The sequence below is a fragment of the Homoserinibacter sp. GY 40078 genome, assembly GCF_008017545.1.
GTDB lineage: Bacteria > Actinomycetota > Actinomycetes > Actinomycetales > Microbacteriaceae > Homoserinibacter.
Map to the genome: position 1 here is coordinate 681,000 of NZ_VRTZ01000002.1, position 222,401 is coordinate 903,400.

The following is a 222,401-nucleotide window of genomic DNA, read 5'->3' on the forward strand; positions in this document are numbered from 1 at the left end:
CTCGAGATCTGGAACCTCGTCTTCATGCAGTACCTCCTCACCGAGGTGCGTTCGAAGACCGATTTCGACATCGCGGGCGAACTCCCCAAGAAGAACATCGACACCGGCATGGGGATGGAGCGCGTCGCGTTCCTGAAGCAGGGCGTCGACAACATGTACGAGATCGACCAGGTACGCCCGGTGCTGGACATGGCGGCTCAGCTGTCCGGTCGGCGCTACGGCGCGGATCACGATGATGACGTGCGCATGCGCGTCATCGCCGACCACGTGCGGTCTGGCCTCATGCTCATGACCGACGGCGTCTCGCCGTCGAACGAGGGGCGCGGGTACATCCTGCGCCGCCTGCTCCGTCGGGTCGTCCGCGCGATGCGCCTCCTCGGGGTCGACGCGCCGAGCTTCAGCGAGCTCTTCGAGGCGTCGCGCGTCGCCATGCGAGACGCCTACCCGGAAGTGGAAGCCGAGTACGAGCGCACATCGCGCCTGGCGCTCGGCGAGGAGGACGCCTTCCTTCGCACGCTCGCGAGTGGCACGACGATCCTCGACGTGGCGGTGGAGGACACCAAGCAGGCTGGCGGCTCGTCCCTCTCGGGCGACACGGCGTTCCTCCTGCACGACACCTTCGGTTTCCCGATCGACCTGACGCTCGAAATCGCCGAAGAGGCTGGCCTCTCGGTCGACCGCTCGGCGTTCGACACTCTGATGTCCGATCAGCGTGCACGCGCGAAGGCCGACGCGAAGGCCAAGAAGGGCAAGCTCGCCGACCTCTCGGTCTATTCGGAGTTCCGCGCGCAGGGCGAGACGGTGTTCACCGGTTACGACTACCTGCAGACCGACTCGCGTGTTCTCGGGCTGATCGTGGACGGCATCCCGGTGCAGAGCGCGTCGGCGGGGCAGATCGTCGAGGTGATCCTCGCGGAGTCCGCGCTCTACGCGGAATCCGGTGGTCAGGCGGCCGACAAGGGCTCGATCATCGGCAACGGGTTCGACCTCGAGGTGCTCGACGTTCAGCGTCCGGTCAAGGGGCTCATCAGCCACACCGTCCAGGTGCGGTCGGGCGAGGTCGGCGCCGGCGACGCGGCGACGTCGGTCGTCGACCGCGAGTACCGGCATTCTGCCGCGCAGGCTCACTCGGCGACCCACCTCGTGCACGCCGCGCTGCGGCAGACGCTCGGCCAGGAGGCACACCAGTCGGGTTCGTTCAACAAAGCCGGCTACATGCGGCTCGATTTCTCGTGGAACCAGGCTCTCAGCCATGAGACGCGCTCCGAGATCGAGGAGATCGCGAACAACGCCGTGCGCGACAACCTCGAAGTGGTGACCCGCATCCTGCCTCTCGACGAGGCGCGCAAGGCGGGCGCGATGGCGCTGTTCGGCGAGAAGTACGGCGACACGGTGCGGATGGTCGACATCGGCGGTCCGTGGTCCAGGGAGCTGTGCGCGGGCACCCATGTGCGCACCTCAGCCGAGGTCGGGCTCGTGAATCTCGTTTCGGAGTCGAGCGTGGGGTCCGCCAACCGGCGCGTCGAAGCACTCGTCGGGCTGGATGCGTTCCGCGACCTCGCTGCGGAACGTGCGATCGTGTCGCAGTTGACCGCCAACCTCAAGACCCCACGGGAGCAACTCCCCGAGCGGATCTCGGACCTCGTGTCGCAGCTCAAGGCGGCCGAGAAGAAGATCGCCGCGTTCGAGGCCAGCAGACTCGCCGAGCGGGTCCCCGCCATCGCCGCATCCGCTGCGCGCGTCGGGCCGGTTCTGGCAGTGCTCGAGGACGTGGGCGTGCTGGCGTCCGCCGACGAGCTGCGGAGCCTCGTGACCTCTGTGCGCGAGCGTCTCGCCGCCGAGCCGGCGGTTGTCGCTCTTGCTGCACGCGCGGGCGGCAAACCGGCGGTCATCGTCGCGACGACTGCCGGGGCCCGCGACGCAGGTGTCCGCGCCGGAGCGCTGGCGAAGACGGCAGCCGGGGTGCTCGGTGGTGGCGGCGGCGGCAAGGACGACCTTGCGCAGGGCGGCGGCACGGACGAGAACGCAATCCCGGCGGCGCTCGATTCCATTCGCGGCGCTTTGGCGGGCTGACCGGGTCATGCGCCGGGGAGTGCGCGTCGGCGTCGACGTCGGTCGAGCACGCGTGGGTGCCGCACGATGCGACCCCGACGCGCTCATCGCGACGCCGATCGCGACACTCGCTCGCGGTGACGAGACGATCCAGGCGTTGCTCGCGCATGCGGAGGAACTGGATGCGATCGAGTTCGTCGTCGGACTCCCGCTGTCGCTGAACGGGGGAGACACCCCGTCGACGACCGACGCCCGGAAGTTCGCACAGGAGCTCGCGGACGCCAGCGCCCGACCGGTACGCCTCGTCGACGAACGGCTGTCGACGGTCACGGCTCACCGGCAGCTCCAGGCCGGTGGGCGGCGCGCGAAGACGTCGCGCTCCGTCGTGGACCAGGTTGCCGCTGTTATCATCCTGCAGAACGCCCTCGATTCCGAGAGGACGTCGGGTCGTCCCCCCGGAGCCGTCGTCCCCCGCACGAAAGACCCTGAACGTGGCCTCTGATCCGAGTTGGGACGACATCTTCGGACCATTCACCACCGCCCCGCCTGTGACGCAGGACGCGGGGAACGCCCGCTCCGCGAGCCCAGACTCAGCGGACACCCCTGATTCGGCCCCGCCGCCGTCACGACGACAGCTGCGCGAAGCCACGCCAGGATCGCGCAAGCGCAAGCGGCGCAGCCGCGGATTCGGATGGATCATCGCACTCGTCGTGGTAGTCGCTCTCGTGGCCGGAGCAGGTACGACGGTGTGGATCATGTTCGAGGACCGCATCCGCGAGGTGCTCGGCATCGCGCCACCCATCGACTACTCGGGTGATGGGAACGGCACCGAGGTCGTGGTGGTGATCGAGCCGGGCGACATCGGCTCGGATGTCGCGACCACTCTGCACGACGCCGGTGTCACGATGAGCTTCACCGCTTTCTACGAGCTCCTGCTCGAGAACCCCGACGTACAGTTCCTGCCCGGGAACTACCGCCTCGAGGAGGAGATGAGCGCGGCGTCGGCCCTCGCTGCGCTCCAAGATCCGGCGAACAAGATCATCAATCAGGTCACCGTGCCCGAGGGCATCACTGCCGACGCAGCGCTCGAGCTCATCGCATCGGCGACCGAGATCCCGATCGATGAGCTTCGGGCGGCCGCCGACGACTACACCTCGTTCGGTATCCCGGAGAAGGCGGGCGGAATCGAGGGCTACCTGTTCCCGGCGACGTACACGTTCGACCCGGACGTCACTGCAAAGGAAGCGATCGCCACGCTCGTCGACACCATGTTCGAGCATCTGGATGCGGCCGGCGTGGCCAAGGCGGACCGCTTCCGCACGCTCGTCATGGCGTCGATCGTGCAGCGCGAATCCGGTCCCGACGAGTCGGACATGCCCAAGATCGCGAGGGTGTTCGAGAACCGTCTGAAGCGTGGCATGAACCTCCAGTCGGACGCGACCGTCGCGTACGGAACCGGCAACACGCACACCGTGTGGACTACGCCGGAGGAGCGTGCCGACGCCTCGAATCCCTACAACACGTACGCCAATCCGGGGCTACCCGTCGGGCCCATCGGGCTCCCCGGAGACGCCGCGATCCAGGCTGCTGTCCAGCCTGCCGACGGCACCTGGCTGTATTTCGTGCCCATCAACCTCCGCACCGGCGAAACGGTCTTCTCGAACACCCTCGCGGAGCACGAAGCGGCGGCGAACCAGCTCTACGCGTGGTGCCACGAGAGCGACGAGAACGCTGCCTACTGTGAGTGACGCGACCCCGCTGCGGCTCGCCGTACTGGGGTCGCCGATCGCGCACTCGCTGTCCCCGCAGCTGCATGCGGCGGCCTACGAGGAGCTCGGGCTCGATTGGCGCTACGACCGCATCGAGGTGGACGACGCGGGCCTCGATGACTTCCTCGGCGGATTGGGCACCGAGTGGCGCGGACTGTCGCTCACGATGCCTCTCAAGCGTCGCGTCGCCGAGCTCGTACCGGAGGTCGATCCGGTCGCCGCACGCACCCACCAGGGAAACACGATCCTGCTCGATCACGGCACGCCCGTGCGGGCGTTCAACACGGACGTCCACGGAATCGTCGCGGCTCTTGCCGACGCCGGGGTTCAGACGGCACGCTCCGCGGTCGTCCTCGGCGGGGGAGCAACGGCCGAGAGTGCCGTGGTCGCCCTCGAGCAGCTGGGCGCGGAGATCGCCGTCGCCGTCCGCGACACCGCGAAGGTGTCGGGGTCACGAGGGTTCGCGTCGACACCGCGCATCGTGGCCCTCGACGCCGCTGACGACGTGATCGCGGCGGCGGATGTCGTGGTCTCGACGATCCCGCCGCGGGCGGAGTTCCATGTCGTCTTGCCCGCGGAGAACATCTCCGGTGTGCTGCTCGACGTCGCCTACACACCGTGGCCCACCCCTCTCGCGTCCCGCTGGGCGGCGGCCGGGGGCGGCATCGTGCACGGCCTCGAGATGCTGCTACACCAGGCCGTGCATCAGGTGCGGATCTTCGTCTCGGGCGACCCCACCATGCCGCTTCCCGACGAAGAGGCGGTCATCCGGGCGATGCGCGCCGCTGTGGAATGATCGAAGGCATGCTGCGTTGGTTGACGGCCGGTGAGTCCCACGGTCCCGAGCTGGTGGCCATCCTCGAAGGGGTGCCGGCCGGTGTGCCGATCCTCCCCGAGCAGATCCAGGCCGACCTCCAGCGCCGCAAGCTCGGATACGGGCGCGGGGCCCGAATGAAGTTCGAGGAAGACGAGCTCACGATCTCGGGCGGCATCCGCTTCGGCGAGACGATGGGCAGCCCCGTCGCCCTCCGCATCGGTAACACCGAGTGGCCGCGCTGGGTCGACGTGATGTCGCCCACTCCGGTCGACCCTGCGACGCTTCCGAAGGGACGCGGCGCCGCGCTCACCCGTCCTCGGCCGGGACATGCGGATCTCGTCGGCATGCAGAAGTACGACTTCCCTGAGGCACGCAATGTCCTCGAGCGCGCAAGCGCGCGCGAGACTGCAGCCCGGGTCGCGCTGGGCGCCGTCGCACGGGCGTTCCTCGGTGAGCTCGGCATCCGGCTCGTATCGCACACGCTCTCGATCGAGACCGTTCACGTGCCCGACGACGCCGCGCTCCCGACTCCCGACGACGTCGATCGACTCGACGCCGATCCGCTTCGCTGCTTCGACCCGGCCACCTCCGAGCGCATGGTCGCCCGCATCGATCGAGCGCACGACGAGGGCGACACCCTCGGCGGCATCGTCGAGGTGCTCGCATACGGCCTGCCTCCGGGCCTCGGCAGCCACGTGCACTGGGACCGGCGGCTCGATGCACAGCTCGCGGCGGCACTCATGGGCATCCAGGCGATCAAGGGGGTCGAGGTCGGCGATGGCTTCGAGACCACGCGGCGTCCGGGTTCGGCGGCGCACGACGAACTCGTCTCCGACGATGGGGTCATCACGCGGCTGAGTGACAAGGCAGGGGGAACCGAGGGCGGCATGTCCACGGGTACCGTCCTCCGTGTGCGGGCCGGCATGAAGCCGATCGCCACTGTCCCGCACGCCCTCCGAACCGTGGACGTCAGCACGGGCGAAGCTGCGGCCGCCCACCATCAGCGTTCGGATGTGTGCGCCGTCCCCGCGGCGGGTGTCGTCGCGGAGGCGATGGTCGCCCTCGTGCTCGCGGCTTCGGTGCTCGAGAAATTCGGCGGCGACTCGATCGGAGAGACCCGCCGCAATCTCGACGGGTACCTCGGCAACATCCCGGACGCCCTGCGCACGGGCATCTCCCCGGCATGACCGGGCCGCGTGTAGTCTTCGTGGGCCCGATGGGGGCGGGCAAGACCCGTCTCGGCAAGCGGGTCGCTGCGTCCCTCGGCGTTCCGTTCGTCGATACGGATCGGGTGATCGTGACCCAGCACGGCCCGATCGCCGAGATCTTCGATACGCACGGCGAGGAACGTTTCCGCGCCCTGGAGCGCGAGGCGGTGTCCGAGGCACTCCAGACCGCCGGCGTCATCTCTCTCGGTGGGGGAGCGGTGCTCGACGCCGGGACTCGTGCCGACCTCGCGCCGCTTCCCGTCGTCTGGCTGACGATCACACCGGAGGCGGTCGCCGCGCGTCTCGTGGGCAGCGGCCGCCCGCTTGTGCGCGACGGCGGTCTCGAGGCATGGCAGCGCATCGCCGAAAGCCGACGCCCTCTCTACGCCGAAGTCGCCGACGTGGAGTTCGACACCTCGCGCCGACCCATCGACCACATCGCCCGCGACATCGTCGCGTGGCTCGAGACGGAGGACCGATGACCGACACGACGGTGATCCCCGTGCACGGCACGGACGGCATGGCTGACTACGAGGTCCATGTCGGCCGCGGACTCCTCGACGATGTGGCCGAGCACCTCGGATCTCGCGTCGCGAAGATCCTCGTCGTGCACGCGCCGACGCTCGGGGCGCGGGCCGAGCAGCTGCGCGCCCGGCTCGCGGACCGGTACGAGGTGATCCTCGCGGAGGTACCGGATGCCGAGTCTGCGAAGCGCGTCGAGGTCGCCGCCTTCTGTTGGCAGATCATGGGTCAGACCGACTTCACCCGCAGTGATGCCGTGATCGGCTTCGGGGGCGGCGCGACGACAGATCTTGCGGGCTTCGTCGCCGCGACCTGGATGCGCGGGGTGGAGCTCATCCAGATCCCCACGAGCGTGCTCGGGATGGTCGATGCCGCCGTCGGAGGGAAGACGGGGATCAACACCGCGGAGGGAAAGAACCTCGTGGGGGCCTTCTACGCCCCACGCGCCGTGCTGTGCGACCTGGACGTGCTCGACACTCTTCCTCGCAACGAGATCCTGGCCGGGTATGCGGAGGTCGTGAAGGCGGGCTTCATCGCCGAGCCCGAGATCCTCGACATCGTGGAGGCCGATCCGCAGCGCGCGACCGATCCCGCCGCGCCCGAGTTCCGTCGCACGATCGAGCTCGCGATCGGCATGAAGGCGCGAGTCGTGGGCGAAGATTTCACCGAGCAGGGGCTGAGGGAGATCCTCAACTACGGTCACACCCTCGGCCACGCGATCGAACACGCCGAGCGGTATCAGTGGCGCCACGGTGCCGCGATCGCGATCGGCATGATGTTCGCCGCCGAGCTCTCGCGGCTCACGCGTCACCTGTCGGACGCCGCCGTGGACCGGCACCGCCGGATCCTCGACTCGCTCGACCTCCCGACGACGTACCCGGCGGGGCGATGGTCGACTCTGCTGGCCACGATGAAGCGCGACAAGAAGGCACGCGGCGCGCTCCTGCGATTCATCGTGCTCGACGACATCGGACGCCCCACGACTGTGCAGGGCCCCGACGAGGGTCTGCTCTTCGCCGCGTACCAGGAGATCGCCTCCTAGCGGCTTCGCCCGCAACGGTAGGCTGTGGCCCCATGACACGCGTGCTGGTGCTCAACGGCCCGAATCTCGGACGTCTCGGCAGCCGTGAGCCCGACGTGTACGGATCGCAGGACCTGTCGGCCTTGCGCGTCCAGCTCGTCGACGAGGCGGGCGACGGCGTCGAGATCGACCTGCGGCAGACCGACGACGAGGCAGAGCTCATCCATTGGCTCTACGAGGCGGTCGACACCTCGACACCGGTGATCCTCAATCCGGCGGCGTTCACCCACTACAGCTACGCACTGCGCGACGCCGCGGCCCTCGTGACCAAGGCGGGGATCCCCCTCGTCGAAGTCCACATCAGCAACCCGCATTCGCGTGAGAGGTTCCGCCACACGAGCGTCATCTCGGGCGTGGCCACGGGCGTCATCGCCGGTTTCGGGTTCGACTCGTACCTGCTCGCGCTCGGCGCGATCCGCCGCACCGCCTGAGCTCCGCCTCAGCGGCGGCGGCGAACGTCGTTACACTCAGGGGGGCGCTCCTGCCTCCCACCCGATAGGAACGGAACATCTCACTCGTATGGCCACGACGAACGACATCAAGAACGGCAGCGTCCTCAACCTCGACGGACAGCTGTGGAGCATCGTCGAGTTCCAGCACGTGAAGCCGGGCAAGGGCGGAGCGTTCGTCCGCACCAAGATGAAGAACGTGATGTCGGGCAAGGTGGTCGACCGCACCTTCAATGCCGGCACCAAGATCGATTTCGCCACCGTCGACCGTCGTGACTTCCAGTACCTCTACCGCGACGGCGACGGGTTCGTGTTCATGGACACGAGCGACTACGACCAGATCACGGTCCCGGCGACGACGGTCGGCGATGCCGCCAACTTCATGCTCGAGAACCAGACCGTGCAGATCGCCGTGCACGAGGGCGAGCCGCTCTATGTCGAGCTGCCTGCCTCCGTCGTGCTCGAGATCACCTACACCGAGCCGGGCCTCCAGGGCGACCGCTCGAGCGCCGGCACCAAGCCCGCGACCGTCGAGACCGGCTACGAGATCCAGGTGCCGCTCTTCGTCGAGACGGGCACGAAGGTCAAGGTCGACACCCGCTCGGGCGACTACCTCGGTCGCGTCTGATCCGTGAGCTCACGTACCAAGGCCCGCAAGCGGGCACTCGACGTCATCTACGGCGCCGATCTTCGCGAGCGTTCGCTCACCGAGGCTCTCGCGGAGGAGGAGTTGCGCGCGACCAGCTATCCGGAACGGGCGGGCTCCTGGGCGTACGCCCGTGAGATCGTCGCGGGTGTCGACGCGCATCTCGACGAACTCGACGCCGTGATCGAGGCGCACACGAACGGCTGGCCCCTCGACCGGATGCCGCCCGTCGACCGCGCGCTCATCCGCATCGGCGCGTGGGAGATCCTGCACAACGACGAGGTGCCGGACGGAGTCGCGATCGCCGAGGCGGTCGAAGCCGCGTCACAGCTCTCCACCGACGAGTCCGGAGCGTTCGTCAACGGCGTGCTCTCGGCCATCGCCCGGGGGCGCTAGACCCGTCGTGTGACGCCGAGAGGCGTTGTATTGCGTTCCGTGACGAGTCGCTTTGCCGACCCGGTGCCCTGATCCCTACGGTCGGTCGGGTGACCTTGCTCGAGACGACATCCGCGCCGGCGCTCCCCGTGAGCCTCTCCGGTGTGGCGCGCCGATTCCCCTCGCCGGATGGCGGGGAGCGCGTCGTGCTGCGCGAGATCGATCTCTCGATCCGTGCCGGTGAGATCGTCGCGCTGCTCGGGCCGTCGGGCTGCGGCAAGTCGACCCTTCTGCGCCTGATCTCCGGACTCGACACGGCGGATGGCGGAGAGCTGACGATCGCCGGCACCCCCGTCGCGGCCGTCGACCAGCGCTGTGCGGTTGCCTTCCAGGAACCGCGCCTCCTTCCGTGGCGCACGATCGAGCGCAATGTCGAGATCGGACTGCCCCGTGGCACCGAGAAGTCGGCGGGCCGCGATCGCGTCTCCGAGCTGCTGCGCCTCGTCCAGTTGGATCACGCGAGCGGGCTTCGGCCGCGTCAGGTCTCCGGAGGAATGGCCCAGCGCGCGTCGCTCGCACGTGCTCTCGCCCGCAACCCCGGGGTGCTGCTCCTCGATGAGCCGTTCGGCGCCCTCGACGCACTGACCCGCATCACGATGCAGGACCTGCTGCTCGAGGTGCACGCCGTCGAGCCGGCCACGATCGTGCTCGTCACCCACGATGTGGACGAAGCGCTGCAGCTCGCTGACCGCATCGTCTTGCTCGGCACCGACGGCGACACGGCAGGAGCGACCATTCGGCGGGTGCTCGAGGTCGGGAATCGCCGCCCCCGCGACCGCGGCGACGCGCGCCTCGCCGCGCTCCGCGCCGAACTGCTCGACCTGCTCGGAGTCGAGAGCCACCACCCCGAGGACTACATCACCCAGGCGATCAAGGCTCAGCGCTCCAAGCGCGAGAACCCCTGAACGCCGCATCACCCCACCTGAAAACAGCAGAGGAACCCAACACCATGATCCGTAGACGCCTCCCGGCCATCGTGGCCGCAGCCGCCGTCGCAGCTCTCGCTCTCGCGGGCTGCGCCGGGGAGAACGCCCCCACCGACGCCGGCAACGGGGGAGAGTGGAGCTCGTCCACCCTCAACCTCGACTTCGCGACCTACAACCCGCTGAGCCTCATCATCAAGCAGCAGGGGTGGATCGAGGACACGCTCGGTGACGACGTCTCGGTGACCTGGACCCAGTCCCTCGGATCGAACAAGGCCAACGAGGGGCTGCGCGCCGGCGCTCTGGACGTCGGCTCGACCGCCGGCTCCGCCGCGCTCCTCGCACGTGCCAACGGCTCTCCGATCAAGACGATCGACATCTACACCCAGCCCGAGTGGTCGGCCCTCGCCACCCTCCCGGGCTCGGGGATCGAGTCGGTCGCCGACCTCCGCGGCAAGACGGTCGCCGTCACCGTCGGCACGGACCCGTACTTCTTCCTGCTCCAGGCGCTCGATGAGGCCGGTGTCGGGGTCGACGAGGTCGAGATCCAGAACCTGCAGCACGCCGACGGCGGCACCGCACTCGTGAACGGGAGCGTCGACGCATGGTCGGGTCTCGACCCGATGCTCGCTGCGCACGAGATCAACGACGGCGTGGAGCTCTTCTACCGGAACGTCGACTTCAACACGTACGGCTTCCTGAACGCCACCGAGGACTTCATCACCAACCACGCGGACCTCGCGCAGGTCGTCGTCGACGCCTACGAGAAGGCCCGTGCCTGGGCCCTCGAGAACCCGCAGGAGACCGCCGAGCTGCTCGCCGAGGTGGCGGGCATCGACCAGGCCGTCGCCGACAAGGTGCTCCTCGAGCGCACGGTCATCGACCTCGACAACGTGCCCGGACAGGCGCAGCTCGACGTGCTGAAGGTCGTCGCGCCCATCCAGGTGGAGAACGGTGACATCCCGACGCAGCAGGCGGCCGATGACGCCCTCGCGTCGCTGTTCGACACCACCTTCGCCGAGGCTGCCGACCCGAGCCGGGTGGGCTGACCCGATGGCGGCCTCTCCTGATTTCGTGACGGGCGACAGCGTGGTCCGCGGCGGTATCGCCGGACCACCTGCGGACCCGCATGTCACAGGGGAGGCCGCCGTCCACTCGAGCGAGGCGGGGACGAGCGTCGTGGAGCGTCCCCGGCCCCGCCGTTCGAGCTGGCGCTGGCTGATCGGCGCCATCCTCCCGGTCGCTCTTCTCGTGCTGTGGTGGGCGGCATCCCATCTCGGCTGGGTGGCCGCCTTCAAGCTGCCCTCCCCGGAGGCCGTCATCCAAGCGGCCATCGATCTCGCACAGCGTGGCGTGCTGTGGGAGTACATCGGGATCTCGTTGCAGCGCGTGCTGCTGGGATTCGCCATCGGGGCGATCGTCGGGCTGGCCCTCGGCGCGATCGTCGGCCTCTCACGCCTCGCCGACGGCTTCCTCGCCCCGACGATCGGTGCCGCCCGCGCCGTGCCGTCTCTTGCGTGGGTTCCGCTGCTCATCCTGTACCTCGGCTTCGGCGAGGACTCGAAGGTGACCCTGGTCGCGATCGGCGCGCTGTTCCCCGTCTACACCACGGTGGCGGGTGCGCTGCGGCACGTCGACCCGCACCTCGTGGAGCTCGGGCGCGCTTACGGCTTGCACGGTGTCCGGCTGCTCACGACAGTGCAGCTGCCCGCCGTGATCCCCGCGATCATCTCCGGCCTGCGTCTCGCCCTCGCCCAGGCCTGGCTCTTCCTCGTCGCTGCGGAGCTGCTGGGCTCGACGATGGGCCTGGGGTTCCTGCTGATCGAGTCGCAGAACAACGGGCGCATCGATCGTCTCTTTCTCGCGATCCTCGTGCTCGCGGTTCTCGGCAAAGCGACGGATGCACTCGTCGGCGTTCTCGAGAGGCAACTCCTGAAGCGCTGGGGCTGACCCTCCGGCGCCGGGCGACCTGCTAGAGTCGCCTGCGGAAGTCGACCACCTTTAAGTCCGTCCAGAGAGGCGGGGAAGGAGGTCAGGATGCCGGCACGCACAGTGCTGCAGCGCGCGGATATCGCGCGGGCCCTGACACGCATCTCGCACGAGATCCTCGAGTCCAATCGTGGCGGCTCGGATCTGATCCTCCTCGGCATTCCCACTCGCGGCGTCGTCCTCGCCGAGCGAATCGCCGCGAACCTCGAGGCCTTCGAGCCGGGCTCCGGCGTCGTCGGTGCGCTCGACGTGACGATGTATCGCGACGACCTGCACCGTCACCCGACGCGCACTCCGAGCCCCACCCGCCTCCCGGCCGGCGGCGTCGACGGCAAGACGGTCGTGCTCGTGGACGACGTGCTCTTCTCCGGTCGGACGATCCGCGCCGCGCTCGACGCCATCGGCGACCTGGGGCGCCCCCGCGCCGTCCGCCTCGCCGTTCTGGTCGATCGCGGCCACCGGGAGCTGCCCATCCGGGCCGACTTCGTGGGGAAGAACCTTCCGACAGCTGCCGCCGAGCGCATCTTCGTGCGTCTCGAAGAGACCGACGGGGATGACGCCGTCTCGATCGAGGGGATCGCATGAGGCATCTGCTCTCCACCGCCGACCTCACGCGTGATGAGGCCGTCGGAATCCTCGACCTCGCCGAGGACATGGCGGATGTCGCGACCCGCGCGGTGCCGAAGCTCCCGACTCTGCGCGGCCGCACGGTGGCGAATCTCTTCTTCGAGGACTCGACCCGCACCCGCCTCAGCTTCGAAGCAGCGGCCAAGCGCCTGTCCGCCGATGTGATCACCTTCAGTGCGAAGGGCTCGAGCGTGTCGAAGGGCGAGAGTCTCAAAGACACGGCGCAGACCATCGCCGCCATGGGCGTGGACGCGGTCGTGCTGCGGCACTCGGCCTCCGGTGCCGCCCAGGTGCTCGCCGAGTCCGACTGGATCGACGCCGCGGTGGTGAACGCCGGCGACGGCACCCACCAGCACCCCACCCAGGGGCTCCTCGACGCCTACACGCTGCGCAAGACGCTCCACGCCGACGCATCACGGGGGCGTGACCTCGATGGCGTCCGCGTCGCGATCGTCGGAGACGTCCTCCACTCGCGGGTCGCGCGCTCGAACGTCTGGCTGCTGACGACGCTCGGTGCCCATGTGACCCTCGTCGGTCCCCGCACGCTGCTCCCGATGGGTGTCGGAGCGTGGCCCGTAGACGTGACGACCGACCTCGATGCGGCGATCGCGGCGCGCCCCGACGCCGTCATGATGCTGCGCGTGCAGCAGGAGCGGATGCACGCCGCGTTCTTCCCGCACGAGCGCGAGTACGCGAGCGGCTGGAGCCTCGATGACGACCGGTTCGCGCGCCTCGCGGCGGATACGATTGTGATGCACCCCGGACCCATGAACCGTGGGCTGGAGATCTCGGCACGCGCCGCGGACTCGCCCCGGTCGGTCATCCTCGACCAGGTCACCAACGGGGTGTCGATACGGATGGCGGTGCTCTACCTCGTGCTCTCAGGCTCGGATCCGCGGGAGGCCGCGGCATGACCACGATCATCATCCGCGGAGCACGCCCCCTGGCGGGCGACCCCGTCGACCTGCTCATCGAGGACGGCGTGATCGCCGAACGCGGCTCGGGACTCAGCCGGGCGCGGGCGACCGTCATCGACGCGGACGGCCTCGTGGCGTTGCCGGGGCTGGTCGACCTCCACACGCACCTGCGCGAGCCCGGCTTCGAGACGAGCGAAACGGTGCTCACGGGAACCCGGGCGGCAGCGGCGGGCGGCTTCACCGCCGTACATGCGATGGCGAACACCTCGCCCGTGGCCGACACCGCGGGCGTCGTGGAGCAGGTCGCCTCGCTCGGTGCCCACCACGGCTACGCGACAGTCCGGCCCATCGGAGCGGTCACCGTCGGCCTCGCCGGTGAGCGGCTCTCCGAGATCGGAGCCATGGCACGATCCCGGGCCGCCGTTCGCGTCTTCAGCGACGACGGGAAGTGCGTGCACGACGCACTTCTCATGCGACGCGCGCTCGAATACGTGGCCACGTTCGACGGTGTCATCGCGCAGCACGCTCAGGAGCCGCGCTTGACCGAGGGCGCGCAGATGAACGAGGGCGAGGTGAGCGCCGAGCTGGGACTCGCGGGATGGCCCGCCGTCGCCGAGGAGGCGATCATCGCGCGCGACGTGCTCCTCGCCGATGCGGTCGGCGCCCGGTTGCACGTCTGCCACCTGTCGACGGCGGGAAGCGTGGAGATCGTCCGCTGGGCGAAGGCCCGCGGCATCCGCGTCACGGCCGAGGTCACTCCGCACCACCTGCTGCTCACCGAGCAGCTGGTGGCGGACGGCGGGGGAGACCCGTACACGTCGTACGACGCACGCTTCAAGGTGAATCCGCCACTGCGGCGGGATGAGGATGTCCAGGCCCTGCGAGAGGCGTTGGCCGACGGCACGATCGACATCGTCGCGACAGACCACGCGCCGCATCCTGTCGAGAGCAAGGAGTGCGCGTGGCAGGAGGCGTCCTTCGGGATGGTCGGCCTCGAAAGCGCGCTATCCGTCGTGCAGACCGCGATGGTCGACACCGGGCACTTCGGCTGGACCGATGTCGCCCGCGTGCTCTCTCGGGTGCCCGCGGAGATCGGCCGGCTCTCCGGATACGACGCACCCTTCGAGCAGGGGAGCCCTGCGCATCTGACGCTCATCGATCCCGCCTCCCGATCCGTCTTCGGCGTCGGCTCGCTCCGCGGCAAGGGCGTCAACTCCCCGTACCTCGGGCGCGAGCTTCCGGGCCGAGTCGTGGCGACCATCCACGGCGGCGTGCCCACGGTGATCGACGGGGCGCTCCGAGACGCAGAGGAGGTGTCCCGTGGCTGACACCATGTGGCCGGTGATCGTGGTCGGCGCGATGGTGCTGATCGCACTCGGATTCGGGGTTGCCGGCTGGCGGAACCGCCGTGCGCGCCAGTCCGCGCTCGATGTCGTGCCGGTGCCGCCCGAAGAGATCGGGGACGAGCTCGCTCGCATCCGGGTGCTGCACGTCGCCACGACCCTCGCCGAGCAGCCGCTCGAGCGGGTCGTCGTGGGCGGCCTCGGATTCCGGGCGCGGGGTGACGTGCGCATCGCCCGGGGTGGCGTGGTACTCGACCTCGCAGGGGCAGCTCCCGCCTTCATCCCCACCTCCGACATCCGCGGCGTGGGGCTCGCCACATGGGCGATCGACCGCGGCGTCGAGAAGGACGGCCTCGTCTTCATCCGCTGGGAGCTCGGCGGCACCGGCGTCGACAGCTACCTGCGCGCGGACGACCCGCAACGACTCCTCGACGTGCTTTCGGAGCTCTCGCCCGCCGCGGCGGCTGCCGCACGCAGCGAGGCCCCGAACAGCGACCCGACAGACCCGCCTCAGGAAGGGGCTCCCGAATGATCGACACCGACCCTGCCGTGCTCGTCCTGGAGGACGGCTCGCGCTTCACCGGCCGGGCCTATGGAGCCCGGGGCCGCACCCTCGGTGAGGCCGTCTTCGCGACCGGAATGACCGGCTACCAGGAGACCCTCACCGACCCCAGCTACGCCGGACAGATCGTCGTCATGACAGCACCGCACATCGGCAACACCGGCGTCAACGACGAGGACCCGGAGTCTCGCCGCATCTGGGTGTCGGGATACGTCGTGCGCGACCCCTCACGGGTGGTGTCGAATTTCCGCGCCGACGGCAGCCTCGATGAGGACCTGACGCGTAACGGCGTCGTCGGCATCAGCGGCGTCGACACGCGCGCGATCACGCGACGCCTGCGCGATGTCGGCTCGATGCGGGCCGGGATCTTCTCGGGCGACGACGCGGCGCTCATCGCGGATGAGCAGGTCCGGATCGTCAAATCGGGAGCGCGGATGGCGGGGCTGAATCTCTCGGCCGAGGTGTCTGTGGCGTCGGCGACGGTCACCCCTGCTCGTGGCGAGCGGCTCGGCGCTCTCGCGGTGCTCGACCTCGGGGTCAAGCAGGCGACGATCGAGAATCTCGCCGATCGCGGTTTCGAGGTCCACGTGCTGCCTCAGGACGTCACGCTCGACGAGCTCCTCGCCATCCAGCCGGTCGCCGTCTTCTATTCGAACGGCCCCGGCGACCCCGCGGCATCCGGAGACCACGTGGCTCTGCTGCGCGGCGTGCTCGATCAGCGGCTGCCCTTCTTCGGCATCTGCTTCGGCAACCAGCTCCTCGGGCGCGCGCTCGGCCTCGATACCTACAAGCTGCCGTACGGACACCGCGGCATCAATCAGCCGGTGCTCGACAAGGCCACCGGTCGCGTCGAGATCACCGCCCATAACCACGGCTTCGCGGTGGACGCGCCGCTCGAGGGGATCATCGAGAGCCCCAACGGCTACGGCCGGCTCGAGGTGAGCCACGTCGGCCTCAACGACAACGTCGTCGAGGGTCTGCGCGCCCTCGACATCCCGGCATTCTCGGTGCAGTACCACCCCGAGGCCGCGGCAGGTCCGCACGACGCCAACTACCTGTTCGATCGTTTCGCGGAGCTCGTGCGCACGCACAGCGCCCGCACCCCCGAGGAAGCCGAGTAATGCCCAAGCGTCCCGACATCCAGAGCGTCCTCGTCATCGGCTCCGGGCCGATCGTGATCGGCCAGGCGGCGGAGTTCGACTACTCCGGCACTCAGGCGTGCCGCGTGCTGCGGTCGGAGGGGGTGCGGGTGATCCTCGTGAACCCGAACCCCGCCACGATCATGACCGACCCCGACTTCGCCGACGCGACCTACGTCGAACCGATCACCACCGAGATCCTCGAGGCGATCATCGCCCAGGAGCGCCCCGACGCGGTTCTGCCGACGCTCGGCGGCCAGACCGCGCTCAACGCCGCGATCGCGCTCGACGAGGCGGGGATCCTTGAGAAGTACGGCGTGGAGCTCATCGGCGCGAAGGTCGAGGCGATCCAGAAGGGCGAGGACCGCCAGCAGTTCAAGGAGCTCGTCATCGCCGCGGGCGCCGACGTCGCGCGCTCCTACATCGTGCACACCGTGCCGGATGCCGTGGCGGCGGCCGAGGACCTCGGCTATCCCCTCGTCGTGCGTCCCTCGTTCACGATGGGCGGTCTCGGTTCGGGCTTCGCCCACGACCCGGAAGAGCTGCGCCGCATGGTGGCCGACGGTCTCCACCAGTCGCCGACCACCGAGGTGCTGCTCGAGGAGTCGATCCTCGGCTGGAAGGAATACGAGCTCGAGCTCATGCGCGACACGGCCGACAACACGGTCGTGGTCTGCTCGATCGAGAACGTGGACCCGGTGGGGGTCCACACGGGCGACTCCATCACTGTGGCCCCCGCGCTCACCCTGACCGACCGCGAGTATCAGCGACTTCGCGACATCGGCATCGACATCATCCGCGCCGTCGGCGTCGACACGGGCGGCTGCAACATCCAGTTCGCTGTAGAGCCGACCACAGGTCGGGTGATCGTCATCGAGATGAACCCGCGTGTGTCCCGATCCTCGGCGCTCGCGTCGAAGGCCACCGGCTTCCCGATCGCGAAGATCGCGGCGAAGCTCGCCATCGGATACCGCCTCGACGAGATCCCCAACGACATCACGAAGGTGACCCCCGCGAGCTTCGAGCCCACTCTCGACTACATCGTCGTGAAGGTGCCGCGATTCGCGTTCGAGAAGTTCCCCTCGGCGGATGCGACGCTCACCACCACCATGAAGTCGGTCGGCGAAGCGATGGCGATCGGGCGCAACTACTCGACGGCCCTCCAGAAGGCCCTCCGCTCGCTCGAGAAGCGCGGTTCGAGCTTCCACTGGGACACCAACGTGGCGCCGAAGTCGGAGCTCATCGAGATCGCGAAGACGCCCACGGATGGCCGGATCGTGACCGTCCAGCAGGCGCTGCGCGCCGGTGCCACCGTCGAGGAACTGTATGCCGCCACGGGCATCGACCCCTGGTTCCTCGATCAGATCGTGCTCATCAACGAGGTCGCCGCGGAGATCGCAAGCCTTCGGCCGCTCGACGAGGCGATGTTCCGGCTCGCGAAGGATCACGGTTTCTCCGACGCGCAGATCGCCCAGCTCCGCGGCCTCGACGAGGAGCAGGTGCGCAACCTCCGGTGGCAGCTCGGGGTGCGACCGGTCTACAAGACCGTCGACACCTGCGCGGGTGAGTTCCCGGCGCTGACGCCCTACCACTACTCGAGCTACGACTTCGAGACCGAGGTCGCGCCGAGCTCCGCACAGAAGGTCGTGATCCTCGGCTCCGGACCGAACCGCATCGGCCAGGGTGTGGAGTTCGACTACTCCTGCGTGCATGCGAGCTTCGCGCTGCACGATGCCGGCTTCGAGACGATCATGATCAACTGCAACCCGGAGACGGTCTCGACCGACTACGACACGAGCGACCGGCTCTACTTCGAGCCGCTCACCCTCGAGGACGTGCTCGAGGTCATTCACGCCGAGTCGCAGTCGGGGGAGCTCGTCGGCGTCATCGTGCAGCTCGGCGGCCAGACCGCGCTCGGGCTGGCGAAGGGCCTGGAGGCGGCGGGAGTGCCGATCCTCGGCACCAGCCCCGCCGCGATCGACCTCGCCGAAGAGCGCGGCCTCTTCTCCGGCATCCTCGATCGCGCGGGCCTCATCGCGCCCCGCAACGGCACGGCGGTCGACGCTCCGAGTGCCGTCGCCGTCGCGGAGGCGATCGGCTACCCGGTGCTCGTGCGCCCGAGCTACGTTCTGGGCGGACGCGGCATGGAGATCGTCTACGACACCCCGAGCCTCGAGGACTACTTCGATCGCGTGCGCGAGCAGGCCATCATCGGCCCCGGCTCGCCGCTCCTCGTCGATCGCTTCCTCGATGACGCGCTCGAGATCGACATCGACGCCCTCTTCGACGGCGAGCGGCTGTATGTGGGCGGGATCATGGAGCACATCGAGGAGGCCGGGGTCCACTCGGGCGATTCCGCGTGCACGCTCCCGCCCGTCACGCTGGGCCGCGACGTGCTCGACCGGGTGGTCGAGGCCACGCGCCGGATCGCCGAGGGGATCGGCGTGCAGGGTCTGCTCAACGTCCAGTTCGCGATCGGAGCGGGCGTGCTCTACGTCCTCGAGGCCAACCCCCGCGCGTCGCGCACGGTCCCGTTCGTCTCGAAGGCGCTCGGTATCCCGCTTGCGAAGGCCGCGGCTCTCATGATGGTGGGCCGATCGATCGACCGACTTGTCGACGACGGCCTGCTTCCCCCCGAGGACGGCTCGCATGTGCCGCTCGACTCGCCGATCTCCGTGAAGGAGGCCGTGCTGCCCTTCAAGCGCTTCCGCACACGCGAGGGCAACGTGGTCGACTCCGTGCTCGGACCGGAGATGCGCTCCACGGGCGAGGTCATGGGGATCGACGCGGACTTCCCGCGTGCCTTCTCGAAGAGCCAGGACGCCGCCTATGGCGGACTTCCCCAGAGCGGCACGGTCTTCGTGTCGGTCGCCGACCGAGACAAGCGGGCCGTCGTGCTGCCGGTCCTGCGTCTGGCGCAGCTCGGATTCGACATCGTCGCCACCGAGGGCACCGCGGAGGTCCTCGCGCGCAACGGCATCCGCGCCGACACCGTCCGCAAGTACTCCATGGGGGAGGGAGGCGTCGAGGGCACGATCGTCGACCTCATCAACCAGGGGCGCATCGACATCGTGATCAACACTCCGAGCGGGCGGAGCGCCCGCGCCGACGGGATCGAGATTCGCACCGCCACGGTGGCTGCCGACAAGCCTCTGTTCACGACGATCGCCCAGGTCGGTGCGGCGGTCGGTTCGCTCGAGGCGCGATCCCAGCCGATCCGCGTCCGCAGCCTCCAGGACTACGCTCTCGACCGCGCGGCCCGCGCTGGAGTCGCCGGATGACCGGGTTCCGCGATCGCGTCCTCGCGACGATCGAAGCCCACGGTCCGCTCTGTGTCGGGATCGACCCGCACTTCGAGCTGCTTCGGGCCTGGGGCCTCGACGACGGTGCCGCCGGCGTGCGCGAGTTCGGCTTGCGTGTCGTCGACGCGGCATCCGGGCGTCTCGGCTTCCTGAAGCCCCAGATCGCCTTCTTCGAGCGTCACGGGGCCGCCGGGTACGCCGCCCTCGAGGAGGTGCTGGCTGCGGGACGCGCCGCGGGCATCCTGATGATCGCCGATGTGAAGCGCGGCGATGTCGGCTCTACCGTGGACGCGTACGGAGAGGCATGGCTGACCCCCGGCTCGCCACTCGAAGCCGATGCGATGACCGCCGTCGCATACCAGGGCTTCGGCTCGCTCGACGGCGTGCTCGCGCGTGCTGCCTCGCACGACAAGGGCGTCTTCGTGCTCGCTGCCACATCGAACCCCGAGAGCGCTGGCGTACAGACCCTCCGCGGAGAGACGGGGGAGACGCTCGCCGCCTCGATGGTCCGCGACGCCGTCGCGACCGGAGGGACGGCGGGGGTCGTTGTCGGGGCGACGGTCGATCTCGACGCGGCGGGAATCGACGCCGAGCTGCTCGGCCGCGTGCCCGTTCTGGCACCCGGGTTCGGCGCGCAGGGCGCGCAGCTGACGGATGCGCCTGCTCTCTTCGGGACAGCGCTCGGCTCGGTCATCCCCAATGCAGCACGTTCCGTTCTCGGAGCGGGGCCGGACGGCCTCGTCCGCGCCATCGACGCCGCGCGCACGGAGGTGTCCTCGTGGGCGAGGTGAAGATGCCCGAGGTCGACCGCGCAGCCGCCGGGCGGGCCGCGGTTCAGGCGCGACGGGCACGCGCCGCCGTGAAGGACGCGGTGCATCACCGCCGACGCAGCGCGATCGACGTCGCCGAGGCCGCCTGGGCCGACCCGACCAGCCCCGAGGGCACCCTTCGTGTCCGCGAACTGCTCACGAGCATTCCGGGGATCGGGCCCGCGCGGGTCGCCCGGATCATGGACGAACTCGGCATCGCGGACGCAAAACGCGTTGGGGGGCTGGGCAGTCGCCAGCGTGAGCGTCTCGCGACGTGGCTCGTGGGACGCGAGGGCACGGCAGCACGAACCTCGAGCCGCCTCGTGGTGCTCGCGGGCCCGACCGCCGTCGGCAAGGGCACGGTATCGAGCCACATCCGGGAGAACTATCCGGATGTCCTTCTCAGCGTCTCCGCGACGACCCGGCCGCCCCGCCCCGGCGAGGTCGACGGCAAGCACTACTACTTCGTCTCCGATGAGGACTTCGATCGGATGATCGAGCGTGGTGAGTTCTTGGAGTACGCCACGGTGCACAACGCGTCGCGGTATGGGACGCCGCGCCCGCCCATCGATGCGGCACTCGCCGAGGGACGCAGCGTCCTGCTCGAGATCGATCTGCAGGGTGCGCGAGCCGTGCGGGAGGCGATGCCGGAGGCCCTCCTCGTGTTCCTGTTGCCGCCCACATGGGAGGAGTTGGTGCGCCGTCTCACCGGCCGCGGCACGGAAAGCGCAGCCGAGCAGGCGCGGCGACTCGACACCGCTCGCATCGAACTCGCCGCCCAGGACGAGTTCGATGTGAAGATCGTGAACCACGACGTCGGCCGTGCGGCGCAAGAGGTCGTAGAATTGCTGGCAGTGCCCGGAACCTCTTCCGCGCGCACGAGATCGTGAGGAGAGCCGGAATGGCCGACAACAAGGGGATCATCGACCCGCCCATCGACGAGCTGCTGTCGAAGGTGGACTCGAAGTACCAGCTGGTGATCTTCGCCGCGAAGCGCGCTCGACAGATCAACGACTACTACGCCGACCTGCACGAGGGTTCGCTGTTCGACAACGTCGGACCGCTCGTCGACTCGACCATCGACGACAAGCCGCTGTCAGTCGCACTGCACGAGGTCAACGAGGACAAGCTCGTCCTCACCCCGCTCGCCGACTGATCACGGCTGTCGTCGGATCCGGTTCGTGAGCGCCCCGCTGCGGATCGTCGTCGGCGTGGCCGGCGGCATCGCCGCATACAAGGCGGTCGGCGTCGCGCGCGAGCTGGTGCTACTGGGCCACGACGTGCATGTCGTGGCCACAGAGGCCGCCCTGCGTTTCGTCGGTCGCCCGACGCTCGAGGCGATCAGCCGTAATCCGGTCGAGACGGATCTGTTCGACGGAGTCGCTGAGGTGCGTCATGTGGCGCTCGGGCAGTCGGCGGATCTGATCGTCGTCGCGCCCGCGACCGCGAACACGCTCGCGAAGCTCGCCGCCGGCATCGCCGACGACCTCCTGGGCACGACGATCCTCGCGTCGACCGCACCGCTCGTGGTGGCACCCGCCATGCACACCGAGATGTGGCAGAACGCGGCGACCGTCGCGAACGTCGCGACGCTTCGGGATCGCGGAGTCCACGTCGTGGGGCCCGCATCCGGGCAGCTCACCGGATCCGATAGCGGACCGGGGCGCATGGCCGAGCCCAGCGAGATCGTCGACGCCGCACTGGCGACGCTCCGCGTCCAGGATCTGGTCGGGCGCCGCGTGGTCGTCACCGCAGGAGGGACCCGAGAGCCCCTCGACCCGGTGCGGTTCCTCGGCAACCGTTCCAGTGGTCGACAGGGCGTGGCGCTGGCCGAGGCCGCCCGTGATCGTGGAGCGGAGGTCGTGCTGCTCGCCGCGCATCTGGAAGTACCCGCGCCATCCGGAGTGCGCACCCGGACCGTCGAAACCGCACTCGAGCTGCGCGAGGCCGTGCAGGAGGAGTTCGCTTCGGCGGATGCTCTCGTCATGGCCGCTGCGGTCGCCGACTTCCGCCCGGAGCAGGTGCAGGACTCCAAGATCAAGAAGGACGCACATCCCGAGAAGCTGCAGCTGGAACTCGTGCGCAACCCCGACATCCTGGCCGAGACGGCAGCGTCCGCGCGCGAGGGTCAGCGGGTGATCGGGTTCGCCGCCGAGACCGAGCCGGATGCCGACGCGCTCCTCGAGATCGGGCGTGCGAAGGCGGCCCGCAAGGGCGCGGACCATCTGGTCCTCAACAAGGTGGGATGGCGCGAAGGCTTCGCACAGGAGCACAACGCCGTCGTCATCGTCTCAAGGGCCGGCGATATAGTGACGGAGGCGAGTGGCAGCAAGCGAGAGGTCGCGGACGCGATCCTCGATCTCCTCGTCTAGCCAGCGCCGCACCCACTCCTCCGACTCGACCGAACAGGCTGTCCGTGAGCTCCTCCTTGCGTCTCTTCACCTCCGAATCCGTGACGGAAGGGCACCCCGACAAGCTCTGCGATCAAGTGAGCGACTCGATCCTCGACGCGCTCCTCGCGGTCGACCCGAACGCGCGCGTGGCCGTCGAGACGCTCGTCACAACCGGCCTCGTGCACGTTGCGGGAGAGGTCTCCACCACCGGATACGTCGAGATCCCCGCGATCGTGCGCAAGCGGATCACCGACATCGGATACGACTCCTCCGATGTCTGGTTCGACGGCCGATCCTGCGGCGTCTCGGTCTCGATCGGCGGTCAGTCGCCCGACATCGCGCAGGGTGTCGACACGGCCTTCGAGGCCCGGGAAGGGTCCAGCAGCGACGATCTCGACCGACAGGGCGCGGGCGATCAGGGCATCATGTTCGGCTACGCCACACGAGAGACGCCGGAGCTCATGCCGATGCCGATCTGGCTCGCCCACCGTCTCGCCGAGCGACTGTCGGAGGTTCGTCATCGCGGCGAGGTCGACTACCTCCGTCCCGACGGCAAGACCCAGGTCACCGTCGGATACGACGGTGTCGTCCCGCGCACGATCGAGACCATCGTGATGTCGGCGCAGCACTCACCGAACGTGGGCAACGATCAGCTCCGCTCGGAGCTCTTCGAGCTCGTGGTGCGCCCGGTGTTCGAGCAGGTCGATCTTCCGTGGGAGAACGCCGAGCGCTTCATCAACCCGTCGGGACGCTTCGAGATCGGCGGCCCGCAGGGAGACGCCGGCCTCACGGGTCGCAAGATCATCGTCGACACCTACGGGGGAGCAGCACGGCACGGCGGGGGCGCGTTCTCCGGCAAGGATCCGTCGAAGGTCGACCGCTCCGCCGCATATGCGATGCGCTGGGTCGCCAAGAACGCCGTCGCCGCGGGTCTCGCCGACCGCCTCGAGGTGCAGATCGCCTATGCGATCGGCAAGGCAGCCCCCGTGGGTCTGTACGTCGAGACGTTCGGAACGGGCGCGGTCGACGACGCGACGATCACGCGCGCCATCCGCGAGGTCTTCGACCTGCGTCCCGCAGCGATCATCCGCGATCTCGACCTGCTCCGCCCCATCTACGCGCAGACCGCCGCCTACGGACACTTCGGCCGCGAGCTCCCGGACTTCACCTGGGAGCGCCTCGACCGGGTCGACGACCTGCGCACAGCTGCCGGGATCTGACCGTGTCCGCGGCCGCGCCGTCGGACGAGTCGCGTGCCGCGCCTCCGACGATCGCGCGGGTGATCCTCGACACCCCGTTGCCGCAGCTGGATCGCCTGCTCGACTACCGGATCCCACCGGGCATGACGGATGTCGTGCCCGGTGTCCGGGTGACCGCGCCCCTGCGGTCGGCTCAACGCGTCACCCACGGCTTCGTGGTGGAGCTCGCGACGCAGCAGGAGCATCCGGGCCCGTTGTCCGACCTCGATGCAGTGGTGTCGCCGGTGCAGATCCTGCAGCCCGAGGTGTGGCGCCTGGCACGCTCTGTCGCGGATCGAGCGGCCGGATCGGCGATCGACGTGCTGCGTCTCGCCATCCCGAAGCGGCAGGCGCGTGTCGAGAAGTCGTGGATCACAGCTCACCAGGATGGCGTCACCCGGCTCGCGCCTCTCGGCGACGATGTCCCCGCCGTCGACGGCTACGCGGCGGATCGCATCGATGCTCTGCTCGCCGGAGGTCGCGTCGCACTCGATGTCGCCCCCGGCGTCGAGAGCGTGGGGGAAGACTGGGTCGGCAGGTGGGCGCTCGCACTCGCCCAGCTCGCCGCGCGTACGGTGCACACCGGCGCATCCGCGATCCTCGTCGCCCCGGACCACCGCGACCTCCGGCAGCTCGAGGCCGCGCTGCTCGGCGTTCTGCCGACGGATCGGATCGTCCGTTTCGATGCGGGACAACCCGATCCGCAGCGCTACCGCGGCCTGCTGCGCGCGATGGGCGACGATCCGGTCGTGATCATCGGCAACCGCTCCGCCGTCTACGCCCCTGCGGCGAGACTCGGCCTCATCGCGGTATGGAACGACGGCGATCCGCTGCTGGCCGAGCCGCTCGCGCCCTACGTCCACGCGCGAGACGCCGCGCTCGTGCGGCAGGAGCAGCAGCAGACGGCGCTGGTGTTCGCGGGAAACACGCGTACGACGGAGGTCGAACGGCTTGTCGAGCTCGGCTGGCTCGACGAGCTAGCGCCGATACGCCCGCGTCATCCGCGGGTGGTCCCCACCGCCTTCACCGCGGGAGACGACGCGACCGCGCACGCCCGCATCCCGACCCTCGCGTGGCGTCAGGCAGCCGAGGCGCTCGGGCACGGTCCTGTGCTCGTGCAGGTCGCTCGCCCCGGATATTCGCCGGCGCTGCGGTGTGCCGAGTGCGGAACGGCCTCTCGGTGCCGTCATTGCGGAGGCCCCCTCCGGCAACAGAGAGCCGGGCAGGCGCCGAGCTGTCTGTGGTGCGGCAGGACGGAGTCCCACGTGCGGTGCAGCGAATGCGGCTCCTCGCGCGTCACACGGGTGGGCGCAGGATCGACCCGCACCGCAGAGGAGCTCGGCCGTGCATTCCCGGGCGCGCGGGTCGTGGTCTCCGATGGTGAACGCCGCGTTCTCGACATCGACGCGCGCCCAGCCCTCGTCGTGGCGACCCGCGGAGCCGAACCGGTCGCCGCCGGGGGTTACCGCGCCGTGCTCCTGCTCGATGGCGAACGGATGGTGGCGCGTGAGACGCTGCGCATCGCCGAGGACTGCATGCGGTGGTGGGCGGATGCGGCCGCTCTCGCCGCCGACGGCGCACCCGTGCTGCTGGTCGGCGTCGGTGGCCGCCTTGCGACGGCGCTGGCGACGGGCCGCATCGCCGACTTCGCCCGGGCCGAACTGACCGACCGACGCGCGCTCGGATTCCCCCCCGCCGTTCGCGTCGCCACGATCGACGGGTTCCCCGATGCCGTCGCCGCGGCGCGAGACGCCTTGGGCTCCCAGGTGGCCGTCGTCGGTGAGCGCGTGGTCGACGGGCGCGCCCGTGCGATCATCCGCTTCGATTACGCGCACGGCCTCGAGGTTGCACGCACTCTGCGGAGCGAGATCGTCCGGCAGGCGGCCAGCCGCCGCAAGCCGGTGCCCGGGAGCGGCCGTCCGGGGAGAGCCCCTCTTCCGCTGCGGGCGCGCTTCGACGACCCCGAGCCGTTCGAGGAGGGCTGAGTCACGCGGCAGAATCGAGTGGTGACGCCCCTCCGCATCCTCTTCGCCGGAAGTCCCGCCGCCGCCGTGCCGAGCCTCCGCGAGCTTCTCGCGTCGCCGCACGAGGTGGTCGGCGTCGTCACTCGAGAGGATGCGCCGCTCGGCAGGAAGCGCGTGCTGACGCCGACACCGGTCGCGCAGCTCGGGGAGGAGGCCGGAGTGCCCGTCCTGAAGGCGAATCGACTCGCGCCGGTTCAGGACGAGCTCATGGCTCTGGGCGCCGATCTGGGAGTGATCGTCGCCTACGGCGGACTGATCCGCGAGCCGCTGCTCTCCGCGCCCACGCACGGCTGGATCAACCTCCACTTCTCGCTGCTCCCACGCTGGCGGGGAGCTGCACCCGTGCAACGCGCCATCATGGCGGGCGACGACGAGACGGGGGCCGCGGTGTTCCAGCTCGTCGAGGAGCTCGACGCCGGACCCGTATTCGCCATCGAACGCGCCTCCATCGGTCGCGTGCAGACCGCGGGGCACCTGCTCGACGCGCTCAGCGAATCGGGTGCGCGGCTGCTCCGGAGCGTCGTCGACGGCATTGCCGACGGCTCGGCCCGCGCGACCCCGCAGACGGGCGATCCGACGCTCGCTCCCAAGCTCACGCTCATGGACGGACGGATCGACTGGCAGTCGCCGAGGGCGCGCATCGACGCGCTCATCCGCGGCGTGACGCCCGAGCCGGGCGCGACGACCGAGCTCGAGGGCGAGAGGTTCAAGATCCACGCCGCCGCCATGGCTCATGACGCACCGACTCTCCCTCCCGGACACGTCGCCTCACGTGGCCGCAGTGTCCATGTCGGCACCGGCGACGCGCCCCTCGAACTTCTCACCGTGCAGCCCGCGGGGAAGCGCCCGATGCCCGCGATCGACTGGTGGCGCGGCCGACCGAGTGACGCGCCCACGGTGTTCGGATGAGTCGCATCCAGCCGAGCCGTCGGATCGCATGGGATGTGCTGACGGCGGTCCGGGAGGACGACGCCTACGCCAACCTGCTGCTGCCCGCTCGAACGCGCCAGGCCGGGCTGGACCCGGCAGACGCAGGTTTCGCAACCGAACTCGTCTACGGGACCCTCCGCATGCGCGGCTATTACGACCGCATCATCGAGATCGCCGCGAAGCGGCCAGCGGCGCGCATCGACCCGCCCGTGCTCGACATCTTGCGCATGGGGGTGCATCAGCTTCTCGGTATGCGCACGGCTGCGCATGCCGTGCTCGACGAGTCCGTGGAGCTCACACGGCGCGCGCGCGTCGCTTCGGCATCCGGGTTCGTCAACGGCGTGCTCCGCACGATCAGCCGGGACAGCCCGGAGATCTGGCGGGAACGCGCCCTGGCGGGGCTCTCGGGGACCGCGGGTCGCGCGACCGAGTTCTCGCATCCGGCGTGGGTTGTCGACGCGTTCGGCGCGGCCCTCGCAGCGGATGGAGCCGGCGACGAGCTCGACGCTCTGCTGGCCGCCGACAACGCGGCCCCGCAGCTCGCCTTCGCCGCAATTCCCGGGCTCGCCGATCCGGAGACGCTGGCGACGCAGAACGATCCGTTCGGGGCCGGGCGCGTGTCGCCGATCGGACTCCGCGCGGGCGGAGGCGACCCCTCGCGGATCACCGCCGTCGCGGACGGACGCGTCCGCGTTCAGGACGAGGGATCTCAGCTGGCCGCTCTCGCGCTCAGCCGCGCCCGCGAGGTGCACCCGGGGGAGACCTGGCTCGACATGTGCGCCGGGCCAGGTGGGAAGGCGGCACTGCTCGCCGCAGAGGCACGCCTCGGCGGTGCTCGGCTCGTGGCGAACGAGGTCGTGCCCGCGCGCGCCGGGCTCGTCCGGAGCGCGCTCCAGGTGTTCGACGACACCGCGGATGCACCGCAGGTCGTCGAGGGCGACGGCCGCCGCTTCGGCTCTGCGCCCGAACGCTTCGATCGGATCCTCCTCGACGCCCCCTGCAGCGGGCTCGGTGCTCTCCGGCGCCGTCCGGAGGCGAGGTGGCGCAAGACGGCCGCGGATCTCGCCGAGCTGCTCGCACTGCAGTCCCAACTTCTCGACGCGGCGGCCGCGGCCCTCGCGCCGGACGGTCTGCTCGCCTATGTGACCTGCTCGCCGCATCAGGACGAGACCCACGCCCAGGTCCAGGCCCTCCTTGCGCGGAACTCTTCGCTCCGGGCGGTCGACACCCCGGCCGTGCTCGAACGGATCGCGCGGGAGCCGCTCGGCCTGGCAACGGGTGACGCGGCTCAGCTCTGGCCGCACCGACACGGCACGGATGCGATGTTCGTCCAACTCCTCGTTAAGGTCGAACAGTGAGTTCCCGCACTGCACGCATCCAGCCGAGCATCCTCGCCGCGGACTTCGCGAACATCCAGACGGAGGTCGAGCGGATCGCATCCGCCGACGGGGTGCACGTGGACGTCATGGACAACCACTTCGTCCCGAACCTGACCTTCGGACCGCAGATGGTCGAGGCGGTACAGCGGATCTCGCCCATCCCGCTCGACGTGCACCTCATGATCAGCGATGCGGATCGCTGGGCGCCCGGCTATGCCGAGCTCGGCGTGTTCTCGGTCACCTTCCACGCCGAGGCGACCTCCGACCCGGTCGCCCTCGCGCGCCGTCTCCGCGAGATCGGTTCGCGGGCCTCGATCGCCCTCAAGCCAGGCACCGCCGTCGAGCCCTATCTCGACCTGTTGCCCGAGTTCGACCAGGTGCTCGTGATGACCGTGGAGCCCGGCTTCGGAGGCCAGAGCTTCATGGCCGACATGATGCCGAAGCTGCGCGCCCTCCGTGCCGCCGCGGAACGCCACGGGATCGACCTGTGGCTCCAGGTCGACGGCGGGATCGCCCTCGACACCATCGCTGTCGCCGCAGAGGCCGGAGCCGACACCTTCGTTGCGGGATCGAGCGTCTACGGCGCCACCGATCTGGATGTCGCGATCGCGGGCCTGCGCACGGCCGCCTCCCACGCCCATTGAGCGCGCCCCGGCCGGGGTCTGCTTGACTGGAACCATGAGCGACAAGACCAAGCCCGAGATCGACTTCATCGAAGGGCCGGCACCGACCGAGCTCGTCATCACCGACCTCGAGGCCGGCGACAGCGTCGAGGCGGCTCCGGGCGCGACCGTCGACGTGCACTACGTCGGCGTCGACTTCGAGACCGGCGAGCAGTTCGACGCGAGCTGGGACCGCGGATCCTCGATCCAGTTCCCTCTCGCGGGTCTCATCCGCGGCTGGCAGGAGGGCATCCCGGGCATGAAGGTCGGCGGTCGACGCCAGCTCGTGTGCCCGCCGGAGTACGCCTACGGCCCCGCCGGATCGGGTCATCGTCTGTCCGGGCGCACCCTCGTGTTCGTGATCGACCTGCTCGGCGTCCGGTAGGCCCCCTCGCGGCCCGGTAACCTAGCCGGGTGAAGACCTTCGACGCCCTCTTCGAGGAGCTCTCCGTCAAGGCGGTCGCACGCCCTGAGGGGTCGCGCACGGTCGCGGAGCTCGATGCGGGCGTGCATGCGATCGGGAAGAAGATCGTGGAAGAGGCCGCCGAGGTGTGGATGGCCGCCGAGTATCAGACCGACGCCGAGACGGCCGAGGAGATCTCGCAGCTGCTCTACCACCTTCAGGTGCTGATGCTCGCGAAGGGCCTCACGCTCGACGACGTCAACCGACATCTGTGACCGGATCCCGTCCCGAATCCGTTCACGACCAGAAAGCACCCTCATGCTGAGAATCGCCGTGCCCAACAAGGGCACGCTGTCGGAGACCGCCACGGCCATGCTGCGCGAGGCGGGATACGCCACGCGCCGTGACCAGAAGGAGCTCATCGTCGCGGATCCCCGCAACGATGTCGAGTTCTTCTACCTGCGCCCGCGGGACATCGCGACCTATGTCGGATCCGGCGCGCTCGACGTCGGCATCACCGGGCGCGACCTCCTGCTCGACTCGCACTCCGCGGCGGTCGAGATCGATGCGCTCGACTTCGGCGCGTCGACCTTCCGCTTCGCGGGTCCGATCGGACGCTTCACGGACCTGCATGACCTCGACGGGGTTCGCGTCGCGACGAGCTACGACGCCCTCGTGAGCGACTTCCTCGAGGCCGCCGGTGTGCGTGCCACGGTCGTGCGCCTCGACGGCGCCGTCGAGTCGGCGGTTCGGCTCGGCGTCGCGGATGCGGTCGCCGACGTCGTCGAGACCGGTACCACCCTGCGCAAGCAGGGCCTCGAGATCTTCGGGCCTGTGATCCTCGAATCGTCGGCGGTGCTGATCGCCTCACGCGATGATGTGACCGGCCTCGAGACGCTGCGCCGACGCCTGCACGGGGTCATGGTCGCGCACCAGTACGTACTCATCGACTACGACCTGCCCGCGGAACTCGTCGACACCGCCTCGCGCATCACGCCGGGCCTTGAGTCACCTACCGTCTCGCCGCTGCGCGACACGGGCTGGGTCGCGGTGCGTGTCATGGTGCCGCGCTCCGACATGAACCACGTCATGGACGAGCTGTACGCCATCGGCGCGCGCGCGATCCTCGTGAGCGCCATCCACGCGGCGAGGATCTGATGGACGTCGTCGTCCGCGTCATCCCGTGCCTGGATGTCGCGGCGGGGCGCGTCGTCAAGGGCGTGAACTTCCAGGGCCTCCGCGACGCGGGCGACCCGGTCGAGCTCGCCGGCCGGTACTACGAGCAGGGCGCCGACGAGATCACCTTCCTCGACGTGACGGCGACGGTCGAGGACCGCGCGACTATGTACGAGACGGTTACCGCTACGGCAGAGCAGGTCTTCATCCCGCTCACGGTCGGCGGCGGTGTGCGCTCGGCTGAGGATGTGTCTCGCCTGCTCGGGCACGGAGCCGACAAGGTCGGGGTGAACTCCGCTGCGATCGCCCGACCCGATCTCGTGGGCGAGATCGCCGACCGATTCGGCGCACAGGTGTGCGTGTTGTCGCTCGACGTGAAGCGTTCTCCGCGCACCCGTTCCGGCTTCGTGGTGACCACCCACGGCGGCCGCACCGAGACCGACCGCGATGCGCTGGAATGGGCGGCGGAGGCCGTGGAGCGAGGCGCGGGCGAGCTGCTCGTGAACTCGATCGACGCTGACGGCACGAAGCAGGGCTTCGACCTCGAGCTCGTCACCGCGATGCGCGAGATCTCGCACGTGCCGGTGATCGCGAGTGGCGGAGCGGGCGCTCTCGAGCACTTCGCGCCCGCGGTCGTCGCGGGTGCCGATGCCGTGCTCGCCGCATCCGTGTTCCACAACGGCGAACTGACGGTCGGCGAGGTGAAGGGCGCTCTCCAGGGCGCCGGGATCGAGGTGCGATGACTTCCGTCGAGGATCAGGTGGCGCGGGCGAACTTCGGGGCCGACGGCCTGCTGCCCGCCATCATCCAGCAGCACGACACCCTCGAGGTGCTCATGCTCGGGTACATGGACGCCGAGGCCCTTCGCCGCACGCTGAGCGAGGGCCGCGTCACCTTCTGGTCGCGCAGCCGGCAGGAGTATTGGCGCAAGGGCGACACGAGCGGAAACCGACAGTACGTGAAGTCCGCCGCGCTCGACTGCGATGGCGATACGCTGCTCGTCCAGGTCGAGCAGTGGGGTCCCGCGTGCCACACCGGGGCGCACAGCTGCTTCGACGTCGACCCGCTCGACCCCGTCGTCGGACAGTCCGAGGAGGCTCCCACCCCGTGACGACCACCTCGCGCGCCGACTTCGATGCCGCCGTCGCCGACGGCCATCGTGTCGTGCCCGTGCTCCGTGAACTGTTCGCCGACGGAGAGACGCCCGTGGGCGTCTACCGCAAGGTGGCGGCCGGGCGCCCGGGGACATTCCTTCTGGAATCAGCCGAGCAGGGGGGCATCTGGTCGCGCTGGTCCTTCGTCGGCGCGGGCGCGCGAGGGGTGCTGAGCCAAGCGCGCGATACGGATGGCGATCGCGCGGTGTGGATCGACTACGGGCTCCCGGTCGACCGGGCGTTCGGGGCGCCCATGCCCCGTGAACCGCTCGCGGCGGTCGCCGAGCTCTACGCCCGCTGGCGCACACCTCCGGTGGAGGGGCATCCTCCGCTCACGGGTGGGCTCGTCGGGTTCATCGGCTGGGAGGCCGTTCGGCAGCTCGAGCACCTGCCTGAGGTGCCTATCGCCGAGGTACCCGTACCGGGACAGGCCCTCGCCTTCGTCTCCGAGCTCATCGCGCTCGACCACCGTACGGGAACCGCGACGCTCATCGCGGCCGTGCTCAACGACGGCGAGGAGACCTCCGACGTCGCATGGCGCGACGCGCAGTCGCGCCTCGACGTTCTTCAGGACGCCCTCGCGCAACCGACACCTGCGGAGCTCGCCGACGTCGATCTCACGGTGCGGGCCGAGCCTCGAGCGCGCGTCGAGGCTGCCGCGTATCAGGATGCGGTCGTGCGCTCGAAGGACTTCATCCGCGACGGAGACGTCTTCCAGGTCGTGATCTCGCAGCGTTTCGACCACGAGCTGACGGCATCACCTCTCGAGGTCTACCGCGTCCTGCGTGCGCTCAACCCGAGCCCGTACATGTATCTGCTGAGCCTCGAATCCGATTCGGGGGAGCCCTATTCGATCGTGGGCTCGTCGCCCGAGGCGCTCGTCAAGGTGCAACGCGGGCGGGTGTTCACGCATCCGATCGCGGGTTCTCGACCCCGCGGTGAGAGCCCCGAACGCGACCTCGAGCTCGCCGAAGAGCTCCTCGCCGACCCCAAGGAGCAGGCGGAGCACCTCATGCTGGTCGACTTGGCGAGGAACGACCTGTCGCGTGTCTGCGCCGCGGGGACCGTCGAAGTCACCGAGTTCATGCAGGTCGAACGCTTCAGCCACATCATGCATCTCGTCTCGAGCGTCGAAGGCGATCTCCGCGCCGACCGGACGGCGGTCGACGCCTTCCGGGCCACATTCCCTGCAGGCACACTCTCCGGCGCGCCGAAGCCGCGAGCGCTCGAGATCATCGATGAGCTCGAGGTGGCGCAGCGCGGTGTCTACGGGGGAGTCGTCGGCTACTTCGACCTCGCGGGCGACGCCGATCTGGCGATCGCGATTCGCACGGCCACCCTCGTGGGCGACACCGCATACGTGCAGGCGGGAGCCGGTCTCGTCGCCGACTCCGACCCGGTGAGCGAGCACGTCGAGGCACAGAACAAGGCGGCGGCGCCGCTGCGTGCGGTGGCGATCGCGAACGCTATGCGGCGGATCGGCCGGTCGTGACCGCGTCCCGCATCCGCGGAGTCCTGCTCGGCGCGCTCGTTCTGGCTGCCGCGGCGCTTCTCCTCGCGTGGTCGCAGACGTGGTACACGGTGATGCTCGTCCCGGAGTCGGGAGAGACCGCGCCTCTCACGGTCGGAGGCGACGTTGCCGCGGGTGGGCTGGCACCGCTCGCGCTGACGACGCTCGCTCTCGTGGCGGCTCTCGCACTCGCCGGTCCGGTCTTCCGGATCCTGCTCGGTGTGCTCGGCGCCCTCCTCGGTGTCGCGATCGTCGCGGCCGTCCTCGTAACCGTGTCCGACCCGGTCGACGCATCCGCCCCCACCATCACGGACGCACTGGGGGTGAGCGGTGAGGTCACGATCGCCGGACTCGTCGCGGGCACGGAGGCGACCGCCTGGCCGGTCGTCGCGGTCGTGTTCGGCGTCGTCGTCTCGGTGCTCGGCGTGCTCGTCGCCCTCACGGCGCGCCGCTGGCCGACAGGCGGACGACGCTACTCTCGGACCCGAACGGTGATCGCCGATCCCGAGGCGGAGCCGGATCCGATCGCCGAGTGGGACGCACTGAGCGACGGCGACGACCCGACGACGCCCGCCCGCTAGACTGACCACGCCCGTCCAGGCGGGAGACCCTCCGGGCGAACAGCCCGAATGCACTCGAGAAGGAGCCCCTACGTGAGCGACACGCACGATCCCGGACACGGACACTCGCCCGCTGCCTGGGTCGCGGTGACCATCATGCTGATCGCCTTCGCGATCGGCACAGCTGCGTTCTTCTTCTCGGTCGTGTGGCTCGTGTGGGCGTCCGTCGTGCTGCTCGTCCTCGGCCTCCTCACCGGCGTCGTGCTCTCGCGACTCGGCTACGGGGTCGGCGGGCCCAAGTACGTCGTGAAGGCCCACGACTAGCGTGCTCTCCGAACTCGTCGCCGGGGCTCTCGAAGACGCCTCGGATCGTCGTGCTGCACGCAGCCTCGCGCTCGTGGAGGCTGACGCCCTCGCGGCGCCCGCACCCCGCGATGCGCTGGCGGCGCTCGCTCCCGCCGAGCGCGTGAAGATCATCGCGGAGGTGAAGCGCGCGAGCCCGTCTCGCGGTGCGCTGGCCGAGATCCGCGACCCTGCAGCTCTGGCCGTGTCGTACCAGAACGGCGGTGCGAGCGCGATCAGCGTTCTCACCGAGCGACGCCGCTTCGGTGGCTCTCTCGACGACCTTCGCGATGTGCGGCAGGCGGTCGAGCTTCCCGTGCTCCGCAAGGACTTCATCGCGGATCCGTATCAGGTGTTCGAGGCACGCGCGGCGGGGGCCGACCTCGTACTGCTCATCGTCGCGGCGCTGGAGCAGGAGCGTATGCGCGAACTTCACGAACTCATCGGCGAACTCGGCATGACCGCTCTCGTCGAGGCCCACTCCGGCGACGAGGTGGATCGCGCACTCGACATCGGGGCTGCCGTCGTCGGCATCAACGCCCGCGACCTCACGACCTTCCATCTCGACCGCGATCTCTTCGGCAGCCTCGCCGACTCGATCCCTGCAGGCGTGGTGCGGGTCGCGGAGTCCGCGGTCGCCTCGCCTGCCGACGTGACGCACTATCGCGAGGCGGGTGCCGACGTCGTCCTGATCGGGGAGGCGCTCGTCACGGGCGATGACCCGGTGACCACGCTCGAGTCCTTCCTGGCGGCCGGATGAGCGCCGAATCGCTGCGTGATCAGCCCGGACCGTTCTTCGGCGAGTACGGCGGTCGCTACATGCCCGAGTCGCTCATCGCCGCGATCGACGAGCTCGCCGCGGCCTATGACTCGGCACGCGTCGACGACGAGTTCCAGGCGGAGCTGACCCGCCTGCATCGCACCTACACGGGTCGACCCTCGATCATCACCGAGGTGCCTCGATTCGCCGAGCACGCGGGCGGCGCGCGGGTCATCCTGAAGCGCGAAGATCTGAACCACACGGGCTCGCACAAGATCAACAACGTGCTGGGGCAGGCGCTCCTCACGCGACGCATCGGCAAGACGCGGGTCATCGCCGAGACCGGAGCCGGACAGCACGGCGTCGCCACCGCGACCGCCGCCGCCCTCTTCGGCCTCGACTGCACGATCTACATGGGCGAGGTCGACACCCAGCGCCAGGCACTCAACGTCGCCCGCATGCGCCTGCTCGGTGCCGAGGTCATCCCGGTGACCACGGGTTCGCGCACCCTCAAGGACGCCATCAACGAGGCGTATCGCGAGTGGGTCACGAGCGTCGAGACGACCAACTACATCTTCGGTACCGCTGCGGGTCCGCATCCGTTCCCGGCGATGGTGCGCGACTTCCAGAAGATCATCGGCGAGGAGGCTCGCGCGCAGGTCCTCGAGCTGACCGGTCGTCTTCCGGATGCCGTGGCGGCGTGCGTCGGCGGCGGATCGAATGCGATCGGCATCTTCCATGCCTTCCTCGACGATCACGATGTGGCGCTCTACGGCTTCGAGGCGGCAGGCGACGGCGTCGACACCGAGCGGCATGCGGCCTCGATCGAGCGCGGCCGCCCGGGCGTGCTCCATGGCGCGCGGAGCTACCTCCTCCAGGACGAAGACGGCCAGACGATCGAGTCGCACTCGATCTCCGCGGGCCTCGACTACCCGGGGGTCGGTCCGGAACACGCCTTCCTCGCCGACATCGGCCGCGCGCAGTACCTCCCCGCTTCGGATGCCGAGGCCATGGAGGCGCTTCGGCTGCTCAGCCGAACCGAGGGGATCATCCCGGCCATCGAATCGGCGCACGCGCTTGCCGGCGCGCTGCGGCTCGGCCGCGAGCTCGGCCCCGAGGCGATCATCCTGGTGAACCTCTCCGGGCGGGGGGACAAGGACGTGGCCACGGCGGCACGCTGGTTCGACCTCTTCGACGATGGAGCCGTGCAGTCGTGACCGTCACTGCCTCGGCGGGCGTCGCTCCCGCCATCCGCCGCGCCGCGAACGGCGCTCTCGTCGGCTACCTCCCCGTCGGCTTCCCCGATCTCGCGACGAGCATCGACGCTGCCGTCGCCCTAGTCGAGAACGGGGTCGACGTCCTCGAACTCGGGCTCCCGTACTCGGATCCCGTCATGGATGGCCTCGCCATCCAGAAGGCCACTCAGGAGGCCCTGGCTTCAGGTTTCCGCGTGCGGGACGTGTTCGCGGCGGTGGAAGGCGTGCGCAGCCGAGTGGACGCGCCCGTGCTTGTGATGACCTACTGGAACCCGGTGGTGCAGTACGGGCTCAGCCGGTTCGCGGAGTCGTTGCGCGACGCCGGGGGAGCGGGCCTCATCACCCCCGACATCACCCCGGATTCCGCAGCCGATTGGATCGCCGAGAGCGAGCGCACAGGGCTCGACCGTGTGTTCTTGGCCGCACCGTCGTCGTCCGACGAACGTCTGAACGCGACGGTCCGGGCGAGCCGTGGTTTCGTCTACGCGGTCTCCACGATGGGCATCACGGGAGCCCGCACCGACGTCGACCAGAAGGCTCGTGCGCTCATGGCTCGTCTCCGCGACGCAGGGGCCACCGGCACCGACACGCTCGCGGCGTGCGTCGGCATCGGCATCTCCACCCCCGAGCAGGTCTCGGAGGTGCTTGAATACGCGGACGGCGCCATCGTCGGATCCGCCCTCGTCACCGCCCTCGCGGAGGGCGGCGTGGCCCGTCTCGCACGCGTGGCATCCGCGCTGTCTCAGGGAAAGTAGACTTCGGAATCGTGTTCGCCGCCCCCATCAGCATCCCCAGCCCTCCGCCGGAGTGGAAGAACCTGATCGACATCCCCCTCCCGTGGCTGCACCATCTGATTCCGCTGATCGACGAGAATGCGGCACTGCGAGTCACGATGTACGCGGTAGTGATCATGGTCGGAATCTTCCTCGCCGTGCTCATCACGAACCGGCGCCTGACTCGCCGTGGAGCCGAGCGGTGGATCATCGTCGATGTCGGGATCTGGGCCGTCGTGCTGGGCATCGTGGGTGCACGGGCGTACCACGTCGCCACACACCTGGACGACTTCTTCGGTCCCGGCCACGACCAGTGGTGGAACCCGACAGCCCAGGGCAACATCTGGGCAATCTGGCAGGGTGGCGGCGCGATCTTCGGCTCGCTCATCGGCGGCGCCATCGGCGTCGCGATCGGGTGCCGCTTCACCGGACTTCGATTCTGGAGCGTCGCGGACGCGATCGCCCCGGGTCTCCTGGTCGCCCAGGCGTCGGGCCGCCTCGGCAACTGGTTCAATCAGGAACTCTTCGGTCTGCCGACTGACCTGCCCTGGGGCCTCGAAATCGACCGCCCGAACGCGGCGATTCCCGACGGCCTCGGCGACGACGTCCTGTTCCACCCGACCTTCCTCTACGAGCTGATCTGGAACCTCGTCGGATTCGTGCTGATCATCGTGATCACGGAGCAGTTCCGTCGTGTCCCGGGCAAGACGCTGCCGGTGCTCGAGCGCCGTGCATCCTGGCAGTGGGGCAAGGTGCTCGGCCTGTATCTCGTCTGGTATGGAGTCGGTCGCACCTGGTTCGAATCGATCCGGCTGGATCCGAGCGAGACCTTCCTGGGCGTGCGCTCCAATGTGTGGGCCGCCCTCGCGGCCATCGTGCTCGGCCTGGTGATCATCATCGTGCAGTCGAGGCGACACACCGGGGTAGAGCCCGACGTCTATCGCCCCGGGCGACGACCCGCTCCGGCGGCTGAGGTAGACTCCGAAGACACCTATACGGATTCGGACGAGCCGGGCGACGGAGCTGCGGAAGTCCTCGAGACGGCCGCCACAAGCGGCACAACCCGATCAAGCTAGTTCCGCACACCACGCCGAAGCACCGGACCGCCCCCGAAGGCGGGTTCGGCACCTCCATCAGTCGTTGGGCCAGAGACGTCCCACACCGAGTTCCAACGTGAGGACGGTTGCCATGGCGCATTCCACCGCAGCACGCAGGTCTGAGACCCCGGCTCCTTTCGAGCGCTTCTCTGCGACACCTGAGGCCCAGGGCCTCTACAACCCGCGATTCGAGAAGGACGCATGCGGCCTCGCCATGGTCGCGACGCTCCGCGGCACCGCGGGCCACGACATCGTCACCAACGCCCTCGACGCACTGCGCCACTTGGAGCACCGCGGAGCGGTGGGGTCCGATGCAGGTACGGGTGATGGCGCTGGCATCATCACCCAGATCCCCGATGCCTTCCTGCGCGCCGTAGTCGAATTCGAGCTGCCTCCCGTCGGGCAGTACGCGGTGGGCATGGCGTTCCTACCCCTCGACGACGATGCGCGGGCGGCGGAGAAGGATTCGATCGCGCATATCGCGGAGGAGGAGGGGCTCGACGTCATCGGATGGCGTGAGGTGCCGACCGACCCCGCCCATCTCGGGAACCTCGCCCGCGAGGCCGCTCCCGCGTTCGAGCAGCTCTTCGTGCGGTCGATCCACGCCGACGCCGATGGTCGACCGCTCTCGGGCATCGCCCTCGACCGCCAGACCTTCCGCCTGCGCAAGCGCGCGGAGCGCGAGCTCGGCTCGTACTTCCCTTCGCTCTCGAGCCGCACCCTCGTCTACAAGGGCATGGTCACGACCCTCCAGCTCGAGCCGTTCTACCCCGACCTCTCGGACGAGCGCTTCGCCACCAAGCTCGCCCTGGTGCATTCGCGGTACTCGACCAACACCTTCCCGTCGTGGCCGCTGGCTCAGCCGTTCCGCATGATCGCCCACAACGGCGAGATCAACACGGTGCAGGGCAACCGCAACTGGATGCGGGCCCGGCAGTCGCAGCTCGTCTCCGAGGACCTAGGCGATCTGCGCCCGCTCTTGCCCATCGTCTCCGAGGGCGCCAGCGACTCCGCCTCCTTCGATGAGGTCGTGGAGCTCCTCACGCTCGGCGGCCGCAGCCTGCCGCACGCGATCATGATGATGGTCCCGGAGGCCTGGGAGAACCAGGTCGACATGGATCCCGTGCGCCGCGGCTTCTACGACTACCACTCGGCGCTCATGGAGCCGTGGGACGGGCCGGCGGCGCTCGTGTTCACCGACGGGACCCTCGTCGGCGCGACCCTCGACCGCAACGGCCTGCGTCCCGGCCGCTTCCTCGTGACCGACGACGGCCTCGTGGTCCTCGCGAGCGAGATCGGCGTGCTCGACTTCCCCGCCGACCGCGTGGTCCGCAAGGGCCGCCTACGCCCCGGCCGCATGTTCCTCATCGACACGGCCGAGGGCCGCATCATCGAGGACGACGAGATCAAGTCGCAGCTCTCCTCGGCAGAGCCCTACGCCGACTGGGTGGCCGAGAACCGCATCGAGCTCGACGAGCTGCCGCCGCGCGAGCACGTCGTGCACACCGCATCGTCGGTGACGCGCCGTCAGCGCACGTTCGGGTACACCGAGGAGGAGGTGCGCATCCTCATCGGCCCGATGGCGATCAACGGCGCCGAGCCGCTCGGCGCGATGGGATCCGACACCCCTGTCGCCGTGCTCTCGGAGCGCCCCCGCCTCGTCTTCGACTACTTCACGCAGGCGTTCGCGCAGGTGACGAACCCTCCGCTCGACTCGATCCGGGAAGAGGTCGTGACCTCGATGCGGCTCGGCCTCGGTCCCGAGCGCAACCTCCTCGACGCGACCCCGGAGCATGCCCGGCAGATCGTCCTCGACTTCCCTGTCATCGACAACGACGAACTCGCGAAGATCATCCGCATCGGCAGTGATGACGGCAAGCGCCTCACCCACATCATCCGCGGTCTCTACCGCTTCGACTCGGGCAAGCGCGCGATGGAGAAGCGCATCGAGGAGATGTGCGCCGAAGCCGACGCCGCGATCGAGGCCGGCGCGCAGTTCCTCGTGCTCTCCGACCGCGACTCCACGAAGGATCTCGCACCGATCCCGTCGCTGCTCATGCTCGCTGCGGTCCACCACCACCTGATCCGCCAGGAGACGCGGATGCGGGTCGGCCTCATCGTCGAGACGGGCGACGCTCGCGAGGTGCACCACGCCGCGCTTCTTCTCGGGTACGGCGCGTCGGCGATCAACCCGTACCTCGCGATGGAGACCGCCGAGCAGCTCGTGGCGACCGGCGTGATCCAGGGCGTGACGGCCGAGAAGGCCGTGAAGAACCTGATCAAGGCGCTCGGCAAGGGCGTGCTGAAGATCATGTCCAAGATGGGCATCTCGGTCATCGGCTCCTATGCGGGCGCGCAGGCCTTCGAGGCCGTCGGCCTCAGCCAAGCATTCGTCGACAAGTACTTCACGGGGACGACGACGCTCCTCGGGGGTGTCGGGATCGACGTGATCTCGACCGAGAACCTCCGCCGCCACCGGGGCGCCTACCCCGAGAACGCGGGCGAGCGCGTGCACGAGCGGCTCGACACCGGCGGTGAGTACCAGTGGCGTCGAGAGGGACCGCCGCACCTGTTCTCGCCCGAGACGGTCTTCAAGCTGCAGCACTCGACCCGCGCGCGGCGGTTCGACGTGTTCCGCGAGTACACGCGTTCCGTCGACGAGCAGGCCGAGCGCCTCATGACGCTGCGCGGCCTCTTCGCGCTCAAGAACGGCGTCCGCCCGGCCGTGCCGCTCGACGAGGTGGAGCCCGTCTCGAGCATCATCGAGCGCTTCAACACGGGTGCGATGAGCTACGGCTCGATCTCGAAGGAAGCGCACGAGACCCTCGCGGTGGCGATGAACCGCATCGGCGGTCGTTCGAACACCGGCGAGGGCGGCGAGGACATCGAGCGCCTTCTCGACCCGGAGCGTCGCAGCCGCATCAAGCAGGTGGCATCGGGGCGCTTCGGTGTCACGAGCATGTACCTGACGCACTCGACCGACATCCAGATCAAGATGGCGCAGGGAGCGAAGCCCGGTGAGGGCGGCCAGTTGCCGCCGCAGAAGGTCTACCCCTGGGTCGCCCGCACGCGCGGTGGCACTCCCGGCGTGGGGCTCATCTCGCCCCCGCCGCACCACGACATCTACTCGATCGAGGACCTCAAGCAGCTGATCTTCGACGTGAAGCGCGCGAACCCGGAGGCGCGTGTCCACGTGAAGCTCGTGAGCCAGTCGGGCATCGGCGCGGTCGCCGCGGGCGTCACGAAGGCTCTCGCAGACGTCGTGCTCGTGTCCGGGCATGACGGGGGCACGGGCGCGTCGCCGCTGAACTCGCTCAAGCACGCGGGAACCCCGTGGGAGATCGGCCTCGCCGAGACCCAGCAGACGCTCATGCTCAACGGCATGCGCGACCGCGTCGTGGTGCAGGTCGACGGACAGATGAAGACCGGCCGCGATGTCGTGATCGCGGCGCTGCTGGGCGCCGAAGAGTACGGCTTCGCCACCGCTCCTCTCGTGGTCTCCGGCTGCATCCTCATGCGGGTGTGCCACCTCGACACCTGCCCGGTCGGTATCGCCACCCAGAACCCGGAGCTCCGTGCCCGGTTCAGCGGCAAGCCGGAGTTCGTCGAGACGTTCTTCGAGTTCCTCGCCCAGGAGGTGCGCGAGTACCTCGCCGAGCTCGGCTTCCGCTCGCTCGACGAGGCGATCGGTCACTCCGAGTTGCTCGATGTCGACCGCGCCGTGTCGCACTGGAAGGCCGACGGCCTCGACCTCGCGCCGATCCTCGTCGGCCCGGAGTTCGCGGAGGACGAGCCGCGGCGCAACTCCCGGCCCCAGAACCACGAGCTGGAGGCGCACTTCGACCAGCAGCTGATCCGGCTCGCACAGGACGCGCTCGAGCACGCGGCTCCGGTGTCGATCGAGCTGCCGATCCGCAACACGGAGCGCGCCGTCGGCACGATGCTCGGTCACGAGGTGACCAAGCGCCACGGCGAGCACGGTCTGCCGGAGGGGACGATCCAGGTGACCCTTCGCGGGGCAGCCGGCCAGTCGTTCGGAGCCTTCATGCCGCACGGCATCACGCTCCGCCTCGAGGGGGACGCCAACGACTACGTCGGCAAGGGACTGTCGGGCGGTCAGCTCGTCGTCCGTCCGCCGCAGGGTGCGGTGTTCCGCGCCGAGCGGAACGTGATCGCGGGGAACGTGATCGGTTACGGCGCGACTCGCGGATCGATCTTCATCCGGGGTGTCGTGGGGGAGCGCTTCCTCGTCCGCAACTCCGGGGCGACGGCTGTCGTCGAGGGCGTCGGCGACCACGCGCTCGAGTACATGACCGGCGGACTCGCCGTGATCCTCGGAGGAACGGGCCGCAACCTCGGCGCAGGGATGTCGGGCGGCACCGCGTACGTCTACGATCTCCGGGCGGAGCGGGTGAACCGCGACTCGCTCGCGACCGGCGAGCTCTCACTGCTGCCGCTCGAATCGGCCGACATCGCGATCGTCACCGACCTGCTCGAGAAGCACATCCGCGAGACCGACTCCGCGCTCGCCACGAGCATGCTCGAGAACGCGGACGAAACCATGAGCAAATTCGTCAAGGTGCTGCCGCGCGACTATGCGGCCGTTCTCGAGACTCGCCGCCAGGCAGAAGATGAAGGACTCGACCCCGACGGCGATGTCGTCTGGGGCCGGATCCTCGAAGTGACGGGAGGCTGAGATGGCCGATCCGAAGGGATTCCTCAAGGTCCAGGAGCGTGAGCTGCCGCAGCGGCGGCCGGTCGCCGTGCGGATCATGGACTGGCGAGAGGTCTACGAAGACCAGGACCGCACCCAGCTTCGCCGTCAGGCGGGCCGCTGCATGGACTGCGGCGTGCCGTTCTGCCACCACGGCTGCCCGCTGGGCAACCTGATCCCCGAGTGGAACGACCTCACGTGGCGCGGCGAGGGACGCCAGGCCATCGAGCGCCTCCACGCGACGAACAACTTCCCGGAGTTCACCGGGCGTCTCTGCCCGGCTCCGTGCGAGGCGTCGTGCGTGCTGGGCATCAACCAGCCGCCCGTCACCATCAAGCAGGTCGAGGTCTCGATCATCGATCAGGCGTTCCAGAACGGATGGGTGCAGCCGCACCCGCCGGAGCGTCTCACGGGCAAGACCGTGGCCGTCGTCGGCTCGGGCCCGGCGGGTCTCGCTGCAGCTCAGCAGCTGACGCGTGCAGGACACACGGTCGCCGTGTACGAGCGCGATGACCGCATCGGCGGGCTCCTGCGCTACGGCATCCCCGACTTCAAGATGGAGAAGCGCCAGATCGAGCAGCGGCTCGCGCAGATGCAGGCCGAGGGCACCCGCTTCCGTGCGGGCGTCGAGATCGGCGTGGACATCTCATGGGCCGAGCTGCGCGAGCGCTACGACGCGGTCGTCGTCGCGACGGGCTCCACCGTTCCGCGCGACCTGCCGATCCCGGGCCGTGATCTGCTCGGCGTGCACTTCGCCATGGACTACCTCGTGCAGCAGAACAAGGTCGTCGCGGGTGACAAGGTGGCCGACCAGCTCACCGCCCACGGCAAGCACGTCGTCGTCATCGGCGGCGGTGACACCGGCGCCGACTGCATCGGCACGGCGCACCGTCAGGGGGCGCTGAGCGTCACGAACCTCGCGATCGGCTACCAGCCGCCCGTCGAGCGCCCCGAGCACCAGCCGTGGCCGATGACACCGACCATCTTCGAGGTCTCGTCGGCCCACGAGGAGGGCGGTGAGCGTGTGTACCTCGCCTCCACGGTCGAGTTCCTCTCGAACGACGCCGGCGAGGTGCGCGCTCTGCGTGTCGCCGAGACCGAGTACGTCGACGGCCGCCGCGTTCCGAAGTCCGGCACGGAGCGTGAGATCCCCGCGGACCTCGTGCTCATCGCGCTCGGCTTCACCGGGCCGGAGTCGGAGACGCTCGAGGCGCAGCTCCGGGTGCCGTTCGACGCCCGTGGCAACGTGACGCGCGATGACCGCTACTCGACCGACGAGGCCGGCGTCTTCGTCGCGGGCGACGCCGGTCGCGGCCAGTCCCTGATCGTCTGGGCGATCGCCGAGGGACGCGCCGTCGCATCCGAGGTCGACCGGTACCTCGAAGGCGACACCGAGCTGCCCGCTCCCGTGCGTCCGACCGACCGCGGCATCGGTCTCTGATCCTGTCCGCAACCACCCACCATCAACCTGAAGGAATCATGAGACGAGCCAAGATCGTCGCGACGCTCGGCCCTGCCACGTCGTCGTATGAGAACCTGCGCGCCATCATCGAGGCGGGCGTCAATGTCGCCCGGATGAACCTCAGCCACGGCAGCTACGACGTCCACGAGGAGGTCTACGCCAACGTGCGGCGCGCGGCGGACGACGCAGGGGAGCCGGTCGCGGTCCTCGTCGACCTGCAGGGGCCCAAGATCCGCCTCGGCAAGTTCGCCGACGGTCCCCACGAGCTCGAGGTGGGCGACATCTTCACCATCACCACCGAGGACGTCGCGGGCACCAAGGAGCTCGTGGGTACGACCTTCAAGGGCTTGCCGCAGGACGTGGCGCCGGGCGATTTCCTCCTGATCGATGACGGCAAGGTCAAGGTCAAGGTGCTCGACACGGACGGCATCCGCGTCCGCACCGAGGTGATCGTCGCGGGGCCGGTGTCGAACAACAAGGGGATCAACCTCCCGGGCGTCGCCGTCAACGTGCCCGCGCTCTCGGAGAAGGACGAGGCGGACCTCCGCTGGGGCCTCAAGCTCGGTGCCGACTACATTGCGCTCTCGTTCGTCCGGAACGCCGAAGACGTCAACCGCGTCCACGAGATCATGGCCGAGGAGGGACGCAAGGTCCCCGTGATCGCCAAGATCGAGAAGCCGCAGGCCGTCGACGCGCTCGAGGAGATCATCGACGCCTTCGACGGCATCATGGTGGCGCGCGGCGACCTCGCCGTCGAGCTCCCGCTCGAGGCGGTCCCGGTCGTGCAGAAGCGGGCGGTGGAGCTCTGCCGCCGGATGGCGAAGCCCGTCATCGTCGCAACCCAGATGCTGGAGTCGATGACTCACGCGCCCGTGCCGACCCGCGCCGAGGCGTCGGATGTCGCCAACGCGGTCCTCGACGGTGCCGACGCCGTGATGCTCTCGGGCGAGACGAGCGTGGGGGAGTACCCGGTCGTGACCGTCCAGACGATGGCGCGGATCATCCAGTCGACCGAGGAGCACGGGTTGGAGCGCATCGCACCGCTTGGCACCAAGCCCCGCACCCAGGGCGGCGCGATCACTCTCGCCGCAGCAGAAGTCGCCGACTTCGTTGAGGCGAAGTACCTCTGCATCTTCACCGAGTCGGGCGACTCGGCCCGGCGCATGTCGCGCCTCCGCGAGTACATCCCGATGATCGCCTTCACGCCCGAGGAGAGCATCCGCCGCCGGATGAACCTCACGTGGGGCATCGAGTCGTTCACCGTCGAGCGTGTGAAGCACACCGACGCGATGTACAAGCAGGTGGACGACATCCTGCTGAGCGAGGGCTTGGCCGAGATCGGCGACCGCGTCGTCGTGATCTCCGGTTCCCCTCCTGGAATCCCCGGCTCCACGAACGACCTGCGCGTGCACGTCGTCGGGGATGCGATCAACAAGCTCACGCCCGTCTGGGAGTCCGGCGACCACGCCGACTGAGCCTTCGACGAGACGGCGAACGGCGCCACCCTTCGGGGTCGGCGCCGTTCGTCGTTCGCGGTGCCGGTGGTGGGGGTCGAACCCACACGTCCTCACGGACAACCGATTTTGAGTCGGTCGCGTCTGCCATTCCGCCACACCGGCATGCTGCCGGACCCGGTCGACCGGATCGTCGCAGCACCCTGACGTTACCGTAGGATCGAGGGGTGAGTGAGTCGGAAGCATCCCCCGCAGCGCCCCGTCGTGTCGTCGTCGCGGAAGACGAGTCGCTCATCCGTCTCGACATCGTCGAGATCCTGCGCGACAACGGCTTCGACGTGGTCGGCGAGGCGGGAGACGGCGAGACGGCCGTGGCTCTCGCGACCGATCTGCGCCCCGATCTCGTCGTCATGGATGTCAAGATGCCGCAGCTCGACGGCATCTCCGCGGCCGAGCGGCTCACGAAGAACCACATCGCCCCGGTCGTGCTCCTCACGGCGTTCAGCCAGAAGGAACTCGTCGAGCGTGCGTCCGAGGCCGGAGCGCTCGCATACGTTGTGAAGCCGTTCACGCCGAACGACCTGCTGCCGGCCATCGAGATCGCGCTCAGCCGCTACCAGCAGATCGTGACCCTCGAGGCCGAGGTGGCCGACATGGTCGAGCGCTTCGAGACCCGCAAGCTCGTGGATCGGGCGAAGGGCCTCCTCAACGAGAAGATGGGCCTCAGCGAGCCGGATGCGTTCCGCTGGATCCAGAAGGCTTCCATGGACCGCCGCCTCACCATGCACGACGTGGCCCAGGCGATCATCGACCAGCTGGCCCCCAAGAAGTAGCTGCCCCATCCCGCGAGATGTCCATTTCTGCACATCTCGCGCCCCGAAACCCGCGTTTTTCGACATCTCGCGGGATGTGGGGATGAGGGGGAGCGGCGCGGATCAGCGGTCGCGGAGGTAGTTCGTCATTCTCACCGTCGAGAGGCGTCGGCCCTCGTCGTCGGTCATGACGATCTCGTGCGTGCACAAGGTGCGGCCGAGCACGAGCGCAGTGCAGGTTCCGGTGACCCAGCCGTCCGTGATCGACCGCGAATGGGTCGCGTTGATCTCGATGCCCACCGCGTAGCGCCCAGGGCCCGCGTGGATCGCGGATGAGATCGATCCGAGCGACTCGCCGAGCACCACGTGGGCGCCGCCGTGCAGGAGCCCCACGACCTGCCGGTTGCCCTCGACGGGCATGCGCGCCACCGAGTGCGCCGCGGAGAGCTCCAGGAACTCGATGCCCATCCGCAGCGGCAGCTCACCGCCGCCGGACTCGCCGAGGCGAGCGACGAGCTCGGGATCGAGGTCGGGCGGGAGGATGACCATGAGCGCTCCATCGGGATCGGTGGGGTGTCGGGCCCTCCGGATAGGCTGGCCCCGTGCCGGAAGAAAAGCCTACGCTCCTGCTCATCGACGGCCATTCGCTGGCGTTCCGTGCGTTCTACGCCCTACCGGTCGACAGCTTCGTCACCCGCGACGGGCAGCACACGAACGCCATCCATGGCTTCATCTCGATGCTGCTGAACCTGCTCCAGCAGCAGAAGCCGACACATCTCGGGGTCGCGTTCGATATCTCGAGGTACTCCTTCCGCACACGCGAATACGAGGACTACAAGGGAACTCGCGGCGAGACGCCGCCCGAGTTCGTGGGGCAGGTGCCGCTGCTGGAAGAGGCCCTCGCGGCCATGAACATCCGCACCCTCTCCAAAGAGGACTACGAGGCGGACGACATCCTCGCCACACTCGCGACCCGCGGTGCGGAAGCCGGATATCGGGTCCTCGTGGTCTCAGGAGACCGCGACACCATCCAGCTCGTCGACGACAACGTGACGCTGCTCTACCCGAATGCCCGTGGCGTGTCGGAGCTGAAGCTCTACGACACCGAGGCCGTCATCGAGCGCTACGGCATCCGCCCCGAGCAGTATCCCGAGATCGCGGCGCTCGTCGGCGAGACGAGCGACAACCTGCCGGGCGTCGACAAGGTCGGCGAGAAGACCGCCGTGAAGTGGATCCAGCAGTACGGCACGGTCGACGAGCTGCTCGCGCATGCCGACGACATCGGAGGAGTGGTCGGTCAGAATCTCCGCGCACAGCAGGATCGCGTGGTGCGCAATCGCCGCCTCAATCGACTCGTGCGCGACGTGGAGCTCCCTCTCGCGCCCGCGGATCTCGAACGCAAACCGATCGATGCGACCGCCGTGCGCGCCGTGTTCGACCGGTTGCAGTTCCGCACGCTGCTCGACCGGGTGTTCAAGATCGAGGGGGCAGCCGCCGATACCGGCCTCGTGGAGGCGGAAGCGGCGCCGGGCGCGCAGGCGCCCGCCGTACGCACGATGGTCGACGAAGAACTCGCGAAGTGGCTGCGAACCCAATCCGGCGACGGGACCGCCCCTCTCGGGCTCCGCATCGCGAGCACGGGCGGACAGATCGAGGGGTTCGGCATCGCGAGCCTCACCGAGACCGCCTGGGTGCCGTGGGCTCCCGGTCGTCCGGATTACACGGCCCTCGAGGCCTGGCTCGCGAGCGACGCACCGAAGGTGCTGCACGACGCCAAGCGTCAGCTGAAGTCGCTTCAGGGAACCGGGCTCGTGCTCGAGGGCATCGCCGCCGACACCGCGCTCACCGCCTGGCTTCTCCGTCCGGGCGGCAAGGCCGACAGCCTCGGCGGGCTCGTCTACTACTACCTCGGTGAGGCCTTCCCCGAGCCCGATCCGCGCCAGCTCGTCCCTGAGACCGAGCCGCTGAGTCCGGCCACCGAGGCATGGTTCCTCCTGCGGCTCTCGCAGGAGCTCGACGCACGCCTCGACCCGGGGTCGCTCGGCGTCCAGCGCGACATCGAGTCGCCGCTGATCCCGGTGCTCGCGCGCATGGAGCTCCAGGGCATCCGGGTCTCCCGCGATGTGCTGGCAGAGCTCGACACCCGGCTCGGAACGCGCGCCACCGAGATCGCGCAGCAGGCGTACGCCGAGATCGGCCGCGAGGTGAACCTGGGCTCGCCGAAGCAGCTGCAAGAGGTCCTCTTCGATCAACTGGGCATGCCGAAGACCCGCGCCAACAAGACCGGCTACTCGACCGACGCCCAGGCTCTCGCCGACCTGCAGGAGCAGCATCCGCATCCGTTCCTCGCGCTGTTGCTCCAGCATCGCGACGCGACGAAGATCCGCCAGATCGTCGAGACCCTGAAGACGGCGATCGGTTCGGACGAGCGGATCCACACGAGCTACGAGCAGACGGGTTCGGCGACCGGTCGCATCTCGTCGAACGATCCGAACCTCCAGAACATCCCCGTGAAGACCGAGGTGGGCCGCGAGGTGCGGTCTGCGTTCCTCGCCGGCGAGGGGTTCGAGTCGCTCCTGACGGCCGACTATTCGCAGATCGAGATGCGGATCATGGCGCACCTCTCCGAAGACGCGGGTCTCATCGAAGCCTTCCGTTCGGGCGAAGACCTGCACCGCTTCGTCGGCGCACGGATCTTCGGTGTCGATCCCGCAGACGTCACGCCCACCATGCGGACGAAGGTCAAGGCCATGTCCTACGGCCTCGCATACGGGCTCTCGGCGTTCGGACTCTCGAAGCAGCTGCGCATCGAAGTCGCCGAGGCGCGCGAGCTCATGGCCGACTACTTCGCGAGGTTCGGCGCCGTCCGCGACTACCTTCGAGGCGTCGTCGAGCAGGCGCGCGTGGACGGATACACGACGACGATCTTCGGACGCCGTCGGCCGTTCTCCGACCTCGCCTCGACGAATCGCGTGCTGCGCGAGAACGCCGAGCGCCAGGCGCTCAATTCGCCCATCCAGGGGTCGGCCGCAGACATCATCAAGCGCGCCATGCTCACGATCGACGCCGAGATCCGAGCGCAACAACTCGAGAGCCGCATGCTCCTGCAGGTGCACGACGAGCTCGTGTTCGAGGTCGCGCCGGGCGAACAGGACGCGCTCACGACGATCGTGACGGCGGGGATGGCGGGGGCAGCCGAGCTCTCTGTTCCCCTCGATGTGCAGCTCGGGACTGGCCCGAACTGGGACGCTGCCGCACACTAGACGGAATGCATTCGTCCGCGGATGCGGGCAATGGAGCCGAGAGGAGGGCGCATGCCGGAACGCACTGTCGTCGTCGCGAGTCGCGTGGGTCTGCACGCACGCCCTGCCGCACTGTTCTCGCAGGCCGCCGCCCAGGCGCCCGCACGGGTCACGCTCACCGCAGCATCCGGGCGCAGCGTCAATGCGGCGAGCATCCTCGGGGTGCTGTCTCTGGGGATCGACCACGGGGAGCGCGTGACTCTCACGAGCGATGGGGATGATGCGGACGCCGCGCTCGACGCCCTCGCCGACATGCTGGAACGCGATCTCGACCAGGAGTGACCTCGGGGCCGGAGGTCACTCGTCGGAGGTCGGACGAGGCGCCTAGGGTTGATCTCATGACTGAGCAGCGCCCCGCAACCCCCATCGATGCGATCGCCGAGGGATGGGTCTCGACGCTCGTGGATCTCGTCCCCGATGTGGCCATCTGGATCGGCGTTCCGGGGCGCACCGGGGAGTACGGCGACCTGTCGCCGGAGGGTCATGACCGCCTCGCCTCCGCCACGCGCGAGCTCGTGACGCAGCTGGAGGCGGCCGCCCCGACGGACGCCGTCGACGAGGTGACCAAGACGGACCTGCTGGCCGAATCCCGCCTTTCGCTTGAGGCGCACGATGCAGGACTGCACCTGCGCGACCTGAACGTCATCGCCTCGCCCGCGCAGGAGATCCGCGAGTCCTTCGATCTCATGCCCACGGCCACCGAGAGCGACTGGGCGACGATCGCCGAACGCATGAGCAATCTCCCGGGCGCCGTCGCGGGATACATCGCGACACTTCGCGCGGGCGCCGAGCGCGGAATCGTTCCCGCCAGGCGTCAGGTGCGCGAGGTCGCGGAGCAGGCCCGACGCAACGGCCGCCCGGACGGCTTCTTCGACCAGTTCGCCGCCGGTGCGAGCGTCGAGGGCAGCGAGCTGCCCGGCGCCCTGCGCGCTGATCTCGAACGGGGAGCCGCCGCCTCCGCCGAGGCCTATCGCCAGCTCGGCGAGTTCCTCGACTCCGAGCTGCTTCCGGTCGCGGGCGAGGCGGATGGCGTCGGGCGCGAGCACTACGCACTCCGTTCACGGCACTTCCTCGGGGCCGAGATCGACCTCGACGAGACCTACGCGTGGGGCATCGACGAGCTCGAGCGGATGATCGACGAGCAGACGCGAGTCGCGTCCGAGGTGCTCTCCGGTGCCACGGTCGCCGAAGCGGTCGCCCACCTCGAGCAGGACCCGAGCCGCAAACTCCACGGCACCGACGCGTTGCGTGCATGGATGCAGGAGCTCTCAGATCGCGTCGTCGACGAGCTCGGCCGCACGCACTTCGCGATCCCCGAGCCCGTACGAGCGCTTGAGTGCATGATCGCCCCCACCCAGGACGGCGGCATCTACTACACCGGGCCTTCGGACGACTTCAGTCGCCCCGGGCGGATGTGGTGGAGCGTTCCCGAGGGAGTCACCGAGTTCGACACGTGGCGCGAGAAGACGACCGTCTTCCATGAGGGGGTCCCCGGTCACCACCTCCAGATCGGTCAAGCCGTCTACAACCGTGCCGAGCTGAACACGTGGCGACGCCAGCTCGCGGGCACGAGCGGTCACGCGGAGGGGTGGGCGCTGTATGCGGAGCGCCTGATGGAAGAGCTCGGGTATCTCGACGATCCCGCCGACCGTCTGGGGATGCTCGATGGCCAGCGCATGCGTGCGGCACGCGTCGTTCTCGACATCGGTGTGCATCTCGGCAAGCCGAAGCCGCGCATCCGCGGCCTCGAGGACCTCGACGCGGACGGCGACTGGGACGCAGACTTCGCGCTCGCCTTCATGCGCGCGAACGTCAACATGGACGACGCGTTCGTGCGCTTCGAGGTGAACCGCTACCTCGGCTGGCCCGGGCAGGCGCCCTCATACAAGGTCGGGCAGCGGATCTGGGAGCAGATCCGCGACGATGCCCAGAGCCGAGCAGGTGCGAAGTTCTCGTTCCGCGACTTCCACAAGAACGCGCTCGATCTCGGCGGTGTGGGGCTCGACACCCTGCGCGCTGCGCTTCTTCCGTGAGCAGGCCTGCACCCACCGCGGGAACCCCATGGGCGGCTGCGCTGGGAGCCGATGTGGAGCGCCTGGCTCCCTCCCTCCAGGACTACTTCGGCGGCGCCCCGTTCGGTGCGCACGGCATCGGTGACGGAGTCTTCACCCGTGTCGGAACCCCGCGTCGGTGGCTGTGGCCGCTTCTCGCGATCCTCGCGCGCTGGAACATCGTCTGGCCCGTGTGGGAGCACGCGGTTCCCTTCACCATCGTGAACGTGCCGACCCCCCACGGGCTCGTCGGTGTGCGCAGGTTCCGGTTCGCGTCGGGCGACCGCACGATGACGGATCGGATCCTCTGGACGAAGCGGGGCCTCCGGCAGCGGCTCGGCGCGGGGGAGCGCATCGTCACCGAACTCGAGATCGCTCCGGACGATGAGGGCCTGAGGATCACGTCCGGACGCGTCGGTATCGAGCTCTTCGGCCTGCGCCTCACGCTCCCCGCACGATGGTCGCCGCGCATCAGTGTCGTCGAGCGGGTGCTCCCCGACGGGCGGCAGCACGTCGAACTCACACTCACCCTGCCGCTCGTGGGTCGCGCGTACGAGTACGCCGGATCTTTTGTGTACCGCATCGAGCGGGCAGCGGCGGACGACGAATGACCACGGGGGCGGTCGTCGTCGCCGGCGCATCCGGATTCATGGGGCGCCACCTCGTCGAGCGCTGGCGCGCCGCGGGGCGTGAGGTCCGCACCATCGGGCGACACGACGCGGACGCCCTCTGGGGCGACCCCGACGGCATCCGCCGGGTGATCGACGGATCGTCTCTGCTCGTCAATCTCGCGGGGCGAAGCGTCAACTGCCGGTACGACGCCAAGAACCGGGAGGAGATCCTGCGCTCGCGCGTCGACACCACCCGGGAGTTGGGGGAGGCCGTCGCCGGCGCCTCGGCCCCGCCCCAGGTGTGGGTGAACTCGTCGACCGCGACGATCTACCGTCACGCCGATGATCGCCCGATGACCGAGTCGGATGGCGAACTGGGCTCGGGGTTCTCCGTCTCCGTCGCCCGGGCGTGGGAGGAGGCGTTTCTTGCAGCCCCGATCGGTGACGACGTGCGCCGGGTGGCGATCCGCACCGCGATCGTGCTCGGCGACGGCAGCGCCCTCAGCCCGCTCATCGCTCTCGCACGATTCGGACTCGGCGGGCCGCAGTGGGACACTCCGTGGTTCTGCACGCGTGCTCGGAGGGCGTCGGGCACCCAGCACGAGTTCCGGTCGCGTTGGGGGCGCCAGATGTTCAGCTGGGTCCACCTCGACGACGTCGCCGAGGCGCTCGACCACATCGAGACGCACCCCGAGCTCTCCGGTACGGTCAACCTCGCCTCTCCGAATCCGGTGACCAGCGCCGAGGCGATGCGAGAGATCCGACACGCGATCGGCATGCCCGTCGGGATCCCGGCGCCCCGGCCCGTTCTCGAGATCGGCGCATGGATGATCCGCACCGAGACCGAGCTGCTTCTGAAGAGCAGGTGGGTCGTGCCGCAGCGTCTCATCGAGAGCGGATACCGCTTCCGCCACCCGGAGATCGCGGAGGCCATCCGCGACGTGCTCGACCAGCGTCGTCGCGCTGGCCAGGGGAGTGCGGTAGTCTAGGGTGTTGCATTTCGCAATTTCTCTATCCGCATGCCCGCGGAGCACCCCGTTTCACCGCTTCTCGGGCCCGATCATGTCCCCATCCGGAGCATCCACTACATGACTACCGCAACGACCGCCTCGGCCACCAAGCAGGTCGCGATCAACGACATCGGTTCTGCTGAAGACTTCCTGGCCGCGGTCGAGAAGACCCTCAAGTTCTTCAACGACGGAGACCTCATCGAAGGCACCGTCGTCAAGATCGACCGCGACGAGGTCCTCCTCGACGTCGGCTACAAGACCGAGGGTGTCATCCCCTCGCGCGAGCTTTCCATCAAGCACGACGTCGACCCCACCGAGGTCGTCGCCGTCGGCGACAACGTCGAGGCCCTCGTCCTTCAGAAGGAGGACAAGGAGGGTCGGCTGATCCTCTCCAAGAAGCGCGCCCAGTACGAGCGCGCCTGGGGCGACGTCGAGAAGATCAAGGAGTCCGACGGCGTCGTGACCGGCCAGGTCATCGAGGTCGTCAAGGGCGGCCTGATCGTCGACATCGGCCTCCGCGGCTTCCTGCCCGCGTCGCTCATCGAGCTGCGTCGTGTTCGCGACCTGACGCCGTACCTCGGCCAGGAGCTCGAGGCGAAGATCCTCGAGCTCGACAAGAACCGCAACAACGTGGTCCTCAGCCGTCGCGCCCTTCTTGAGCAGACGCAGTCCGAGTCGCGTTCGACCTTCCTCAACAACCTCCAGAAGGGCCAGGTCCGCAAGGGCGTCGTGTCCTCGATCGTCAACTTCGGCGCGTTCGTCGACCTGGGCGGCGTGGACGGCCTCGTGCACGTCTCCGAGCTGTCCTGGAAGCACATCGAGCACGCTTCCGAGGTCGTCGAGGTTGGCCAGGAGGTCACCGTCGAGATCCTCGAGGTCGACCTCGACCGTGAGCGCGTGTCGCTCTCGCTCAAGGCGACCCAGGAGGACCCGTGGCAGGTCTTCGCCCGTACCCACGCGATCGGCCAGATCGCGCCTGGAAAGGTCACGAAGCTCGTCCCGTTCGGTGCCTTCGTGCGCGTCGCGGATGGCATCGAGGGTCTCGTGCACATCTCCGAGCTCTCGAGCAAGCACGTCGAGCTCGCCGAGCAGGTCGTGTCGGTGGGTGACGAGGTCTTCGTCAAGGTCATCGACATCGACCTCGACCGCCGTCGCATCTCGCTGAGCCTCAAGCAGGCCAACGAGGGCATCGACCCCCACGGCACCGAGTTCGACTCCGGTCTCGCGGCTCTCTACGGCATGGTCACGGAGTACGACGAGCAGGGCAACTACAAGTACCCCGAGGGCTTCGACCCGACGTCGGGCGAGTGGCTCGAGGGCTTCGAGGCCCAGCGCGACGCATGGGAGGCCGAGTACGCGGCCGCTCAGACCCGCTGGGAGGCTCACAAGAAGCAGATCCTCACGGCCGCCGAGCAGGAGGACTCCTTCGAGGACCGTCCCGCGTCGGGCAACTCGTTCTCGTCCGACAGCTCGGGCGTCGGTACTCTCGCCGACGACGAGTCGCTGGCGGCACTTCGCGAGAAGCTCAGCAGCAACTCCTGAGATCGCGTCTCACGGATGGCCGGCCCTTCGGGGTCGGCCATCCGTCGTTAAGCCCGGTCTGCCTCGAGCGGCGGGGCCGTCACGAGCACCCGGCGACGGCGACGGCGACGGAGAAGTAGTACGAACCCCACCACCAACAGGGCGAGCACGACGATCACCAGAATCGGGGCGACGAGGGCGAGAACCACGAGACCGAGGCTCACGCCGTCTTCCGCCGTGCTGAGCACGGGGGCCGCCAGGCCCCCTGTCGCGAGGTTCGCAGCGGGTCTCACCGAGGTCTTGGCAAGATGCACCAGCAGAGCCAGCACGATGCCGATCACCACGGGCACCCACGCGCCCGACGAGACGAACGCCTCCGGATCATCGACGGCGACCGTGGACGCTCCGACGCCGCCAGAAAAGACGATCCCGCCGGACGCGGGCCGCACGACCGTCTGGATCCAGTCGTTCACCGAGTCGACGGCGGGGATCTTGTCGGCGATCACCTCCACCACGAGAAGAGCGGCGAGGATCACGAGCACCCACTCGTTCGCGAGCCAGGTCCAACCCGCCGGCAGGTGGATCCACTCGAACCGCGCGGCGAGTCCAACCACGAGCAGCGGAATGTACGCGTTGAGGCCCGCCGCCGCCGCGAGACCTGCACCCGTCAGGAGTTCGAGCATGCCGCCATGGTAGGCGCGCGTGCGACGATGGGGGCATGCTCATCGCGCTCACGGGCGGAATCGCATCCGGCAAGTCGACGGTTGCGCAGCGATTCTCGGAACTCGGTGCGGTCGTCGTGGATGCGGATCGGGTCGCTCGCGAGGTCGTCGAACCGGGAGAGCCCGCACTCGCTCGCATCGCCGAGGAGTTCGGTCCATCGGTCATCGACAGCGACGGCCGGCTCGATCGTGCGCGAATGGCCGAGTTGATTTTCGCCGACCCCGATGCGCGCGAGCGTCTCAACCGGATCGTGCATCCCGCGGTCGGCGAGCGTTCACGTGCGCTGTTCGCGGCGGCACAGGAGGCGGATCCCTCCGCAGTGGTCGTGTACGACGTTCCCTTGCTCATCGACCAGCAGGGCAATGGGCGCACCGACGAGTTCGACCGTGTCGTGGTCGTCGCTGTTGACGACGACGTGCGTCTGCATCGGCTGGTCGAGCTCCGCGGGCTCGACGAGGACGAAGCACGTCGACGGATCACGTCGCAGGCGACGGAGGCGCAGCGGCTCGCGATCGCAGATCATGTGATCGACGCCGGGGACACACTCGATTACACCCTCGAGCAGGTCGATGCCCTCTGGTCACGGCTGCGGGAGAGCACGCCCGACTGACCCGGCGGCTGTCGGCGGTGCTGCCTAGGCTTATCCCATGCAGCCCACACGCTCCGTCCGCCCCTTCGAGGTGGTGAGCGAGTACCGACCGAGCGGTGATCAGCCCGCCGCGATCGCGGAGCTCGCCCAGCGCGTCACCGCGGGCGAGTCGGACATCGTGCTGCTCGGGGCGACGGGAACCGGCAAATCGGCCACGACGGCCTGGCTCGTCGAGGCCGTCCAGCGGCCGACACTCGTGCTCGCCCACAACAAGACTCTCGCGGCACAGCTCGCCAACGAGTTCCGTGAACTCATGCCGAACAACGCGGTCGAGTACTTCGTGAGCTACTACGACTACTACCAGCCCGAGGCGTACGTCCCGCAGACCGACACCTTCATCGAGAAGGACTCCTCGATCAACGCCGAAGTCGAGCGTCTCCGGCACTCGACGACCAACTCTCTCCTGAGTCGTCGCGACGTCGTGGTCGTCTCGACCGTGTCGTGCATCTACGGTCTGGGCGCCGCCGAGGAGTACCTCGGCGCCATGGTGGCGCTGCAGGTCGGCGATCGGATCTCGCGCGACCGGCTGGTCCGCGGATTCATCAACATGCAGTACGAGCGCAATGACGTCGACTTCTCGCGCGGCAAGTTCCGAGTGCGCGGCGACACGATCGAGATCATCCCGGTCTATGAGGAGCTCGCCGTCCGGATCGAGATGTTCGGCGACGAGATCGAGGCTCTCTACGCACTGCACCCACTGACCGGGGACGTGGTCCGGAAGATGGAGGCGGTATCCATCTTCCCGGCGACCCACTATGCCGCGAGCCCGGAGTCGATGCACCGCGCGATCGGCACCATCAAGGAGGAGCTGGCTGAGCGCCTCGAAGAACTCGAGAAGCAGGGCAAGCTCCTCGAGGCGCAACGGCTGCGGATGCGCACTGGGTTCGACCTCGAGATGATGGAGCAGATCGGTTTCTGCAACGGCATCGAGAACTACTCGCGCCATATCGACGGGCGTTCACCGGGGCAACCGCCGAACACCCTCCTCGACTACTTCCCGGATGACTTCCTCGTGGTGATCGACGAGTCCCACGTCACCGTTCCACAGATCGGCGCGATGTACGAGGGCGACGCGAGCCGCAAGCGCACTCTGGTCGAGCACGGCTTCCGACTGCCGAGCGCCCTCGACAACCGTCCGCTGCGCTGGGAGGAGTTCCTCACCCGCGTGGGGCAGAAGGTGTACTTGTCGGCGACGCCCGGACGATACGAGCTCGGCATGGCCGATGGGGTGGTCGAACAGATCATCCGGCCCACGGGTCTCGTCGATCCGCAGATCGTGGTCAAGCCCAGTAAGGGTCAGATCGACGACCTCCTCGAGGAGATCCGGCTACGCGTCGAGCGTGATGAGCGCGTGCTCGTCACGACCCTCACGAAGAAGATGGCCGAGGAGCTGACCGACTATCTCGGTGAGGCCGGAGTGCGCGTGCGATACCTGCACTCCGATGTCGACACACTTCGCCGCGTCGAGTTGCTCACGGAGCTGCGAGCGGGCGTCTACGACGTGCTCGTCGGCATCAACCTCTTGCGCGAGGGCCTCGACCTGCCGGAGGTGTCGCTCGTTGCGATCCTCGACGCCGATAAGGAGGGCTTCCTGCGGTCGTCGACCTCGCTCATCCAGACCATCGGGCGCGCGGCGCGAAACGTGTCGGGTGAAGTCCACATGTATGCGGACGAGCTCACCGATTCGATGCGCATCGCGATTGACGAGACAAATCGCCGCCGCGAGCGGCAGGTCGCCTACAACGTCGAGCACGGCATCGACCCCCAGCCTCTGCGCAAGCGCATCGCCGACATCACCGAGGTGCTCGCCCGCGAAGAAGCCGACACCGCGAAGCTCCTCGCGGGGCGCACGGGACAAGACGGCTCGCGCAGGAAGAGCCCCACACCCAACCTCCGCCGCGAGGGCGTCGGAGCGCAGGGCGCGGCCGAGCTGGAGGCCGTCATCGCCGACCTGAACAGCCAGATGCTTCAGGCGGCGGGCGAGCTCAAGTTCGAGCTCGCTGCGCGCCTGCGCGATGAGCTCTCCGAGCTCAAGAAGGAGCTGCGTCAGATGGAGGCCGTGGGGCACGTCAGGTAGCGGCGGATCTCGCCGACTGCGAACGACTCGGACCGGCGCGATGTCAGAGGCCAGCCGTAGAATCGGTTCAGTGTCGATCACCCCTGTTCCCGGTACCCAGAAACTGAGCGTTCGGGGGGCCCGTGTCCACAATCTGCAGGACGTCGACCTCGAGATTCCCCGCGATTCGCTCGTCGTGTTCACCGGCCTCTCGGGGTCTGGCAAGTCGAGCCTCGCGTTCGACACGATCTTCGCCGAGGGCCAGCGTCGCTACGTCGAGTCGCTTTCGGCGTACGCCCGTCAGTTCCTCGGTCAGGTGGATCGTCCCGACGTCGACTTCATCGAGGGCTTGAGCCCCGCGGTCTCGATCGACCAGAAGTCCACGAACCGGAACCCGCGCTCGACCGTCGGAACGATCACCGAGATCTACGACTACATGCGGCTGTTGTGGGCGCGCATCGGCGAGCCGCACTGCCCGGTCTGCGGGGAGCGCATCCAACGGCAGACAGTGCAGCAGATCGCGGATCAGCTGATGGAGCTGCCCACCGGAACCCGCTACCAGGTGCTCGCGCCCGTGGTCTCGCAGAAGAAGGGCGAGTTCGTCGACCTCTTCAAGGAGCTCGCCACCGCGGGCTACTCGCGCGCGATCGTCGACGGCGAGGTGGTCCAGCTCACGGAGCCGCCGACCCTCAAGAAGCAGTACAAGCACGACATCGCGGTCGTGGTCGACCGCCTGGTGTCGGCCGACGACCTCCTGACGCGTCTCACGGATTCCGTCGAGACGGCCTTGGGGCTTGCGGGCGGCGTGCTGGAGATCGACTTCGTCGACGAGCCGACGGACGCCAAGACCCGCCGACGCAGCTTCAGCGAGAAGCTCGCCTGCCCGAACGGGCACCCGATCCAGCTCACCGAGATCGAGCCGCGCACCTTCTCGTTCAATGCGCCCTTCGGTGCCTGCCCGGAGTGCTCCGGGCTCGGCACCAAGATGGCCGTCGACACCGAGCTCGTGATCGGCGACCCCGACCTCAGCCTCAACGAGGGCGTCGTCCTCCCGTGGAACCAGGGTGGCAAGGGCCTCTACAGCTACTTCCAGCGCCTGCTGCAGGGCCTCGCACGCGATCTCGACTTCTCCCTCGACACTCCGTGGGCAGAGCTCGCCCCAGAAGTTCAGACCGCGATCCTGCACGGAAACGACTTCGAGGTCGTCGTGCAGTGGCGAAACCGGTTCGGCCGCACGATGAAGTACTCCACGGGCTTCGAGGGTGTCATGCCCTACATCGAACGCAAGTACCACGAGGCCGAGAGTGACTGGTCGCAGCAGCGCTACGGTGAGTACCTCCGCGAGATCCCGTGTCCCGTCTGCCACGGCGAGCGGTTGAAGCCCGAGGTGCTCGCGGTGCGGGTCGCCGGTCACAGCATCTCGGCGGTGGCCGAGCTGAGCCTCACCGACTCGTACACCTTCATGCAGCAGCTCGAGCTCACCGAACGCGAGGCTCGGATCGCGGCGCAGGTACTGCGAGAGATCCGGCTGCGTCTCGAGTTCCTGCTCGAGGTGGGTCTCGGGTACCTCACCATGGCGCGCTCGGCCGGGTCGCTCTCGGGCGGTGAGGCCCAGCGCATCCGACTCGCGACCCAGATCGGATCCGGACTCACGGGCGTCCTCTACGTGCTCGATGAGCCATCCATCGGGCTCCACCAGCGCGACAACCGCCGACTGATCGACACGCTCGTGAAGCTCAAGGGCCTGGGCAACACCCTCATCGTGGTCGAGCACGACGAAGACACCATCCGCACGGCGGACTGGATCGTGGACATCGGCCCGGGGGCGGGGGAGCACGGCGGACGCGTCGTTCACTCGGGCAGCTACGAGGCACTTCTCGAGAACCACGGATCGGTCACGGGCGACTACCTCGCTGGGCGACGCGCCATCCGGATGCCGGCCACGCGGCGCCCGATAGACCGCGATCGTCAGCTGACCGTCGAGGGCGCGCGGGCGAACAACCTCCAGAACGTCACCGTGAGCTTCCCGCTGGGAACCCTGGTCGCCGTGACCGGCGTCTCGGGCTCGGGCAAGTCGAGCCTCGTGAACGACATCCTCTACAGGGTCCTGGCGAACCAGTTGAACGGTGCCCGTCAGGTGCCGGGCAAGCACAAGCGGGTGACAGGTCTCGAGCATCTCGACAAGGTCGTGCACGTCGACCAAGCACCCATCGGTCGCACACCGAGGTCGAACCCGGCCACCTACACGGGCGTGTTCGACCGAATCCGCACCCTGTTCTCGGAGACTGTGGAGGCGAAGGCCCGCGGATACCAGCCGGGGCGTTTCAGCTTCAACGTCAAGGGCGGCCGCTGCGAGAACTGCTCGGGCGACGGCACCATCAAAATCGAGATGAACTTCCTGCCGGACGTCTACGTGACGTGCGAGGTGTGCCACGGTGCGCGCTACAACCGCGACACCCTCCAGGTGCACTACAAGGGCAAGAACATCGCCGAGGTGCTCGACATGCCGATCTCCGAGGCGGCCGAGTTCTTCGAGCCGATCACGGCGATCCATCGCTACCTCAAGACGCTCGTCGACGTGGGTCTCGGATATGTGCGTCTCGGCCAGAGCGCCACGACGCTCTCCGGCGGTGAGGCGCAGCGGGTGAAGCTCGCAACCGAGCTGCAGAAGCGCTCCAACGGACGCAGCATCTACGTGCTCGACGAGCCGACCACAGGCCTCCACTTCGAAGACGTCCGCAAGCTACTGGAGGTGCTGAGCGGCCTCGTCGACAAGGGCAACACCGTGATCGTCATCGAGCACAATCTCGACGTGATCAAGAGCGCCGACTGGATCATCGACCTCGGGCCCGAGGGCGGCTCCGGCGGCGGCGAAGTGATCGCCACCGGGACCCCGGAGAAGGTCGCTCGAACCGCCGGAAGCCACACCGGCGCCTTCCTCGCCGAGCTCCTCGACGCGGAGTCCGCGGGTCAGGGTCGACGGAAGGCCGGCTGATGAGCCCGTCGCGCGCCGACGTGCTGTCGTGGCGACCGAAGGCGGGGGAGATCCCGACCGCACCCGGGGTGTACCGGTTCTCGGATTCCTCCGGCCGCATCCTCTACGTCGGCAAAGCGGTGAACCTTCGCCAACGACTCTCCAACTACTTCCAGCCGCTCCGGAGCCTCCATGAGCGCACCCGGCATATGGTGCTCGCGGCATCCAAGGTGGAGTGGACGGTTGTCGGGAGCGACATCGAGGCGCTCCAGCTGGAATACACCTGGATCAAGGAGTTCTCCCCGCCGTACAACGTCAAGTTCCGCGACGACAAGAGCTACCCCTACCTCGTGGTGACCCTGGCCGACGAGGCGCCGCGGGTGATGGTCAGCCGCAATCACCGCATCCCGGGCGCGCGGTACTTCGGTCCCTACCCGAAGGTGTGGGCCGTGCGCGAGACGATCGATCTCATGGTGCGGGCGTTCCCGATCCGGACCTGCTCCGACTCGAGCTACAAGCGGGCCATGCAGACGGGCCGACCATGCTTCCCCGGCCAGATCGGACGCTGCGGTGGTCCCTGCTCCCAGAAGGTGACGATCGAGGAGCACCGAGCCATCGTCGACCAGTTCGTCGCATTCATGGCGAGCCACGACCGCAGCGTGATCACCCTGCTCCAACGCGAGATGCGCGACGCCGCGGCGGAGTTCGAGTACGAGCGTGCGGCGAAGATCCGCGATCGCATCCAGGCGCTCGAGAACGTGCTCGACAAGAGTGCAGTGGTGCTGCCGGATGGCGTCGAGGTCGACGTGTTCGGGATCGAGGAAGACGAGCTGGCGGCCGCGGTCCAGCAGTTCGTCGTCCGTGGCGGGCGGATCCGGGGTGTGCGCAGCTGGGTAGTGGACAAGGAGCTCGACATCCCCTCCGGTGAGCTCGTGGAGTCGGTGCTGGAGTCGGCGTACGACACGCAGCCGCCGCCGCGGGAGATCATCGTCCCGGTGCTTCCCGACGACGCGTCGGCGCTCGAAGAGTGGCTGAGCGCCCGACGCGAACGCGGGGGAGTGACCCTCAAGACCGCCAAGCGAGGCGACAAGGCGGCCGTCCTGCAGACGGCGACCCTGAACGCGAAGCAGTCGCTCGCGCTCTACAAGACGCGTCGAACGGCCGACTACGTCGCCCGCACGCAGGCGCTCACCGACCTGCAGGAGGCGCTCGGTCTCGCCGAGGCGCCGCTGCGGATGGAGTGCTACGACGTCTCGCACCTCTCGGGCACCAACGTCGTCGCGTCGATGGTCGTCTTCGAGGACGGCCTCGCGAAGAAGTCCGACTACCGGAAGTTCGCGGTCCAGGGCACGACCGACGACACCGAGTCGATCGCTCAGGTACTGCGCCGGCGCCTTGCGCACCTGGACGATGACCCCGCCGCCGACACCCCCGACGGCGAGGGCGAGGCCGACGACGTGGCGGGCACGACACCGACTCGCCGCCGGTTCGCCTACCGTCCGGGTCTCCTCATCGTCGACGGCGGCCAGCCCCAGGTGCAGGCCGCGGCACGGACCCTCGAGGAGCTCGGCATCGACGACATCCCCCTCGTCGGAATCGCGAAGCGGCTGGAGGAGATCTGGCTCCCCGACGATGACTTCCCGGTGATCCTTCCGCGCGGAAGCGAGGCGTTGTTCCTGCTGCAGAGGATCCGCGACGAGGCGCACCGCTTCGCCATCACCTTCCAGCGCCAGAAGCGCCGCTCGGACATCGGGACCGTACTCTCGGAGATCCCGGGACTCGGGCCTGCCCGCTCGAAGGAGCTGCTCCGACACTTCGGTTCGGTGGCGCGCCTGCGGGCCGCCGACGCCGCCGAGGTGGCCGAGGTCCGCGGGATCGGCCCGCAGCTCGCGGAGTCCATCGTCGGTAGGCTGGCGGAAGGGCGACGGGAAGACGAGGTATGAGCGACGGCACCGACGGGCGAGAAATGCTCATCGTGACGGGCATGTCCGGCGCGGGGCGTTCGACCGTTGCGAACGCCCTCGAAGACCTCGGCTGGTATGTCGTCGACAACCTCCCGGCCCAGATGCTCCGTCCGCTCGCGGACCTCGGCGCCCACACGGGGGAGGCCATCCCCAAGATCGCTGCCGTGATCGACGTGCGCGGGGGGCGCCTGTTCGCCGACGCGCAGCAGATCGTCACCGAATTGCGTGCCGCCGGTCGGGCGCGTGTGATCTTCCTCGACGCGAGCGACGATGCCCTCGTGCGACGGTTCGAACAGGTGCGCCGACCGCACCCCCTCCAAGGTGACGGAACCCTGCTCGACGGCATCCTGGCAGAACGCTCGCGGATGTCGGGTCTGCGCGAGCAAAGCGACGTGGTGATCGACACGTCCGAGATCAACATCCACCAGCTCGCCACGCGGGTCGCCGAGCTCTTCGGTGAGGAGTCCGCCCCGAGCGTCAAGCTCACCGTCCTGAGCTTCGGCTTCAAGTACGGGCTGCCCGCTGACGCCGACATGGTGGCGGACATGCGGTTTCTGCCGAACCCGTTCTGGATCGGCGAACTCGCCCCCCTCACGGGCCAGGACCCGCGGGTGCGGGACTACGTGCTCGCCCAAGAAGGCGCATCCGATTTCATCGCGAGCTACCTGGGTGCGCTCGGTGCGGTGATCGACGGGTATCGGCGCGAGAACAAGCACCACGCTACGATCGCTATCGGATGCACGGGCGGCAAGCACCGCTCGGTGGCGGTCGCCGAGGAGGTGGCGCGCCGGCTCCGCGAACTCCCCGGGGTCTCTGTCGCGGTGCAGCACCGTGATCTGGGGCGCGAATGAGCGGGCAACCCGCTACCGAACAAGAACGAGGGATGAGCGTGTGGCACTGACGGCGGACGTCAAGGAAGAACTCGTCGTCGTCGAGGTCGGCAAGACCAGCATCCGCGCGGCCGAGCTGGCGGCTCTGCTTCGCTTCTCCGGCGGCCTCCACATCATCTCCGGTCGCATCGCGGTCGAGGCGGAGCTCGACACCCAGGCGGTGGCGCAGCGCGTCCGCCGCGATCTCGCAGAGCTGTACGGCGTCCGCTCCGAGGGCAAGGTCATCGGAGCCGGCGGGCCGAACAAGAGCGTCAGCTATGTCGTCCGCGTGGTCGACGGGGGAGAGACGCTCGCTCGCCAGACGGGCCTCCTGGATGCCCGCCGTCGGCCCGTCCGCGGTCTGCCGAACCGACTCACCACGGGCTCCCGCGACGATCTCGCCGCCATCTGGCGCGGCGCGTTCCTCGCCCGCGGCTCCCTCACCGACCCCGGCCGTTCGGCCGCCCTCGAGGTGACCTGCCCCGGCAATGAGGCCGCGATGGCTCTCGTCGGCGCGGCGGGCCGGCTCCAGGTCTCCGCGAAGGCGCGCGAGGTGCGCGGCGTGCACCGTGTCGTCATCCGCGAGGGCGAGGCGATCGCCGCGATGCTGCGCCTCATGGGCGCCGACAAGGCCGTCACCGCGTGGGAGGAGCTGCGCCAGCGCAAGGAGGTCCGCGCGACGGCGAACCGGCTCGTGAACTTCGACGACGCGAACCTCCGACGCTCCGCACAGGCGGCGGTTGCGGCCTGTGCACGCGTCGAGCGAGCACTCGAGATCCTCGGCGACGAGGTCCCCGTCCATCTGCGCTACGCGGGCGAGCTCCGGCTCGGGCATCGCGACGCGAGCCTCGACGAGCTCGGTCACTTCGCCGATCCGCCGATGACGAAGGACGCCGTCGCGGGCCGCATCCGTCGACTGCTCGCGATGGCCGACAAGCGGGCCGTCGAACTCGGGGTGGAAGGCACCGATGCCAACCTCCCGCCCGAGTTCGAGGACTGACCCCCAGACCCCAAGAAGGAAAGAAGGAGAACCATGGCCGTCTACACGCTCCCGGAGCTGTCCTACGACTACGCAGCTCTCGAGCCGCACATCAGCGCCCGGATCATGGAGCTGCACCACTCCAAGCACCACGCGGCCTACGTCGCGGGCGCGAACACCGCGCTCGAGAAGCTCGCCGAAGCGCGCGAGTCGGGTGACTTCACGAACGTGCCGAAGCTCGAAAAGGACCTCGCCTTCCACCTCGGCGGGCACGTCAACCACTCGATCTTCTGGAAGAACCTCTCCCCGGAGGGCGGCGACAAGCCCACCGGCGAGCTCGCGGCCGCGATCGACGAGTTCTTCGGCTCGTTCGACGCATTCGTCGGGCACTTCAGCGCCGCGGCCAACAGCCTGCAGGGGTCGGGTTGGGCGGTTCTCGCCTGGGACCCGATCGGGTCGCGCCTGCTCATCCACCAGCTCTACGACCAGCAGAACAACACCCCGCTCGGCATCACCCCGATCCTGCAGCTCGACATGTGGGAGCACGCGTTCTACCTCGACTACGTGAACGTCAAGGCGGACTACGTGAAGGCGTTCTGGAACATCGCCAACTGGGCCGACGCCTCCGCTCGCTTCGAGGCCGCGCGTTCGAGCGCTGCGGGCCTCCTGCTACTGTCGTAATCGGCATCGCGGCCGGGATCTCATCGATCCCGGCCGCCTCCACCTTTCCATCGCATATCGCGCTTCGCGCACGCAGCTAGGAGACAATGTGTCCGTCCGGATCGGCATCAACGGCTTCGGTCGTATCGGTCGCAACTACTTCCGCGCCGCCCTCGCCCAGGGCAGCGACCTCGAGATCGTCGCGGTCAACGACCTCACCGACAACAAGACGCTCGCCCACCTGCTGAAGTACGACTCGATCACGGGTCGCCTGGGCGCCGACGTCGAGTACGACGACGAGCACATCGTCGTCGACGGCACGTCCATCCGGGTGTTCGCCGAGCGCGACCCCGAGGCGCTTCCGTGGTCCGACTACGGCGTCGACATCGTCATCGAGTCGACCGGTCGCTTCACGAAGGCGGCCGACGCGCGCAAGCACATCGACGGCGGCGGCGCGAAGAAGGTGCTCATCTCCGCGCCCGCGACCGGCGAAGACGCGACCTTCGTGATGGGTGTGAACGAGGACAGCTACGACCCCGCGGCTCACCACATCATCTCGAACGCCTCCTGCACGACGAACTGCCTCGCCCCGCTGGCGAAGGTCTTCAACGACAACTTCGGGATCGAGCGCGGTCTCATGACCACGGTTCACGCCTACACGGCCGACCAGAACCTGCAGGACGGCCCGCACAGCGACCTTCGTCGTGCACGTGCGGCCGCCGTCAACATCGTCCCGACCTCGACCGGTGCCGCCAAGGCGATCGGCCTCGTGCTGCCGGAGCTCGTCGGCAAGCTCGACGGCTTCGCCCTGCGCGTTCCGGTCCCCACCGGCTCGATCACCGACCTCACCGTGACCGCCTCCAAGTCGGCGAGCGTCGACGAGATCAAGGCCGTCTACAAGGAGGCCGCCGAGGGCAAGCTCAAGGGCATCCTCAAGTACACCGAGGACGAGATCGTCTCGAGCGACATCGTCACCGACCCGCACTCGTCGATCTTCGACGCCGGTCTCCTCCGCGTCATCGGCGACCAGGTCAAGCTGTCGTCCTGGTACGACAACGAGTGGGGGTACTCGAACCGTCTCGTGGACCTCACCGAGTACGTCGCAGAGCGCCTCTGAGCGCGATGACCCTCCGGACGATCGAGAGCCTCGCCGACTCACTCGGCGAGGAAGGTCTCGCGGGAAAGGTCGTGCTTCTTCGCTGCGACCTGAACGTCCCGCTCAAGGACGGCGTCATCACCGACGACGGACGTGTTCGTGCGTCGGTGCCGACGATCCAGGATCTGCTCGCGCGCGGCGCCAAAGTGGTCGTGATGAGCCACCTCGGTCGCCCGGAGGGCGCACCCGATCCCAAGTACTCCCTCGCGCCGGTCGCGGTGCGCCTGGGGGAGCTCTTGGGCGTCGACGTCGCGTTTTCGCCCGAGACCATCGGTGAGACGGCGGCCGGCGTGGTCGAGCAGGCCCCTACCCCTGGTGTGGTCCTCCTCGAGAACCTCCGGTTCCACCCGGGCGAGACCTCGAAGTCCGATGAGGAGCGCGCCGCGTTCGCGGCCGAACTCGCGGCCCTCGGCGATGTCGTCGTCTCGGACGGATTCGGTGTCGTGCACCGCAAGCAGGCGAGCGTCTACGACCTCGTCTCCTCGCTGCCGAGTGCCGCGGGTCACCTGATTGCCGCCGAGCTGGACGTGCTCGACCGGCTGACCGAGTCGCCCGAGCACCCTTACACGGTGGTTCTCGGCGGTTCGAAGGTCTCCGACAAGCTGGGCGTCATCGGTCACCTGCTGCCGCGAGTCGACGCGCTTCTCATCGGCGGCGGGATGCTGTTCACCTTCCTCGCCGCGCAGGGGCATCGGGTCGCATCGAGCCTTCTCGAATCCGATCAGCTCGAGACCGTGCGCGGCTATCTGGCGGAAGCCGAGGAGCGCGGTGTGGATCTCGTGCTCCCGACGGACGTCGTGGTCGCTTCCGGCTTCGCGGCCGACGCTGACCACGTCGTGACCCCGGCTGACGCGATCGAGGACACTCCCTACGGAGCGAGCGGCATCGGCCTCGACATCGGTCCCGACACCGCGGCAGCGTTCGCAGAACGCGTCCGCGGGTCGAAGACCGTTTTCTGGAACGGCCCGATGGGTGTGTTCGAGTTCCCGTCCTTCGCGGGCGGCACGCGCGCGGTCGCCGAGGCCCTCACCGAGGTCGACGGCCTCGGCGTCGTCGGCGGGGGAGACTCCGCCGCAGCGATCCGGCAGCTGGGCTTCGCTGACGCCCAATTCGGCCATGTCTCGACGGGCGGGGGCGCGAGCCTCGAGTTCCTCGAGGGCAAGAAGCTTCCCGGACTGGAGGTCCTCGGATGGCAGTGACAACGGGCGATACCCGCATTCCGTTCATCGCCGGCAACTGGAAGATGAACCTCGACCACTTGCAGTCGATCGCGTTCGTGCAGAAGCTCGCGTGGACGCTCCGTGACGCCAACCACGACTTCGGCGATGTCGAGGTCGCGGTCTTCCCGCCGTTCACGGATCTTCGCTCGGTGCAGACCCTGGTCACGGCGGACGACCTGCAGATCCGCTTCGGTGGGCAGGACCTCTCGGCGCACGACTCAGGTGCCTACACGGGAGAGATCTCGGGTGCTTTCCTCGCTGCACTGGATGCGGCGTACGTGATCATCGGGCACTCCGAGCGCCGGCAGTACCACGGTGAGACCGACGAGCTCATCTCAGAGAAGGTCGCGGCGGCGCATCGCCACGGGATCGTCCCGGTGATCTGCGTCGGCGAGACGGCCGAGGATCTTGAAGAGCACGGTCCGAGCGCCGTCCCGGTCGCGCAGCTGCGCACCGCTCTCGAAGGCGCGGTTCGCGGCCAGGAGATTGTCGTCGCCTACGAACCCGTCTGGGCGATCGGATCGGGACAGGCCGCCACGAGCGCTCAGGCGCAACAGGTGTGTGCGGCGCTGCGCGAGTTGCTCGTCGAGGTGCTCGGCGACGAGGCCGCGGCCGCCACCCGCATCCTCTACGGCGGATCCGTGAAGGCGGCGAACATCGCGGGCTTCCTCAAGGAGCCGGACGTCGACGGCGCGCTCGTCGGGGGTGCGAGCCTGCAGCTCGAAGAGTTCGCGAGCATCGTCCGGTTCAAGAGCCACGTCGGCACGCTCTGACACCATCCCGGCGGGCCTCGCCTATACTGATCCTCGGCTCTTCAGCCGACCCGAAAGGCTTTTCATGGACGTTCTCTGGTCGATCGTGCAGGTCGCATTCCAGATCGTGCTCGGCATCACCAGTCTTCTGCTGACCCTTCTGATCCTCCTGCACCGCGGGCGGGGCGGCGGGCTGTCGGACATGTTCGGCGGTGGCGTCACGAGCAACCTCGGCGCGTCGGGAGTTGCCGAGCGCAACCTCAACCGCATCACGGTCGCTCTCGGCCTGGTGTGGTTCTTCTCGATCGTGGTCCTCGGCCTTCTCACCAAGTTCGGCGTCGGCGTCGCCTGACGCCCGCGAGAACCACCACCCTTACCACCCCACCACCACGAGGAGACACCATGGCATCGGGCGGCAGCGCCATCCGCGGATCCCGCGTCGGATCGGGACCGATGGGAGAACAGGACCGGGGCTACCACGCAGACCGGGTTGCGATCTCGTACTGGGACGCGAAGGGCAACGAAACGGTCCGCTATTTCGCGGCAAACCTCCCCGACGAGGAGATCCCCGACGTCATCGACAGCCCGACCACGGGTCTTCCCGCCGGTCGTGACAAGTCGAATCCGCCGGAGCTTCAGAAGACCGAGCCCTACAAGACGCACCTCGCGTACGTGAAGGAGCGGCGCAGCGATGAGGAGGCGGCGCAAATCCTCGAGGATGCGCTGCACCAGCTGCGCACGCGTCGCGGCACCGCCTGAATCGGTCGCTGAGCGGCAGGCCGACGGCCTGAGTGCCTCAGCTCTGGACGTCGTGCGCGGCGGTCCAGAAGCGCTCGTGGATGAGCAGGTTGTCCGGAACCTCGGCAGCCGCTTCCCGATCTACGAAGAAGACCGTGCGCTTGCGTCCCTGAACACCCGCGACGGGAACGTCGTTGGGGTTCGCGTCGGCCAGGGCGAGCCCCAGAGCTCCCGCCTTGTCGGGGCCTGCCATCACAAGCCACACGCGCTCGGATGCGTTGATCACGGGAAGCGTCAACGTCAGTCGCTCGGGCGGGGGCTTCGGAGAGTCGGTCTCCGGAAGCACCACACTCTCCGTGTCGCGCACGGCGTCGTGGTCCGGGAACAATGACGCGACGTGACCGTCGGGCCCGACCCCGAGGAACGTGAGGTCGAAGACCGGGGTGCGGGCGCCCTCCGGCGCCGCGGCCGCGAGATCAGCGGCGTACGACGCGGCAGCCTCCTCGATCGTCGCGTGCTCACCGACGGCGGGGAAGGCCTTCACCTGGCCGGGGGAGAGCTCCAACGCGTCGAGCAGCGCACGGCGCGACTGGGTCTCATTGCGCTCCGGATCTCCGGACGGAAGGTAGCGCTCGTCGCCCCACCAGAAGGTGATCCGCGACCAGTCGACCTTGTCGACGTCCTTGTCCTCACGCACTGCGGTGAGCACGTTCTCTCCCATGGAGCCGCCCGTCAGAACGACGTGCGCGTGATCCTTCTCGTCGAGGGTCTCGCGCATGCGCTTGATGAACCGCATCGCGACCGCCGCCGCGAGTTCGGCCTTGTCGTCGTAGACCCGTACGCGTCGTTCGGTCACGCTGGTCACTTCCCTTCGGGTGCGGCTGTCTCGGTGTTCTCGAGCAGCGCGAGCCCCTTCTGGACGACTTCTCCGAAGAGGTCGTCGGGATCGAGCCTACGCAATTCCTCCGCGAGGCAGTCGCGGAGGCTGCGCCGGGGGAGCGAGATGTCGTGCGTGGGCTGGTTCGGCTGAACAAGCGTCGCGACGTTCGGCATGGTGCGCTCGAGCTCGACAGCTCCGCTTGCACGCTCCAGACGAACCCCGTGAATGCCACTCGAGCCGAGGGCCGGCTTCGTGATCTCGAGCGAGACCGGAACCTGCAGCTGCAGCCGCAGCCAGGCGGCGAGCAATTCCGTCGAGGGGGAGTCCGCCGCACCCGACACCGTCACGGCGGTGACCGGCTCGTAGGGGGGTTGATCGAGCACGGCAGCGAGCTGAGCGCGCCAGAGGGTCAGACGGGTCCACGCGAAGTCGGTGTCGCCCGGCTGGTACCCGCGCCCCAGGAGCGCAAGCGCCGCCACCGGATCCTCGGCCGAGGCGGCATCCGTGATCCGTCGCTGCGCGATGCGCCCGAGAGCCGAGACGCTCGGAGCCGCGGGCCCCTCGCTCGGCCACCAGACGACCACGGGAGCGTCCGGCAGCAGCAGGCTCGTGACGAGCCCCTCCTCGTCGGACGCGGCGTCCCCGTAGGCACGAAGGACGATGACCTCGCTTGCGCCGGCGTCGCCTCCGACCCGGATCTGGCCGTCGAGGCGGGGTGCCTCGTCGGATCCGTCCTTCTCGGGGCGACGGGACAGCACGATCACACGCATCGGATGTTCACGCGAGGCGTCGTTAGCGGCCTCGATGGCCTCCTCCTCCTCGCCCAACGGAGTCGCGATGATGAGGGTCAGCACACGACCGAGGGCAACAGCGCCGCCCTCTTCGCGGATCTTCACGAGCGCCTTCGACAGCGCGCTCGTAGTGGTGTCGGGCAGATCGACGATCACGATTCTCTCCAGATCAGGGACGACGCCAGATGCGTCCGTCGCGTGCCAGCAGCTCGTCGGCGGAATCGGGACCCCAGGTACCCGGCTTGTACTGCTCCGGCTGTCCGAGCGTCGCCCAGTAGTCCTCGATCGGGTCGAGGATCTTCCAGCTGAGCTCGACCTCCTCGTGGCGAGGGAACAGCGGCGGGTCTCCGAGAAGCACGTCGAGAATCAGTCGCTCGTAGGCCTCGGGGCTCGCCTCGGTGAAGGCGTGCCCGTAACCGAAGTCCATCGTCACGTCGCGCACCTGCATACCGGCGCCCGGCACCTTCGACCCGAAACGGATCGTGACGCCCTCATCCGGCTGCACACGGATCACGAGCGCGTTCTGACCGAGAGCGGACGTCTGCGACTCGGCGAAGAGGTATTGAGGAGCACGCTTGAAGACGACGGCGATCTCGGTCACTCGACGCCCGAGGCGCTTTCCCGCACGCAGATAGAACGGCACTCCGGCCCACCTGCGCGTGTTGATCTCGAGCTTGAGCGCGGCGTAGGTCTCGGTGACGGACTCCGGGTTCATGCCGTCTTCGTCCAGGAAGCCGGGCACCTTCTCGCCACCCTGCCATCCACCGGCGTACTGGCCTCGTGCCGTCGCGGTGGAGAGGTCCTTCGGCAGCTTCACTGCCGAGAGAACCTTCTCCTTCTCGGCCCGCAGATCGGATGCATCGAACGAAACCGGCTCCTCCATCGCGGTGAGTGCGAGGAGCTGAAGCAGGTGGTTCTGGATCACGTCACGGGCGGCACCGATGCCGTCGTAGTAGCCGGCACGGCCTCCGACGCCGATGTCCTCGGCCATCGTGATCTGCACGTGGTCAACGTAGTTCGCGTTCCAGATGGGCTCGTACAGCTGGTTCGCGAATCGGAGCGCCAAGATGTTCTGGACCGTCTCCTTGCCGAGGTAGTGGTCGATCCGGAACACGGAGTCAGCGGGGAACACCGATTCCACCACGTCGTTGAGCTCGCGTGCGGAGGCGAGGTCGTGCCCGAACGGCTTCTCGATCACGACACGGCGCCAGGTGCCGTCTGTCTGCCGGGCGAGCCCCGAGCGCCGCAGCTGCTCGGTGACCAGGGGGAAGGACTTCGGCGGGATCGACAGGTAGAACGCGTGGTTGCCCATCGTTCCCCGGTTCTCGTCGAGCTCGGCAAGCGTCGAGGTCAACCGGTCGAACGCCTCGTCGTCGTCGAACTCGCCCTGCACGAAGCGGATGCCCTGCTTGAGCTGCCGCCAGACGTCCTCGTCGAAGGGGGTACGCGCATACTGCTTCACCGCGTCGTGGACGACCTTCTCGAAGTCCTGGTCTTCCCAGTCGCGCCGGGCGAAGCCCACGAGGGCGAAGCCCGGGGGGAGCAGCCCGCGGTTCGCGAGGTCGTATACGGCGGGCATGAGCTTCTTGCGCGACAGGTCGCCGGTCACGCCGAAGATGATGAGGCTCGACGGACCTGCAATGCGGTTGAGGCGGCGATCCGACGCCACCCGCAGCGGGTTCGCCCCGGGACGGATCTCGACGGTCATCGCGCGAGCAGGCCGCGAAGCACGGATCCGGCCGCGACGACGTCGCCGACGACGAGTGTCAGCACGGGTCGACCGTGGTCGGCCAGCACGCTCGCGTCACCAGCCGACTGAGCCTGGATGAGCTGGCCGAAGGTGAACGGGCGGTCCGGGATCACGAGGTCAGCATCGGCCGACGGGTCATCCACGAGCTGCAGGTAGACCCCGTTGGCGGGTCCGCCCTTGTGGTACTGACCGGTGGAGTGGAGGAACCGGGGGCCCCATCCGAACGTCACCGGGCGACCGGTGCGGGCCGAGAGAAGTGCGCGAAGCTTCTCGAGCTCCGGATGCGCCGGACGGTCGAGGTAGGCCTGAACCGACAGGTAACCGTCATCCGGCAGCGTCGCGAGCAGCGCGTCGAGAGCAGCCTCGACCGTGGTGACGCCGTCGAGGTCGAGTTCGAGTGCGCGGACACCGATGCCCTGGTCCGTGAAGGCCGGGGCAGCGGGCGGCTGAAGATCGTCGATGAGCGCGCGGGCCGCAGCCTTCGCCGACTCGACGTCGGGCTGGTTGAAGGGGTCGATGCCGAGCAGACGCCCGGCGACAGCGGTCGCGTACTCCCAGACGAGCAGCTGCGCGCCCAGGGTTCCCGCGATCTCGATCTCGCCGTCGGCGACCTCTTCGGTCGCTCGGGCGTCCTTCACGAGACGCACGATCTGCAGATCGGACGGCAGGCTCGAGAGCTCGGGGGCGTCCTTCTCAAGAACGACCGGCAGGATTCCCTTGCCGGACTTGCCGGTCGACTCCGCGATGAGCTGCTCGACCCAGTCGCCGAAGCCGACGATGTGGGTGCCGTCGGAGACGATGCCCAGCTTGTCCTTGAGCGGCTTGGTGCCGGCAATGGCGGCACCGAGCACGAGTCCCGGGTTCGACTCGGAGTCGAGCGCCAGCTCCAGGCTGACCGCCTCCGCCTCATCGAGGAGCTCGGCGATGTCCACGCCTGCGAGCCCCGACGGGACCAGCCCGAACGCGGTCAGCGCCGAGTAGCGGCCGCCGACGTTCGGATCCGCATTGAAGACGCGGTAGCCGTCCGCACGAGCCGAGGAGTCGAGAGGCGAGCCGGGGTCGGTCACGATGACGATGCGCTCGGTCGGGTCGATGCCCGCCGCCTCGAATGCGGCGGCGAAGACGCGCTTGTGGCTGTCGGTTTCGACCGTCGAGCCCGACTTCGACGACACGACGACCGCGGTGCGAGCGAGGTCGCCCGCGAGGGCGGCGCCGACCTGGGCCGGGTGGGTGGAGTCGAGCACGACCAGCTCGACACCGTAGGTGCGGGTGATCACCTCGGGCGCGAGCGATGAACCGCCCATTCCGCCGAGAACGATCCGGGTCACTCCCTTGGCCGCGAGATCCTCGCGCAGCGCGAGGATGTCGTCGACCAGGCCCCGCGACACGGCGACGGCCTCGGTCCAGCCGAGCCGGATGGCGGCCTCGGCTTCCGCCTCAGCACCCCAGAGGGTCGGGTCCTGAGCGGTGATGGCGCCGGCGACCCCGTCCGAGACGAGCTGCGGAACCACCCGCTCGACCGCCTCCGCGGCGGCCCCCGTGGCCGCGATCGAAACGGTCACTTCGCCGCCTCCAGCGCCGCCGTCACGGTGTCGAGCAGTTCGTTCCACGAGACGACGAACTTCTCGACGCCCTCGCGCTCGAGCACCGCGGTGACGTCGTCGTAATCGATTCCCACCGCCGCGAGCTGGTCGAGGATGCCCTGAGCCTCGGCATACGATCCCGTGACCGCGTCGCCGTGGAGCGGCGCGTGATCGAACGTCGCCTCGAGCGTCTTCTCGGGCATCGTGTTCACGACGCCGGCGACCGCGAGCTCGGTGACGTAGAGCGTGTCGGGGAGCGACGGGTCCTTGACACCGGTCGACGCCCAGAGCGGCCGCTGAACGTTGCCGCCCGCGGCCAGGAGCGCCTTCGCACGATCGGTCGCGAACTCCTCCTCGAACAGCTGGTACGCGAGCTGCGCGTTCGCCACGCCTGCCTTGCTCTTGAGTGCGAGCGCGTCATCGGTGCCGACGGCGTCGAGTCGCTTGTCGATCTCGGTGTCGACGCGCGACACGAAGAAGGAGGCCACGGAGTGGATGGTCGAGATGTCGATCCCGGCCGCGTGCGCCTTCTCGAGGCCCGCGAGATAGGCGTCGATGACGGCGCGGTGGCGGTCGAGGCTGAAGATCAGGGTCACGTTGACGCTGATGCCCGCGCCGATCACCTCGGTAATCGCCTCCAGGCCCTCGATCGTCGCCGGGATCTTGATCATCGCGTTCGCGCGGTCGACCTTCGCCCAGAGCTTCTTGGCCTCGGCGATCGTTCCGGCTGCGTCGTGGGCCAGACCCGGCTCCACTTCGATCGACACGCGACCGTCGAGTCCGCCCGTCGAGGCGTAGACCGGCGCGAAGATGTCCGCGGCGGAGGCGACATCGTCGGTCGTGATCTCGAAGACCGCGTCCTGGACGCTGGTGCCCGCCGCGGCGAGCTGCGCCACCTGCGCGTCGTAGGCCTCGCCCTTGGCGAGCGCCGCCGCGAAGATCGTCGGGTTGGTGGTGACCCCGACGACGTCGCGGTCGGCGATGAGCTTCTCGAGCCCACCGGATGCGATTCGTTCGCGCGAGAGGTCATCGAGCCAGATGCTGACGCCGATCGCGGAGAGCGCGGCAGTGGGGGAGCTGGTGTCGGACATAGTTGTGGATCTTCTTCCGTTGAGGGGTACGGGTCAGGACGCCGCAGCGGCGAGCGAGTCCTTCGCGGCGGCCACAACGGCCTCGGTCGTCATGCCGAACTCGTTGTAGAGGGTCTTGTAGTCGGCGGATGCGCCGAAGTGCTCGATCGAGACCGAGCGGCCGTGGGAACCGAGGTACGGCGCCCACGTGAGTGCCAGCCCCGCCTCGACCGAGACGCGCGCGGTGACGGAGGCCGGAAGCACCGACTCGCGGTACTCGGCGTCCTGCTCGGCGAACCACTCCTGGCTCGGCACCGACACGACGCGGGCGTTCACGCCTTCGCCCCGGAGCGCCTCGCGCGCGTCGAGCGCGATCTGCACCTCGGATCCGGTCGAGAGCAGGATCACGTCGGGCGCACCACCGGGCGCCTCGGCGAGCACGTACGCACCACGCGCCACGTGCGAGGCCGACGCGAGAGTGTCACCGTCCGCGACTCCCGTACCGCGCTCGAACACCGGCAGGTTCTGCCTGCTGAGCGCGATGCCCGCGGGGGCGTTGCGACGCTCGAGGATCGTCTTCCATGCCCACGCGACCTCGTTGGCATCGGCGGGGCGCACGATGTCAAGACCCGGAATCGCGCGGAGGGCCGTGAGCTGCTCGATCGGCTGGTGCGTCGGGCCGTCCTCGCCGAGCGCAACCGAGTCGTGGGTCCACACGAAGATCGACGGGATCTGCATGAGTGCCGCGAGACGCACCGCGGGGCGCATGTAGTCGCTGAAGATCAGGAAGGTGCCGCCGAACGCGCGCGTGTTGCCGTGCAGCACGATCCCGTTGAGGATCGCACCCATCGCGTGCTCGCGGATGCCGAAGTGCAGCACCCGGCCATAGGGGTCGCCGCTCCACTCGTGAGTCGAGTGCTCGGTCGGGATGAACGACTTCGCACCGGCGATCGTGGTGAGGTTCGACTCGGCGAGGTCGGCGGAGCCTCCCCACAGCTCGGGGATGAGCTCGCCGAGCGCACCCAGCACCTTGCCCGATGCTGCGCGCGTGGAGACGTCCTTGCCCGCCTCGAACACGGGGAGCGCCTCCTCGATGCCCTCCGGAAGGCGACCCGACTGAATGCGGTCGAAGAGCTCCTTGCGCTCCGGGTTCGCGGCGGCCCAGGCGTCGAACGCCTTCTGCCACTCCGCCCGGGCGGCGGCGCCGCGCTCCACCGCACCGCGCGTGTGCTCGATGACCTCGTCGGCCACCTGGAACGTCTGCTCGGGATCGAAGCCGAGGACCTCCTTGAGGCCCGCGAGCTCCTCCGCACCGAGCGCGGATCCGTGGATCTTTCCGGTGTTCTGCTTCTTCGGGCTCGGCCATCCGATGATCGTCTTCAGGATGATGAGGCTCGGCTTGTCGCGCTCGCCCTGGGCCGCGACGATCGCGTCGTGCAGCGCGTGGACGTCCTCGACGTACTGGCCCGTCTTCTTCCAATCGACGACCTGAACGTGCCAGCCGTATGCGGCGTAGCGCGCCGCCACGTCCTCGGTGAATGCGATGTCGGTGTCGTCCTCGATCGAGATCTGGTTCGAGTCGTAGATCGCGATCAGGTTGCCGAGCTTCTGGTGGCCGGCGAGCGAGGAGGCCTCACTGCTCACGCCCTCCTGAAGGTCGCCATCGCCCGCGATCACGTAGGTGTAGTGGTCGAACGGGCTCTCGCCGTCGGCGGCATCCGGGTCGAACAGCCCACGCTCGAAGCGCTGGGCGTATGCGAATCCGACGGACGAGGAGATGCCCTGACCGAGCGGACCGGTCGTGATCTCAACCCCGTCGGTGTGTCCGTACTCGGGGTGACCCGGCGTCTTCGAACCCCAGGTGCGCAGAGCCTTCAGGTCGTCGAGCTCGAGGCCGTAGCCGGCGTAGTAGAGCTGGATGTACTGGGTCAGCGAACTGTGACCAGCCGACAGGATGAAGCGGTCCCGACCGACCCACTTCGGGTCGCTCGGGTCTTGACGCATGACCTTCTGGTAGAGGAGGTAGGCCGCAGGGGCGAGGCTCATCGCCGTTCCCGGGTGTCCGTTCCCCACCTTCTCAACGGCATCGGCCGCCAGAATCCGGACAGTGTCCACTGCCTTGTCGTCGAGTTCGTCCCAGGAAAGTGCTGCCACTGAATGTCGACCTTTCGAATGCGGGGCAGCGAGACGCGCCCCAGGTTGTGTCCGCCCACCGAATTCGGACTTCGACGGCGCACCGCGCGCCAACACCATCGACATGTGGAGGATGGGGGATCGCCGCGCGGTCGGCGGGCATTTTCGATCATAGCGAGTGGCCCGTGAGCGTGCGGGCACACGCCCGAGCACCGGACGGGTCCGGCCCCGACGTAGACTGATCGGAGCCGAGCAAACCGAGGAGCCATGCAGCAATCCGCCCAGAGCCTCTCCGCGTCGGCGTCCCCGGAAGAGGCGGACGCGATCGCGCCGGTGGCGATGACCTTCGGCCGCAAGGTGCGCGCCTATGTCGCGCTCACGAAGCCGCGTGTCATCGAGCTTCTGCTCGTCACCACCGCACCCGTGATGGTGCTCGCGGCGCACGGACAGCTCGATCTGCGCTTCCTCGGTCTGGTGTTCGCCACGCTGGTGGGCGGCGCACTCTCGGCTGCGAGCGCCAACGCATTCAACTGCTACATCGATCGCGACATCGATCGCCTCATGAAGCGCACGCGCAATCGCCCGCTCGTCACCGGCGAACTGAGCCCGCGCGAGGCTCTGGCCTTCGCGTCGATCGCCGGCGCCGTGTCGATCGCGATCCTCGGGGTGTTCACCACCTGGCTCGCCGCGGCGCTGTCGCTGGCCGCCATCGCGTTCTACGTGCTCGTCTACACGCTCGTGCTCAAACGACGTACTCCCCAGAACATCGTCTGGGGCGGCGCCGCCGGGTGTATGCCGGTACTCATCGGCTGGGCAGCGGTGACCGGGTCGCTCAGCTGGACCCCTGTGATCCTCTTCGGCATCGTGTTCCTGTGGACGCCGCCGCATTACTGGCCGCTGTCGATGCGATACCGCGAGGACTACGCAGCGGCCTCGGTTCCGATGCTCGCCGTCGTGCGCGGTCGAACCGCCGTCGGCCTCCAGGTCGTGCTGTACGCGTGGGCGACGGTCGTCTGCTCACTGCTCCTCGTCCCGCTCGCCCCGATGGGCGTGGTCTATGCCACGGTCGCAGCTCTCTCGGGAGCATGGTTCCTGGTGGAGGCCCACCGCCTCTACGCCGCGGCGATCCGCCCCGGCGCCGTGAAGCCCATGCGCGTCTTCCACGCGAGCATCACCTATTTGACGCTGGTGTTCATCGCGGTGGGCATCGACCCGCTCGTGTTCGTCCCACTTCCGTTCTGAGCATGGCGCTGCGCACTCCGCTCGCCTGGGCCGCCGACCGCTGGACGCTCGGGTCCCGCGCACTCCGTTGGGGCACCACCGCGTCGCTCGTCGCGAGCATCCTGATCGTCCTCGGCGGTGTGACGGTGCGGGTCACCGGTTCCGGGCTCGGATGCCCGACCTGGCCGACCTGCACGGAGGACTCGCTCGCCGCGACCCCTGAGCTCGGGATCCACGGCGCCATCGAGTTCGGCAACCGCCTGGTCACGGTCCTCCTCATCGTCGCCGTGGGATGGGCGATCGTCGCCGCGCGCCTGCAGCGGCCGCGGGACCGGACGCTCACGCGACTCGCGTGGTCGATGTTCTGGCTCGTGATCGCGAACGCCGTAGCGGGCGGCATCACGGTCTGGGTCGACCTCAATCCGTGGGTGGTCGCACTGCACTTCGTCCTCGCGATGGGCCTGCTCGCGTGTGCGACCTTCACCTGGCACCGAGCCCGCTGGACCGGGGGAGACGGCCCGCGCCCTTCTGCGGCCGCACGATTTCTCGCCTGGTCGATCGCCGTCGGGGCGGTCGGCCTCGTGGCGACGGGCACCCTCGTCACCGGATCCGGTCCGCATGCGGGCGACTCCGACGAGGTGCCGCGCATGGGTTTCGACTGGACGGTCGTGGTCGTCGCCCACGGCACCGTCGCGGTCGTGGTGCTCGCACTCGCGGTCGCCCTCGCCTTCCGCCTGCGAGGCGAGGACGGCGGCCGTCTCGCGCTGGGACGCGTCGGGGTGTTCCTCGTGGTGCTGCTGGCGCAGCTCGCGCTCGGCACGACGCAATCGCTCATCGGGCTGCCGGAGCTGCTCGTCGCGTTGCACGTCGTCCTCGCGGCCCTCGTCTGGGTCGGTGCGATCCGGGTGCTCCTCGATACGGATCCACGACTGTTCGCCGTGCGCGAGCATCAACTCGTGGGCGATCCACGCGCGACCGTACCCAGCCTCTGAGCAACGCGACACTGTAGGATCGAGACCGCTGATCGCGGGATCGTGCATGCGGAGACGATGGGGCCGCCGCAGGCGGTGGCTCGGGACGATCAGCACCGATTAGCCGACACGAGCGGAATGGTTCGCTTCGGTGGAAGAGAGGTAGCCCCATGTCAGATGTGCTCATCGACCGTCCGGAACTCGCGAGCCTCGGGCAATACGAGTTCGGCTGGGCCGACTCGGATGCGGCTGGAGCGTCAGCCCGACGGGGCCTCAACGAAGAGGTCGTGACCGACATCTCGCTCCTCAAGGGCGAACCCGAGTGGATGCTGAAGAACCGCCTCAAGGCTCTCAAGCTCTTCCAGATGAAGCCGATGCCCACCTGGGGCGCCGATCTCTCGGGGATCGACTTCGACAACATCAAGTACTTCGTGCGCTCCACCGAGAAGCAGGCGGCGACCTGGGAGGACCTCCCGGAGGACATCAAGAACACCTACGAGAAGCTCGGTATCCCCGAGGCGGAGCGTCAGCGACTGGTCGCCGGCGTGGCCGCCCAGTACGAGTCCGAGGTGGTGTACCACCAGATCCGCGAGGATCTGGAGGCGCAGGGCGTCATCTTCCTCGACACCGACACCGCGCTGCGCGAGCACCCGGAGTTCTTCGAGGAGTACTTCGGCACGGTCATCCCCTCGGGTGACAACAAGTTCGCTGCGCTCAACTCGGCCGTGTGGTCAGGCGGGTCGTTCGTATACGTCCCGAAGGGCGTCCACGTCGAGATCCCGCTCCAGGCGTACTTCCGCATCAACACCGAGAACATGGGCCAGTTCGAGCGGACGCTGATCATCGCCGACGAGGGCTCGTACGTGCACTACATCGAGGGCTGCACCGCTCCGATCTACAAGTCCGACTCGCTGCACTCGGCGGTCGTCGAGATCGTGGTGAAGAAGAACGCCCGCGTGCGATACACGACGATCCAGAACTGGTCGAACAACGTCTACAACCTCGTCACGAAGCGTGCGATCGCGCACGAAGGCGCGACGATGGAGTGGATCGACGGGAACATCGGCTCGAAGGTCACCATGAAGTACCCCTCGATCTTCCTCGTGGGCGAGCACGCCAAGGGCGAGACCCTCTCGGTGGCTTTCGCGGGCCCCGGTCAGCACCAGGACGCCGGCGCGAAGATGATCCACATGGCGCCTTACACGACGAGCTCGATCGTCTCGAAGTCGATCGCCCGCGGTGGCGGACGCGCGGGATACCGCGGCGAGGTCCGGGTGGCCGAGAACGCGCATCACGCCGCGAACACCGTGCGCTGCGACGCGCTGCTCGTCGACACGATCTCGCGGTCGGACACGTATCCGGCGATCGACATCCGCGTCGACGACGTCCAGCTCGGGCACGAGGCGACCGTCTCGCGCGTGAGCGAGGAGCAGCTGTTCTATCTGCAATCACGCGGCATGCCGGAGGACGAGGCGATGGCGATGATCGTGCGTGGCTTCATCGAGCCGATCGCACGCGAGCTGCCGATGGAGTACGCCCTCGAACTCAACAAGCTCATCGAGATGAGCATGGAAGGCAGCGTCGGATAAGTGAGCACTCCCGTCCAGACTGAACAGCACGGCCTGACGGAGCATTCGCACGGAGGATGGGGACAGGTTCCCGTCCAGACCCGTTCGGAGCGCTTCACGTCGACAACGCCCGACGAGTTCCCCGCTGTGACCGGGCTCGAGGCGGAGTGGAAGCTCACCCCCGTCGACCGCGTCCGTTCCCTCATCGATGACCGGCTCGACGGCGCGCCCTACCCCGTCCTCTACCCCGAGGCCGTGGGCACGAGCGTCGAGTGGGTCGACCGCTCTTCGGAGCTCGTGGGTACCGCAGGCATCCCGGAGGAGCGGGCCGCCGCGAACGCGTGGTCGAGCTTCGAGAAGGCGCTGCACATCGCGATCGACGGCGAGGCCGAGGTTCTGACGGTGTCCCGCGCCGATCTCGGCGACTCGCCTCGCGCGGCCCACACGATCGTGACCGCCGCGAGTGGATCGAGCGGCCTCGTGGTCCTCGACAGCCGCGGCAGCGCTCGGCTCTCGGAGAACCTCGAGATCGTCCTGGAGGACGGCGCCAACCTCACGGTGGTGTCGTTGCAGGAGTGGGACGACGAGTCGCTCCACCTCGCGAGCCAGTTCGCTCGGATCGGCCACGGTGCGTCACTCACGCACATCCTGGTGAGCCTCGGCGGGTCCGTCGTTCGGGTGAACCCCTCCGCCCACCTCGCGGAGGAGGGCGCCGAGGCCGAGCTCCTGGGCGTGTACTTCGCCGATGCCGGCCAGCACCTCGAGCAGCGGGTCTACGTGAACCACGACGCCCCGCACACGCGGAGCCGCGTCACGTACAAGGGCGCGCTGAACGGGGCCGGTGCACGCACGGTCTGGGTGGGCGACGTCCTGATCGGACGCACGGCCACCGGTACCGACACGTACGAGCAGAACCGCAATCTCGTGCTTTCCGACGGCACCCGGGCCGACTCGATCCCGAACCTCGAGATCGAGACCGGCGACATCGAGGGCGCAGGACACGCTTCCGCGACGGGACGTTTCGACGACGAGCAGCTGTTCTACCTGCAGGCGCGGGGCATCCCGGAGGATGAAGCGCGTCGGCTCGTGGTTCTCGGCTTCCTCGGCGAGATCGTGCAGCGCATCGGCGAGCCGGCACTCGAGGCGCGACTGCTGGAGGCGCTCGAGACCGAGCTGGCGGCGACCCGATGAGCTCCCAGCGGGTGTGCGCGGTCGACGAGCTCTCGCCGTCCGAGGCGAAGCGCGTCGTGCTCGATGGAACGCCGATCGCGGTCGTCCGAGATTCGGCGGGCGAGGTGCACGCCATCGGCGACACCTGCACGCACGGCGACATCTCGCTCTCAGAAGGTTTCGTCGAGGATGACACCCTCGAATGCTGGGCGCACGGGTCACGCTTCTCGCTGACCACGGGCAAGCCCCTCAGCCTGCCGGCCTACGAGCCGGTCCCCGTCTTCGCCGTCGAGATCGTCGACGGCGACGTATACATCGATCCCGAGCGCCGCGTCGTCGGCGCCTAGAAGGCACAGGTAATAACTATGAGCACCCTGGAAATCCGCGATCTTCGCGTCAGCATCGAGACCGATCAGGGCACGAAGCACATCCTCAAGGGTGTGGACCTCACCATCAACGAGGGCGAGATCCACGCCGTCATGGGCCCCAACGGCTCCGGCAAGTCCACGCTCGCGTACACGATCGCCGGCCACCCCCGGTACACCGTCGAAGGGGGATCGATCTCCTTCGACGGCCAGGACGTGCTCGCGATGAGCGTCGACGAGCGCGCACGCGCCGGCCTCTTCCTCGCGATGCAGTATCCCGTCGAGATCCCGGGCGTCACGGTGACCAACTTCCTCCGCACCGCGAAGACCGCGATCGAGGGCGAGGAGCCCTCGATCCGCCACTGGGGCGCGACCGTGAAGGACGCGATGGGCAAGCTGCGCATGGATCCGTCGTTCGCCGCTCGCAACGTCAACGAGGGGTTCTCGGGCGGAGAGAAGAAGCGCCACGAGATCCTGCAGCTCGAGCTGCTGAAGCCGAAGTTCGCAGTGCTCGACGAGACCGACTCCGGCCTCGACGTCGACGCACTGAAGATCGTCTCGGAGGGTGTGAACCGCGCCCACGACGAAACCGGCCTGGGTGTGCTGCTCATCACGCACTACACGCGCATCCTGCGCTACATCAAGCCGGACTTCGTGCACGTGTTCGTCGACGGCCGCGTCGCGGAGGAGGGCGGCCCGGAGCTCGCCGAGCGGCTCGAGGACGAGGGCTACGACCGTTACCTCGTCGCCCAGGCATAACGGCACCGAGCCGCGTACCCTGGACCCATGCCCACTTCGCTCGAGCCCGCGCTCTTCGATCGCGTCGAAGACGGTCTGAAGGATGTCATCGACCCCGAGCTCGGTGTCAACATCGTGGACCTCGGGCTCGTCTACGACCTCGCCTGGGATGACGAGAACGACGCTCTCATCATCTCGATGACCCTGACCTCCGCGGGCTGCCCGCTCACCGACGTGATCGAGGAGCAGACGGCTCAATCCCTCGATGGCATCGTGGAGCGCTTCCGCATCAACTGGGTGTGGATGCCGCCGTGGGGCCCCGAGCGGATCACCGACGACGGCCGCGACATGATGCGTGCGATCGGCTTCTCGATCTGATCGAACGACGACCAGCTCCACGCGAAAGGCCCGGGATCTCTCCCGGGCCTTTCGCGTGCGACGTGGGTCAGTCGGCCGAGCGACGAGCCGCCAGCTTGTCCGCACCCCACCACGCGGCGGGAAGCAGGAGGGCGGCGATGACGGCCTTGATGATGCCGCCGACGATGAAGGGGTAGACACCCCACTCGAGCGCCTCGGTGAAGCTCGCCCCGAGCACGACCGCCAGCCACGGCACCCCGATGGCGAACACGACGAGCGATCCGCCGATGAAGGTCGCGAGCGCCTTCAGGAACTTGCGGTCCCAGGTGCGCTCCGAGAGCCACCCCACGAAAGCAGCGGCGGGGATGAAGCCGATGATGTACCCGAAGCTCGGAGCGGCCACCGCCGCGAGACCCGTGAGGTGCGAGCCGTCCGGGTTCGGTGCGTAGAAGGGGAGACCGGCGAAGCCGAGGATCATGTAGAGGAGCAAGGCCGAGCCGCCGCGTACCGCGCCCAGGGTCGCGCCGACGAGGAGCACCGCGAGAGTCTGGCCCGTGATCGGCACGGGCCACAGCGGAATCTCGACCTGAGCGAGCAGGGCCGTGAAGAGGGCTCCGCCGACCACGAGGGCGATGTCGGTGACGATGCCGCGCGGGATCACGCGATCGGCGAGAACGAGACGGGAAGACGGGGAGATCGCGGTCATGGTGTCCTTCGGTCGGTCCGATGCGGAATGGGCGCGCACGCCCTCCGGTTAGACTAGCGGGCCGGCGTATCCGCCCCACCTGTTCCCATCCTCCCGAAGAAACGGACCCCTTCTGTGCTCGCCGTGCATGATCTCGAGATCCGCGTCGGCGCACGCCTCCTCATGGAGAACGTGGCCTTCCGCGTCGACGCGGGCGACAAGATCGGCCTTGTGGGTCGCAACGGTGCCGGCAAGACGACGCTCACCAAGACGCTCGCGGGGGAGACCCTGCCGAGCGGAGGGCGGATCGACCGGACAGGTGAGATCGGATACCTGCCCCAGGACCCGCGGTCCGGCGACCCGGAGGACACCGCACGCACCCGGATCCTCGACGCGCGCGGGCTCGGTCACGTGGTCGCCCAGCTGCGGCAGGCGACTCTCGACATGGCGAGCACCGATGCCTCGGTCAGCGAGGCCGCGATGTCGCGATATGGACGGCTCGAGGACCGCTTCCTCTCGCTCGGCGGGTACGCCGCGGAGGCCGAGGCGGCCGCCATCGCCTCGAACCTCGCTCTGCCTGATCGGATCCTCGACCAGCAGTTGAAGACGCTCTCGGGCGGGCAGCGACGCCGGATCGAGTTGGCTCGCATCCTCTTCTCGGGCGCGGACACGATGATCCTCGATGAGCCGACCAACCACCTCGACGCCGATTCGGTCGTGTGGTTGCGCGAGTTCCTGAAGACCTACCCGGGCGGAGTCATCGTGATCTCGCACGACGTCGATCTCGTCGAGGAGGTCGTCAACAAAGTCTTCTACCTCGACGCGAACCGTCAGGTCATCGACATCTACAACATGGGCTGGCGGCACTACCTGCGCCAGCGCGAGGCCGACCAGGAACGCCGCAAGAAGGAGCGCGCCAACGCCGAGAAGAAGGCGACCGCACTTCAGACACAGGCGGCGAAGTTCGGCGCCAAGGCGACCAAGGCTGCCGCTGCGCACCAGATGATGGCCCGCGCGGAGAAGCTGCTCTCGGGCCTCGAGGACGAACGCCAGGTGGATCGCGTGGCGAAGCTCCGGTTCCCGGACCCCGCCCCCTGTGGCCGCACGCCGCTCAAGGCGGAAGACCTGTCGAAGTCGTACGGATCGCTCGAGATCTTCACCGCCGTCGATCTCGCGATCGACCGGGGCTCGAAGGTCGTCGTCCTCGGGCTCAACGGCGCGGGCAAGACGACGCTGCTGCGCATCCTCGCGGGAGTCGACCGCGCCGACACGGGTCACGTCGAGCCCGGTCACGGTCTCCGGATCGGCTACTACGCCCAGGAACACGAGACGATCGACGTGAAGCGCACCGTGTTGCAGAACATGGTCGCTGCGTCTCCCAACCTCACCGAGACCGAGGCGCGGAAGGTGCTCGGCTCATTCCTCTTCACGGGCGACGACGGCCACAAGCTCGCCGGAGTGCTCTCCGGCGGCGAGAAGACGCGTCTCGCGCTCGCGATGATCGTGGTCTCGGGGGCGAACGTGCTGCTGCTCGACGAGCCGACGAACAACCTCGACCCCGCTTCGCGGGACGAGATCCTCGGTGCTCTTGCGGGATACACCGGGGCCGTCGTGCTCGTCTCGCACGACGAAGGCGCGGTGGAGGCGCTCAATCCGGAGCGCGTCCTGATCCTGCCGGACGGCGTCGAGGACCACTGGAACCCGGGCTACGCCGAGCTCATCTCGATCTCGTAGCGCGGGGTCAGCGCTCGAGGCGGTCGAGGATCGCGTCCTCGACGTCTGCATCGGCGTGCTCGCGTCGAGGGGCACGCGCCGCCGCCTGCTCCTCGGCCGGCAGCGCCGCGATCCGCCGCTCCCGCCGCCACGCCCAGAACAGTCCGACGAAGGCGAGCACGCCGAACGCGATCCACTGCAGGGCGTAGGAGAGGTGGGGCCCCTCGTCCTCAGCCGGACGCTCGGCCGCGAGCGGCGCAACCGCCGGCGCGGGGTCCTCGCTCACGAGCGCGCCGTAGGCGGACTCGTACGTCGCTGCGTCAAGGTCGTCGAGCATCGTCGGAACGTGGATCGAGGGGATCTGCCCGTCGGGGGCGCTGCGACCCGGCAGCTCGGGCTCCGAGGGTCGCAGCCGCGCGACGACCTCGACGTGCCCGGATGGCGGCGTCGGCACCGCATCCGGCAGCGCGTCTTCGCCGTCTCCGAGCGGGAGCCACCCGCGGTCGACGATCACCACTGTGCCGTCGTCCTGCAGAAGAGGAATCAGCTGCTCGAATCCCGGTGAGCCATTCCGCACACGATTGCGGACGAGCACCTGGTCCTCGGCGAGATACTCACCCTGGAGCACGACCGGCGTCCACTCGGCATCGACGTCCCAGACATCATCCGGGAGAACCTCTGCGATCGGACGCGGATCGGCGTCGTAATTGGCCTCGATGCGAGCGATCTCGGAAACCGCCTCGGCCCGTCTCGACCACTGCCACCACGAGAGCAACCCGCAGGCGAGAGCGAAGACGATCGTGAGCGCAAGGTAGGCGCCCCAGCGGCGCCACCCCACGACGGGCGCGGTGACGGACTCGCTCATGCCGGGTCCGGCACACTCTCGAGCGGGACATCGACCGCCGAGACGGCGACCGGGAACCCGCGACTCGAGAGATACGCGGCGAGTGTCTCGCGATGCGTCGGGCACGCCAGCCACACCTTCACGCGTTCCGGCCCGTGGATGCGAGGGTTCCGCCAGTTCACCCGGAACTCGGCCCCCGCGGTGCATCCGGCCGAGGAGCAGCGCATCCCCGGATCGCCGATGCCGATCACTGTCCGGCCTCCTCGCCGTCCTGACGCACGACCGCGCCCGGACGTGAGACGGAACTCCTGCGCATTCCTCCCGCGGTGTTCGCCACGATCACCGCGAAATACGGCAGGAAGATCGCTCCCGCGGCGGGCAGGAGGAGCCACCAGCCCCGTACGAAGATGCACAGCACGAGGCAGATCACGCGGATGCCCATCATCACGAGGTAGGTGATCGTGCGGAATCGCCGCTCGGCCTCGGGGGACTGCGGTAGCTCGGTAACCGTGTGGACGGTGCGACGACTGGCGATGAATCCAGCCTACGCGTCTCCGCCGGTAGGCTCCTGAGTCATGACTTCACGCACCGTCCTCGTCACCGGCGGCAACCGCGGTATCGGCTATTCGATCGCCGCCGAGTTCATCGCCCAGGGCCACCGGGTGGCCGTCACCGCTCGATCCGGCGAGGGTCCGGAGGGCGCTCTGACGGTGCGGGCGGACGTCACCGACGCCGCGTCCGTCGATGCCGCGTTCACCGAGGTGGAGCAGAAGCTCGGACCCGTGGAGGTGGTGGTCGCCAACGCCGGGATCACGCGCGACACTCTGCTGATGCGCATGAGCGACGAGGACTTCACCGAGGTGCTCGACACGAACCTCTCGGGCGCGTTCCGCGTGGTGAAGCGTGCGTCGAAGGGGATGCTCAAGGCCCGCTTCGGCCGCGTCGTGCTCATCTCGAGCGTCGTGGGGCTGCTCGGAAGCGCGGGCCAGGTGAACTACGCCGCGTCGAAGTCCGGCCTCGTGGGCATCGCGCGGTCGCTCACCCGCGAGCTCGGCGCGCGCGGCATCACCGCGAATGTCGTCGCCCCGGGTTTCATCGAGACCGACATGACTGCGGAGCTGCCCGAGGAGCAGCAGAAGCAGTACCTCGCCCAGATTCCCGCCGGCCGCTTCGCCACACCGACGGAGGTCGCGCGCGTGGTCACGTGGTTGGCCTCCGACGACGCCGGGTACATCTCGGGCGCCGTGATCCCCGTCGACGGCGGCCTCGGGATGGGCCACTAGCTCCGCGGCAGGCCCATCAGGGGCAGCAGCATCGACAGGTCGCGCACGTCGAGCAGCACGTCCGCCACATCGCGGACCGGGGCCTTCGCATCGAACCCCACTGAGAGACCAGCAAGCGCCATCATGGGCAGGTCGTTCGCACCGTCGCCGACCGCGAGCGTCTGAGCGAGCGGGATGCCGTGCTCGTCCGCCCACTCGCGGAGCGCATCCGCCTTCGCGGGCGCGTCGATCACGGGCGGGACGACCTGACCCGTCAGCACGCCATCGGCGATCTCGAGACGATTGGCGCGCCAATGGTCGAGCCCCAGATGCGCCGCGAGCGGGTCGATCACCTCGTGAAAGCCCCCCGACACGACGGCGACCTTGCCGCCTGCGCGATGCACACCGTCGACCAGTTCCGGCACGCCGCGAGTCACCGTGATCCGGCGCCCGACCTCCGCGAAGACGGACTCCGGCAGACCCGCGAGCGTGGCGACCCGTTCGCGCAGGCTCTCGGCGAAGTCCAGCTCGCCGTTCATGGCACGCAGGGTGACCTCCGCCACAGCGTCGCGGGATCCGGCGGCGTCGGCGAGGAGTTCGATCACCTCGTCCTCGATGAGCGTGGAGTCGACATCGAGCACGACGAGGAAGCGGGCCATGGGGGCGAAGATCTCCGAGCTCGTGAGGGGGTGAGGCGCGTCAGTCGACGTGGACGCCCTTGCCCACGACCGTGATGCCCGACTCGGTCACCGTGAAGCCGCGGAGGCGATCCGCGTCGTGGTCCACACCCACACTCGCGCCGGGTGCGACGACGACGTCCTTGTCGAGAATAGCGCGCTGCACCGTCGCGTCTGCGCCGATCGTCGCCCGCTCGAACACGACCGAATCGGTCACGTGCGCGCCCGAGTCGATGCTGACCCACGGGCCGAGCACGACGCGCTCGATGTGCCCACCCGACACGACGCATCCGAGCGACACGATCGAATCGATCGCCGTGCCGATCTGGTCCCGCCCGTCGCGCACGAACTTGGCGGGGGGCGAGTTGAGCTGCTGGCTGTAGATCGGCCAGTCCCTGTTGTAGAGGTTGAACACCGGGAGCGCCGAGATGAGGTCCTGGTGGGCCTCGAAGAAGGAGTCGATCGTCCCCACGTCGCGCCAGTAGAAGCGGTCGCGATCCGTGGAACCGGGCACCTCGTTGCGATTGAGGTCGTAGACGGACGCCTCACCGCGCGCCACGAAATCGGGCACGATGTCCCCGCCCATGTCGTGGTTGGAATCGGCGCGCGCCCCGTCGCGCTGCACGGCGTCGATCAGCACGTCGGCATCGAAGACGTAGTTGCCCATCGAGGCGAGGATCTCGCCGGGGGAGTCGGCGAGCCCGACGGCGTCCTTCGGCTTCTCGAGGAAGGCGGCGATGCGGGTCGGGTCGGACTCGTCGACCTCGATCACCCCGAACTGGTCGGCGAGACCGATCGGCTGCCGGATCGCCGCGACGGTGACTCCTGCGCCCGACTCGATGTGCGCCTGGATCATCTGGCTGAAGTCCATGCGGTAGACGTGGTCCGCACCGACCACGACCACGATGTCGGGCTTCTCGTCGAGGAGCAGATTCAGGCTCTGCAGGATCGCATCCGCCGAACCCGAGAACCAGCGCTTGCCGAGGCGCTGTTGAGCGGGGACGGACGCCACGTAGGCGCCGAGCATTCCCGGGAGGCGCCATGTCTGCGAGACGTGTCTGTCGAGCGAGTGCGACTTGTACTGCGTGAGCACGACGATCTGCTGCAGCCCCGAGTTGATGAGGTTCGAGAGTGCGAAATCGATGAGACGGTAGCCCCCGGCGAAGGGGACCGCGGGCTTGGCGCGGTCGGCGGTGAGGGGCATCAGTCGCTTCCCCTCGCCGCCGGCGAGGACGATGCCGAAGATCTTGGGCGCTGTTGCCATGGATCAACAGTAGGCGAGCACAGGGGGGTGTACTAGCGTCGACAGGCATGCGAGTCGATGTTCTGAGCCGTGAGTATCCGCCCGAGGTCTATGGGGGAGCGGGAGTCCACGTGGCAGAGCTCGTCGCGGCACTCCGGCGCGATGTCGACGTCGTCGTGCGGTGCTTCGGCCTTCCTCGCGACGAGGCGCACAGCTACGCCTACCTCGTGCCTCCGCAGCTCACCTCCGCCAACCCGGCCCTCGCGACTCTCGGCGTCGACCTGCAGATGGCGCAGGACGTCGAGGGCGCCGACATCGTGCATTCGCACACCTGGTACGCGAACGGCGCCGGCCACCTCGCGAAGCTGCTGCACGGCATCCCGCATGTCGTGACCGCGCACTCGCTCGAGCCGCTGCGCCCCTGGAAGGCGGAGCAGCTGGGCGGCGGATACCGTATCTCGAGTTGGATCGAGAAGACGGCCTTCGAGGCCGCCGACGCGGTCATCGCGGTGAGCGCCGGGATGCGCGCGGACATCCTGCGGAGCTACCCCGCGATCGAGCCGGATCGCGTGCACGTCGTGCACAACGGCATCGACCTCGAGCGCTGGAAGCCCGTGAACGACGCGGAGGTGCTCGCCCGGCACGGCATCGACCCCGAGCGACGCTCGGTCGTCTTCGTGGGCCGCATCACGCGGCAGAAGGGCCTGCCGTACCTGCTGGAGGCGGCCCGCCGCCTGGATCCCGACGTGCAGCTCGTGCTCTGCGCCGGGGCACCCGACACGCCCGAGATCCTCAACGAGGTCCAGCGCGGCGTCGCCGTTCTGCAGCAGGAGCGCGATGGCGTCATCTGGATCGAGGAGATGCTTCCGCAGCCCGACCTCGCGGCGATCCTCACTTCTGCCACGGTCTTCGTGTGCCCCTCCGTCTACGAGCCCCTCGGCATCGTCAACCTCGAGGCCATGGCCTGCTCCGTCCCCGTCGTCGGCACGGCGACCGGCGGGATCCCGGAGGTCGTCGCCGACGGGCTCACCGGCCGCCTCGTGCCCATCGAGCAGGTCGACGACGGCACCGGGACTCCTGTGGATCCGGAGCGGTTCGTCGCGGACCTGGCGCGCATCCTCGGCGAGGTCCTCGCCGATCCGACGGCGGCACGTCTCATGGGCGAGGCGGGGCGCCTGCGGGCCGAGGCCGAGTTCAGCTGGGCGTCGATCGCCGAGCGCACCCGGGCGGTCTACGACCTCCTTCGCGGCTAGGCTGGCAGCATCATGGTGCAGGTGCTGCAGCTGGACGACGTCTCGGTCGTCCGCGACGGGAACACGATCCTCGACCACATCGACTGGACGGTCGAGTCCGACGAACGATGGGTGGTGCTCGGCCCGAACGGGGCGGGCAAGACCACCCTCCTCAACATCCTCTCCGCACATCTGCACCCCACCTCGGGCGTCGCCACGGTGCTGGGGGAGCGACTCGGGAAGGTCGATGTGTTCGACCTCCGGCCGCGCATCGGTTTCGCCTCGACCGCGATGGCCCGCCGCATCCCGCGCGACGAGACGGTCTTCGACGTCGTGCTCACGGCGGCGTACTCGGTGACGGGACGCTGGCGCGAAGAGTACGAGGATGTCGACGCGCGTCGCGCGGATCGTGTGATGCGCGAGTGGCGCCTCGACGCACTGCGCGACCGCCGTTTCGGCACGCTGTCGGACGGCGAGCAGAAGCGCGTGCAGATCGGCCGCTCCGTGATGACCGATCCCGAACTGTTGCTCCTCGACGAGCCGGCCGCGAGCCTCGACCTCGGATCGCGGGAGGAGCTCGTGCAGTTGCTCGGCGAGTACGCGGCGACCGCCGAGGCGCCGGCGATGATCATGGTGACCCACCACGTGGAGGAGATCCCTCAGGGCTTCACACACGCCCTCCTACTCGCGGACGGGCGCGTGCACGCCGCGGGTCCCCTCTCCGAGGTGATCACAGGAGAGCGTCTCTCGGAGGCCTTCGGGATCGGCCTGGTCGTGTCCACGAGCGAGGACGGCCGTTTCGCCGCACGCGCTCGACACTCCTGAGTCGTCTGCTAGAATCGACAGTCGGCCCATCGGCCCGCGAACTTTCCAACCATCCGACTGAGGTACCTCATGAAGACCGACATCCACCCCGACTACCAGGCGATCGTCTTCCGCGATCTGGCGAGCGGCGAGACCTTCCTCACCCGTTCGACTCTCACGAGCGACAAGACCATCGAGCTGGACGGTGAGACCTACCCGGTCGTGGACGTCGAGATCTCCTCCGCCTCGCACCCGTTCTACACGGGCAAGCAGCGCATCCTCGACAGCGCCGGTCGCGTCGAGAAGTTCAACACGCGCTACAAGAACTTCGGCAAGTAAGACCTGAGTTCCACCTGCTGCGTCGGCCTCGTCCATTTTGGACGGGGCCGACGTGTTTTTCTGTGAGCCGTCGGCGCGGAGCCGCGTGACGCGCTCGCTCGATCAGATGCCGAGCAGTTGCGCGCGCCGGCGCTCCCAGAGGGGCAGCAGTTCGTCGCGGGTCAGCGGAGCCACCTCGACGCCGTCCAGATCGAGATCCGGGTCGTCGATCCAGCGGAGCTCCTCGATCTCGCCCGCCGCAGTCACGTCGCCCTCGATGGAGAGAGCGAAGACGGCGGCGAGGACGACGGTGTCCTCCTCGTTGGCCGCGATCGCGCGAAAGAGCCCCAGGTACTCGGCCTGATCGATGTCGAGCTCGACGCCGATCTCTTCGGAGAGCTCGCGGGAGAGCGCCTCGATCGCGCTCTCGCCCTCTTCGATCTTGCCGCCCGGCTGCATGAAATGCACCGTGCCCGCCTTCCGCACGAGAAGCGAACGACCGTCGGGGTCCATGACGATCGCTGCCGCGATCCTCAGCACGCTCGGACGGGCGGCCGGAAGATCTACCTCGGCATCGGGAGTCTCCAGGAGGTCGTCGCTGTCGGCGGTGTCGGGCTGATGCTGATCGGCCTGCTCAGGACGCGGCGGCTCGTCGTCCCAGAGGGGCGCCGGTGACGTCGCCGTCGGGAACCTGTCGAGCGGAGGCGCGCCCGCCGACGCGAGCTGCCGCGGCGGCGCCGGCGGCGCAGCGAGCTGAAGACCGAGCGGCCTCGTGAAGTCGATCACAGGCACACGCCCCTGCCGGGGCTCGAGCGGCGGGATGGGCTGCGTGTCACGATACGCGCCCGGGTGCGCAGGGTACTTCACAGGCCACGCCGTGGATGCTGTGAAGGTCTCGTCGCCCTTCTGCCGCCGGATGTAGTCCTGGAAGCGTGCCGCCTGCTCCGCGTACCAGACCCCCTGCCGACCGTGGAGATCGTCGATCGGAACGTCCAGCTCTGCGGGGAACGCGCGCAGCAGCGCTTGCGCGACGCGGCCCGCGGCGATCGCGTCCGCTCCCGCGTCGTGCGCGTCGTCGAGCTGCACCCCGTACAGGGCGGCTGCCACCTCGAGCGTGCGCTTGCCCTTGCGGTAGCGGTCGACAGCCTTGTCGAGCACGAGCGGATCGATGATCGGAGAGGGATCCTCGAGCGGGACCAGCTCGTTGCGGCGGCACTCCCTGTCGAGCAGCGACAGGTCGTACGGGGCGTTGTAGACGACGACAGGGACGCCGAGCCCGAGGAGCGCGCGGAGGGTCTGGGCCACCTCCGCCACCACGACCTGGGTCGGTCGGCCCTCGGCACGCGCACGCTCGGTGCTGATGCCGTGCACAGCCGACGCCGCCTCGGGGATCTCCACCTCGGGATCGGCGAGCCAATCCCAGCGCCGGACGACCTCGCCGTCGGCGTCGAGCACCGCGATGCACGCGGTGACGATGCGGGCGTCCTCCACATCGACGCCCGTCGTCTCGAGGTCGAAGACCGCAAGACGGTCCGCCCAACTACTCATGGCCGCAGCCTAGAGGTGAGGGCCGACGCCGCTCAGAAGGCGCGCGGAAGCGCAGAACGGGGCTCACCGAGGTGCAGCCAATAGAAGTTCTGAGTCGCGAGGGTGAGGGTCACCACACCATCGTCGCCGACCGTCGGGAACTGCCCGCCGCCGAAGAGGTCGAACAGCGCGACCCCCTCGTCTCCCTCGAGATCGATCGAGACCGAGACGGGGTTGTGCGAGAACGAGAACACGCACAGCACCCGCTCCGGTGCATCGCCGAACTGGGTCCCGGAGCCCTCGTACTCGCGCACGAACGCGAGCACCGACTCGTGGTTCGTCCGGAGAACCCTGATGCCGCCCAACCCGAACACCGGATGCGCCTTTCGCACGTGGATCACGTTGCGGATCCAGTGCAGCAGGGAGCGGGACTGGGCGAGCTGCGACTCGACGTTCACGAGCGTGTAGTTGTACACGAGCGACTGGACGACCGGCAGATAGAGCTTGCCGGGATCCGCCGTCGAGAAGCCCGCGTTGCGGTCGGGCGTCCACTGCATCGGCGTGCGAGAGGCGTCGCGATCCGGAAGCCAGATGTTGTCGCCCATGCCGATCTCGTCGCCGTAATACAGGAACGGCGACCCCGGCAGCGAGAACAGAAGCGCATGCGCGAGCTCGAGCTCCGCGCGCGAGTTGTCGAGCAGAGGCGCGAGACGTCGACGGATGCCGACGTTGACGCGCATCCGCGGGTCGTAGGCGTACCAGCCGTACATCGCCTGCCGGTACTCCTCCGAGACCATCTCGAGCGTCAGCTCATCGTGATTACGGAGGAAGACACCCCAGCCCGCGCCGGGCGGCGTGTCGGTGGTCTCGGAGAGCACGCGCATGAGCTCCTGCGCGGACTGCGAGCGCAACGAGTAGAAGATGCGGGGCATCACCGGGAAATCGAAGGCCATGTGGCACTGCGGGCGCTCCTCGGTGCCCATGAAGTTCACGACCTCGGCGGGCCACTGGTTGGCCTCCGCGATCATCACGCGGCCCGGGTACTCCTCGTCCATCATGCGGCGCACGGCCTCGATGAACTCGTGCGTCTCGGGCTCGCCCTCGCCGCTGCCGTCCTCCGACTCGTAGAGGTAGGGGATCGCGTCGAGACGGAAGCCGTCGACCCCGAGGTCCATCCAGAACCGGATCACCTCGAAGACGGCATCGTGCACGGCGGGGTTGTCGTAGTTGAGGTCGGGCTGGTGCGAGAAGAACCGGTGGAAGTAGAACTGGCGACGCTCGGCGTCGAAGGCCCAGTTCGAATCCTCGTAGTCCGTGAAGATGATGCGGATGTTGGGGTAGCCCTCGTCGGTGTCACGCCAGACGTAGAAGTCGCCGTAGGGCCCGTCCGGATCGGTGCGCGACTGCTGGAACCACTCATGCTGGTCGGAGGTGTGGTTGAGCGGCAGGTCGATAATGATGCGCATGTTGCGCTCGTGGGCCTTGGTGACGAGCTCGCGGAATTCCTCGAGGGTGCCGAACTCGGGCAGGATCTGCCGGTAGTCCGAGACGTCGTATCCGCCGTCACGAAGGGGCGACTGGAAGATCGGCGGGATCCACAGCGCGTCGACGCCGAGCCACTGCAGGTAGTCGAGCTTCGAGATCAGCCCGCCGAGATCGCCGGAGCCGTCGCCGTTCGAGTCGACGAATCCCCTCACCATCACCTCGTAGAAGACCGCGCGGCGATACCAGTGCGGGTCGAGGGCGAGACCGGGCAACGTGATGGGTGCGGTGAACGTCACAAGGAAAGTCTGGCATCCCCGGAGCCGGCGAGCCGCCTAGAATCGCACAGATGGCCGTCCCCACCCCGCACGCCGAGGCACTCGCCCGGGTCCCGGTCCGTGAAGGCGAGGCTCAGGTCCTCGGCTCCACGACCCGCTACCAGGACTACGGGCCCCGCGACGCCGAGGTCGTACTCGTGCTCGTCCACGGCTACCGGGGCGACCACCACGGACTGGACCCGGTCGTCGCATGCCTCAACGGCATCCGAATCATCAGCCCTGATCTGCCGGGGTTCGGCGACTCGACCCCCCTCACCGAAGCGCCGCACTCGGTCGCCGGCTACGGTCGCTGGCTCGCCGCGTTCCTTGAGGCACTCGACCTGCCCACGACTCCCGTCGTGCTGGGGCATTCCTTCGGATCGATGATCGTCTCGCACGCTGTCGCCGACGGGCTCGTGAGCCCGCGCGCGGTCGTCCTCGTGAATCCGATCACGAGCGACCCGCGGAGCGCCGCAGGCCGAGGTATCACAGGGCTGACGCGCGCCTTCTATGCCGTGAGCGGAATCCTGCCGGAGCGCGTAGCGCGGGCGTGGCTCGGGAGCCCGGTGATCGTTCAATTCATGAGCATGTCGCTCGTGACCACTCCGGATCGGGTCCTGCGACGGTGGATCCACGAGGAGCACCACCGGTATTTCAGCGCTTTCTCGGACGCCACGACGGTCCGCGAGGGATTCCGCGCGTCGCTGTCGACGCACGTGGGCGAGGCCGCCGAGCGGGTGGAGGTGCGCACCCTCCTCGTCTCCGGCGAGGCGGATCGCATCGCGCCCGTGACCGGTGCTCGCGCAACGGCCGCGCTCTTTCCCGACGCGAGACTCGTCGTGATCCCGAAGGTCGGCCACCTCGCGCACTACGAGGCCCCGGACGCGATCGCCGATGCACTGCGCGACTTCTTGGCGGAACTGCCTGCGGAGCCCGCGAGGTGAGGATCCTCGTCGACTGCCGGTACGTCCGCTTCGAGCGCCACGACGGCATCAGCCGCTACACGGCACATCTCGTCGAGGCGCTTGCCCCGCTCGCCGCGCGTAGCGGTCACGAACTGGTGATGGTCATCTCTGACGAACGCCAGCTCCCGATGCTGCCGGAGCTTCCGTGGCGGCTCGCGAGCGACCCGACGAGCCCACGCGAGCTCACCATCGCGCGACGCCTCAACGCCGAATCTCCCGACGTGCTGTTCAGCCCGATGCAGACCATCGGATCGTGGGGACGCCGCTACGGGCTCGTGCTCACGCTCCACGACCTCATCTACTACCGCAACCGAACACCTCCGCGGGATCTCGCGTGGCCCATCCGAATTCTGTGGCGCCTGTACCACCTCGCCTGGTGGCCTCAGCGGATGCTGCTGAACCGCGCCGACGAGGTCGCAACCGTCTCGGCCACTACACGCGACCTGATGCGCACGCACCGTCTGACCGATCGGCCCATCACGATCGTCTCGAATGCCGCCGACCCCGTGCCGGACGTCGAACGCGCCCGTCCGGAGGATCGCGAGCTCGTCTACATGGGCTCCTTCATGCCGTACAAGAACGTCGAGACTCTGGCACGCGCCCTCCACGAACTGCCCGGCCATCGCCTCCACCTGCTGAGCCGGATCGGCGACGCCGATCGGCGGCGCCTTGAAGCCCTCGCACCCTCCGGAGCGCTCGTGGTGCACGACGGCGTCACCGACGAGGAGTACGGCGAGCTGCTCGATCGTGCCACGGCGCTCGTCACGATGTCGCTCGACGAGGGGTTCGGACTCCCGCTCGTTGAAGCGATGGTGCGCGGCACACCGGTGGTCGTCTCGGACATCCCCATCTTCCGCGAGATCGGGGGAGGGGCGGCCCTCTATGCCGACCCGCACGATCCGGGAAAGGTGGCCGAGGCCATCCGCGCGCTCGACGCGGAGGGCGAGTGGGAGCGGCGCTCCCGGCTGTCGCTGAGGGAGGCACGCCGGTTCGACTGGAATGCGTCGGCAGTGGCTCTCCTCGAGATGCTCGAGCGAGTGGGACGCGGCCGCGCTACCCGGTGACGCGAGTCACGGTGCCCCCACTGCGGGCGACCAGCTGGCTGGGTTCGATCGCGAACACCGATGAGGAACTCCCTGCGGCCGCCCACACGATGGGGAGCTTGAGGAGGTCCTCGTCGACGACGGTCGTCAACGACGTCGCATGAGCGAGCGGCGGGACGGCCCCGATCGAGAACCCCGTCGCCTCTTTCACGAGCCGCGCATCCGCCTTGCCGAGAGTGCCACCGAGTGCGCGTCCGAGCGCAGCCGTGTCGACCCGATTCGCACCCGACACCAGGACGAGGATGGGGGCGTCATCGAGCGTGAAGACGAGGCTCTTGACGATCGCGGCGACCGGACAGCCGAGCGCCGCCGCTGCGTCGGCTGCCGTGTGAGTGCCCTCGGGGAACTCGCGCACCTCGATCTCGAGCCCGAGCGCAGAGAGCCGACGGGCGTATTCGTCCGCCGCCGATCCGGCCGCCATCAGGCGCGCCCCGCGACGAGCTCGCCGTCGTCGTCCTGCGCCTCGACCGCGTTCTGCGTGTCGAGGTCCTCACAGCCGGGGAGGAGCGACGCATCCTCGAGCGGGTCGTCGAACGCCACGAGCCGCAACGCGCCCTCATCCACCCGGAAACTGTGAACCGAGGCGTTCGTGATGCGCGGGTGCTGCGTCTCCGGATCGGCGACGTTCAGCGCACCGCGGATCGCACCGCCGTGGCTGACCACGACGACGCGTTCACCGGGCCGGGATGCGGCGATCCGCACAAGTGCACCAGCGACCCGGCGCCCGACATCCTCGCGGCTCTCCTGGCCGTCGGCGTGCACGCCGTCGGGGAACCGCGCGGCGATCTCGTCGAACCCGAGTCCCTCGGCCGCACCGTAGTCCCGCTCCATGAGCGCGTCGTCGAGCTGCACCGCATCGATGCCGATCCGATCCGCGATGATCTGCGCCGTCTCCGCAGCACGCGAGAGCGGGCTCGCATAGACGGCGTCCCAGTGCTGCCGCGCGAGAAGCTCACCCGCCTGACGGGCTTGAGCGCGACCGGTGTCGTTCAAGGGGATGTCTGTTCGCCCCTGGATGCGTCGGGCGGCGTTCCAGTCGGTCTCGCCGTGGCGCACGAGATACAGCTCCGTCATGTGTCCTCCGGTCCGGTGCCATGGCACCAGGGGACGAGACTAACCGAGCCGCTCTGCGAGCGCGGTGAGCACCTCGCTCGTGCCCGCGTCGATCTTGAGACTGGCACGGGCATCGCCCCTCGTCTCGCCGCGGTTCACGATCACGACGGGGAGCCGGCGCTTCACGGCCTGATCCAGCAGCCTCACGCCCGAGTTCACGACGAGCGAAGAACCCGCTACGAGCAAGGCATCGGACCCGCGAAGCAACGAACGCGCCGACTGGAACACGCTCGTCGGAACGAATTCGCCGAAGAAGACCACCTCGGGCTTCAGCACGCCACCGCACACCGTGCAGTCGGGGACGACCATGTGCTCGACCTCATCGACATCGACGTCTCCGTCGGGGTTCAGGTGGAGGCCGTCCGGGGAGTCGAGCCACGGATTCTCGCGCGTCATGCGCTCGGCGATGTCCGCCCGCGCGAAGGTCTGCCCGCACGTGAGGCACATGACGCGTCGCATCGCACCGTGGAGCTCCACCACGCGCCGCGAGCCGGCCCGAGCGTGGAGACCATCGACGTTCTGGGTGATGACCCCGCTGACACGGTCCCGCTGCTCCATCTCTGCGAGAACACGGTGCCCCGCGTTGGGGGCGGCGGCCGAGAAGTGGTTCCATCCGAGGTGACTGCCGGCCCAGTAGCGTTTCCGCGCTCGCTCGTCGCTCACGAACGAGGAGAACTGCATGGGGTGCCGCACGGGTGCCCCGGCGCCGCGGTAGTCCGGGATGCCGGAGTCGGTCGAGACGCCTGCTCCCGTGAGAACCGCGATGCGTCGCCCGGCGAGGAGTCGTTCTGCCGCGTCGAGGGCGGCTGCGAGCGCCGACGCATCGCCCGTTGTGGGAAGCGTGGCGATCGACATGGCTCCTCCTCGTGCGCCCAGCGTACGGCGCAGACTTTTCCGGCGTGTTTCGCCGTGCTGGCAGAATCGCAGGATGGAGCTCCTGCCGGTCGACGACCCTGCCGACCCTCGGCTCTCCGACTACTTCAGTCTGACGGACGTCGTGCTGCGGCGCTTGAGTGAGCCGCAAAGGGGTCTGTACATCGCGGAGTCGACGAAGGTGATCCAGCGTGCCCTCGACGCGGGGCACCGCCCGCGATCCGTGCTGCTGCAGGAGAAGTGGATCCCCGACCTCGAGCCGCTCCTGGCCGACCTCGACGTGCCGGTCTACGTCGCCCCGGCGTCGATGCTCGAGCAGATCACGGGGTTCGTGCTGCATCGGGGCGCGCTCGCCTCGATGCACCGACCCGTGCTGCCGACGGTCGCGGAGGTGCTGCGCCACGCACGCCGCGTCGTGGTGCTCGAAGACATCGTCGACCACACGAACGTGGGGGCGATCTTCCGGGCGGTCGCAGGGCTCGGGGCTGATGCCGTCCTCGTGACGCCCCGCTGTGCGGACCCCCTGTACCGCCGGTCCGTGCGGGTCAGCATGGCCGCAGTGCTGCAGATCCCATGGACGCGGCTTCCGGAGTGGCCCGAAGGTGCCGACGAACTCCGAGCGGCTGGGTTCGAGATCGCCGCGCTCGCGCTCTCCGACGACGCCGTGTCGCTCGACCGCTACGCGCAGGAGGCTCCCGAACGGGTCGCCATGCTGTTCGGCACCGAAGGAGATGGCCTGAGCCGTACCGCTCTCGCAAACGCCGACCGCGTCGTGACGATCCCCATGGGGCACGGCGTCGACTCCTTGAACGTCGCCGCGGCATCCGCGGTCGCGCTGTGGGCGCTCCGGGTACCCGACACGGCGGCCGAGGGACGTCCGCAATAATCGACGGGTGCCCCTGACCCGACGCCAGATCTATCGCCGACGCCGGATCGTCTTCTTCGGAGGTCTCACCGCGGTGCTCGCGGGCATCGCCTACCTCCCGCTCACGCTCTTCGCGCCCGTCGAGGCCATCGTGCCCGAGGTGCAGGCGCCGCAGGTCGCCACCGCGGACGCCGCCGACATCGGCCTGCCCTCCTACGGCGCGTCGGCGATCGCCGCGGTCGGCTTCGACGGGCTCCTCGCCCGAACTGGGTCCGAGAAGCCGCTCCCGATGGCGAGCATCACGAAGATCATCACCGCTTTGACCGTGCTCTCGGCGAAGCCGATCGACGACGGGAGCGACGGCCCCAAAGTCACGATGACGAGCGAGGACGCCGCGATCTACCGGCAGTACGACGCGAGGGGCGCATCCGTCGCCCCCGTCGCGGCGGGCGAGGTCTACACCGAGCGCGAGTTGCTGGAGATCATGCTCATCGACTCCGCCGGCAACTACGCGGTCAGCGTGTCGAACTGGGCGTTCGGCTCACAAGACGCGTTCGTGAAGGCAGCAGCGGCGTGGCTCGAGGAGAACGGGCTGTCGTCGATCACGGTGGTCGAACCGACGGGCCTCGACCCAGCCAACACGGCGACCGCGGACGACCTCGTCGCCCTCGGTGAACTCGCTCACGCGGATCCGGTCATCTCGAAGATCGTCGCGACCGCGAAGATCGACATCCACGACGTCGGCGAGGTGGTCAATTCGAACAAGCTGCTCGGCATGGCGGGGGTGGACGGCATCAAGACCGGCACGCTCAACGCCTTCGGCGCGAACCTGCTATTCTCGGCCGACCTCGAGGTCGGATCCGAGACCGTGGAGCTGGTCGGTGTCGTGCTGGGGGCGGTCGACCACGACACCCTCGACTCAGATGTGATCGACCTGCTCGCCGATGCCCAGGCGGGCTTCCACGAGATCCCGCTGGTCGCGGCCGGGGATCCGGTCGCCGACTACGAGACGGTGTGGGGCGAGGAGGCACAGGCGGTCGCCGCCGACGACGCCTGGATCGTGGTGTGGGGCGATACGCCGGTGACGGTCGACGCGGAGGTCGACGACATCCGTCTGACCGAGGCAGGCACCTCGGTCGGCACCCTCGAGTTCACGGCCGGGAACCGCACGGTCACGGTCGACCTCGAGCTCTCTGAGGCAGTGGAGGATCCCGGGCCCTGGTGGCGGCTCGGGCACCCCGAGATCATCTTCGGCCTCGGCTGAGCGGGTCTACGACTCGCCGTCTCCGCGCATGAACGGCTCAGGGAAGGGGCGCTTCGCGGTAATCCCATCCCCGGATGAGCGGTGCCGGATGCGACGGATGATCCAGGGCGCCAGATGCTCACGCGCCCAGACGATGTCCTCTCGTCGGGCGCGCCGCCACGACACCGTGGGCAGGGGCTCGGGGCGGTAGGGCTCCAGGTCGTTCTCCACGCCCAATGCGTCGAGCACCATGCGGGCGATCGTGTGGTGTCCCGTGGGGGAGAAGTGCAGGCGGTCGGGCGCCCACATCCGAGGATCGGTGAGTTCTCGAAGCGCCCACATGTCGGCGACGATCGCGTCGTGGGTGCGGGCGATGTAGTGCAGGTTCTCGTTGTAGATCGCCACCTTGCCGCGGATCCTTCCGAGCACGGGTGTGCGGCCGATGTCGGGGCCGTTGAAGAGCACCACCGTCGCGCCATCGGTACGCAGACGCGCGACCCCCGCCTCCAGGCGCCCCGCGACCTCGTCGGGATCCGTGCCGGGGCGGATGATGTCGTTCCCGCCCGCCGAAATGGTGATGAGGTCGGGCTGCAGCTCGAGCGCGGGCTCCACCTGCTCGTCGAGGATCTGCTGAAGCAAGCGGCCGCGGATCGCCAAGTTCGCATAGGCGAAATCGGGCGAGGTCCGACTCAAGACCTCGGCGACGCGATCCGCCCATCCGCGGTTGCCGCCGGGGCTTCGCGGTTCCGGATCGCCGATGCCCTCGGTGAAGGAATCGCCGAGAGCGACGTAACGAGACCAGGGATGCTGCACCGCCATATCACCAGAATGCCTCATCGTGGAAGGCCCTTGTCGGGGATCCGGGCGAGAGATTGAATCTTTGTCAACGGCGACCGACCCCCGCGTCGCCACGACTATTCGGAGGAATGCATATGGGAATCCTCGGCTGGATTCTGCTCGGACTGATCGCCGGCGCGATCGCGAAGCTCATCCTTCCCGGCCGTCAGCCGGGCGGGTGGATCGTCACGATCCTCGTCGGTATCCTCGGAGCGCTTCTCGGTGGATGGCTCGGGAGCCTTCTCTTCGATGCACCGCTCGAGGACTTCTTCAGCATTCAGACGTGGCTGCTCGCAATCGGCGGCTCGCTGCTCGTGCTGATCATCTTCGGCCTTCTCTTCGGCCGACGACGCGTCTGACAGACACCTTCCGGAGCCCGTCCCGCTCATGCGGGGCGGGCTCCGCCATGTGCGGACCGGGGTCGGCGGCCCGTGACAGGATGACGCCGTGAGCAAGCAGGACGGCACCTCGCGGCAAGTCACGTCGCAGCCCGTCGACGACCCTGCCGCGCACATCCTGCACGTCGACATGGATGCGTTCTTCGCATCCGTCGAGCTGCTCGAACGACCCGATCTGGTGGGCCGACCGGTGATCGTCGGTCACGCGTCGCAACGATCCGTCGTGACGGCTGCGACGTACGAGGCACGCAAGTACGGCGTCAACTCGGCGATGCCGATGGCCGTCGCGCTCCGCCGCTGCCCTCAGGCGGTCGTGCTCGAGCCGCATTTCGAGCGGTACGCGCACTACTCCCGCAAGGTCATGGGAATCCTCGGAGAGATCACGCCCCTCGTCGAGCAGCTGAGCGTCGACGAGGCCTTCCTCGATGTCGCCGGCGCGCGACGACGGCTCGGATCGTCGTGGGAGATCGGCCGCATGCTCCGCGAGAGGGTGCATGCCGAGACCGGGCTGCGCTGTTCCGCCGGCGCGGCATCCACGAAGTTCGTCGCCAAGCTCGCCTCGAGCCTCGCGAAACCCGACGGCCTCCTCGTCGTGCCGGCCGCGACGACGCTCGACTTCCTGCATCCTCTGCCCGTGACGGCCCTGTGGGGTGTCGGAGGACGCAGCGAAGAGACCCTCACACGCCTGGGACTGCGGACGGTGGGCGATGTCGCCCATGCGAGCGTCGACATGCTCCGTCACGCGCTCGGGGAGGCGGGAGCGCAGCGCCTGCACGCGCTCGCCTGGGCACGAGACCCGCGCGAGGTCACCCCGGGGCACACCGAGAAGTCGATCGGGCACGAGACCACCTTCGAGACCGACCGCACCGACCCGACCGATCTCCACCGGGTGCTGCTCGAACTCTCGGACGCGGTCGGTCGACGGCTGCGCGCGGCAGGGGTCTCGGGGCGGACCGTCGCGATCAAGCTTCGGTTCTCGGACTTCACGACGATCACCCGCTCCCGCACGCTCGCCGACCCGACCGATCTCGGGCGCCGGATCTACGAGGAGGCGCGGGCCCTGTACGACCAGGCGAATACCTCCGCCCGGCCGGTGCGCCTCATCGGGGTGCGCGCCGAGCAGCTGACGGGTGACGTCGCGAGTCTCGGGCTTTGGGACGATGACGAGGACTGGCGTGAGGCGGAACAGGCGATCGACCAAGTGGCGGAGCGCTTCGGGCCGGGGACGGTGCGACCCGCCGCGCTGCTCCGGCCTGCCACGAGGCGGCGGTTCGGCCATGGTGATGACTGACGCAGGAGCCGCGGATATCGGTGCTGCCGACTACGATCTTGTCGAGTGAGCGAGGCGAACAGTGAGCGTGTGTTCCGCGCGACTGCGGCCGCCGACCACCTCTCGCCGAGCTTCCCGGAACGCGCCGCCTGGGGCACCGCGGGAAAGCTCCGCGCCTGGCAGGAAGACGCACTCACGCGCTACTTCGATCCGACTGCGCATCCCGCCACACGACGCGACTTCCTCGTGTCGGCGACCCCTGGCGCGGGGAAGACGACTTTCGCGCTGCGGCTCGCATCCGAGCTCCTCCAGAGGCGCGTCGTCGATCGCATCACCGTCGTCGCTCCCACCGAGCATCTGAAGGTCCAGTGGGCGGATGCCGCGCACCGGGCGGGGATCCACCTCGACCCCCGGTTCAGCAATCGGCATGGGCGCGAGTCGCGCCAGTTCCACGGGGTGGTGGTGACCTACGCGCAGATCGCGGTGCGCGCGAGCCTGCACCGGGAGCTCACGAACTCCGCGCGATCCCTCGTGATCCTCGACGAGGTCCACCACGCGGGTGACGCACTGAGCTGGGGTGACGCCGTCCACGAGGCGTTCGAGGGCGCGGAACGACGGCTCTCGCTCACCGGCACCCCCTTCCGCAGCGACACCTCACCGATCCCGTTCGTGCGGTACGCCCGCGACGAACGCGGTGTGCGTCTCTCGCAGACCGACTACGCCTACGGTTATGGCCACGCGCTCCGCGACGGCGTCGTCCGCCCCGTCGTGTTCCTCAGCTACGCCGGATCGATGCGCTGGCGCACCCGGGCGGGGAACGAGATGGAGGCGAACCTCGGGCAGGACGACACGCAGGATGTCACGGCGCAGGCTTGGCGCACCGCACTCGATCCCGGTGGCGACTGGATGCCCGCCGTGCTCTCGGCCGCCGACCGTCGGCTCCGCGAGGTGCGCCAGCACATCCCGGACGCCGGCGGGCTCGTCATCGCAACCGACCAGGCGGCCGCCCGCGCGTACGCCACGATCCTCACCGACCTGACCGGCACTCCGCCGACAGTCGTGCTCTCGGACGACGCCGGATCCGGGGAGCGGATCGCGCAGTTCGCCGAGGGGACGCAGCGCTGGATGGTCGCGGTCCGGATGGTGTCGGAGGGCGTCGATGTGCCGCGGCTGTGCGTCGGTGTGTACGCGACCAGCGCATCCACTCCGTTGTACTTCGCCCAGGCGATCGGCCGTTTTGTACGGGCCCGACGCCGCGGCGAACTCGCGACCGTCTTCCTCCCGAGCGTGCCCGTGCTGCTGCGACTCGGCGCGGAGCTGGAGCGCGAGCGCGATCACGCCCTCGACCACGACCCGGGCGACGACCCGACGCTCCTCGACGACGGCCTCGTCGATGACGCCAATCGCGTCGAAGAGGCATCGGCCGAGCTCGCGGACGAGTTCGAATGGGAGGCCCTCGGATCGATCGCGACCTTCGAGAAGGCCCTCTACGACGGGGAGGAGTTCGGCGCGCTCGCCACCCCCGGTACGGCCGAGGAGTGGGACTTCATCGGCATCCCGGGCATCCTCGATCCCGAAGAGGTGTCGGAGCTCCTGCGCCACCGGCAACGACGGCAGGCACGACGAGGCGAGGAGCGTCGGGAACGCGGCGAGCCGGAGTCGCAACCGCAGCCGCTTCACCGCACGCTCGCCGAGCAGCGGCGACTGCTCAACAGCCTCGTCGGCATCCACGCGCGCGGCACCGGGCAGACACACGCCCAGGTGCACGCGGAGGTGCGGCGGATGTGCGGAGGGCCGGAGGTCGCACGCGCGACCGTGGGTCAGCTGCAGGCGCGCATCGACCTGCTGCGGCGCCGATTGGGGTCGGCCTGAGGCCCTGTCGACGGACGTCGCACACGGGCGCAACGGGTAGCGTTGGAGCCATGTCCGACACCCTCGCGAGCCTTCGCGCCGATTACGACGCACTGGTCGCTCGCGGTCTCTCTCTCGACCTCACCCGCGGCAAGCCGTCGAAGGATCAGCTCGACCTCGCGAACCCGCTGCTCGGCCTCGATCTCGGCTCGGATCACACCGACCGCGCGGGTACCGATCTGCGCAACTACGGCGGCACGGACGGCGTCGTGGAGCTGCGCGAGATCTTCTCCGATCTCCTCGGGATCCCCGTGCCCCAACTGCTCGCCGGTGGCAACGCGAGCCTCACGACGATGCACGACGTCGTCGTCCACGCTCTGCTGCACGGCGTCCCCGGATCCTCGGGCGCGTGGGTGGGTCAGGACGTCGCCTTCCTCTGCCCTTCGCCCGGGTACGACAGGCACTTCGCGATCACCGAGGCTCTCGGCATCCGCATGATCCCGGTCGCCCCGCTCGCAGACGGAAGCCTCGACCTCGAGGCGATCGAGACCCATCTCGCCGACCCGGCGGTTCGAGGCATGTGGCTCGTGCCGCTGTATGCGAACCCGACGGGCGCGATCGTCGATGAGCAAACGGCGCGTGCGCTCGCCTCCATGACGGCGGCGGCAGCCGATTTCCGCATCTTCTGGGACAACGCCTACGCGGTGCACCACCTCACCGACGAGGAGTTCGAGCCGATCGACATCCTGGGGCTCGCCGCCGAGGCCGGCCACCCGGATCGCTTCTTCGTGTTCGCGTCGACGTCGAAGATGACCCAGGCCGGGGCGGGCGTCGCGTTCTTCGGTTCGAGCCCGGCGAACATCGCCTGGTACCGCACACACAGCGCGGTCCAGACGATCGGTCCCGACAAGCTGAACCAGTGGCGCCACGCCCGGTTCTTCGGCGATGCGTCGGGCCTGCGTGCGCACATGCGCCGACACCGGAACCTGTTGGCGCCCAAGTTCGCGCTCGTCGATCGGATGCTGACAGACGGGCTCTCTGGGCACGCCACCTGGACGACCCCGAAGGGTGGGTACTTCGTGACCCTCTGGGCGCCGGAGGGCACGGCGAGCCGCGCCGTCCAGCTTGCGAAGGAGGCGGGTGTCGCCCTCACCCCAGCGGGAGCCGCATTCCCGTACGGGACCGACCCGCAGGACAGCGTGATCCGCATCGCACCGAGCATGCCATCCATCAGCGATCTCGAGGCGGCGCTCGAGGCGCTCGTGCTGTGCGTGCTGCTGGCGGAGGCGGAGAAGTCGGCCTAGCGGAAATCCCGCGACCGGTGCACGACCCCTGCACGCAGCGGCTCGATCCGGTCGGCGAGGACGTTCACGACCCCTTCGGGTGAGCGTTCGAGCACGCCTCGGACGATGACGGCTGGTTCGTCGCGCGCCACACGCCGATAGCGGGCCCAGAATCCGGCACCGCAGATGACGTTGACGAGGCCCGTCTCGTCTTCGAGGTTCATGAAGGTGATCCCGGATGCGGTTGCCGGGCGCTGCCGATGGGTGACGAGTCCGGCGACCTCGATACGTCGACCGCTCTCGGCCGTTCTGAGGGCGTGGGAGCTCAGCACACCGCGCTCATCGAGGTGGGCACGCAGGTGGCGGACCGGGTGGTCATCGGGGGAGATCCCGGTGGCCCAGAGGTCGGCGGAGAGCCGCTCGAAGGACGTCTGGTCTGCGAAGAGGGGCGGCTGGACAGCGGCGACCGTACCCGCGAGATACTCGGCGCGATCCTGGGCCGCCGATCCCGCACGCCAGAGCGCCTCCCGGGGGCTGAGTGCGAAGGAGGCGAACGCCCCCGCGGTTGCGAGCGATTCGAGCTGAGCCGTGCTGAGTCCCACCCGCCGCACGAGGTCTTCCATGTCGCGAAAGGGGCCGGCTGCAGCCCGATCGACGACGATGCGCTCCGCGAGCGGGCGCCCGATGCCGCGGACGGCGGCGAGCCCGAGGCGCACGGCGAGACCTCCGTCGCGACGGTGCTCAGCACTGAGATCGGGGGCTGTCGGGTCGAAGTCGCCGGGATCCGGTTGCTCGCGCGCGGCGCACGCCTCGGATCCGGTCGGCCTCCTCGCGGTGTCCGCGGAGAGTGACTCGAGCCCTGCCTCGGAACCCGAGAGCAGGATGTCGGGTCGACGCACCTCGACGCCGTGTCGGCGCGCGTCGGCCGAGAGAGAGGCGGGGGAGTAGAAGCCCATGGGCTGCGCCCGCAGAAGACCGGCGAGGAACGCTCCCGGGTAGTGCAGCTTGATCCAGGAGCTCGCATAGACGAGGAGCGCGAAGCTGAGCGAGTGGCTCTCGGCGAATCCAAAGTTCGCGAACGCCTGGATCTTCGCGTAGATGTCGTCGGCGACCTGCCCCGTGAGACCATTGCGCGCCATGCCCGCGTAGAGCTTCTCACGCAGTGATTCGATGCGTTCGAGACCCCGTTTGGATCCCATGGCGCGGCGCAGCAGATCGGCGTCCTCGCCGCTGCAGTCGCCGACGGCCATGGCCATCTGCATCAGCTGCTCTTGGAAGACGGGTACCCCGAGCGTGCGCTCGAGCGGGGGGATGAGCTTCGGGTGCGCGTAGCTCACCGGCTCCTGGCCCAGCTTGCGTCGCACGAAGGGATGCACCGCACCGCCCTGGATGGGTCCCGGCCGCACGAGGGCGATCTGCACCACGAGGTCGTAGAAGCGGCGCGGCTGCAAGCGAGGCAGCAACCCCATCTGGGCACGCGACTCCACCTGGAAGACGCCGATCGAGTCGGCGCGGCAGAGCATGTCGTACACCGCGGGCTCTTCCTTGGGGATGGTGGCGAGGGTCCACTCCTCGCCGGTCGCCTCACGGATGAGGTCGAACGAGTGCTGCAGGGCGGCGAGCATCCCGAGGCCGAGCAGGTCGAACTTGACGAGCCCCATCCACGCGGCGTCGTCCTTGTCCCACTGGATGACCGTCCGCTTCTCCATGCGGGCGTGCTCGATCGGCACGACCTCGCCGATGGGTCGGTCGGTGAGCACCATCCCCCCGGAATGGATGCCGAGATGGCGCGGAGCCGCGAGCAGTTCTCGGGCGAGATCGAGCACAGGACGGGGGATGTCGGAGTCCACGACCGCGGCCTCCTCGAGGTTCCACGCGTGAGCGTCGACCCGCTTCGACCACGCATCCTGCTGTCCGGGGCTGTAGCCGAGCGCCTTGGCCATGTCACGCACGGCGTTCTTGGGGCGGTACTGGATGACGTTGGCCACCTGGGCGGCGTTGCGTCGTCCGTAGCGCTCGTACACCCATTGGATGACCTCTTCGCGACGATCGGCGTCGAAGTCGACGTCGATGTCGGGTTCCTCGTCGCGCAGGCTCGAGAGGAAGCGCTCGAATGGCAGACGGTAGCGGATCGCATCGACGGCGGTGATGCCGAGCAGGTAGCAGACGGCAGAGTTGGCGGCCGATCCCCGCCCCTGGCAGAGGATCCCGCGGCTGCGGGCGAACGCGACGATGTCGTGGACGATCAGGAAGTACCCGGGGAAGTCCTTCGCCTCGATGACGGCGAGCTCTGCCTCGATGCGTTCGCGGTCCGCCTCGGTGAGCGTCGGGTAGCGGGCGGGGACGCCTGCCCAGACGAGCTCGCGCAGATAGGACATCGGGGTGTGCCCCGCGGGGACCTCCTGACGCGGAAGCGCCGGCTTCGCTCGGCGCAGGGAGAACGCCAGCTCGGTGGCGAGCTCAAGGCCGTGCTCGATAGCGCCCGGATACCGGGAGAAACGCTCGCGCATCTCGCGCCCCGAACGCAGATGGGCGGCACCGGTGGCGGGCAGCCAGCCGTCGAGCTCGTCGAGACTGCGTCGTGCACGCACAGCGGCGACCGCGGCGGCGAGGTGACGACGATCGGGGGAGGAGTAGTGCACGTTCCCCGTCGCGAGCACGGGAAGGCGACGAGAGGCAGCAAGGGCCGCGAGCACGTCGTTGCGGTCGACGTCGAGAGGATCGCCGTGGTCGATGAGCTCGACGTGCACGGCGTCGCGGCCGAAGACGGCGACCAGCTCGTCGAGGGCGCGACCCGCCGCGTCGGCCCCGCCTGTCTCGAGGGCCCGGCGGACCGCCCCCTTGCGGCATCCGGTGAGGATGGCCCACCGCCCATCCGCGGCCTCGCCGAGCTCTTCGAGAACATGCACGGGCCGCCCTTTTTCGCCGCCGCGCAGGTTCGCGTCCGTGAGCGACTTGGCCAGACGGTGATACCCCTCGGGCCCCCGCGCAAGAACGACCAGGTGGTCGCCCTCCGGGTCGGGTTCGCCGTTCTGCGGCCTCCGCAGCCCGAGCGAGAGTTCGGCGCCGAAGATCGTTGCCACGCTCGACTTCTCTGCTGCCTCCGCGAAGCGGACGAAACCGGCGAAGGTGTCGTGGTCGACGAGCGCCAAGGCACTGAGGCCCAGGCGTTCGGCCTCTTCGAGAAGCTCTTCAGGCGAGGAGGCGCCGTCGAGGAAGCTGAAGCTCGAGTGGGCGTGGAGCTCGGCGTAGGGGAGCGCATCGGGATCCCGGACGATCCCGGGAGGTGGGCGGTACGGCCCGCGCTTGTGAGAGAAGGCGGGCCCATCGCCGGAATCGGGACGCCGCTCGGGAGGCGCCTTACCCGAGAGCGCCCCTTCGAACTCGGCCCAGGTGACGGGCGGATTGCTCCAGCCCATCAGTCGTACCGCCCTTCCGCCCACCAGCCGGCGTCGTCGAGCACGAGAAGCCAGGCGCATCCGGTCGTATCGACCGCCTGCAGACGGTGTGCCGAACGAGCAGAGGCCGGATCCCACCAGCGCTCGTCGAGAGGCCAGGGCCCGGCCCACGCCGTGAGGTCACGACGCGTGCCGGTCTGGGAGACGATGATCGACGGCGCAGCGCTGACGAGCCCGCGATCCCCGATCGTGACGGGCTGGCCTGCTGCGTCTTCGACCCGCACGGGCCGCGGCACCTCGTAGACCGTCGACGGGGGAGGATCGGGCAGGGCGCCGGGCCAGGGCTGGGTGCGCTCCCGCACGCTCACCGGGCGATCGCCCCACGGTACGAGCTGCTGACGATCGGCCGGGCGTCGACCGCCCGAGAGCTGCGGGGTGAGCACGCCGCGGTGTCCGAGCATCGCCTGCACGCGCGAAAGCGCCGAGTGCACACGCTCCTCTGGACCGGTGCCCCAGAGCCCGGCTTCGTGCACATGGACGGGGTCGACGGCCTCGGGGCTCACCCGAACGCGCACGACACCGGAACGCAGTTCCTCGGCCGCCTGAAGCTGCCAGCGCACCCGGTCGACCACCTCGCTCGGCCCGAAGGACCGCGGATGCAGCCAGACCCGCTCGTCGACCTCCCCGCGGTCGCCGTGCAGCTCGACGCGCACCGCCGTGCACACGAGACGTGCGGCGAGCAGCTCACGCACGAACTCACCGCAGGCGGCGCGGACCCCGAACGCAACCTCGTCGACGCGTTCGGCAGCAGGCTCGAAATCGATGACCGCGTCGATGTCCTTCGGGGGGATGCGCGGTGTCGCGGGTCGCGGGTCCCGCCCGCGGGCAAGCAGATGCAGACGTGCTCCGCCCGGACCGAAGCGGGCGGCCACGTCATCCGGGTCGAGGGCGGCGAAGGCCCCGAGAGTGCGGATGCCGAGACGGGGGAGGAGCGAACCCAGCTCGTCGTCGCCGAGCACCCCGACGGGCAGGGGGGCGAGAAACGCGGCGGTGGAGCCTCCCGTGACGATGCGCACGCGATCCGGATCGGGGGCGCGCGCAGCGAGCTCGGCGGCGAAGAGACCCGCGGCGATCCCCACCCGGGCATCGGCCGCGCCATGCTGTTCGGCGAGTGCGACGACGGTACGAGCCGCCGCCTTCTCACTGCCGTAATAGCGTGCCGGGCCGCGAACCCGGATCGCAGCGGTACCGGGCCGTAGGAGGTGCCATCCGGGCAGCGCGTCGTCGAGAGCCGCGAGGACGGGCTCGAACGCCCGCACCCAGGACCCCGGATCTTCTCGCAGCACGTGCAGACCCGGACACCGCCCCTGGGCCTCTCGCTGCCGCATACCTGAACGCACCCCCTCGGCACGAGCCGCGGGGGAGCAAGCGACCACACGTCCACGTGCGATGAGCACCACAGATGCCTCATCACGGATGCCCAGCAGCCGCGACTGCGCACGAACCCCCCAGTCGGGGGCGTGCAGCACGAGGAGTCGTGGGGCGGAGCCGGTCATGCTCCATCTTCGAACATATGTTCGAAAGAATCAAGCCATGATCAGCCGGTGATCTCGACCTCGACCTCGACCGTGTCACCCGGCGCGACCCCTTCGACCCGACGGACCCGGGCATTCAGCACGAGGCTGTAGACCCCCGAGGCAGAGGGGAACACCGAGGTGGACCACGAGGTCGATCCGAGCCGCGCACGGACCTTGACCGCACCGAATCCCGCCCGCGGGCGCGCATCCGCCCATTCGTGGATCTCAGCCGAGGGTTCCGCCGGGATGTCGACGAAGTACCAGTCGTCGCGAACACGAGCCTCCCAGCGCTGCACGTTCGCGAGGAAGCGGTACCGCATGACGTCAGCCTAGGCGCCCCGTTGCACAGCCTGAAGGGCAGGGGAGGCTCCGTCATGGCGCGAGCGGACCGGAGCGACTCGCCCCTCGCGATCGGGCAACCAGAGCCGCCGCGCACGGATGCGTCCCTGCCATGCAGGCGAGGCGGAGGCCACCGTCACCTGACGCGCCGCGAGGTGACCGAATCCGGACCCGATGCCCGCCCAGTCGCTCTCCGTGACTGCCAACCGGGCTTGCGCACGTGGCCATGACGTCGTCGAGATCAGCACCCCCTCTCGGCGGCGAAGCCGGGCCGCGAGCCGCGTCGACGCCGCATCTCCGACCCGAGCACCCTGGGGAGGGCGCACCAGGATCACTGCTACCGCGTCCACGAGAGCCGACACGACGGCGAGCCAGTGCTCGCCCGGATGCGGGACGAGCACGAGCCGGTCGAGCGCGATGCCGGCGGCCGCCGCCGCCTCGACGCCCAGATCGGGCAGACCGACGATCGCGCACCACGACCCGGCCCCACTGGGACCCCGAAGCATCTCGAGGGCGAGAGCGGTCGAGCCGTCTACGACGTAGCCGCCTCCGGCCTGAAGCGCCCCGCCGGGAAGCAGTTCGGAGAGAGCCTCGGACGTGGGCAGGGTGCGCTCGTCGAGGCGCGTCGCCTGCATTCCCTGGATGCGCTCCTGCAGCCCACGGATGCGCTCTTCGCGCGAGAGCTCGGAAACCGCATCGAACATACATTCGATTCTACGACCGGCGACCGACTTTCACACCCCGAGATCAAGGGAGGCGAACCAGGCGAAGACCACGAAGGCGAGCACGTTCACGACCACGGTGACCCAGAAGACCGCCTGGAAGCTCGCCTTGACGGTCTTGTGGCGGAAGAGCTGCTGCGCGAGGATCGCGCCCGGCCAGCCTCCCGCGAGCCCCAGGGCGAGGAGCGAGCCCTCCGCGATCCGCCACCCCTCGGCGACCGCTGCACGCTTGTCGAGCGCGTAGGCGAGGAAGGTCACCGCCGACATCCCGCCGTAGAGCACACCCACCCACAACGGCAACGGATGAACGAACATCGTCACGAGCAGCGCGATCACGAGGAATCCCAGCACCACCACGTATCCGAGGCGGCCCGCACGTCGCGACGGGACGACCATGCGCACCGCGCGTCTCCCCTCGGCGCCGTGCGAGACCGGGGGAGCGGAGCCTCCGAGCCGCTCTGCGTGCGACGCACGGGGCCGACGCTCCGCCGAGAGCGCGAGCTCGTAGGCGATCACATCGCCCGGCTGCGGACGCGGCGCACCCACGGGGAACGCCGAGATGTGCACGAACACGTCCGTCCCGCCGACCTCGGGAGCGACGAAGCCGTAGCCACGCTCGTCGTTCCAACTCGTCAGCACGCCCCTCATGCGCGCCGGTCCGGGCTTCATTTCCACAGGCTACGTCGCCGCGCGCGCCGCGGGGAACGGCACGCCAGACGGAGCACGGCGATCGGCGCCGGGGCCACACACGACGAAGGCCCCGGATCACCTGGACCCGGGGCCTGTCGACTCGTGCGCGAGGGGGGACTTGAACCCCCACGCCCTAATACGGGCACTAGCACCTCAAGCTAGCGCGTCTGCCAATTCCGCCACCCGCGCGAGTCGTTCCTCCGCGAGGAGGACCGAGGATAGACATTAGCACGCTCGCGCGCACCGCAGAGCACGCCCCCGCCCGATCCGGGAGCGGATAGCGTGGAGCCATGGACGGCCCGCTCGAGGACACCGCCCGCATCGCCCGGGACCTCATCCGCTTCGACACCACCAACTGGGGTGGCGGTAGGGCGAACCCTGAGGCGCCCGCCGCCGAATACGTCGAGGCGGAGCTGCGGTCGCTCGGTCTCGCGCCGCGCATGATCGACGCCGCGCCTGGCCGCACGAGCGTCGTGGCACGCGTCGAGGGTGCGGATCCCTCCCGCCCCGCACTCGTGGTCCACGGTCATCTCGACGTCGTGCCCGCCGACCCCTCGAATTGGAGCGTCGATCCCTTCGCGGGCGAGATCCGCGACGGCATGCTGTGGGGTCGAGGCGCCGTCGACATGAAGGACATGGACGCCATGATCCTGACCGCCCTCGGCGACATCCTGCGGTCGGGTCGCCGTCCGGCGCGCGATCTCGTCGTGACATTCTTCGCCGACGAGGAGAACGGCGGCGTCTTCGGATCCCACCACCTCGTCCGCGAGCACCCGGAACTGTTCGCCGGTGCGACGGAAGCGATCAGCGAGGTGGGCGGATACTCGGTCGACCTCGCCGGACAGCGCGCGTACCTGCTGCAGACGGGCGAGAAAGCGCTGCTCTGGGTACGCCTCGTGGCGCGCGGCGTCGCGGCTCATGGCTCGCGTGTGATCCGCGACAACGCGATCACGAAGCTCGCGGAGGCCGTCGCGAGGATCGGGCGGCACGAATGGCCGATCCAGCTCGGGCCCACGACGACCGCGATGCTCGACGGCGTGCGGCGTGCACTCGGAGCGGGCGACGACCTGGACCCGGTGGAGCTCATCGAACGCACCGGGGTCGCCGCGGGGTTCCTTCGCTCCACCGTGCGCACGACCTCGAACCCGACGCTCCTGCAGGCGGGCTACAAGCACAATGTGATCCCGGATCGCGCCGAGGCGCTCGTCGACATCCGACCGTTCGCCGGCGAGGAGGAGGCGACGCTCGAGCTCGTGCGCGAGCTCGCGGGGCCGGAGGTCGAGGTCGAGATCGTGCATCACGATGTGGGCCTCGAGACGCCGTTCGCGGGAGATCTCGTGACGCACATGGTCGACGCGCTCGCCCGCCACGATCCGGACGCCGTGGTGCTGCCGTATCTGCTCTCGGGCGGCACCGACAACAAGGCGCTCAACCTGCTTGGCATCACGGGCTACGGATTCGCGCCCCTACGGCTGGGGCCCGATCTGGACTTCCCGGCGATGTTCCACGGGGTCGACGAGCGGGTCCCGCTGGATGCGCTCGCCTTCGGCCGCGCCGTGCTGACCGACCTGCTGCTCGACGCCTGATCGTCCCCAGGACGACGACGCGCCCGCGGTGGTCGGGATCGCCGCGGGAGCCTGACAGAATCGATCCCCGTGGACTTCCTCGAAGCGGTCATCCTGGGCATCCTGCAGGGATTGACCGAGTTCCTGCCGATCTCGTCGAGCGCGCACCTGCGCATCTTCGGTGATCTCGCCGAATGGGGCGATCCGGGGGCGACGTTCACCGCGATCACCCAGCTCGGCACCGAAACGGCGGTGCTCATCTACTTCTGGCGTGACATCACGCGCATCATCGGCAAGTGGTTCCGCTCGTTCGGGTCGCGCGGGGGCGAGCACTCGGCAGGCATCCGCAAGGGCGACCCCGATGTGCGGATGGGCTGGCTCATCATCATCGGCACGGTGCCGATCGTGCTGGCGGGCTTCTTCCTGCAGGACGCCATCCGCACCGCCTTCCGCTCCCTCTGGATCGTCGCGATCGTGCTCATCGTCTTCGGCCTCCTGCTCGGCGTCGCCGACTTGCTGGGGCGCCGCACGAAGGAGCTCGACCAGCTGAGCTACCGCGACGGCATCCTCGTCGGCTTCGCCCAGATGCTCGCCCTGATCCCCGGAGTCAGCCGGTCGGGTGCGTCGGTGAGCGCGGGACTCGCACTCGGGTACACACGTCCCGCCGCCGCACGGTTCGCCTTCCTGCTCGCCGTCCCCGCCGTCTTCGGATCGGGGCTCTACGAGCTCTACACGGCGCTCACCTGCGAACCGGGCGTCGACGCCGGATGCACGACCGGATACGGCATGGCCGAGACGCTCGTCGCCACCGTCGTCGCCTTCGTCGTCGGTCTCGCGGTCATCGCGTTCCTCATGCGGTACATCGAGCGGCGGTCGTTCCTGCCGTTCGTGATCTACCGCATCCTGCTCGGCGGAACGCTCATCGTGCTGCTCTCGACCGGGGTGCTCCAGCCGTAGAACTACGGCGCCGGAGGCGGGTCGCCGTCGCGCTTGCGCAGGTACTTCTCGAACTCCTCGGCGATCGCGTCGCCGGACGCCTCGGGGGAGTCGACCGTGTCGCGCGCCTGCTCGAGCTGCTCGATGTAGGCCGACATGTCGTCATCGTCGCTCGCGAGCGCGTCGATGCCGCGCTCCCACGCCTCCGCCTCGTCGACGAGCGACCCGCGATCGATCTGCACGTCGACGAAATCCTCGAGCCGCTCGATGAGGGCGAGGGTCGCCTTGGGGGAGGGCGCGTTGTGCACGTAGTGCGGCACCGATGCCCAGATCGACAGCGTCGGGATGCCCGCCCGCTCGGCCGCGTCGGCGAGCACGGAGATGATCCCGACCGGGCCCTCGTAGCTCGAGCGCTCGAGCGAGAAGTGCTCGCGGACGGTCGGGTTCTCACTCGAGGCGAAGACTGCGATCGGCCGAGTATGGGGCACGTCGGCGAGCATTGCGCCAAGGAAAACGATGCGGTCGATCCCCGCCACCGAGATCGCGTCGAGCACCTCCTCGGAGAAGGTCTTCCACCCGCGCGACGGCTCGGTTCCGAGCAGCACGTGAATGCCTGAACCCTGATCCTCGGGCCCCGACAGCACGACACTCGGCCACGCGAGCACGCGATCCCCGCGTTCGTCGAACGCGAGCACGGGCCGATTGAACTGGTAGTCGAAGTAGTCCTCGGGCTCGACCTCGGCGAGAGGCACGAGTCCCAGCTGGTCGCGGATGGCGCGGGCGGTGCTCGATGCGGATTCCCCGGCGTCGTTCCAGCCCTCGAAGGCGACGACGAGCGTCGAGCCGTCCCCCGCCCAGTCCTCGCGTCCGTCCGTCACCGTTCCGCCTCTCCGCCCACGCGGGCGTTCGTCCCAGGATAGGACTGTCGCCGTAGACTTGCCGGTCGTGACCACCCCCGCCGCCGCCCCCGCCGCCCTCCTCTGGGACATGGACGGCACCCTCGTCGACACGGAGCCGTATTGGCTGGCCGCCGAGGAGGAGCTCGTGGCCGCCTGGGGCGGCAGCTGGACTCACGAGGATGGCCTGCAGCTCGTCGGCCAGGGGCTCGAGAGCTCCGCGCTCGTGTTCCAGTCGCGCGGGGTGCGACTCGAGCCGCACGAGATCATCGACCGACTCACCGACCGGGTGCTCGAGCAGATCGCCGTGCACGTACCGTGGCGCCCCGGCGCCCGGGAGCTCCTCGCCGAGGCTCGCGCCGCCGGGATCCCGACCGCGCTCGTGACGATGTCGATCCGCCGGATGGCCGACCGCGTCGCCGCCGAACTCGACGCCGAGCTGGGGATGCCCGCGTTCGACGTGGTCGTCGCCGGAGACGAAGTCGAGCAGCCCAAGCCCTATCCGGCTCCGTATCTGCGCGCGGCGGAGCTCCTCGGGGTCGACGCTGCCGACTGCGTGGCCATCGAGGATTCCGAGCCGGGTGTCGCGGCTGCCGTCGCCTCGCACGCCACGACGATCGCGGTGCCGTTCCACGTTCCTCTCCCGGCGAGCCCCGCATACGTCCTCCTCGAGGATGGGCTCGAGGGCGTCCGACTCGCTGATCTCGCCGCAGCCCACGAGATCCGCCGCGCCGAGGCCCTTCGATGACCGCCTTCCGCGCGGGGGACCGCGTACAGCTGACGGGCCCGAAGGGGCGCCTGCACACCATCACACTCGAGACCGGGAAGCAGTTCCACACGCACCGCGGCACGCTCGACCACGACGCGATCATCGGCAGAGCGGACGGCTCAGTGCTCGAGGCGTCGAACGGCGACGCCTATCTGGCGCTACGGCCCCTTCTCTCGGACTTCGTCATGTCGATGCCGCGCGGCGCGGCGATCATCTACCCCAAGGATGCGGCGCAGATCCTCGCGATCGGCGACATCTTCCCCGGCGCGACCGTCGTCGAGGCGGGTGTCGGATCCGGTGCCCTCTCGCTCTGGCTGCTGCGGGCGATCGGCGATGAGGGGCGCCTGATGTCGTTCGAGCGCCGCGAGGAATTCGCGCAGGTCGCCCGCGCCAACGTCACGGCCTTCCAGGGTTCGGTCCCCGCCAACTGGTCGATCGGCATCGGCGATCTGGCCGACGAGTTGCCCTCGGCGGCCGAACCCGGCTCCGTGGACCGCGTCGTGCTCGACATGCTCGCGCCGTGGGAGTGCCTCGACGTCGTGACGGATGCGCTCGCGCCGGGCGGGGTGCTCGTCTGCTACGTCGCCACCGCGACCCAGCTGTCGCGGGTGGCCGAGGCGATCCGCGACACGGGGGCGTTCACCGAGCCGACCTCGACCGAGACGCTCGTCCGCGGCTGGCACGTCGAGGGACTGGCCGTGCGCCCCGACCACCGCATGGTCGCCCACACGGCCTTTCTCATCGCGGCGCGACGTCTCGCGCCCGGCGCCGTCCTCCCGAAGCCCGCACGGCGCGCCTCGAAGTCGGACTACTCCGACGAGGACGTCGAGCTGTGGACGCCGGGAGCGCTCGGGGTGCGCGACAAGACCGACAAACGCATCCGCCGCGTGGTTCGCGATGCGGAGTCGCTCGCCGAACGAGCGAGCTCGGCATCGGCGACTGAAGAGTCCGGCACCCCGACCGGAGAACAGTAGACTCGACTCGCTCCGCGCATCAGCGGGACGTCTCGTCTCACGTCGACGCGCGACGCCCCCGACACGAAAGAAGGCCCCGTGCGCCGTACGCCCGCGCTTGTCAGCTCCGCCGTGCTCGTGACACTCGTCGCGACCGCTCTGGTCGGATGCTCGGCCTCCAGCGACGGATGCCAGCCGGCGATCGCGCCGGGCGATGCGTCGGTCCTCGTGAGCGCAACGGGTGCCGTCGGCGGCTCGACGGTTCCCACGGTGTCGGTGCCCACGCCGCTGACCACGACCGAGCCGGAGCGCTCGGTGCTGGTGAAGGGCGACGGCGCGGTCGCGTCGGACGGCATGACGGTCGACTTCGATGCCGTGCTCTTTGACGGGGCGACCGGTTCGCAGATCACCGAGACGTTCTCCTCGGATGGATCCCTCTTCGGTACCGCTGGAGGCAACGGCGCGCTCTATACGGCGCTGCAGTGCGCCCGAGTCGGCGACCGGCTCTCGATCACCACACCGCTCCGTGACAGCGGTCTCGGTGGGCTCGACCAGTACACCGACGATCAGCTCGCGCAGACCGTTGTGATGGTGGTCGACATCGTAGGCGTCTACCTCGGCAAGGCGGATGGCGCCAACCAGCTTCCGCAGGACGGCATGCCGACCGTGGTGACCGCGGTCGATGGCACCCCCGGACTCGCGGCGGGCCTCGTCTCGCCACCGGCCGAGAGTCGTTCCTCCGTCATCAAGGCTGGCGGAGGCGCCGAGGTCGCTGAGGGCGACGCCGTCGTGATGCATGTCTCGCGCTGGACGTGGGCATCTGCGACCGGAGACGTGAACCAGACCTTCACCTCCTGGGGTTTGTCGCCTCGTCTGCAGCTCGTCTCGACCGACGCCCCAGACGTGACCGACGACAGCGGCGCGACCGCGCTCAGCAGCGATCTCGTCGACGTGCTCGTCGGATCGACTGTCGGCTCGCAGCTGCTCGTGGTGTCCGTCCCCGATGAGGGAGACGCTCAGGTGTACGTCATCGACGTGCTCGGCATCGTCTCCGACGAGGAGTGACGACGAGCGCCGCTGCCGCTCCTGCGCCGGTGCCCGTCGAGGACCGGCTCTTCAGCCTCGTGCTCGCTCTTGTCGCAACCGAGAGCGGCCTGACGAAGGCCGAGATCCTTTCGAGCGTGCGCGGTTACGCGCAACGCTTCGTCGCGGGCGGAGACAATGCGAACCTCGAGCGGCAGTTCGAGAGAGACAAGGACGACATCCGCGAACTCGGTGTGCCGCTCGAGACCATCGAGCCCCTCGGCGAACCGGGAGACAACCACAACCTGCGGTACCGGATCCCCAAGGGCGCCTACGATTTGCCGGACGACGTGCGGTTCACCTCCGACGAGGTGGCCCTGTTGAACCTCGCGGCGATGGTGTGGCGCGAGGGGTCGCTCAGTGCCGAGTCGCGTCGCGCACTCACGAAGCTACGCGCGCTCGGGATCGCGGCCGACGAACCCGTGCTCGGATACGCGCCCCGCTTGCGCTTGCGCGATGCGGCGTTCGACCCTCTCACCCAGGCGATCGATCGCGGGCAGGTCGTGAGGTTCCCCTATCTCAAGCCGGGGGAGACCCGGGCGCGCGAGCGCGTCGTCATCCCGCTCGCTCTCGTGCAGTACGACGGCCGCTGGCACCTGTCGGCCGAGGACCTCGCGACCGGCAAGGGGAAGACCTTCCTGTTGCGGCGAATCGTCGGCAAGGTCACCTCCGGCCGTGCGGCACCGCAACGACCCGGCGACCACACCGCGAGGGCCCTCGCCGAGCTCGAAGAGGTCTGGCAGCGCGGCATCGCCGAACTCGAGGTGAGAGCGGGTTCGGACGCGGCACTGCGTCTCGCGCACCGCCGCGGCACCGAGGAGATCGCGCCCGACGTGGTCCGCGTCCACTTCGTCGATCTCGCGATCCTCGCCGACGAGCTCGCCGGATTCGGTCCCGAGGTGCTTGTGCTCTCACCCCCCGCGCTGCGTGACGCCGTCATCGAGCGCCTCACCACCACGACGGGCGATCATGCCTGAACGACGACACCGCACCCCCTCGCGCTCCGTGCCGCCGCCGCAGGCACGCGACAAGCTCGCCTTCCTGCTGGCGCTCGTTCCGTGGCTGCTCGATCATGACCGCGTGAGCGTCGCGGAGGCTGCCGCGCACTTCCAGGTGAGCGAGGACGACATCCGCACCTCCGTCGCCCTCGTCGCGCTGAGTGGCGTTCCCGGCAGCACGTCGACCTATCAGCACGAGGATCTCTTCGACATCGACTGGGACGCGTTCGAGAACGACGACGAGATCGCGATCACCCAGCATGTTGCGATCGATGACGCCCCACGGCTGTCGGCGCGTGAGGCGGCGGCGCTCATCGCTGGTCTGCAGTACCTGCAGTCTCTCCCGGAGAACGCCGACCGTGCGAACCTGCGGGCGCTCGTCGAGAAGCTCTCGCACGGCGCCTCCGCCCAGCCCAGCCAGCTCGCCGTCTCGGGCGATGCCGAGAGCGTGCTGCTCACGACAGTGCGCCGTGCCGTCGCCGAGAAGCGCCGACTGCGCTTCGCGTACCTCAACTCGCGTGGAGAGCGCGAGGAACGCGACGTGGATCCGCTCCGCGTCGAGTCGATCGACGCCGACTGGTATCTGCGCGGCTGGTGCTACCTGCGCCAAGCCCTCCGCACGTTCCGATTCGACCGCATGAGCGGAGTCGAGCTCACCGAGCTGCCGATCGAGCACGATGCGGCCGAGATCCTGCTGCCCGACACGCTCTTCGAGCCGTCGGAGGAAGACCTCGAGGTGACGATCGAGGCGGCGCCGGAGGTCATCGGTCTGCTCGCCGACTACATCCCGGACGGCGCCCTCACGACGCAGGTGGGGGAGCGCATCCGCACGACTCTTCGCGTCTCGCATTACCACGGCCTGAAGCGCCTCATTGCGGGGATGCCCGGGACCGTGCAGGTCGTCGCACCCGAGCAGGCGCGGCGGGCAGTGGCCGAATGGGCGTCGGCAGGACTAGCGCGCTACGCGTAGACTGACACGACACCGGCACGGAACGAGGTCTGATCCATGTTGATTCACCCGCTTCTGGTCAACCAGTGGCAGAGCTGGCTGATCGTGCTGCTCGTCGTGCTCGTGCTCTTCGGGGCCACACGTCTGCCCGCCCTGTCGAAGAGCCTCGGCCAGTCGATCAAGATCTTCCGACGCGAACTGGCGCCCGAGAAGTCGGACGACGCGGCGGAGCCCGCTGAGTCGACGGCTCGCGAGCAGGAGAAGCCCTCCAGCACCACGACCGACAAGTAGGCACGGTGGCCTCTCGTCAGGCCGGTAATTCGCGTTCCGCTCGACGGGCGAACCCCGACCGGAGGATGTCGCTCGCCGAGCATCTGATCGAGTTGCGCCGGCGCCTCACTCGTGCCGGGCTCGCGATCGCCGCGGGCACCGTCGTGGGATGGCTGCTCTACGACCTCGCGTGGCTCGGGGAGCTGCTTGAGCCTCTCGTCCCCGGGGCGCAGGCGGCTCTTGACGGCAAGGGAACCTGGTCGGCCATCAGCGGCCCCGTGTTCGATATCGCCACCGCCGGGGGAGCGGACCCCGACCGCATCGCGATCAACTTCACCAACATCACCGGTGCGTTCGACGTGCGGCTGCAGGTCTCTCTCGTGACGGGCATCATCATCTCGTCGCCGGTGTGGCTCTTCCAGCTCTTCGCGTTCTTCGTCCCGGGCCTCACACGTCGTGAGCGCGGCTACATCTTCGGCTTCTTCTTCACCGCCGTGCCACTGTTCTTCGCGGGGTGCGCCGCGGGGTGGTTCGTGCTGCCGCGCATCGTCGAGATCATGTACTCGTTCGTGCCCGACAACGCGACGACCCTGTACGAGGCGCGCGTCTACCTCGACTTCGTCCTGAAGCTCCTACTCGCCACGGGCGTGGCCTTCGTGCTGCCGGTGTTCCTCGTGCTGCTCAACTTCGCGGGAGTGCTGCCGGGGATCACGATCCTCAAGTCGTGGCGGTGGGCGGTCATCGCGATCGCCGTGTTCACGGCCATCGCCACCCCTGCGGGTGACATCATCTCGATGTTCCTGCTGGCGTTGCCCATGGTGCTGCTCTACTTCGCCGCCGTCGGTGTGTCGGTGTGGCACGACCGGATCGTCCTGGCACGGGCGAATGCGCCGCAGGCGGGCGTCTCCGGCGCATGAGCACCGCCGACGAGGTCGCGCTCTCTCCCGCGGAGCGCTACGCGGCATCCCGCGCCCGCGCCCGGACTCCTGAGCTCGAACGGTTCCGCAGGCACCTCACCGTCGAGCTCGACGACTTCCAGGTCGATGCGTGCCGCACCCTCGAAGAGGGGCGCAGCGTGCTCGTGGCGGCGCCGACGGGCGCAGGCAAGACGATCGTCGCCGAGTTCGCCGTCCACCTGGCTCTCACGGATGCGCGCGCGAAGGTGTTCTACACGACGCCGATGAAGGCGCTCAGCAACCAGAAGTACGCGGAGCTCGCCGCCGAGCACGGTTCCGCGCAGGTCGGTCTGTTGACGGGCGACACCAACATCAACTCGGGCGCACGGGTCGTCGTCATGACCACCGAAGTGCTGCGCAACATGCTCTACGCCGACTCGCCCCTGCTCACGGATCTCGCCTACGTGGTGATGGACGAGGTGCACTACCTCGCCGACCGGTTCCGCGGTGCCGTGTGGGAGGAGGTCATCATCCACCTACCGCGCGGGGTCCGGATGGTGTCTCTGTCAGCGACGGTCTCGAACGCCGAGGAGTTCGGCGACTGGCTGCAGGCCGTGCGTGGCGACGCCGATGTGATCGTCTCCGAGCAGCGTCCCGTGCCGCTCGAACAGCACGTGCTCGTGCGGGGGAAGCTCGTCGAGCTCTTCGACGGGGCGCAGTCGCCCGGCGCCCCGCCGCGGGTGAACCCCGAGCTCGCCCGCCTCGCGATCGCCGGGGGCCGAGGTGCGGGCACCTACCGCGGTCCGCATCCGGGCCGCCATCAGCGGCGAGGAGAGGTCGTGCGCGACCGGATCGACCGGCATGAGGTCGTGCGTCTGCTCGGCGATCGGCACCTTCTGCCGGCGATCTTCTTCGTGTTCAGCCGCAACGGATGCGACCAAGCGGTGCAGCACGTCCTGCGATCGGATGTGCGCCTCACCGAGCGCTGGGAACGCGACGAGATCCGCCACATCGTCGAGGAGCGCTGCGCGGGCCTGCGCGACGAAGACCTCGGCGTGCTCGGCTACTTCTCGTGGCTGGAGGGGCTCGAGCGGGGAGTCGCGGCTCACCACGCGGGTCTCATCCCGACCTTCAAGGAGGTCGTCGAGGAGCTCTTCCAACGGAAGCTGCTGAAGGTCGTCTTCGCCACCGAGACGCTCGCGCTCGGGGTGAACATGCCTGCTCGCACGGTCGTGCTCGAGAAGCTCGAGAAGTTCAATGGCGAGGCACGCGTGCCGATCACGCCGGGGGAGTACACGCAACTCACCGGGCGTGCGGGTCGCCGCGGAATCGATGTCGAAGGGCATTCCGTCATCCAGTGGGTCACGGGCCTCGATCCGCAGGCCGTCGCTTCCCTCGCCTCGCGCCGCAGCTATCCGCTGCACTCGAGCTTCCGCCCGACGTACAACATGGCCGTGAACCTCATCCAGCAGTTTGGGCGCGAACGCACCCGCGAGATCCTCGAGAGCTCATTCGCGCAGTTCCAGGCGGACCGCGCGGTCGTCGATCTGGCCCGCAAGATCCGGGAGCAGGAGCGCTCGCTCGAGGGGTACGCGGAGGCGATGCGCTGCCATCTCGGCGACTTCGCCGAGTACGCGGGCATGCGTCGCGAGGTGAACGACCTGGAGCGCAAGCAGGCTCGCTCGAGCGACGGCTCCCGCGTCGAACGCGACCGGCGGGGACGGCGGATCGCGCAGCTGCGGGGCCGGATGAAGCAGCACCCCTGCCACGCCTGCAACGACCGCGAGGCTCACGCCCGGTGGGCGGAGCGCTGGTGGCGCCTGAAGCGCGAAACCGACCGGCTGACGGGCCAGGTGCGTGGGCGTACGGGCGCGGTCGCGCAGGTGTTCGACCGGATCACCGAGCTGTTGCTCGACCTGGGGTACCTCACGCGCGACCAGCACGGACGTATCGAGGTGGCCGCCCCGGGACGTCAGTTGCGTCGTATCTACGGCGAACGCGATCTGCTCGTGGCCGAGTGCTTGCGCTCGGGCGCCTGGGAGGGCGTCGATGCGCCGACGCTCGCGGCGATCGCGAGCTGCCTCGTGTTCGAGCCCCGCCGCGAGGACGGCGGCATCGCTCGTGGGCTGCCACCCGGACGCTTCGCCCGCGCGTTCGAAGCCACCGAGCAGCGTTGGGCCGAGCTCTCGACCATGGAGGAGGACCGCCGCCTTCCGGAGACGGGTCCGTTGTCGGCGGCCCTCGCACTCGCCACCTTCCGATGGGCGCAGGGAGACAGGCTCGATCAGGTGCTCCGTGAGGCCGATCTCGCCGCGGGAGATTTCGTCCGCTGGATGAAGCAGGTGATCGACCTGCTCGATCAGCTCTCGATCGTCGCCGATGGCGAGCTGGGACGCACCGCGCGAACGGCCATCGACGAGGTGCGCCGCGGCATCGTCGCGTACTCGAGCGTCGCATGACCCCATCCGCCTCCTGCAGGCGGCCCCCAGCTCGGCGGCCGTAGGCTGAGGCTCCGATGTCCGCACCGACGACCGCTCGCGCACGCCCGCTCGTGCCGCTCTGGGCCGCGCTGCTGCTCGCCGCGGCGGCAGGGCCTGTGCTCGACGCAGCTTTCCCGGATCTCGGCTGGTGGCCGCTCGCCTTCATCGGCATCGCGATGGTGCTCGTGGCGGCCGACGGACGACGCGCGGGCTCCGGGTTCCTCGTCGGGTTGGTCTTCGGGCTGAGCTTCTACCTCATCCACATCGATTGGGCGACGGTGTTCCTCGGGCCGATCCCGTGGGCAGCGCTCAGCACGCTGATGGCCCTGTGGTGCGCGCTGGGCACGATGCTCATCTCGATCGCGACCCGCGTGATGCCGAGCGCCGTGCGCGGACCGCTCGGACGCCTCCTCTTCGTCCCGGCCGTCATCGCGGGCCTCTGGACCGCGAGGGAAGCGGTGGCGAGCGTCTGGCCGTATGGCGGCTTCGCGTGGGGCCGGGTGGCGCTCTCGCAGTCCGACAGCCCGATCTCGCCGCTGTTCGCCTGGCTCGGGATCTCGGGGGTGAGCTTCGCCATGGTGCTCCTCGTGAGCACGGCGATCGCTGCGGTGCGCGAATCCCGTGTGCCCGTGCTGCTCCGGGCGGCTCTCGTGACCTCGCTCGCGGCGATCATGGTCGCCGTGCCCGCATGGCCGACCTCGTCGTCGGACGACTTCCGGGTGGCGGCCGTCCAAGGCAATGGGAAGACGGGGTACTTCGATCCGCCCGAGCACGCCGGCGACAACCTCCGCAGCCAGATCGATGCGACGATCCCCGTGCTCGACTCCGGCGCCGACGTCATCGTCTGGCCGGAGGGCGCATCCGACCTCGATCCGCTTCGCGTTCCCGCCGCGGCCTCCGCATTCGACCAGATCTCGGCCGAGGCGGATGCGCCGCTCGTCGCGGGCACGATCACGGCGCGAGGTGACGAGTACTTCAACACCTCGCTGCTGTGGCGGGCGGGCGAGGGAGCGGTCGACTACTACGACAAGCGGCATCCGGTGCCGTTCGGGGAGTACGTGCCTGATCGCGCCATCTGGCGTCAGTTCGCGCCCGACCTCATCGATCTCATCCAGCGCGAGTACACGCCGGGAACGACCGACATGGTGCTCGATATCGGGTCGGACGGGCGCAGCGTGCTCGCCGGCATCGCGATCTGCTTCGACATCGTCGACGACGCCGTGATGCGCGAGGCCGTCGGGGAGGGCGCGCAGCTCATCCTCGCTCAGACGAACAATGCCGACTTCGGGCGCACCGACGAGAGCGTCCAACAGCTCGCGATCGCCCGCATCCGCGCGATCGAACTGGGCCGGACGGTCGTGAACATCTCGACCGTCGGGACGAGCGCCGTGATCCTCCCGGATGGACGGATCTCGGACCAGTTGACCTGGTACGAAGCGGACGCCATGGTCGCCGACGTGCCTCTGGAGACGACCACGACCCCCGCGACCGTGATCGGTGCGGGGGTCGAACGGGGTGTCGCCGCCGTCGGGCTGGGCGCCCTTATCGGGGCGAGCATCGCAGCCGCGAGGCGGCGCCGCGCCTGACGGGCGTCAGGCGGTCTTCGGGCGCTTCGCGGCCTCGCCGCGGCGAGCGCGCAGGTACTCCAGACGCTCCTGGAGGATCTCCTCCAGCTCCGCGCGCGTTCGGCGCTCGAGCAGCATGTCCCAGTGAGTGCGCGGGGCCTTCGACTCCGGAGCCTCGGACTGGACGATCTCACCGTCGTCGCCGACGAGGCGTCCCTCCTGGCCTGTGCGAGGCGACTCCCAGAGCTCGGGCACCTCGGCATCGGCGGCGAAGACGACCTCGAAAGTCGCCCCGTCCTCCGTGCGGTACACGGCCCTCTTCCTCGGCGAGAACTCGACTCCCTCATCGCTCTGCATGCTCTGAGCTCCGAGTCGCATCCCGCGCAAACTGCGATCCGCCATCGTGTGGCCTCCCTCTGCGCATTGTCACGTGGTGGGCACCTCGTTGGGTGCCGGTGTCGGCGCCGTCCGGTGGGCTCGAAACGCCGACGTTGAATTCAACACCAACCGTGGACCATGCCATGTCCGCGTGGAGCCGTTCGCAGTGGTTTCACAGCCAGCTCGCCACGGATTCGTAGACGAACGGCGTACTGCGAGAACGGCTCAGCGTCCGCCTCCGCGGCGAGCCGCGACGAGGGGCAGCGCGAGGTCGGCACGGTCGGTCACGATGCCGTCGACGCCCGCGTCGAGAAGTCGCTCCATCTCGGACGGCTCGTTGATCGTCCAGATGTGGACCTCGACGCCGACAGCATGGAAGCTCCGGATGGCACGTGCGCTCGTGGTCGAGACGCCTGCGCCCCGAGGCGGCAGCTGCACGGCATCGACGTCACGCAGGATCCGGCGGAGCACGGTCGTCGCGCCACAGCGGGCCGCATGCACGGCGGCGAGCGCGCCCGCAGCCGAGATCGAGGTCGCGACGCCGGGCAGCTCACGGAGCACAGACAATCGCCGAGAGGCCGAGAACGATCCGACCAGCACGCGGTTCTCGGCGCGTGCGTCACGGATGGCGCTGATCGTGCCCGGGACCGCATCCGCCGACTTCACGTCGATGTTGAAGCGAGTCTCGGGAAACGCGTCGAGCGCCTCCGCGAGGCTGCAATACCCCTGGGACTCGCCGAGGGGTACACGGCGCAACTCGGCGCTCGTCAGTTGAGACACTTTCACATCACGCCCGGCCATGCGGCTCAGGTCAGGGTCATGGCTGATCATCGCCACGCCGTCCGCCGACCCGTGCACGTCGGTCTCGACATGGGTCGCCCCGAGGTTCACTGCATGGAGGAACGCCAGGAGCGTGTTCTCAGGAGCATGGAGGGCGAGCCCACGATGGGCGAGCACCCGCGGGGGAGGGGGAGACAGGAAGGTGACCGGCTCACCTCGTTCACGACGCGGCATGATGCTCGAAACTAGCACCGCCGACCGACGGAGCGTCCCACCTCACGAGCCTCGGTAGGCTGGGGGATCGTGAACGACGTGCTTCCTCCCGACTCGATGCGCGGAATGCGCGTACTCATCACCGGTTCCTCTCGCGGGATCGGGGCCGACACCGCCGGGTATCTCGCGGCGGCGGGCGCAAAGGTGGTCATCAACTACCGCAACAAGGAGGCCCGCGCCCTCAAGGTCGTCGCAGGCATCCAGGAGGCCGGGGGAGAGGCGATCGCCGTCGGCGCCGACCTCACCGATCCGGCTTCGGTCGCCGAGATGTTCGCCCGCGTCCGCGAGGAATGGGGCGGACTCGACGTGCTCGTGCTGAACGCCTCGGGCGGCATGGAGTCGGGGCTCGGCGAGGACTACGCCATGCGCCTGAACCGCGACGCGCAGGTCAACGTGCTGGATGCTGCCGTGCCGCTGCTGCACGCCGGCTCACGAGTCGTGTTCGTGACGAGCCACCAGGCGCACTTCATCGAGACCGTGCCGACGATGCCCGAGTACGAGCCCGTGGCACGTTCGAAGCGAGCGGGGGAGGACGCGCTGCGCGCCCGCATCCCGGAGCTCGATGCCGCCGGTGTCTCGTTCGTCGTCGTCTCGGGCGACATGATCGAGGGCACCATCACGGCGACTCTGCTCGAGCGGGTGAACCCGGGCGCCATCCAGACCCGCCGTGAGGCCGCCGGTCGGCTGTACAACGTCGCGGAGTTCGCCGCCGAGGTTGCCCGGGCTGCCATCGAGGACATCCCCGCCGACAACACGCGCTACGTCGGCGACGTGTCCGACTTCACCGGCCGCGACTGACACGAGCCAGCACCGTGACCAGCACGCACCGCCACCGCCCGGTCGCACGCGTGCTCGTGTTCGACCGTGACGGTCGGGTGCTGCTGTTCCTCACCACCGCCCCCGATTCGTCGGGCGTCGCTCGGTGGCTGACACCCGGCGGGGGAGTCGATCCGGGCGAGTCGTATCCGGATGCCGCACGCCGGGAACTCCGCGAGGAGACCGGCCTCGACTCGGCGGATCTCGGTGAGGCGGTCTGGGCGCACGATTACGACGTGGAGTGGGATTCGGCCGACCACGACAGTGGTCACGCGGAGTTCTTCCGACTCGTCACCGACCGCTTCGTGCCGGTTGACGACGAGTGGACCGACGACGAGCGGATCGACGTCCTCGGACACAGGTGGTGGAGCATCGCAGAACTGGTTGCCGAGCGTCCGCGATTCGAGCCTGCGGAGCTGATCGACGTCGTGCGGCGGTTCGCGCCATCGTCATGAGCGTGTACCGAGAATCGCCGACAGAGAAGAGATGACCGTGGCACCGGATCGCAGCGAACTCGAGAGCCTGCTCGCCCAGATCGCCCGCGAGGAGACGGAGCTGAGCTTTCCCGCCTTCGGGCACGACGAGGGGTGGCGGCTCGGCCGCACGATCCGGAGGCTGGCACGGGAGAGGCAACTGGCCGTCGCCATCGACGTGCGACTGGGGGAGCAGCAGGTGTTCCACTCGGGACTCCCGGGCTCGACCGCCGACAACGACGACTGGATCGCCCGCAAGGTGCGCACGACCCTGCGATTCGGCCGGAGCAGTCTGGCGATCCGTCTAGAGCGCGACTTGGAACTCGCGGGCTTCGACTGGCTCGACCCCGCGACGTTCGCGGTCTCGGGCGGATGTGTACCGATCCGGGTCGGGGGAGCCATCGTCGGCACCGCGACCGTCTCGGGTCTTCCTGACCACGAGGACCACGCTCTCGTGGTCGAAGGACTGCGCGCCATGCGTGTTTGACCGGGCTCCACAGCCCACGTGCTCCCTACGCGGCCCCCGAACACGGGCTACCGATGGGCGACGCACCCGAGCACGCTGGACGCCATGAGCCTGCCCGAGCTCACTCCTGAGCTTCTGACACTTCTCGGCGCCGCAGTCGGCGCCGTGATCCTCGTGCTGCTCCTGCTGTGGCTCGTTGTGCGATCCGCGGTGCTCAGCGCCCTGGGGGCCCACGCGAAGCGCATGGAGAAGCTCGCCACCAAGCCTGCCCGCCGGGAGGCGCCCGCGACCGAGGTCGCCGCGCCTGCCGACGGTTCAACTGCGGATGCCGCGGTCGCCCCCGCGGACGTGAGCGCGACTCCGACCCTGCCCGGTGTCGCGTTGCCCGCGGCATCCGCACCCGCATCCGCGGCGGCACTACCGCCCGCCGCGTGGGCATCGCCGTCCGCAGCGAGCGGCGGCTCGCCGTTCTCGGCTCCGGTCGCCGCACCTCAGGCGGCTCCTGCGGCTGTCGCCGCCGCCGAGGCGCTGTACCGCTCGCACCCGGGAGTTCCTGCTCCGAGCCGGCCGCCCGTCGCGACCGAACTGCCGGCGGCGAGCACGCAGCCCGCGGTGGCCATGCCGGCGTTCCCGCAGACGCCGCCTCAGGAATCGGACGCGTACGACGCGCTTCCGCCGCCCACCGAGGCCCAGCGCCGCGCCTGAGCGCGCCAGCGCAGCGCCGGAGTGTTCGGGCGCCGCGACGGTCGTTCTCCTGCGGTCAGGATTGCGCTGATAAGCGCGATTATGTCAGGACGACGCGGAACTTTCCACGGCTCCGTGGGGCGAAATACCATCGAGCGATGACGACGACGAGCGACGGGTCTCCCCGGCAGCCGCATCCGTTCCGCTTCGGGATCGTCGCCCCGCTCCTGTCCGACGTCTCCAGCTGGCGCGACCAGGCGCGCCGGATCGCCGACCACGGCTACTCGACCCTGTTGATGCCCGATTTCCCACAGCTGCAACCGGTGCCCGCCGCGACGCTCATGATCGCCGCCGAGAGCGCCGGGATACGGGTGGGCACCTGGGTCTACGCCGCTCCCTTCCGCGCTCCCTGGCTCACCGCCTGGGAGGCGCACTCTATGACGACGCTCACCGAGGGTCGCTTCGAGATGGGAATCGGCGCGGGTCGCCCGGGGATCGAGGACGAACTGCGCGACCGCGGGCTGCCCGTGCCGACGGCGTCGGAGCGTCGACGGAACATCCGCGACACGATCGGGGAACTGCGGCGCCTCGACGGCGAGCGGCGCACCCCGGTAGCGATGGCCGTCATCGGACCAAGGGCGCAGGAGCTCGCTGCAGAGGTCGCGGACATCGTCACCTTCGCGATGCTCCCGAGTGAGTCCCGAGCCGACGTCGTCACGAGGATTCGCCGCTTCCGCAACTCCCGCGATCTTGAGCTCTCGATGCACGTGCCGGTCGTCGGCAATGCCGTCTCGCCGTTCATGGCGCCACCCGACACCGACATCGCGGCTCTGCGCGCCGCCGACTCGCTCGCCTACCTGCCGCCAGACCCCGCCGCGGCCGCCGACGAGCTGCGTCGGCGTCGAGAGGAAACCGGCGTCTCCTATGTAGCCTTCGGCGCGAACGTCGCGGATTCCTTCGCCCCGCTCGTCGCGGAGCTCTCCGGCACCTAACCCACTCGGCTCCCCCGCTCCCCACTCCACTCAAGAGCTCGGCAGCGTCAAAGGACGCTACCGCTGCTCGGCGACCGCCCTGCGGTCACCAGTCGCGCGGACCCTGTACCCGATCCCCCATCGCTCGCGACGCGCGCGTCGGCCTCGGGTGGTGATACTCGTACAGGCCGCGCCGCACGGCGCGCCAGATGATCGTGTACGTGAGCCAGATGCCGAGGATGACAACGCCCGCACACACCACGAGGTAAATGACGAGGAACGTAACGCCCGCACCGAGAACGCTCGAGAAGTCTGGATACATCCCGCCAGCATGGCGCTGAACGGGAGTGCCGGCTCACCCCAATGCGGGGGTTCCCGCGTCGTAGAGTGGGCACACCATCCACGTGAAGGAGCGTGCCATGTCCGACTCCCCCGCCCCCTACGCGGCCCCCTCCCCTGCCCCGCACACCAATGGGCTCGCGATCACCTCGTTCGTGCTGGGTATTCTGGGCTTCGCGCTGATCCCGGTGATCCTCGGTCACATCGCACTCAGCCAGATCCGCACGCGCGGAGACGGCGGCAAGGTCTTCGCGATCATCGGACTGGTGCTCGGCTATCTGGGCCTCGTCTGGTGGATCATCTTCCTCGTCTTCATCCTGCCGCTGCTGTTCATCGGCGCTGCCTCGTCCCTGGGCTGACACGGACCTTACGAAGCGGTGACAGCGGACGGATTCCGCACCCCCGCCTCCTCGAGGGCCGTGAGACTGAGCCTGTGGTCGCATCGCATGCTCCCGTCGCCGTCATCGGCGGCTCAGGCCTCTACGCACTCTTCGAGGGTCCGAACACGCGCAGCGAAATGGTCGCGACCCCGTACGGCACCGTCGAACTGACACGCGGAGAGCTCTCGGGGAGGCCGGTCGTGTTCCTCCCCCGGCACGGACGCGATCACTCCGTCCCGCCGCACCGCATCAACGCCCGCGCCAACATCTGGGCGCTCGCGACGGTCGGCGCCCGCGCGATCATCTCGACCGCCGCGGTCGGGGCGATCGCCACCTCGCACCCCGTCGGCTCCCTGAGCCTCGTCGACCAGTACATCGATCGCACGCACGGACGCGCCGACACCTTCTACGACGAGGACTCCGTGCAGCACCTGGGGTCCGCGGATCCGTTCTGCACGACTCTGCACACCATCGCCGCCGAGGCGCTCGCCACGGATATCCGCACCGGCGAGGTGATCGACGGCGGTACCGTCGTGGTGATCCAGGGGCCACGGTTCTCCACCCGCGCCGAGTCGGAATGGTTCCGCGCGGCCGGTGCTCACCTCGTGAACATGACCCTGTACCCCGAGGTACCGCTCGCGGCCGAACTCGGCATCGGCACCGTCGCACTGGCGTTCGCCACCGACAACGACGCGACCCCCAGCGCCGAACCTGTGACCGCCGAGCTCGTGTTCGCTCGCCTCGCCGCAGCCAGACCCCGGATCATCGCGGCCATCGAGCGCATCGCCCGGGCGATCCCCGAGGACTATGCGATGGCCGAGCTCATCGATGCGGAGGCCGTCGCTGCCGTGCTGGCGAGGCCCACCCGATGAGGCTCCTCGTCACGGGTGGAGCCGGCTTCATCGGCTCCGCCGTCGTACGAGCCGCCCGCACCGCCGGGTGGGAGGTGCGCGTACTGGACTCGCTGCGGGCCGACGTGCACGGCGACCCCGCTCCTCCGGCCGACGTCGACTTCGTGCAGGGCGACGTGCGCGACCCGCACGCGCTCGAGCGTGCGCTCGCCGACGTGGATGCCGTTTCGCATCAGGCCGCGAAGGTCGGGCTCGGCGTCGACTTCGCTGATGCGCCCGACTACGTCGCGTCCAATGATCTCGGGACGGCGGTGCTACTCGCTGCGATGACCCGCCGGGAGATCGGCCGACTCGTTCTCGCGAGCTCGATGGTCGTCTACGGCGAGGGGGCGTATCGAGGGGGCGACGGTCGCCCATCGCGGCCGGCGCCCCGCCGCATCGACGATCTCGCCGCGGGCCGATTCGACCCCGTCGATGCCGACGGCACGCCCCTGCAGCCCGCGATGATCCACGAGGACGACGCCCTCGATCCGCGCAATGTCTACGCCGCCTCGAAACTCGCCCAAGAGAACCTCGCCTCGGCGTGGGCGCGCGCGACAGGCGGCAGCGCGGTCGCGCTCCGCTACCACAACGTCTACGGGCCCGGCATGCCTCAGAACACCCCCTACGCGGGCGTCGCGTCCCTGTTCCGGTCTGCCATCGAGCGAGGCGAGCGTCCTCGCGTGTTCGAGGACGGCGCGCAACGTCGGGACTTCGTCCATGTCGCCGACGTCGCCTCCGCGAATGCGGCCGCACTCGGCCACACAGCGTCGATGGAGAGCGGAGTCTTTCGCGCCTACAACGTCGGCAGCGGCGAGGTGCACACGATCGGCGAGCTCGCCGCGTCCCTCAGCCGCCATGCGGGTGGCGATGCGCCCGTCGTCACGGGCGAGTACCGGCTCGGCGACGTGAGGCACATCACCGCATCCTCGGAACGGATCCGCAGGGAACTCGGATGGCGCCCCTCCGTCTCATTCGACGAGGGCGTCGGCGAGTTCGCATCCGCACCCCTTCGGGCGGCCGTGCGATGACCCACGTCGATGTGGTGCTCCCCTGCCTCGACGAAGCGGGCGCGCTCCCCTGGGTGCTCTCGCGCCTGCCCGAGGGATATCGCGCGATCATCGTCGACAACGGATCGACCGACGGGTCGGGAGACGTGGCACGCGCGCACGGAGCGCTCGTCGTCGACGAACCACGCCGGGGATTCGGCTCGGCCGCCCACGCGGGGCTCCTCGCAGCGGAGGCCCCGATCGTCGCCTTCTGCGACGCCGACGCCTCCATGGACCCTGCCGACTTGCCCTCGCTCGTCGATCGTATCGCCGGAGGAGAACTCGACCTCGTGCTCGGGCGACGCCGCGCCGTCAGCCGAGGTGCGTGGCCCGTCCACGCACGGATCGCGAACCGGGCCCTCGCCCTGCTCATCCGGCGATCCACGGGACTGCGCATTCACGACCTCGGGCCGATGCGCGCTGCGCGGCGCGACGCCCTCCTCGACCTCGACCTCCGCGATCGCCGAAGCGGCTATCCGCTCGAGATGGTGCTTCGCGGGCACGAGCAGGGGTGGCGGATCGCCGAGGTCGACATCCCCTACTCACAGCGCATCGGCAGATCGAAGGTCATCGGCACCGTACGAGGAACCGCCACGGCGATCACCGACATGTCCCGATTGCTCCGCGGATGACCGCACTCGTGCTGATCGCGAAAGAGCCGCTCCCCGGTCGTGCGAAGACCCGTCTTCATCCACCCCTCTCTCTCGATCAGGCGGCCGAGCTGGCGGCGGCCGCGATCGACGACACGATCGGCGCCCTCGCCGAGGTGCCCGCGACTCGTCGCATCCTGCTGTTCGACGGCGAGCGGACGCCCCCCTCGGCGCGGGACTACGAGACGATCCCGCAGGCCGACGGCGAGCTCGACGTCCGGCTCGCCGCGATGTTCGACTCGCTCGCGGAGCCCGCCGTGCTGATCGGGATGGACACCCCGCAGGTCTCCCCCACCCACCTCGCCGCACCCTTCGCGAGCTGGCCTGAGAACGTCGACGCCTGGTTCGGTCCCGCCGCCGACGGTGGATTCTGGGCGCTCGGCATGCGGGAGCCGGACGGAGACCTCATCCGTGGGGTGCCGATGTCACGATCCGACACGGGAGAGCATCAGCTGCGTCGCCTGACGGACGCGGGGCTGCGCGTCGGCGTGCTCGCAACGCTCACCGACGTCGACACCATCGCGGATGCCCGCGAGGTGGCACGGCAGGCCCCGGCGACGCGCTTCGCCGCGCTCCTCAGCTCGTTCCTCGGCTCCGACTCCCCCGGCGCCTGAGCAGCAGCGCGACGACGATCGCCGCGGCGGTCGCCGCGAGAATGCCCGCCAGCACGAGCAGCAGATTGCCGAGGTAGTCGAGAGGCAGGATCGTCGGATTGGCGGTGCCGATCGCCTGCTTGACGATCTCGGGCACCACGAGAACTGTCACGATCACCGCGACGACGGCCGCCGCCTGCGCGATCGCGAGCACCACGAACGGAACGCGGTCGTCGATCCGCCGCACGATCACGGTCGCGGCGAACAACACCATCGCCGCGACCCCGTCGTGCAGCACGAGCGCCCCGAGCAGCCAGGCGGCCACGCCCGGATAGTCACCCGGCCTGACCTCCGTAAGGAACGCCCCGACCCCCGTGGCGAGCAGCAGCACCCCCACCCCGACCAGCACGGCCCGCCAGATCGCCATCCGCTCCGACACGACCACACGCTCCGCCGCCATCAGATCACCTCCAGGCGCGAGAGCCACTTCGTCTGCAGCACACCGGGCCTCGCAGGCGCGATGATCCGCGCCGGATACCCGTGATCGAGATCGAGCGTCTCGCCGTTCAGCTCGAGAGCCACGAGCGTGAGCTCGTCGCGCACGAACTCCGGCTGCATCTCGGTGACGGCGTAGATGCTGTGCTGCTGGAGGCTCGTGATGCGCACACCCGCTTCGGCCGTCGCACCCACGGCATCGACGAGATCGCGCAACCGCGGACCGCGCCACCACGCGTACTGGCTCCATCCCTCCACACAGGCGATGGGCAACCACGCGTCATACTGCGGCAGCATCGCGAGCTCGTCGTAGCTGAAGCTGCGGGATCGTTCGCCGTTCGACACCGTGAGCGTCCAGTCGGGCGCGGTAGCGGCTTCCTCGACTCCGGCAGCCTGGGCGGTGCGGTTGACCGGCACCGACTGGGGCCCCGTGTTGTTCTTGCGGGGCGCGAGCAGGTTCAACGGATCCAGGATGCGGAACGACTGCCCCGCGGTGAACGCCACGAGGACCCCGGCCGCGGCACCCACCGCTGCGAGGAAGCCGCGGCGGCTCACCTTCGCACGCCGGTCGGGTGGCTCGGGCGTCGGCTTCTCGTCGATCCAGGCGAAGATGCGCCCTGTCACCCCCGCATCCGGACGGATGCCCGTGCGTCGCTGCAACTCGTCCGGCGTCCCGAACGCCACGTCGGGGTCGGACGCCGACTCCCCCTCGCGCAGCGTCCCGTCATCCAGGTAGGCGTCACGGGCACGCCAGTAGCGGGCGATGATCGGCAGCTTGACGGCGATGTGGATCGCGAGCGAGCCGATCACCACGAACGACAGCGCGAAGTGCACGTGCCGGAACGAGAACGGGAACAGCGAATAGAACTGGTACGTGTTGAGCAGGCCGATCGTGATCTGCACGAGCGACGCGGCAACGAAGAGGGCGATCGACGCGCGCTCCACGACATGCCCGAACGAGCGCACCGGCGGGGTCTGGAACAGCTGCGGGAACACCGCGTAGAGCTTCGCGAACAGCAGCGGGAAGCAGATGATCCCAGCCGTGATGTGCGCTCCCTGACTCACCTGATACAGCCAGCTGGGGCGCGTGGGGAACGCCATCCAGGGCGCCGGGTCCTGCAGCAGGTGGCTGTAGATCCCCGTGGCGAAGCACACGAGGAACGCAGCCGCCAGCAGCCGACCGACGACGACCGCCATGCGCGGCGTGCGCGACGGAGTCTGGAGTGCGTGCCGGAACTGGTGCAGCAGTCGTTGCAAACGCCAGGTCAGGTTCACGAGTCGGCTCCGCTATGCGGCCACGGATGCGTGAGCGGGCAGGCGGACATCGAAGCGGCAGCCGCCGGGGACGTTCTGCACACTGATCTGGCCGAAGTGGGCCTCGACGATGCCATGAACGATTGCGAGTCCGAGACCCGCACCACCAGAGATGCCGTCGCGCTCCCCCGGTGCGCGCGACGGCGACGCGCGCCACCCCGCCTGGAAGATCTTCGACAGATCGCTCTCGGGAATCCCCCCTCCCTCGTCCTCGACGGTGAGGACGACGTGACCGTCGCCGTCGTGACAGGCCGAGACGGTGATCTCACTCCCCGCCGGCGAGTGCTGGATCGCATTGATCAGCAGGTTCCCGATCACCCGAGACAGCTCGCGCGGATCACCCACGACCGTCAACTCGCCGCTGCTCGCCTCCCGCAGGCGGATCGAGCGCGCCTCCGCCACGGCACCGAGCTCGGCCACCACATCACTCACCAGGTCGTAGATCGAGACGGGCTCCATGCTGAGCGACAGCGTGCCCGACTGGATCTTCGACAGCTCGAAGAGATCGTCGACCATCGCCGAGAGGTGATCGACCTGCGCGCTCATCTGCCGATGGAACCGCGGCGGGTCGGCGGCGAGGCCGTCCTCGAGCGCCTCCGCCATCGCGCGGAGGCCCGCGAGCGGTGTGCGCAGGTCGTGCGCGATCCACGCCACCAACTCGCGACGCGATGCGTCGAGCGTCGCCACCTCGTCGCGCGCCTGAGCGAGTCGCAGGCTCGTGCTCGCGAGCTCGTCCGCGAGACCCGCGAGCTCGGCGCTCCGGGCCGGAGCCGAGGCGGCATCGAGACGCTCCCCCGCACCCAGCGCTCGGGCCATCGACCGCAGGCGTGCGCTGTTGCGGGTGAACGCGTGCCCGAGCACCGCCGCGACCACGATCGACACCGCGGCCGAGACACCCGCGATCCACCAGACGACGGTCAGATCGTGCACGGAGACGTACATCGCCTGAGCGACGGCGGTGATGCCCGCGACGACCGACACGATCGAGGTCGCGACGACCACGAGCACCTGCACGAGCATCGACGAGCGCCGCGCGACCCAGAGCACCACGAGGCCCAGGCCGCCGACGACGAGCGAGCAGACGAGCGAGATAGCCACCACGATGAGCAGATCGGAGAGCGGAAGCATGGGGATCCTTAGAGGTCGAGCCGGTAGCCGACGCCCCACACGGTCACGAGGGTCGTCGGGGAGGTGGGATCGTCTTCGATTTTCTCGCGCACCCTCCGCACCGTGACGGTCACGGTCGAGAGGTCGCCGAAGTCCCAGTGCCACACCGCGTGCAGCAGCTGCTCGCGGCTGAAGGCCTGTCGCGGATGCTTGAGCAGGAAGGCGAGCAGATCGAACTCGCGCACCGAGAGCGCGAGTTCCCGTCCGTCGCGGCGGATGATCCGGGCCGCTGGATCGAGGGCGAACGGCCCTCGCTCGATCGCCGCCTCCGGCGTCAGCTCGGTGACACTGCGGCGCAGGATCGACTGCACGCGCAGCACGAGCTCGCGCGGCGAGAACGGCTTCGCCAGGTAGTCGTCCGCTCCCGCCTCAAGGCCGTCGATCCGGTCTTCGGTCGCCGACATCGCGGTCAGGAGGATGACGGGCACGGTCGAACTCGCCCGGATTCGGCGGCACACCTCCGCTCCATCGATCCCGGGCAGCATCCGGTCGAGCACCACCAGATCGGGGCGCCTCGCGGCCACCGCCTCGAGGGCCGCGAATCCGTCGGTGGCGACCTCGACGAGGTACCCGGCCGACTCGAGGTAGGCGCTCGCCACCTCCAGCACGGTGGGGTCGTCTTCGACCACGAGCACGCGGCGGTCGCTCAGCTCACCACGGCGCGCGGGTGCGACGGCGGGGTACTCCATACCTGACAGTAAAGACCTCTCCCCCGCGCCGAGGGCGGCCGATCGGCTCCGACGGCGCGACCGTCCGCATTTCGTAAGGTTCGGACGCCCCACCCGTCTGGCCCGATTCATACAGTCGAGAAATGGTGCATGCGAGGTCGGAGCCACGCGCGATGAGCGGATTCGGATCCGGCCTGCGCGAGCCCTACGGGCGAGCACTGCGAGACCCCACACGGACGCTGTACCTGCGGGACGCCCAGACCGAGACGCGCACCGACTCGGTCCGCGTCGAGGTGGAGCGCTTCCTCGCCGCAGCCGACGCGGGCGACGAAGCCATCGTGGCCGACGCGAGCGGACCGGTGCTCGACGTCGGATGCGGGCCGGGCCGCATGGTGCACGCCGCCATCATGGCGGGGCATCTGGCGCTCGGGGTCGACATCTCGGAGACGGCCGTGCGCATCGGCCAGGACCACGGCCTACCCGTACTGCAGCGTTCGGTGTTCCACGATCTCCCGGGTGAGGGCGAATGGGGCACCGTGTTGCTCATCGACGGGAACATCGGCATCGGAGGCGACCCGGTGACGCTGCTCGCCCGCTGCGGTGAGCTCATGCATCCGGAGGGACGCGTCATCGTCGAGGCGCACCCTGAGCCGGAACGCGACCGCGTGTTCATGGGGATCGTGGTCGACGACCTCGATCACGAGAGCCTCCCGTTCCCCTGGGCCGAGGTGGGCGCCGAGCGTCTGCGCGTCCATGCCCGCCGCGCGGGTCTCACGGTCGTCCGCGAGTGGTCGACACGAGGCCGCGCATTCACCGAGCTCAGCCGAGGGTGACGGTGGATCGGCGGACGGCGACCGCGGCACGGTGGGGGCTCGCCGTCGCTCTCGCGCTGATCGCTGCGGCGATGCTCGTCCCCTTCCTGGCGGGGTGGTCGGTGCGCGTCGACTTCCCGCCGCTCCACGCGTACTGGTCGCCGAGGCTCGGGCCGGGCACGATCCCCGCGGTGATCCTCGCGGTGCTGGCGGTGCGCTTCGCGATCGACCTCGCGGTGCGGCTCCCGTGGTGGGCGCTGCTGGTCGTCTCGATCGGCGCGAGCGCGGCCTGGATGGTCTCCCTCGCCCTCGTCGACGGGATCGACGGCCTCGGAGCGATCCTCGAGAAGACGAGCGAATATCTGGGCACCGCCCGTTCGGTGACCGACGTGCCGGCGATGTTGCAGGAGTACATCTCGCGCATCCCTCTCGACTCCGCCGACCACTGGCCGATCCACCTGGCGGGTCACCCTCCGGGGGCCGTGCTCGTGTTCATCGGCCTCGTGGACCTGGGACTCGACACCGGCGTGCCGGCGGGGCTTGCGATCATCGCCATCGCCGCCACCACTCCCGCAGCCGTGCTCATCGCCCTCCGCCGGCTCCGAGCCGAAGACGCCGCGCGCCGCGCAGCGCCATTCCTCGTGTTCGGCTCCGCCGCGATCTGGATGGCCGTGTCGGCCGACGCCATGTTCGGGGCCGTTGCGGCTTGGGGACTCTGCTGCCTCGCGATCGCGGCGACAGCCTCCCGGATTCTGCCACTCATCGCCTGGGGTGCGGCCGCGGGCCTGCTCCTCGGCTATTGCGTGATGCTCTCCTATGGACTCCCGCTCCTCGGAGTGCTCGCGGTCGGCGTGCTCGTCGCCGCACGCCGCTGGCAGCCCGTGATCCCCGCCGTCGTAGCGGCAAGCGCCGTCGTGCTCGCGTTTGCGGCAGCCGGGTTCGCCTGGTGGGACGCCTACCCCGTGCTCGTCGAGCGCTACTACGCGGGGATCGCCTCCGATCGCCCGTACACCTACTGGGTGTGGGCGGATCTTGCGGCCCTCGCGATCAGCGCCGGCCCCCTTGTCGGTGCGGCGATCGGAGCGGGAATCGCCCGGATCCGAGTGACGGTGCGAGGACGCTTCCCCGACCGGGCCGTCGTCATCCTTGTTCTCGCCGCATCGCTCACGATCCTGCTCGCGACCCTGTCGGGCATGAGCAAGGCGGAAGTCGAACGGATCTGGCTGCCGTTCGTGCCCTGGTTGCTGATCGGCACGGCGCTGCTCCCCGAACGCTGGCGGCGCGGCGGCCTCGTGCTGCAGGTGGTCTTCGCACTGGTCGTTCAGCACCTTGTGCATCCCCCGTGGTGAGGCGGCGACAGAGCACACGAGGTGGCTCCGCTCCCCCTACGATCGAAGGATGGGTGAGCTTCGATGACCGAGACCAATTGGGCCGGAAACATCGCTTTCGGGGCTGGGCGGCTCGTCGCTCCGTCCACGATCGATGACGTTCAGCAGCTGTTCGCCGAGGCGTCCCCGGGCTCCGTCCGCCCGCTCGGGACCCGGCATTCGTTCTCGCCGATCGCCGACACCCCGGGCACGCTGCTCTCATCCTCCGGTTTCGCCGACGCCAACGAGATCCGGATCTCCGAGGACCGTGCGAGCGTGTCAGTACCAGGCGGTATCCGCTATGGCGAACTCGCCCGCGCGCTCGAAGCCGAGGGGCTCGCGCTCGCGAACCTCGCCTCGCTCCCCCACATCTCCGTCGCCGGAGCGATTGCGACGGGAACGCACGGATCCGGGGTCGCCAACGGCTCGCTCGCCACCGCGGTCCGCGCGATCGAGTTCGTCAACGGCTCCGGCGAGATCGTGACCCTCCGGCGAGGCGATCCGGAGTTCGACGGCGCCGTGGTCTCCGTCGGCGCGCTCGGATTCACCACCCGGATCGAGCTCGACATCGAGCCGAGCTACGACATCGCACAGACGGTCTACCGTGGCCTGCCCCTCGACGCCCTCCTCGAGAGCTTCGATGAGACCGTCGGCCTCGGCTACAGCGTCAGCCTCTTCACCACCTGGAGCGACGCCGACACGATCGACCAGTTGTGGCTCAAGCGGCGGGTCGCCACCGATCGTCCCGCACCATCGGAGATTCTCGGCGCCCGCCCGTCGACGGTCGCGATGCACCCTCTCCCGGACGTGGATCCGGTGCACTGCACCGAACAGTTCGGCGCACCCGGCCCCTGGCTCGACCGCCTGCCTCATTTCCAGCTCGAGTTCACGCCCTCGAACGGTGCCGAGCTGCAGAGCGAGTACCTCGTGCCCCGCGCGGTCGCAGCAGACGCACTGCGCGAGATGCACTCGCTCGCTCCCCAGATCCGCGAGCTGCTGCTCGTGAACGAGATCCGCGAGATCGCCGCCGACACCCTGTGGCTCTCGGGCGCCTTCGAGACGGACACCGTCGGCATCCACTTCACCTGGAAGCCGCTCCAGGACGCGGTCGACGCACTCCTCCCCCGCATCGAGGAACGGCTTCTGCCTCTCGGCGCCCGCCCGCACTGGGGCAAGCGATTCCACGCGGACGCCGACACGCTGGCAGCTCTGTACCCGCGCTTCGACGACTTCCGTGCCCTCGCCGCGCACCACGATCCGCGGGGTGTGCTCCGGAACGACTTCCTGCGAGCGAAGCTCGCCATCTGAGCGGATAGCATCCCCCCATGCCGAAGCAGGAGATCGTCGACGCCGCCCTCGCCCACGCCCGCACCGCGTTCGACCGCGGCGACGCGATCCTGCAGGTCCCGCTCGAGATCGGGCACCTCGCGGGCGAGTCGTCGGCCTGGGGTTCGTCCGAGAACTTGACGGTCAATGACCCGGATGTCGGATGGTTGCTCGGCCACATCGAGGGCATCGGATGGCGATTCGAGCACGCGACGACGGTGTTCGTCGAAACCGGCTCGTCGAGTTCTGCGCGCGTGCTCTCCACCGGAGAGGGCGTCGTCACCCGGGGCGAGATCGTCGGCTACTACCTGTTCCGACGCGCCTCGGCGTGATCCCGGGTCAGTCGGTTCCGAGATCGAACGCGGAACCCTCGTTGGCCTCGTCGAGTCGGCTCTCGAGCGCCTCATCGCCCGCATCGACCCCGGCGCCCAGGATCTGATCCGCGGCGCCACGCTCCAGACGACCGACGAGTTCACCGGTCGCCCCGCCGATCAGTCCCTGCGCGGCGTACTGCTCGAGCCGCGAACGGGAGTCGGCGATGTCGAGGTTGCGCATCGTGAGCTGGCCGATCCGGTCGTCGGGACCGAACGCGGCGTCGCCGACGCGCTCCATCGAGAGCTTCTCGGGCTGGTAGCTGAGGTGCGGTCCGACCGTGTCGAGGATCGTGTAGTCGTCGCCGCGGCGCAGGCGCAGGCGCACCTCGCCCGTGACGGCGGATCCGACCCAGCGCTGCAGCGACTCGCGGAGCATGAGCGACTGCGGGTCGAGCCAGCGTCCCTCGTACATGAGGCGCCCGAGCCGGCGACCTTCCGCGTGGTAGTTCGCAATCGTGTCCTCGTTGTGGATCGCGTTCAGAAGCCGCTCGTAGGCGATGTGCAGGAGCGCCATGCCCGGGGCCTCATAGATGCCGCGCGACTTCGCCTCGATGATGCGGTTCTCGATCTGGTCCGAGACGCCGAGCCCGTGGCGCCCCCCGATCGCGTTCGCCTCGAGCACGAGTGCGACCGGGTCGTCGAACTCGGCACCGTTGATCGCGACGGGGCGACCCTCCTCGAAGCGGACGGTCACCTCCTCGGTCGCGATCTCGATGTCATCCCGCCACGAGGCGACACCCATGATCGGGTCGACGATGTCGAGTCCGCTGGAGAGCTCCTCGAGGTTCTTCGCCTCGTGAGTGGCGCCCCAGATGTTGGCGTCAGTCGAGTAGGCCTTCTCTGCCGCATCCCGGTACGGGAAGCCGTGCGCGACGAGCCACTCGCTCATCTCGGTGCGCCCGCCCAGCTCGGTGACGAAATCGACGTCGAGCCAGGGCTTGTAGATCCGCAGGCGCGGGTTCGCCATGAGCCCGTAGCGGTAGAAGCGCTCGATGTCGTTGCCCTTGTAGGTCGATCCATCGCCCCAGATCTCGACGCCGTCGTCCTTCATCGCGCGCACCAGCATCGTGCCGGTCACTGCCCGCCCGAGCGGGGTCGTGTTGAAGTAGGTCTTGCCCCCGGAGCGGATGTGGAAGGCGCCGCACTGCAGCGCGACGAGCCCCTCTTCGACGAGCGCGCGCTTCGCGTCGACCAGCCGCGCGAGCTCGGCGCCGTACTCGAAGGCCCGACTCGGCACGGCGTCGATATCGGGCTCGTCGTACTGGCCGAGATCGGCGGTGTACGTGCACGGGATGGCGCCCTTGTCGCGCATCCACGCGACCGCGCAGGAGGTGTCGAGTCCGCCGGAGAATGCGATGCCGACGCGTTCGCCGACCGGGAGAGAGCTGAGGACCTTCGTCACCCCGATAGCCTACGGTGCTCACGGGCGACGCCGAGACGCCTGAGAGGCTCCGAATCGGCACTCGGCCGGTATCCTGAGCGCATGGCGGACCGACGACGAACCCCCGGGTCGCAGACCTCTCTGCGCGAGGCCAACCGGGGTCGGATCGTCGATGCGGTGCGTAAGCACGGTGGCCTCACCCAGGTCGAGTTGGCGGGCGTCACGGGCCTCTCCCCCGCGACGGTCTCGAACATCGTCAAGGAGCTGTCGGAGTCAGGCGTTCTGTCGACCTCGAAGTCGATGCGCTCCGGTCGCCGTGCCCAGTACGTGACCCTCGCCCACACGGCCGGACTCGTCTGCGGAATCCACTTCGCCCAACGCCACCTCCGCGTCGCTCTTGCCGACGCCTCCATGACGGTCGTCTCGGAGCACGAGATGCCGCTCGCCCGCGACCACCGCTCCGACAACGAGATCCGGCGGGTGGGGATGCTCGTCGCCGACATGCTCGAGTCCGTCTCTGCCGATCGTGACGAGCTGCTCGCCGTCGGCATCGCCATCTCGGCGCCCATGGACTCGGCGAGCGGCATGATCGCGCGTCCCGGGATCCTCCGCGGCTGGGAGGGGATCGCCGTTCGCGAGACGGCGGAGCGAACCCTGCGGGCCCCGGTCGCTGTCGACAATTCGTCCAACCTGTCCGCGCTCGCCGAGCACCGACTCGGCGCGCTCCGCGGGCAGGGCGACGCGATGTTCGTCGAGGTGAGCGAAGGGATCGGCGCGGGGATCCTCGTGGGCGGCCACCCCTACCGGGGCGCGAGCGGCAGTGCCGGCGAATTCGGCCACATGGTCATCATCGAGAACGGCCCGATCTGCCGCTGCGGAAATCTCGGCTGCCTCGAGGCTGTCGCAGGCGGAGAGGCTGTGGTCGAGGGGCTGAAGCCCCACTACCCGGGCCTCAAGATCGGCGATGTGATCGTGCGGGCCATGGCGGGCGACGACGCCTGCATCCGGGCCATCGCCGACGCCGGCACGCACATCGGCGTCGCGGCCGCCAACATCGCGAGCATGTTCGACCCGGAACGGATCGTCATCGGGGGCCACCTGGCGCGCGCCGGCGAGATGCTGCTCGGTCCGATCCGCCAGGTCGTCGATCGCTCCCTCGCGACGCGTCTCGCCCCTCCGCCCGAGATCGTCGCCGGTCAGCTCGGCCCACGTGCCGCACTCGTGGGTGCGATCGGGCTCGCGACCGATCGGGTGAGCGCCTTCCCCGCGGGGATGTCGGGAACCGTCGAACTGCGGGCGGCGCTCGGGTGAGACCCGCGAGGTCGATCCGCGCGGTCACGCCGGCGGTGCTCGCCGCCGTGCTGCTCGTGGGCTGCACCAACGCGGTCACCGGGGGTACCGTCGTCGACCCCGACACCGCGCGCATCGGTCTGCTGCTTCCGGATTCGGTCACGGCCCGCTACGACAGCGCCGACCGTCCGTTCTTTGAGGAGCGGATCACCGAGCTGTGCGCCCGATGCGAAGTGCTCTACGGGAATGCCGACGGCGACACCGCCAAGCAGCGTCAGCAGGCCGAGGCGATGCTCACACAGGGGGTCGCGGCGCTCGTACTCGACCCGTACGACGGGAAGGCGGCCGCGTCGATCGTGACACTCGCCCGTGGGCGCGGAGTGCCGGTCATCGCCTACGATCGCCTGATCGACAGCCCCGACATCTCCGCCTACATCTCGTTCGACAACGAGCTCGTCGGGCGTCTCCAGGCGCAGTCGCTCATCGCTCGTCTCGAGGCGGAGGGTCTCACGCCCGCGGACGGCGGGATCCTCATGGTCAACGGCTCCCCCACCGACAACAACGCATCGCTCTTCAAGGCCGGTGCTCATGAGGTGATCGACGCGAGCGGCTTCGAGGTCCTCGCCGAGTTCGACACGCCGGGATGGGAACCCGCGAAGGCCCAGGACTGGGTGACGGGCCAGATCACGCGGTTCGGCGACCGCATCGTGGGCGTCTACGCGGCAAACGATCCGACCGCAGGCGGGGCGATCGCCTCCCTCAAGGCGGCGGGCGTCTCGCCGCTTCCCCCGGTGACCGGGCAGGACGCCGAGGTCGCGGGGCTCCAGCGCATCCTCACCGGCGATCAGTACATGACGGTCTACAAGGCGTTGCGACCCCAGGCCCGGCTCGCCGCCGAACTCGCGATCGACCTCGTTAACGATCGCCAGATTGATGGCGAGACGAGCATCGACGTCCAGGGCTCCACGGTGCCGACCTACCTGCTCGATCCTGTCGCTGTGACCGCGTCCGACATCGGGCCGGTCGTCATCGCCGACGGGTTCATCACCCTCGAGCAGCTCTGCACACCCGACTACGAAGAAGCATGTCGCGCCGCCGGACTGGTGGCGGCATGAGCACGGCGACACCGCCTCCGCTGCCGCGAATGGATCGGATGCCGGCGCTCGCGATGCGCGGCATCTCCAAGAGCTTCGGCAAGGTGCAGGCGCTCACCGACATCCACCTCGAGGTCTACCCGGGAGAGGTCGTGGCGATCGTCGGCGACAACGGCGCCGGCAAGTCGACCCTCGTCAAGATCCTTGCGGGGGTGCATCCCGCCGACGCGGGCGAGATCGAGTTCGACGGCCAACCCGTGCAGATCCCGGATCCGACCGCCTCGCGCTCACTCGGAATCGCGACGGTCTTCCAGGATCTCGCCCTCTGCGACAACCTCGACGTGGTCGCGAATCTGTTCCTCGGCCGCGAGATCGCCGCCCCCGCGCTCGAAGAGGAGGAGATGGAGCGGCGCGCGTGGGAGCTCCTTCGGCAGCTCTCGGCGCGGATGCCTTCCGTCCGGGTGCCGATCGCCGCGCTCTCGGGCGGCCAGCGGCAGACCGTCGCGATCGCTCGTTCCCTCATCGGCGACCCGCGCATCGTGATCCTCGACGAGCCGACGGCCGCGCTCGGCGTCGCGCAGACCGCCGAGGTGCTGAACCTCATCGAACGGCTCCGCGAACGCGGACACGGCGTCGTGCTCATCAGCCACAACATGGCCGACGTGCAGGCCGTCGCCGACCGCATCGTCGTGCTGCGCCTCGGGCGCAACAACGGCGACTTCCTCGCTCCCGACGTGGGATACGAGGACATCATCGCCGCGATCACCGGCGCCACCGAGCACGCCCGCCCGATGCCCGACGCCCCTCTTCCGGGGCCCCACCCGATCCGTCCGACCCGATGACCGCCGGCATCCCGACCACACCGCCCTCTCGGGTCTCGACGGCCCTCGCGGACGCACGGGCGCGACTCACGGGAGGCGATCTCGGATCACTGCCGGTCGTGGTCGGCCTCATCGTGATCTGGGGCGTGTTCCAGGCGCTGAATCCCAGCTTCCTCTCCGCCGACAACCTGGTGAACCTCACGCTGCAGTGCGCGGCGGTGGGCACGATCGCCATCGGGATCGTCCTGGTTCTCCTTCTCGGGCAGATCGACCTCTCGGTCGGGTCGGTGTCGGGGCTCGCCGCCGCGATCCTCGGGGTGGGGCTGACCCAGCTCGGCTGGGCGCTCGGGGTTGCGATCCTGGTCGCTGTTCTGGCGGGAGCCGCTATCGGGCTCCTCTACGGTGCCCTCTACACCCGGTTCGGGGTGCCCAGCTTCATCATCACGCTCGCCGGGCTGCTCGGCGTGCTCGGGCTGCAGCTGAAGGTCCTGGGGCCGACGGGCTCGATTAACCTCCCCGCCGACTCGCCGATCGTGCTGTTCGCCCAGAGCTGGTTTCTCCCCCCGTGGCTTGCCTATGCCTTGTCGGCCGTCTGGGCGGGTGTCGTGTTCCTCTCGGCCGCGCTGCGACGTCGGCGACGCATCCGCGCGGGCCTTCCGGTCGGGGCGCTCGGATGGCAGGCACTGCGGGCTGGCGGGCTCCTCGCACTGTGCGTCGCCGCCGTCGCCTACCTCGCGACCGACCGAGGCGTCGGTGTGATGTTCGTGTTCTTCGTCGTACTCGTGATCGTCGTCGACGTCGCGCTGACGCGCACCGTCTGGGGCCGACAGGTGTATGCCGTCGGCGGCTCGGTCGAGGCCGCCCGACGCGCCGGGATCCGCGTCGACCGGGTCTACATCTCGGTGTTCGTGCTGTGCTCGACGCTCGCCGCGGTAGGCGGACTGCTGGCGGCAGGGCGCCTCAGCTCAGCGAGTCTCTCCTCCGGCGGAGGCGACACCAATCTGAACGCCATCGCCGCAGCCGTCATCGGTGGTACGAGTCTCTTCGGGGGCCGCGGCTCGGCGTGGAGCGCTCTGCTCGGGATCGCGGTGATCCAGTCGATCTCGAACGGACTGACGCTCCTCAGCCTCGACTCGTCGATTCGGTACATGATCACGGGCGGGGTGCTGCTGCTCGCGGTCATCATCGACTCGCTCACGCGCCGCTCACGCGCGGCGCACGGTCAGGCCTAGGCGCCCGTCGCGGCGACCCAGGCGTCGAGCTTCTCGCGCGCGGCACCGGAGTCGATGGCTGCCGAGGCGAGCGCGATCTTGTCGCGGAAGCGGTCGCGGATGTCCTCCTCGGCGCGGGTGTGATCCTGCGCGAGATCCCACGAGACGAGGCCTGCCGCCGCGTTGAGCAGCACGATGTCGCGGACGGGACCCCGCTCCCCCTCGAGCACTCGGTGCACGACCGCGGCGTTGTGCGCCGAGTCTCCGCCGCGGAGGTCCTCGATGCTCGCCCGCGGCAGCCCGAGGTCCGCGGGATCGAGATCGTGCTCGGTGACCGATCCGCGAGAGACCTCCCAGACATGGCTGTGGCCGGTCGTCGAGAGCTCGTCGAGCCCGTCGTCGCCCCGGAACACGAGAGCGGTTGCCCCGCGCGTCTGGAACACGCCGACCACGAGTGGCACCTTCTCGAGGCTTGCAACTCCCACCGCGGATGCCTCCGGGCGCGCGGGGTTGCACAGCGGCCCGAGGAAGTTGAAGACGGTCGGGATGCCGAGCTGGCTGCGTACCGGCCCCGCGTTCTTGAACCCCGGATGGAAGAGCGACGCGAACACGAAGGTGATCCCGACCTCGTCGAGCACCTCGGCGACCCGCTCCGGTTCGAGAGCGAGATCGACGCCGAGTCGCGCGAGCACGTCTGAGGATCCCGATGCGGAGCTCGCGGCACGATTGCCGTGCTTCACGACTCGCGCGCCGGCGGCCGCCGCGACGATCGAGGACATCGTCGAGACGTTCACGGTGCCGAAGCGGTCCCCACCCGTACCGACGATGTCGAGAGCCATCGGATCGACCGGGAGCGGACGCGCGTTCGCGAGGATCGCGTCGCGGAAACCCACGATCTCGTCCACCGTCTCGCCCTTGCCGCGCAACGCCACGAGGAAGGCCCCCAGCTGGGCCTCTGTGGCCTCCCCGGCCATGATGCTGCCCATCGCCCACTCGGCTTCGGAGATCGAGAGGTCGCCCCCTGCGAGCAGCTCCGTGAGCACGGCGGGCCAGGTGAGTTCAGTGGGCATGGCCACGATGCTAGCGACTGGGTCCGAACGGGCGGACACCGGTTTCGACACGACGGGCCTGCCGGTGAATTCGCCGAGGGCGATATCGGCCATAATGGACAGGTGACCACTACGTCTGCCGTCAGCGCACCGAGCACCCCGGTCATCAACCGGCCGAACCCCGTCTCCGTGGGCACGATCGTGTGGCTCGGTTCCGAGGTCATGTTCTTCGCCGGTCTCTTCGCGGTGTTCTTCACTCTGCATTCCACGTCTCCGGAGCTCTTCGCGTCGCAGTCGGCGAAGCTGAACATCGTCTTCTCCGGCATCAACACCGCGATCCTCGTGCTCTCGTCGGTCACGGCGCAGATGGGCGTGAGGGCCGCTGAGGCCATGCAGCCGCGCCGGACCGGCGGCGTGTTCAACCTCGCGCGTTGGGGCACGGTCGAGTGGTTCTTCCTGAGCTTCTTCCTCGGCGCCACCTTCGTCGTCGGGCAGATCTACGAGTACGGCGTTCTCGTGTCCGAGCACGTCGGACTCTCCTCCGATTCCTTCGGCTCGGTCTTCTACTTCGCCACGGGCTTCCACGGCCTGCACGTGACCGGCGGACTCATCGCGTTCCTGCTCGTCATCGGGCGCATCTTCGCGGTCAAGAACTTCACCCACAAGGAGGCGACGAGCGCGATCGTCGTCTCCTACTACTGGCACTTCGTTGACGTCGTGTGGATCGCGCTCTTCCTCGCCGTCTACATCCTTCCGCTCGCCCAGTAGAACGACAGATCGGATACGCACCGCGACCATGTCGACATCATCAGCTTCAGCTTCTCGACGTACCGGACGTCGATCGCCGCTGGCCTCGGCCGCGCTCCTTCTGATCGGCCTTCTCGCCACCGGTGGCGTCTACGCCGCCGTGACATCGGCGACGAGCGCCGACGCCGCGAGCGAGACTCAGGTCGCGAAGCTCACCGCCGACGGCGAGAAGCTGTTCGCTGCGAACTGTGCCAGCTGCCACGGCCTGCAGGCACAGGGCACGGAGGACGCTCCGACTCTCATCGGTGTCGGAGCCGCATCCGTCGACTTCCAGGTCGGCACCGGTCGCATGCCGATGGCGGCTCAGGGACCGCAGGCCGAAAAGAAGCCGGTGCAGTTCACCGACGAGCAGATCGCTGCTCTGGCAGCGTGGGTCGCGTCTCTCGGCCCTGGCCCGTCGATCCCCGAGGCCCAGTACCTCGAGGGCGATGACCTCGCGACGGGTGCCGAGCTCTTCCGGATCAACTGCGCCATGTGCCACAACGTCGCCGGAGCGGGTGGTGCCCTCACGGAGGGCAAGTTCGCCCCCGCGCTTGCCGGTGTCGAGGCGAAGCACATCTACGAGGCCATGATCACGGGCCCGCAGAACATGCCGGTCTTCAACGACGCGAACATCAGCCCCGAAGACAAGGCCAACATCATCTCGTACCTCAAGTACGTGGAGGAGAGCGGATCGCCCGGCGGTCTCGACCTCGGCAACCTCGGCCCCGTTTCGGAGGGCCTGTTCGTCTGGATCTTCGCCCTCGGCGCGATCGTGGCGATCACCATCTGGCTGACAGCGAAGTCGAACTAGGCGCGTGAGCACAGGAACACAGGAAGGGAACCCGATGACAGGGACCGACGGCGCCGAGCCCGGCACCGCAGTCGAGACGCACGCACCGAAGCCGGTGTCCGTCGGTGTCGCCGTTATCTCGGACGATGCCGTCGAGAATCCCGGTTTCCCGCCGTACCGTCCGCGGGTCTCCGATCTCGACCCCGCCAAGGAGCGGCAGAACGAACGGCGCATCTTCTGGCTCTTCCTCGCCTCGATGGTCGGCAGCGTGCTCGCCGTGGTCGCCTACATCGTGTTCCCGATCCATGAAGGCGACATGGGTTCGGTCCGCCTGAACAACCTCTTCCTGGGCCTCGGCTTCGCCCTCGGCCTCCTCGGAATCGGGTTCGGAGCGGTGCACTGGGCGAAGTCCCTCATGCACGGTCATGAGGAGGTCGAGCAGCGCCACCTCACCCGCGGGAAGCCCGAGACCGTCGCGCGCGCCGGTGAGATCTTCACGATCGCCAACGAGGAGTCGGGATTCACCCGGCGCAAGCTGATCCGCAACAGCCTGATCGGCGCGCTCGCGCTCGCCCCGCTCTCGGCCCTGGTGATCTTCCGCGACTTCGCACCGGCCGACAACCCGGTGACGCTGCTCAAGCACACCCTCTGGGAAGAGGGCGTGCGTCTGGCCCGCGACCCGAGCGGCGCACCGATCAAGGCCTCGGATGTGACCCTGGGGTCTGTCTTCCACGTGATCCCCGAGAACCTGCACGAGTCGTCGCATCCGCTCGAGGAGAAGGCGAAGGCGGCCGTGCTGCTCATGCGTCTCCTCCCCGAGGACCTCAACGTGTCCGAGGGACGCGAAGACTGGAACTTCCGCGGAATCGTGGCCTACTCGAAGATCTGCACGCACGTCGGCTGCCCGGTGGCGCTGTACGAGCAGCAGACCCACCACCTCCTCTGCCCCTGCCACCAGTCGCAGTTCGACATCACGCGTGAGGCCGCCGTCATCTTCGGCCCGGCCAAGCGCCCGCTGCCGCAACTGCCCATCACCGTCGACGAAGAGGGCTACCTGGTCGCGCGCAGCGACTTCCACGAGCCCGTCGGACCGAGCTTCTGGGAGCGTTCGCTGTGAGCACCGATACCGCCACCGCCACCACGGCCGCACCGGCCGCGGAGCAGAAGGCTCCTCCCGGGCCGGGTATGCGGTTCGTCAACTGGGGCGCCAACTACATCGAGGACCGCACGAGCCTCTCCGGCATGGTCAAGGAGCTCGGTCGCAAGATCTTCCCCGATCACTGGTCGTTCATGCTCGGCGAGGTCGCGCTCTACAGCTTCGTCGTGATCCTGCTGTCGGGCACGTTCCTCACGTTCTTCTTCCAGGCGTCGATGGCCCCGGTCATCTATGAAGGCGCCTACCCCACCATGAAGGGTGTCGAGATGTCGGCGGCGATGGCCTCCACACTCGACATCAGCTTCGAGGTCCGCGGCGGCCTGCTCATGCGCCAGGTGCATCACTGGGCAGCGCTGCTCTTCGTCGCATCCATCGGTCTGCACATGCTGCGCGTCTTCTTCACGGGCGCCTTCCGCAAGCCCCGTGAGATCAACTGGGTCGTCGGGTTCCTGCTGTTCATTCTCGCGATGGCCGAAGGCTTCACCGGCTACTCCCTCCCGGACGACCTCCTGTCGGGTAACGGCCTCCGCATCATCGACGGCATGGTGAAGGGCGTCCCGGTCATCGGGACGTGGATCTCCTACCTGCTCTTCGGCGGAGAGTTCCCTGGCGAGGCGATCGTCGGACGCCTGTACATGCTGCACATCATGCTGCTGCCTGCGCTCGTGATCGCGGCGATCGGCGTCCACATGATTCTGCTGATCGTCAACAAGCACACCCAGTTCGCCGGCCCCGGACGCACGCAGGAGAACGTGGTGGGTGCGCCCATCCTCCCCGTCTTCGCGGCGAAGGCGGCCGGGTTCTTCTTCATCGTGTTCGGCGTGATCATGGTCATCGCCTCCACGGTGACGATCAACCCGATCTGGAACTACGGACCGTACGACCCCTCCCCTGTGTCTGCCGGAACCCAGCCCGACTGGTATATCGGCTTCGCCGACGGCATGCTGCGTCTCATCCCGCCGCACCTCGAGACAGAGATCTTCGGCTTCACCTTCACCTGGTACATCCTGATCCCCATCGTGGTGCTCGGCCTGTTCCTCGTGGTCGTGGCGCTCTATCCCTTCATCGAAGGCTGGGTCACGGGCGACAAGCGCGAGCACCACATCGCCGACCGCCCCCGCAACGCCCCGGCCCGTACGGCCATCGGCGCCGCCGGCGTGACGTTCTACGCAGTGATGTGGGCAGCCGCGAGCTCGGACCTCATCGCCACCCACTTCCGCCTCTCGATCGAGTGGGTCACGCACACGCTGCAGGCGCTGCTCATCCTCGGGCCGATCATCGCCTACCTCGTGACCAAGCGGGTCTGCCTCGGGCTCCAGAAGAAGGACCGCGAGATCGCCCTGCACGGCTTCGAGTCGGGTCGCATCGTTCGCCTGCCCGGCGGCGAGTACATCGAGGTGCACGAGCAGCTCTCCGACTACGACCGGTGGCGTCTCGTCAGCTACGAGGAGTACGCGCCGCTCATGGTTCGCCCGAACACGAATGGCAAGATCACTGTCTCGACGAAGCTCCGCGGCGCACTCTCGCGGTGGTTCTTCGAGGACCGCATCGCGCCGGTCACCCGTGCGGAGATCGAAGCCTCACACCACGGCCACTGATCGTCCGCTCCCCCGGGGCTCCGGGCTCAGCGAACCGTCGACGGTTACCGTTGGTGGATGGGCGTTCACCTGACGGGACATCTTGTCTGCAGAACAGCGACTGAGGCAGAACTCGTCACGACGCACCTTCCCGAGCACATCGCACTGAGCAGAACCGAGTCGGGATGCCTCGCATTCTCGATCGCACCGACGGACGATCCCTTCGTCTGGTCGGTCGACGAGGAGTTCGAGGATCAGAGCACCTTCGAGTCGCACCAGAAGCGAGCCGCTTCCAGCGACTGGGGGCGAGCAACCGCGGGCATCGAACGCCGCTATACGATCCGCACGGTGCCCGAGAACCCAGATCGACAGCTCTGAGGTGACTCCGTGGTTTGCCGCCCCGCGATTCGCGGCTCTGTGGTCAGGGCGCGGGCCTAGAAGAAGCGACGCATGTACTCGGCCGACTCGTGGAACCCCAGGCGGTCGTAGAAGCCGCCGGCACGGCGGCTGGCGACGGTGAGCTGCGTGACACCGCGACGCTCGCACTCCGCCTCTACCGCTTTCACGAGAGCAGTGCCGTAGTCGTGACCACGGGCGTCGGTGGCGACGACGATCTCCTGCAGCTGGGCCGAAGGACCGTTCGTCGACAGCAGCGGCACGATCGTGGTCAATGCGTACCCACGGATTCCGTCGGCGTCCTCGACGACGTGGAGCAGCACGCTCGGCTGCTCACCCGCCTGGTACTCGGCAACGGTGCGGTCGAAAGCCGCGCGATCAGGCGGGAAGGCGTGGCCGAGTTGAGTGACGAGCTCGAAGAGCGCGTCTTCGTCACCCGCTCGGAACTCCCGAACCGACATCAGCGTGCGAAGTTGTTCCGGTAGTACTCGTAGTTCCAGCCGACGATCGCGATGAGCGCGAGCGGGCCGCCGATGAACGAGATCCACGGACCGACCGCGAGCCCGAGGAATACCAGCGCGAGGGCCGCCCCGAGAACGAACGGCCACCAGCTCCACGGGCTGAAATGCCCGATCTCCGGGTCGTCGTCATCGATGTCGGCGGTGAGGACATCCTGCGGGAGCTCGCCGCCCTGAGCCTTGTGCACACGGCTCAGGTAGAAGGCGAGGAAGAACGCGAGGATGCCCGACAGCGCCATCGCGACGGTTCCGACCCACTCGATCTTCGTCCAGTCCCACGAGTGATCGATGACGACCCACAGGGTGTAGGCGGCAGCTGCCAGCCAGAAGAAGACCCCGAGGATCACCATCAGGTTCACATTGGTGCGCATGGCGCTACTTCACCTCTCCCTCGGCGAGGTCCAAAACGGGGCGTTCGGGGGCGTCTTTCGCGGGACCGACCCCCACGTGCAGCGGCTGCTCCGGGTGGTGCAGGTCGAATGCCGGCGACTCCGAACGGATGCGCGGGATCGACGTGAAGTTGTGTCGCGGCGGCGGGCACGAAGTCGCCCACTCGAGGGAGCGCGAGTTGCCCCACGGGTCGTCGACCGTGACCTTCGGCGCCTTGCGGGCCGTGATGAAGACGTTGAGGAAGAAGGGCAGCAGCGAGACGGCCAGGATCGCGGATCCGATCGTCGACAGCTGGTTCATCCAGGTGAAGCCGTCGCTCGCGAGGTAGCTCGCGTACCGTCGCGGCATGCCCTCGACGCCCAGCCAGTGCTGGATCAGGAATGTCGCATGGAACCCGATGAAGAGCAGCCAGAAGTGGATCTTGCCGAGCCGCTCGTCGAGCATCTTGCCCGTCCACTTGGGCCACCAGAAGTAGAAGCCCGAGAACATGGCGAACACGACGGTCCCGAACACGACGTAGTGGAAGTGCGCCACGACGAAGTAGGAATCGGAGACGTGGAAGTCGAGCGGCGGGGACGCGAGGATCACGCCCGTGAGTCCACCGAACACGAAGGTCACGAGGAAGCCGATCGCCCAGATCATGGGCGTCTCGAAGGTGACCGATCCGCGCCACATCGTGCCGACCCAGTTGAAGATCTTCACTCCGGTGGGAACCGCGATGAGCATGGTCATGAGCGCGAACCACGGGAGCAGCACGGATCCGGTCACGTACATGTGGTGCGCCCACACGGTGACCGAGAGAGCTGCGATCGCGATGGTCGCATACACGAGCGTCTTGTAGCCGAAGATCGGCTTGCGGCTGAACACCGGGAAGACCTCGGAGACGATGCCGAAGAACGGCAGCGCGATGATGTAGACCTCGGGGTGACCGAAGAACCAGAACAGGTGCTGCCACAGGATCGTGCCGCCGTTGGCCGGGTCGAGCAGGTGCGCCCCGAACACGCGGTCGGCGCCCAGCGCGAACAGACCGCCGGCAAGCACCGGGAAGGCGAGGAGCACGAGGATCGAGGTCACCAGGATGTTCCAGGTGAAGATCGGCATGCGCCACATCGTCATACCGGGAGCGCGCATCGTGATGATCGTGGTGACGAAGTTGACTGCACCGAGAATCGTTCCGAAACCGGACAGCGCGAGGCCGAACACCCACAGGTTGCCCCCGAGACCCGGCGAGAACGTCGTGCTCGTGAGCGGCGCGTAGGCGGTCCATCCGAATCCGGCGGCGCCCTGCGGCGTGAAGAACCCACCGATCGCGATGAGCGATCCGAAGCTGAACAGCCAGTAGGCGAAGGCGTTCAGACGCGGGAACGCGACATCCGGAGCGCCGATCTGCAACGGCATGATGGCGTTCGCGAAGCCCGCGAAGAGCGGTGTCGCGAACATCAGCAGCATGATCGTGCCGTGCATCGTGAAGATCTGGTTGTACGCCTCATTCGTCGGCACGACGTCGACGCCGGGGGTGAAGAGCTCGACACGGATGACGAGCGCCAGCACACCTCCGATGCAGAAGTAGATGAACGAGGTGATGAGGTACAGGTAGCCGATCGTCTTGTGGTCGGTCGTGGTGATCCACTTGACCAGGACGTTGCCCTTGCGGGTGCGGCGCGGAGCTCCGGGAGTTGCAGAACTCGTATACGACGGCGCCGGTGCGGTAGCGGTGGTCATCAGATGCCTCAGCTCTCGTTCTCGCTCGAGCTGCCGTTGCCGGGCAGGTTCTGGTTGGGGTTGTTGTCGAGACCGTTACGGCCCTCGGGCAGCGTCGCCAGGTAGCTGTCGTACTCCTCCGGCGAAACCACCCGTACCTCGAAGAGCATGTCGGCGTGATACTCGCCGCACAGCTCGGCGCACTTGCCTCGGTACTCGCCCTCCTTCAGAGGGATGAAGTACATGTGATTGGTCTTCCCGGGCAGCATGTCCTTCTTGTAGAGGAAGTCCAGGATCCAGAACGAGTGCGCGACGTCGCGCGACTCGAGGTCGATCTGCACCTTCTCGCCGACCGGCAGATAGAGCACCGGAAGCGAGTCCTCATCGATCTCGCCCTCCCTGTCGGGCTGCGCCTGCACGCCCTCGGAGTACCGGTTCGCATCGAGGTAGTTGAAGTCCCACGCCCAGCGCTTGCCGATGGCCTCGATGTGGACGTCGGGGCCGTCGTCGAACTCCGCCTCGATCGCCGCCTGGTCGCGTGCGGTGAAGGCGAAGAAGCCGATGATGAGGATGAACGGCACGACCGTGTAGAAGATCTCGATCGGCATGTTGTAGCGGAGCTGGACCGGCAGGCCCGTCTGACCCTTGCGGCGACGGTAGACGATCGCCGCCCAGAGGATCAGGCCCCACGTCACGACACCCACGCCGAGCAACACGACCCACGAGGTGACCCAGAGACCGATGACCCGGTCGACGTGGTTCGTGGTTCCCGCTGTGGTGGGAAGCCAACCGTTGAGCTGCTGCTCGGTGCATCCTGCGAGAACGAGTGCGGCCGCGAGGCCGATGGGGACGACTGCCCAGCGGGCGAGTCGGGAACGGCGAACCGGACCCTGGGGGCGTGTGGAGCGCACCTGTGACCTCTCGGACGACGACGTGGTGAATCGCGTCCAGTCTATAGCCGAACGGGGCCCCCTCCTTGCGGAGGATGCCCCGTGTTGGCCCTGCGGTGACCCGAGAGACGGGCCACCGATGTCAGACGGATCAGTGGAAGCTGTCTCCGCATGCGCAGCTCCCCTGCGCATTGGGGTTGTCGATCGTGAAGCCCTGCTTCTGGATCGAATCCTCGAAGTCGATCGATGCGCCGTCGAGATAGGGCACGCTCATCTGATCGACCACGACCTCGACACCATCGAAGTCACGCGTCGCGTCGCCATCGAGCAGGCGCTCGTCGAAGTAGAGCTGGTAGATGAGACCGGAGCAGCCACCGGGCTGCACGGCCACCCGGAGGCGCAGGTCGTCGCGACCCTCCTGCTCGAGGAGCGAGCGCACCTTGAGCGCGGCCGTGTCGGTGAGGCTGACCCCGTGAGTGGTCTCGAGCGTGTCCGTCATGAACGAGATTGTAACCACGGACCCCGCTAGGACGCTGGAGTTCGCGCGCCGAGGCGCGACAGCAGAAGCGCCTCCGCGAGAATCGCCCGCTCGAGACTCGGAATGTGGAGCGACTCGTTGGGGCTGTGGGCCCGGGAATCGGGGTCTTCGACTCCCGTGACGAGGATCTGGGCCCGGGGGAAGCGCTCCGCCAGCTCGGCGATGAAGGGGATCGACCCGCCGACGCCCATCTCGACGGCGGGGGCGCCGAACGCCTCCTCGAGCACCTCCCGGGCGTCGGCGACTGCCCATCCGCTCGTATCGACCAGGAAGGGCTGCCCGAGGTCGAGCCCGTCGACCTCGAGCCGGGCGCCGTAGGCGGCGTTCCGCTCGAGATGCGCCATGATCGCCGCGTACGCGTCCTCGGCGCGCTGGCCGGGGGCGACTCGCGCGCTCACGCGTACCCGCACGCTCGGTACGAGGGTGTTCGACGCCTCGCGGACGCTCGGTGCGTCGATACCGGTGATCGTGATGGCGGGCTGGTTCCACATCCGCGACACGATCTCGCCTCGGCCGATCGGGGCGACCTCCGGCAACAGGCCCGTCTCGAGCCTCAGCTGCGCCTCGTCGTAGTCGGGAGTCTCCGCCTCACGCGAGTCGAGTCCCTCCACCGCGACCGAGCCGTCGGGGTTCCACAGCGTGTCGAGCGTGCGGATCGCGGCGAGCATCGCATCGGGCACGGGACCTCCGAACATCCCGGAGTGGGAGGCGTGGTCGAGGGTCGTGATGCGCAGGTTGAAGGCGACCGCCCCGCGGAGACCGACGGTGATCGCCGGAATCTCGGTCGTCCAGTTGCCGGAGTCGGCGACGACGATGACGTCGGCGTCGAAGGTCTCGCGATAGTGGTCGAGGAAGGTCAGGATGGACCGGGAGCCGAACTCCTCCTCCCCCTCCGCGTAGAGCACGAGTCCGATCTCGGGGTCCCCGAGCACCTCGAGGTGGGCACGGATCGCCGCAAGGTGAAGCGCGACGCCTGCCTTGTCGTCCGCGGCGCCGCGACCGTAGAGACGCTCACCGCGCACGGTCGGCTCGAACGGCTTCGAGTCCCAGGCCGCGTCGTCCCCGGGCGGCTGCACGTCGTGGTGCGCGTAGAGAAGGATGGTCGGCTTCCCGGCCTTCGCCTCGCGAGTCGCGACGACCGCGGGGAGGCCGAGAGCATCGGAATCGGGATCCGAGACGGGCAGCTGCACCACCTCGACCGATTCGAAGACGCCGAGCTCCCGCGCGAGTTCCGCGACGCGATCCGCACTCGCCTGGACGTGGCTGTGGTCGAAGCCGTCCCAGGACACCGAGGGGATGCGCACGAGACCGGAGATGTCGGCGATCGCACGAGGCAGGCCCGCGGCGACGACCGTGCGGAACTCCTCGGATCGGGGGGTGGCGGACGAAGTGGAGTCAGAACCGGCTACGGACATGTGGGCTATCTTAAGCAGACCGACGAACGAGGAATCCCGTGCCCAAGAACACCCCCACCGAGCCCGCCGCCTCCGAGACGCCGGAGATCCCGAGCACCGGAAAGGGTCATGCGACCCCCTCCCGCAAGGAGCAGGAGGCGGCGCGCAAGCGACCCCTCGTTCCGAACGACCGCCGGGCAGCCTCGAAGGACTCGCGCCGCCAGATCGCCGAGCAGCGCGAGCGTGTTCGCGTCGGAATGGCGAACGGCGAGGAGCGCTACCTGCCGATCCGCGACAAGGGCCCGCAGAAGCGGTACGTGCGCGACTACGTCGATGCGCGGTGGAGCGCCGGCGAGCTGCTGCTGCCGCTCATGGTGCTCGTGATCCTCGCGATGCTGGTCCCGGTGAGCGCGATCGCGACCTACTCGCTCATCGCCACGTACGGATTCCTCATCCTCGTGGTCATTGACGCGCTCGCGATGAACCGGCGGCTCGGCAAGAAGCTGACCGCCAAGTTCGGCGAGGGCAAGGTCGAGAAGTACCGGTGGTACGCGACGATGCGCGCGGTGCAGCTGCGTCCGCTTCGCCTGCCGAAGCCCCAGGTCAGCCGCGGGCAGTTCCCCGCCTGAGTCCCCGGTTCACGGCGCGCGCCCAGAAGGGGCCCTCGTAGAGGAACGCCGTGTAGCCCTGCACGAGAGTCGCACCGGCATCGAGCCGCTCGCGCACATCGGCGGCCGTCGTGATCCCGCCGACCGAGACGATGCAGAGATCGGACCCGACGGCCGCGCGCAGCATCCGCAGCATCGCGAGAGAGCGCGCGGCGAGCGGCGCGCCCGAGAGGCCGCCATCCCCCGCCCGGGCGACGACCTCGGGGTCGGTGACGAGTCCGTCGCGGGACAGGGTCGTGTTGGTGGCAACGATGCCCGAGAGACCGATTCGCGTGACGAGCTCGGCGATCCGGATCGCCTGCTCATCGGTGAGGTCGGGGGCGATCTTGACCAGCACCGGCACTCCCCCGGCGGCATCCCGAACCGCGACGAGGAGCGGCTCGAGTCGGTCGAGCTCTTGGAGCCCCCGAAGGCCCGGGGTGTTGGGCGACGAGACGTTCACCACGAGGTAGTCGGCGTGAGGCGCAAGGAGCCGCGTGCTCACGAGGTAGTCCGAGATGGCGTCGTCGACATCGACGACCTTGCTCTTGCCGATGTTCACGCCGATCACGGGACGCGACGATCCCGATCGCTCTCGCCGGATCCGCGGAGCGACAGCGTCGGCTCCCGCGTTGTTGAACCCCATGCGGTTGATCACCGCACGGTCCGGAATCAGGCGGAACAGGCGCGGCTTCGGATTGCCCGGCTGCTCGAGCGCGGTGATCGTGCCCACCTCGACGTGGCCGAAGCCCAGCGCACCGAGACCCGAGATGCCCCGCGCCTCCTTGTCGAAGCCCGCCGCAACGCCGAACGGCGACGGGAAGCGGATGCCGAGCGCGTCGACCGCGAGCTCCGGTGCAGGCCGGGTGACGGCGCGCGCGATCCGGCGCAGCCCGGGCCACCCGAGCACGCGGATGACGATGAAGGCCAGGTGATGGGCGAACTCGGGGTCGAAGCGCGCCAGGACGAGGCGAAAGAGGAGACGGTACATGCCGCCTTCAGGCTAGCGCCTCAGGATTCGCCGGCCGTCGCCTGCGGCGCCCCGTCGGCGCGACTCGCGTGCTCCACCCGCAACAGCGTGATGGCCGACTCGAAGTCGTCGAGTGAGTCGAAGCCCTGGTAGACGCTCGCGAAACGCAGGTAGGCGACCTCGTCGAGCTCACGCAGCGGAGGCAGGATCGCGAGACCGATGTCGTTGGCGTCGGTCTGCGCGACACCGGTCGCGCGGATTGTCTCCTCCACGCGCTGGGCGAGGAGGGCGAGGTCCGCGTCGCTGACCGGTCGCCCCTGGCAGGCCTTGCGCACCCCCGAGACGATCTTCTCGCGGCTGAACGGCTCGACGATGCCGGAGCGCTTGATCACGTTGAGGCTCGCGGTCTCGGTGGTCGAGAAGCGGCGGCCGCACTCCGGGCACTGACGGCGACGACGAATCGACAGCCCGTCATCGCTCGTCCGCGAGTCGATGACCCGGCTGTCCGGATGGCGGCAGAACGGGCAGAACATCGCACCCAGGATACTCGCCGCGGCTCCGCGGCGCCTGTCAGGAAGCGCTTCTCAGGGAGCGTCGAAGCGAGCCGCGACAGCGTCGCCGTGCGCGGGCAGATCCTCCGCGTCGCTGAACGCCCGGATCCGATCGGCGACGGCCGCCAGACCCTCACGCTCGTAGCGCACGACCTGCTGCGGGCGCAGGAACGTCATCGCGGAGAGCGCCGACGAGAACCGCGCCTGGCCGGCTGTGGGGAGCACATGGTTCGATCCCGCGAGGTAGTCGCCGAGGCTCACGGGCGCCGAGGGCCCGAGGAAGATCGCGCCCGCGTTCGAGATGCGGGCGAGCGCCTCGTCGGGATCGGCGGTGTGGATCTCGAGGTGCTCCGGAGCGAATGCGTCGACGAATGCGGCCGCGGACTCCGCGTCGTCCACGAGCACGAGTGCCGACTGCCGGCCGCCGAGCGCGGCACGTACGCGCTCCGCGTGACGGGTGCTCGCCACACGGGTCTCGAGCTCTTCGGCGACACGCACGGCGAGCTGCGGTGCGTCCGTGACGAGCACCGCGGCTGAGAGCTCGTCGTGCTCGGCCTGGCTGACGAGATCCGCGGCGATGAGGCGCGCATCGGCGCCCTCGTCAGCGAGCACCAGGATGTCGGTGGGCCCCGCCTCGGCGTCGATCCCGACGACCCCGCGCACGAGCCGCTTGGCGGCCGCGACGTAGACGTTTCCGGGCCCCGAGATCACGTCGACCGCTTCGAGGCCGAGGTCGGCGACTCCGTAGGCCAACGCACCGATGGCGCCCGCGCCGCCGATCGCGTAGACCTCGTCGACGCCGAGCAACGCCGCGACGGCGAGGACCGTCGGGTGAACCGATCCACCGAACGCGGCCTGGGGAGGCGAGACGAGCGCGAGGGAACCGACGCCTGCCGCCTGCGCGGGAACGACGTTCATGATGACGCTCGACGGATACACGGCCTTGCCGCCCGGCACGTAGAAGCCGGCTCGGCGCACCGGCTGCCAGCGTTGCTCGATTCGGGCACCGGGCGCGAGCTCGGTGGTCGTCGCGGGCGGAACCTGCGCGGCGCTCGCACGACGCACGCGCGCGATCGACTCCTCGACGGCGTCCCGAACCCGCGCGTCGAGGCCGTCCACCGCCGCGGCCAGCTCCTCCGGGCGCACACGCAGCGACTCCGGCCTCACACGGTCCAGCCGCTCCGCCTGATCGAACAGGGCCGCGGAGCCCCGCTCGCGCACCTCGGCGATGAGGGCCGCGGCGGCCTCTGCGGCGACGGAGACGTCGACCACCGCTCGCGGCACCAGTTCGAGAAGCTCGGAGGACGTGGGCCGGGTTCCGCGGAGGTCGAGAGTCTGGATCATCGCGACCATGCTACGGCGGCGGAATGCATCGGCCTGACCGGGAGTTGAATGAAGTCGATGGAAAACAGCACCGACCACGCCGAACAGGTCGTGGATGACCTCTCCGCGTTCAAGCTCGCGTTCCGCCGCCTCGCCGCCGGGGTGTCGGCGGTGACCGCGCGCGATCCCGACGGACGCCCGGTCGGGTTCACTGCGACCTCGCTCGCATCACTCGCCGCGGTGCCGCCACTCGCCACCTTCAACATGGCGCGGGTCTCGAGTGCGTGGCGCGCCATCGAGCAGACCGATCACGTGATCATCCACATGCTGGGCTCGCGCAACCGTCGGGTCGCCGAGATCATGGCGGGCGACCACGACCATCGCTTCGACGGTGACCACTGGGCGCCGGGACCGCTCGGACTTCCCGTGCTGAAGGACGTGCCCGCGTGGATGCTCGGGCGGATCGTGGGACGTTATCCGGTGCATGAGAACGCCGTGATCGTCGTGCAGATCGAGGACGGCTCGCTCGGCGACACGGATGAGGCTCTGCTCTACCACGAGCGCACCTTCCTGCGGCCGGGCGACCCCGCCTAGCCGGGATCCCTTCCGCAGGTCAGACCACGCAGTTCGGCCCGAGAAGGCTCTTGAGCTCGCCGTAGAGATCCGCCGTCACCGACACCGGGAACGGGATCTCGAAGAGCCGCGCGGTGTCGCCTCGGACGAGGCGCAAGCGCACCTCGTTGTCGCCCCGATGGCGGATGAGAACGTCGCCGAGCGCCTCCACGACCTCTGTCGTGGCGCGGTTCTCGGCGACCTGGATCACGAGCGGACCCGATCCGAGACTCGTGCCCGTGTCGGGCACGAACATGCTCGCCGCGTGCAGAGCCACACCGTCGTCGCGCTGGCTCACGCGCGCCCGCACGACGACGACCTGATCGGGAAGCAGACCGGGAGCGAACTCCTGGTAGGTCTTGCCGAGGAACATCACCTGCACCTCGCCCCCGAAGTCCTCGAGGGCGACCACGCCGTACGGGTTGCCGGAGGCACGGGCGGTGCGATGCTGCACACTCGTGAGGAGCCCGGCGACCGTGACGGTCTCACCGTCCTGGATGGTCTCGGAGGTCAGCAGCTCGGCGATCCCGACACTCGCGTGCTTCGCGAGGAGCACCTCGAGACCCGCGAGCGGGTGATCCGAGACGTAGAGGCCGAGCATCTCGCGCTCGAACGCGAGCTTGTCCTTCTTCGCCCACTCCGGTCGTGTGGGTACATGATCGACCGCCTCGGGTTCGTCCCACAGCGACTCGAAGTCGAATCCCACCTGGCCATTCGCCTCGTTGCGCTTCACCGAGACGGCCGACTCGACCGCCTCCTCGTGGATCTCGATGAGCGCCCGCCGCGAGGCCCCCATCTCATCGAACGCACCCGCCTTCACGAGCGACTCGATCGTGCGCTTGTTGAGCGCGCCGAGCGGCACCTTGCGCAGGAAGTCGTGGAAGGTCGTGAACGCGCCCTTCTCCTCGCGCGCGGCGCGGATCTGGTCGACGACGCCGAACCCGACATTGCGGACAGCACCCAAACCGAAGCGGATGTCGTCGCCGACGGCCGCGAAGAACCCGATGGACTCGTTGACATCCGGCGGCAGCACCTTGATGCCCATGCGACGGCACTCGTTCAGGTACATCGCGAGCTTGTCGCGGGCGTCGCCGACGCTCGTGAGGAGCGCCGCCATGTACTCGGCCGGGTAGTGCGCCTTCAAATACGCGGTCCAGTAGCTGAGGACGCCGTATGCGGCCGAGTGCGCCTTGTTGAAGGCGTAGTCGGAGAAGGGCAGCAGGATGTCCCAGAGGGTCTTGACCGCGGTCTCCGAGAAGCCGTTCTCCCGCATGCCTGCGGAGAAGCCCTCGTACTGCTTGTCGAGCTCGGACTTCTTCTTCTTACCCATCGCACGGCGCAGAATGTCGGCCTGGCCGAGGGTGAACCCTGCGACCCGCTGCGCGATCGCCATCACCTGCTCCTGGTAGATGATGAGGCCGTAGCTCGTGTCGAGGATGTCGCGCAGCGGTTCCTCGAGTTCCGGATGGATCGGGATGATGTCCTGCTGGCCGTTCTTGCGCAGCGCGTAGTTCGTGTGCGAGTTCGCGCCCATGGGACCCGGGCGGTAGAGGGCGATGACGGCCGAGATGTCCTCGAAGTTGTCGGGCTTCATGAGCCTCAGCAGCGACCGCATGGGCCCGCCGTCGAGCTGGAAGACCCCGAGGGTGTCGCCTCGTGCGAGCAGGTCGTAGGCGGCCGGATCGTCGAGGGCGAGCTCTTCGAGCACCGGGCGGAATCCGCGGTTCGCCTCGATGTTGTCGAGCGCGTCGTCGATGATCGTCAGGTTCCTCAGCCCGAGGAAGTCCATCTTGATCAGGCCGAGCGCCTCGGCGGCGGGGTAATCGAACTGCGTGACGATCTGGCCGTCCTGCTCCCGCTTCATGATCGGGATGATGTCGATGAGCGGCTCGCTCGACATGATGACGCCCGCCGCGTGGACGCCCCACTGCCGCTTGAGCCCCTCGAGTCCGCGCGCCGTCTCGAAGACCGTTCGCGCTTCCGGGTCGGACTCGAGCAGCGCCCGGAAGTCGCCCGCCTCCTTGTAGCGGTCGTGCGACGAGTCGACGATGCCGCCGAGCGGGATGTCCTTGCCCATGATCGCGGGCGGCATCGCCTTCGTGAGCTTCTCGCCCATCGAGAACGGGAATCCGAGCACGCGGCCCGAGTCCTTGAGCGCCTGCTTGGCCTTGATGGTGCCGTAGGTGACGATCTGGGCGACCCGCTCCTCACCGTACTTGTCGGTGACGTAGCGGATCACCTCACCGCGGCGACGTTCGTCGAAGTCCACATCGAAGTCGGGCATCGAGACGCGGTCGGGGTTGAGGAAGCGCTCGAAGATCAGGCCGTGCTGCAGCGGATCGAGGTCGGTGATCTTCATCGCATAGGCGGCCATGGACCCTGCACCCGAGCCACGGCCCGGACCGACACGGATGCCGTTGTCCTTGGACCAGTTGATGAAGTCCGCGACGACCAGGAAGTATCCAGGGAAGCCCATCTGCGTGATGACGCCGACCTCGTACTCGGCCTGCTTCCGCACCTCGTCCGGGATGCCCGTCGGGTAGCGATCGTGGAGACCGCGCTCGACCTCCTTGATGAACCAGGTCTCTTCCGTCTCACCTGCGGGGACCGGGTAGCGCGGCATGTAGTTGGCGCCGGTGTTGAACTCGACCTCGCACCGCTCGGCGATGAGCAGGGTGTTGTCGCAGGCGTCGGGGTGGTCGCGGAAGAGGTCGCGCATCTGCTGCGGCGTCTTCAGGTAGAAGTCCTGCGAATCGAACTTGAACCGGTTCGGGTCTTCGAGCGTCGAGCCCGACTGCACGCACAGCAGGATCTCGTGTGCCGACGCGTCGTGCGCGTGCGTGTAATGGAGGTCGTTCGTCGCGACGAGCGGGAGCCCGAGGTCTTTCGAAAGACGGATGAGGTCGCTCATGACGCGCTTCTCGATGCCGAGCCCGTGGTCCATGAGCTCGACGAAGAAGTTGTCCTTGCCGAAGATGTCGCGGAACTCCGCGGCCGCGTCGCGCGCGGCCTCGTATTGTCCGAGGCGCAGACGCGTCTGCACCTCGCCCGACGGACAGCCGGTCGTCGCGATGATGCCCTTCGCGTAGGTCTGCAGCAGCTCGCGATCCATGCGCGGCTTGAAGTAGTAGCCCTCGATCGACGCGAGGCTCGAGAGGCGGAACAGGTTGTGCATGCCCGCCGTGTTCTCGGCCCACATCGTCATGTGGGTGTAGGCGCCGGCACCCGAGACGTCGTCCTCTCCCCCGTTGCCCCAGCGCACCCGCGTCTTGTCGGTGCGGTGGGTGCCGGGCGTGAGGTAGGCCTCCGTGCCGATGATGGGCTTGACGCCCGCACCGCGGGCCTGCGACCAGAAGTCGAACGAGCCGAAGTTGTTGCCGTGGTCGGTCACCGCGATCGCTGGCATGCCCTGCTCGGAGACCGCCTTCATGAGGTCGCTCACGCGGGCGGCACCGTCGAGCATGCTGTACTCGCTGTGCACGTGCAGGTGCACGAAGGAATCGCTGCTCGTCACGCCTTCTCCGTCGGGGTCCGGCTTCCAGACTAATCGCCGCGGAGGACGTCGAGGGCCTGCTGGAGGTCGTCGGGATAGCGTGTCTCGAATTGCACGTATTCGAGGCTCGCCGGATGCCGGAATCCGAGCTTCACGGCGTGCAGCCACTGGCGTTCGAGGCCGACGCGCTGCGCCAGCACGGGGTCAGCGCCGTACAACAGATCGCCCACGCAGGGGTGCCGCTGGGCGGCCATGTGAACGCGGATCTGGTGGGTGCGCCCGGTCTCCAGGTGGATCTCGAGCAACGTTGCACGCGGCATCGCCTCGAGCGTGTCGTAGTGCGTCACCGCGTGCTTGCCATCGGCCGTGACGGCGAACTTCCAGCTCGAGGAGGGATGACGGCCGACGGGCGCATCGATCGTGCCCGAGAACGGATCCGGATGCCCTTGGACGGCCGCGTGATAGATCTTGTCGACCTCGCGGTCGTGGAAGGCGCGCTTGAGCGCGCTGTAGGCGCGCTCGCTCTTGGCGACGACCATGAGCCCGCTCGTGCCGACATCGAGACGGTGCACGATGCCCGCGCGTTCGGCCGCGCCCGACGTTGCGACGCGGTAGCCCGCGCCGGCGAGGGCGCCCAGCACGGTCGGGCCGTCCCATCCGGTCGCCGGGTGGGCCGCGACACCGACCGGCTTGTCGATCACGATGATGTCGTCGTCGTCGTGGACGACGGCGAATCCCGGGACGCGCTGCGGCACGATCGTCGGCTCGAGCCGCGGCGCCCACTCGACCTCGAGCCAGCCCGGGCGCATCCGATCCGACTTCTGGAGCACGCTGCCGTCGAGTCGCGCGCCCCCCGCCTCCAGCACCTCCGCGGCGAAGGTTCGCGAGAAGCCGAGCAGGCGCGCGAGCGCGGCGTCGGCGCGGTCTCCGACGAGTCCGTCGGGAACCGGCATGGCGCGGCTCTCCATCAGGGGTTCGTCGGCCGCTCGCCCGGCCCGTCCGAGGCATCAGTCGCGACGGCCGGTTCGTCGTCGGAGTGACGGCGACCGTCGAGACCGACACCGCGCAGCGTCAGCAGCAGGAAGAGACCCATCGCGCTCACGATGCCGACATCCGCGAGATTGAAGATGGCCGGGAAGCCCCAGATCTGGATGAAATCGACCACGTGGCCGACGCCGAAGCCCGGCTCTCGGAACAGCCGGTCCGTCACATTGCCGAGCGCTCCCCCGAGCAGGAGTCCGAGCATCACGGCCCAGGCAGTCGAGTGGATTCTGCGCGCGAACAACACGATCACGACGATCACGCCGAGCGCGACGATCGACAGGATCCAGGTGAACCCGCTCGCGAGCGAGAACGCGGCTCCCGAGTTGCGCACCGAGTTGAGCTGCAGCACCGGGCCGAGCACGGAGATCACCTCGCCGATCTCCATGCGCGTCACGACCAGGTACTTCGCCGCCTGATCGAGCAGATACACACCCGCAGCCACCGCCGCCAGCAAGAGGAGGGCGCGCACGCTCACACGTGCGCGCCCTCCTGCCTGCGGCGCGGGCTGCGGCTCAGTTGCCGCCAAGGCCCGGGTTGTCGGTGCGGGGCGCGTACGAGGGGTACTCGGACTGCGGAGGCTCGCTCTGCTGCGCCGGGTACTCGGGGCTCACCTGCGGAGCCGGGAACGCAGCGTAGGCCGGGGGCGACGAGGGGCTCGACGCCTGTCCGTAGGGGTCGGGGGCCGGGTACTCGGGTGCCGACGAGCCGTACTGCGGGCCGGAGGAGCTGTAGGCCGGAGCCGCCTCAGCAGGAGCCGGCTGGTCGCCGTACACGGGCGCCGAGGATCCGACAGCGGGCGTCTCGGCCGCCTCCGGAGTCGAGATCGGCGCGGAGGCGTCGAGCTCGTGCAGCTGGCTCTCGATGTAGCCGCGAAGCTGCTCGCGGTACTCCGACTCGAAGATGCGCAGCTCCTCGACTCGACGCTCGAGACCCTGGCGCTCCTGATCGAGGCTCTCGATGCGGGTCCGCTGCTGCGTCTCGGCATCCGAGACGATGCGCGCCGCGGTCGCGTGGCCCTCCGCGATGAGCTGATCGCGCTTCTCCATGCCCTCGCGCACGTGCTCCTCGTGGAGACGACGCGCGAGCTGCAGGAGGTTGTTGGTGTTGGTCTGGTCGATCGCACCGGCGTCCTGCGCACCGTACTCCGGAGCCGCAGAAGGCGCGGGAACGGGAGCGGCCGAGACGGGCGGGGCGGCCGGAACCGGCGCAGGCGCCGCGACGGGAGCCTGGCTCGCCGAGCGCTGCAGCTCGCTGATGCGCGCGTCCGAGGCGACGAGACGCTGGCGCAGCTCCTCGTTCTCCTGATTCAGGCGGCGCAACTCGACGACGACCTCGTCGAGGAAGTCATCGACCTCGTCCTGGTCGTACCCCTCACGGAACTTCGTGGGATTGAAACGCTTGTTGACGACGTCTTCCGGCGTCAGGGCCATGACCGCACCTCGATTGCTTTGCTCATCCGGTTCAGCGAATCCTCCCACCGTAGCAAGCTTCAGCCACGAGTCGAAGGTGCGCCGGTGACCAGATTACATCCGCGGAACGCACTCGACCCCGGCCTCCGCGATCCGGATGTGGATGCGCGGAAACCGGGGTCGAAGACGCGTAACTCTCAGCTCGTGAAGAAGCCCGCGTCGACGTCGGTTTCGGCCTCTGCCTGCTCGCCGCTGACCGCGACATGCTCGGGCGAGAGCAGGAAGACCTTGCTCGTCACGCGCTCGATCTTGCCGTACAGACCCATCGACAGGCCGCTCGCGAAATCGATGAGACGGCGGGCCTCGGGCTCGCTCATCTGCGACAGGTTGATGATCACGGGCACTCCCTCGCGGAAGCTCTCGGCGATCGTCTGGGCGTCCTTGTAGTGGCGCGGGTGGACCGTGAGGATCTCGCTCATCGCTGCCGGCGCGGGGGCCGGGGCGGCCGCACGACGCAGCGGCGTCACCGGGGCCGGACGGGACGGCGCAGGAGCGCTCGCGGCGGCGGGCGTGTGAGTGTGCGCGTGGGTCGCCTCAGGCGCGACGTCGTCGTACTCCTCGTCGGCCAGGCCGAGGTAGACCATCGTCTTGCGCAGCGGGTTCGCCATGTCATCCTCCGGATCTCGTGGTTCTGCCCCGAGATTAACCGGCGTCGGGCCGCTTTCCCGTGATTGCCGTGCCGATGCGCAGGTGTGTCGCGCCCTCGCGGATCGCGACCGCGTAGTCGCCCGACATGCCCGCCGAGATCCGGTCGGCATCCGGAGCGAGCGAGCGAATCCGCTCGGACACCTCTCGCAAGCGCGCGAACGCCGGAGCGGGATCCTCCCCGAGCGGCGCGACGGCCATGACCCCGGCGAGGCGGATGCCGGGGGCGGCGAGGACGCGGTCGGCGAGGCGCTCGGCATCCGCCGGATCCGCGCCGCCACGACCGGGGCTACCGGACAGGTCGATCTGCAGGAAGCCCTCGATCTCGCGCCCGTCGTCCGATGCGATCGCGTCGATCACCGACGGCCGATCGAGGGAGTGTACGGCGTGGGCGTAGGCGCGTACCGCGCGGGCCTTGTTGCTCTGCAGCTGGCCCACGAAGTGCCAGCGAACGTCGAGATCGGAGGTCTCTGCGGCCTTCGCCTGAGCCTCCTGGTGGCGGTTCTCTCCGACGTCGCGCACTCCGAGCTCAGCAAGGTCGCGCACGAGCGCCGCCGGGTGGAACTTCGTGACGACGATCCGCGTCACCTCCGCGGGGTCGCGGCCCGCGGCGCGCGCGGCATCCGCGATCCCGGCATCGACCTGGGCGAGTCGGGCGGCGAGATCCGGGTCGGACGGCACTTACTTCAGGAAGTCGGGGATGTCGAGATCCGCGTCGTCTTCGAGGTCGTCGAGCGCGGAGACCACGGGGACCTCGGGCTCTCGCGCCCATCCCTCGGAGATCGCCTCGGTCTCGCCGTCGGCCGCGACAACACCCACCGACACGGGGACCGGCGCCTCGACGAAGCTGCTGCGCCGCTCCTGCGAGGGACGGCTCGTGGGCTCGCCTCCGTCGAAGCCCGCCGCGATCACGGTCACCCGCACCTCGTCGCCGAGCGTGTCGTCGATGACGGCGCCGAAGATGATGTTCGCCTCCGGGTGCACAGCCTCTTGCACGAGCCGGGCCGCGTCGTTGATCTCGAAGATGCCGAGGTTCGAGCCACCCTGGATCGAGAGCAGTACGCCGTGCGCTCCGTCGATGGATGCCTCGAGCAGCGGCGACGCGACGGCGAGCTCCGCAGCCTTGATCGCACGGTCGGCTCCCCGACTCGCTCCGATACCCATGAGGGCCGAGCCGGCCCCCTGCATGACCGACTTCACGTCGGCGAAGTCGAGGTTGATGAGCCCGGGGGTCGTGATGAGGTCGGTGATGCCCTGGACACCGGCGAGGAGCACCTGGTCGGCGGTCGAGAAGGCTTCGAGCATGCTGATGCCGCGGTCGCTGATCTCGAGGAGGCGGTCGTTCGGCACGACGATGAGCGTGTCGACCTCGTTCTTGAGTGTCGAGACCCCGAGCTCGGCCTGCGCCTGACGGCGCTTGCCCTCGAACCCGAAGGGCTTCGTCACGACACCGATCGTGAGGGCGCCGATCGACTTGGCGATCCGTGCCACGACCGGGGCACCGCCCGTGCCGGTGCCGCCTCCCTCTCCCGCGGTCACGAAGACCATGTCGGCACCCGCGAGGGCCTCTTCGATCTCTTCCGCGTGGTCCTCGGCGGCACGGCGACCCACCTCGGGGTCGGCGCCCGCGCCGAGTCCGCGGGTGAGCTCGCGCCCGACGTCGAGCTTGACGTCCGCGTCGCTCATGAGGAGCGCCTGCGCGTCGGTGTTGATGGCGATGAACTCGACTCCGCGGAGGCCGAGCTCGATCATGCGGTTCACCGCGTTCACGCCACCGCCGCCGATGCCGACCACCTTGATCACGGCGAGGTAGTTCTGGTTCGATGTCACGTCGGGCCTCCAGGAGCGAAACCTTCAACCTCTACTTGAGGTCTAGAGTCTTTCTCAGTACTCTGATGTGCCTCACGGTAAGCGTGCGTGAGGGTCCCGATGGCCGCGACACCCCGCGTGTCGCGAAACGAAGCGACACTCAGCGTGAGCGGAAGACCGCCGTGCCCGGTGCGGAGACGTCATACTCCCCCGGGCCGCTGCCCCCGTGGATCTTGATCAGCGCAGCGAGCACGCGGCCCTTGTGCTCAGAGCTCTCCGCGCCACCCCAGACCACCGTCTGCTTCGACTTCGCGAGCGTGAGAGTGACGTCGTCGCGCGTCGATGCCGTCACCTGGGTGACCTTCTCGCGCACACTGTCGGGCAACGCCAAGATCACCTGCGCAGCCGAGGCGAAGGCGGCCGAGGTGACGTCATCGTCGGGAACCTTGACGACCGGCATGCCCGACGCCTTCTTCGGCGTGTTCTGGATCACCACACCCGCCGCATCCACCAGATCGAACGACCCGTCGGCGCGGGCGATCGTGCCGAGCGGGGTGCGCTCGGTGACCTCCACGAGCAGCGTGCCCGGGGGCAGCAGCTCGATCGAGTAGCTGCGGATGAGCGTGAACTTGCCGAGCTCGTCGCGGATCCGCCCCTCGTCGAGCAGCGCGAGCGGAACCCCCATCTGCCCGTCGATCGCGTCGACGAGCTGAGCGGGATCGAGCCGCGATGTGCCCTCGATCTGAATGTCGCGCAGTGCCAGCAGCGGCGAGTAGACCGCGCCGAAGCTCAGCCCGACGAGCATCGCGACGAGACCGAGCCCCGTCGCCCACGCGACGCGTCTCCGCCGTGCGCGACGGGTGAAGCGGCTCATCTCACGGCGCTCCTGCCGCCGACGGGCCCGTTGCGCGGCACGCAGCTCCGCCGCCGCCGTGCGGTCAGCCGACGGGCGCGGCGGGCGTGGCGCGCGCGCGGGGCGGGCCTTCGGCGGGGTCTCGGGGGTCGCCGTACGCGTGGGGGCCGCCGATGCCGACGGCCGCGCGGGCGCGGGTGCGCCGGAACGATGGGGGGCGCCCGCGACGCGCGGGGTTCGGCGAGTGCGCGGCTCCTCCGCCTTCTCGGCGGCGGGCGGGTCGAAACCCTCGGGCCGTCTCACCGGCGCCCCGTCACACCTGCTCCGCGCCGAGCGCGTCGAGCACCTGCGGGATGATCCGGTAGACGTCGCCGCAGCTGAGCGTCATGACGAGGTCACCGGGCTGCGCGATCTCGGCCACCCGATCCGCCGCAGCCTGCCAGTCGGGCAGGAAGTCGACACCCGACGGATCCGCGAAACGGTCGGCGACGAGGGCGCCCGTGACGCCCGGCTCCGGATCCTCCCGGGCGCCGAACACGTCGAGCACGACTGTGTGATCGGCGAGCCTCTCGTACACCTCGGCGAACTGACCCGCCATCATCCGGGTCCGGCTGTAGAGGTGCGGCTGATGGATCGCGATGACGCGACCCGTTCCCACCACGGAGCGCGCCGTGCGCAGCGCCGCCTCGACCTCGGTCGGATGGTGCGCGTAGTCGTCGTAGACCCGAACACCGCGCACCTCGCCGTGCAGCTCGAAGCGGCGACCCGTGCCCTCGAAGACCTCGAGTCCCGCGACGATCCGCTCGGGCTCGAACCCCAACTCGGCGAGCACCGCGAAGGCCCCCGCCGCGTTCACCGCGTTGTGCGGCCCCGGCACGGCGAGCCTCACCGGCAGATCACGCCCACCAGCGCGGATCGTGAAGGCGACGGGGCCGTCGGCGACGACATCACGCACCTGCACGTCGGCGGTGTCCGCGAACCCGAAGGTGACGACGCGCTTGCCATCGAGGCGCGCGGTCACCGCGAGAGTCCCGGGGTCATCGCTCGAGGCCACGACGAACTCCGTCGCCTCCTGGGCGAAGCGCACGAAGGCGTCCTCGAACGCCTCCTGGCTTCCGTAGTGGTCGAGGTGATCGGCGTCGACGTTCGTGATGAGGGCGACCGCCGTGTCGTAGAGCAGGAACGAGCCATCGGACTCGTCGGCCTCGACGACGAACAGATCGCCCGAGCCGTAGCCCGAGCTGCGGCCGTAGCCCGAGATCACTCCGCCGTTGACGAAGCCGGGGTCGGCGCCGAGCTCACGAAGTGCGGTGACGATCATCCCCGTCGAGGTCGTCTTGCCGTGAGCACCCGCGACCGAGACGAGCCGGTGCGAGCGGATGAGCCAGTTGAGCGCCTGCGAGCGGTGCAGCACCGGGATGCCGGTTTCGAGTGCCCTCTGGTACTCCGGGTTGTCCTGCCACAGCGCGCCCGTCACAACGAGCGTGTCGGCATCGCCGACGTTCGCCGCGTCGTGTCCGATCGACACGGTCGCACCGGCTGCGCGCAGCTCCGCCACAGTCGCCGAGTCGCGCACGTCCGACCCCGTCACGCGGTGGCCGGCGTCGAGGAGCAGGCGGGCGATGCCGCTCATGCCCGAGCCGCCGATGCCTACGAAGTGCACCGCCCCGAGCTCGTCGGGAAGCTCCTGGTCGAGGTCGGGTTTGATCATCCTGCCAACGCTACCTCTCGCCTGAGCCGCTCGCGGGCATCGCCGCCCGAGCCTCGAGCACGAGGTCGACGAGCCGGTCTGCGCCGTCCAGTCGACCGGTCGTGAGGATGCGTGCCGCCATGTCGGCGATGAGCGCCGGGTTCTCGAGCATCCGCACGAGCGTGTCGCGCACCCACGCCTCGTCGAAGTCGGCGTCGTCGACGAGCAGCGCGCCGCCCGCGTCGACCGCATCGCGAGCATTGAACCGCTGCTCGCCGTTGCCGACCGCATACGGCACGAACACGGCCGGGATTCCGAGAGCCGAGAGCTCGCTCACGGTGGCCGAGCCGGCGCGAGAGACCGCGAGGTCGGCCGCGGCGAGGGCGAGGTCCATCCGGTCGCAGTAGGTGAGGATGCGATAGCCCGCGAGGCCCGGGTCGTCAACCGGCGAGCGGTCGCCCGTGATGTGCAGCACCTGCCAGCCTGCCGTGAGAATCGCATCGATCGCGCTCGAGACGCCCTGGTTGAGTCGCCGCGCCCCGAGCGATCCGCCTGTTACGAGCAGCGTGGGCACGCCGGGTTCGAGGCCGAACATGGTCAACGCCTCGGGTCGGGCGGTGAAGCGGTCGAGCGTCTCGATCTCGCGACGAAGGGGAAGGCCGACGATCCGCCCGCCGCGAATCCGCGTCGACGGGAAGACGGTGCCCACATACGGGGTGAGCCGCGCGCCGTAGCGGTTCGCGATCCCCGGTCGGGCGTTCGCCTCGTGGATCACGAGCGGGACGCCCTCGGCACGCGCCGCGGCATACGCCGGGGCGGCCGCGTAGCCGCCGAAGCCCACCACCGCGTCCACTCCCCGCTCGCTCAGGATGCTGCGGGTCAGGGCGACGCTCGCCCGCCACCGCCCGGGGAAGCGCAGGGCGTCGCCGTTCGGTCGACGCGGGAATGGCAGCCGCGGCACGGTGACGAGCTCGTAGCCGCGCTGCGGCACGAGGCGCGCCTCGAGGCCCTCGGCGGTGCCGAGCACGAGCACCTCGGCATCGGGCTCACGCTCGCGGAGCCGGTCGGCTGTCGCCAGCAGCGGATTGACGTGGCCGGCGGTCCCACCCCCGGCCATGAGATAGACGGTCACCGCAGCTGCTCCCGGGCGCGAGGGTCGTGACGGGCGAACGACAGGACGATGCCCACCGCGAGGAGGGTGGTCACGAGCGAGGAGCCGCCCGCCGAGATGAACGGCAGCGGCACACCCAGCACGGGAAGGAGCCCGAGGACCACCGCGATGTTGACGAACGCCTGCCCGATGATCCAGATCATCGCGATCGCGGTCGCGAGCTTCGCATACGGATCGACCTGGCGACGGATGATGCGCACGAAGCAGATCGCCAATACCACGAACAACGCCACGACGAGCAGGGCACCGATGAGCCCGAGCTCCTCTCCGATGACGGCGAAGATGAAGTCCGTCTCGGCCTCCGGGAGCCAACTCCACTTGGCGGTCGAATTGCCGAGCCCGACGCCGAAGATCCCGCCGTCGCCGAGCGCCTGCCATCCCTGCAGCGTCTGGTAGCAGTAGCGGCTCGCGATGTCGGTGCAACCCTCGAACCAGACCGCGAAGCGCTCGCTCCGCGAGTCGCTCGCCTGCACGGCGATCGCGGCTCCGAGCGAACCCACGATCGTGATGAGCGACACGATGCTGAGCCGCACACCGCCGAAGTAGAGCGAGCCGAGCACCATGGCCGCGAGGATCACCGTGGTGCCGAGGTCGTTTCCGAGCATGACGAGCATGATGCCCGCCACCGCGGGAGCGAGCGGCAGCGCGTACTCCCGCCAGTCCGCTCGCCGCCAGTCGTTGATGATGGGCGCGACGCGCGTGACCACGAGAGCCAGCCAGACGACGAACCCGAGCTTGATGAGCTCGGAGGGCTGCAGGCTGAACCCTCCGATGTAGAGCCAGTTGTTGTTGTAGAGGCTCTGCCCCGCGCCGACGACTACCACGACCGCCTGCAGCACGAGCGCGCCGATGATGAGGTGCCAGGCCCACCTCCGCCAGAACGATCGCGGCGCCCGCGCGGCGATCAGCATGAGCGGCACACCGATGAGCGCGAGGATCGCCTGCCGGCTTGCGCGGGCGAAGAAGTCGCCGTCACTCACCCACGACTCGATCGACGACGACGACAACACCATCACGAGCCCGAAGACGACGAGGAACAGCGTGGTTCCGAGAAGGAGGAAGTACTCCGGCGTCTCGGCGGCGAAGATGCGGCGGACGACGACGCGCGCGGCCGGGCCGCGGCGGGTCTCGTCAGCTGTCGCCGACGGGTCCGGATCCGGGGGCGGGTTCGGTCGGGAGGGCCGGGTCGTGGTCACCGTCTCCCCCTTCCAGGTGCCTGCGGACCGCTGCGGCGAAGCGTCGGCCCCGATCCGCGTAGTCCGTGAACTGATCCATGGAGGCCGCCGCCGGAGCGAGGAGCACCACATCGCCCTCACGGGCGACGGATGCGGCCGCGCGCACGGCGGCGGACATCACATCCTCAGTCTCCGATCCCTCGACCTCGACGACCGACACGCCGGGCGCGTGTCGCTGGAACGCGAGGCGCAGGGCCGAGCGATCGGCGCCGATCAAGATCGCCGCACGCAGCCGGGATGCGTGGCGCTCGACGAGCGGGGCGGGGTCGACGCCCTTCAGCAGGCCGCCTGCGATCCAGACCACCGACTCGGACGCGCGCAGGGCCGCATCGGCCGCGTGCGCATTGGTGGCCTTGGAGTCGTCGATCCAGCTCACACCGGAGGCGACGGCCACGAGCTCGGTGCGGTGGGCATCCATCCGGAAGCTGCGCACCGCGTCGCGGATCCGCGCCGGCTCGACACCCGCCGCGCGGGCGAGTGCTGCCGCGGCGAGCACGTTGGCGACCGAGTGCGGCGCGCCGAGTCCCGCTTCGCGCAGCTCGTCGAGCGTCGCGAGTTCGAGGGCATGGCTGCGCCGCTCCTCGAGGAACGCGCGATCGACCAGAACATCCTCGACGAGCCCGAGATCGCTCGGCCCCGGGATGCCGAGGCCGAAGCCGATGGCGCGGCAGCCCTCCTGAACCTCGGCGTCCTCGACGAGTTCTCTCGTCGCGAGATCGCCGGTGTTGTAGACGCACGCGGCCCGCGTGTTCGCGTAGACGCGCCCCTTCGCGGCGACGTACGCCTCGCGCGAGCCGTGCCAGTCCAGATGATCGTCGGCGATGTTGAGGCAGACGCTCGCGAGCGGAGCGAGCTCACCTCCCGGATTCCGGTGGGCCCAGTGCAGCTGGTAGCTCGACAGCTCCACCACCAGCACGTCGAAGCCGCCCGGATCACGGATCGCGTCGAGCACCGGGATACCGATGTTGCCCGCCGGGGCGGCGCGCAGGCCGCCAGCGACGAGCATGTGCGCCGTGAGCTGGGTGGTGGTGGTCTTGCCGTTCGTGCCCGTGACGAGGATCCACTCCGCCGGGCTGCCATCCGCACGCGTGACCTTGTCGCGGAGTCGCCACGCGAGCTCGATGTCGCCCCACACGGGCACCCCCGCCTGCGCCGCCCACTCCAGAAGCGGGTGATCCGGGTGATATCCGGGCGACACGACCACGAGTTCCGGGGCGAACTCGAGAAGCTCGTCGGGCGCGCCCTGATCGTCGGGATGCTCGAGGAAACGCGCCCCGATCACCTCGAGAAGAGACAGGTGCTCCTCGCTCCCGCGTGCAGCGAGCACGAGCACGTGGGCGCCGAGCTCGGTCAGGGTATCCGCGACCGAGAAGCCCGTGACCCCGAGCCCGAGGACGGCGACTCGCAGCCCCGACCAGTCGGCACGCCAGCTGGTCAGGCGCTCCGTCCGGGCGCTCAGCGGCTGATCCATTCGAGGTAGAACGCCCCGACACCCGCCGCGACGAACAGCGCGGCGATGATCCAGAAGCGCACGACGACCGTGATCTCGGCCCACCCCTTCAGCTCGAAGTGGTGATGCAGCGGACTCATGAGGAACACGCGTCTGCCCGTGCCGTATCTCCACTTCGTGAGCTTGAAGTACGCACGCTGGATGATGACCGATCCGGTGGTCACGAGGAACAGCCCACCGATGAGGATGAGCAGCAACTCCGTGCGGCTGAGGATCGCGAGCGCGGCGAGCGAGCCGCCGAGCGCGAGCGAGCCCGTGTCACCCATGAACAGCTGGGCGGGCGAGGTGTTCCACCAGAGGAAGCCGATGAGCGCTCCGGCGATCGCCGCGGCGACGACCGCGAGGTCCATCGGATCGCGCACGTCGTAGCACTTGTACTTCACGGCCTCATCGATGTTGATGTTGAAGCACGACTGGTTGAACTGCCAGAACCCGATGAAGATGTAGGCCGAGATCGCGAAGATCGAGGCGCCACTCGCGAGGCCGTCGAGGCCATCGGCGACGTTGACACCGTTCGACGCGGACACGGTGATCAGGTTCACCCAGATGAGGAACAGGATCACGCCGATCACCGGACCGAACGCGAAGAGGTCGAGCCAGTGGATGTCGCGTACGCCCGAGATGTACGTCGAGGCCGGCGTGACGCCGTTCTCATCGGGGAAGTTCATCGCGAGCACCGCGAACACGGTCGCGACGATCGCCTGCCCGGCGATCTTCGACCATCCGCCGAGCCCGAGGCTGCGCTGCTTGCGGGTCTTCAGGAAGTCGTCGAGGAAGCCGACGAGACCGAGCCCCACCATCATGCCGAGCACGAGCGTCGCGACCATCGTGAGCGGCGCCTCGGCCACGAGATGACCCACGAGGTAGCCGAGCACCGTGCCGATGATGAAGACGATGCCGCCCATCGTCGGCGTTCCGCGCTTCGTGTGGTGCGACTGCGGACCGTCGTCGCGGATGAACTGACCCCAGCCCAACCGGCGGAAGAGGCGGATCCACAGCGGCGTCGTGAAGAGCGTGAAGACGAGCGAGAACGCGCCCGCGACGAGGAGCGCGATCACGAGGTCGCCCCATCGGCGGCGATGCGATCGCCGAGATGACGGAGCCCCGCGGAGTTGGACGACTTCACGAGCACGATGTCACCAGGGCGGAGCGTCTCACGGAGCACATCGTAAGCGGCGTCGGCGTCATCCACGAACACCGACTCCCCGTCCCACGAGCCCTCGAGGCCGGCGGCCGCATGGATGTGGCGGGCGCGTTCCCCCACGACGACGAGCTGACGGATGTCGAGACGCACCGCCAGCCGCCCGATCCGATCGTGCTCCTCTTGGGCGAGCTCGCCCAGCTCCGCCATCTCGCCGAGCACGGCGACGGTGCGTCGATCGTCGGCGCGCGCGATCTGCGCGAGGGTCTTGAGCGCGGCAGCGACGGAGTCGGGGCTCGCGTTGTACGCGTCGTTGACGATCGTGACGCCGTCCGCCCGCTGAGTGACCTCCATGCGCCACCGCTCAGCGCGCTCGAGGCGCTCGAGCGCCCCGACGGCCCGATCGAGGTCGACACCGAGCTCGCGCGCGACCGCCAACGCCGCCAGCGCGTTCATGACGTGGTGCTCGCCGAGGATCTGCAGCTGCACCGCGCGTCGCACGTCGTCGACCACGAGGGTGAAGGAGGTGCCGGCGGCAGTCGCCTCGACAGCCTCCGCGCGCACCTCGGCGCCCCGCGAGAGACCGAAGGTGACGACCCGCGCCGCCGTGCGGCCCGCCATCCGCGCGACGCGCTCGTCGTCGGCGTTGAGGATCGCCACGGCGCTCGCCGGAAGGTCGACGACCATCTCGGCCTTCGCCTGTTCGGTGGCATCGATCCCGCCGAAGCCGCCCGCGTGCGCAAGGCCGACCTTCAGCACCACGCCGATGTCGGGACGCGCGATGGAGACGAGTCGAGCGATCCGTCCCGGTCCGCTCGCGCCCATCTCGACGACGAGGTATCGCGTGTCGTCATCGATGCGGAGCATCGAGATCGGCGCACCGACCTGGTTGTTGAAGGAATCGCGGGGTGCGACCGTGGGAGCTTCGGCGGCGAGGATCTCGCGGAGCATGTTCTTGGTCGTCGTCTTGCCGTTGGAGCCCGTGATCCCGACTACCTCCAGGGCGCCACCCGTGCGCACGCGCGCGACGACCTCCCGCGCCAGCGAGCCGAGCGCGTCGAGACCGTCGGCGACGACGAGCTGCGGCACCTCCAGGTCGAGCCTCCCGCGGCAGATCACGGCCGCGGCGCCCGCCTCGACCGCAGCGGGCGCGAAGAGATGCCCATCGGTCACCTCACCCGGCAGCGCCACGAAGATCGATCCCGGCTGCACGAGACGCGAATCCGTCTCGACGCTGCCCGCGACCACGGCGTCGGGGGCGATCCCCGCCGGGAGCAGCAGCTCCGCGTCCAGCAGTTCGGCGAGCTCTTCGAGCCGGAACGGGATCATGCACTCTCCTCGGTTGCGGCGCGCGCGCACCGCGGCGCCATCACCAGGTGAGGGGGATGCTGGGCGCCGGTTCGGTCGACGGCGGCACTCGGAACGTCTTGATGACCTGCTTGGCGATCGCGTTGAACGTGGGTGCCGCTGCCCGGGACGACATAATCGTAGTCGGATAGGCGAAGGTCACCGTGATCGCGTACTGGGGGTCGTCGGCGGGCAGCATGCCCACGACCGACACGATGCGGTCGGATGTGTACACACCGTTCTTCGCGACCTCCGCGGTGCCGGACTTCGCGGCGATGCGATACCCCGGAACGGCGAGCGTCGGGCCGAGGTGGTAGTTGGTCACCACGTTCTCGAGGATGTTGATCGTCTGCTTCGCGGCCTTCTCCGAGACGACACGGGTGCCCTCCGGCTCCGGGACATCCGTCCACGTGCCATCGGCGTGCTCGCATCCCTCGACGAGGGTCAACGGGATGCGCACGCCTCCGTTGCCGATCGTCTGATACAGGCTCGCCACCTGGGCGCTCGTCGCGGTCATGCCCTGACCGAACTGCTGCGTGACCGCCGTGACCGGGTCGGTGTCAGCGACCGAGCGCACGAAGCCGTCGTCCTCCGCGAGGAAGTCCGCGCCGGTGGGCGATCCGAAGCCGAACGCCTTGAGGTACTCGATGCGCTGCTTGAGGGGCATGAGCTCGGTCATCTGCCCGATGCCGATGTTCGAGGAGTTGACCAGCACGCCCGCAGTCGTGAATCGGATCGTGTCGTGCAGCCACGAGTCGTGGATCTCGGCACCGACGGGCAGCCCCTTCGTGTACGCGGAAGGCACGGTGAACTGCGTCGTGGGCGTCAGCACGCCAGCATCCAGCATGCCGGCGACAGTCGCCGTCTTGATGACCGATCCCGGCTCGTACGGGGCGACGAAGCTGCGCGCTCCCGCATCCTCCGCCTTCGCGGAGTTCAGATCGTTGGGGTCGATCGTGGGCCAGTCGGCCGCGGCTCGAATCTTCCCGGTCTTGATCTCGACGACGAACGCGGTGCCCCACTTCGCACCGATTGCCGTGCCCTGCTCGGCGAGGGCCTGCTGGGTGAACCACTGCAGATCCGAGTCGATCGTCAGGTGGACGGTCCCGCCGTCCTTCGCGGGCTTCTCGACAACCTCGGAACCGGGCAGTCGCACGCCATCGGCACTCAGCGCGTACTGGACCTCGCCGTTGGTCGAGGCGAGGCACTCGTCCCACTTGAGCTCCGTGCCCGAAAGGGCGCCGTCGGTGCCCATGAGGCCGATCAGGTTGCCGGCGATGGCACCGTTCGGGTAGCTCCGCGCGGGTTGGGGCTCGCTGTAGACCCACGGGATGTCGAGGTCGCGCACCGCACGGAACACGTCGAGGGTGACCGACTTCACGAGGTAGACGAATCGCGCGTCGGGATCTTCTGTGAGCGTCGTCGTGAGTTCCGCGGGATCCGCGCCGGTCAGATCGGCGATCTCCTGAACGGCCTGCTGCAGGCTCACCTTCACGCGAGTCTTCGTGCCGTCGACCTCCTCGACGCGGTCGAAGTCCGACTCGACCATGTCGGGGGCCGCCGTGATGTTGAACCGGTCGACGCTCGTCGCGAGCACCGTCCCGTTCGCGTCGACGATGTCGCCTCGCGTGCCCCACAGGGTCGCCGGATACGTCTGCTGCCGGGCGATCTTGCTGAACGTGTCGGCCCGGACGACCTGGATGTCCACGAGCCGCACCGAGAAGATGACGACAACGGCGAACACCGCGAGAACGGCGAGCGTCAATCGGCGGCGCGTGCGCCGGGCTTCGATCACGTTCTCTCCTGCCTCAGCGGGTCGTGGGCGACGGTATCGCGCCCTGTCCGCTCGTCGACGGAACGACACCCGAGCCGGATGACTCGGCGTCTCCGGCGTCTGTCGTGATGGCCGCGTTCTGCGCCGCCTCGATGTCCTTCAGGTCGATCACGTCGGACCCGTCCGCGAGGACGTTCCCGATGAGATTGCCGCCCTGCCCCACGATCTGTCCGGTCGCGGGCCCCCCGGACCCGACAGCCTTCGCCTTCGAGACGTCGAGGAACACGGGGTTGCCGCCGACCACCATGCCCAGCGCATCGGCACCGGCGATGAGGTTCTGGGTCGAGCTCAGGCGCTCGAGCGACTCCTGGCTCGCGTTCTGGTCACGCTGCAAATCGCGTCGCTCCGTTTGGAGATGCGAGATCTGGTACGCGCCGTCCGCGAGCACCATGCTCATTCCCAGCTGCGCGAGCAGGATCACTCCGATGCCTCCGATCGCGACGAGCGCGGCATACAGGCGTGGGCGGGCGCGCTTCTGGGCACGGCTCGGCGCGACATCGAGGTGGCGGCGGGGCTCCTGTGTAGGAGCGGATGCCGGCAGGAGCCGGGCTGTGGCGGCGCTCATGCGGCCTCCGTGATCTTCTCGGCCGCACGGAGGCGGACGGGGGTGGCGCGCGGGTTCCGCGCACGTTCGTCGTCGTCGGCGAGTTCCGCGCCGCGCACCAGAAGGCGCAGCTCGGGTCGGTGCTCGGGCAGCTCGACCGGAAGCCCCCGGGGAGCCGTCGACGTCGAGCGGGTCTGCAGGACGCGCTTCACGATGCGGTCCTCGAGGGACTGGTACGCCATCACCACGATGCGGCCCCCGGGCCCGAGCGCGTCGACAGCGGCGGGGATCGCGCGTTCGAGCACCGCGAGCTCCTGGTTGACCTCGATCCGGAGTGCCTGGAAGACCCGCTTCGCCTGGTGCCCGCTTCGACGCGCGGCAGCAGGGGTCGCCTCGTCGATGATCGCCACGAGACGCGCCGAGCTCTCGATCGGCTCCACCTGTCGCGCCTCGACGATCCGACGGGCGTAGCGGGGCGCGAGCTTCTCCTCGCCGTACTCGTAGAAGATCCGGCGAAGCTCGGATTCGTCGTATTCCGCGAGCACCCGTGCCGCGGTGAGTTCGGACGTGTCGTCCATCCGCATGTCGAGCGGAGCGTCCCGGGAATAGGCGAAGCCGCGCTCCGGGAGGTCGAGCTGCATGGACGAGACGCCCAAGTCGAAGAGGATGCCCGCGATGCTCTCGATGCCGAGGTCTGCCAGCACCTGCGGCAGGCCGTCGTAGACGGTGTGGACGAGTTCCACGCGGTCGCCGAATCGTGCGAGACGCTCAGCGCTCATCGCGAGGGCGTGCCGGTCGCGATCCAGGCCGACGAGGCGCACCTCGGGGAAGCGATCGAGCATCGCCTCGGCGTGCCCTCCGAGCCCGAGTGTCGCGTCGACGACGACCGCCCCGGGCGAGGCGAGCGCCGGAGCGAGCAGCTCGAGACAACGCTCGAGCAGGACGGGGATGTGGAGGCGATCGGTCATGATGCGGGGCCGCTCCCCCGGGTCCGATCCCCATCCGCTGCGACCTGGCACCGGGGAAGGTGTGCCAGGGAGCGCGGCTGAGGGTCGCACCCGGGGGCGCTAGAACAGGCCCGCGATCACCTCCTCGTCGGTGTCGGCGAAGTCGGCCTCGGTGGAGGCGTAGTAGGCCTCCCACGCGGCGGTGTCCCAGATCTCGGCGCGGTTGCCCGTGCCGATCACGGTGAGCTCGCGCCCCAGGCCCGCGTACTCGCGCAGCATCGCGGGGATCGTCACACGGTGCTGCTTGTCGGGGATCTCCTGCGAGGCGCCGCTCAAGAGCAGACGGAGGAAGTCGCGACCCTTCTTGCCGGTGACGGGCGCCTGCCGGGCGCGCTCGTGCAGGTCTTCGAACTCCCGCTGGCTGAACACGTAGATGCAGCGCTCCTGGCCTCGGGTCATCACGACACCGCCGGCGAAGTCGTCCATGAACTTCGCCGGAAGGATGATGCGCCCCTTCTCGTCGAGCTTGGGGACGAACGTGCCGAGCAGCATGCCCTCCCCCTTCGCTCCGGCCAGATCCAGGTGTGCTCCACTTTACTCCACAATCCACCACCAACCAAGCAAAATGCGCCCCAGATCGGGGGGTGTCGTACGAAGAGGCCCGAAAACTAAAGGGAAGTAGGGCGTGGAGGAAGGTGGAGGGAAAAGCGCGCCTCGGGGAGGAAAGCGGGCACAAAAAAACGCCGGTCCGAAGACCGGCGTTCTCAGCGGGCGGCGAAAGCCGCCCGGATCAGCGGTTGTCGCGGGGACGCGACGGGACCGTGAGACGAAGTGGAGGGGCTGCGACGAGCACGGCACCGCCGAACATCGCGACGAACCCCGCGACCCCGACCAGTGGCTGGCGCAGAACGACCCCGAGCACCAGCAGCGTCAATCCGATGAGCAGCCCGATGGAGGCGATGACGATCGCGGTGGCGTTGGCACGACCTCGTCGCACACCCACGGTCGTGACGTCGTCGGCCTCGCTGTGATAGAGATTGCGCTCCATCTCGTCGAGGAGGCGCTGCTCCTGCTCGGAAAGCGGCATGTCGTGCTCCTTCAGCCGTCCGGCGTCAAGCGGTCGCCGGTGCAAACATGATTGTAGGCGCGGACGCCTGGCTAGGCTAGGTACGTGGCTGGGAGTACGCGGTTAGTCGACCAGGTCGCCGCTCGGATCGACGATGCGCTCGATTCGCACCAGACCTCGCTCTCGGCGATCTCCCCCGATCTCGAGCCGCTCGTCAGCCGGGCACGCGATCTGCTCGCGGGCGGGAAACGCTTCCGTGCGCTCTTCTGCTACTGGGGGTGGCGCTCCGTTTCGGGCATCGCGGATCACGATCCGCTCCCTGAACTCGGTGCCCCCAGTCGCGACGACGAGTTGCCCGCCGTGGTCTCCGTCGCTGCAGCCCTTGAGCTCTTCCACGCTGCCGCGCTCGTACATGACGACATCATCGACCGCTCCGACCTGCGCCGAGGCCGCCCTGCAGCGCATCGCGCGTTCGAGGCCCTTCATCGCGACGAGCGCTGGCAGGGCGACCCGGAGCGGTTCGGCGAGGCCGCCGCGCTCCTGCTCGGCGACATCCTCCTCGTCTGGAGTGACGAGCTGTTCGAAGCGGGCCTCGCGGAACTCCGCGACCGCGAGCACGCGATCGCAGCCCGCGCCGAGTTCACGACCATGCGCACCGAGGTGACGGCGGGACAATACCTCGACGTGCTCGAGGAGGATTCCTGGCGGTCCCGACCGGAATCCGAGTTGCTGCCTCGCGCCCACCGGGTCATCGTCTACAAGTCCGCGAAGTACAGCATCGAAGCGCCGCTCGCGATCGGAGGCGCTCTTGCAGGCGGCTCGCTCGCGCAGCTGTCCGCGCTCCGCAGCTTCGGCCTCCCCCTCGGCGTCGCGTTCCAGCTGCGCGACGACATGCTGGGGGTCTTCGGCGACCCGGAGGTCACCGGGAAGCCCGCGGGAGATGACCTCCGGGAAGGCAAGCGCACCGTGCTCATCGGATTGGCGCGGCAGAAGATGCCTCCGACTGCCGTACGTGTGCTCGACGAGCTGCTCGGCGATCCGAGCCTCGACGACGCCCAGGTGCGGATGCTGCAGAACACGGTCCGCGACAGCGGAGCAGCGGATCAGGTGGAGCGGATCATCGCCCACAACGTCCGCACCGCGCGCGAAGCGCTCGCCGGCGCACCGCTCAGCCCCTCGGCGCTGTCCGCGCTCGATGAGCTCGCCGACCGCGTCACGCGGCGCGACGCCTGATCGCGGTCAGAACGCGAGCGCCTGCGCGACCCGGCGCACCTCCGACTTGCGACCTGCGCGCAGCGCGGCGAGCGGAGACGTGCCCAGGCTCTCCTCGGACGCGAGGAGCCATTGCATCGACTCGTCATCGGTGTAGCCACTATCGGCGAGCAGCACGAGAGTGCCGCGAAGCTCGGGGAGCGGCTCGCCGTCCTTGATGAAATCTGCCGGCATCTGGAGCACGCCATCCACGCGCACGGCGAGCAGGTGGTGGTCTTCCAGCAGGCGGTGGATCTTGCCGGGAGTCACGCCGAGGGCCTCGACGATGTCCGGGATGGTGAGCCACGAGGTCGGTTCGGTCACTCTCCTAGCGTGCCACGGGTCACGAATCACGTCGCCCCGAGACAAATGTTACGAACATGTAAACGCCAGCCACACGCGCCACATTGGTTGACTCTGTTAAACATCTGTGACACGTTGTCATCGGGGAATAGCCGCTTCGGGCCGGAGGGGAAGGCACGCCAGGGATGTACGACACGGATCAGATGAGCGCACGAGCACGCGAAGTCTTCGCGGGGCTGACGCCGACCCCGATCGTTGCCTCCCCTCCGCGCGAGCGCGCCGTTCCGCCCGCCCTCGCGAAGAGCATGATGGCGACGGTGCCGATCGTCCTCGCCGGAACGCTCACCGTCACCGGCGCGGTCTCGCCCGTCGACGCGGCGCCGCAGGTCGAGCGGAAGCCCGCGAAGCCGAAGAGCTCGCTCGGCACGACCGTCCGCACGGTCGTCGCCGCGGCGGCCGCCACCACGACGAAGAGCGCCGCCGCGCCGTCGACCTACACGGTCAAGGCCGGTGACACCGTGTCCGGGATCGCTGGGCGCTACGGCCTCAAGACGGCGAGCGTCCTCGCACTCAACGGCCTCGGCTGGAAGTCGCTCATCTTCCCGGGGCAGGTGCTGAAGCTCTCGAACAGCAAGACGTCGAGCTCCGCGTCGAGCTCGACCTCCAGCTCCAGTTCGACCTCGAAGAGCTCGGCGGGGCGGTACACGATCGTCACGGGCGACACGATCTCGGGGATCGCCAAGCGCTTCGGCGTGACGACCCAGGCGGTGCTCACCGCCAACGGTCTCAGCTGGTCGAGCATCATCTACCCCGGTCAGACGATCGCGATCCCCGGAACCACGCTCGCCGTGGAGAACGTTTCGTCCGTCACCCCGATCGACGAGGTTGACGACCCGCCGTCGACCCCCGTCGTCTCGACTCCGGCTCCGGTCATCAACTCCACCTATGTGATCAAGACCGGCGACACGATCTCGTCGATCGCGAAGAAGTTCGACGTCAGCATCCAGAAGCTCCTCGACGCGAACGGCCTCAGCTGGTCGAGCATCATCTACGCCGGCCGCAGCCTCACGATCCCGGGAGTCAAGGTCGTTCAGGACGGCAGCACCGTGACGCCGCTCACGAGCGAGATGGCCGCCAACGCACGCATCATCATCCAGATCGGGCGCGAGCTGAAGGTACCCGACCGCGGGATCGTGATCGCATTGGCCGCCGCCATGCAGGAGTCGAGCCTGCGCAACATCGACTACGGCGACCGCGACTCGATCGGCCTGTTCCAGCAGCGTCCGAGCACCGGCTGGGGCACGAAGGCCGAGATCCTCAACGCCTCGCACGCGGCGCGCCTCTTCTACGGCGGCCCGAGCAACCCCAACAAGGGCGTCACGCGCGGACTGCTCGACATCCCGGGCTGGAAGTCGATGACCCTCACCCAGGCCGCACAGGCGGTGCAGATCTCCGCGTACCCGAACGCCTACGCGAAGTGGGAGACGAGCGCGACCGCATGGCTGGCTCAGCTGGGCTGACCGAGCCGGTCGGCACGCAGCCCACGGCCGTCCCGTCCGTGTGGCTGCGAGACGACGAGGGCGCGCCCTCGTACACTCCTAAGGTGTCCACCAGCACGACCGACCCCCTGATCGGCCGCCTCATCGACGGTCGGTATCAGGTGCGATCCCGCATCGCCCGGGGCGGCATGGCGACGGTGTACCTCGCCACCGATCTGCGCCTCGAGCGTCGCGTCGCGGTCAAGGTCATGCACGGACACCTGGCGGACGACAGCCAGTTCAAGCAGCGCTTCATCCAAGAGGCCCGTTCGGCCGCGCGACTCGCCCACCCGAATGTCGTGAACGTCTTCGATCAGGGCCAGGACGACGACTCCGCCTACCTCGTCATGGAGTACCTGCCGGGGATCACCCTGCGTGACCTCCTGCAAGACCACGGTGCCCTCACGCCCGAGCAGACGATCGACATCACCGAAGCAGTGCTCTCGGGCCTCGCGGCGGCGCACAAGGCCGGCATCGTCCACCGCGACCTCAAGCCCGAGAACGTGCTCCTCGCCGACGACGGGCGCATCAAGATCGGCGACTTCGGGCTCGCGCGTGCGGCATCCGCGAATACCGCGACCGGCGCCGCGCTGCTCGGCACGATCGCCTACCTCTCCCCCGAACTCGTCACGCGCGGCATCGCCGACACCCGCAGCGACATCTACGCGGTGGGCATCATGATGTACGAGATGCTCACGGGTGAGCAGCCCTTCAAGGGCGAGCAGCCGATGCAGATCGCCTACCAGCACGCCAACGACTCGGTGCCGCCGCCCTCGAATGCGAACGACCAGGTTCCGGCCGAGCTCGACGAGCTCGTGCTGTGGGCCACCGCCCGCGATCCGGAGGAGCGCCCGCGCGACGCCCGGATGCTCCTCGACCAGGTGCGCGAAACCGAGAGCCTGCTGCACACGGCTCTGCCGACCGGATCCGTGGCGACGCAGAAGACGATGGTGCTCCCCGCCGCCCGCCAGCTGACGGCCGAGACGCAGGTGATCGGCGGGCGCGCACCCATCGCGCGCGAGACGGCGCCGATCAGCCCCAACGCCGTGAAGCTGCGCGGCAAGGCCGACGCGCGGCGCCGACGCGGATGGGTCGCGGCGATCCTCGTGCTCGTGCTCGCGGTGGCCGCGGGCGGCGCCGGATGGTGGTTCGGCCTCGGACCCGGCGCACACGTGACGATCCCCACGAGCATCGTGAACATGGAGCCGGACACCGCGCGCGGCCTCCTGGAGGATCTCGGAGTCGAAGTCGCCGCCGAGAACGCCGAGGTCTACAGCCTCGACGTCGAATCGGGACTCGTCGCGGGAACCAACCCGGATCCGGGATCCAGCATTCGGCGCGGAAGCGTCGTGACGCTCGAGGTGTCGAAGGGGCCGCGCCCCGCGGAGATCGGCGAGATCGCCGGACTCGACCTCGACGCCGCGACGCGTGCGATCGAGGCAGCCGGGCTCGAGCTCGCCGAGGATCAGATCGACTACCGCTTCTCGTCGAAGGTCGCCGAGAACGTCGTCATGAGCGCATCCGTCGGCGACATCGACGTCTCGGGCGGCACCGATGCCCTCTCGGACGGTGACGTGATCTACGAGGGGCAGAGCGTCGCGCTCGTGGTGTCGGTGGGCGATGTTCCCGACATCGCCGGGCTGTCCGTCGAAGCGGCGACCGCGAAGCTCGTCGAGGCGGGACTCAAGGTCGACCCCGAGCCGCAGGAGAGCCGGAGCGAGACGGTCGACGAGGGCCTCGTGATCGGACTCGCCGACCACGGCACGCTGCGACCGAACGACACGGTAATCCTCAACGTCTCGTCCGGGCCGCCGCTCGTCGTCGTGCCCAACGTCGTCGGCGACACCTGGGCCGTCGCCAAGGAGATCCTCACCGAGGCCGGGTTCGCCCTCGACTACAACGCGTTCGTCGACGCGGCGCCGAGCTTCTTCACCGTCTCGAGTGTGGACCCCGAGCCCGGAAGCGAGCAGCCCAAGGGCTCCACGCTGTCCGTCCGCTTCTCGGGCTGAGCCCGAGCGAGCGCTTCACCGGCTCAGCGAGCCGCGAGCTCCTCCGCCACGAGGAACGCCAGCTCCAGCGACTGCATGTGGTTGAGGCGCGGGTCGCACAGCGACTCGTAGCGCGTCGCGAGGGTCTCCTCGTCGATGTGCTCCGAGCCGCCGAGGCACTCGGTCACGTCGTCGCCCGTGAGCTCCACGTGGATGCCGCCCGGGAACGTACCGGCGTCGCGGTGGGCCTCGAAGAAGCCGCGGACCTCGTCCACGACATCGTCGAAGCGGCGCGTCTTGTAACCGGTCGGCGTCGTGATGCCGTTGCCGTGCATCGGGTCGGTGACCCACAGCGGCGTCGCGTCGAAGCCCTTGATGGCCTCCAACAGCGGCGGCAGGGCGTCGCGGATCTTGCCCGCGCCCATCCGCGTGATGAAGGTGAGCCGGCCGGGCTCGCGTTCCGGATCGAGCTTGTCGATCAGCCGCTCCATGTCGTCGATCGACGTCGTGGGGCCGAGCTTCACGCCGATGGGGTTCCGGATGCGCGAGAAGTAGTCGATGTGTGCGCCGTCGAGATCGCGGGTGCGCTCCCCCACCCACAGGAAGTGGGCCGAGGTGTTGACGGGGGTGCCGTTGCGCGAGTCGATGCGGGTCATGGGGCGCTCGTAGTCCATGAGCAGACCCTCGTGCGCGGTGTAGAACTCGACGCGCTTCAGCTCGTCGAAGTCGGCGCCCGCCGCCTCCATGAACCGGATGGCGCGGTCGATCTCCTTCGCGAGGCCCTCGTACCGCTGGTTCGCGGGGTTCTGCGCGAAGCCCTTGTTCCACGAGTGCACCTGCCGCAGGTCGGCGAAGCCACCCTGCGTGAACGCGCGGATGAGGTTCAGCGTGGATGCGGCGGTGTGGTACCCCTCCACGAGACGTCGCGGGTCGGCCGCGCGCGACTCGGGGGTGAAGTCGTAGCCGTTGACGATGTCGCCGCGGTAGGCGGGCAGCGTCACGTCGCCGCGGGTCTCGAAGTCGCTCGAGCGGGGCTTGGCGAACTGCCCCGCCATCCGCCCCATCTTGACCACGGGCATCGACGCGCCGTAGGTGAGCACGACCGCCATCTGCAGGAGGGTCTTCACGCGGTTGCGGATCTGCTCCGCCGTGGCCCCCGCGAAGGTCTCGGCACAGTCGCCGCCCTGCAGCAGGAACGCTTCGCCACGGGCCGCGCGCGCGATCCGTTCGCGGAGGATGTCGACCTCACCGGCGAACACCAGCGGCGGCAACGCGGCGATCTCGGCGGATGCCGCATGCACCGCATCCGCGTCGGCCCACTCCGGCTGCTGCTTGATCGGCAGCTCCCGCCAATAGTCGAGACCGGCGATCACTGCGGGATCTGCCTGCACGACGGGCTCGGTGGGGTCTTCCACGGGGTGGTCCTTCGACGTATGGAGCTGCGGGAAAGGGGCGCGGACGCCCCAGCCGACCAGCCTAGCCGAGCGACGAAGGCGCCGCCGTCCGCGCGGCGACGACCGCCTCCCGGGCCTTGGCGGTCTGGGTCCGCCCCTTGACGCTCGACGCGTACGCGTCGACGTACTCCTGGCCCGAGAGGCGCGAGAGTTCGTACATGATCTCGTCGGTAATGGACCGCAGCACGAACCGGTCGCCCTCGAGTCCCGCGAACCGCGAGAAGTCCAGCGGTTCGCCGAAGACGATTCCCACCCGGCGCACCTTCGGGATCTTCGTGCCGACGGGCATCACCTTCTCGGTGTCGATCATCGCCACCGGCACCACGAGCGCGCCCGACTCGAGCACCATGCGCGCGATGCCCGTACGGCCGCGGTAGAGGCGTCCGTCGTGGCTGCGGGTGCCCTCCGGATAGATGCCGAGCTGGCCACCCGTGGCGAGGTGTTCGAGACCCGAGTTGAGGGACGCCTCAGACGCCTTGCCGCCCGAGCGGTCGATCGGCAGCTGGCCGACCGCGAGGAAGAACCGCTTCACGATCCAGCCGCGCAGTCCCCGCCCGGTGAAGTACTCGCTCTTCGCGAGGAAGCGGATCTGGCGATCGACGACGAGCGGCAGGAAGATCGAGTCCATGAACGACAGGTGATTGCTCGCGAAGATCACCGGGCCCTGCTTGGGCACGTTCTCGGAGCCGCGCACCCAGGGTCGGTAGACCGACAGCAGGAACGGGCCGACGATCACGTTCTTCAGGAACTGGTAGAACACGTGGGCGACCTCCGACGAACGATTCTAGGCGCGCACTCGGCCGTCAGTCTCGGGCGGCATGGATGCGGGCGATGTCGGCGGCGCCGACGATGCCCGCGTCGTTGACGAGCTGCGCGGTTGCGAACTCGGGCTCGGGGTGGAAGCCACGGGCGGGCAGGTGCGCCAGGTACGCCTCGCGGATCGGCTCGAGCAGCAGATCCCCCGCCGCGGCGACTCCCCCACCGAACACGAACAGCTGCGGGTCGAGTACGGCCGACAGCGACGCGGATGCCTGGCCCAGCCATCCGCCGAGCTCGCGCAGCGCGAAGAGCGCGCCCGGATCCTCCGCGACGATGAGCTCGTAGACTGCGTGGCCGTCGAGCTCGCCGCGCTCCTCGCGCACGAGCGCGAGAGCGTTACCGATTCCTCGCTGGTCGGCGATCTCATTGGCGTAGCGCATGAGGGCGCGACCCGAGCCGTACTGCTCGATGCAGCCACGCTGGCCGCACCCGCACGGCAGGCCGCCCGGCACGACCCGCATGTGACCGATCTCGGCCGCGGTGCCGAAGCCGCCGCGCATGAGCCGTCCCTCGGTGACGATCGCGCCACCCACGCCGGTGCCGATCGTGAGGAGCGTCATGTCGCGGTATCCGCGGCCGGCGCCGAAGCGGAACTCCGCCCAACCGGCGGCGTTCGCGTCGTTGTCGATCGTGATGTCGAGGCCGGGGAGCCTCTTCGCGAGATCCGCACGCAGGGGCTCGCTGCGCCAGGGGATGTTCGGGGTGTAGTACACCGTCGACTGCGCGGCGTCGATGAACCCCGGTGCCGCGATGCCGGCACCCGCCACCTCGCCATCGGCGCGAAGGCTCTCGACGACCTCGACGACGGCATCGATGATCGCGGAGCCGTCACCGGCCGGAGTGGGGCGGCGCTCCTGGCGGACGATGGTGCCGTCTTCGGCGACGAGACCGCCCGCGATCTTCGTCCCGCCGATGTCGATTCCGATGGCATGCACGGGGCACGAGTCTAGTGGCGAGGTGGGGTCCTCGCCCGCCAATACAGGCCTCGCAGGGGTTCGCGCGGGTTACAGTAGAGGATCGACCCCCGCCCACGGTATCGAAGGAGCTACCTGTGAACGAGATCTACGTCCCGGCCGCCGTCCCCGCCGACCCGGAGGCCAACACCACCGACCTTCTGGTCGATCGGGTCGCTCGCACCCCGAACGCTCCGCTCTTCTCGTTGCCGACCGACGATGGCGGCTGGAGCGACATCTCGACCGCGGAGTTCCACACGCAGGTCGTCGCGCTCGCGAAGGGTCTCATCGCCGCCGGTATCCAGCCGGGCGACAAGATCGGCTTCATCTGCCGCACGCGGTACGAGTGGACCCTCATCGACTTCGCGACGTGGTTCGCGGGCGCGGTGCTCGTGCCCATCTACGAGACCTCGGCGCCCGCCCAGATCGCGTACACGCTCTCGGACTCGGGTGCCACCGCGATCATCATCGAGACTTCCGAACAGTTCGCGCGATTCGACGAGATCGCCGCCGACGTCCCGCAGGTCACGAAGGTGTGGCAGCTGGGTCTCGGCGACCTCGACAAGATCGTCGCCGGAGGCACCGAGATCAGCGATGTCGAGGTCGAGGAACGTCGCACGATCGCGAAGGGCTCGGACCTCGCGACGCTCATCTACACCTCCGGATCCACGGGGACGCCCAAGGGCTGCATCCTCACGCACTCCAACTTCGTCGAGCTCGCCCGCAACGCGGCGGTCGCCATGAAGGAGGTCGTGGCGCCCGGGTCGTCCACGCTGCTCTTCATCACGACGGCTCACGTGTTCGCGAGATTCATCTCGATCCTCGGGGTGCACGCGGGCGTCAAGGTCGGGCACCAGGCCGACACGAAGCAGCTGCTGCCGGCGCTCGGGAGCTTCAAGCCCACGTTCCTGCTGGCCGTCCCGCGCGTGTTCGAGAAGGTCTACAACTCGGCGGAGCAGAAGGCAGCCGCGGGTGGGAAGGACAAGATCTTCCACAAGGCCGCGGATGTGGCCATCGCCCACTCGAAGGCGCTCGACGCCGGCCACGTGCCGTTCGGGCTACGGGTGCAGTTCGCCCTGTTCAACCGACTCGTCTACGGCAAGCTGAAGGCGGCCATGGGCGGCAACGTGCGCTACGCCGTGTCGGGATCCGCACCCCTCGGTGCGCGCCTCGGGCACTTCTTCCGCAGCCTCGACGTGCAGATCCTCGAGGGCTACGGCCTCACCGAGACGACCGCACCGGCGACGGTCAACATCGTCTCGAAGTTCAAGATCGGCACCGTCGGCACACCGCTGCCGGGCGTGGGCATCCGGATCGCCGAAGACGGCGAGATCCTCGTGAAGGGCGTGGACGTCTTCCAGGGCTACTGGAACAAGCCCGCGGAGACCGCGGCGGTGTTCACCGACGAGTGGTTCCACACGGGTGACATCGGCTCGCTCGACGAGGACGGCTACCTCACGATCACGGGTCGCACGAAGGAGATCATCGTGACCGCCGGCGGCAAGAACGTCGCCCCCGCGGCCCTCGAGGACCCAATCCGCGCGAACCCGATCGTGGGTCAGGTGGTCGTCGTCGGCGACCAGAAGCCGTTCATCTCGGCGCTCATCACTCTCGACCCCGAGATGCTCCCGGTGTGGCTGAACAACAACGGCGAGGCGGGCGACATGAGCCTCGACGAGGCCGCGAAGCACCCGAAGGTCATCGCCGAGGTGCAGCGGGCGGTCGACGCCGCCAACGCGCGGGTGTCGCGAGCGGAGTCGATCCGCAAGTTCGTGATCCTGCCGTCGGAGTTCACCGAGGCGAGCGGTCATCTGACCCCGAAGATGTCGATCAAGCGCGCGGTGATCGTGAAGGACTTCTCGCGCGAGATCGAGGGCCTCTACATGGGTGCCCCGGTGACCCAGGGCATCTCGGTCACCGGCTGAACCAGTCCGCCTGACGGATCGCGCGCATCGCCTCGCGCTTCGTCTCGGGTTCGAGACCCTCGATGTAGAGCTGCCCGTCGAGGTGCCCGCACTCGTGCTGGAGCGCCTGGGCCATGAGACCCTCGCCCTCGAGCACGACCTCGGCGCCGTCGACATCGATGCCGGTGACGCGCGCCCACGGGTAGCGCATCCGGGGGAAGTAGAAGCCGGGCACCGAGAGGCATCCCTCGTCGACCAGCTCGGGCTCCCCCGCGACCTCGAGCACGGGGTTCAGCACGTACGAGATGTCGCCGTCGATGTTGACGCTGAACGCGCGCAGCCCCACGCCGATCTGGTTGGCGGCGAGACCGGCGCGTCCGGGCGGGGTGACGGTGTCGATCAGGTCGTCGACGAGCGCCCGCACGCGTGCGTCGCCCGGGTCGCGGACCGGATCGGTGGCAGAGCGGAGCACGGGGTCGCCGAAGAGGCGGATCTGGCGTTCGGTCATGAGGTTCGTGTGGTCGGGATGCCGTCCATGACGATGGCGGCGAGTTCGCGCGCCGACTCGCGCGTGAAGGGCTTGAGAGTGCTCCAGCGGATGACGGATCCCGCGGCGAGCTCGGCGTCGTACGGCATCCGCACGACGGCCCGCACGCGCGAGCTGAAGTGGGCGTCGATCTCGTCGAGCTTCACGAGGTTGGTGCCGTGGGTGGCGGTGTTGATCGCGACCACGGCGTTCCGGACGAGGTGCCCATAGTTGTTGGCCTCGAGCCACGTGAGGGTTTCGGAGGCGAGCCGCGCCTCGTCGACGCTGCCTCCCGAGACGATCACGATCGAGTCGGCGCGCTGCAGAGTGGCGCGCATCACGGAGTGCACGATGCCCGTGCCGCAGTCGGTGAGCGCGATCGAGTAGTACCGCGACACGAGGTCGGCGACGACGTTGTAGTCGTTCTCGTCGAAGGCCTCCGACAGCAGCGGATCGGTGTCGGACGCGAGGACGTCCAGGCGCGTCTCGTCGCGGGAGACGTGGCTCGAGAACTCGCTGAAGTCCTTGATGGCGGCGGCGTGGGTGACGATGTCGCGGACCGTCGACCGGGTCTGCCGGGCGACGCGCTCGGAGAGCGTGCCGCGATCCGGGTTGGCGTCGACCGCGATGATGCGGTCTTCCCGCACATCCGAGAGGGCCATGCCGATGAGGGTCGTGATCGTCGTCTTGCCGACGCCGCCCTTGCGGGTGAGGACCGGCACGAAGCGGGTTCCGCCCTCGAAGCGCTTCGCGATCCGCGCGTCGAGCGCCTTGCGGGCACGGACCTTCGGCGAATCGCCCAGGTTCACGAGGTGCAGGGTGCTCGCGTACACGAATGCGGGCCAGCCACCCTCGGGCGCCGTGCGGTTGCGCTTCGGCTCGAGCAGGCGGTCGGGGGTGAGCATCGCGGCGGGCTCGGGAGACGTTCCCGGGCGACCCCGACCGCGGCGCGAATAGAGCTCGTCGTCGCCGGGCAGCGGGACGATCGGGATCTCGGAGGACGGCGCCGCGTCGTCGTCGGCAGTGTGGACGACATCCGAGACGACCTCGATCGAAACGGTGCCGGAGCCGTCGGCGACGACCGGTGCGACCGACGAAGGCGTCGTGACGACCTCGCCGAGGGCGACCTGCACCTCGTCTTCCGGAGCCTCGTGATGCTGTGCCGGAAGCTCGACCGAGAGTGTCAGATTGTCGGGGAGGGCTGCGACGCTCGGGGCGTCGGAGCTCTGGGGTTCGGGAACCGAGGCGTTGTCGTCCCCGGGGTCCTCCCCCGTTGTGGTGCGCACCATGGCCCCGACCCTACTCGACCACGACGAGCAGGTCTCCCGCGTCGACCTGCTGGGTGGTGGGGATCGCAAGACGCGCGACGCGGCCGGCGACCGGCGTCGTGATCGCCGCTTCCATCTTCATCGCCTCGATCGTCGCGACCGGCTGGCCGGCCTCCACGGTGTCGCCCTCGGAGACCTTCAGCGTCACGACCCCCGAGAACGGGGCGGCGACCTGACCGGGCTTCGACGATTCCGCCTTCTCGGCCGCGGCCTCCTTGACGGTGATGCTGCGGTCGCGCGCGAACACGGGCCGGAGCTGGCCGTTCAGGATCGCCATGACCGTGCGCATACCCTTGTCGTCGGCCTCGCCGATCGCCTCGAGCCCGACGAACAGGTTGACGCCCGGCCCGATCTGCACGGTGTGCTCGACACCCGGCTTGAGCCCGTAGAGGTAGTCGACCGTGTCGAGGGTCGAGAGGTCGCCGTACTGGTCGCGCACCTGCTCGAATTGGCGCGTCGGCGCGGGGAACAGCAGCTTGTTGAGAGTGGTGCGGCGCGCCTCGGTGTCTCCTTCGAGGCCCGCGCGGTCGTCGTCCGACAGCTCCTCGACGCCGACCCGCACCTCGCGGCCCTTCAGCACCTTGCTGCGGAACGGCTCCGGCCATCCGCCGGGGAGGTCGCCCAGCTCGCCCGCCATGAAGCCGATCACCGAGTCGGGGATGTCGTACTTGTCGGGGTTCTGCTCGAAGTCGGCCGGGTCGGCGTTCGTCGCCGCGAGCTGCAGCGCGAGGTCGCCGACGACCTTCGACGACGGCGTGACCTTCGTGGGGCGACCGAGGATCCGGTTCGCGGCGGCGTACCAGTCCTCCACCTTCTCGAACTGGTCGCCGAGGCCGAGCGCGATCGCCTGCTGACGCAGGTTCGACAGCTGACCGCCGGGGATCTCGTGGTGGTACACGCGACCGGTGGGGCCGGGCAGGCCCGACTCGAACGGCTTATAGGCGCGGCGCACCGCCTCCCAGTAGGGCTCGAGGTCCGAGACCGCGTCGAGCGAGATGCCCGTGTCGCGGTCGGTGTGCGCGGTCGCCGCGATGAGGGCCGAGAGCGAGGGCTGGCTCGTGGTTCCGGCCATCGGGGCGGATGCCGCATCCACCGCATCCGCGCCCGCCCGCGAGGCGGCGAGCAGCGTGGCGAGCTGGCCGCCTGCGGTGTCGTGGGTGTGCACGTGCACGGGCAGATCGAAGCGCTCGCGGAGGGCGCTCACGAGCTTCTCGGCGGCGCCGGCGCGCAGCAGGCCCGCCATGTCCTTGATGGCGATGATGTGCGCACCCGCGTCGACGATCTGCTCGGCGAGTCGCAGGTAGTAGTCGAGCGTGTACAGCTCTTCCTTCGGGTCGAGCAGGTCGGCGGTGTAGCAGAGCGCCACCTCGGCGACCGTCGTGCCCGTTTCGAGCACCGCGTCGATCGCGGGACGCATCTGGTCGACGTCGTTCAGAGCGTCGAAGATGCGGAAGATGTCGATGCCGGTCGACGCCGCCTCGCGGACGAACGCCTCGGTCACCTCCGTCGGGTACGGGGTGTAGCCGACCGTGTTGCGGCCGCGCAGCAGCATCTGGATGGCGACGTTCGGAAGGGCCTCGCGCATCCGCGACAGGCGCTCCCACGGGTCTTCCCCGAGGAAGCGCAGCGCGACGTCGTAGGTGGCGCCGCCCCAGGCCTCGACGGAGAGCAGCTGAGGCGTCATGCGCGCGAGGTGCGGCATGACCGCCACGAGGTCCTTCGTGCGCACGCGCGTCGCGAGGAGCGACTGGTGGGCGTCGCGGAAGGTCGTCTCGGTGACGGCGAGGGCTGTCTGGGTGCGCAGGGCGTGTGCGAACCCGGCGGGGCCGAGCTCGAGCAGGCGCTGGCGGGAGCCGTCGGGCGCCGGGGTCGCGAGGTCGACCTCGGGGAGCTTGAGCGAGGGCTCGATCGCGCCCGCGCCGTCGCCGTAGGGCTGGTTGACGGTCACGTCGGCCAGCCAGTTGAGGATCTTGGTGCCGCGGTCGCGGGACTCGCGGCCCCGCAGCAGACCGGGGCGCTCCTCGATGAACGAGGTGGCGATGTCGCCCGCGACGAAGGCGGGGTCGTCGAGCACGGCCTGCAGGAACGGGATGTTCGTGGAGACGCCGCGGATGCGGAACTCGGCGAGGCCGCGACGCGCACGCGCGACGGCCGCCGGGAAGTCGCGCCCACGAGCGGTCATCTTGGCGAGCATCGAGTCGAAGTGGGGGCTGATCTGCGCGCCCGGGTTGATCGTGCCGCCGTCGAGGCGGATGCCCGCACCGCCCGGCGAGCGGTAGGTGGTGATCTTGCCGGTGTCGGGGCGGAAGCCCTGCGACGGGTCTTCCGTGGTGATGCGGCACTGGAGCGCCGCGCCGCGGAGGTGGATCGAATCCTGGGTGAGGCCGAGGTCGGCGAGCGTCTGGCCCGCGGCGATGCGCATCTGCGACTGCACGAGGTCGACATCCGTGACCTCTTCGGTGACGGTGTGCTCCACCTGGATGCGGGGGTTCATCTCGATGAACACGTGCTTGCCAGCGCGCTCCCCTGCGGTGTCGAGAAGGAACTCGACCGTGCCGGCGTTGACGTATCCGATGGACCGAGCGAACGCGACCGCGTCGCGGTAGAGCGCCTGGCGGGTCTCGTCGTCGAGGTTCGGGGCCGGCGCGATCTCGACCACCTTCTGGTGGCGACGCTGCACCGAGCAGTCGCGCTCGAACAGGTGGACGGTCTCGCCGGTCGCGTCGGCGAGGATCTGCACCTCGATGTGACGCGGCCGCAGCACCGCCTGCTCGATGAACATGGTCGGGTCGCCGAAGGCGCTGTCGGCCTCGCGCATGGCGGCTTCGAGGGCGGGACGCAGCTCTTCGCGGGTGTCGACGCGGCGCATGCCACGGCCACCGCCACCGGCGACCGCCTTCGCGAAGACCGGGAAGCCGATCTCGTCGGCACCGTCGAGCAGCACCTGGATGTCGGTGGTGGCGGGGGTGGACTTCAAGACGGGAACGCCCGCCGAGATCGCCCGCTCCTTCGCGGTGACCTTGTTGCCCGCCATCTCGAGCACGTGCGAGCCGGGCCCGATGAAGGTGATGCCGTTCTCGGCGGCGGCCTGGGCGAGCTCGGGGTTCTCGGAGAGGAAGCCGTAGCCGGGGTAGATCGCATCCGCACCCGCCTCCTTCGCGACGCGGATGATCTCCGACACGTCGAGGTAGGCCCTCACCGGGTGGCCCTTCTCGCCGATGAGGTACGCCTCGTCGGCCTTCAGGCGATGCATCGAGTTGCGGTCTTCCCACGGGTAGACGGCGACGGTGCGGGCGCCGAGCTCGTAGGCGGCGCGGAACGCGCGGATCGCGATCTCGCCGCGGTTTGCCACCAGGATCTTCGAGAACATGCGGTCCTTCCTCCCGGTGACCGGGCGCGGGGGCTTTGGGTTCTTTCAGACTAGTGAAGGTAGGCTGCCTTCTCGTGCATGTCCTCAGTGTGAGCTCCCTCAAGGGAGGCGTCGGCAAGACGACGGTCACGCTCGGACTGGCGTCCGCGGCCTTCGCGCGGGGCATCTCCACACTCGTCGTCGACCTCGATCCGCAGTCCGACGTGTCGACCGGAATGGACATCAACGTCTCCGGTCATCTGAACGTCGCTGACGTGCTCGCGTCGCCGAAGGAGAAGATCGTGCGCTCGGCGATCGCGCCCTCCGGCTGGACCCGCGGACGCACCGGGCGGATCGACGTGCTCATCGGGTCGCCGTCGGCGATCAACTTCGACGGACCGCATCCGTCGATCCGCGACATCTGGAAGCTCGAGGAGGCGCTCGCGCACGTCGAGAAGGAGTACGAGCTCGTGCTCATCGACTGCGCGCCGTCGCTCAACGCGCTCACCCGCACCGCGTGGGCCGCATCCGATCGCGTGGTCGTGGTGACGGAGCCGGGCCTCTTCTCGGTCGCGGCCGCCGACCGCGCGCTGCGCGCCATCGAGGAGATCCGCCGCGGTATCTCGCCCCGCCTGCAGCCGCTCGGCATCATCGTGAACCGCGCGCGCGTGCAGTCGCTTGAGCACCAGTTCCGCATCAAGGAGTTGCGCGACATGTTCGGGCCGCTCGTGCTCTCGCCCCAGCTGCCCGAGCGCACCTCGCTGCAGCAGGCGCAGGGCGCCGCGAAGCCCCTGCACGTGTGGCCGGGCGAAGGGGCCCAGGAGATGGCCCACAACTTCGATCAGCTGCTGGAGCGCGTGCTGCGCACCTCGCGCATGACCGAGGTGCAGCCCTCCCCCAGCGCCTGACGGGCGGGCGGACGGCCACGTGCCGGGAGGCTCCCCAGCACCTGCACGCTCCGGCGGGTTTCCCGCAATCAGGCCCTAACCCGACCGGGGCCAGCTGAGGAACCGGCAACTATCGCCAGATCCATAAGGGGCTGGGGTCGTAGTACTCACCGCTGTCTTCGTTCGTGAAACACACGCCGGCGACGACGTAGCCCTCGAATGAACCAGCCCGGAGCAGAAATACGAGCTTACGTTTCGGCGGATATAGACCAGTCTCGGCGAGGATTTGCTCCGACTCGAGAGAATCTGCCTCAGCGACGACCAACGGATCCAGCGCGGTCAGCAACTTCATCGCGTGGACATTCTGAAAGAGGATGTCCACGCGCGTCGCGAAAGCCTCCGACTTGTTGCTACGCAAGAGCAGCCGACCCATGGTAACTGAGTAGGCCCACACTTGATATTGACGCTTGGGGACGTCCATCACGCGGCGCTCATAACATGAGGATACCTGGAGGAACCCGACATCCTCCACAACTTCGACCAGCCTCACGGGGAGATGCGACCAGGAGAGTAGCTGGCTGTCAGCTCCACAATCCGATCGCTTCGCTTCATGTCGATGGTGGCGTCAGACTCCGTGAATTCGAATACCTGATCACCGCCGGCCTCTAGGCCGTCTAGCAACGCGGCCATGCAGATAGCGAAGTCCAGGACCGGCGCCCAGCCGCAGTGAGTGCTGAAGTCCAGATCACCGACTTCGAAACGAATGTCGCCGAGGAAGCAGTCGTAGTGGAGCGCGATCGCGGGCAGCGCGTCCCCGGCGACGTTGTCATCGAGTCGGTCTATTGCAATCGTTGCGTCGAGAATGACACGTCCGTCTTGTGGGTCCGGACGGCGACCTCCTTGCGCGTCGGTTCCCAGTCTTCGAATCCGGCATCCCGCGGTGTTGACTACGCGCGCGTGGTCGCCGGTTGATGCCATTTCAGCCACCGCTCTTCTGATCGTCCAACGGCGCCGTCGGCAGTCCGGCGGCCGCCCAGAGACGTGCCGCACTCTCGACCTCGGCGCGCGTTCCCGCGAGTACGACGTGGAACGGGACCGCGGGCCGGTCCCACCATGCACCCTGCTCGATCGGCTGCGCCCAGTCCGCTGCCGCCGACCTCAACGATCCCGCGAGCACGCTGAGCTGCGTCGCGTCCGCATCGGCAAGGACCTGATCGGGCTCGGTGATGACGACGAGATGCCCACGGCCGGCGGGCAACTCCAGATCGGCGACGCACTCGTCGAACGCGTCCCAGTTCTCGCCGAAGTACAGGGGAAATTGCATCGCCGCCGCAAACTCATCGAACAGTCCGCCGCGCGTACGCATCTTGCGACCTCGAACGACCCGCGTACTCAGGCCGACCTCGATCCATCTGATGATCGCCGACCCGATCGACTGCGGATCACCGACCAAAGTGAACGGCTGGAGGTCGGAGTGAACCTCCGATAATGCCCACTCACCCGTCATCGTCCCGCCCCGAATCATTAGCAATCATCATTCCGCAGAAGGCTCACGCGGTCTTTCCGGTTTCGTAGATCAGGTTGCCCCGGGTTTGGCGATCGGCCAAGAAGTCGGCGATCACCTGGGCGTGTGCAGCGTCGCGAGTATCGACGGCAAGCAGGTGCCGCGATGACCATTCCAGTAGGGCTCCGAACATGTGCAAGGAGCCAGCGACCTCGTTGGGCGGATGGATCGACTCACCGAACCACACTCGGAAGACATACCGGCCGGACGGCTCGACCACTCGACTGATCACGTACTTCCGAGGACCTTCCGCCGCCGTCTCGACGACATCCCCCAACGCGAGGTCGTAGACAAAGAACGGGATGCAGCACAACTCGAACTGAACTTCCGAGATCTGACGCGCCCAGAGTTGCTCACGCGCCAAAGCCGCCCCCTGGGACGAGATGTCGGCAGCAATGATGAAGTCGCTCCGATCTCGCCAAACAGGTTCCAGTTGCCTAGCCTCCCCTTCCCGGCTCACTGCCCCACCGGCTGGTCTGACGATCAGTTCGGAGTCAACGACTCGACCAGGGCGCGAATCGAGTCCAGGTTCTCAGCGATTCCCTTCCGCCTGGCGAAGGACTCGGCCTCATCAATAGCTTCACCCAAGAGGTTCAGAAGCACCTCATATCGATCCGAGACCTCGCCCGGCGGAACCGCCGCCTGCACCATAAGGTGCGAATCCCTCCTGCTGAAGCGCCCCGTCCGCACTCCCTCGAACTCATTAGGCGCCAACTTGCCATCGACGTGATACACGACGTTCACTCGCAGCGGACTCACGACTCCCTCGCTAGCCTTGATGACCTGTTTCATCACCGAGCGAATAGCCAACCCCCACGCGTTGTTCTCGGCGTCCGAGTCGCCAAGGATGAATCCGACTGAGAGCACGGCCGGTTCGCCATCCGAGTTCGTCATCCCACCGCCCCTGCTCACGGCTCCAACGAATCGACCAGGGCGCGAATCGACGCAAGGTTCTCAGCGATTCCCTTGCGCCTGGCGAAGGACTCGGCCTCATCAATAGCTTCACGCAAGAGGTTCAGCAACACCTCATGTCGATCCGAGACCTCGCCCGGCGGAACCGCCGCCTGCACCATAAGGTGCGAATCCTTCTTGCTGAATCGCCCCGTCCGCACTCCCTCGAACTCATTAGGCGCCAGCTTGCCATCGACGTGATACACGACGTTCACTCGCAGTGGGCTCACGACTCCCTCACGCGCCTCGATCACCTCGTTCATCACCGAGCGAATAGCCAGTTTCCAAGCCCGGTTCTCGGCGTCCGAGTCGCCGAGAATGGCGCCAACTGAGAGCACGGCCGGTGCGCCGCCCGAGTTCGTCATCCCACCGCCCCTGCTCACGTCTCCGGCTGGTACGTCTCGCGCAACAACTCGGCGACGTTGGAAAGGAGCGCGCGAGCGTCGGCAGGGGTAAAGCCGAGCCTGGTGTGAAACTCCCAATCCTCGACGGCCTCCAGCGTCTCAAGGAGCCCCCCACCAAAGAGGAGCAGATCATCACGGGTCATTCCGATCACGAGCTCGGCATCATCTATCTCGTCTTCACCGATCCATCTCGAGTCGGGACGCAATAGCCTCATTTGCCTCACTTTAGGGCGGGAGAGGTTGCCAGAGTGCCCGACCCCGCGAAATGACGTACCCGCATGCCGCCCGAGTACGTGACGACCCTCAGCACGCGGCAGATCGCTCAGAGCACCCCGGACGCCGGGTCATCGACCACGCTGACAACCGTTGCGCGAGCGACAGGCCGAGGGCCCTCCATGATCAGCAGTTCCGCGCCCTTTACCAGGTGAGGCTCGACCATGCGTGGAGCCAAGAAGCGGCCTCTCGCCTGCATGGTCTCAGCTTGAGTGCCAAGCAGTTCCAGGACGACGCTGAAGTGCTCGCCCGTTGTCCGGCCCCGCGGTTCGGTACCGACGAAGACGGCGGTCGCTGCATAATCTGGGCCGGACGGCGGCCCGGAACGACGACCTCCGTCCGCAGGAGACAACCACCGCACCGCCAGCAGGCAGTGCCAACGGGCGTCGCTCATCGCAGCAGACGGCCCCGGCTCAGAGGCCGAGCGCCTCAATCAGCTCGGGGTAGGGAGCGTAGACGGCGCGGGCGGCATTCTGCAGACGAGCGACGTCGATCTCGGCCGCGGGTGTCGTCGACGGAAGCGCGGCCTCCCATCGCGCGAGAAACGCATCCAGCTGCTCCTGGCTCACAATGATCGCCGGCCACTCCTCGCGGTCCCCGACTACCGGTTCGAGCACCTGCGCGAACTTGACCGGATACAGACGGAATGCAGTCTCGTCCTTCAGCACCCCGCTCAACCGCATCAACCGCAGCGCTCCCTCGGCGCGCTCGCGCACCAACTGCCATGCCGGATCGTCCAATGCAGAGACATCTCCGGAAAGATCAGGCGTGCGAAGGGCGTCACCGACCGAAGCAAGCTGAGCTTCCAAGCCGGGAACAAGCCCCAGCTCCGCCTCGCTCAACTCAACCGCGTCATCGAACTCTTCCAGCAGCTCCTGCAGCACATCCAGATCGCTCAGGTCGGGCTCCTGCGCGCGCCCTTCCAAGTACTCGATCTGCGCCCGAGGGTCATCCGACAACGACACCAACGGCCCCGCCAACACCAAAAGAGCCTGCGACGGCTCCGACGCCTTCTTGTCTCGCTTACGCTGCCACATCGGCCGACCTCAACTCACTCAACTCCACTCGGGTTCCCGAATCTCGAAATCTCGAGGACTCACCGCAACCAGCAGCTCCGCGAACGCCCTCCGAAACAACACTTCGCGATACGTGCTCCACCCCGACCCGAACACCTCCGGGCTGGCCGCAACATCAACATCGGCGAGCTCGGGAACATCCACCAACGGGGGATCCGACACGCTCATCCACCGCCACACACCGCACGTCCCACACCGCGAACCCTCACGGCCATGACGCGCAACCGTCAGCTCCGACAACACGGCCGGATCGAACCACCGATCCCCCACCACCGGAATCACCAACTGGAACGCCTCACCCGCAGGCTGCCGCGGCCACCCCACCGGCCGCATCGTCACCCGAAAACCGGCAGCTACGATCTGCTCCGCAACCGCACCTGACACACACACAAGATCGAAGCGCCAATTCGGAGTCCACGCCCCCTCCGGCCGCAACCCAGACTTCTGCAGCACCAGATCGCCCCGCTGCGGCACCTGCGGCGTACCGCAATCACGACACCACCCATCAGCGCCATACAGCGGATCCTTGCCCGTGGAATCCTCCGGCCACGGCCAGCCCCGGAAGCGCTTCGCGTCCAACCAGACGAAGTCGCTCACGTGGGCCCGCCCTCGCACAGGCGCGATCGACGCCGGCTGCAGTCCGCGGCAGCGGCGATCCGAGTCATGCTCACAGCGTAGCGCCGCCGATACTGCCGCCTCGAGGGATCGCCATCCGCTCGGCCCTGCCCGCCGGTACGCACCTCGCGGGGCTGCTCAGCTCGCAGGATCGATGAACTCCGCGGGCACCGAGTCAGCGAGCCAGACGAGTTCGTTTCCGCGGTAAAACCGGGTTCCCGAAGCGGACGCCCGCGCTGCGTCGACGACGAGCACGACGGGGGTCGGGCTCTTGCGGCCGCCCACCGTGATCGCGGTCTGGCGGTCCGCGGACAGGTGGACGAACTGCCGGCCCATCGGCAGGAGCCCATCGCGCTTGATCAGTTCCTACGTCGCCGGAGCGGTGCCGTGGAACAGCTCGGGAGGAGGTGTCTCAGCGCGCCGTTGGATCCGGCCCGGCACAGAGTGCCCGTACAGCGCACGGATCCGATCCCCGTCCAGCTCGTGACGACGTTTCGCCGCCGTCGCGATCATCCGCTCCAACGCCGCCCGGTCAACCGTGCGCCACTCGCCGCCCCGCTCACGAAACGCCGTCAGCAACTGGTCGACAGAGACCCAACCTTCGTCATCCAACTCGAGCTCATACACCCACGGCTCGTGGCGCAGAGCATGCGAGACGGCACGACTCAGGTCGACATCGTTCGGCATCAGGACACCCTCCTCACCGGCAACCACTCCACGTCTTTCGCCACAACCTCATACGCACCCGAGTCATCCAGGTAGATCAAGAAGTGCCGCATGGTCCAGATCCCACCGGTCACACTCGGCTCAGCATCCCGCAACTCACGAACCCACGAGGAGTCCAGGACCTCGACCAGGGTGTCGTACGCCTCGAAATGCCAGCTCGTGCAATGACTCTCAGCACGGAACCTGTATGCGCGGGCGGTATCGAACCCGATACCTCCCGCGTACAGCCCGCCCATGTACTCGTAGGTGTAGGTCAGCTCGACCGTAGCGCCGAGGTCAGTGAAGACCGCGTCGGTCGTGTAGGCCGAGGGGATCGGCGAAATCTCCCCAATGACCTGCTTATCGGGTGAGAGATCCAACTCAGAGTTGTCGTTCACGCTCTACTCGCGAACCTACTCATTGGAGTCCCTGACGCGCTCGCGTGCCGCACGCAGCCTGGCCTCGTAATCGCTCGAAGAGGGCAGGACTGGCGGATTCCAGCGCAGCCTCCAAGTCCCACGCGGCCCGCTGCTCGGCCTGGTCCTCAAATGCAGTGTCGCGACTCCCGTTGATGCGGTGAAGCCACTCGAAGAGCACAAGCACTTCGTCTTCGGAAAGTTCGATCGAAACCGTGCGCGTTGTCGCCATAGTCGCCCCTCGCTGGTCACTCCCAATACGTGGCGCCCTGCGCCGCGACGTCGAGGCGGAACTCGACCGAACCGATATCTCCTCCGTTGACTTCGAGGATCTCGAGGAACTGGCGCACCGCTTGACGTTCCGCACGAGTCGCGCGCAGGATCGTGAGCGCCGCTGGCAGATCCGCCATCCACGTCTGCACCTGTGCGGAGTCCAGCGCCGCACGTCGCCCCATCCGAACTGCCTCTGCGCCAGGCACCTCCTGCGAGGCGCGCTCCAGGAACCCGATCAACGGCGAGTCATCGTGAATCTCAATGACCGCGACGACTCCGCCGCCCGGATCACGAATCTGCACGAAGCGTTTCAACGATCGCCCCTTCTCGTTGCCACACGCGCGTGCGCCAGGGAACTGAGCCAGCGCCAGCACCGCGGTGAGAATTCGCGATATCGGGTGCTTGCCGGGTCCGAGAGGTGTGCCAGGTCTTCGTCCAGACCATGAAGAACACGTTGGGCTCGTGTCACCTCTCCGAGTAGACCCAGTGCTACGGGATGGTAGTAGCGGGTCAAGAAGTCTGAACTTGCCTCGATGAGAGGCAGCAGGCGCGGCAACGTCGCACCCGATTTCATGTACGGAATTCCATAATTCACGATCGCATCGACCATCTCGCGACCGTCCGCGGTTGGACTATCCGGACCCAGATACCACACACGGAATTCAGGATCAGGCATCAGATACCCGAGAGGGCTGGAAACCGTGGGTGGCGCGTACGGATGAAACCGCTCCCCACGAAGCTCGCTGACGACCCGAGCCAATTCCTGGTTGCGAATTCCGATCACGGGATTGACCGCGAAGTTGCCCGGCAGAGTGTGCTCACTCGCCGTGTTATATCCGAGAAATCCTATTACATCGTCTGCGATGTCAATAGTGAAGACCGAACCGGCCCGTTTGCGGAAACCCACGGTTCGAAGCAACGAGAAGTTCGCCTCAAAGGCCTCCCTCGAGTTCCGATTTCCGGCCATCAGCGCGGCGTCCCCATGACCGCAACCACTCCGCCGCCTGCCCCGGCACGCTTGCGAAGGCCCGCCTGAGTGAGCAGCCCGAAGGCCTCATCAAACGCCGCTTTTCGCGCCATGCCTGCCGTTCATCGTGAGTGCTACTGGGTGCGTTCCCGCTGAAATCTGGGCCCCGCAACAGCAGTAGCTTCTCATAGCTGAACATGACCCACCTACGGCGAGCATGCTCCGTCTGAGCGGTTCAGCGCCTCTCTATCGCCGCCTGAATCTCTTCGACACTCGGCCGATACGACCTGCGGCTCTGCATCCGAAGTTCTTCGAGCCGGGGCAATGCCGCAAGAGGCGCGAGATCGTCGTCGACGACCTTCGTCGAACCGAACATCGACACCTGCTCCAGGTAGTCGAGATTCCGGATCGGGTCGAGCGACGCCAGGTCACCGCACTCGCTGACATTGAGCTTGCGAAGTCCCACGCATCCTGTGAGAGCGTCCAACCGGGTGATCCTGCGGCAACCCTGTAGCGCGAGGTCTTCGATCTCAGATCTGCCCTCCAGTTCAGCGATGTCCGTCAGACCGCTGGCGAGATAGATGCCGAGAAGTCGCAGCCCGGGGAACGCAGAAAGCCCGCCGAGTGATGTGAGCCTCGGGCGATCCTTCAACACCAACTCGGCTAACTGGGTCAGCGACCGGAGAGGTAGGAAGTCCCGCGGCCCGTAGCTTCGCAGGTGCGCGATTTCAATCCCGACCGCAGCGTCGATCGTTGCACTCACCTGGGTCCACGCCGCGCTCAGGCGGCGGAGTGCGGGAAGCCGATCGAGGTCGATCCGTAGTCCAGGATTCGTTACGACACTCAGCCCCCGCAGCGTCGATCCCAGCGAGTAGATCGGAGTTAAGTCCGTGAGCCGCCGGTCGATGACGACCAGTTCTCGAAGGGGCATGCCTTCCAGAAACGCCAAAGATGTCTCGCCGAAGCCCAGGGCGTAGTTCAGCACAAGACGGTCTACCCGGCCACCCCAGACAGCCTCGGCTGCCTCCTTTGTCCACGGGCCGGTGACAACCATCTCGGTCACGCCACCGCGGTCACTCGCCGAATACGGGCGCATCAGCCGTGCGCATCCCGTCTGGTCGCGCTTCCGGAATCATCCGAGCGGATCACGGAGCCCCGTTCCACGCCGATCCGCTGTAGACGCTCAGCGACCGTGAGCCCATCGTGCGGCCTCCTGCGATTCCACCACGGTCCTCCAGCCTCAAGCCATACGGAACGAAAGGCTCCCACTGCGGCCGGAAGTGAATCTTCATAGCCCCACTCGACGCCGCAACATGGGCAAATGTCGAAAGAGGGCGTGCGACCGTCCTCCCCCCAAGGGGGCTCCTCCGACTCGTAGCCGCATACGCGGCAGTAGGCACTACCAACTCCGGCCATTCGCGCACCAATCACATCGATACGTCAACGTCGCCAGCGTCGCGGAGCTGCTTGCGCGCGAGCGGATGACGCAGTAGGCCCGGATGGTCACGGCCAAACTCATGGATCAGATCCCGCGTAAACCGCGCCACCTCAGCCGAGAACTCATCCCACGGCACGGTCAACACCACACCGGAGTAGTTGAACAAGATGCGAACACCACCCGCCACACGCCAAAACGCCAACCAGTGATCGGACTCCTGAAAATACATCACCACCCACGAGGCGATGCTGCTGGCCAGCTCTTCGCGCGCCCACATCACATGGTCCATGAGAAAGAACGCCGCCAGCTGCCACGTCGGAGCGACAACAGTCGCACCGTCAAAAGACATCAGCACTTGACCGAAGAAGTAGCAGGTGGTCAGGTTGGCGTCAGTGTCGCCCTCCGGCGAGCGACGATGCTCCCAGCCCAATGAAGCCTCCGGCCCTTCCTGCCGGAACTCAATCAGAAACGACACACACTCACCTCAGGGTTGGACACTCTGACACTAGTTGGCGGCGAGCCGCGTGACCGCCAGGGGTGCCGAGCTCTCAGCCGGCTTCGAAGCCAACTACTTCCGGCGACGCTTCAGCAACGCGGTCGCTTCTTTGCCGAATACCGGATCGTCCCGGAGTGATTCGACGACTTCGCGACCACGCTCTCCGCCAATCCGGAGGATCGGGGGGATGAAGTGGATGCGCGTGCTTCCCCTGGACGTCTCGGCAAGCAACGCAATGAGATCTTCAAGGTGCTCAGACGTCACCGACGCAGCCAGCGCCGCAGCCAGTCCCTCAGTTGTGTCCGGCCCATCTGCTTCCAGGTACAGGGCACGAAGGCGATCCCAATAGACGGCGGCCGGCTTGACAGCCAACGCTCGAGCGGCCCCCTCGAGAACCCGATCGGGGTATCCCCCACGCTCGAGGTGCTTGATGAGGATCGGGAGCGCCGCTGGGTACGGATCTGAGGTGTTCACGAGGTCCCACACAGAGTCGACATCGATGCCGACACCGCGCAGGTCGTCCACGATCGGACGCCCGGCCTCACGCCACTGGGCTGCCCGCGCTTGGAGTTCGGCTTCCCGTCGGGCAACGGACTCTTGGAACTCGCGATCTTGCGCAAGCTGAGCCATCAGCTCCGCTGCCGTGATGCCACCCGATCTCTTGTTCGCGCGCGTCATGGAATGTACTTCAAGTCGATGTCCTTACGGACGATGGCGGCTCGCAACGTTTGGTCAGGTATGTGTCCCGCTGACGTGCGAGTCGAATCCTCGGCAGGGTATCGCGCAACCGCTGGGTGAACGACTGAATCGGGGGCAGAGCTCACGCTCGACGATCCACATCCTTCATCCATCGCGCAAACGCGTCGGTCTCGACTTCCCGGTTATGCGCCCCGGCCACCACCGCATCGATGTCAATTTTCTGGCCGCGGATCTCGACGGTGCCGTACGTCGCGATCGACCCTCGGCTCGCGATGATGCGGCTGCCGTAGGTGACAACGCCACCCTCGACCATGATGCAGGTGTGAAACTTAGGGTCCTCGGTGCTGAAGCCCATGATTACGTGACTCTGATAGGCGACCTTTCTCTTGCCCCAGGTGTGGAACTCCCACCGCAGGTTCGGGTGCCGCTCGATCATCACGTCACCGAGAAACAGCGCGACGTCATGACAAACCGAATACCAGATCGGAAGCATCCAGCCGGGTCGCTCAGGGTCAGCCTCGACATACGTGAAGAACCAGTCATTCACCGCCTGCACCCCCGCGTCGCTGGTGGTGAGTTCGACACCGCTGGTCAACAGCAGACTAGCCAGCATCTCGATCCGAGCCGCCTTGGTATCCATGCACCGCTTGAACACCTGCCTGGCCTCACGACGTGGAAGCTCCTTCACTGGACCCCAGGCTCCCGGGTCATACGCTTCGTAACCACCCCAGTCGATACTCACTCCAACTCGACAATCTCTATCCCGGGACCGGAGCGGCGGCGCACCTCAGACCCGCAGCTGCGTGATGCAGGGCGCGACGGCACCTGAAGGAGCGGCCGCGCGTCAGCTGGCGGCGCGCTTCGCGCGGCGAGCGGCGAGCTCGTCCTGCGGGTCGACGCCCGCGCTGTCGAGCTCGACGAGGCTCGACTCGACCTCGCGCAGCACCTTGCCCACGGCGATGCCGAAGACACCTTGGCCGCGGCTCACGAGGTCGATGACCTCGTCGTCGGAGGTGCAGAGGTAGACGCTCGCGCCGTCGGACATGAGCGTCGTCTGGGCGAGGTCGTCGACCCCGGCCTCGCGCAACTGGCCGATGGCCGTGCGGATCTGCTGGAGCGAGATGCCCGTGTCGAGGAGGCGCTTGACGAGCTTCAGCACGAGGATGTCGCGGAAGCCATAGAGGCGCTGCGAACCGGACCCGGCGGCACCGCGGATGGTGGGCTCCACGAGCTCGGTGCGGGCCCAGTAGTCGAGCTGGCGGTAGCTGATGCCTGCCGCGCGGGCCGCGACGGTGCCGCGGTAGCCGGCGGTGTCGTCGAGATCCGGGAGTCCGTCCGTGAAGAGGAGGCCGAGGTCGTAGCGGTCCCGGGAGGGGACGTTCGCGGCGCCGAACTGCTCGCCCGTGTCGCTCATTTCGACCGTCCTCCTAGGTCAGCGCTCTGAGACTGACCTTCAGGTTGAAGTTGAAGTTCAGACTCGCTGTCGTTGTCCACGGTACCCACCGCGAGGGGCACCGGCAATCACATCCGCACGAGCGCGCGGCGTGTCGCGCGGAAATCTCCGAGAAGCGGTCAGAGACGCCCGAGCGCGGAGCGGATCAGGCTCGATCGGACCACCTCGAGCTGCCCCGCGATCTCGCGCGCCAGCTCCTGCGCCTTCGCCCGGCTCGACGCATCCTTGCGGCGCGCGATCGGGATGAGAGCCGACTCGATGAGCCCGAGCTCGCGCTCCGCCGCGGCGCGGAACCCGCGCAGGTGGCGCGGCTCGATGCCGGTGCGCTGCAGCTCCACGAGCGCCTTCAGCACCGAGAGCGAATCCTCGCCGTAGTGATCGGCCGGAACGATGAGCGACGCCGACACGGCATCCTGCAGCAGCATCGCGTTCGCGCCCGCCTCGCGGATGAGCTCCTCGCGCGAAAGACGGCGCTCGGTCGGCAGCATTGACGGCGCCTGCACGGTGACCCCGCCGGGCAGCACCGGCTCACGCCCCGCGTCGAGCTCTTCCAGGTATCCGCGGATCACCTTGAGCGGCAGGTAGTAATCGCGCTGCATCGAGAGCACGAGACGCAGCCGCTCGAGATCCGCGGACGAGAACTTGCGGTACCCCGACTCGGTGCGACTCGGGGTGATCAGCTGGCGCTCCTCGAGGAAGCGCAGCTTCGACGGCGTGAGGTCGGGGAACTCGGGGTTCAGACGGGCGAGCACCTGCCCGATGCTCAATAGTGAAGACGAGCCCGGAACCCGGGCGGCGGACGACGCAGGCATCAGCGGGTCGAACTGCGATCGGCTCGGGATGCGTAGAAGGTGAGGCGGAACTTGCCCACCTGCACCTCCGCGCCGTCGGAGAGCAGCGCGGAGTCGATCCGCACGCCGTCGTAATAGGTGCCGTTCAGCGACCCGAGGTCGCGCACCTGGAACACCGAGCCGGTGCGTGCGAACTCCGCGTGACGTCGCGACACGGTGACGTCGTCGAGGAAGATGTCGGCATCGGGGTGACGACCCGCGACCGTGCTGTCGGCGTCGAGCAGGAAACGCGCGCCCACATTCGGCCCGCGGCGCACGACGAGCAGCGCGGAGCCCGACGGCAGAGCCGCGATCGCCTCCTGCTCCTCGGACGTGACGCCCGTCTCGAGGGCGGCGAGCTCACTGCGGAAATCGTCCGTGAAGTGGGCGGTCGTGTCGTTCGACACGGGATCCGGCTGAGCCGGGACATCCGTCGCGTCGGGTCCGTCTGTGGCGTCGTCGACCATGGCGCCCTCCTTCAGCTCCCCAGAGTATCCGATGCGGTCGCGTCCGCTACCCGCGCTTCACGAACCAGTCGGATGGTCTCGCGAAGGTAGATGACGCCCGCCCACCAATACAGGAAAGCGCCCCACAACGCGAGCGCCCACCCGACCGGATCGCTGTAGACGGCGACCTCGGGAACGGCCGCACCGAGCACGATGACCGGCAACGCGAACAGGAGCGAGAAGGTCGCCACCTTGCCGAGGTGGTGCACCGGGAGAGGGCCGTAGCCGTGGTTCGCGAGCACCACACCGAGGCACGCGAGCGCGACATCGCGCGCGACGATCACCGCCACGAGCGTCCACGGCAGGAACTCGTGCCACGCCAGTCCGATGAGGGTCGAGAAGATGAAGAGCCGGTCGACGGCCGGATCGAGAAGCTGCCCGATGCGGCTCACCTGGTCGAAGCGGCGCGCGATCCAGCCGTCCACGAAGTCGGTGACGCTCGAGATGACGATGACCGCCAGTGCCCACTCGTACCGCGCGGCCGTCAGAAGCCACAGGAAGACGGGGATGAGGACGAGGCGCACGAGGCTCAGCAGGTTGGGGATCGTGACGATCCGCGCGCTGACCTCGGTCATCTGACCTCCTCGCGGCGAGTCTAGCCGCGCGTAGGATGCGGCCATGACCCCGCTGATCGTCGTCATCGTCATCGCCGCCGCAGCAAGCGCGTTCGTGTGGGTCTCCTCCCTCATCACCCGGGACACCTCGTGGGTCGACCGGCTGTGGTCGATCGTGCCCGTGATCTACGTGTGGGTCTTCGCCGCGGGATCCGGGTTCACCGACGCGCGCCTCATCCTCATGGCGGTGCTCGTGACCCTGTGGGGCGCGCGGCTCACGTTCAACTTCGCCCGCAAGGGCGGCTACACCGGCATGGAGGACTACCGCTGGGCGATCCTGCGCGCCCGGATGAGCGCCGCGCAGTTCCAGGTGTTCAACCTCCTCTTCATCGTGCTCTACCAGATGGCCCTGCTCGTGCTCATCACGCTGCCGGCCCTCACGGCGCTCGAGAACCCCACCCCGTTCGGCCCGCTCGACGCCCTGATCGGCATCGCCTTCCTCGCGGCCCTCGCGGGCGAGACGATCGCCGACCAGCAGCAGTGGAACTTTCACCGGTGGAAGCAGGCGGAGGTCGCCGCCGGCCGCGAACCCGCCCCCCGCTTCCTGCAGACCGGGCTCTGGCGCTACTCGCGGCATCCGAACTTCTTCTTCGAGCAGACCCAATGGTGGCTGCTGTTCCTGCTCGGAGCCTCCGCCGCCGGGACCGTCATGCTGTGGACGGTCGCCGGACCCGCCCTGCTCACCGTGCTCTTCGTCGGTTCGACGATCTTCACCGAGTCGATCAGCCGGGAGAAGTACCCCGAGTACGCCGACTACCAGGCGCGCGTGTCAGCGATCGTTCCGTGGTTCCCAAGGCGACGCACAGCGAACACAATGACCGCGTAGGGCGTGTCGTCCGATCGGTTGCCCCCAGAAGGGGGGTCAAATAGGGGTAGTCCTGTTGCAGGCTCACTTCCCCAGTGACTAGGTTGACGGGATCGGCAGACCCTACCCAGGTCTGTTGCACCCGAAGCACCACGCCCCCCGCGACTGCCCCCAGTCATCACTCCCCCGAATACCGCCCGTACTGACAGCTCCCTGCGAGCCTGCCTGTTCCTCCCCCCAAGCAGGTACCCGTGTTCCCCCACACCCCGTATTCCCCTGCCCGCATACCCGAAAACGCGAGCCCGCACCCCCGCCTCGACGGCTCGGGAGGTGTGCGATGACGAGCGCTGCCCAGCCTTGGTCGAGCGTCGACGGACGCCCCACGCTCCGGATCGTCTCGGCGCCCGTGCGCCGCGAGCACACCTCGCCCGGCATGCGCGGAATGCGCCGCTACCGCGCCGCGCTCTCCGTGATCGACGGAACCGTGATCACCTCGAGCGCAGGACTCGCGCTGCTCGTGCGTTTCGGCGCCCCGCCGCTTCAGCCCTCCCAGATCGGCGGGCTCGTCGTGTACGCCGTGATCGCCGTGCTCATCGCGATCGCCTGGTACATCGGCCTCGGCCTCTACCGCACCCGCGACCTCCGCATCATCGGATCGGGGCCCTCCGAGTACCGCCGCATCGTGAGCGCCAGCATCACGGTGTTCGGGCTCGCAGCGATGCTCCTGCTGCTCGTCAACGTGCCGATCGTTCGCGGCTTCTTCCTGCTCGCACTCCCCATCGGGCTCCTCGCGCTACTGCTCGGGCGCTGGTTCGCCCGCCGCGGCCTCCTGCGGATGCGGCGCTCCGGAAAGTGCACGAGCGCGACGGTCGTCGTCGGCTCCGCGAGCGACGTCGAGCGCGTGCTCACCACACTCGCCCGGCACCCCGGCTCCGCCTACCGCCCGATCGGCGTCGTGCTGGATGACCGGGCCGGCCTGGTGGAGCTGCCGATGCGCGGGCGTCGCCCCGTGCCGGTGCTCGGCACGATCGACGACGTCGGCGACACCATCCGCGAGCACAGCATCGACACGGTCATCATCGCCGGCCAGCCGGCGGGTGGCGGGGACTTCATCCGTACGGTCGGGTGGGAGCTCGAGCGCACCGACGCCGAGCTCATGATCGCGTCGCGCCTGACCGACGTCGCGGGCCCCCGCATCCACTTCCGTCCCGCCGACGGCCTGCCGCTCATGCACGTCGAGCTTCCGAGCTACGAGGGCGGCAAGCACATCGTCAAGCGCGCCTTCGACGTGACGGTGAGCGCGCTCGCGCTGCTCATCCTCGCCCCCGTGCTCGCGGTCGTGGCGATCGCCGTGAAAGCACACGATGGCGGACCGGTCCTGTTCCGTCAGGAGCGGGTGGGGCGCAACGGCGAGACCTTCTCGATGTACAAGTTCCGCTCGATGGTGCTCGACGCCGAGGCGCAGCTCGCGAAGCTGCAGGCGCAGAACGAGGGATCCGGCGTGCTCTTCAAGATGCACGACGACCCGCGTATCACCCGGCCCGGTCGGATTCTGCGCCGCTACTCCCTCGACGAGCTGCCGCAGCTGTGGAACGTGCTGACCGGTGACATGAGCCTCGTCGGACCCCGTCCGCCGCTCGTGACCGAGGTGGAGCGCTACGAGCAGCACGTGCTGCGTCGCCTCTACATCAAGCCCGGACTCACCGGCATGTGGCAGATCAACGGACGCTCCGACCTCAGCTGGGACGACAGCGTGCGACTCGACCTGTACTACGTGGAGAACTGGTCGCTCACGGGCGACCTGCTGATCCTGTGGCGCACGGTGCGAGTCGTGCTGCGCCCGACGGGAGCGTACTGATGACGCGCGTCGAGGCCGCCGCCGAGGCACACGTGCGACCTCGCTTCGGCGAGACGCTCGCGCGGATGTCGGCCGCGCAGAAACCCGGTCGCGGGGCTCCCCCGTACTCGCGCTGGATCAACCGCCGGATGGGCCGCGTCATCGCGGCGGCGGCGTACACCGTCGGCGCGACCCCGAACCAGGTCACCGCCGCCAGTGCCGCGCTCACCACCGGTGCGCTCGTCGTGATCGCGCTCGTCGAGCCGGTTTGGTGGCTCGGGTTCGTGGTGGCCGGGCTGCTCGTGCTCGGCTACGCGTTCGACGCCGCCGACGGACAGCTCGCCCGCCTGCGCGGCGGAGGCAGCCGTGCCGGCGAATGGCTCGACCACATGGTCGACGTCACCAAGACCTGCGCCCTGCACGCCGTGGTGCTCATCTCGTTCTTCCGCTTCGGCGGTATCCCCGGCGAGCCGTTCCTGCTCATCCCCCTCGGATACCTCACCGTCTCGATCGTGCTGTTCTTCGGCATCATGCTCGTCGACCAGCTTCGTCGTCAGGCCGCCGCGCAGGGTGCCGCTCCAGCCGCGCCCTCCGGGGGCTCGGGGCTTCTGCAGACGCTCGTCGCACTGCCCGCCGACTACGGCATCCTCTGCATCGCGTTCTTCCTCTTCGGTGTGACGCCCGCGTTCCTCGTCGCCTACACCCTCTTGTTCATCGGGCACACGGTCGTGCTGCTCGGGGCGCTCGCGAGGTGGTGGCGGCAGCTGCGGGCACTCGACGCGGAGGCCTCCCGTGCGTAGCGGCCTGCGGATCCTCGTCGACGCGTACTGGTGGAGCGCCGGCCCGCCCTCCGGGCGCAACGTCGTGCGCAGCTTCGTACGCACCTGGACCGAACTGCACCCCGAGGACACCCTCGTGCTCGAGGTACGCCCGGGTCACGTTGACCAGGTACGCCGCGACCTCGGGAGCCAGGGCATCGGCGCAGAGGTGCGCGGGGCGCCCGCCTGGGCGCGCGTGCACGCGCTCGCCGCCCTCACGCTCGGCAGCAGATCCACCGGATTCGACGCCGTGTTCACGCAGAACTTCGCCGCGCTCAGCCTGCGCGCCTGCTCCGCGGTGTTCGTGCACGACGCGATGTTCGCGGAGCATCCGGAATGGTTCGGCGCACGCGAACGCGGCTACCTCGCGCTGCTGCGCCCGAGCCTCCGCCGTGCGCAGGTCGTGCTGACGAGCTCGCACACCGAAGCCGCCCGGATTCAGCGCGTGTGGCCGGAGACCCGCGGGCGTGTGCTGGCCGTCGGGCTCAACCCTCCGCGCGACTTCGCCGATGCGAAGGACGTGCGCCCCGCCGCGGCCGACGGGCACCCGTACGTGCTCGCCGTCGGGCGCATCAACGTGCGGAAGAATCTGCGCCGTCTCGTGGAGGCATTCCTGCGCGATCCCCTTCCCGCGGATCACCACCTCTACATCGTGGGCCGACCGGACGGGCTCGCCGAGATCATCCCCGAGGGAGACGAGCGGATCGTCGTGCTCGACGACGTCGACGACGCCCAGCTGCGCTGGCTCTATCGGCACGCGGAGGTGTTCGCGTTCCCCTCGCTCGACGAGGGGTTCGGACTCCCCCTGGTCGAGGCCCGCTCACTCGGAGCGCGCGCGATCGTCAGCGACATCCCCGTCTTCCGCGAGCTCGACATCGCCGAGGACTACTTCGACCCGACCTCGGTCGACGACATCGTCCGGGCACTCGCCGCCACTCGGATCCGCCCCGAGACGCCCGCCCCCGAGTGGCAGGGCAGCTGGGCCGAGACCGTCAACGCGACCCGCGCCGCGCTCGTGGGCACCTGCGCGAACGGAGGCCACCGTGTCGCGGTTGCGTGATGCCTTCGACGAGCGGTACCGCGCCCAACGCGGCATCGCGGCCACCGACCCCGAGGTGACCGACGGCGAGATCGTCGCGTTCGCCGCCCGCAAGGCGGCTCAGCGACTGCGCGCGCTCTTGCACGGGATGCCCCACAGCTACCTCGGCCCCCGGGTCAGCATCGCGAATCGGCGACGTCTGCACTTGGGTCACGGCACGTCGATCGCCGCCGACGCCGTGATCGACGCGCTCTCGCGCGACGGAGTGCGCCTCGACGATGCCGTGACCGTGGACCGGCGCGCCGTGATCCGCGCGACCGGCTCGATCCGCCGTATCGGCGTGGGCGTGCGCATCGGTCGCCGCAGCGCCGTCGGCGTCGACTGCTTCATCCACGGCGGAGGCGGCGTCGTCATCGGGCGCGACGTGCTGCTCGGACCCTCGGTGCGCATCTTCTCCGAGAACCACGACTTCGACTCGCGTGATGTGCCGATCATCGAGCAGGGCGAGACGCCCGGCTCGGTCGAGATCGGAGACGACGTGTGGATCGGCGCCAACTCGACTGTGCTCGCCGGAGCCCGGATCGGCACCGGCGCGATCGTCGCCGCAGGCGCCGTAGTGCGCGGCGAGGTTCCCCCGTACGCGATCGTCGCCGGCGTGC

General features: G+C 68.6%; 218 protein-coding genes, 2 tRNA genes and 1 pseudogene (1 of these 221 only partly in view). 128 read left to right on the forward strand and 93 right to left on the reverse strand.

The genetic code is table 11. The annotated features are described in order from the left end of the window. The 43 genes from alaS to pyk all read left to right on the forward strand — a co-directional run. A protein-coding gene (gene alaS, locus FVQ89_RS11995; protein WP_147902159.1) for an alanine--tRNA ligase crosses the window boundary here: on the forward strand, positions 1 to 2,073 show its 3' portion. 585 nt of this gene lie to the left of the window's left edge; 2,073 of the gene's 2,658 nt are visible here — the last part of the coding sequence; its start codon lies off the left edge, out of view; it ends in the stop codon at positions 2,071 to 2,073. A gap of 7 nt (positions 2,074 to 2,080) precedes the next feature. Next, a complete protein-coding gene (ruvX, locus tag FVQ89_RS12000) occupies positions 2,081 to 2,554 on the forward strand; it encodes a Holliday junction resolvase RuvX (protein ID WP_147902160.1) in 474 nt (157 codons plus the stop codon). Beyond that, positions 2,544 to 3,800: an endolytic transglycosylase MltG gene (gene mltG / locus FVQ89_RS12005; protein WP_255513583.1), complete on the forward strand. Its 1,257-nt coding sequence runs from the start codon at positions 2,544 to 2,546 to the stop codon at positions 3,798 to 3,800. Before ruvX ends, mltG begins: the two co-directional genes overlap by 11 nt. Beyond that, entirely contained in the window at positions 3,793 to 4,617 is an 825-nt protein-coding gene (locus FVQ89_RS12010) for a shikimate dehydrogenase (protein ID WP_147902161.1), read from the forward strand. Before mltG ends, FVQ89_RS12010 begins: the two co-directional genes overlap by 8 nt. 8 nt (positions 4,618 to 4,625) lie before the next feature. After that, entirely contained in the window at positions 4,626 to 5,825 is a 1,200-nt protein-coding gene (gene aroC / locus FVQ89_RS12015) for a chorismate synthase (protein WP_147902162.1), read from the forward strand. Further along, entirely contained in the window at positions 5,822 to 6,328 is a 507-nt protein-coding gene (locus FVQ89_RS12020; protein ID WP_147902163.1) for a shikimate kinase, read from the forward strand. The genes aroC and FVQ89_RS12020 overlap by 4 nt, the downstream gene beginning before the upstream one ends. After that, positions 6,325 to 7,410, forward strand: a complete 1,086-nt coding sequence (gene aroB, locus FVQ89_RS12025; protein WP_147902164.1) for a 3-dehydroquinate synthase — start codon at positions 6,325 to 6,327, stop codon at positions 7,408 to 7,410. Before FVQ89_RS12020 ends, aroB begins: the two co-directional genes overlap by 4 nt. Before the next feature lie 32 nt (positions 7,411 to 7,442). Then, positions 7,443 to 7,880 carry a type II 3-dehydroquinate dehydratase gene (locus FVQ89_RS12030; RefSeq protein WP_147902165.1) on the forward strand — a complete coding sequence of 146 codons (438 nt, stop codon included), beginning with the start codon at positions 7,443 to 7,445 and terminating at the stop codon, positions 7,878 to 7,880. Between the two features lie 88 nt (positions 7,881 to 7,968). Further along, on the forward strand, positions 7,969 to 8,526 hold the full coding sequence (gene efp, locus FVQ89_RS12035) for an elongation factor P (protein ID WP_147902166.1): 558 nt from the start codon (positions 7,969 to 7,971) through the stop codon (positions 8,524 to 8,526). Between the two features lie 3 nt (positions 8,527 to 8,529). After that, positions 8,530 to 8,940, forward strand: a complete 411-nt coding sequence (gene nusB, locus FVQ89_RS12040) for a transcription antitermination factor NusB (protein WP_147902167.1) — start codon at positions 8,530 to 8,532, stop codon at positions 8,938 to 8,940. An 89-nt stretch (positions 8,941 to 9,029) separates the two neighbouring features. Further along, on the forward strand, positions 9,030 to 9,884 hold the full coding sequence (locus FVQ89_RS12045) for an ABC transporter ATP-binding protein (protein ID WP_255513584.1): 855 nt from the start codon (positions 9,030 to 9,032) through the stop codon (positions 9,882 to 9,884). 44 nt (positions 9,885 to 9,928) lie between these two features. Next, positions 9,929 to 10,951, forward strand: coding sequence for an aliphatic sulfonate ABC transporter substrate-binding protein (locus FVQ89_RS12050; RefSeq protein ID WP_147902168.1), 1,023 nt, complete (start codon positions 9,929 to 9,931; stop codon positions 10,949 to 10,951). Positions 10,952 to 10,976: 25 nt separating this feature from the next. Further along, a complete protein-coding gene (locus FVQ89_RS12055) occupies positions 10,977 to 11,852 on the forward strand; it encodes an ABC transporter permease (RefSeq protein ID WP_370454470.1) in 876 nt (291 codons plus the stop codon). Between the two features lie 87 nt (positions 11,853 to 11,939). After that, complete coding sequence (pyrR, locus tag FVQ89_RS12060) at positions 11,940 to 12,476, forward strand: bifunctional pyr operon transcriptional regulator/uracil phosphoribosyltransferase PyrR (protein WP_147902170.1); 537 nt, start codon at positions 11,940 to 11,942, stop codon at positions 12,474 to 12,476. Further along, a complete protein-coding gene (locus FVQ89_RS12065; protein WP_147902171.1) occupies positions 12,473 to 13,432 on the forward strand; it encodes an aspartate carbamoyltransferase catalytic subunit in 960 nt (319 codons plus the stop codon). The genes pyrR and FVQ89_RS12065 overlap by 4 nt, the downstream gene beginning before the upstream one ends. Then, the gene (locus FVQ89_RS12070; protein ID WP_147902172.1) at positions 13,429 to 14,763 is read left to right on the forward strand and encodes a dihydroorotase; all 1,335 of its coding nucleotides are present in this window, start codon (positions 13,429 to 13,431) and stop codon (positions 14,761 to 14,763) included. Before FVQ89_RS12065 ends, FVQ89_RS12070 begins: the two co-directional genes overlap by 4 nt. After that, positions 14,756 to 15,310 (forward strand): hypothetical protein, encoded by a 555-nt coding sequence (locus FVQ89_RS12075; RefSeq protein ID WP_147902173.1) that lies wholly within the window; start codon positions 14,756 to 14,758, stop codon positions 15,308 to 15,310. Before FVQ89_RS12070 ends, FVQ89_RS12075 begins: the two co-directional genes overlap by 8 nt. Next, positions 15,307 to 16,461, forward strand: coding sequence for a glutamine-hydrolyzing carbamoyl-phosphate synthase small subunit (carA, locus tag FVQ89_RS12080; RefSeq protein WP_147902174.1), 1,155 nt, complete (start codon positions 15,307 to 15,309; stop codon positions 16,459 to 16,461). The genes FVQ89_RS12075 and carA overlap by 4 nt, the downstream gene beginning before the upstream one ends. Continuing rightward, positions 16,461 to 19,760, forward strand: coding sequence for a carbamoyl-phosphate synthase large subunit (gene carB / locus FVQ89_RS12085; RefSeq protein ID WP_147902175.1), 3,300 nt, complete (start codon positions 16,461 to 16,463; stop codon positions 19,758 to 19,760). The genes carA and carB overlap by 1 nt, the downstream gene beginning before the upstream one ends. Beyond that, a complete protein-coding gene (pyrF, locus tag FVQ89_RS12090; RefSeq protein ID WP_147902176.1) occupies positions 19,757 to 20,572 on the forward strand; it encodes an orotidine-5'-phosphate decarboxylase in 816 nt (271 codons plus the stop codon). The genes carB and pyrF overlap by 4 nt, the downstream gene beginning before the upstream one ends. A 2-nt stretch (positions 20,573 to 20,574) precedes the next feature. Further along, a complete protein-coding gene (gene gmk, locus FVQ89_RS12095) occupies positions 20,575 to 21,480 on the forward strand; it encodes a guanylate kinase (protein ID WP_147902457.1) in 906 nt (301 codons plus the stop codon). A gap of 11 nt (positions 21,481 to 21,491) precedes the next feature. Next, positions 21,492 to 21,746 carry a DNA-directed RNA polymerase subunit omega gene (rpoZ, locus tag FVQ89_RS12100; RefSeq protein ID WP_147902177.1) on the forward strand — a complete coding sequence of 85 codons (255 nt, stop codon included), beginning with the start codon at positions 21,492 to 21,494 and terminating at the stop codon, positions 21,744 to 21,746. Between the two features lie 37 nt (positions 21,747 to 21,783). Continuing rightward, positions 21,784 to 22,962: a bifunctional phosphopantothenoylcysteine decarboxylase/phosphopantothenate--cysteine ligase CoaBC gene (coaBC, locus tag FVQ89_RS12105; protein ID WP_147902458.1), complete on the forward strand. Its 1,179-nt coding sequence runs from the start codon at positions 21,784 to 21,786 to the stop codon at positions 22,960 to 22,962. Between the two features lie 44 nt (positions 22,963 to 23,006). After that, on the forward strand, positions 23,007 to 24,203 hold the full coding sequence (metK, locus tag FVQ89_RS12110) for a methionine adenosyltransferase (RefSeq protein WP_147902178.1): 1,197 nt from the start codon (positions 23,007 to 23,009) through the stop codon (positions 24,201 to 24,203). 2 nt (positions 24,204 to 24,205) lie between these two features. Then, the gene (locus tag FVQ89_RS12115) at positions 24,206 to 26,206 is read left to right on the forward strand and encodes a primosomal protein N' (protein WP_255513586.1); all 2,001 of its coding nucleotides are present in this window, start codon (positions 24,206 to 24,208) and stop codon (positions 26,204 to 26,206) included. A 21-nt stretch (positions 26,207 to 26,227) separates the two neighbouring features. Further along, positions 26,228 to 27,154, forward strand: coding sequence for a methionyl-tRNA formyltransferase (gene fmt, locus FVQ89_RS12120; RefSeq protein WP_147902179.1), 927 nt, complete (start codon positions 26,228 to 26,230; stop codon positions 27,152 to 27,154). After that, positions 27,151 to 28,533 (forward strand): RsmB/NOP family class I SAM-dependent RNA methyltransferase, encoded by a 1,383-nt coding sequence (locus tag FVQ89_RS12125; RefSeq protein WP_147902180.1) that lies wholly within the window; start codon positions 27,151 to 27,153, stop codon positions 28,531 to 28,533. Before fmt ends, FVQ89_RS12125 begins: the two co-directional genes overlap by 4 nt. Further along, positions 28,530 to 29,198, forward strand: a complete 669-nt coding sequence (rpe, locus tag FVQ89_RS12130) for a ribulose-phosphate 3-epimerase (protein ID WP_147902181.1) — start codon at positions 28,530 to 28,532, stop codon at positions 29,196 to 29,198. Before FVQ89_RS12125 ends, rpe begins: the two co-directional genes overlap by 4 nt. 34 nt (positions 29,199 to 29,232) lie before the next feature. Beyond that, a complete protein-coding gene (locus FVQ89_RS12135; RefSeq protein ID WP_147902182.1) occupies positions 29,233 to 29,601 on the forward strand; it encodes an FKBP-type peptidyl-prolyl cis-trans isomerase in 369 nt (122 codons plus the stop codon). Between the two features lie 29 nt (positions 29,602 to 29,630). Next, positions 29,631 to 29,894 (forward strand): phosphoribosyl-ATP diphosphatase, encoded by a 264-nt coding sequence (locus FVQ89_RS12140; protein WP_147902183.1) that lies wholly within the window; start codon positions 29,631 to 29,633, stop codon positions 29,892 to 29,894. A gap of 43 nt (positions 29,895 to 29,937) precedes the next feature. Beyond that, a complete protein-coding gene (gene hisG / locus FVQ89_RS12145) occupies positions 29,938 to 30,777 on the forward strand; it encodes an ATP phosphoribosyltransferase (protein WP_147902184.1) in 840 nt (279 codons plus the stop codon). Beyond that, entirely contained in the window at positions 30,777 to 31,538 is a 762-nt protein-coding gene (gene hisF / locus FVQ89_RS12150; RefSeq protein ID WP_147902185.1) for an imidazole glycerol phosphate synthase subunit HisF, read from the forward strand. The genes hisG and hisF overlap by 1 nt, the downstream gene beginning before the upstream one ends. After that, positions 31,535 to 31,906, forward strand: a complete 372-nt coding sequence (gene hisI, locus FVQ89_RS12155) for a phosphoribosyl-AMP cyclohydrolase (RefSeq protein WP_147902186.1) — start codon at positions 31,535 to 31,537, stop codon at positions 31,904 to 31,906. Before hisF ends, hisI begins: the two co-directional genes overlap by 4 nt. Beyond that, positions 31,903 to 33,441 carry an anthranilate synthase component I gene (locus FVQ89_RS12160; protein ID WP_147902187.1) on the forward strand — a complete coding sequence of 513 codons (1,539 nt, stop codon included), beginning with the start codon at positions 31,903 to 31,905 and terminating at the stop codon, positions 33,439 to 33,441. The genes hisI and FVQ89_RS12160 overlap by 4 nt, the downstream gene beginning before the upstream one ends. Continuing rightward, positions 33,438 to 34,040 (forward strand): Trp biosynthesis-associated membrane protein, encoded by a 603-nt coding sequence (locus FVQ89_RS12165; RefSeq protein ID WP_147902188.1) that lies wholly within the window; start codon positions 33,438 to 33,440, stop codon positions 34,038 to 34,040. Before FVQ89_RS12160 ends, FVQ89_RS12165 begins: the two co-directional genes overlap by 4 nt. A gap of 48 nt (positions 34,041 to 34,088) precedes the next feature. Continuing rightward, the gene (locus FVQ89_RS12170; RefSeq protein WP_187265022.1) at positions 34,089 to 34,343 is read left to right on the forward strand and encodes a DUF6704 family protein; all 255 of its coding nucleotides are present in this window, start codon (positions 34,089 to 34,091) and stop codon (positions 34,341 to 34,343) included. A gap of 1 nt (position 34,344) precedes the next feature. Then, complete coding sequence (trpC, locus tag FVQ89_RS12175; protein ID WP_147902190.1) at positions 34,345 to 35,121, forward strand: indole-3-glycerol phosphate synthase TrpC; 777 nt, start codon at positions 34,345 to 34,347, stop codon at positions 35,119 to 35,121. Further along, complete coding sequence (gene trpB / locus FVQ89_RS12180; protein WP_147902191.1) at positions 35,118 to 36,338, forward strand: tryptophan synthase subunit beta; 1,221 nt, start codon at positions 35,118 to 35,120, stop codon at positions 36,336 to 36,338. Before trpC ends, trpB begins: the two co-directional genes overlap by 4 nt. Continuing rightward, complete coding sequence (gene trpA / locus FVQ89_RS12185) at positions 36,335 to 37,132, forward strand: tryptophan synthase subunit alpha (protein WP_147902192.1); 798 nt, start codon at positions 36,335 to 36,337, stop codon at positions 37,130 to 37,132. The genes trpB and trpA overlap by 4 nt, the downstream gene beginning before the upstream one ends. An 11-nt stretch (positions 37,133 to 37,143) precedes the next feature. Then, positions 37,144 to 38,226, forward strand: a complete 1,083-nt coding sequence (gene lgt, locus FVQ89_RS12190) for a prolipoprotein diacylglyceryl transferase (RefSeq protein ID WP_370454471.1) — start codon at positions 37,144 to 37,146, stop codon at positions 38,224 to 38,226. Between the two features lie 112 nt (positions 38,227 to 38,338). Then, the gene (gltB, locus tag FVQ89_RS12195) at positions 38,339 to 42,943 is read left to right on the forward strand and encodes a glutamate synthase large subunit (protein ID WP_147902193.1); all 4,605 of its coding nucleotides are present in this window, start codon (positions 38,339 to 38,341) and stop codon (positions 42,941 to 42,943) included. Between the two features lies 1 nt (position 42,944). Then, a complete protein-coding gene (locus FVQ89_RS12200) occupies positions 42,945 to 44,402 on the forward strand; it encodes a glutamate synthase subunit beta (protein ID WP_147902194.1) in 1,458 nt (485 codons plus the stop codon). A gap of 38 nt (positions 44,403 to 44,440) precedes the next feature. Next, complete coding sequence (pyk, locus tag FVQ89_RS12205; RefSeq protein ID WP_147902195.1) at positions 44,441 to 45,898, forward strand: pyruvate kinase; 1,458 nt, start codon at positions 44,441 to 44,443, stop codon at positions 45,896 to 45,898. A gap of 61 nt (positions 45,899 to 45,959) precedes the next feature. On the opposite strand, the gene FVQ89_RS12210 is transcribed toward pyk, so the two are convergent. Further along, positions 45,960 to 46,042 (reverse strand) — tRNA-Leu (locus FVQ89_RS12210). A gap of 62 nt (positions 46,043 to 46,104) precedes the next feature. Between FVQ89_RS12210 and FVQ89_RS12215 the strand changes: the two genes are divergently transcribed. Then, positions 46,105 to 46,710 (forward strand): ANTAR domain-containing response regulator, encoded by a 606-nt coding sequence (locus FVQ89_RS12215; protein ID WP_147902196.1) that lies wholly within the window; start codon positions 46,105 to 46,107, stop codon positions 46,708 to 46,710. A 102-nt stretch (positions 46,711 to 46,812) separates the two neighbouring features. Here FVQ89_RS12215 and FVQ89_RS12220 read toward each other — a convergent pair whose 3' ends face one another. Further along, a complete protein-coding gene (locus tag FVQ89_RS12220; RefSeq protein WP_147902197.1) occupies positions 46,813 to 47,238 on the reverse strand; it encodes a PaaI family thioesterase in 426 nt (141 codons plus the stop codon). Positions 47,239 to 47,291: 53 nt separating this feature from the next. On the opposite strand from FVQ89_RS12220, the gene polA reads away from it, so the two are divergent. The 6 genes from polA to rpsA all read left to right on the forward strand — a co-directional run bounded on the left by polA (position 47,292) and on the right by rpsA (position 55,205). Then, positions 47,292 to 49,952 carry a DNA polymerase I gene (polA, locus tag FVQ89_RS12225; RefSeq protein ID WP_147902198.1) on the forward strand — a complete coding sequence of 887 codons (2,661 nt, stop codon included), beginning with the start codon at positions 47,292 to 47,294 and terminating at the stop codon, positions 49,950 to 49,952. A gap of 51 nt (positions 49,953 to 50,003) precedes the next feature. Beyond that, positions 50,004 to 50,273 (forward strand): HPr family phosphocarrier protein, encoded by a 270-nt coding sequence (locus FVQ89_RS12230; RefSeq protein WP_147902199.1) that lies wholly within the window; start codon positions 50,004 to 50,006, stop codon positions 50,271 to 50,273. A gap of 56 nt (positions 50,274 to 50,329) precedes the next feature. Then, a complete protein-coding gene (locus tag FVQ89_RS12235) occupies positions 50,330 to 52,024 on the forward strand; it encodes a DUF885 domain-containing protein (protein WP_147902200.1) in 1,695 nt (564 codons plus the stop codon). Continuing rightward, entirely contained in the window at positions 52,021 to 52,653 is a 633-nt protein-coding gene (locus tag FVQ89_RS12240; RefSeq protein ID WP_147902201.1) for a DUF4166 domain-containing protein, read from the forward strand. Before FVQ89_RS12235 ends, FVQ89_RS12240 begins: the two co-directional genes overlap by 4 nt. Continuing rightward, on the forward strand, positions 52,650 to 53,642 hold the full coding sequence (locus FVQ89_RS12245; RefSeq protein ID WP_147902202.1) for an epimerase: 993 nt from the start codon (positions 52,650 to 52,652) through the stop codon (positions 53,640 to 53,642). The genes FVQ89_RS12240 and FVQ89_RS12245 overlap by 4 nt, the downstream gene beginning before the upstream one ends. 99 nt (positions 53,643 to 53,741) lie before the next feature. Then, positions 53,742 to 55,205: a 30S ribosomal protein S1 gene (gene rpsA / locus FVQ89_RS12250; RefSeq protein ID WP_147902203.1), complete on the forward strand. Its 1,464-nt coding sequence runs from the start codon at positions 53,742 to 53,744 to the stop codon at positions 55,203 to 55,205. Positions 55,206 to 55,252: 47 nt separating this feature from the next. Here rpsA and FVQ89_RS12255 read toward each other — a convergent pair whose 3' ends face one another. Next, entirely contained in the window at positions 55,253 to 55,867 is a 615-nt protein-coding gene (locus FVQ89_RS12255; RefSeq protein ID WP_147902204.1) for a DUF4126 domain-containing protein, read from the reverse strand. Between the two features lie 35 nt (positions 55,868 to 55,902). Between FVQ89_RS12255 and coaE the strand changes: the two genes are divergently transcribed. The 12 genes from coaE (at position 55,903) to FVQ89_RS12315 (ending at position 69,945) form a co-directional block, all read left to right on the forward strand. After that, positions 55,903 to 56,517: a dephospho-CoA kinase gene (gene coaE / locus FVQ89_RS12260; protein WP_147902205.1), complete on the forward strand. Its 615-nt coding sequence runs from the start codon at positions 55,903 to 55,905 to the stop codon at positions 56,515 to 56,517. A 37-nt stretch (positions 56,518 to 56,554) separates the two neighbouring features. Beyond that, a complete protein-coding gene (gene uvrB, locus FVQ89_RS12265; RefSeq protein WP_147902206.1) occupies positions 56,555 to 58,633 on the forward strand; it encodes an excinuclease ABC subunit UvrB in 2,079 nt (692 codons plus the stop codon). A 40-nt stretch (positions 58,634 to 58,673) separates the two neighbouring features. Continuing rightward, positions 58,674 to 61,607: an excinuclease ABC subunit UvrA gene (gene uvrA / locus FVQ89_RS12270; RefSeq protein ID WP_370454472.1), complete on the forward strand. Its 2,934-nt coding sequence runs from the start codon at positions 58,674 to 58,676 to the stop codon at positions 61,605 to 61,607. Beyond that, the gene (gene uvrC, locus FVQ89_RS12275) at positions 61,607 to 63,529 is read left to right on the forward strand and encodes an excinuclease ABC subunit UvrC (RefSeq protein WP_147902208.1); all 1,923 of its coding nucleotides are present in this window, start codon (positions 61,607 to 61,609) and stop codon (positions 63,527 to 63,529) included. Before uvrA ends, uvrC begins: the two co-directional genes overlap by 1 nt. After that, a complete protein-coding gene (rapZ, locus tag FVQ89_RS12280) occupies positions 63,526 to 64,401 on the forward strand; it encodes an RNase adapter RapZ (RefSeq protein ID WP_147902209.1) in 876 nt (291 codons plus the stop codon). The genes uvrC and rapZ overlap by 4 nt, the downstream gene beginning before the upstream one ends. A gap of 40 nt (positions 64,402 to 64,441) precedes the next feature. Next, positions 64,442 to 65,419 carry a DNA-binding protein WhiA gene (whiA, locus tag FVQ89_RS12285; protein WP_147902210.1) on the forward strand — a complete coding sequence of 326 codons (978 nt, stop codon included), beginning with the start codon at positions 64,442 to 64,444 and terminating at the stop codon, positions 65,417 to 65,419. Between the two features lie 33 nt (positions 65,420 to 65,452). Further along, on the forward strand, positions 65,453 to 66,079 hold the full coding sequence (locus tag FVQ89_RS12290) for a superoxide dismutase (protein WP_147902211.1): 627 nt from the start codon (positions 65,453 to 65,455) through the stop codon (positions 66,077 to 66,079). Positions 66,080 to 66,167: 88 nt separating this feature from the next. After that, positions 66,168 to 67,175 (forward strand): type I glyceraldehyde-3-phosphate dehydrogenase, encoded by a 1,008-nt coding sequence (gene gap / locus FVQ89_RS12295; protein ID WP_147902212.1) that lies wholly within the window; start codon positions 66,168 to 66,170, stop codon positions 67,173 to 67,175. A 5-nt stretch (positions 67,176 to 67,180) separates the two neighbouring features. Further along, complete coding sequence (gene pgk, locus FVQ89_RS12300; RefSeq protein ID WP_147902213.1) at positions 67,181 to 68,413, forward strand: phosphoglycerate kinase; 1,233 nt, start codon at positions 67,181 to 67,183, stop codon at positions 68,411 to 68,413. Next, positions 68,404 to 69,207 carry a triose-phosphate isomerase gene (tpiA, locus tag FVQ89_RS12305; protein WP_147902214.1) on the forward strand — a complete coding sequence of 268 codons (804 nt, stop codon included), beginning with the start codon at positions 68,404 to 68,406 and terminating at the stop codon, positions 69,205 to 69,207. Before pgk ends, tpiA begins: the two co-directional genes overlap by 10 nt. A 64-nt stretch (positions 69,208 to 69,271) precedes the next feature. Next, on the forward strand, positions 69,272 to 69,538 hold the full coding sequence (gene secG / locus FVQ89_RS12310) for a preprotein translocase subunit SecG (RefSeq protein ID WP_147902215.1): 267 nt from the start codon (positions 69,272 to 69,274) through the stop codon (positions 69,536 to 69,538). A gap of 50 nt (positions 69,539 to 69,588) precedes the next feature. Further along, on the forward strand, positions 69,589 to 69,945 hold the full coding sequence (locus FVQ89_RS12315) for an RNA polymerase-binding protein RbpA (RefSeq protein ID WP_147902216.1): 357 nt from the start codon (positions 69,589 to 69,591) through the stop codon (positions 69,943 to 69,945). 37 nt (positions 69,946 to 69,982) lie between these two features. On the opposite strand, the gene pgl is transcribed toward FVQ89_RS12315, so the two are convergent. The 6 genes from pgl to tkt are packed head-to-tail and all read right to left on the reverse strand — an operon-like array spanning position 69,983 to position 78,152. Beyond that, a complete protein-coding gene (pgl, locus tag FVQ89_RS12320; RefSeq protein ID WP_147902217.1) occupies positions 69,983 to 70,780 on the reverse strand; it encodes a 6-phosphogluconolactonase in 798 nt (265 codons plus the stop codon). Between the two features lie 5 nt (positions 70,781 to 70,785). Continuing rightward, complete coding sequence (locus tag FVQ89_RS12325) at positions 70,786 to 71,751, reverse strand: glucose-6-phosphate dehydrogenase assembly protein OpcA (protein WP_147902218.1); 966 nt, start codon at positions 71,749 to 71,751, stop codon at positions 70,786 to 70,788. Between the two features lie 13 nt (positions 71,752 to 71,764). Then, positions 71,765 to 73,303: a glucose-6-phosphate dehydrogenase gene (zwf, locus tag FVQ89_RS12330; protein WP_147902219.1), complete on the reverse strand. Its 1,539-nt coding sequence runs from the start codon at positions 73,301 to 73,303 to the stop codon at positions 71,765 to 71,767. Next, positions 73,300 to 74,907: a glucose-6-phosphate isomerase gene (locus tag FVQ89_RS12335; RefSeq protein WP_147902220.1), complete on the reverse strand. Its 1,608-nt coding sequence runs from the start codon at positions 74,905 to 74,907 to the stop codon at positions 73,300 to 73,302. The genes zwf and FVQ89_RS12335 overlap by 4 nt, the downstream gene beginning before the upstream one ends. Next, complete coding sequence (gene tal, locus FVQ89_RS12340) at positions 74,904 to 76,019, reverse strand: transaldolase (protein WP_147902221.1); 1,116 nt, start codon at positions 76,017 to 76,019, stop codon at positions 74,904 to 74,906. The genes FVQ89_RS12335 and tal overlap by 4 nt, the downstream gene beginning before the upstream one ends. 33 nt (positions 76,020 to 76,052) lie before the next feature. Next, entirely contained in the window at positions 76,053 to 78,152 is a 2,100-nt protein-coding gene (tkt, locus tag FVQ89_RS12345) for a transketolase (protein ID WP_147902222.1), read from the reverse strand. 318 nt (positions 78,153 to 78,470) lie between these two features. Between tkt and FVQ89_RS12350 the strand changes: the two genes are divergently transcribed. The 7 genes from FVQ89_RS12350 to FVQ89_RS12380 all read left to right on the forward strand — a co-directional run bounded on the left by FVQ89_RS12350 (position 78,471) and on the right by FVQ89_RS12380 (position 84,542). Then, on the forward strand, positions 78,471 to 79,373 hold the full coding sequence (locus FVQ89_RS12350; protein WP_255513623.1) for a heme o synthase: 903 nt from the start codon (positions 78,471 to 78,473) through the stop codon (positions 79,371 to 79,373). A gap of 2 nt (positions 79,374 to 79,375) precedes the next feature. Further along, on the forward strand, positions 79,376 to 80,344 hold the full coding sequence (locus FVQ89_RS12355) for a heme A synthase (RefSeq protein WP_147902224.1): 969 nt from the start codon (positions 79,376 to 79,378) through the stop codon (positions 80,342 to 80,344). A gap of 149 nt (positions 80,345 to 80,493) precedes the next feature. Beyond that, complete coding sequence (gene sufB / locus FVQ89_RS12360; RefSeq protein ID WP_147902225.1) at positions 80,494 to 81,912, forward strand: Fe-S cluster assembly protein SufB; 1,419 nt, start codon at positions 80,494 to 80,496, stop codon at positions 81,910 to 81,912. After that, positions 81,913 to 83,082, forward strand: coding sequence for a Fe-S cluster assembly protein SufD (sufD, locus tag FVQ89_RS12365; RefSeq protein ID WP_255513588.1), 1,170 nt, complete (start codon positions 81,913 to 81,915; stop codon positions 83,080 to 83,082). After that, positions 83,079 to 83,408: a non-heme iron oxygenase ferredoxin subunit gene (locus FVQ89_RS12370; protein WP_147902226.1), complete on the forward strand. Its 330-nt coding sequence runs from the start codon at positions 83,079 to 83,081 to the stop codon at positions 83,406 to 83,408. The genes sufD and FVQ89_RS12370 overlap by 4 nt, the downstream gene beginning before the upstream one ends. Positions 83,409 to 83,426: 18 nt before the next feature. After that, positions 83,427 to 84,185 (forward strand): Fe-S cluster assembly ATPase SufC, encoded by a 759-nt coding sequence (sufC, locus tag FVQ89_RS12375; RefSeq protein WP_147902227.1) that lies wholly within the window; start codon positions 83,427 to 83,429, stop codon positions 84,183 to 84,185. Positions 84,186 to 84,212: 27 nt separating this feature from the next. After that, positions 84,213 to 84,542 (forward strand): metal-sulfur cluster assembly factor, encoded by a 330-nt coding sequence (locus FVQ89_RS12380; protein ID WP_147902228.1) that lies wholly within the window; start codon positions 84,213 to 84,215, stop codon positions 84,540 to 84,542. A gap of 67 nt (positions 84,543 to 84,609) precedes the next feature. Here FVQ89_RS12380 and FVQ89_RS12385 read toward each other — a convergent pair whose 3' ends face one another. Then, positions 84,610 to 85,227: a biotin transporter BioY gene (locus FVQ89_RS12385; protein ID WP_147902229.1), complete on the reverse strand. Its 618-nt coding sequence runs from the start codon at positions 85,225 to 85,227 to the stop codon at positions 84,610 to 84,612. Positions 85,228 to 85,341: 114 nt separating this feature from the next. On the opposite strand from FVQ89_RS12385, the gene FVQ89_RS12390 reads away from it, so the two are divergent. Continuing rightward, positions 85,342 to 86,940 carry an ABC-F family ATP-binding cassette domain-containing protein gene (locus FVQ89_RS12390; protein ID WP_147902230.1) on the forward strand — a complete coding sequence of 533 codons (1,599 nt, stop codon included), beginning with the start codon at positions 85,342 to 85,344 and terminating at the stop codon, positions 86,938 to 86,940. Between the two features lie 7 nt (positions 86,941 to 86,947). Here FVQ89_RS12390 and FVQ89_RS12395 read toward each other — a convergent pair whose 3' ends face one another. From FVQ89_RS12395 to FVQ89_RS12405, 3 genes are read right to left on the reverse strand one after another with little or no spacing between them, the layout of a single operon-like run. After that, a complete protein-coding gene (locus FVQ89_RS12395) occupies positions 86,948 to 87,784 on the reverse strand; it encodes an SURF1 family protein (protein WP_147902231.1) in 837 nt (278 codons plus the stop codon). Further along, positions 87,781 to 88,014 (reverse strand): hypothetical protein, encoded by a 234-nt coding sequence (locus FVQ89_RS12400; RefSeq protein WP_370454474.1) that lies wholly within the window; start codon positions 88,012 to 88,014, stop codon positions 87,781 to 87,783. Before FVQ89_RS12400 ends, FVQ89_RS12395 begins: the two co-directional genes overlap by 4 nt. After that, entirely contained in the window at positions 88,011 to 88,298 is a 288-nt protein-coding gene (locus tag FVQ89_RS12405; protein ID WP_147902232.1) for a DUF3099 domain-containing protein, read from the reverse strand. The genes FVQ89_RS12400 and FVQ89_RS12405 overlap by 4 nt, the downstream gene beginning before the upstream one ends. A gap of 40 nt (positions 88,299 to 88,338) precedes the next feature. Between FVQ89_RS12405 and FVQ89_RS12410 the strand changes: the two genes are divergently transcribed. Then, positions 88,339 to 89,046 (forward strand): beta-ketoacyl-ACP reductase, encoded by a 708-nt coding sequence (locus FVQ89_RS12410; protein WP_147902233.1) that lies wholly within the window; start codon positions 88,339 to 88,341, stop codon positions 89,044 to 89,046. On the opposite strand, the gene serB is transcribed toward FVQ89_RS12410, so the two are convergent. Both serB and FVQ89_RS12420 read right to left on the reverse strand, forming a co-directional pair. Then, positions 89,043 to 89,684: a phosphoserine phosphatase SerB gene (gene serB, locus FVQ89_RS12415; protein ID WP_147902234.1), complete on the reverse strand. Its 642-nt coding sequence runs from the start codon at positions 89,682 to 89,684 to the stop codon at positions 89,043 to 89,045. The genes FVQ89_RS12410 and serB overlap by 4 nt on opposite strands. Positions 89,685 to 89,724: 40 nt before the next feature. Further along, positions 89,725 to 90,966, reverse strand: coding sequence for a glucose-1-phosphate adenylyltransferase (locus FVQ89_RS12420; RefSeq protein ID WP_147902235.1), 1,242 nt, complete (start codon positions 90,964 to 90,966; stop codon positions 89,725 to 89,727). A gap of 47 nt (positions 90,967 to 91,013) precedes the next feature. On the opposite strand from FVQ89_RS12420, the gene glgA reads away from it, so the two are divergent. The 3 genes from glgA (at position 91,014) to FVQ89_RS12435 (ending at position 93,320) form a co-directional block, all read left to right on the forward strand. Beyond that, positions 91,014 to 92,198 carry a glycogen synthase gene (glgA, locus tag FVQ89_RS12425; protein ID WP_147902236.1) on the forward strand — a complete coding sequence of 395 codons (1,185 nt, stop codon included), beginning with the start codon at positions 91,014 to 91,016 and terminating at the stop codon, positions 92,196 to 92,198. A gap of 12 nt (positions 92,199 to 92,210) precedes the next feature. Then, positions 92,211 to 93,002, forward strand: coding sequence for an ABC transporter ATP-binding protein (locus tag FVQ89_RS12430; RefSeq protein ID WP_147902237.1), 792 nt, complete (start codon positions 92,211 to 92,213; stop codon positions 93,000 to 93,002). A gap of 69 nt (positions 93,003 to 93,071) precedes the next feature. Continuing rightward, entirely contained in the window at positions 93,072 to 93,320 is a 249-nt protein-coding gene (locus tag FVQ89_RS12435; RefSeq protein ID WP_120763407.1) for a type B 50S ribosomal protein L31, read from the forward strand. Between the two features lie 102 nt (positions 93,321 to 93,422). On the opposite strand, the gene FVQ89_RS14735 is transcribed toward FVQ89_RS12435, so the two are convergent. Both FVQ89_RS14735 and treS read right to left on the reverse strand, forming a co-directional pair. Further along, positions 93,423 to 94,847, reverse strand: coding sequence for an exonuclease domain-containing protein (locus tag FVQ89_RS14735; RefSeq protein WP_147902238.1), 1,425 nt, complete (start codon positions 94,845 to 94,847; stop codon positions 93,423 to 93,425). A 32-nt stretch (positions 94,848 to 94,879) separates the two neighbouring features. Then, positions 94,880 to 96,607 carry a maltose alpha-D-glucosyltransferase gene (treS, locus tag FVQ89_RS12445; RefSeq protein ID WP_147902239.1) on the reverse strand — a complete coding sequence of 576 codons (1,728 nt, stop codon included), beginning with the start codon at positions 96,605 to 96,607 and terminating at the stop codon, positions 94,880 to 94,882. 50 nt (positions 96,608 to 96,657) lie between these two features. On the opposite strand from treS, the gene FVQ89_RS12450 reads away from it, so the two are divergent. Together FVQ89_RS12450 and FVQ89_RS12455 are read left to right on the forward strand one after the other, a co-directional pair. Further along, a complete protein-coding gene (locus tag FVQ89_RS12450) occupies positions 96,658 to 97,569 on the forward strand; it encodes an alpha/beta fold hydrolase (RefSeq protein ID WP_147902240.1) in 912 nt (303 codons plus the stop codon). Then, on the forward strand, positions 97,566 to 98,654 hold the full coding sequence (locus tag FVQ89_RS12455; protein WP_147902241.1) for a glycosyltransferase family 1 protein: 1,089 nt from the start codon (positions 97,566 to 97,568) through the stop codon (positions 98,652 to 98,654). The genes FVQ89_RS12450 and FVQ89_RS12455 overlap by 4 nt, the downstream gene beginning before the upstream one ends. Here the strand turns inward: FVQ89_RS12455 and FVQ89_RS12460 are convergent. From FVQ89_RS12460 to FVQ89_RS12470, 3 genes are read right to left on the reverse strand one after another with little or no spacing between them, the layout of a single operon-like run. Continuing rightward, complete coding sequence (locus tag FVQ89_RS12460) at positions 98,644 to 99,114, reverse strand: YbaK/EbsC family protein (protein ID WP_147902242.1); 471 nt, start codon at positions 99,112 to 99,114, stop codon at positions 98,644 to 98,646. The two genes, FVQ89_RS12455 and FVQ89_RS12460, sit on opposite strands and share 11 nt — an antisense overlap. Next, positions 99,114 to 99,767, reverse strand: a complete 654-nt coding sequence (locus FVQ89_RS12465) for a histidine phosphatase family protein (RefSeq protein ID WP_147902243.1) — start codon at positions 99,765 to 99,767, stop codon at positions 99,114 to 99,116. Before FVQ89_RS12465 ends, FVQ89_RS12460 begins: the two co-directional genes overlap by 1 nt. A 39-nt stretch (positions 99,768 to 99,806) precedes the next feature. Continuing rightward, on the reverse strand, positions 99,807 to 100,661 hold the full coding sequence (locus FVQ89_RS12470) for a Sir2 family NAD-dependent protein deacetylase (protein WP_147902244.1): 855 nt from the start codon (positions 100,659 to 100,661) through the stop codon (positions 99,807 to 99,809). 73 nt (positions 100,662 to 100,734) lie between these two features. On the opposite strand from FVQ89_RS12470, the gene FVQ89_RS12475 reads away from it, so the two are divergent. Continuing rightward, a complete protein-coding gene (locus tag FVQ89_RS12475; protein ID WP_147902245.1) occupies positions 100,735 to 101,565 on the forward strand; it encodes an RNA methyltransferase in 831 nt (276 codons plus the stop codon). Between the two features lie 7 nt (positions 101,566 to 101,572). Further along, the gene (locus FVQ89_RS12480; protein ID WP_147902246.1) at positions 101,573 to 102,808 is read left to right on the forward strand and encodes a D-alanyl-D-alanine carboxypeptidase family protein; all 1,236 of its coding nucleotides are present in this window, start codon (positions 101,573 to 101,575) and stop codon (positions 102,806 to 102,808) included. A gap of 6 nt (positions 102,809 to 102,814) precedes the next feature. On the opposite strand, the gene FVQ89_RS12485 is transcribed toward FVQ89_RS12480, so the two are convergent. Next, positions 102,815 to 103,606, reverse strand: a complete 792-nt coding sequence (locus tag FVQ89_RS12485) for an SGNH/GDSL hydrolase family protein (protein WP_147902247.1) — start codon at positions 103,604 to 103,606, stop codon at positions 102,815 to 102,817. Between the two features lie 113 nt (positions 103,607 to 103,719). Between FVQ89_RS12485 and FVQ89_RS12490 the strand changes: the two genes are divergently transcribed. The 4 genes from FVQ89_RS12490 to FVQ89_RS12505 all read left to right on the forward strand — a co-directional run bounded on the left by FVQ89_RS12490 (position 103,720) and on the right by FVQ89_RS12505 (position 108,447). Next, a complete protein-coding gene (locus tag FVQ89_RS12490) occupies positions 103,720 to 103,983 on the forward strand; it encodes a GlsB/YeaQ/YmgE family stress response membrane protein (protein WP_147902248.1) in 264 nt (87 codons plus the stop codon). Positions 103,984 to 104,071: 88 nt separating this feature from the next. Further along, complete coding sequence (gene dinB, locus FVQ89_RS12495; RefSeq protein WP_147902249.1) at positions 104,072 to 105,313, forward strand: DNA polymerase IV; 1,242 nt, start codon at positions 104,072 to 104,074, stop codon at positions 105,311 to 105,313. A gap of 45 nt (positions 105,314 to 105,358) precedes the next feature. Further along, complete coding sequence (locus FVQ89_RS12500) at positions 105,359 to 107,164, forward strand: DEAD/DEAH box helicase (protein ID WP_255513590.1); 1,806 nt, start codon at positions 105,359 to 105,361, stop codon at positions 107,162 to 107,164. Between the two features lie 50 nt (positions 107,165 to 107,214). After that, on the forward strand, positions 107,215 to 108,447 hold the full coding sequence (locus FVQ89_RS12505) for an aminotransferase class I/II-fold pyridoxal phosphate-dependent enzyme (RefSeq protein ID WP_147902250.1): 1,233 nt from the start codon (positions 107,215 to 107,217) through the stop codon (positions 108,445 to 108,447). Here FVQ89_RS12505 and FVQ89_RS12510 read toward each other — a convergent pair. From FVQ89_RS12510 to FVQ89_RS12535, 6 genes are all read right to left on the reverse strand, one after another. After that, complete coding sequence (locus tag FVQ89_RS12510) at positions 108,444 to 111,845, reverse strand: error-prone DNA polymerase (protein ID WP_147902251.1); 3,402 nt, start codon at positions 111,843 to 111,845, stop codon at positions 108,444 to 108,446. The two genes, FVQ89_RS12505 and FVQ89_RS12510, sit on opposite strands and share 4 nt — an antisense overlap. Continuing rightward, positions 111,845 to 113,380, reverse strand: a complete 1,536-nt coding sequence (locus FVQ89_RS12515) for a DNA polymerase Y family protein (protein WP_147902252.1) — start codon at positions 113,378 to 113,380, stop codon at positions 111,845 to 111,847. Before FVQ89_RS12515 ends, FVQ89_RS12510 begins: the two co-directional genes overlap by 1 nt. Positions 113,381 to 113,421: 41 nt before the next feature. After that, entirely contained in the window at positions 113,422 to 113,721 is a 300-nt protein-coding gene (locus FVQ89_RS12520; RefSeq protein ID WP_147902253.1) for a DUF1905 domain-containing protein, read from the reverse strand. A 9-nt stretch (positions 113,722 to 113,730) separates the two neighbouring features. After that, positions 113,731 to 114,444 carry a hypothetical protein gene (locus tag FVQ89_RS12525; RefSeq protein WP_147902254.1) on the reverse strand — a complete coding sequence of 238 codons (714 nt, stop codon included), beginning with the start codon at positions 114,442 to 114,444 and terminating at the stop codon, positions 113,731 to 113,733. 30 nt (positions 114,445 to 114,474) lie between these two features. Then, the gene (locus tag FVQ89_RS12530; protein WP_147902255.1) at positions 114,475 to 115,131 is read right to left on the reverse strand and encodes a cold shock and DUF1294 domain-containing protein; all 657 of its coding nucleotides are present in this window, start codon (positions 115,129 to 115,131) and stop codon (positions 114,475 to 114,477) included. Positions 115,132 to 115,255: 124 nt separating this feature from the next. After that, positions 115,256 to 115,341, reverse strand: a tRNA-Leu gene (locus tag FVQ89_RS12535). Between the two features lie 101 nt (positions 115,342 to 115,442). Between FVQ89_RS12535 and FVQ89_RS12540 the strand changes: the two genes are divergently transcribed. Both FVQ89_RS12540 and FVQ89_RS12545 read left to right on the forward strand, forming a co-directional pair. Beyond that, positions 115,443 to 116,738: a M20/M25/M40 family metallo-hydrolase gene (locus tag FVQ89_RS12540; RefSeq protein ID WP_147902256.1), complete on the forward strand. Its 1,296-nt coding sequence runs from the start codon at positions 115,443 to 115,445 to the stop codon at positions 116,736 to 116,738. 69 nt (positions 116,739 to 116,807) lie between these two features. Then, positions 116,808 to 117,674: an undecaprenyl-diphosphate phosphatase gene (locus tag FVQ89_RS12545; RefSeq protein WP_147902257.1), complete on the forward strand. Its 867-nt coding sequence runs from the start codon at positions 116,808 to 116,810 to the stop codon at positions 117,672 to 117,674. A gap of 2 nt (positions 117,675 to 117,676) precedes the next feature. On the opposite strand, the gene FVQ89_RS12550 is transcribed toward FVQ89_RS12545, so the two are convergent. Then, positions 117,677 to 118,531: a proteasome assembly chaperone family protein gene (locus FVQ89_RS12550; protein ID WP_255513591.1), complete on the reverse strand. Its 855-nt coding sequence runs from the start codon at positions 118,529 to 118,531 to the stop codon at positions 117,677 to 117,679. A 67-nt stretch (positions 118,532 to 118,598) separates the two neighbouring features. Between FVQ89_RS12550 and FVQ89_RS12555 the strand changes: the two genes are divergently transcribed. The 9 genes from FVQ89_RS12555 (at position 118,599) to lnt (ending at position 128,533) form a co-directional block, all read left to right on the forward strand. After that, complete coding sequence (locus FVQ89_RS12555; RefSeq protein WP_255513592.1) at positions 118,599 to 119,297, forward strand: HAD family phosphatase; 699 nt, start codon at positions 118,599 to 118,601, stop codon at positions 119,295 to 119,297. Further along, complete coding sequence (locus FVQ89_RS12560) at positions 119,294 to 120,292, forward strand: tRNA (adenine-N1)-methyltransferase (RefSeq protein ID WP_147902259.1); 999 nt, start codon at positions 119,294 to 119,296, stop codon at positions 120,290 to 120,292. Before FVQ89_RS12555 ends, FVQ89_RS12560 begins: the two co-directional genes overlap by 4 nt. A 78-nt stretch (positions 120,293 to 120,370) precedes the next feature. Continuing rightward, positions 120,371 to 121,336, forward strand: coding sequence for a hypothetical protein (locus FVQ89_RS12565; RefSeq protein WP_147902260.1), 966 nt, complete (start codon positions 120,371 to 120,373; stop codon positions 121,334 to 121,336). After that, positions 121,333 to 122,331, forward strand: a complete 999-nt coding sequence (locus FVQ89_RS12570; RefSeq protein ID WP_255513594.1) for a YafY family protein — start codon at positions 121,333 to 121,335, stop codon at positions 122,329 to 122,331. Before FVQ89_RS12565 ends, FVQ89_RS12570 begins: the two co-directional genes overlap by 4 nt. Beyond that, positions 122,324 to 123,322, forward strand: coding sequence for a YafY family protein (locus FVQ89_RS12575; protein ID WP_147902261.1), 999 nt, complete (start codon positions 122,324 to 122,326; stop codon positions 123,320 to 123,322). The genes FVQ89_RS12570 and FVQ89_RS12575 overlap by 8 nt, the downstream gene beginning before the upstream one ends. Before the next feature lie 36 nt (positions 123,323 to 123,358). Beyond that, positions 123,359 to 123,592, forward strand: coding sequence for a twin-arginine translocase TatA/TatE family subunit (locus tag FVQ89_RS12580; protein ID WP_147902262.1), 234 nt, complete (start codon positions 123,359 to 123,361; stop codon positions 123,590 to 123,592). Positions 123,593 to 123,657: 65 nt separating this feature from the next. After that, positions 123,658 to 124,488: a twin-arginine translocase subunit TatC gene (gene tatC / locus FVQ89_RS12585; RefSeq protein ID WP_147902466.1), complete on the forward strand. Its 831-nt coding sequence runs from the start codon at positions 123,658 to 123,660 to the stop codon at positions 124,486 to 124,488. Next, positions 124,485 to 126,926 (forward strand): RNA helicase, encoded by a 2,442-nt coding sequence (locus FVQ89_RS12590; RefSeq protein ID WP_147902263.1) that lies wholly within the window; start codon positions 124,485 to 124,487, stop codon positions 126,924 to 126,926. The genes tatC and FVQ89_RS12590 overlap by 4 nt, the downstream gene beginning before the upstream one ends. Before the next feature lie 56 nt (positions 126,927 to 126,982). Next, positions 126,983 to 128,533, forward strand: coding sequence for an apolipoprotein N-acyltransferase (gene lnt / locus FVQ89_RS12595; protein WP_147902264.1), 1,551 nt, complete (start codon positions 126,983 to 126,985; stop codon positions 128,531 to 128,533). A gap of 6 nt (positions 128,534 to 128,539) precedes the next feature. Here the strand turns inward: lnt and FVQ89_RS12600 are convergent, their stop codons facing one another. Both FVQ89_RS12600 and FVQ89_RS12605 read right to left on the reverse strand, forming a co-directional pair. Next, the gene (locus tag FVQ89_RS12600; protein WP_147902265.1) at positions 128,540 to 128,914 is read right to left on the reverse strand and encodes an RNA polymerase-binding protein RbpA; all 375 of its coding nucleotides are present in this window, start codon (positions 128,912 to 128,914) and stop codon (positions 128,540 to 128,542) included. Between the two features lie 201 nt (positions 128,915 to 129,115). After that, complete coding sequence (locus FVQ89_RS12605) at positions 129,116 to 129,904, reverse strand: glycerophosphodiester phosphodiesterase family protein (RefSeq protein ID WP_147902266.1); 789 nt, start codon at positions 129,902 to 129,904, stop codon at positions 129,116 to 129,118. A 96-nt stretch (positions 129,905 to 130,000) separates the two neighbouring features. On the opposite strand from FVQ89_RS12605, the gene FVQ89_RS12610 reads away from it, so the two are divergent. From FVQ89_RS12610 to FVQ89_RS12630, 5 genes are all read left to right on the forward strand, one after another. After that, on the forward strand, positions 130,001 to 130,741 hold the full coding sequence (locus tag FVQ89_RS12610; RefSeq protein ID WP_187265039.1) for an SDR family oxidoreductase: 741 nt from the start codon (positions 130,001 to 130,003) through the stop codon (positions 130,739 to 130,741). Positions 130,742 to 130,755: 14 nt separating this feature from the next. Beyond that, on the forward strand, positions 130,756 to 131,214 hold the full coding sequence (locus FVQ89_RS12615; RefSeq protein ID WP_147902268.1) for an NUDIX hydrolase: 459 nt from the start codon (positions 130,756 to 130,758) through the stop codon (positions 131,212 to 131,214). A gap of 31 nt (positions 131,215 to 131,245) precedes the next feature. Continuing rightward, a complete protein-coding gene (locus FVQ89_RS12620; protein WP_147902269.1) occupies positions 131,246 to 131,719 on the forward strand; it encodes a heme-degrading domain-containing protein in 474 nt (157 codons plus the stop codon). An 84-nt stretch (positions 131,720 to 131,803) separates the two neighbouring features. Then, positions 131,804 to 132,403, forward strand: coding sequence for a hypothetical protein (locus tag FVQ89_RS12625; protein WP_147902270.1), 600 nt, complete (start codon positions 131,804 to 131,806; stop codon positions 132,401 to 132,403). A gap of 137 nt (positions 132,404 to 132,540) precedes the next feature. After that, positions 132,541 to 133,374, forward strand: coding sequence for an LLM class flavin-dependent oxidoreductase (locus FVQ89_RS12630; RefSeq protein ID WP_147902271.1), 834 nt, complete (start codon positions 132,541 to 132,543; stop codon positions 133,372 to 133,374). Positions 133,375 to 133,459: 85 nt separating this feature from the next. Here the strand turns inward: FVQ89_RS12630 and FVQ89_RS12635 are convergent, their stop codons facing one another. After that, a complete protein-coding gene (locus FVQ89_RS12635; protein WP_147902272.1) occupies positions 133,460 to 133,675 on the reverse strand; it encodes a hypothetical protein in 216 nt (71 codons plus the stop codon). Between the two features lie 97 nt (positions 133,676 to 133,772). On the opposite strand from FVQ89_RS12635, the gene FVQ89_RS12640 reads away from it, so the two are divergent. The 5 genes from FVQ89_RS12640 (at position 133,773) to FVQ89_RS12660 (ending at position 137,275) form a co-directional block, all read left to right on the forward strand. Beyond that, positions 133,773 to 134,051, forward strand: a complete 279-nt coding sequence (locus tag FVQ89_RS12640; RefSeq protein ID WP_147902273.1) for a DUF4190 domain-containing protein — start codon at positions 133,773 to 133,775, stop codon at positions 134,049 to 134,051. A gap of 74 nt (positions 134,052 to 134,125) precedes the next feature. Then, positions 134,126 to 134,944, forward strand: a complete 819-nt coding sequence (locus FVQ89_RS12645) for an MTAP family purine nucleoside phosphorylase (protein ID WP_147902274.1) — start codon at positions 134,126 to 134,128, stop codon at positions 134,942 to 134,944. Beyond that, positions 134,941 to 135,993, forward strand: a complete 1,053-nt coding sequence (locus FVQ89_RS12650) for an NAD(P)-dependent oxidoreductase (RefSeq protein WP_147902275.1) — start codon at positions 134,941 to 134,943, stop codon at positions 135,991 to 135,993. The genes FVQ89_RS12645 and FVQ89_RS12650 overlap by 4 nt, the downstream gene beginning before the upstream one ends. Continuing rightward, entirely contained in the window at positions 135,990 to 136,643 is a 654-nt protein-coding gene (locus FVQ89_RS12655) for a glycosyltransferase family 2 protein (protein ID WP_147902276.1), read from the forward strand. The genes FVQ89_RS12650 and FVQ89_RS12655 overlap by 4 nt, the downstream gene beginning before the upstream one ends. After that, on the forward strand, positions 136,640 to 137,275 hold the full coding sequence (locus FVQ89_RS12660) for a DUF2064 domain-containing protein (protein ID WP_147902277.1): 636 nt from the start codon (positions 136,640 to 136,642) through the stop codon (positions 137,273 to 137,275). Before FVQ89_RS12655 ends, FVQ89_RS12660 begins: the two co-directional genes overlap by 4 nt. On the opposite strand, the gene FVQ89_RS12665 is transcribed toward FVQ89_RS12660, so the two are convergent. Genes FVQ89_RS12665 through FVQ89_RS12680 form a run of 4 tightly spaced genes read right to left on the reverse strand, consistent with a single transcriptional unit; the run spans position 137,238 to position 140,919 of the window. Beyond that, entirely contained in the window at positions 137,238 to 137,714 is a 477-nt protein-coding gene (locus FVQ89_RS12665; RefSeq protein WP_147902278.1) for a hypothetical protein, read from the reverse strand. The two genes, FVQ89_RS12660 and FVQ89_RS12665, sit on opposite strands and share 38 nt — an antisense overlap. Beyond that, positions 137,714 to 139,024 (reverse strand): molybdopterin-dependent oxidoreductase, encoded by a 1,311-nt coding sequence (locus tag FVQ89_RS12670; RefSeq protein WP_255513595.1) that lies wholly within the window; start codon positions 139,022 to 139,024, stop codon positions 137,714 to 137,716. Before FVQ89_RS12670 ends, FVQ89_RS12665 begins: the two co-directional genes overlap by 1 nt. A gap of 12 nt (positions 139,025 to 139,036) precedes the next feature. Next, positions 139,037 to 140,191 carry a sensor histidine kinase KdpD gene (locus tag FVQ89_RS12675; protein WP_147902279.1) on the reverse strand — a complete coding sequence of 385 codons (1,155 nt, stop codon included), beginning with the start codon at positions 140,189 to 140,191 and terminating at the stop codon, positions 139,037 to 139,039. 8 nt (positions 140,192 to 140,199) lie between these two features. Continuing rightward, a complete protein-coding gene (locus FVQ89_RS12680) occupies positions 140,200 to 140,919 on the reverse strand; it encodes a response regulator transcription factor (protein ID WP_147902280.1) in 720 nt (239 codons plus the stop codon). A gap of 122 nt (positions 140,920 to 141,041) precedes the next feature. On the opposite strand from FVQ89_RS12680, the gene FVQ89_RS12685 reads away from it, so the two are divergent. The 4 genes from FVQ89_RS12685 to FVQ89_RS12700 all read left to right on the forward strand — a co-directional run bounded on the left by FVQ89_RS12685 (position 141,042) and on the right by FVQ89_RS12700 (position 144,735). Then, positions 141,042 to 141,731, forward strand: coding sequence for a bifunctional 2-polyprenyl-6-hydroxyphenol methylase/3-demethylubiquinol 3-O-methyltransferase UbiG (locus FVQ89_RS12685; protein ID WP_147902281.1), 690 nt, complete (start codon positions 141,042 to 141,044; stop codon positions 141,729 to 141,731). Positions 141,732 to 141,733: 2 nt separating this feature from the next. Beyond that, positions 141,734 to 143,059: a hypothetical protein gene (locus FVQ89_RS12690; RefSeq protein WP_147902282.1), complete on the forward strand. Its 1,326-nt coding sequence runs from the start codon at positions 141,734 to 141,736 to the stop codon at positions 143,057 to 143,059. A 63-nt stretch (positions 143,060 to 143,122) separates the two neighbouring features. Continuing rightward, positions 143,123 to 144,385, forward strand: coding sequence for an FAD-binding protein (locus FVQ89_RS12695; RefSeq protein WP_147902283.1), 1,263 nt, complete (start codon positions 143,123 to 143,125; stop codon positions 144,383 to 144,385). 17 nt (positions 144,386 to 144,402) lie between these two features. Continuing rightward, positions 144,403 to 144,735: a hypothetical protein gene (locus tag FVQ89_RS12700; RefSeq protein WP_147902284.1), complete on the forward strand. Its 333-nt coding sequence runs from the start codon at positions 144,403 to 144,405 to the stop codon at positions 144,733 to 144,735. A gap of 7 nt (positions 144,736 to 144,742) precedes the next feature. Here the strand turns inward: FVQ89_RS12700 and argG are convergent, their stop codons facing one another. Beyond that, positions 144,743 to 146,179 (reverse strand): argininosuccinate synthase, encoded by a 1,437-nt coding sequence (gene argG, locus FVQ89_RS12705; RefSeq protein ID WP_147902285.1) that lies wholly within the window; start codon positions 146,177 to 146,179, stop codon positions 144,743 to 144,745. An 81-nt stretch (positions 146,180 to 146,260) separates the two neighbouring features. On the opposite strand from argG, the gene FVQ89_RS12710 reads away from it, so the two are divergent. The 4 genes from FVQ89_RS12710 to FVQ89_RS12725 are packed head-to-tail and all read left to right on the forward strand — an operon-like array spanning position 146,261 to position 150,595. Next, on the forward strand, positions 146,261 to 147,469 hold the full coding sequence (locus tag FVQ89_RS12710) for an ROK family transcriptional regulator (protein ID WP_147902286.1): 1,209 nt from the start codon (positions 146,261 to 146,263) through the stop codon (positions 147,467 to 147,469). Further along, complete coding sequence (locus FVQ89_RS12715) at positions 147,466 to 148,563, forward strand: sugar ABC transporter substrate-binding protein (protein WP_222706089.1); 1,098 nt, start codon at positions 147,466 to 147,468, stop codon at positions 148,561 to 148,563. The genes FVQ89_RS12710 and FVQ89_RS12715 overlap by 4 nt, the downstream gene beginning before the upstream one ends. Further along, positions 148,560 to 149,384: an ATP-binding cassette domain-containing protein gene (locus tag FVQ89_RS12720; RefSeq protein ID WP_255513596.1), complete on the forward strand. Its 825-nt coding sequence runs from the start codon at positions 148,560 to 148,562 to the stop codon at positions 149,382 to 149,384. The genes FVQ89_RS12715 and FVQ89_RS12720 overlap by 4 nt, the downstream gene beginning before the upstream one ends. Next, on the forward strand, positions 149,381 to 150,595 hold the full coding sequence (locus tag FVQ89_RS12725) for a sugar ABC transporter permease (RefSeq protein ID WP_147902288.1): 1,215 nt from the start codon (positions 149,381 to 149,383) through the stop codon (positions 150,593 to 150,595). Before FVQ89_RS12720 ends, FVQ89_RS12725 begins: the two co-directional genes overlap by 4 nt. Here the strand turns inward: FVQ89_RS12725 and trpD are convergent. Continuing rightward, entirely contained in the window at positions 150,592 to 151,644 is a 1,053-nt protein-coding gene (gene trpD, locus FVQ89_RS12730) for an anthranilate phosphoribosyltransferase (protein ID WP_147902289.1), read from the reverse strand. The two genes, FVQ89_RS12725 and trpD, sit on opposite strands and share 4 nt — an antisense overlap. 102 nt (positions 151,645 to 151,746) lie before the next feature. Between trpD and FVQ89_RS12735 the strand changes: the two genes are divergently transcribed. From FVQ89_RS12735 to FVQ89_RS12755, 5 genes are all read left to right on the forward strand, one after another. Continuing rightward, on the forward strand, positions 151,747 to 152,391 hold the full coding sequence (locus FVQ89_RS12735) for a heme-copper oxidase subunit III (protein ID WP_147902290.1): 645 nt from the start codon (positions 151,747 to 151,749) through the stop codon (positions 152,389 to 152,391). 28 nt (positions 152,392 to 152,419) lie between these two features. Continuing rightward, positions 152,420 to 153,223 (forward strand): c-type cytochrome, encoded by an 804-nt coding sequence (locus FVQ89_RS12740; RefSeq protein ID WP_147902291.1) that lies wholly within the window; start codon positions 152,420 to 152,422, stop codon positions 153,221 to 153,223. 34 nt (positions 153,224 to 153,257) lie between these two features. Next, positions 153,258 to 154,319, forward strand: coding sequence for a ubiquinol-cytochrome c reductase iron-sulfur subunit (locus FVQ89_RS12745; RefSeq protein ID WP_147902292.1), 1,062 nt, complete (start codon positions 153,258 to 153,260; stop codon positions 154,317 to 154,319). Between the two features lie 68 nt (positions 154,320 to 154,387). Further along, positions 154,388 to 155,956, forward strand: a complete 1,569-nt coding sequence (locus tag FVQ89_RS12750) for a cytochrome bc complex cytochrome b subunit (protein WP_147902469.1) — start codon at positions 154,388 to 154,390, stop codon at positions 155,954 to 155,956. A gap of 57 nt (positions 155,957 to 156,013) precedes the next feature. Then, positions 156,014 to 156,313, forward strand: coding sequence for a putative quinol monooxygenase (locus tag FVQ89_RS12755; RefSeq protein ID WP_147902293.1), 300 nt, complete (start codon positions 156,014 to 156,016; stop codon positions 156,311 to 156,313). A 56-nt stretch (positions 156,314 to 156,369) separates the two neighbouring features. On the opposite strand, the gene FVQ89_RS12760 is transcribed toward FVQ89_RS12755, so the two are convergent. The 6 genes from FVQ89_RS12760 to FVQ89_RS12785 all read right to left on the reverse strand — a co-directional run bounded on the left by FVQ89_RS12760 (position 156,370) and on the right by FVQ89_RS12785 (position 161,783). Next, the gene (locus FVQ89_RS12760) at positions 156,370 to 156,792 is read right to left on the reverse strand and encodes a GNAT family N-acetyltransferase (RefSeq protein ID WP_147902294.1); all 423 of its coding nucleotides are present in this window, start codon (positions 156,790 to 156,792) and stop codon (positions 156,370 to 156,372) included. Next, the gene (locus FVQ89_RS12765; RefSeq protein ID WP_147902295.1) at positions 156,792 to 157,220 is read right to left on the reverse strand and encodes a cytochrome c oxidase subunit 4; all 429 of its coding nucleotides are present in this window, start codon (positions 157,218 to 157,220) and stop codon (positions 156,792 to 156,794) included. The genes FVQ89_RS12760 and FVQ89_RS12765 overlap by 1 nt, the downstream gene beginning before the upstream one ends. Before the next feature lie 4 nt (positions 157,221 to 157,224). Next, positions 157,225 to 158,961: a cytochrome c oxidase subunit I gene (ctaD, locus tag FVQ89_RS12770; protein WP_147902296.1), complete on the reverse strand. Its 1,737-nt coding sequence runs from the start codon at positions 158,959 to 158,961 to the stop codon at positions 157,225 to 157,227. A gap of 8 nt (positions 158,962 to 158,969) precedes the next feature. After that, positions 158,970 to 159,851: a cytochrome c oxidase subunit II gene (coxB, locus tag FVQ89_RS12775; protein ID WP_255513598.1), complete on the reverse strand. Its 882-nt coding sequence runs from the start codon at positions 159,849 to 159,851 to the stop codon at positions 158,970 to 158,972. Positions 159,852 to 159,981: 130 nt separating this feature from the next. Then, on the reverse strand, positions 159,982 to 160,329 hold the full coding sequence (gene erpA, locus FVQ89_RS12780) for an iron-sulfur cluster insertion protein ErpA (protein ID WP_147902298.1): 348 nt from the start codon (positions 160,327 to 160,329) through the stop codon (positions 159,982 to 159,984). A gap of 26 nt (positions 160,330 to 160,355) precedes the next feature. After that, positions 160,356 to 161,783, reverse strand: a complete 1,428-nt coding sequence (locus tag FVQ89_RS12785) for a dipeptidase (RefSeq protein ID WP_147902299.1) — start codon at positions 161,781 to 161,783, stop codon at positions 160,356 to 160,358. A 38-nt stretch (positions 161,784 to 161,821) separates the two neighbouring features. Between FVQ89_RS12785 and FVQ89_RS12790 the strand changes: the two genes are divergently transcribed. Continuing rightward, complete coding sequence (locus tag FVQ89_RS12790; protein WP_147902300.1) at positions 161,822 to 162,391, forward strand: DUF3043 domain-containing protein; 570 nt, start codon at positions 161,822 to 161,824, stop codon at positions 162,389 to 162,391. Here the strand turns inward: FVQ89_RS12790 and FVQ89_RS12795 are convergent. From FVQ89_RS12795 to hisD, 3 genes are read right to left on the reverse strand one after another with little or no spacing between them, the layout of a single operon-like run. Next, positions 162,366 to 163,400 (reverse strand): quinone-dependent dihydroorotate dehydrogenase, encoded by a 1,035-nt coding sequence (locus FVQ89_RS12795; protein WP_147902301.1) that lies wholly within the window; start codon positions 163,398 to 163,400, stop codon positions 162,366 to 162,368. The two genes, FVQ89_RS12790 and FVQ89_RS12795, sit on opposite strands and share 26 nt — an antisense overlap. A gap of 20 nt (positions 163,401 to 163,420) precedes the next feature. Further along, positions 163,421 to 163,912, reverse strand: a complete 492-nt coding sequence (gene nrdR, locus FVQ89_RS12800) for a transcriptional regulator NrdR (RefSeq protein ID WP_147902302.1) — start codon at positions 163,910 to 163,912, stop codon at positions 163,421 to 163,423. 51 nt (positions 163,913 to 163,963) lie between these two features. After that, on the reverse strand, positions 163,964 to 165,274 hold the full coding sequence (hisD, locus tag FVQ89_RS12805) for a histidinol dehydrogenase (RefSeq protein ID WP_147902303.1): 1,311 nt from the start codon (positions 165,272 to 165,274) through the stop codon (positions 163,964 to 163,966). 57 nt (positions 165,275 to 165,331) lie between these two features. On the opposite strand from hisD, the gene FVQ89_RS12810 reads away from it, so the two are divergent. After that, a complete protein-coding gene (locus FVQ89_RS12810) occupies positions 165,332 to 165,847 on the forward strand; it encodes a flavin reductase family protein (RefSeq protein ID WP_187265023.1) in 516 nt (171 codons plus the stop codon). Between the two features lie 19 nt (positions 165,848 to 165,866). On the opposite strand, the gene dnaE is transcribed toward FVQ89_RS12810, so the two are convergent. From dnaE to FVQ89_RS12905, 19 genes are all read right to left on the reverse strand, one after another. Further along, positions 165,867 to 169,328 carry a DNA polymerase III subunit alpha gene (dnaE, locus tag FVQ89_RS12815; protein ID WP_370454481.1) on the reverse strand — a complete coding sequence of 1,154 codons (3,462 nt, stop codon included), beginning with the start codon at positions 169,326 to 169,328 and terminating at the stop codon, positions 165,867 to 165,869. A gap of 80 nt (positions 169,329 to 169,408) precedes the next feature. Next, positions 169,409 to 170,326, reverse strand: coding sequence for an RluA family pseudouridine synthase (locus tag FVQ89_RS12820; protein WP_147902306.1), 918 nt, complete (start codon positions 170,324 to 170,326; stop codon positions 169,409 to 169,411). Then, positions 170,326 to 170,877 carry a signal peptidase II gene (gene lspA / locus FVQ89_RS12825; protein WP_255513599.1) on the reverse strand — a complete coding sequence of 184 codons (552 nt, stop codon included), beginning with the start codon at positions 170,875 to 170,877 and terminating at the stop codon, positions 170,326 to 170,328. The genes FVQ89_RS12820 and lspA overlap by 1 nt, the downstream gene beginning before the upstream one ends. A 37-nt stretch (positions 170,878 to 170,914) precedes the next feature. Beyond that, positions 170,915 to 171,832 (reverse strand): DivIVA domain-containing protein, encoded by a 918-nt coding sequence (locus FVQ89_RS12830; RefSeq protein WP_147902307.1) that lies wholly within the window; start codon positions 171,830 to 171,832, stop codon positions 170,915 to 170,917. A 176-nt stretch (positions 171,833 to 172,008) separates the two neighbouring features. After that, positions 172,009 to 172,479: a cell division protein SepF gene (locus FVQ89_RS12835; RefSeq protein ID WP_147902308.1), complete on the reverse strand. Its 471-nt coding sequence runs from the start codon at positions 172,477 to 172,479 to the stop codon at positions 172,009 to 172,011. Between the two features lie 34 nt (positions 172,480 to 172,513). Further along, entirely contained in the window at positions 172,514 to 173,197 is a 684-nt protein-coding gene (locus FVQ89_RS12840; protein ID WP_147902309.1) for a YggS family pyridoxal phosphate-dependent enzyme, read from the reverse strand. Continuing rightward, positions 173,198 to 174,346, reverse strand: coding sequence for a cell division protein FtsZ (gene ftsZ / locus FVQ89_RS12845; protein ID WP_147902310.1), 1,149 nt, complete (start codon positions 174,344 to 174,346; stop codon positions 173,198 to 173,200). 139 nt (positions 174,347 to 174,485) lie between these two features. Continuing rightward, the gene (locus FVQ89_RS12850) at positions 174,486 to 175,199 is read right to left on the reverse strand and encodes an FtsQ-type POTRA domain-containing protein (RefSeq protein ID WP_187265024.1); all 714 of its coding nucleotides are present in this window, start codon (positions 175,197 to 175,199) and stop codon (positions 174,486 to 174,488) included. Between the two features lie 292 nt (positions 175,200 to 175,491). Then, positions 175,492 to 176,889: a UDP-N-acetylmuramate--L-alanine ligase gene (murC, locus tag FVQ89_RS12855; protein WP_147902312.1), complete on the reverse strand. Its 1,398-nt coding sequence runs from the start codon at positions 176,887 to 176,889 to the stop codon at positions 175,492 to 175,494. 10 nt (positions 176,890 to 176,899) lie between these two features. Continuing rightward, on the reverse strand, positions 176,900 to 178,000 hold the full coding sequence (locus FVQ89_RS12860) for a glycosyltransferase (RefSeq protein ID WP_147902313.1): 1,101 nt from the start codon (positions 177,998 to 178,000) through the stop codon (positions 176,900 to 176,902). After that, complete coding sequence (gene ftsW / locus FVQ89_RS12865; protein WP_147902314.1) at positions 177,997 to 179,235, reverse strand: putative lipid II flippase FtsW; 1,239 nt, start codon at positions 179,233 to 179,235, stop codon at positions 177,997 to 177,999. Before ftsW ends, FVQ89_RS12860 begins: the two co-directional genes overlap by 4 nt. Beyond that, positions 179,171 to 180,745 carry a UDP-N-acetylmuramoyl-L-alanine--D-glutamate ligase gene (murD, locus tag FVQ89_RS12870; RefSeq protein ID WP_147902315.1) on the reverse strand — a complete coding sequence of 525 codons (1,575 nt, stop codon included), beginning with the start codon at positions 180,743 to 180,745 and terminating at the stop codon, positions 179,171 to 179,173. The genes ftsW and murD overlap by 65 nt, the downstream gene beginning before the upstream one ends. Next, on the reverse strand, positions 180,730 to 181,842 hold the full coding sequence (gene mraY / locus FVQ89_RS12875; protein WP_147902316.1) for a phospho-N-acetylmuramoyl-pentapeptide-transferase: 1,113 nt from the start codon (positions 181,840 to 181,842) through the stop codon (positions 180,730 to 180,732). The genes murD and mraY overlap by 16 nt, the downstream gene beginning before the upstream one ends. After that, a complete protein-coding gene (murF, locus tag FVQ89_RS12880) occupies positions 181,839 to 183,254 on the reverse strand; it encodes a UDP-N-acetylmuramoyl-tripeptide--D-alanyl-D-alanine ligase (RefSeq protein WP_147902317.1) in 1,416 nt (471 codons plus the stop codon). Before murF ends, mraY begins: the two co-directional genes overlap by 4 nt. Before the next feature lie 40 nt (positions 183,255 to 183,294). Beyond that, entirely contained in the window at positions 183,295 to 185,067 is a 1,773-nt protein-coding gene (locus FVQ89_RS12885; RefSeq protein WP_187265025.1) for a penicillin-binding protein 2, read from the reverse strand. Between the two features lie 13 nt (positions 185,068 to 185,080). Continuing rightward, positions 185,081 to 185,671, reverse strand: coding sequence for a hypothetical protein (locus FVQ89_RS12890; protein WP_147902319.1), 591 nt, complete (start codon positions 185,669 to 185,671; stop codon positions 185,081 to 185,083). Continuing rightward, positions 185,668 to 186,618 (reverse strand): 16S rRNA (cytosine(1402)-N(4))-methyltransferase RsmH, encoded by a 951-nt coding sequence (gene rsmH, locus FVQ89_RS12895; protein ID WP_370454477.1) that lies wholly within the window; start codon positions 186,616 to 186,618, stop codon positions 185,668 to 185,670. Before rsmH ends, FVQ89_RS12890 begins: the two co-directional genes overlap by 4 nt. 99 nt (positions 186,619 to 186,717) lie before the next feature. Next, the gene (mraZ, locus tag FVQ89_RS12900) at positions 186,718 to 187,149 is read right to left on the reverse strand and encodes a division/cell wall cluster transcriptional repressor MraZ (protein ID WP_147902320.1); all 432 of its coding nucleotides are present in this window, start codon (positions 187,147 to 187,149) and stop codon (positions 186,718 to 186,720) included. 238 nt (positions 187,150 to 187,387) lie between these two features. Further along, the gene (locus tag FVQ89_RS12905; protein ID WP_147902321.1) at positions 187,388 to 187,684 is read right to left on the reverse strand and encodes a DUF3040 domain-containing protein; all 297 of its coding nucleotides are present in this window, start codon (positions 187,682 to 187,684) and stop codon (positions 187,388 to 187,390) included. Positions 187,685 to 187,768: 84 nt separating this feature from the next. Between FVQ89_RS12905 and FVQ89_RS12910 the strand changes: the two genes are divergently transcribed. Then, complete coding sequence (locus tag FVQ89_RS12910; protein ID WP_147902322.1) at positions 187,769 to 188,896, forward strand: polyprenyl synthetase family protein; 1,128 nt, start codon at positions 187,769 to 187,771, stop codon at positions 188,894 to 188,896. A gap of 6 nt (positions 188,897 to 188,902) precedes the next feature. Here the strand turns inward: FVQ89_RS12910 and FVQ89_RS12915 are convergent, their stop codons facing one another. After that, positions 188,903 to 189,238: an Rv2175c family DNA-binding protein gene (locus FVQ89_RS12915; protein WP_147902323.1), complete on the reverse strand. Its 336-nt coding sequence runs from the start codon at positions 189,236 to 189,238 to the stop codon at positions 188,903 to 188,905. 164 nt (positions 189,239 to 189,402) lie between these two features. Between FVQ89_RS12915 and FVQ89_RS12920 the strand changes: the two genes are divergently transcribed. Both FVQ89_RS12920 and pknB read left to right on the forward strand, forming a co-directional pair. After that, entirely contained in the window at positions 189,403 to 190,737 is a 1,335-nt protein-coding gene (locus FVQ89_RS12920; RefSeq protein ID WP_255513600.1) for a LysM peptidoglycan-binding domain-containing protein, read from the forward strand. 83 nt (positions 190,738 to 190,820) lie between these two features. Beyond that, entirely contained in the window at positions 190,821 to 192,764 is a 1,944-nt protein-coding gene (pknB, locus tag FVQ89_RS12925; protein ID WP_147902324.1) for a Stk1 family PASTA domain-containing Ser/Thr kinase, read from the forward strand. Positions 192,765 to 192,787: 23 nt separating this feature from the next. Here the strand turns inward: pknB and FVQ89_RS12930 are convergent, their stop codons facing one another. The 3 genes from FVQ89_RS12930 to FVQ89_RS12940 all read right to left on the reverse strand — a co-directional run bounded on the left by FVQ89_RS12930 (position 192,788) and on the right by FVQ89_RS12940 (position 195,951). Continuing rightward, positions 192,788 to 194,116 (reverse strand): class II 3-deoxy-7-phosphoheptulonate synthase, encoded by a 1,329-nt coding sequence (locus tag FVQ89_RS12930; RefSeq protein WP_187265040.1) that lies wholly within the window; start codon positions 194,114 to 194,116, stop codon positions 192,788 to 192,790. A gap of 103 nt (positions 194,117 to 194,219) precedes the next feature. Continuing rightward, positions 194,220 to 194,957 carry a 1-acyl-sn-glycerol-3-phosphate acyltransferase gene (locus FVQ89_RS12935; RefSeq protein WP_147902326.1) on the reverse strand — a complete coding sequence of 246 codons (738 nt, stop codon included), beginning with the start codon at positions 194,955 to 194,957 and terminating at the stop codon, positions 194,220 to 194,222. A gap of 43 nt (positions 194,958 to 195,000) precedes the next feature. Next, a complete protein-coding gene (locus FVQ89_RS12940) occupies positions 195,001 to 195,951 on the reverse strand; it encodes an ROK family glucokinase (protein ID WP_147902327.1) in 951 nt (316 codons plus the stop codon). Positions 195,952 to 196,067: 116 nt separating this feature from the next. On the opposite strand from FVQ89_RS12940, the gene FVQ89_RS12945 reads away from it, so the two are divergent. Continuing rightward, positions 196,068 to 197,894, forward strand: coding sequence for a long-chain fatty acid--CoA ligase (locus FVQ89_RS12945; RefSeq protein ID WP_147902328.1), 1,827 nt, complete (start codon positions 196,068 to 196,070; stop codon positions 197,892 to 197,894). Here the strand turns inward: FVQ89_RS12945 and FVQ89_RS12950 are convergent. Genes FVQ89_RS12950 through FVQ89_RS12960 form a run of 3 tightly spaced genes read right to left on the reverse strand, consistent with a single transcriptional unit; the run spans position 197,884 to position 203,097 of the window. Further along, the gene (locus FVQ89_RS12950) at positions 197,884 to 198,381 is read right to left on the reverse strand and encodes a peptide deformylase (protein ID WP_147902329.1); all 498 of its coding nucleotides are present in this window, start codon (positions 198,379 to 198,381) and stop codon (positions 197,884 to 197,886) included. The genes FVQ89_RS12945 and FVQ89_RS12950 overlap by 11 nt on opposite strands. Beyond that, the gene (locus FVQ89_RS12955) at positions 198,378 to 199,688 is read right to left on the reverse strand and encodes a MinD/ParA family protein (RefSeq protein WP_147902330.1); all 1,311 of its coding nucleotides are present in this window, start codon (positions 199,686 to 199,688) and stop codon (positions 198,378 to 198,380) included. Before FVQ89_RS12955 ends, FVQ89_RS12950 begins: the two co-directional genes overlap by 4 nt. 10 nt (positions 199,689 to 199,698) lie before the next feature. After that, a complete protein-coding gene (locus tag FVQ89_RS12960; protein ID WP_147902331.1) occupies positions 199,699 to 203,097 on the reverse strand; it encodes a pyruvate carboxylase in 3,399 nt (1,132 codons plus the stop codon). Positions 203,098 to 203,171: 74 nt separating this feature from the next. Here FVQ89_RS12960 and FVQ89_RS12965 point away from each other — a divergent pair, with 74 nt between their 5' ends. Further along, complete coding sequence (locus FVQ89_RS12965) at positions 203,172 to 203,984, forward strand: ParA family protein (protein ID WP_147902332.1); 813 nt, start codon at positions 203,172 to 203,174, stop codon at positions 203,982 to 203,984. Between the two features lie 109 nt (positions 203,985 to 204,093). On the opposite strand, the gene FVQ89_RS12970 is transcribed toward FVQ89_RS12965, so the two are convergent. From FVQ89_RS12970 to FVQ89_RS13070, 21 genes and pseudogenes are all read right to left on the reverse strand, one after another. Further along, complete coding sequence (locus FVQ89_RS12970; RefSeq protein WP_147902333.1) at positions 204,094 to 204,513, reverse strand: hypothetical protein; 420 nt, start codon at positions 204,511 to 204,513, stop codon at positions 204,094 to 204,096. After that, positions 204,510 to 204,950 (reverse strand): hypothetical protein, encoded by a 441-nt coding sequence (locus FVQ89_RS12975; RefSeq protein WP_147902334.1) that lies wholly within the window; start codon positions 204,948 to 204,950, stop codon positions 204,510 to 204,512. Before FVQ89_RS12975 ends, FVQ89_RS12970 begins: the two co-directional genes overlap by 4 nt. Continuing rightward, positions 204,943 to 205,488, reverse strand: coding sequence for a barstar family protein (locus FVQ89_RS12980; protein ID WP_370454478.1), 546 nt, complete (start codon positions 205,486 to 205,488; stop codon positions 204,943 to 204,945). Before FVQ89_RS12980 ends, FVQ89_RS12975 begins: the two co-directional genes overlap by 8 nt. A 25-nt stretch (positions 205,489 to 205,513) precedes the next feature. After that, entirely contained in the window at positions 205,514 to 205,891 is a 378-nt protein-coding gene (locus FVQ89_RS12985) for a DUF4265 domain-containing protein (protein ID WP_255513601.1), read from the reverse strand. A 119-nt stretch (positions 205,892 to 206,010) separates the two neighbouring features. Beyond that, positions 206,011 to 206,421 carry a hypothetical protein gene (locus FVQ89_RS12990; RefSeq protein ID WP_147902336.1) on the reverse strand — a complete coding sequence of 137 codons (411 nt, stop codon included), beginning with the start codon at positions 206,419 to 206,421 and terminating at the stop codon, positions 206,011 to 206,013. Between the two features lie 14 nt (positions 206,422 to 206,435). Beyond that, positions 206,436 to 206,843: a hypothetical protein gene (locus FVQ89_RS12995; RefSeq protein ID WP_147902337.1), complete on the reverse strand. Its 408-nt coding sequence runs from the start codon at positions 206,841 to 206,843 to the stop codon at positions 206,436 to 206,438. Between the two features lie 14 nt (positions 206,844 to 206,857). Further along, positions 206,858 to 207,097 (reverse strand): hypothetical protein, encoded by a 240-nt coding sequence (locus tag FVQ89_RS13000; RefSeq protein WP_147902338.1) that lies wholly within the window; start codon positions 207,095 to 207,097, stop codon positions 206,858 to 206,860. 471 nt (positions 207,098 to 207,568) lie between these two features. Then, complete coding sequence (locus tag FVQ89_RS13005; RefSeq protein ID WP_147902339.1) at positions 207,569 to 208,192, reverse strand: hypothetical protein; 624 nt, start codon at positions 208,190 to 208,192, stop codon at positions 207,569 to 207,571. 18 nt (positions 208,193 to 208,210) lie between these two features. Continuing rightward, the gene (locus FVQ89_RS13010) at positions 208,211 to 208,828 is read right to left on the reverse strand and encodes a hypothetical protein (RefSeq protein ID WP_147902340.1); all 618 of its coding nucleotides are present in this window, start codon (positions 208,826 to 208,828) and stop codon (positions 208,211 to 208,213) included. Positions 208,829 to 208,984: 156 nt separating this feature from the next. After that, positions 208,985 to 209,533, reverse strand: a pseudogene (locus tag FVQ89_RS14655) (RNA 2'-phosphotransferase). Next, the gene (locus tag FVQ89_RS13020; RefSeq protein ID WP_147902341.1) at positions 209,533 to 209,949 is read right to left on the reverse strand and encodes a hypothetical protein; all 417 of its coding nucleotides are present in this window, start codon (positions 209,947 to 209,949) and stop codon (positions 209,533 to 209,535) included. The pseudogene FVQ89_RS14655 and the gene FVQ89_RS13020 overlap by 1 nt, the downstream one beginning before the upstream one ends. A gap of 266 nt (positions 209,950 to 210,215) precedes the next feature. Then, the gene (locus FVQ89_RS13025; RefSeq protein ID WP_147902342.1) at positions 210,216 to 210,542 is read right to left on the reverse strand and encodes a hypothetical protein; all 327 of its coding nucleotides are present in this window, start codon (positions 210,540 to 210,542) and stop codon (positions 210,216 to 210,218) included. An 8-nt stretch (positions 210,543 to 210,550) separates the two neighbouring features. Continuing rightward, on the reverse strand, positions 210,551 to 211,147 hold the full coding sequence (locus tag FVQ89_RS13030) for a hypothetical protein (RefSeq protein WP_147902343.1): 597 nt from the start codon (positions 211,145 to 211,147) through the stop codon (positions 210,551 to 210,553). 295 nt (positions 211,148 to 211,442) lie between these two features. Beyond that, entirely contained in the window at positions 211,443 to 212,270 is an 828-nt protein-coding gene (locus FVQ89_RS13035) for a hypothetical protein (protein ID WP_147902344.1), read from the reverse strand. Between the two features lie 364 nt (positions 212,271 to 212,634). Beyond that, positions 212,635 to 213,120, reverse strand: a complete 486-nt coding sequence (locus FVQ89_RS13040; protein ID WP_147902345.1) for a hypothetical protein — start codon at positions 213,118 to 213,120, stop codon at positions 212,635 to 212,637. 93 nt (positions 213,121 to 213,213) lie between these two features. Then, positions 213,214 to 213,819 (reverse strand): hypothetical protein, encoded by a 606-nt coding sequence (locus tag FVQ89_RS13045; protein ID WP_147902346.1) that lies wholly within the window; start codon positions 213,817 to 213,819, stop codon positions 213,214 to 213,216. Between the two features lie 142 nt (positions 213,820 to 213,961). Then, positions 213,962 to 214,528 carry a hypothetical protein gene (locus FVQ89_RS13050; protein WP_147902347.1) on the reverse strand — a complete coding sequence of 189 codons (567 nt, stop codon included), beginning with the start codon at positions 214,526 to 214,528 and terminating at the stop codon, positions 213,962 to 213,964. Positions 214,529 to 214,684: 156 nt separating this feature from the next. After that, the gene (locus FVQ89_RS13055; RefSeq protein WP_147902348.1) at positions 214,685 to 215,254 is read right to left on the reverse strand and encodes a MerR family transcriptional regulator; all 570 of its coding nucleotides are present in this window, start codon (positions 215,252 to 215,254) and stop codon (positions 214,685 to 214,687) included. Positions 215,255 to 215,412: 158 nt separating this feature from the next. Further along, on the reverse strand, positions 215,413 to 216,105 hold the full coding sequence (locus FVQ89_RS13060; protein ID WP_147902349.1) for a MerR family transcriptional regulator: 693 nt from the start codon (positions 216,103 to 216,105) through the stop codon (positions 215,413 to 215,415). Beyond that, on the reverse strand, positions 216,105 to 216,590 hold the full coding sequence (locus FVQ89_RS13065; protein ID WP_147902350.1) for an FHA domain-containing protein: 486 nt from the start codon (positions 216,588 to 216,590) through the stop codon (positions 216,105 to 216,107). Before FVQ89_RS13065 ends, FVQ89_RS13060 begins: the two co-directional genes overlap by 1 nt. A gap of 11 nt (positions 216,591 to 216,601) precedes the next feature. Next, positions 216,602 to 217,204 (reverse strand): CDP-alcohol phosphatidyltransferase family protein, encoded by a 603-nt coding sequence (locus tag FVQ89_RS13070; protein ID WP_147902351.1) that lies wholly within the window; start codon positions 217,202 to 217,204, stop codon positions 216,602 to 216,604. Positions 217,205 to 217,247: 43 nt separating this feature from the next. Between FVQ89_RS13070 and FVQ89_RS13075 the strand changes: the two genes are divergently transcribed. The 5 genes from FVQ89_RS13075 to FVQ89_RS13095 form a co-directional block, all read left to right on the forward strand. Then, positions 217,248 to 218,069 carry a DUF1295 domain-containing protein gene (locus FVQ89_RS13075; protein ID WP_147902352.1) on the forward strand — a complete coding sequence of 274 codons (822 nt, stop codon included), beginning with the start codon at positions 217,248 to 217,250 and terminating at the stop codon, positions 218,067 to 218,069. 316 nt (positions 218,070 to 218,385) lie between these two features. Beyond that, entirely contained in the window at positions 218,386 to 219,906 is a 1,521-nt protein-coding gene (locus tag FVQ89_RS13080) for a sugar transferase (protein WP_147902353.1), read from the forward strand. After that, positions 219,906 to 220,685, forward strand: coding sequence for a CDP-alcohol phosphatidyltransferase family protein (locus FVQ89_RS13085; protein ID WP_147902354.1), 780 nt, complete (start codon positions 219,906 to 219,908; stop codon positions 220,683 to 220,685). The genes FVQ89_RS13080 and FVQ89_RS13085 overlap by 1 nt, the downstream gene beginning before the upstream one ends. Next, on the forward strand, positions 220,678 to 221,763 hold the full coding sequence (locus tag FVQ89_RS13090; RefSeq protein WP_147902355.1) for a glycosyltransferase family 1 protein: 1,086 nt from the start codon (positions 220,678 to 220,680) through the stop codon (positions 221,761 to 221,763). Before FVQ89_RS13085 ends, FVQ89_RS13090 begins: the two co-directional genes overlap by 8 nt. Beyond that, a partial coding sequence (locus tag FVQ89_RS13095) for a DapH/DapD/GlmU-related protein (RefSeq protein WP_187265026.1) occupies positions 221,747 to 222,401 on the forward strand: 655 nt, incomplete at its 3' end. The genes FVQ89_RS13090 and FVQ89_RS13095, both read left to right, overlap by 17 nt.

Excerpts from the sequence above, each read along its gene's own strand:
- FVQ89_RS12760 (WP_147902294.1), bottom strand. The coding sequence starts at position 156,792 with ATGTCGGTTCGGGAGTTCCGAGCGGGTGACGAAGACGCGCTCTTCGAG.
- pgk (WP_147902213.1), top strand. The coding sequence starts at position 67,181 with ATGACCCTCCGGACGATCGAGAGCCTCGCCGACTCACTCGGCGAGGAA.
- pyrR (WP_147902170.1), top strand. The coding sequence starts at position 11,940 with ATGCCGGCACGCACAGTGCTGCAGCGCGCGGATATCGCGCGGGCCCTG.
- FVQ89_RS13065 (WP_147902350.1), bottom strand. The coding sequence starts at position 216,590 with ATGGTCGACGACGCCACAGACGGACCCGACGCGACGGATGTCCCGGCT.
- FVQ89_RS12590 (WP_147902263.1), top strand. The coding sequence starts at position 124,485 with ATGAGCACCGCCGACGAGGTCGCGCTCTCTCCCGCGGAGCGCTACGCG.
- FVQ89_RS13085 (WP_147902354.1), top strand. The coding sequence starts at position 219,906 with ATGACGCGCGTCGAGGCCGCCGCCGAGGCACACGTGCGACCTCGCTTC.
- hisD (WP_147902303.1), bottom strand. The coding sequence starts at position 165,274 with ATGATCCAGACTCTCGACCTCCGCGGAACCCGGCCCACGTCCTCCGAG.
- efp (WP_147902166.1), top strand. The coding sequence starts at position 7,969 with ATGGCCACGACGAACGACATCAAGAACGGCAGCGTCCTCAACCTCGAC.
- ruvX (WP_147902160.1), top strand. The coding sequence starts at position 2,081 with ATGCGCCGGGGAGTGCGCGTCGGCGTCGACGTCGGTCGAGCACGCGTG.
- murC (WP_147902312.1), bottom strand. The coding sequence starts at position 176,889 with ATGATCAAACCCGACCTCGACCAGGAGCTTCCCGACGAGCTCGGGGCG.
- FVQ89_RS12810 (WP_187265023.1), top strand. The coding sequence starts at position 165,332 with ATGGAAAACAGCACCGACCACGCCGAACAGGTCGTGGATGACCTCTCC.
- carB (WP_147902175.1), top strand. The coding sequence starts at position 16,461 with ATGCCCAAGCGTCCCGACATCCAGAGCGTCCTCGTCATCGGCTCCGGG.
- FVQ89_RS12890 (WP_147902319.1), bottom strand. The coding sequence starts at position 185,671 with ATGAGCGCCGCCACAGCCCGGCTCCTGCCGGCATCCGCTCCTACACAG.
- FVQ89_RS12700 (WP_147902284.1), top strand. The coding sequence starts at position 144,403 with ATGCCGAAGCAGGAGATCGTCGACGCCGCCCTCGCCCACGCCCGCACC.
- FVQ89_RS12960 (WP_147902331.1), bottom strand. The coding sequence starts at position 203,097 with ATGTTCTCGAAGATCCTGGTGGCAAACCGCGGCGAGATCGCGATCCGC.
- FVQ89_RS12950 (WP_147902329.1), bottom strand. The coding sequence starts at position 198,381 with ATGACCGAACGCCAGATCCGCCTCTTCGGCGACCCCGTGCTCCGCTCT.
- FVQ89_RS13000 (WP_147902338.1), bottom strand. The coding sequence starts at position 207,097 with ATGAGGCTATTGCGTCCCGACTCGAGATGGATCGGTGAAGACGAGATA.
- FVQ89_RS13080 (WP_147902353.1), top strand. The coding sequence starts at position 218,386 with ATGACGAGCGCTGCCCAGCCTTGGTCGAGCGTCGACGGACGCCCCACG.
- FVQ89_RS12200 (WP_147902194.1), top strand. The coding sequence starts at position 42,945 with ATGGCCGATCCGAAGGGATTCCTCAAGGTCCAGGAGCGTGAGCTGCCG.
- gmk (WP_147902457.1), top strand. The coding sequence starts at position 20,575 with ATGCCCGAGGTCGACCGCGCAGCCGCCGGGCGGGCCGCGGTTCAGGCG.
- FVQ89_RS12635 (WP_147902272.1), bottom strand. The coding sequence starts at position 133,675 with ATGTATCCAGACTTCTCGAGCGTTCTCGGTGCGGGCGTTACGTTCCTC.
- uvrB (WP_147902206.1), top strand. The coding sequence starts at position 56,555 with ATGCAGCCCACACGCTCCGTCCGCCCCTTCGAGGTGGTGAGCGAGTAC.
- FVQ89_RS12125 (WP_147902180.1), top strand. The coding sequence starts at position 27,151 with ATGAGTCGCATCCAGCCGAGCCGTCGGATCGCATGGGATGTGCTGACG.
- FVQ89_RS12030 (WP_147902165.1), top strand. The coding sequence starts at position 7,443 with ATGACACGCGTGCTGGTGCTCAACGGCCCGAATCTCGGACGTCTCGGC.
- FVQ89_RS12525 (WP_147902254.1), bottom strand. The coding sequence starts at position 114,444 with ATGTTCGATGCGGTTTCCGAGCTCTCGCGCGAAGAGCGCATCCGTGGG.
- FVQ89_RS12420 (WP_147902235.1), bottom strand. The coding sequence starts at position 90,966 with ATGGCAACAGCGCCCAAGATCTTCGGCATCGTCCTCGCCGGCGGCGAG.
- rsmH (WP_370454477.1), bottom strand. The coding sequence starts at position 186,618 with ATGACCGATCGCCTCCACATCCCCGTCCTGCTCGAGCGTTGTCTCGAG.
- gltB (WP_147902193.1), top strand. The coding sequence starts at position 38,339 with ATGGCGCATTCCACCGCAGCACGCAGGTCTGAGACCCCGGCTCCTTTC.
- FVQ89_RS12050 (WP_147902168.1), top strand. The coding sequence starts at position 9,929 with ATGATCCGTAGACGCCTCCCGGCCATCGTGGCCGCAGCCGCCGTCGCA.
- FVQ89_RS12835 (WP_147902308.1), bottom strand. The coding sequence starts at position 172,479 with ATGGCGAACCCGCTGCGCAAGACGATGGTCTACCTCGGCCTGGCCGAC.
- erpA (WP_147902298.1), bottom strand. The coding sequence starts at position 160,329 with ATGACGGACACGCTCGAGACCACTCACGGGGTCAGCCTCACCGACACG.
- FVQ89_RS12505 (WP_147902250.1), top strand. The coding sequence starts at position 107,215 with ATGTCCGACACCCTCGCGAGCCTTCGCGCCGATTACGACGCACTGGTC.
- FVQ89_RS12410 (WP_147902233.1), top strand. The coding sequence starts at position 88,339 with ATGACTTCACGCACCGTCCTCGTCACCGGCGGCAACCGCGGTATCGGC.
- aroC (WP_147902162.1), top strand. The coding sequence starts at position 4,626 with ATGCTGCGTTGGTTGACGGCCGGTGAGTCCCACGGTCCCGAGCTGGTG.
- hisI (WP_147902186.1), top strand. The coding sequence starts at position 31,535 with ATGACTTCCGTCGAGGATCAGGTGGCGCGGGCGAACTTCGGGGCCGAC.
- FVQ89_RS12385 (WP_147902229.1), bottom strand. The coding sequence starts at position 85,227 with ATGACCGCGATCTCCCCGTCTTCCCGTCTCGTTCTCGCCGATCGCGTG.
- FVQ89_RS12560 (WP_147902259.1), top strand. The coding sequence starts at position 119,294 with ATGACCGCCTTCCGCGCGGGGGACCGCGTACAGCTGACGGGCCCGAAG.
- FVQ89_RS12465 (WP_147902243.1), bottom strand. The coding sequence starts at position 99,767 with ATGACGGAGCTGTATCTCGTGCGCCACGGCGAGACCGACTGGAACGCC.
- FVQ89_RS12685 (WP_147902281.1), top strand. The coding sequence starts at position 141,042 with ATGGTGCATGCGAGGTCGGAGCCACGCGCGATGAGCGGATTCGGATCC.
- pyrF (WP_147902176.1), top strand. The coding sequence starts at position 19,757 with ATGACCGGGTTCCGCGATCGCGTCCTCGCGACGATCGAAGCCCACGGT.
- FVQ89_RS12650 (WP_147902275.1), top strand. The coding sequence starts at position 134,941 with ATGAGGCTCCTCGTCACGGGTGGAGCCGGCTTCATCGGCTCCGCCGTC.
- glgA (WP_147902236.1), top strand. The coding sequence starts at position 91,014 with ATGCGAGTCGATGTTCTGAGCCGTGAGTATCCGCCCGAGGTCTATGGG.
- FVQ89_RS12680 (WP_147902280.1), bottom strand. The coding sequence starts at position 140,919 with ATGGAGTACCCCGCCGTCGCACCCGCGCGCCGTGGTGAGCTGAGCGAC.
- FVQ89_RS12490 (WP_147902248.1), top strand. The coding sequence starts at position 103,720 with ATGGGAATCCTCGGCTGGATTCTGCTCGGACTGATCGCCGGCGCGATC.
- FVQ89_RS12980 (WP_370454478.1), bottom strand. The coding sequence starts at position 205,488 with ATGATTCGGGGCGGGACGATGACGGGTGAGTGGGCATTATCGGAGGTT.
- rapZ (WP_147902209.1), top strand. The coding sequence starts at position 63,526 with ATGAGCGACGGCACCGACGGGCGAGAAATGCTCATCGTGACGGGCATG.
- FVQ89_RS12620 (WP_147902269.1), top strand. The coding sequence starts at position 131,246 with ATGACCGTGGCACCGGATCGCAGCGAACTCGAGAGCCTGCTCGCCCAG.
- FVQ89_RS12530 (WP_147902255.1), bottom strand. The coding sequence starts at position 115,131 with ATGAAGCCCGGACCGGCGCGCATGAGGGGCGTGCTGACGAGTTGGAAC.
- murF (WP_147902317.1), bottom strand. The coding sequence starts at position 183,254 with ATGATCCCGTTCCGGCTCGAAGAGCTCGCCGAACTGCTGGACGCGGAG.
- FVQ89_RS12220 (WP_147902197.1), bottom strand. The coding sequence starts at position 47,238 with ATGGTCATCCTCCCGCCCGACCTCGATCCCGAGCTCGTCGCTCGCCTC.
- FVQ89_RS12450 (WP_147902240.1), top strand. The coding sequence starts at position 96,658 with ATGGCCGTCCCCACCCCGCACGCCGAGGCACTCGCCCGGGTCCCGGTC.
- FVQ89_RS12660 (WP_147902277.1), top strand. The coding sequence starts at position 136,640 with ATGACCGCACTCGTGCTGATCGCGAAAGAGCCGCTCCCCGGTCGTGCG.
- sufB (WP_147902225.1), top strand. The coding sequence starts at position 80,494 with ATGTCAGATGTGCTCATCGACCGTCCGGAACTCGCGAGCCTCGGGCAA.
- nrdR (WP_147902302.1), bottom strand. The coding sequence starts at position 163,912 with ATGTTCTGCCCGTTCTGCCGCCATCCGGACAGCCGGGTCATCGACTCG.
- FVQ89_RS12255 (WP_147902204.1), bottom strand. The coding sequence starts at position 55,867 with ATGCTCGAACTCCTGACGGGTGCAGGTCTCGCGGCGGCGGCGGGCCTC.
- FVQ89_RS12850 (WP_187265024.1), bottom strand. The coding sequence starts at position 175,199 with ATGAGCCGCTTCACCCGTCGCGCACGGCGGAGACGCGTCGCGTGGGCG.
- FVQ89_RS12610 (WP_187265039.1), top strand. The coding sequence starts at position 130,001 with ATGCGCGGAATGCGCGTACTCATCACCGGTTCCTCTCGCGGGATCGGG.
- FVQ89_RS12750 (WP_147902469.1), top strand. The coding sequence starts at position 154,388 with ATGCGGTTCGTCAACTGGGGCGCCAACTACATCGAGGACCGCACGAGC.
- FVQ89_RS12135 (WP_147902182.1), top strand. The coding sequence starts at position 29,233 with ATGAGCGACAAGACCAAGCCCGAGATCGACTTCATCGAAGGGCCGGCA.
- FVQ89_RS12695 (WP_147902283.1), top strand. The coding sequence starts at position 143,123 with ATGACCGAGACCAATTGGGCCGGAAACATCGCTTTCGGGGCTGGGCGG.
- FVQ89_RS12485 (WP_147902247.1), bottom strand. The coding sequence starts at position 103,606 with ATGGCGGTGCAGCATCCCTGGTCTCGTTACGTCGCTCTCGGCGATTCC.
- FVQ89_RS12740 (WP_147902291.1), top strand. The coding sequence starts at position 152,420 with ATGTCGACATCATCAGCTTCAGCTTCTCGACGTACCGGACGTCGATCG.
- FVQ89_RS12955 (WP_147902330.1), bottom strand. The coding sequence starts at position 199,688 with ATGGTGCGCACCACAACGGGGGAGGACCCCGGGGACGACAACGCCTCG.
- FVQ89_RS12725 (WP_147902288.1), top strand. The coding sequence starts at position 149,381 with ATGACCGCCGGCATCCCGACCACACCGCCCTCTCGGGTCTCGACGGCC.
- FVQ89_RS12665 (WP_147902278.1), bottom strand. The coding sequence starts at position 137,714 with ATGGCGGCGGAGCGTGTGGTCGTGTCGGAGCGGATGGCGATCTGGCGG.
- FVQ89_RS12235 (WP_147902200.1), top strand. The coding sequence starts at position 50,330 with ATGACTGAGCAGCGCCCCGCAACCCCCATCGATGCGATCGCCGAGGGA.
- FVQ89_RS12020 (WP_147902163.1), top strand. The coding sequence starts at position 5,822 with ATGACCGGGCCGCGTGTAGTCTTCGTGGGCCCGATGGGGGCGGGCAAG.
- FVQ89_RS12515 (WP_147902252.1), bottom strand. The coding sequence starts at position 113,380 with ATGACCGGCTCCGCCCCACGACTCCTCGTGCTGCACGCCCCCGACTGG.
- FVQ89_RS13070 (WP_147902351.1), bottom strand. The coding sequence starts at position 217,204 with ATGACCGAGGTCAGCGCGCGGATCGTCACGATCCCCAACCTGCTGAGC.
- FVQ89_RS12395 (WP_147902231.1), bottom strand. The coding sequence starts at position 87,784 with ATGAGCGAGTCCGTCACCGCGCCCGTCGTGGGGTGGCGCCGCTGGGGC.
- rpsA (WP_147902203.1), top strand. The coding sequence starts at position 53,742 with ATGACTACCGCAACGACCGCCTCGGCCACCAAGCAGGTCGCGATCAAC.
- hisF (WP_147902185.1), top strand. The coding sequence starts at position 30,777 with ATGGACGTCGTCGTCCGCGTCATCCCGTGCCTGGATGTCGCGGCGGGG.
- sufC (WP_147902227.1), top strand. The coding sequence starts at position 83,427 with ATGAGCACCCTGGAAATCCGCGATCTTCGCGTCAGCATCGAGACCGAT.
- secG (WP_147902215.1), top strand. The coding sequence starts at position 69,272 with ATGGACGTTCTCTGGTCGATCGTGCAGGTCGCATTCCAGATCGTGCTC.
- FVQ89_RS12785 (WP_147902299.1), bottom strand. The coding sequence starts at position 161,783 with ATGTCCGTAGCCGGTTCTGACTCCACTTCGTCCGCCACCCCCCGATCC.
- mraZ (WP_147902320.1), bottom strand. The coding sequence starts at position 187,149 with ATGCTGCTCGGCACGTTCGTCCCCAAGCTCGACGAGAAGGGGCGCATC.
- pyk (WP_147902195.1), top strand. The coding sequence starts at position 44,441 with ATGAGACGAGCCAAGATCGTCGCGACGCTCGGCCCTGCCACGTCGTCG.
- FVQ89_RS12540 (WP_147902256.1), top strand. The coding sequence starts at position 115,443 with ATGGACGGCCCGCTCGAGGACACCGCCCGCATCGCCCGGGACCTCATC.
- uvrC (WP_147902208.1), top strand. The coding sequence starts at position 61,607 with ATGAGCCCGTCGCGCGCCGACGTGCTGTCGTGGCGACCGAAGGCGGGG.
- carA (WP_147902174.1), top strand. The coding sequence starts at position 15,307 with ATGATCGACACCGACCCTGCCGTGCTCGTCCTGGAGGACGGCTCGCGC.
- FVQ89_RS12600 (WP_147902265.1), bottom strand. The coding sequence starts at position 128,914 with ATGGCGGATCGCAGTTTGCGCGGGATGCGACTCGGAGCTCAGAGCATG.
- FVQ89_RS13005 (WP_147902339.1), bottom strand. The coding sequence starts at position 208,192 with ATGTGGCAGCGTAAGCGAGACAAGAAGGCGTCGGAGCCGTCGCAGGCT.
- FVQ89_RS12640 (WP_147902273.1), top strand. The coding sequence starts at position 133,773 with ATGTCCGACTCCCCCGCCCCCTACGCGGCCCCCTCCCCTGCCCCGCAC.
- tatC (WP_147902466.1), top strand. The coding sequence starts at position 123,658 with ATGTCGCTCGCCGAGCATCTGATCGAGTTGCGCCGGCGCCTCACTCGT.
- coaE (WP_147902205.1), top strand. The coding sequence starts at position 55,903 with ATGCTCATCGCGCTCACGGGCGGAATCGCATCCGGCAAGTCGACGGTT.
- FVQ89_RS12675 (WP_147902279.1), bottom strand. The coding sequence starts at position 140,191 with ATGCTTCCGCTCTCCGATCTGCTCATCGTGGTGGCTATCTCGCTCGTC.
- FVQ89_RS12655 (WP_147902276.1), top strand. The coding sequence starts at position 135,990 with ATGACCCACGTCGATGTGGTGCTCCCCTGCCTCGACGAAGCGGGCGCG.
- FVQ89_RS12630 (WP_147902271.1), top strand. The coding sequence starts at position 132,541 with ATGACGACGACGAGCGACGGGTCTCCCCGGCAGCCGCATCCGTTCCGC.
- FVQ89_RS12380 (WP_147902228.1), top strand. The coding sequence starts at position 84,213 with ATGCCCACTTCGCTCGAGCCCGCGCTCTTCGATCGCGTCGAAGACGGT.
- FVQ89_RS12355 (WP_147902224.1), top strand. The coding sequence starts at position 79,376 with ATGGCGCTGCGCACTCCGCTCGCCTGGGCCGCCGACCGCTGGACGCTC.
- FVQ89_RS12605 (WP_147902266.1), bottom strand. The coding sequence starts at position 129,904 with ATGCCGCGTCGTGAACGAGGTGAGCCGGTCACCTTCCTGTCTCCCCCT.
- hisG (WP_147902184.1), top strand. The coding sequence starts at position 29,938 with ATGCTGAGAATCGCCGTGCCCAACAAGGGCACGCTGTCGGAGACCGCC.
- serB (WP_147902234.1), bottom strand. The coding sequence starts at position 89,684 with ATGGCCCGCTTCCTCGTCGTGCTCGATGTCGACTCCACGCTCATCGAG.
- FVQ89_RS12580 (WP_147902262.1), top strand. The coding sequence starts at position 123,359 with ATGTTGATTCACCCGCTTCTGGTCAACCAGTGGCAGAGCTGGCTGATC.
- tal (WP_147902221.1), bottom strand. The coding sequence starts at position 76,019 with ATGTCCGACACCAGCTCCCCCACTGCCGCGCTCTCCGCGATCGGCGTC.
- FVQ89_RS12625 (WP_147902270.1), top strand. The coding sequence starts at position 131,804 with ATGAGCCTGCCCGAGCTCACTCCTGAGCTTCTGACACTTCTCGGCGCC.
- trpD (WP_147902289.1), bottom strand. The coding sequence starts at position 151,644 with ATGCCCACTGAACTCACCTGGCCCGCCGTGCTCACGGAGCTGCTCGCA.
- dnaE (WP_370454481.1), bottom strand. The coding sequence starts at position 169,328 with ATGCTCGACGGTGCCGCCCGCGTGAGCGACCTCATGAAGGCGGTCTCC.
- tpiA (WP_147902214.1), top strand. The coding sequence starts at position 68,404 with ATGGCAGTGACAACGGGCGATACCCGCATTCCGTTCATCGCCGGCAAC.
- trpB (WP_147902191.1), top strand. The coding sequence starts at position 35,118 with ATGAGCGCCGAATCGCTGCGTGATCAGCCCGGACCGTTCTTCGGCGAG.
- FVQ89_RS12830 (WP_147902307.1), bottom strand. The coding sequence starts at position 171,832 with ATGGCCCTGACGCCGGAAGACGTCGTCAACAAGCGTTTCAATCCCACG.
- FVQ89_RS12245 (WP_147902202.1), top strand. The coding sequence starts at position 52,650 with ATGACCACGGGGGCGGTCGTCGTCGCCGGCGCATCCGGATTCATGGGG.
- FVQ89_RS12990 (WP_147902336.1), bottom strand. The coding sequence starts at position 206,421 with ATGACGAACTCGGATGGCGAACCGGCCGTGCTCTCAGTCGGATTCATC.
- FVQ89_RS13060 (WP_147902349.1), bottom strand. The coding sequence starts at position 216,105 with ATGCCTGCGTCGTCCGCCGCCCGGGTTCCGGGCTCGTCTTCACTATTG.
- aroB (WP_147902164.1), top strand. The coding sequence starts at position 6,325 with ATGACCGACACGACGGTGATCCCCGTGCACGGCACGGACGGCATGGCT.
- FVQ89_RS12230 (WP_147902199.1), top strand. The coding sequence starts at position 50,004 with ATGCCGGAACGCACTGTCGTCGTCGCGAGTCGCGTGGGTCTGCACGCA.
- FVQ89_RS12430 (WP_147902237.1), top strand. The coding sequence starts at position 92,211 with ATGGTGCAGGTGCTGCAGCTGGACGACGTCTCGGTCGTCCGCGACGGG.
- FVQ89_RS12575 (WP_147902261.1), top strand. The coding sequence starts at position 122,324 with ATGCCTGAACGACGACACCGCACCCCCTCGCGCTCCGTGCCGCCGCCG.
- FVQ89_RS12710 (WP_147902286.1), top strand. The coding sequence starts at position 146,261 with ATGGCGGACCGACGACGAACCCCCGGGTCGCAGACCTCTCTGCGCGAG.
- FVQ89_RS12995 (WP_147902337.1), bottom strand. The coding sequence starts at position 206,843 with ATGACGAACTCGGGCGGCGCACCGGCCGTGCTCTCAGTTGGCGCCATT.
- FVQ89_RS12720 (WP_255513596.1), top strand. The coding sequence starts at position 148,560 with ATGAGCACGGCGACACCGCCTCCGCTGCCGCGAATGGATCGGATGCCG.
- FVQ89_RS12905 (WP_147902321.1), bottom strand. The coding sequence starts at position 187,684 with ATGCCGCTTTCCGAGCAGGAGCAGCGCCTCCTCGACGAGATGGAGCGC.
- ctaD (WP_147902296.1), bottom strand. The coding sequence starts at position 158,961 with ATGACCACCGCTACCGCACCGGCGCCGTCGTATACGAGTTCTGCAACT.
- rpoZ (WP_147902177.1), top strand. The coding sequence starts at position 21,492 with ATGGCCGACAACAAGGGGATCATCGACCCGCCCATCGACGAGCTGCTG.
- FVQ89_RS12070 (WP_147902172.1), top strand. The coding sequence starts at position 13,429 with ATGACCACGATCATCATCCGCGGAGCACGCCCCCTGGCGGGCGACCCC.
- FVQ89_RS12065 (WP_147902171.1), top strand. The coding sequence starts at position 12,473 with ATGAGGCATCTGCTCTCCACCGCCGACCTCACGCGTGATGAGGCCGTC.
- zwf (WP_147902219.1), bottom strand. The coding sequence starts at position 73,303 with ATGACCGTCGAGATCCGTCCCGGGGCGAACCCGCTGCGGGTGGCGTCG.
- FVQ89_RS12370 (WP_147902226.1), top strand. The coding sequence starts at position 83,079 with ATGAGCTCCCAGCGGGTGTGCGCGGTCGACGAGCTCTCGCCGTCCGAG.
- uvrA (WP_370454472.1), top strand. The coding sequence starts at position 58,674 with ATGTCAGAGGCCAGCCGTAGAATCGGTTCAGTGTCGATCACCCCTGTT.
- FVQ89_RS12820 (WP_147902306.1), bottom strand. The coding sequence starts at position 170,326 with ATGGAGAGCCGCGCCATGCCGGTTCCCGACGGACTCGTCGGAGACCGC.
- FVQ89_RS12795 (WP_147902301.1), bottom strand. The coding sequence starts at position 163,400 with ATGTACCGTCTCCTCTTTCGCCTCGTCCTGGCGCGCTTCGACCCCGAG.
- lnt (WP_147902264.1), top strand. The coding sequence starts at position 126,983 with ATGTCCGCACCGACGACCGCTCGCGCACGCCCGCTCGTGCCGCTCTGG.
- FVQ89_RS12290 (WP_147902211.1), top strand. The coding sequence starts at position 65,453 with ATGGCCGTCTACACGCTCCCGGAGCTGTCCTACGACTACGCAGCTCTC.
- FVQ89_RS12350 (WP_255513623.1), top strand. The coding sequence starts at position 78,471 with ATGACCTTCGGCCGCAAGGTGCGCGCCTATGTCGCGCTCACGAAGCCG.
- FVQ89_RS14735 (WP_147902238.1), bottom strand. The coding sequence starts at position 94,847 with ATGAGTAGTTGGGCGGACCGTCTTGCGGTCTTCGACCTCGAGACGACG.
- murD (WP_147902315.1), bottom strand. The coding sequence starts at position 180,745 with ATGGATCAGCCGCTGAGCGCCCGGACGGAGCGCCTGACCAGCTGGCGT.
- FVQ89_RS12765 (WP_147902295.1), bottom strand. The coding sequence starts at position 157,220 with ATGCGCACCAATGTGAACCTGATGGTGATCCTCGGGGTCTTCTTCTGG.
- FVQ89_RS12460 (WP_147902242.1), bottom strand. The coding sequence starts at position 99,114 with ATGGCGGCCGGATCGGCGGCGGACGAATACGCCCGTCGGCTCTCTGCG.
- FVQ89_RS12435 (WP_120763407.1), top strand. The coding sequence starts at position 93,072 with ATGAAGACCGACATCCACCCCGACTACCAGGCGATCGTCTTCCGCGAT.
- FVQ89_RS12755 (WP_147902293.1), top strand. The coding sequence starts at position 156,014 with ATGGGCGTTCACCTGACGGGACATCTTGTCTGCAGAACAGCGACTGAG.
- FVQ89_RS13045 (WP_147902346.1), bottom strand. The coding sequence starts at position 213,819 with ATGACGCGCGCGAACAAGAGATCGGGTGGCATCACGGCAGCGGAGCTG.
- FVQ89_RS12520 (WP_147902253.1), bottom strand. The coding sequence starts at position 113,721 with ATGCGGTACCGCTTCCTCGCGAACGTGCAGCGCTGGGAGGCTCGTGTT.
- FVQ89_RS12920 (WP_255513600.1), top strand. The coding sequence starts at position 189,403 with ATGTACGACACGGATCAGATGAGCGCACGAGCACGCGAAGTCTTCGCG.
- FVQ89_RS12745 (WP_147902292.1), top strand. The coding sequence starts at position 153,258 with ATGACAGGGACCGACGGCGCCGAGCCCGGCACCGCAGTCGAGACGCAC.
- FVQ89_RS13075 (WP_147902352.1), top strand. The coding sequence starts at position 217,248 with ATGACCCCGCTGATCGTCGTCATCGTCATCGCCGCCGCAGCAAGCGCG.
- FVQ89_RS12470 (WP_147902244.1), bottom strand. The coding sequence starts at position 100,661 with ATGTCGATCGCCACGCTTCCCACAACGGGCGATGCGTCGGCGCTCGCA.
- FVQ89_RS12170 (WP_187265022.1), top strand. The coding sequence starts at position 34,089 with ATGCACTCGAGAAGGAGCCCCTACGTGAGCGACACGCACGATCCCGGA.
- FVQ89_RS12475 (WP_147902245.1), top strand. The coding sequence starts at position 100,735 with ATGGAGCTCCTGCCGGTCGACGACCCTGCCGACCCTCGGCTCTCCGAC.
- FVQ89_RS12315 (WP_147902216.1), top strand. The coding sequence starts at position 69,589 with ATGGCATCGGGCGGCAGCGCCATCCGCGGATCCCGCGTCGGATCGGGA.
- FVQ89_RS13055 (WP_147902348.1), bottom strand. The coding sequence starts at position 215,254 with ATGAGCGACACGGGCGAGCAGTTCGGCGCCGCGAACGTCCCCTCCCGG.
- FVQ89_RS12510 (WP_147902251.1), bottom strand. The coding sequence starts at position 111,845 with ATGGGCTGGAGCAATCCGCCCGTCACCTGGGCCGAGTTCGAAGGGGCG.